The 224,875-nt window shown below is 63.3% G+C and carries 218 protein-coding genes, 5 tRNA genes, 1 pseudogene and 1 riboswitch (1 of these 225 cut by a window edge); of the genes and pseudogenes, 68 read left to right on the forward strand and 156 right to left on the reverse strand.

The window, feature by feature from the left end; translation table 11 throughout:
• Positions 1 to 91: 91 nt before the first annotated feature.
• Positions 92 to 1,345 (reverse strand): DEAD/DEAH box helicase, encoded by a 1,254-nt coding sequence (locus IGS55_RS15730; protein WP_230518055.1) that lies wholly within the window; start codon positions 1,343 to 1,345, stop codon positions 92 to 94.
• A gap of 80 nt (positions 1,346 to 1,425) precedes the next feature.
• Positions 1,426 to 2,484: an Lnb N-terminal periplasmic domain-containing protein gene (locus IGS55_RS15735; RefSeq protein ID WP_230518054.1), complete on the reverse strand. Its 1,059-nt coding sequence runs from the start codon at positions 2,482 to 2,484 to the stop codon at positions 1,426 to 1,428.
• 173 nt (positions 2,485 to 2,657) lie between these two features.
• Between IGS55_RS15735 and IGS55_RS15740 the strand changes: the two genes are divergently transcribed.
• Positions 2,658 to 3,014 (forward strand): glyoxalase superfamily protein, encoded by a 357-nt coding sequence (locus IGS55_RS15740; RefSeq protein WP_230518053.1) that lies wholly within the window; start codon positions 2,658 to 2,660, stop codon positions 3,012 to 3,014.
• Between the two features lie 2 nt (positions 3,015 to 3,016).
• On the opposite strand, the gene IGS55_RS15745 is transcribed toward IGS55_RS15740, so the two are convergent.
• Positions 3,017 to 4,186: a mandelate racemase/muconate lactonizing enzyme family protein gene (locus IGS55_RS15745; protein WP_230518052.1), complete on the reverse strand. Its 1,170-nt coding sequence runs from the start codon at positions 4,184 to 4,186 to the stop codon at positions 3,017 to 3,019.
• 99 nt (positions 4,187 to 4,285) lie between these two features.
• On the opposite strand from IGS55_RS15745, the gene IGS55_RS15750 reads away from it, so the two are divergent.
• Positions 4,286 to 5,200 (forward strand): LysR family transcriptional regulator, encoded by a 915-nt coding sequence (locus IGS55_RS15750; RefSeq protein ID WP_230518051.1) that lies wholly within the window; start codon positions 4,286 to 4,288, stop codon positions 5,198 to 5,200.
• A gap of 48 nt (positions 5,201 to 5,248) precedes the next feature.
• Positions 5,249 to 6,112 (forward strand): flagellar motor stator protein MotA, encoded by an 864-nt coding sequence (gene motA, locus IGS55_RS15755; protein WP_230518050.1) that lies wholly within the window; start codon positions 5,249 to 5,251, stop codon positions 6,110 to 6,112.
• Positions 6,113 to 6,139: 27 nt separating this feature from the next.
• Here motA and IGS55_RS15760 read toward each other — a convergent pair whose 3' ends face one another.
• Together IGS55_RS15760 and IGS55_RS15765 are read right to left on the reverse strand one after the other, a co-directional pair.
• A complete protein-coding gene (locus IGS55_RS15760; protein WP_230518049.1) occupies positions 6,140 to 6,538 on the reverse strand; it encodes a VOC family protein in 399 nt (132 codons plus the stop codon).
• Positions 6,539 to 6,693: 155 nt separating this feature from the next.
• The gene (locus IGS55_RS15765) at positions 6,694 to 8,094 is read right to left on the reverse strand and encodes an aminotransferase-like domain-containing protein (protein WP_230518048.1); all 1,401 of its coding nucleotides are present in this window, start codon (positions 8,092 to 8,094) and stop codon (positions 6,694 to 6,696) included.
• A 270-nt stretch (positions 8,095 to 8,364) separates the two neighbouring features.
• Between IGS55_RS15765 and IGS55_RS15770 the strand changes: the two genes are divergently transcribed.
• The gene (locus tag IGS55_RS15770) at positions 8,365 to 8,610 is read left to right on the forward strand and encodes a hypothetical protein (RefSeq protein ID WP_128142543.1); all 246 of its coding nucleotides are present in this window, start codon (positions 8,365 to 8,367) and stop codon (positions 8,608 to 8,610) included.
• Positions 8,611 to 8,670: 60 nt separating this feature from the next.
• On the opposite strand, the gene IGS55_RS15775 is transcribed toward IGS55_RS15770, so the two are convergent.
• Together IGS55_RS15775 and IGS55_RS15780 are read right to left on the reverse strand one after the other, a co-directional pair.
• Positions 8,671 to 10,488 carry a DUF4153 domain-containing protein gene (locus tag IGS55_RS15775; protein ID WP_139089853.1) on the reverse strand — a complete coding sequence of 606 codons (1,818 nt, stop codon included), beginning with the start codon at positions 10,486 to 10,488 and terminating at the stop codon, positions 8,671 to 8,673.
• A gap of 113 nt (positions 10,489 to 10,601) precedes the next feature.
• The gene (locus tag IGS55_RS15780; protein WP_230518047.1) at positions 10,602 to 11,015 is read right to left on the reverse strand and encodes a hypothetical protein; all 414 of its coding nucleotides are present in this window, start codon (positions 11,013 to 11,015) and stop codon (positions 10,602 to 10,604) included.
• Positions 11,016 to 11,098: 83 nt separating this feature from the next.
• On the opposite strand from IGS55_RS15780, the gene IGS55_RS15785 reads away from it, so the two are divergent.
• Positions 11,099 to 11,482, forward strand: a complete 384-nt coding sequence (locus tag IGS55_RS15785) for a MerR family transcriptional regulator (protein WP_230518046.1) — start codon at positions 11,099 to 11,101, stop codon at positions 11,480 to 11,482.
• Complete coding sequence (locus IGS55_RS15790) at positions 11,469 to 11,897, forward strand: DUF4952 domain-containing protein (protein ID WP_230518045.1); 429 nt, start codon at positions 11,469 to 11,471, stop codon at positions 11,895 to 11,897. Before IGS55_RS15785 ends, IGS55_RS15790 begins: the two co-directional genes overlap by 14 nt.
• Positions 11,898 to 11,907: 10 nt before the next feature.
• Here the strand turns inward: IGS55_RS15790 and rraA are convergent, their stop codons facing one another.
• Positions 11,908 to 12,402, reverse strand: coding sequence for a ribonuclease E activity regulator RraA (gene rraA, locus IGS55_RS15795; protein WP_230518044.1), 495 nt, complete (start codon positions 12,400 to 12,402; stop codon positions 11,908 to 11,910).
• 32 nt (positions 12,403 to 12,434) lie between these two features.
• A complete protein-coding gene (locus IGS55_RS15800) occupies positions 12,435 to 13,670 on the reverse strand; it encodes an MFS transporter (protein ID WP_230518043.1) in 1,236 nt (411 codons plus the stop codon).
• A gap of 100 nt (positions 13,671 to 13,770) precedes the next feature.
• On the opposite strand from IGS55_RS15800, the gene IGS55_RS15805 reads away from it, so the two are divergent.
• Complete coding sequence (locus tag IGS55_RS15805) at positions 13,771 to 14,571, forward strand: AraC family transcriptional regulator (RefSeq protein WP_230518042.1); 801 nt, start codon at positions 13,771 to 13,773, stop codon at positions 14,569 to 14,571.
• A gap of 104 nt (positions 14,572 to 14,675) precedes the next feature.
• On the opposite strand, the gene fliD is transcribed toward IGS55_RS15805, so the two are convergent.
• From fliD to alr, 4 genes are all read right to left on the reverse strand, one after another.
• The gene (gene fliD / locus IGS55_RS15810; protein ID WP_230518041.1) at positions 14,676 to 16,061 is read right to left on the reverse strand and encodes a flagellar filament capping protein FliD; all 1,386 of its coding nucleotides are present in this window, start codon (positions 16,059 to 16,061) and stop codon (positions 14,676 to 14,678) included.
• A gap of 228 nt (positions 16,062 to 16,289) precedes the next feature.
• On the reverse strand, positions 16,290 to 16,664 hold the full coding sequence (locus IGS55_RS15815) for a PilZ domain-containing protein (protein ID WP_329958189.1): 375 nt from the start codon (positions 16,662 to 16,664) through the stop codon (positions 16,290 to 16,292).
• Between the two features lie 75 nt (positions 16,665 to 16,739).
• Positions 16,740 to 18,116, reverse strand: a complete 1,377-nt coding sequence (gene radA, locus IGS55_RS15820; protein ID WP_230518039.1) for a DNA repair protein RadA — start codon at positions 18,114 to 18,116, stop codon at positions 16,740 to 16,742.
• Between the two features lie 73 nt (positions 18,117 to 18,189).
• Positions 18,190 to 19,281: an alanine racemase gene (alr, locus tag IGS55_RS15825; protein ID WP_230518038.1), complete on the reverse strand. Its 1,092-nt coding sequence runs from the start codon at positions 19,279 to 19,281 to the stop codon at positions 18,190 to 18,192.
• A gap of 247 nt (positions 19,282 to 19,528) precedes the next feature.
• Here alr and lplT point away from each other — a divergent pair, with 247 nt between their 5' ends.
• On the forward strand, positions 19,529 to 20,791 hold the full coding sequence (gene lplT, locus IGS55_RS15830; RefSeq protein ID WP_230518037.1) for a lysophospholipid transporter LplT: 1,263 nt from the start codon (positions 19,529 to 19,531) through the stop codon (positions 20,789 to 20,791).
• Between the two features lie 35 nt (positions 20,792 to 20,826).
• Here the strand turns inward: lplT and IGS55_RS15835 are convergent, their stop codons facing one another.
• Genes IGS55_RS15835 through tsaB form a run of 4 tightly spaced genes read right to left on the reverse strand, consistent with a single transcriptional unit; the run spans position 20,827 to position 23,870 of the window.
• Positions 20,827 to 21,753: a DUF1853 family protein gene (locus IGS55_RS15835; protein ID WP_230518036.1), complete on the reverse strand. Its 927-nt coding sequence runs from the start codon at positions 21,751 to 21,753 to the stop codon at positions 20,827 to 20,829.
• On the reverse strand, positions 21,746 to 22,660 hold the full coding sequence (locus IGS55_RS15840; protein WP_230518035.1) for a uracil-DNA glycosylase: 915 nt from the start codon (positions 22,658 to 22,660) through the stop codon (positions 21,746 to 21,748). Before IGS55_RS15840 ends, IGS55_RS15835 begins: the two co-directional genes overlap by 8 nt.
• Positions 22,657 to 23,145 carry a ribosomal protein S18-alanine N-acetyltransferase gene (gene rimI / locus IGS55_RS15845; RefSeq protein WP_442908174.1) on the reverse strand — a complete coding sequence of 163 codons (489 nt, stop codon included), beginning with the start codon at positions 23,143 to 23,145 and terminating at the stop codon, positions 22,657 to 22,659. Before rimI ends, IGS55_RS15840 begins: the two co-directional genes overlap by 4 nt.
• Positions 23,145 to 23,870 (reverse strand): tRNA (adenosine(37)-N6)-threonylcarbamoyltransferase complex dimerization subunit type 1 TsaB, encoded by a 726-nt coding sequence (gene tsaB / locus IGS55_RS15850; protein ID WP_230518033.1) that lies wholly within the window; start codon positions 23,868 to 23,870, stop codon positions 23,145 to 23,147. The genes rimI and tsaB overlap by 1 nt, the downstream gene beginning before the upstream one ends.
• A gap of 186 nt (positions 23,871 to 24,056) precedes the next feature.
• Between tsaB and dapC the strand changes: the two genes are divergently transcribed.
• The 9 genes from dapC (at position 24,057) to IGS55_RS15895 (ending at position 33,964) form a co-directional block, all read left to right on the forward strand.
• On the forward strand, positions 24,057 to 25,289 hold the full coding sequence (gene dapC, locus IGS55_RS15855) for a succinyldiaminopimelate transaminase (protein WP_230518032.1): 1,233 nt from the start codon (positions 24,057 to 24,059) through the stop codon (positions 25,287 to 25,289).
• 23 nt (positions 25,290 to 25,312) lie between these two features.
• Positions 25,313 to 26,140 carry a 2,3,4,5-tetrahydropyridine-2,6-dicarboxylate N-succinyltransferase gene (gene dapD / locus IGS55_RS15860; RefSeq protein ID WP_230518031.1) on the forward strand — a complete coding sequence of 276 codons (828 nt, stop codon included), beginning with the start codon at positions 25,313 to 25,315 and terminating at the stop codon, positions 26,138 to 26,140.
• Positions 26,141 to 26,261: 121 nt separating this feature from the next.
• Positions 26,262 to 27,809 carry an FAD-dependent monooxygenase gene (locus IGS55_RS15865; protein WP_230518030.1) on the forward strand — a complete coding sequence of 516 codons (1,548 nt, stop codon included), beginning with the start codon at positions 26,262 to 26,264 and terminating at the stop codon, positions 27,807 to 27,809.
• Between the two features lie 115 nt (positions 27,810 to 27,924).
• The gene (locus tag IGS55_RS15870; RefSeq protein ID WP_230518029.1) at positions 27,925 to 28,641 is read left to right on the forward strand and encodes a hypothetical protein; all 717 of its coding nucleotides are present in this window, start codon (positions 27,925 to 27,927) and stop codon (positions 28,639 to 28,641) included.
• Between the two features lie 10 nt (positions 28,642 to 28,651).
• Positions 28,652 to 29,260 carry an RES family NAD+ phosphorylase gene (locus tag IGS55_RS15875; protein WP_230518028.1) on the forward strand — a complete coding sequence of 203 codons (609 nt, stop codon included), beginning with the start codon at positions 28,652 to 28,654 and terminating at the stop codon, positions 29,258 to 29,260.
• Positions 29,261 to 29,398: 138 nt separating this feature from the next.
• Positions 29,399 to 29,755, forward strand: coding sequence for an ArsC family reductase (locus IGS55_RS15880; RefSeq protein ID WP_230518027.1), 357 nt, complete (start codon positions 29,399 to 29,401; stop codon positions 29,753 to 29,755).
• 40 nt (positions 29,756 to 29,795) lie between these two features.
• Positions 29,796 to 30,932 carry a succinyl-diaminopimelate desuccinylase gene (gene dapE, locus IGS55_RS15885; protein ID WP_230518026.1) on the forward strand — a complete coding sequence of 379 codons (1,137 nt, stop codon included), beginning with the start codon at positions 29,796 to 29,798 and terminating at the stop codon, positions 30,930 to 30,932.
• Between the two features lie 56 nt (positions 30,933 to 30,988).
• On the forward strand, positions 30,989 to 31,879 hold the full coding sequence (gene prmB / locus IGS55_RS15890) for a 50S ribosomal protein L3 N(5)-glutamine methyltransferase (protein WP_230518025.1): 891 nt from the start codon (positions 30,989 to 30,991) through the stop codon (positions 31,877 to 31,879).
• Positions 31,880 to 31,972: 93 nt separating this feature from the next.
• Positions 31,973 to 33,964 (forward strand): ATP-binding cassette domain-containing protein, encoded by a 1,992-nt coding sequence (locus IGS55_RS15895; RefSeq protein ID WP_072452810.1) that lies wholly within the window; start codon positions 31,973 to 31,975, stop codon positions 33,962 to 33,964.
• Positions 33,965 to 34,001: 37 nt separating this feature from the next.
• Here the strand turns inward: IGS55_RS15895 and IGS55_RS15900 are convergent, their stop codons facing one another.
• Positions 34,002 to 34,484, reverse strand: coding sequence for a chemotaxis protein CheW (locus IGS55_RS15900; RefSeq protein ID WP_230518024.1), 483 nt, complete (start codon positions 34,482 to 34,484; stop codon positions 34,002 to 34,004).
• A 196-nt stretch (positions 34,485 to 34,680) separates the two neighbouring features.
• Here IGS55_RS15900 and arfB point away from each other — a divergent pair, with 196 nt between their 5' ends.
• Entirely contained in the window at positions 34,681 to 35,079 is a 399-nt protein-coding gene (arfB, locus tag IGS55_RS15905; RefSeq protein ID WP_034749850.1) for an alternative ribosome rescue aminoacyl-tRNA hydrolase ArfB, read from the forward strand.
• Here arfB and IGS55_RS15910 read toward each other — a convergent pair whose 3' ends face one another.
• Entirely contained in the window at positions 35,080 to 36,939 is a 1,860-nt protein-coding gene (locus IGS55_RS15910) for a flagellar assembly protein A (protein ID WP_230518023.1), read from the reverse strand.
• A 270-nt stretch (positions 36,940 to 37,209) separates the two neighbouring features.
• Positions 37,210 to 37,599, reverse strand: coding sequence for a hypothetical protein (locus IGS55_RS15915; protein ID WP_128142525.1), 390 nt, complete (start codon positions 37,597 to 37,599; stop codon positions 37,210 to 37,212).
• Positions 37,600 to 37,862: 263 nt separating this feature from the next.
• On the opposite strand from IGS55_RS15915, the gene ompR reads away from it, so the two are divergent.
• Entirely contained in the window at positions 37,863 to 38,564 is a 702-nt protein-coding gene (gene ompR, locus IGS55_RS15920) for an osmolarity response regulator transcription factor OmpR (RefSeq protein ID WP_223278807.1), read from the forward strand.
• Positions 38,565 to 38,577: 13 nt separating this feature from the next.
• On the forward strand, positions 38,578 to 39,936 hold the full coding sequence (locus IGS55_RS15925) for a sensor histidine kinase (protein ID WP_230518022.1): 1,359 nt from the start codon (positions 38,578 to 38,580) through the stop codon (positions 39,934 to 39,936).
• 150 nt (positions 39,937 to 40,086) lie between these two features.
• Here the strand turns inward: IGS55_RS15925 and IGS55_RS15930 are convergent, their stop codons facing one another.
• A complete protein-coding gene (locus IGS55_RS15930) occupies positions 40,087 to 40,566 on the reverse strand; it encodes an Imm26 family immunity protein (RefSeq protein WP_230518021.1) in 480 nt (159 codons plus the stop codon).
• Between the two features lie 125 nt (positions 40,567 to 40,691).
• Positions 40,692 to 40,997 carry a ferritin family protein gene (locus IGS55_RS15935; RefSeq protein ID WP_034750230.1) on the reverse strand — a complete coding sequence of 102 codons (306 nt, stop codon included), beginning with the start codon at positions 40,995 to 40,997 and terminating at the stop codon, positions 40,692 to 40,694.
• A gap of 142 nt (positions 40,998 to 41,139) precedes the next feature.
• On the opposite strand from IGS55_RS15935, the gene IGS55_RS15940 reads away from it, so the two are divergent.
• Positions 41,140 to 42,297, forward strand: coding sequence for an iron-containing alcohol dehydrogenase (locus IGS55_RS15940; protein ID WP_230518020.1), 1,158 nt, complete (start codon positions 41,140 to 41,142; stop codon positions 42,295 to 42,297).
• A 66-nt stretch (positions 42,298 to 42,363) separates the two neighbouring features.
• Positions 42,364 to 42,461, forward strand: a riboswitch (TPP riboswitch).
• An 85-nt stretch (positions 42,462 to 42,546) separates the two neighbouring features.
• The gene (locus tag IGS55_RS15945; protein ID WP_230518019.1) at positions 42,547 to 44,694 is read left to right on the forward strand and encodes a TonB-dependent siderophore receptor; all 2,148 of its coding nucleotides are present in this window, start codon (positions 42,547 to 42,549) and stop codon (positions 44,692 to 44,694) included.
• Here the strand turns inward: IGS55_RS15945 and IGS55_RS15950 are convergent.
• From IGS55_RS15950 to IGS55_RS15960, 3 genes are all read right to left on the reverse strand, one after another.
• A complete protein-coding gene (locus IGS55_RS15950) occupies positions 44,691 to 45,239 on the reverse strand; it encodes an AAA family ATPase (protein WP_230518059.1) in 549 nt (182 codons plus the stop codon). The genes IGS55_RS15945 and IGS55_RS15950 overlap by 4 nt on opposite strands.
• On the reverse strand, positions 45,239 to 45,850 hold the full coding sequence (gene pnuC, locus IGS55_RS15955; RefSeq protein WP_230518018.1) for a nicotinamide riboside transporter PnuC: 612 nt from the start codon (positions 45,848 to 45,850) through the stop codon (positions 45,239 to 45,241). The genes IGS55_RS15950 and pnuC overlap by 1 nt, the downstream gene beginning before the upstream one ends.
• A gap of 99 nt (positions 45,851 to 45,949) precedes the next feature.
• On the reverse strand, positions 45,950 to 46,468 hold the full coding sequence (locus IGS55_RS15960) for a DUF2867 domain-containing protein (RefSeq protein WP_230518017.1): 519 nt from the start codon (positions 46,466 to 46,468) through the stop codon (positions 45,950 to 45,952).
• A 67-nt stretch (positions 46,469 to 46,535) separates the two neighbouring features.
• Between IGS55_RS15960 and IGS55_RS15965 the strand changes: the two genes are divergently transcribed.
• Positions 46,536 to 47,156 carry a TetR-like C-terminal domain-containing protein gene (locus tag IGS55_RS15965; protein ID WP_230518016.1) on the forward strand — a complete coding sequence of 207 codons (621 nt, stop codon included), beginning with the start codon at positions 46,536 to 46,538 and terminating at the stop codon, positions 47,154 to 47,156.
• Positions 47,157 to 47,311: 155 nt separating this feature from the next.
• Positions 47,312 to 47,713 carry a hypothetical protein gene (locus tag IGS55_RS15970; RefSeq protein ID WP_230518015.1) on the forward strand — a complete coding sequence of 134 codons (402 nt, stop codon included), beginning with the start codon at positions 47,312 to 47,314 and terminating at the stop codon, positions 47,711 to 47,713.
• On the opposite strand, the gene IGS55_RS15975 is transcribed toward IGS55_RS15970, so the two are convergent.
• Positions 47,708 to 48,250 carry a hypothetical protein gene (locus IGS55_RS15975; protein WP_230518014.1) on the reverse strand — a complete coding sequence of 181 codons (543 nt, stop codon included), beginning with the start codon at positions 48,248 to 48,250 and terminating at the stop codon, positions 47,708 to 47,710. The two genes, IGS55_RS15970 and IGS55_RS15975, sit on opposite strands and share 6 nt — an antisense overlap.
• Before the next feature lie 56 nt (positions 48,251 to 48,306).
• Here IGS55_RS15975 and IGS55_RS15980 point away from each other — a divergent pair, with 56 nt between their 5' ends.
• Complete coding sequence (locus tag IGS55_RS15980) at positions 48,307 to 48,519, forward strand: hypothetical protein (protein WP_230518013.1); 213 nt, start codon at positions 48,307 to 48,309, stop codon at positions 48,517 to 48,519.
• A gap of 44 nt (positions 48,520 to 48,563) precedes the next feature.
• Here the strand turns inward: IGS55_RS15980 and IGS55_RS15985 are convergent, their stop codons facing one another.
• From IGS55_RS15985 to IGS55_RS16050, 14 genes are all read right to left on the reverse strand, one after another.
• The gene (locus tag IGS55_RS15985) at positions 48,564 to 49,928 is read right to left on the reverse strand and encodes a tetratricopeptide repeat protein (RefSeq protein ID WP_230518012.1); all 1,365 of its coding nucleotides are present in this window, start codon (positions 49,926 to 49,928) and stop codon (positions 48,564 to 48,566) included.
• A complete protein-coding gene (locus IGS55_RS15990) occupies positions 49,915 to 51,519 on the reverse strand; it encodes a type VI secretion system Vgr family protein (protein ID WP_230518011.1) in 1,605 nt (534 codons plus the stop codon). The genes IGS55_RS15985 and IGS55_RS15990 overlap by 14 nt, the downstream gene beginning before the upstream one ends.
• Before the next feature lie 195 nt (positions 51,520 to 51,714).
• On the reverse strand, positions 51,715 to 53,862 hold the full coding sequence (locus IGS55_RS15995; protein WP_369123278.1) for a S46 family peptidase: 2,148 nt from the start codon (positions 53,860 to 53,862) through the stop codon (positions 51,715 to 51,717).
• Between the two features lie 87 nt (positions 53,863 to 53,949).
• The gene (locus tag IGS55_RS16000) at positions 53,950 to 56,073 is read right to left on the reverse strand and encodes a PAS domain-containing sensor histidine kinase (protein WP_230518009.1); all 2,124 of its coding nucleotides are present in this window, start codon (positions 56,071 to 56,073) and stop codon (positions 53,950 to 53,952) included.
• Positions 56,070 to 58,640 (reverse strand): chemotaxis protein CheB, encoded by a 2,571-nt coding sequence (locus IGS55_RS16005; RefSeq protein WP_230518008.1) that lies wholly within the window; start codon positions 58,638 to 58,640, stop codon positions 56,070 to 56,072. The genes IGS55_RS16000 and IGS55_RS16005 overlap by 4 nt, the downstream gene beginning before the upstream one ends.
• 163 nt (positions 58,641 to 58,803) lie before the next feature.
• Complete coding sequence (locus IGS55_RS16010) at positions 58,804 to 60,225, reverse strand: efflux transporter outer membrane subunit (protein ID WP_230518007.1); 1,422 nt, start codon at positions 60,223 to 60,225, stop codon at positions 58,804 to 58,806.
• A complete protein-coding gene (locus IGS55_RS16015) occupies positions 60,222 to 63,464 on the reverse strand; it encodes an efflux RND transporter permease subunit (protein ID WP_230518006.1) in 3,243 nt (1,080 codons plus the stop codon). The genes IGS55_RS16010 and IGS55_RS16015 overlap by 4 nt, the downstream gene beginning before the upstream one ends.
• A complete protein-coding gene (locus IGS55_RS16020; protein ID WP_230518005.1) occupies positions 63,461 to 66,580 on the reverse strand; it encodes an efflux RND transporter permease subunit in 3,120 nt (1,039 codons plus the stop codon). The genes IGS55_RS16015 and IGS55_RS16020 overlap by 4 nt, the downstream gene beginning before the upstream one ends.
• A complete protein-coding gene (locus IGS55_RS16025) occupies positions 66,577 to 67,947 on the reverse strand; it encodes an efflux RND transporter periplasmic adaptor subunit (protein WP_230518004.1) in 1,371 nt (456 codons plus the stop codon). The genes IGS55_RS16020 and IGS55_RS16025 overlap by 4 nt, the downstream gene beginning before the upstream one ends.
• Positions 67,948 to 68,385: 438 nt before the next feature.
• Complete coding sequence (locus IGS55_RS16030) at positions 68,386 to 68,925, reverse strand: GNAT family N-acetyltransferase (RefSeq protein ID WP_128142508.1); 540 nt, start codon at positions 68,923 to 68,925, stop codon at positions 68,386 to 68,388.
• A 75-nt stretch (positions 68,926 to 69,000) separates the two neighbouring features.
• The gene (gene sppA, locus IGS55_RS16035; protein ID WP_230518003.1) at positions 69,001 to 70,875 is read right to left on the reverse strand and encodes a signal peptide peptidase SppA; all 1,875 of its coding nucleotides are present in this window, start codon (positions 70,873 to 70,875) and stop codon (positions 69,001 to 69,003) included.
• 63 nt (positions 70,876 to 70,938) lie between these two features.
• Complete coding sequence (locus tag IGS55_RS16040) at positions 70,939 to 72,417, reverse strand: sodium:solute symporter (RefSeq protein WP_230518002.1); 1,479 nt, start codon at positions 72,415 to 72,417, stop codon at positions 70,939 to 70,941.
• A gap of 68 nt (positions 72,418 to 72,485) precedes the next feature.
• Complete coding sequence (locus IGS55_RS16045; protein WP_230518001.1) at positions 72,486 to 73,703, reverse strand: YeeE/YedE family protein; 1,218 nt, start codon at positions 73,701 to 73,703, stop codon at positions 72,486 to 72,488.
• Positions 73,704 to 73,789: 86 nt separating this feature from the next.
• The gene (locus IGS55_RS16050; protein ID WP_230518000.1) at positions 73,790 to 75,001 is read right to left on the reverse strand and encodes an MFS transporter; all 1,212 of its coding nucleotides are present in this window, start codon (positions 74,999 to 75,001) and stop codon (positions 73,790 to 73,792) included.
• A 144-nt stretch (positions 75,002 to 75,145) separates the two neighbouring features.
• Here IGS55_RS16050 and IGS55_RS16055 point away from each other — a divergent pair, with 144 nt between their 5' ends.
• Positions 75,146 to 75,382: a DUF3820 family protein gene (locus IGS55_RS16055; RefSeq protein ID WP_034749909.1), complete on the forward strand. Its 237-nt coding sequence runs from the start codon at positions 75,146 to 75,148 to the stop codon at positions 75,380 to 75,382.
• 24 nt (positions 75,383 to 75,406) lie between these two features.
• Here IGS55_RS16055 and IGS55_RS16060 read toward each other — a convergent pair whose 3' ends face one another.
• A complete protein-coding gene (locus tag IGS55_RS16060) occupies positions 75,407 to 75,790 on the reverse strand; it encodes a glutaredoxin domain-containing protein (protein ID WP_230517999.1) in 384 nt (127 codons plus the stop codon).
• 105 nt (positions 75,791 to 75,895) lie between these two features.
• Here IGS55_RS16060 and IGS55_RS16065 point away from each other — a divergent pair, with 105 nt between their 5' ends.
• Positions 75,896 to 76,438, forward strand: a complete 543-nt coding sequence (locus IGS55_RS16065; RefSeq protein ID WP_230517998.1) for a hypothetical protein — start codon at positions 75,896 to 75,898, stop codon at positions 76,436 to 76,438.
• Between the two features lie 13 nt (positions 76,439 to 76,451).
• Here IGS55_RS16065 and IGS55_RS16070 read toward each other — a convergent pair whose 3' ends face one another.
• Both IGS55_RS16070 and IGS55_RS16075 read right to left on the reverse strand, forming a co-directional pair.
• Entirely contained in the window at positions 76,452 to 77,273 is an 822-nt protein-coding gene (locus IGS55_RS16070) for an APH(3') family aminoglycoside O-phosphotransferase (protein ID WP_230517997.1), read from the reverse strand.
• Positions 77,274 to 77,283: 10 nt separating this feature from the next.
• Positions 77,284 to 77,772, reverse strand: coding sequence for an Lrp/AsnC family transcriptional regulator (locus IGS55_RS16075; RefSeq protein ID WP_230517996.1), 489 nt, complete (start codon positions 77,770 to 77,772; stop codon positions 77,284 to 77,286).
• Positions 77,773 to 77,849: 77 nt separating this feature from the next.
• Here IGS55_RS16075 and IGS55_RS16080 point away from each other — a divergent pair, with 77 nt between their 5' ends.
• Positions 77,850 to 78,740, forward strand: a complete 891-nt coding sequence (locus tag IGS55_RS16080) for an EamA family transporter (protein ID WP_230517995.1) — start codon at positions 77,850 to 77,852, stop codon at positions 78,738 to 78,740.
• Between the two features lie 3 nt (positions 78,741 to 78,743).
• On the opposite strand, the gene IGS55_RS16085 is transcribed toward IGS55_RS16080, so the two are convergent.
• A complete protein-coding gene (locus tag IGS55_RS16085; RefSeq protein WP_230517994.1) occupies positions 78,744 to 79,967 on the reverse strand; it encodes an MFS transporter in 1,224 nt (407 codons plus the stop codon).
• Between the two features lie 97 nt (positions 79,968 to 80,064).
• On the opposite strand from IGS55_RS16085, the gene IGS55_RS16090 reads away from it, so the two are divergent.
• Both IGS55_RS16090 and IGS55_RS16095 read left to right on the forward strand, forming a co-directional pair.
• Positions 80,065 to 80,973, forward strand: a complete 909-nt coding sequence (locus IGS55_RS16090) for a LysR family transcriptional regulator (RefSeq protein WP_230517993.1) — start codon at positions 80,065 to 80,067, stop codon at positions 80,971 to 80,973.
• Positions 80,974 to 81,037: 64 nt separating this feature from the next.
• Positions 81,038 to 81,571 carry a DUF4256 domain-containing protein gene (locus tag IGS55_RS16095; protein ID WP_230517992.1) on the forward strand — a complete coding sequence of 178 codons (534 nt, stop codon included), beginning with the start codon at positions 81,038 to 81,040 and terminating at the stop codon, positions 81,569 to 81,571.
• Between the two features lie 11 nt (positions 81,572 to 81,582).
• Here IGS55_RS16095 and IGS55_RS16100 read toward each other — a convergent pair whose 3' ends face one another.
• Both IGS55_RS16100 and IGS55_RS16105 read right to left on the reverse strand, forming a co-directional pair.
• The gene (locus tag IGS55_RS16100; protein ID WP_034749929.1) at positions 81,583 to 83,739 is read right to left on the reverse strand and encodes a putative bifunctional diguanylate cyclase/phosphodiesterase; all 2,157 of its coding nucleotides are present in this window, start codon (positions 83,737 to 83,739) and stop codon (positions 81,583 to 81,585) included.
• 165 nt (positions 83,740 to 83,904) lie between these two features.
• Positions 83,905 to 84,831 (reverse strand): LysR family transcriptional regulator, encoded by a 927-nt coding sequence (locus IGS55_RS16105; RefSeq protein ID WP_230517991.1) that lies wholly within the window; start codon positions 84,829 to 84,831, stop codon positions 83,905 to 83,907.
• Between the two features lie 167 nt (positions 84,832 to 84,998).
• Between IGS55_RS16105 and IGS55_RS16110 the strand changes: the two genes are divergently transcribed.
• The 6 genes from IGS55_RS16110 (at position 84,999) to IGS55_RS16135 (ending at position 91,845) form a co-directional block, all read left to right on the forward strand.
• Positions 84,999 to 85,700, forward strand: a complete 702-nt coding sequence (locus IGS55_RS16110; protein ID WP_230517990.1) for a pirin family protein — start codon at positions 84,999 to 85,001, stop codon at positions 85,698 to 85,700.
• Between the two features lie 31 nt (positions 85,701 to 85,731).
• Entirely contained in the window at positions 85,732 to 86,118 is a 387-nt protein-coding gene (locus tag IGS55_RS16115; protein ID WP_230517989.1) for a DoxX family protein, read from the forward strand.
• A gap of 157 nt (positions 86,119 to 86,275) precedes the next feature.
• Positions 86,276 to 88,513 (forward strand): PhoX family protein, encoded by a 2,238-nt coding sequence (locus IGS55_RS16120; protein WP_230517988.1) that lies wholly within the window; start codon positions 86,276 to 86,278, stop codon positions 88,511 to 88,513.
• Between the two features lie 220 nt (positions 88,514 to 88,733).
• Positions 88,734 to 89,387 carry a GTP cyclohydrolase II gene (gene ribA, locus IGS55_RS16125; protein ID WP_034749940.1) on the forward strand — a complete coding sequence of 218 codons (654 nt, stop codon included), beginning with the start codon at positions 88,734 to 88,736 and terminating at the stop codon, positions 89,385 to 89,387.
• Between the two features lie 89 nt (positions 89,388 to 89,476).
• Positions 89,477 to 90,868 carry a S1 family peptidase gene (locus tag IGS55_RS16130; protein ID WP_230517987.1) on the forward strand — a complete coding sequence of 464 codons (1,392 nt, stop codon included), beginning with the start codon at positions 89,477 to 89,479 and terminating at the stop codon, positions 90,866 to 90,868.
• The gene (locus tag IGS55_RS16135) at positions 90,865 to 91,845 is read left to right on the forward strand and encodes an FHA domain-containing protein (RefSeq protein ID WP_230517986.1); all 981 of its coding nucleotides are present in this window, start codon (positions 90,865 to 90,867) and stop codon (positions 91,843 to 91,845) included. The genes IGS55_RS16130 and IGS55_RS16135 overlap by 4 nt, the downstream gene beginning before the upstream one ends.
• 85 nt (positions 91,846 to 91,930) lie before the next feature.
• On the opposite strand, the gene IGS55_RS16140 is transcribed toward IGS55_RS16135, so the two are convergent.
• On the reverse strand, positions 91,931 to 92,587 hold the full coding sequence (locus IGS55_RS16140) for a CCXG family PEP-CTERM protein (RefSeq protein ID WP_128142494.1): 657 nt from the start codon (positions 92,585 to 92,587) through the stop codon (positions 91,931 to 91,933).
• 514 nt (positions 92,588 to 93,101) lie between these two features.
• On the opposite strand from IGS55_RS16140, the gene IGS55_RS16145 reads away from it, so the two are divergent.
• On the forward strand, positions 93,102 to 93,440 hold the full coding sequence (locus IGS55_RS16145; RefSeq protein WP_128142493.1) for an MmcQ/YjbR family DNA-binding protein: 339 nt from the start codon (positions 93,102 to 93,104) through the stop codon (positions 93,438 to 93,440).
• Here IGS55_RS16145 and IGS55_RS16150 read toward each other — a convergent pair whose 3' ends face one another.
• Entirely contained in the window at positions 93,441 to 94,061 is a 621-nt protein-coding gene (locus IGS55_RS16150) for a TetR/AcrR family transcriptional regulator (RefSeq protein WP_230517985.1), read from the reverse strand.
• A gap of 90 nt (positions 94,062 to 94,151) precedes the next feature.
• Between IGS55_RS16150 and IGS55_RS16155 the strand changes: the two genes are divergently transcribed.
• Positions 94,152 to 95,366, forward strand: a complete 1,215-nt coding sequence (locus tag IGS55_RS16155) for an MFS transporter (protein WP_230517984.1) — start codon at positions 94,152 to 94,154, stop codon at positions 95,364 to 95,366.
• A 4-nt stretch (positions 95,367 to 95,370) separates the two neighbouring features.
• Here the strand turns inward: IGS55_RS16155 and IGS55_RS16160 are convergent, their stop codons facing one another.
• The 33 genes from IGS55_RS16160 to rpsO all read right to left on the reverse strand — a co-directional run bounded on the left by IGS55_RS16160 (position 95,371) and on the right by rpsO (position 125,012).
• The gene (locus IGS55_RS16160) at positions 95,371 to 95,673 is read right to left on the reverse strand and encodes a hypothetical protein (RefSeq protein WP_230517983.1); all 303 of its coding nucleotides are present in this window, start codon (positions 95,671 to 95,673) and stop codon (positions 95,371 to 95,373) included.
• A 57-nt stretch (positions 95,674 to 95,730) separates the two neighbouring features.
• Complete coding sequence (locus tag IGS55_RS16165) at positions 95,731 to 96,894, reverse strand: PQQ-dependent sugar dehydrogenase (protein WP_230517982.1); 1,164 nt, start codon at positions 96,892 to 96,894, stop codon at positions 95,731 to 95,733.
• Between the two features lie 36 nt (positions 96,895 to 96,930).
• Entirely contained in the window at positions 96,931 to 97,431 is a 501-nt protein-coding gene (gene ispF, locus IGS55_RS16170) for a 2-C-methyl-D-erythritol 2,4-cyclodiphosphate synthase (RefSeq protein WP_230517981.1), read from the reverse strand.
• Positions 97,432 to 97,448: 17 nt separating this feature from the next.
• Entirely contained in the window at positions 97,449 to 98,159 is a 711-nt protein-coding gene (ispD, locus tag IGS55_RS16175) for a 2-C-methyl-D-erythritol 4-phosphate cytidylyltransferase (protein WP_230517980.1), read from the reverse strand.
• A 12-nt stretch (positions 98,160 to 98,171) separates the two neighbouring features.
• Positions 98,172 to 98,867 (reverse strand): hypothetical protein, encoded by a 696-nt coding sequence (locus IGS55_RS16180; RefSeq protein WP_230517979.1) that lies wholly within the window; start codon positions 98,865 to 98,867, stop codon positions 98,172 to 98,174.
• 8 nt (positions 98,868 to 98,875) lie between these two features.
• A complete protein-coding gene (locus tag IGS55_RS16185; RefSeq protein ID WP_034749968.1) occupies positions 98,876 to 99,448 on the reverse strand; it encodes an NUDIX domain-containing protein in 573 nt (190 codons plus the stop codon).
• Between the two features lie 58 nt (positions 99,449 to 99,506).
• Positions 99,507 to 99,830 carry a DUF2818 family protein gene (locus IGS55_RS16190; RefSeq protein ID WP_034749970.1) on the reverse strand — a complete coding sequence of 108 codons (324 nt, stop codon included), beginning with the start codon at positions 99,828 to 99,830 and terminating at the stop codon, positions 99,507 to 99,509.
• A gap of 3 nt (positions 99,831 to 99,833) precedes the next feature.
• Complete coding sequence (gene nuoN, locus IGS55_RS16195) at positions 99,834 to 101,336, reverse strand: NADH-quinone oxidoreductase subunit NuoN (protein ID WP_230517978.1); 1,503 nt, start codon at positions 101,334 to 101,336, stop codon at positions 99,834 to 99,836.
• A 16-nt stretch (positions 101,337 to 101,352) separates the two neighbouring features.
• On the reverse strand, positions 101,353 to 102,852 hold the full coding sequence (locus tag IGS55_RS16200) for an NADH-quinone oxidoreductase subunit M (RefSeq protein WP_230517977.1): 1,500 nt from the start codon (positions 102,850 to 102,852) through the stop codon (positions 101,353 to 101,355).
• Positions 102,853 to 102,881: 29 nt separating this feature from the next.
• Positions 102,882 to 104,984 carry an NADH-quinone oxidoreductase subunit L gene (nuoL, locus tag IGS55_RS16205; RefSeq protein WP_230517976.1) on the reverse strand — a complete coding sequence of 701 codons (2,103 nt, stop codon included), beginning with the start codon at positions 104,982 to 104,984 and terminating at the stop codon, positions 102,882 to 102,884.
• 46 nt (positions 104,985 to 105,030) lie between these two features.
• Positions 105,031 to 105,339 carry an NADH-quinone oxidoreductase subunit NuoK gene (gene nuoK, locus IGS55_RS16210; RefSeq protein WP_010399724.1) on the reverse strand — a complete coding sequence of 103 codons (309 nt, stop codon included), beginning with the start codon at positions 105,337 to 105,339 and terminating at the stop codon, positions 105,031 to 105,033.
• Entirely contained in the window at positions 105,336 to 105,968 is a 633-nt protein-coding gene (locus tag IGS55_RS16215) for an NADH-quinone oxidoreductase subunit J (protein ID WP_034749981.1), read from the reverse strand. Before IGS55_RS16215 ends, nuoK begins: the two co-directional genes overlap by 4 nt.
• A gap of 65 nt (positions 105,969 to 106,033) precedes the next feature.
• The gene (gene nuoI, locus IGS55_RS16220) at positions 106,034 to 106,522 is read right to left on the reverse strand and encodes an NADH-quinone oxidoreductase subunit NuoI (protein ID WP_010399726.1); all 489 of its coding nucleotides are present in this window, start codon (positions 106,520 to 106,522) and stop codon (positions 106,034 to 106,036) included.
• A gap of 14 nt (positions 106,523 to 106,536) precedes the next feature.
• Complete coding sequence (gene nuoH / locus IGS55_RS16225) at positions 106,537 to 107,619, reverse strand: NADH-quinone oxidoreductase subunit NuoH (RefSeq protein ID WP_230517975.1); 1,083 nt, start codon at positions 107,617 to 107,619, stop codon at positions 106,537 to 106,539.
• Positions 107,619 to 109,952, reverse strand: a complete 2,334-nt coding sequence (nuoG, locus tag IGS55_RS16230) for an NADH-quinone oxidoreductase subunit NuoG (RefSeq protein WP_230517974.1) — start codon at positions 109,950 to 109,952, stop codon at positions 107,619 to 107,621. Before nuoG ends, nuoH begins: the two co-directional genes overlap by 1 nt.
• A 22-nt stretch (positions 109,953 to 109,974) precedes the next feature.
• Positions 109,975 to 111,270, reverse strand: coding sequence for an NADH-quinone oxidoreductase subunit NuoF (gene nuoF / locus IGS55_RS16235; RefSeq protein ID WP_010399729.1), 1,296 nt, complete (start codon positions 111,268 to 111,270; stop codon positions 109,975 to 109,977).
• Positions 111,267 to 111,746, reverse strand: a complete 480-nt coding sequence (gene nuoE, locus IGS55_RS16240) for an NADH-quinone oxidoreductase subunit NuoE (protein WP_034749989.1) — start codon at positions 111,744 to 111,746, stop codon at positions 111,267 to 111,269. Before nuoE ends, nuoF begins: the two co-directional genes overlap by 4 nt.
• Positions 111,747 to 111,758: 12 nt before the next feature.
• The gene (locus tag IGS55_RS16245) at positions 111,759 to 113,012 is read right to left on the reverse strand and encodes an NADH-quinone oxidoreductase subunit D (RefSeq protein WP_034749992.1); all 1,254 of its coding nucleotides are present in this window, start codon (positions 113,010 to 113,012) and stop codon (positions 111,759 to 111,761) included.
• On the reverse strand, positions 113,012 to 113,605 hold the full coding sequence (locus IGS55_RS16250; RefSeq protein WP_034779526.1) for an NADH-quinone oxidoreductase subunit C: 594 nt from the start codon (positions 113,603 to 113,605) through the stop codon (positions 113,012 to 113,014). The genes IGS55_RS16245 and IGS55_RS16250 overlap by 1 nt, the downstream gene beginning before the upstream one ends.
• 17 nt (positions 113,606 to 113,622) lie before the next feature.
• The gene (locus tag IGS55_RS16255) at positions 113,623 to 114,099 is read right to left on the reverse strand and encodes a NuoB/complex I 20 kDa subunit family protein (RefSeq protein ID WP_010399733.1); all 477 of its coding nucleotides are present in this window, start codon (positions 114,097 to 114,099) and stop codon (positions 113,623 to 113,625) included.
• Between the two features lie 3 nt (positions 114,100 to 114,102).
• On the reverse strand, positions 114,103 to 114,462 hold the full coding sequence (locus IGS55_RS16260) for an NADH-quinone oxidoreductase subunit A (RefSeq protein ID WP_010399734.1): 360 nt from the start codon (positions 114,460 to 114,462) through the stop codon (positions 114,103 to 114,105).
• 177 nt (positions 114,463 to 114,639) lie between these two features.
• Positions 114,640 to 114,724 (reverse strand) — tRNA-Leu (locus IGS55_RS16265).
• A gap of 192 nt (positions 114,725 to 114,916) precedes the next feature.
• Positions 114,917 to 115,321, reverse strand: a complete 405-nt coding sequence (gene secG, locus IGS55_RS16270; RefSeq protein ID WP_034749996.1) for a preprotein translocase subunit SecG — start codon at positions 115,319 to 115,321, stop codon at positions 114,917 to 114,919.
• Between the two features lie 28 nt (positions 115,322 to 115,349).
• Complete coding sequence (gene tpiA, locus IGS55_RS16275; protein WP_128142478.1) at positions 115,350 to 116,099, reverse strand: triose-phosphate isomerase; 750 nt, start codon at positions 116,097 to 116,099, stop codon at positions 115,350 to 115,352.
• A 72-nt stretch (positions 116,100 to 116,171) separates the two neighbouring features.
• Complete coding sequence (locus IGS55_RS16280) at positions 116,172 to 117,152, reverse strand: NAD(P)H-quinone oxidoreductase (RefSeq protein WP_230517973.1); 981 nt, start codon at positions 117,150 to 117,152, stop codon at positions 116,172 to 116,174.
• A gap of 69 nt (positions 117,153 to 117,221) precedes the next feature.
• Positions 117,222 to 117,830 (reverse strand): tetratricopeptide repeat protein, encoded by a 609-nt coding sequence (locus IGS55_RS16285; RefSeq protein ID WP_230517972.1) that lies wholly within the window; start codon positions 117,828 to 117,830, stop codon positions 117,222 to 117,224.
• A gap of 64 nt (positions 117,831 to 117,894) precedes the next feature.
• A complete protein-coding gene (locus tag IGS55_RS16290; RefSeq protein WP_128142475.1) occupies positions 117,895 to 118,656 on the reverse strand; it encodes a GIN domain-containing protein in 762 nt (253 codons plus the stop codon).
• A 109-nt stretch (positions 118,657 to 118,765) separates the two neighbouring features.
• Complete coding sequence (locus tag IGS55_RS16295; RefSeq protein ID WP_230517971.1) at positions 118,766 to 118,975, reverse strand: hypothetical protein; 210 nt, start codon at positions 118,973 to 118,975, stop codon at positions 118,766 to 118,768.
• 153 nt (positions 118,976 to 119,128) lie between these two features.
• A complete protein-coding gene (locus IGS55_RS16300) occupies positions 119,129 to 121,075 on the reverse strand; it encodes a methyl-accepting chemotaxis protein (protein ID WP_230517970.1) in 1,947 nt (648 codons plus the stop codon).
• Positions 121,076 to 121,196: 121 nt separating this feature from the next.
• Positions 121,197 to 121,493 carry a hypothetical protein gene (locus tag IGS55_RS16305; RefSeq protein ID WP_230517969.1) on the reverse strand — a complete coding sequence of 99 codons (297 nt, stop codon included), beginning with the start codon at positions 121,491 to 121,493 and terminating at the stop codon, positions 121,197 to 121,199.
• 9 nt (positions 121,494 to 121,502) lie between these two features.
• Positions 121,503 to 122,198, reverse strand: a complete 696-nt coding sequence (locus IGS55_RS16310) for a hypothetical protein (RefSeq protein WP_230517968.1) — start codon at positions 122,196 to 122,198, stop codon at positions 121,503 to 121,505.
• Positions 122,199 to 122,404: 206 nt separating this feature from the next.
• Positions 122,405 to 124,522, reverse strand: a complete 2,118-nt coding sequence (gene pnp, locus IGS55_RS16315) for a polyribonucleotide nucleotidyltransferase (protein WP_128142471.1) — start codon at positions 124,520 to 124,522, stop codon at positions 122,405 to 122,407.
• 220 nt (positions 124,523 to 124,742) lie between these two features.
• Complete coding sequence (rpsO, locus tag IGS55_RS16320; protein ID WP_010399743.1) at positions 124,743 to 125,012, reverse strand: 30S ribosomal protein S15; 270 nt, start codon at positions 125,010 to 125,012, stop codon at positions 124,743 to 124,745.
• Between the two features lie 185 nt (positions 125,013 to 125,197).
• On the opposite strand from rpsO, the gene bamE reads away from it, so the two are divergent.
• Entirely contained in the window at positions 125,198 to 125,695 is a 498-nt protein-coding gene (gene bamE / locus IGS55_RS16325) for an outer membrane protein assembly factor BamE domain-containing protein (RefSeq protein WP_128142470.1), read from the forward strand.
• Positions 125,696 to 125,837: 142 nt separating this feature from the next.
• Here the strand turns inward: bamE and IGS55_RS16330 are convergent, their stop codons facing one another.
• The 9 genes from IGS55_RS16330 to IGS55_RS16370 all read right to left on the reverse strand — a co-directional run bounded on the left by IGS55_RS16330 (position 125,838) and on the right by IGS55_RS16370 (position 135,540).
• Positions 125,838 to 127,382 carry a 2-isopropylmalate synthase gene (locus tag IGS55_RS16330; protein ID WP_230517967.1) on the reverse strand — a complete coding sequence of 515 codons (1,545 nt, stop codon included), beginning with the start codon at positions 127,380 to 127,382 and terminating at the stop codon, positions 125,838 to 125,840.
• Positions 127,383 to 127,430: 48 nt separating this feature from the next.
• Positions 127,431 to 128,282 carry a CDP-diacylglycerol--serine O-phosphatidyltransferase gene (pssA, locus tag IGS55_RS16335; RefSeq protein ID WP_070288765.1) on the reverse strand — a complete coding sequence of 284 codons (852 nt, stop codon included), beginning with the start codon at positions 128,280 to 128,282 and terminating at the stop codon, positions 127,431 to 127,433.
• Between the two features lie 157 nt (positions 128,283 to 128,439).
• A complete protein-coding gene (locus IGS55_RS16340) occupies positions 128,440 to 129,195 on the reverse strand; it encodes an SIMPL domain-containing protein (RefSeq protein WP_230517966.1) in 756 nt (251 codons plus the stop codon).
• 102 nt (positions 129,196 to 129,297) lie between these two features.
• Positions 129,298 to 130,053, reverse strand: coding sequence for an SIMPL domain-containing protein (locus IGS55_RS16345; protein ID WP_230517965.1), 756 nt, complete (start codon positions 130,051 to 130,053; stop codon positions 129,298 to 129,300).
• 205 nt (positions 130,054 to 130,258) lie between these two features.
• A complete protein-coding gene (locus tag IGS55_RS16350) occupies positions 130,259 to 131,485 on the reverse strand; it encodes an MFS transporter (RefSeq protein WP_230517964.1) in 1,227 nt (408 codons plus the stop codon).
• 177 nt (positions 131,486 to 131,662) lie between these two features.
• On the reverse strand, positions 131,663 to 132,073 hold the full coding sequence (locus tag IGS55_RS16355) for a hypothetical protein (RefSeq protein WP_230517963.1): 411 nt from the start codon (positions 132,071 to 132,073) through the stop codon (positions 131,663 to 131,665).
• 150 nt (positions 132,074 to 132,223) lie between these two features.
• Positions 132,224 to 133,240, reverse strand: coding sequence for a ketol-acid reductoisomerase (gene ilvC, locus IGS55_RS16360; protein WP_034750044.1), 1,017 nt, complete (start codon positions 133,238 to 133,240; stop codon positions 132,224 to 132,226).
• Positions 133,241 to 133,315: 75 nt separating this feature from the next.
• A complete protein-coding gene (ilvN, locus tag IGS55_RS16365) occupies positions 133,316 to 133,807 on the reverse strand; it encodes an acetolactate synthase small subunit (protein ID WP_010399754.1) in 492 nt (163 codons plus the stop codon).
• A 2-nt stretch (positions 133,808 to 133,809) separates the two neighbouring features.
• Entirely contained in the window at positions 133,810 to 135,540 is a 1,731-nt protein-coding gene (locus IGS55_RS16370) for an acetolactate synthase 3 catalytic subunit (protein WP_051991041.1), read from the reverse strand.
• 496 nt (positions 135,541 to 136,036) lie between these two features.
• Between IGS55_RS16370 and IGS55_RS16375 the strand changes: the two genes are divergently transcribed.
• The 5 genes from IGS55_RS16375 (at position 136,037) to IGS55_RS16395 (ending at position 138,787) form a co-directional block, all read left to right on the forward strand.
• A complete protein-coding gene (locus IGS55_RS16375) occupies positions 136,037 to 136,606 on the forward strand; it encodes an RNA polymerase sigma factor (protein ID WP_034779551.1) in 570 nt (189 codons plus the stop codon).
• Positions 136,603 to 137,007 (forward strand): DUF3619 family protein, encoded by a 405-nt coding sequence (locus tag IGS55_RS16380; protein WP_034750051.1) that lies wholly within the window; start codon positions 136,603 to 136,605, stop codon positions 137,005 to 137,007. Before IGS55_RS16375 ends, IGS55_RS16380 begins: the two co-directional genes overlap by 4 nt.
• Complete coding sequence (locus IGS55_RS16385) at positions 137,008 to 137,769, forward strand: DUF3106 domain-containing protein (RefSeq protein WP_230517962.1); 762 nt, start codon at positions 137,008 to 137,010, stop codon at positions 137,767 to 137,769. It begins immediately after the preceding gene.
• Positions 137,759 to 138,295 (forward strand): RDD family protein, encoded by a 537-nt coding sequence (locus IGS55_RS16390; RefSeq protein WP_230517961.1) that lies wholly within the window; start codon positions 137,759 to 137,761, stop codon positions 138,293 to 138,295. Before IGS55_RS16385 ends, IGS55_RS16390 begins: the two co-directional genes overlap by 11 nt.
• Before the next feature lie 63 nt (positions 138,296 to 138,358).
• Entirely contained in the window at positions 138,359 to 138,787 is a 429-nt protein-coding gene (locus tag IGS55_RS16395) for a group III truncated hemoglobin (protein WP_230517960.1), read from the forward strand.
• Here the strand turns inward: IGS55_RS16395 and IGS55_RS16400 are convergent.
• From IGS55_RS16400 to IGS55_RS16455, 12 genes are all read right to left on the reverse strand, one after another.
• Positions 138,784 to 139,542: an rRNA pseudouridine synthase gene (locus tag IGS55_RS16400; protein ID WP_230517959.1), complete on the reverse strand. Its 759-nt coding sequence runs from the start codon at positions 139,540 to 139,542 to the stop codon at positions 138,784 to 138,786. The genes IGS55_RS16395 and IGS55_RS16400 overlap by 4 nt on opposite strands.
• A gap of 200 nt (positions 139,543 to 139,742) precedes the next feature.
• On the reverse strand, positions 139,743 to 140,660 hold the full coding sequence (locus tag IGS55_RS16405) for a class I SAM-dependent methyltransferase (protein ID WP_230517958.1): 918 nt from the start codon (positions 140,658 to 140,660) through the stop codon (positions 139,743 to 139,745).
• Positions 140,647 to 140,841: a Fe-S cluster assembly protein IscX gene (gene iscX, locus IGS55_RS16410; RefSeq protein ID WP_230517957.1), complete on the reverse strand. Its 195-nt coding sequence runs from the start codon at positions 140,839 to 140,841 to the stop codon at positions 140,647 to 140,649. Before iscX ends, IGS55_RS16405 begins: the two co-directional genes overlap by 14 nt.
• Position 140,842: 1 nt before the next feature.
• Positions 140,843 to 141,184 (reverse strand): ISC system 2Fe-2S type ferredoxin, encoded by a 342-nt coding sequence (gene fdx / locus IGS55_RS16415; protein WP_034750070.1) that lies wholly within the window; start codon positions 141,182 to 141,184, stop codon positions 140,843 to 140,845.
• A gap of 61 nt (positions 141,185 to 141,245) precedes the next feature.
• Positions 141,246 to 143,132, reverse strand: coding sequence for a Fe-S protein assembly chaperone HscA (gene hscA / locus IGS55_RS16420; protein ID WP_230517956.1), 1,887 nt, complete (start codon positions 143,130 to 143,132; stop codon positions 141,246 to 141,248).
• Between the two features lie 108 nt (positions 143,133 to 143,240).
• A complete protein-coding gene (gene hscB / locus IGS55_RS16425; protein ID WP_230517955.1) occupies positions 143,241 to 143,756 on the reverse strand; it encodes a Fe-S protein assembly co-chaperone HscB in 516 nt (171 codons plus the stop codon).
• Positions 143,757 to 143,822: 66 nt separating this feature from the next.
• Positions 143,823 to 144,143, reverse strand: coding sequence for an iron-sulfur cluster assembly protein IscA (iscA, locus tag IGS55_RS16430; protein WP_034750079.1), 321 nt, complete (start codon positions 144,141 to 144,143; stop codon positions 143,823 to 143,825).
• A gap of 51 nt (positions 144,144 to 144,194) precedes the next feature.
• Positions 144,195 to 144,584 (reverse strand): Fe-S cluster assembly scaffold IscU, encoded by a 390-nt coding sequence (iscU, locus tag IGS55_RS16435; protein WP_034779562.1) that lies wholly within the window; start codon positions 144,582 to 144,584, stop codon positions 144,195 to 144,197.
• 55 nt (positions 144,585 to 144,639) lie between these two features.
• The gene (locus IGS55_RS16440; RefSeq protein WP_230517954.1) at positions 144,640 to 145,896 is read right to left on the reverse strand and encodes an IscS subfamily cysteine desulfurase; all 1,257 of its coding nucleotides are present in this window, start codon (positions 145,894 to 145,896) and stop codon (positions 144,640 to 144,642) included.
• A 40-nt stretch (positions 145,897 to 145,936) separates the two neighbouring features.
• A complete protein-coding gene (gene iscR, locus IGS55_RS16445) occupies positions 145,937 to 146,413 on the reverse strand; it encodes a Fe-S cluster assembly transcriptional regulator IscR (protein ID WP_034750086.1) in 477 nt (158 codons plus the stop codon).
• Positions 146,414 to 146,749: 336 nt separating this feature from the next.
• Positions 146,750 to 147,301 (reverse strand): NADAR family protein, encoded by a 552-nt coding sequence (locus IGS55_RS16450; RefSeq protein ID WP_230517953.1) that lies wholly within the window; start codon positions 147,299 to 147,301, stop codon positions 146,750 to 146,752.
• A gap of 37 nt (positions 147,302 to 147,338) precedes the next feature.
• On the reverse strand, positions 147,339 to 148,118 hold the full coding sequence (locus IGS55_RS16455) for a uracil-DNA glycosylase (protein ID WP_230517952.1): 780 nt from the start codon (positions 148,116 to 148,118) through the stop codon (positions 147,339 to 147,341).
• Between the two features lie 264 nt (positions 148,119 to 148,382).
• Between IGS55_RS16455 and IGS55_RS16460 the strand changes: the two genes are divergently transcribed.
• Positions 148,383 to 150,122, forward strand: a complete 1,740-nt coding sequence (locus tag IGS55_RS16460) for a GGDEF domain-containing protein (protein ID WP_230517951.1) — start codon at positions 148,383 to 148,385, stop codon at positions 150,120 to 150,122.
• Positions 150,123 to 150,149: 27 nt separating this feature from the next.
• Here IGS55_RS16460 and maiA read toward each other — a convergent pair whose 3' ends face one another.
• From maiA to IGS55_RS16475, 3 genes are read right to left on the reverse strand one after another with little or no spacing between them, the layout of a single operon-like run.
• On the reverse strand, positions 150,150 to 150,800 hold the full coding sequence (gene maiA / locus IGS55_RS16465) for a maleylacetoacetate isomerase (protein WP_230517950.1): 651 nt from the start codon (positions 150,798 to 150,800) through the stop codon (positions 150,150 to 150,152).
• A 10-nt stretch (positions 150,801 to 150,810) separates the two neighbouring features.
• Positions 150,811 to 151,851 (reverse strand): fumarylacetoacetate hydrolase family protein, encoded by a 1,041-nt coding sequence (locus IGS55_RS16470; protein ID WP_230517949.1) that lies wholly within the window; start codon positions 151,849 to 151,851, stop codon positions 150,811 to 150,813.
• Between the two features lie 48 nt (positions 151,852 to 151,899).
• A complete protein-coding gene (locus IGS55_RS16475) occupies positions 151,900 to 152,433 on the reverse strand; it encodes a VOC family protein (RefSeq protein WP_092710160.1) in 534 nt (177 codons plus the stop codon).
• 127 nt (positions 152,434 to 152,560) lie between these two features.
• Here IGS55_RS16475 and IGS55_RS16480 point away from each other — a divergent pair, with 127 nt between their 5' ends.
• Both IGS55_RS16480 and IGS55_RS16485 read left to right on the forward strand, forming a co-directional pair.
• The gene (locus IGS55_RS16480; RefSeq protein ID WP_230517948.1) at positions 152,561 to 153,529 is read left to right on the forward strand and encodes a LysR family transcriptional regulator; all 969 of its coding nucleotides are present in this window, start codon (positions 152,561 to 152,563) and stop codon (positions 153,527 to 153,529) included.
• 61 nt (positions 153,530 to 153,590) lie between these two features.
• Positions 153,591 to 154,181 (forward strand): gamma-glutamylcyclotransferase, encoded by a 591-nt coding sequence (locus tag IGS55_RS16485; protein WP_128143301.1) that lies wholly within the window; start codon positions 153,591 to 153,593, stop codon positions 154,179 to 154,181.
• 82 nt (positions 154,182 to 154,263) lie between these two features.
• Here IGS55_RS16485 and IGS55_RS16490 read toward each other — a convergent pair whose 3' ends face one another.
• The 12 genes from IGS55_RS16490 to IGS55_RS16545 form a co-directional block, all read right to left on the reverse strand.
• Entirely contained in the window at positions 154,264 to 155,454 is a 1,191-nt protein-coding gene (locus IGS55_RS16490; protein WP_442908171.1) for a PA0069 family radical SAM protein, read from the reverse strand.
• Positions 155,455 to 155,534: 80 nt separating this feature from the next.
• Positions 155,535 to 156,242 (reverse strand): tRNA-uridine aminocarboxypropyltransferase, encoded by a 708-nt coding sequence (locus IGS55_RS16495; protein ID WP_230517947.1) that lies wholly within the window; start codon positions 156,240 to 156,242, stop codon positions 155,535 to 155,537.
• A 71-nt stretch (positions 156,243 to 156,313) separates the two neighbouring features.
• Positions 156,314 to 158,095: a methyl-accepting chemotaxis protein gene (locus tag IGS55_RS16500; protein ID WP_230517946.1), complete on the reverse strand. Its 1,782-nt coding sequence runs from the start codon at positions 158,093 to 158,095 to the stop codon at positions 156,314 to 156,316.
• Between the two features lie 263 nt (positions 158,096 to 158,358).
• Complete coding sequence (locus tag IGS55_RS16505) at positions 158,359 to 158,871, reverse strand: lipocalin family protein (RefSeq protein ID WP_230517945.1); 513 nt, start codon at positions 158,869 to 158,871, stop codon at positions 158,359 to 158,361.
• A gap of 21 nt (positions 158,872 to 158,892) precedes the next feature.
• A complete protein-coding gene (locus IGS55_RS16510) occupies positions 158,893 to 159,684 on the reverse strand; it encodes a substrate-binding periplasmic protein (RefSeq protein WP_230517944.1) in 792 nt (263 codons plus the stop codon).
• A gap of 42 nt (positions 159,685 to 159,726) precedes the next feature.
• Positions 159,727 to 160,758 carry a type VI secretion system protein TssA gene (tssA, locus tag IGS55_RS16515; protein WP_230517943.1) on the reverse strand — a complete coding sequence of 344 codons (1,032 nt, stop codon included), beginning with the start codon at positions 160,756 to 160,758 and terminating at the stop codon, positions 159,727 to 159,729.
• A gap of 20 nt (positions 160,759 to 160,778) precedes the next feature.
• The gene (gene tssH, locus IGS55_RS16520; protein WP_230517942.1) at positions 160,779 to 163,421 is read right to left on the reverse strand and encodes a type VI secretion system ATPase TssH; all 2,643 of its coding nucleotides are present in this window, start codon (positions 163,419 to 163,421) and stop codon (positions 160,779 to 160,781) included.
• The gene (gene tssE, locus IGS55_RS16525) at positions 163,418 to 163,894 is read right to left on the reverse strand and encodes a type VI secretion system baseplate subunit TssE (protein ID WP_230517941.1); all 477 of its coding nucleotides are present in this window, start codon (positions 163,892 to 163,894) and stop codon (positions 163,418 to 163,420) included. The genes tssH and tssE overlap by 4 nt, the downstream gene beginning before the upstream one ends.
• A 65-nt stretch (positions 163,895 to 163,959) precedes the next feature.
• Entirely contained in the window at positions 163,960 to 164,451 is a 492-nt protein-coding gene (locus tag IGS55_RS16530; protein WP_034750126.1) for an Hcp family type VI secretion system effector, read from the reverse strand.
• 31 nt (positions 164,452 to 164,482) lie between these two features.
• Complete coding sequence (tssC, locus tag IGS55_RS16535) at positions 164,483 to 165,973, reverse strand: type VI secretion system contractile sheath large subunit (RefSeq protein WP_230517940.1); 1,491 nt, start codon at positions 165,971 to 165,973, stop codon at positions 164,483 to 164,485.
• A 1-nt stretch (position 165,974) separates the two neighbouring features.
• Entirely contained in the window at positions 165,975 to 166,484 is a 510-nt protein-coding gene (gene tssB, locus IGS55_RS16540; RefSeq protein ID WP_230517939.1) for a type VI secretion system contractile sheath small subunit, read from the reverse strand.
• A gap of 37 nt (positions 166,485 to 166,521) precedes the next feature.
• Positions 166,522 to 167,118: a hypothetical protein gene (locus IGS55_RS16545; RefSeq protein WP_230517938.1), complete on the reverse strand. Its 597-nt coding sequence runs from the start codon at positions 167,116 to 167,118 to the stop codon at positions 166,522 to 166,524.
• A 278-nt stretch (positions 167,119 to 167,396) separates the two neighbouring features.
• Between IGS55_RS16545 and tssJ the strand changes: the two genes are divergently transcribed.
• From tssJ to icmH, 3 genes are read left to right on the forward strand one after another with little or no spacing between them, the layout of a single operon-like run.
• Positions 167,397 to 167,984 (forward strand): type VI secretion system lipoprotein TssJ, encoded by a 588-nt coding sequence (tssJ, locus tag IGS55_RS16550; RefSeq protein ID WP_230517937.1) that lies wholly within the window; start codon positions 167,397 to 167,399, stop codon positions 167,982 to 167,984.
• A 37-nt stretch (positions 167,985 to 168,021) separates the two neighbouring features.
• Positions 168,022 to 169,386, forward strand: a complete 1,365-nt coding sequence (tssK, locus tag IGS55_RS16555; protein WP_230517936.1) for a type VI secretion system baseplate subunit TssK — start codon at positions 168,022 to 168,024, stop codon at positions 169,384 to 169,386.
• Positions 169,383 to 170,168, forward strand: coding sequence for a type IVB secretion system protein IcmH/DotU (icmH, locus tag IGS55_RS16560; protein ID WP_230517935.1), 786 nt, complete (start codon positions 169,383 to 169,385; stop codon positions 170,166 to 170,168). The genes tssK and icmH overlap by 4 nt, the downstream gene beginning before the upstream one ends.
• Positions 170,169 to 170,182: 14 nt before the next feature.
• On the opposite strand, the gene IGS55_RS16565 is transcribed toward icmH, so the two are convergent.
• The 4 genes from IGS55_RS16565 to IGS55_RS16580 all read right to left on the reverse strand — a co-directional run bounded on the left by IGS55_RS16565 (position 170,183) and on the right by IGS55_RS16580 (position 176,829).
• Positions 170,183 to 170,968, reverse strand: a complete 786-nt coding sequence (locus IGS55_RS16565; protein ID WP_230517934.1) for an OmpA family protein — start codon at positions 170,966 to 170,968, stop codon at positions 170,183 to 170,185.
• A 9-nt stretch (positions 170,969 to 170,977) separates the two neighbouring features.
• Positions 170,978 to 171,958: a type VI secretion system-associated protein TagF gene (gene tagF, locus IGS55_RS16570; protein ID WP_230517933.1), complete on the reverse strand. Its 981-nt coding sequence runs from the start codon at positions 171,956 to 171,958 to the stop codon at positions 170,978 to 170,980.
• Positions 171,955 to 175,773, reverse strand: a complete 3,819-nt coding sequence (gene tssM / locus IGS55_RS16575) for a type VI secretion system membrane subunit TssM (RefSeq protein ID WP_230517932.1) — start codon at positions 175,771 to 175,773, stop codon at positions 171,955 to 171,957. Before tssM ends, tagF begins: the two co-directional genes overlap by 4 nt.
• A gap of 216 nt (positions 175,774 to 175,989) precedes the next feature.
• Entirely contained in the window at positions 175,990 to 176,829 is an 840-nt protein-coding gene (locus tag IGS55_RS16580; protein WP_230517931.1) for a M15 family metallopeptidase, read from the reverse strand.
• A gap of 139 nt (positions 176,830 to 176,968) precedes the next feature.
• Between IGS55_RS16580 and IGS55_RS16585 the strand changes: the two genes are divergently transcribed.
• Positions 176,969 to 177,643, forward strand: coding sequence for a hypothetical protein (locus IGS55_RS16585; protein WP_230517930.1), 675 nt, complete (start codon positions 176,969 to 176,971; stop codon positions 177,641 to 177,643).
• Between the two features lie 159 nt (positions 177,644 to 177,802).
• Here IGS55_RS16585 and IGS55_RS16590 read toward each other — a convergent pair.
• Positions 177,803 to 178,507, reverse strand: a pseudogene (locus IGS55_RS16590) (alpha/beta fold hydrolase); the annotation flags it as partial.
• Positions 178,508 to 178,847: 340 nt separating this feature from the next.
• On the opposite strand from IGS55_RS16590, the gene IGS55_RS16595 reads away from it, so the two are divergent.
• Complete coding sequence (locus IGS55_RS16595; protein ID WP_230517928.1) at positions 178,848 to 179,231, forward strand: hypothetical protein; 384 nt, start codon at positions 178,848 to 178,850, stop codon at positions 179,229 to 179,231.
• Between the two features lie 152 nt (positions 179,232 to 179,383).
• Here the strand turns inward: IGS55_RS16595 and IGS55_RS16600 are convergent.
• Positions 179,384 to 179,459 (reverse strand) — tRNA-Asn (locus tag IGS55_RS16600).
• A 259-nt stretch (positions 179,460 to 179,718) separates the two neighbouring features.
• Here IGS55_RS16600 and IGS55_RS16605 point away from each other — a divergent pair.
• Entirely contained in the window at positions 179,719 to 180,423 is a 705-nt protein-coding gene (locus tag IGS55_RS16605; RefSeq protein WP_268991972.1) for a GntR family transcriptional regulator, read from the forward strand.
• Between the two features lie 69 nt (positions 180,424 to 180,492).
• Here the strand turns inward: IGS55_RS16605 and IGS55_RS16610 are convergent, their stop codons facing one another.
• From IGS55_RS16610 to IGS55_RS16635, 6 genes are all read right to left on the reverse strand, one after another.
• A complete protein-coding gene (locus IGS55_RS16610) occupies positions 180,493 to 181,791 on the reverse strand; it encodes an NCS2 family permease (protein ID WP_230517927.1) in 1,299 nt (432 codons plus the stop codon).
• Positions 181,792 to 181,866: 75 nt separating this feature from the next.
• Positions 181,867 to 182,268, reverse strand: a complete 402-nt coding sequence (locus tag IGS55_RS16615; RefSeq protein ID WP_128142434.1) for a GtrA family protein — start codon at positions 182,266 to 182,268, stop codon at positions 181,867 to 181,869.
• 140 nt (positions 182,269 to 182,408) lie between these two features.
• Positions 182,409 to 183,878, reverse strand: coding sequence for a c-type cytochrome (locus tag IGS55_RS16620; RefSeq protein ID WP_230517926.1), 1,470 nt, complete (start codon positions 183,876 to 183,878; stop codon positions 182,409 to 182,411).
• Positions 183,875 to 185,533, reverse strand: coding sequence for a GMC family oxidoreductase (locus IGS55_RS16625; RefSeq protein ID WP_230517925.1), 1,659 nt, complete (start codon positions 185,531 to 185,533; stop codon positions 183,875 to 183,877). The genes IGS55_RS16620 and IGS55_RS16625 overlap by 4 nt, the downstream gene beginning before the upstream one ends.
• Positions 185,530 to 186,153, reverse strand: a complete 624-nt coding sequence (locus tag IGS55_RS16630) for a sorbitol dehydrogenase family protein (protein ID WP_230517924.1) — start codon at positions 186,151 to 186,153, stop codon at positions 185,530 to 185,532. The genes IGS55_RS16625 and IGS55_RS16630 overlap by 4 nt, the downstream gene beginning before the upstream one ends.
• A gap of 155 nt (positions 186,154 to 186,308) precedes the next feature.
• Entirely contained in the window at positions 186,309 to 187,316 is a 1,008-nt protein-coding gene (locus tag IGS55_RS16635) for a hypothetical protein (protein ID WP_230517923.1), read from the reverse strand.
• A gap of 147 nt (positions 187,317 to 187,463) precedes the next feature.
• On the opposite strand from IGS55_RS16635, the gene IGS55_RS16640 reads away from it, so the two are divergent.
• From IGS55_RS16640 to IGS55_RS16650, 3 genes are read left to right on the forward strand one after another with little or no spacing between them, the layout of a single operon-like run.
• On the forward strand, positions 187,464 to 187,952 hold the full coding sequence (locus tag IGS55_RS16640; protein WP_230517922.1) for a GNAT family N-acetyltransferase: 489 nt from the start codon (positions 187,464 to 187,466) through the stop codon (positions 187,950 to 187,952).
• Positions 187,937 to 188,674 carry an aspartyl/asparaginyl beta-hydroxylase domain-containing protein gene (locus tag IGS55_RS16645; protein ID WP_230517921.1) on the forward strand — a complete coding sequence of 246 codons (738 nt, stop codon included), beginning with the start codon at positions 187,937 to 187,939 and terminating at the stop codon, positions 188,672 to 188,674. The genes IGS55_RS16640 and IGS55_RS16645 overlap by 16 nt, the downstream gene beginning before the upstream one ends.
• Complete coding sequence (locus tag IGS55_RS16650) at positions 188,671 to 189,690, forward strand: sulfotransferase (RefSeq protein WP_230517920.1); 1,020 nt, start codon at positions 188,671 to 188,673, stop codon at positions 189,688 to 189,690. Before IGS55_RS16645 ends, IGS55_RS16650 begins: the two co-directional genes overlap by 4 nt.
• Here IGS55_RS16650 and IGS55_RS16655 read toward each other — a convergent pair whose 3' ends face one another.
• The 3 genes from IGS55_RS16655 to IGS55_RS16665 all read right to left on the reverse strand — a co-directional run bounded on the left by IGS55_RS16655 (position 189,691) and on the right by IGS55_RS16665 (position 190,622).
• Positions 189,691 to 189,993 (reverse strand): hypothetical protein, encoded by a 303-nt coding sequence (locus tag IGS55_RS16655; protein ID WP_230517919.1) that lies wholly within the window; start codon positions 189,991 to 189,993, stop codon positions 189,691 to 189,693.
• 153 nt (positions 189,994 to 190,146) lie between these two features.
• Positions 190,147 to 190,222, reverse strand: a tRNA-Asn gene (locus IGS55_RS16660).
• A 73-nt stretch (positions 190,223 to 190,295) separates the two neighbouring features.
• On the reverse strand, positions 190,296 to 190,622 hold the full coding sequence (locus tag IGS55_RS16665) for a Dabb family protein (protein WP_034750182.1): 327 nt from the start codon (positions 190,620 to 190,622) through the stop codon (positions 190,296 to 190,298).
• A 42-nt stretch (positions 190,623 to 190,664) separates the two neighbouring features.
• Between IGS55_RS16665 and IGS55_RS16670 the strand changes: the two genes are divergently transcribed.
• On the forward strand, positions 190,665 to 191,744 hold the full coding sequence (locus tag IGS55_RS16670; protein ID WP_230517918.1) for an alpha/beta fold hydrolase: 1,080 nt from the start codon (positions 190,665 to 190,667) through the stop codon (positions 191,742 to 191,744).
• A 51-nt stretch (positions 191,745 to 191,795) separates the two neighbouring features.
• Here IGS55_RS16670 and IGS55_RS16675 read toward each other — a convergent pair.
• The 3 genes from IGS55_RS16675 to IGS55_RS16685 all read right to left on the reverse strand — a co-directional run bounded on the left by IGS55_RS16675 (position 191,796) and on the right by IGS55_RS16685 (position 193,429).
• Positions 191,796 to 191,871 (reverse strand) — tRNA-Asn (locus IGS55_RS16675).
• Positions 191,872 to 192,007: 136 nt separating this feature from the next.
• Positions 192,008 to 192,083 (reverse strand) — tRNA-Asn (locus IGS55_RS16680).
• Positions 192,084 to 192,214: 131 nt separating this feature from the next.
• Entirely contained in the window at positions 192,215 to 193,429 is a 1,215-nt protein-coding gene (locus IGS55_RS16685) for an amino acid aminotransferase (protein ID WP_175444492.1), read from the reverse strand.
• Positions 193,430 to 193,541: 112 nt separating this feature from the next.
• On the opposite strand from IGS55_RS16685, the gene uvrB reads away from it, so the two are divergent.
• The gene (gene uvrB / locus IGS55_RS16690) at positions 193,542 to 195,635 is read left to right on the forward strand and encodes an excinuclease ABC subunit UvrB (protein ID WP_230518967.1); all 2,094 of its coding nucleotides are present in this window, start codon (positions 193,542 to 193,544) and stop codon (positions 195,633 to 195,635) included.
• Positions 195,636 to 195,795: 160 nt separating this feature from the next.
• On the opposite strand, the gene IGS55_RS16695 is transcribed toward uvrB, so the two are convergent.
• Complete coding sequence (locus IGS55_RS16695; RefSeq protein WP_230518968.1) at positions 195,796 to 196,290, reverse strand: DUF3224 domain-containing protein; 495 nt, start codon at positions 196,288 to 196,290, stop codon at positions 195,796 to 195,798.
• Positions 196,291 to 196,346: 56 nt separating this feature from the next.
• Between IGS55_RS16695 and IGS55_RS16700 the strand changes: the two genes are divergently transcribed.
• Positions 196,347 to 197,189 carry a helix-turn-helix domain-containing protein gene (locus IGS55_RS16700; RefSeq protein WP_230518969.1) on the forward strand — a complete coding sequence of 281 codons (843 nt, stop codon included), beginning with the start codon at positions 196,347 to 196,349 and terminating at the stop codon, positions 197,187 to 197,189.
• Here the strand turns inward: IGS55_RS16700 and denD are convergent.
• The 6 genes from denD to IGS55_RS16730 are packed head-to-tail and all read right to left on the reverse strand — an operon-like array spanning position 197,186 to position 203,180.
• Entirely contained in the window at positions 197,186 to 198,163 is a 978-nt protein-coding gene (gene denD / locus IGS55_RS16705; RefSeq protein WP_230518970.1) for a D-erythronate dehydrogenase, read from the reverse strand. The two genes, IGS55_RS16700 and denD, sit on opposite strands and share 4 nt — an antisense overlap.
• Positions 198,164 to 198,165: 2 nt before the next feature.
• Complete coding sequence (gene otnI / locus IGS55_RS16710; RefSeq protein WP_230518971.1) at positions 198,166 to 198,957, reverse strand: 2-oxo-tetronate isomerase; 792 nt, start codon at positions 198,955 to 198,957, stop codon at positions 198,166 to 198,168.
• Between the two features lie 17 nt (positions 198,958 to 198,974).
• Entirely contained in the window at positions 198,975 to 199,619 is a 645-nt protein-coding gene (gene otnC / locus IGS55_RS16715) for a 3-oxo-tetronate 4-phosphate decarboxylase (RefSeq protein WP_230518972.1), read from the reverse strand.
• Entirely contained in the window at positions 199,616 to 200,917 is a 1,302-nt protein-coding gene (gene otnK, locus IGS55_RS16720) for a 3-oxo-tetronate kinase (RefSeq protein ID WP_230518973.1), read from the reverse strand. The genes otnC and otnK overlap by 4 nt, the downstream gene beginning before the upstream one ends.
• A complete protein-coding gene (ltnD, locus tag IGS55_RS16725; RefSeq protein ID WP_230518974.1) occupies positions 200,914 to 201,837 on the reverse strand; it encodes an L-threonate dehydrogenase in 924 nt (307 codons plus the stop codon). The genes otnK and ltnD overlap by 4 nt, the downstream gene beginning before the upstream one ends.
• Positions 201,838 to 201,851: 14 nt before the next feature.
• On the reverse strand, positions 201,852 to 203,180 hold the full coding sequence (locus tag IGS55_RS16730; protein WP_230518975.1) for an MFS transporter: 1,329 nt from the start codon (positions 203,178 to 203,180) through the stop codon (positions 201,852 to 201,854).
• Between the two features lie 189 nt (positions 203,181 to 203,369).
• Between IGS55_RS16730 and IGS55_RS16735 the strand changes: the two genes are divergently transcribed.
• Complete coding sequence (locus IGS55_RS16735) at positions 203,370 to 204,182, forward strand: FadR/GntR family transcriptional regulator (RefSeq protein WP_070310460.1); 813 nt, start codon at positions 203,370 to 203,372, stop codon at positions 204,180 to 204,182.
• 39 nt (positions 204,183 to 204,221) lie between these two features.
• Here the strand turns inward: IGS55_RS16735 and IGS55_RS16740 are convergent, their stop codons facing one another.
• On the reverse strand, positions 204,222 to 205,136 hold the full coding sequence (locus IGS55_RS16740; protein WP_230518976.1) for a LysR family transcriptional regulator: 915 nt from the start codon (positions 205,134 to 205,136) through the stop codon (positions 204,222 to 204,224).
• Between the two features lie 125 nt (positions 205,137 to 205,261).
• Here IGS55_RS16740 and IGS55_RS16745 point away from each other — a divergent pair, with 125 nt between their 5' ends.
• Genes IGS55_RS16745 through IGS55_RS16755 form a run of 3 tightly spaced genes read left to right on the forward strand, consistent with a single transcriptional unit; the run spans position 205,262 to position 208,550 of the window.
• Positions 205,262 to 206,353 (forward strand): porin, encoded by a 1,092-nt coding sequence (locus IGS55_RS16745; RefSeq protein WP_230518977.1) that lies wholly within the window; start codon positions 205,262 to 205,264, stop codon positions 206,351 to 206,353.
• 17 nt (positions 206,354 to 206,370) lie between these two features.
• Positions 206,371 to 207,180, forward strand: coding sequence for a substrate-binding domain-containing protein (locus IGS55_RS16750; RefSeq protein ID WP_230518978.1), 810 nt, complete (start codon positions 206,371 to 206,373; stop codon positions 207,178 to 207,180).
• Between the two features lie 35 nt (positions 207,181 to 207,215).
• Positions 207,216 to 208,550 (forward strand): MFS transporter, encoded by a 1,335-nt coding sequence (locus IGS55_RS16755; protein ID WP_230518979.1) that lies wholly within the window; start codon positions 207,216 to 207,218, stop codon positions 208,548 to 208,550.
• 2 nt (positions 208,551 to 208,552) lie between these two features.
• Here IGS55_RS16755 and IGS55_RS16760 read toward each other — a convergent pair whose 3' ends face one another.
• Positions 208,553 to 209,179 carry a flavin reductase family protein gene (locus IGS55_RS16760; RefSeq protein WP_230518980.1) on the reverse strand — a complete coding sequence of 209 codons (627 nt, stop codon included), beginning with the start codon at positions 209,177 to 209,179 and terminating at the stop codon, positions 208,553 to 208,555.
• A 201-nt stretch (positions 209,180 to 209,380) separates the two neighbouring features.
• Between IGS55_RS16760 and IGS55_RS16765 the strand changes: the two genes are divergently transcribed.
• The 5 genes from IGS55_RS16765 (at position 209,381) to IGS55_RS16785 (ending at position 214,278) form a co-directional block, all read left to right on the forward strand.
• A complete protein-coding gene (locus IGS55_RS16765; protein ID WP_230518981.1) occupies positions 209,381 to 210,442 on the forward strand; it encodes an AI-2E family transporter in 1,062 nt (353 codons plus the stop codon).
• A gap of 137 nt (positions 210,443 to 210,579) precedes the next feature.
• Complete coding sequence (locus tag IGS55_RS16770) at positions 210,580 to 211,272, forward strand: hypothetical protein (protein WP_230518982.1); 693 nt, start codon at positions 210,580 to 210,582, stop codon at positions 211,270 to 211,272.
• A 278-nt stretch (positions 211,273 to 211,550) separates the two neighbouring features.
• On the forward strand, positions 211,551 to 212,009 hold the full coding sequence (locus IGS55_RS16775) for a hypothetical protein (RefSeq protein ID WP_230518983.1): 459 nt from the start codon (positions 211,551 to 211,553) through the stop codon (positions 212,007 to 212,009).
• Between the two features lie 61 nt (positions 212,010 to 212,070).
• Entirely contained in the window at positions 212,071 to 213,504 is a 1,434-nt protein-coding gene (locus IGS55_RS16780) for a Dyp-type peroxidase (RefSeq protein ID WP_230518984.1), read from the forward strand.
• Between the two features lie 114 nt (positions 213,505 to 213,618).
• Positions 213,619 to 214,278, forward strand: a complete 660-nt coding sequence (locus tag IGS55_RS16785) for a glutathione S-transferase family protein (RefSeq protein WP_230518985.1) — start codon at positions 213,619 to 213,621, stop codon at positions 214,276 to 214,278.
• A gap of 6 nt (positions 214,279 to 214,284) precedes the next feature.
• On the opposite strand, the gene IGS55_RS16790 is transcribed toward IGS55_RS16785, so the two are convergent.
• From IGS55_RS16790 to bamB, 12 genes are all read right to left on the reverse strand, one after another.
• Positions 214,285 to 214,590 (reverse strand): NIPSNAP family protein, encoded by a 306-nt coding sequence (locus tag IGS55_RS16790; RefSeq protein WP_230518986.1) that lies wholly within the window; start codon positions 214,588 to 214,590, stop codon positions 214,285 to 214,287.
• Positions 214,587 to 215,513, reverse strand: a complete 927-nt coding sequence (locus IGS55_RS16795) for a WD40 repeat domain-containing protein (RefSeq protein ID WP_230518987.1) — start codon at positions 215,511 to 215,513, stop codon at positions 214,587 to 214,589. Before IGS55_RS16795 ends, IGS55_RS16790 begins: the two co-directional genes overlap by 4 nt.
• Positions 215,510 to 216,019 carry a GNAT family N-acetyltransferase gene (locus IGS55_RS16800; protein WP_230518988.1) on the reverse strand — a complete coding sequence of 170 codons (510 nt, stop codon included), beginning with the start codon at positions 216,017 to 216,019 and terminating at the stop codon, positions 215,510 to 215,512. Before IGS55_RS16800 ends, IGS55_RS16795 begins: the two co-directional genes overlap by 4 nt.
• Before the next feature lie 65 nt (positions 216,020 to 216,084).
• Positions 216,085 to 216,630, reverse strand: a complete 546-nt coding sequence (locus IGS55_RS16805; RefSeq protein ID WP_034752020.1) for a phosphoribosyltransferase — start codon at positions 216,628 to 216,630, stop codon at positions 216,085 to 216,087.
• A gap of 66 nt (positions 216,631 to 216,696) precedes the next feature.
• A complete protein-coding gene (locus IGS55_RS16810; RefSeq protein WP_034752021.1) occupies positions 216,697 to 218,010 on the reverse strand; it encodes an adenylosuccinate synthase in 1,314 nt (437 codons plus the stop codon).
• A gap of 3 nt (positions 218,011 to 218,013) precedes the next feature.
• Complete coding sequence (locus IGS55_RS16815; protein WP_230518989.1) at positions 218,014 to 219,174, reverse strand: ATP phosphoribosyltransferase regulatory subunit; 1,161 nt, start codon at positions 219,172 to 219,174, stop codon at positions 218,014 to 218,016.
• A gap of 270 nt (positions 219,175 to 219,444) precedes the next feature.
• On the reverse strand, positions 219,445 to 220,332 hold the full coding sequence (gene hflC, locus IGS55_RS16820; RefSeq protein WP_230518990.1) for a protease modulator HflC: 888 nt from the start codon (positions 220,330 to 220,332) through the stop codon (positions 219,445 to 219,447).
• The gene (hflK, locus tag IGS55_RS16825) at positions 220,332 to 221,615 is read right to left on the reverse strand and encodes an FtsH protease activity modulator HflK (RefSeq protein WP_230518991.1); all 1,284 of its coding nucleotides are present in this window, start codon (positions 221,613 to 221,615) and stop codon (positions 220,332 to 220,334) included. The genes hflC and hflK overlap by 1 nt, the downstream gene beginning before the upstream one ends.
• Before the next feature lie 2 nt (positions 221,616 to 221,617).
• Complete coding sequence (gene hflX, locus IGS55_RS16830) at positions 221,618 to 222,841, reverse strand: GTPase HflX (RefSeq protein ID WP_128142407.1); 1,224 nt, start codon at positions 222,839 to 222,841, stop codon at positions 221,618 to 221,620.
• Positions 222,842 to 222,955: 114 nt separating this feature from the next.
• On the reverse strand, positions 222,956 to 223,192 hold the full coding sequence (hfq, locus tag IGS55_RS16835; RefSeq protein WP_008450615.1) for an RNA chaperone Hfq: 237 nt from the start codon (positions 223,190 to 223,192) through the stop codon (positions 222,956 to 222,958).
• 241 nt (positions 223,193 to 223,433) lie between these two features.
• A complete protein-coding gene (gene der / locus IGS55_RS16840; RefSeq protein ID WP_070221915.1) occupies positions 223,434 to 224,780 on the reverse strand; it encodes a ribosome biogenesis GTPase Der in 1,347 nt (448 codons plus the stop codon).
• A gap of 4 nt (positions 224,781 to 224,784) precedes the next feature.
• On the reverse strand, positions 224,785 to 224,875 hold the end of the coding sequence (gene bamB / locus IGS55_RS16845; protein WP_128142406.1) for an outer membrane protein assembly factor BamB. 1,055 nt of this gene lie beyond the right edge of the window; 91 of the gene's 1,146 nt are visible here — the last part of the coding sequence; its start codon lies beyond the right edge, outside the window; its stop codon occupies positions 224,785 to 224,787.

Consider the following 224,875-nt stretch of genomic DNA (forward strand, 5'->3'; position numbering starts at 1 on the left):
CTGGATACTCGACGCCGGGCGCATCCGTTCACCGGAAACGTTATTGAAAGCAACGCTGGGCGCATTCCCACATCTGACGGTGACATAGCCTTTAATTGCCCTCGGCCGCCTTGGCAGCCGCTTCGCGCAATTTGTCCTTCTTGCTCTTGCGCGCGCCCTTCACGCCGCCATTCACCGTGTCCGTGACGGGGTTCACGGGCGCGGGCAATTCCGTCGGCTCGAAACCGGCCACCACTTCGCGCACGATGCGCAAGTCGTTGCGGTTTTCGATCAGGCGGAAATGCGCTTCCGTGTCGGCCGTCACGAAACTGATGGCCGTGCCGCTTTCGCCGGCGCGGCCCGTGCGGCCGATGCGGTGCGTGTAGTCGACGGCCGAACGGGGCAAGTCATAGTTGACGACGGCCGGCAAGCCGGCGATGTCGATGCCGCGCGCCGCCACGTCGGTGGCCACCAGCACCTGCAAGCGGCACGCCTTGAAGTCGGCCAGCAGCTGGCTGCGCGTGCCCTGGCTGAATTCGCCATGGAAGGCGCCCACGTGCAGGCCCGCGCGCTGCAGCTTGTCGGCCACGTGTTCGGCCGCGTACTTGGTGGCCACGAACACCAGCACGCGCTCCCACTGCTGCTGCAGGATCAGGTAGCGCAGCAGCTGCGTGCGGCGCGGCACGTCGACCGTGATGGCGCGCTGCACGATGTCGGGCTTGTCCTGCGGTTCAGACGCCACCTCGATGCGCACGGGCTCCTTGAGCAGGCTGTCGGCCAGCGTCTGCACGCTGTCGGGGAAGGTGGCGGAAAAGAACAGGTTTTGCCGCTGCTTGGGCAGCAGCGCCAGGATGGCGTTGATCTCCTCGCTGAAACCCATGTCGAGCAGGCGGTCGGCCTCGTCGAGCACGAACAGCGACACGCCGCCCAGCTTCACGGCGTTCTGGCGCACCAGGTCCAGCAAACGGCCCGGCGTGGCAACGACAATATCGGCGCCGCCGCGCAAATCCATCATCTGCGGATTGATCGACACGCCGCCGAACAGCACGGAAATCTTCAATTTGATCGGCAACGGCTTGGCCAGCGCGTGCACCGTCTGCCCCACCTGCGCCGCCAGCTCGCGCGTGGGCACGAGGATCAGCGCGCGCACCTGGCGCGGGCCGGAAACGGGCGACATCAGCGCCTGCAGCAGCGGCAGCGCATAGGCGGCCGTCTTGCCGGAACCCGTCTGGGCCGCGCCCAGCACGTCGCTGCCGCGCAGGATGGCGGGAATGGCGGCCGCCTGGATGGCCGTCGGCGCGGCATAGCCGGCTTTGTCAACGGCGCGGACCAGGGCGGGAATCAGACCCAGTGAGGAAAATGGCATAGCGGGCCTTCTTTATTCGTAAAGTGAGACCGGCCGCGAAAGGCGGCCGGTCGGATATGGCGACAGTATAAGGCAGACAGCTACTGGCGTGGCATTTGCAGCTTCGGAAAGCCCGCTTCGTCATAGCCCGGCATGCCGCGGCGGATCGCGTGCGAAAAATCCGCATCCTCGTTGGCCGCCCGCGCGCGCGCCGTGACGTGGCCCCCATCACGCAGCTGCTGGAAGGTCTGGCCGGGCACCAGGCCCTGCACGTCGAACAGATAGCGGTCCAGGTAGCCCGAGGCCATCAGCCGGTAGTCGAGCGGCAGGCCCGGCACGATGCGGCGCACCATCTCGAAGACGATGGTGGTGCAGTTGGCCGTCAGCGTGTTGTAGAACCGCGGCTGGTTCTTCAGCGCCTGCGCCTCGTCCAGGTAGGCGAGGAACAGCGAGCGCATGGCCGCCTTGGGCATCATGACGCGGTACAGATGCATGTCCTCGCCCCGCGCATTCGTGCGCACGCGCAGGATGTCGCGCTCGTCGGCGGCGATCAGGCTCATCTCGAAATGCTTGAAAAAGCCGCCGATGGCGGAAAAGCTCTCGCCCTTCTCCTTGCGGATCTCGATGGAAAACGTCAAAAAGCGCCCATCGGCAAAGCCGAAGGAAATCAAGGTATGCGCAATGTAAGGTCCCGTCCAGTACGACAGCGCCGTATCCACCGTGCGCAGTTCGTCGAGGTCGTAGCTGCGCCGCTCCCACTTGATCGTGTAGTCGTCATCGCTGCGCCAGTCGAAATTGCGCACATTGTCCAAGGTGACGAGATTACCCTTGACCGTGCCCGTGACATTGCGCGCCACGTCGTCGGCCCACACGCGCTGCTGCTTCGGCGCGATCAGGCTCCACCACACGAGCAGCAGGATCAACCCGGCCGCATACGGCAGCAACACGCGCGCGTCGCCGCGCGTCCACCACAGCGCGATGCTGGCCACGCCCAGCGCAGCCCACAGCAGCGCGCCGATGGCTTGCGCCGCCGTGCCGCCGGACAACTGGTACCACAGCGCCAGCGCGCCCCACAATGCAGTCAACAGGATAATCAGAGAAACGGCCATTTTGCCGAGGGTGGCCAGCACGGAGCGGGCACGCAGTGATAAGAAAGTCATGCCGTGATTATAGTGGCAAGTGCAGATGTGCAAGTATTTCGGACGTGCCATCCCATCGTCGTTGGCGCCGGCCCGGCAAAGGAATCGAAGTAGGCTCACTGCCATGGCATTCGGCCACATCCATCGCAGCACAGCTAGAATACCGGCAATGCCACTTTGCTGAAAGCGCCGCCATGCATGCCCCCATCCCCATCCTGCGCAGTTTTTCCGAAGCCAAAGCGCGCGAATTCTATCTCGATTTCCTCGGCTTTACCCTGGACTGGGAACACCGCTTCGCGCCCACGGCGCCGCTGTACCTGCAGGTGACGCGCGGCGACCTGGTGCTGCACCTGTCCGAACACCACGGCGACGCTACGCCGGGCGCGGCGCTGCTGATCCCCGTCGACGACGTCGCCGCCCTGCACGCGGAACTGCAGGCCAGGGATTACCCGTACGCGCGGCCCGGCATCCGCGACGAGGACTGGGGCCGCATCCTGGAAGTGGCGGACCCGTTCGGCAACCGGCTGCGCTTCTGGCAGCGCGGCGCATAACGCTATTGCCCGCTCAGCGCGCGCATTTCCGCATACAGATTCGCCTTGCCCTCGAAGCCGATGCCGACGAGGTCCGGCATGGTGATGTGGCCGTTTTCGACCTTGACGCCATCGGGAAAACCGCCGAAGGGCTGGAATAAATCGGGATACGATTCATTGCCGCCCAGGCCCAGGCCGGCCGCGATATTCAAGGACATCTGATGGCCGCCGTGCGGGATGCAGCGGCTGCGCGACCAGCCGTGCTGGTGCAGCATGTCCATGGTGCGCAGGTATTCCACCAGGCCGTAGCTGAGGGCGCAGTCAAATTGCAGCCAGTCGCGGTCGGCGCGCATGCCGCCGTAGCGGATCAGGTTGCGCGCATCCTGCATGGAAAACAGGTTTTCGCCCGTCGCCATCGGCTTGTCGTAGTAGCTGCGCAGGGTGGCCTGCAGCTCGAAGTCGAGCGGGTCGCCCGCCTCTTCATACCAGAACAGATCGTACTGGCGCAGCGCCTTGGCGTAGGCGATCGACGTATCGAGGTCGAAGCGGCCGTTCGCATCCACGCACAGCTTTTGCCCATCCTGCAGCACCTCCATGACGGCGTCGATGCGGCGCAAGTCGTCATCGAGCGACGCGCCGCCGATCTTCTTCTTGACCACCGTGTAGCCGCGGTCGATATAGCTGCGCATCTCGTCCTGCAGGGCCGACAGGCTCTGGCCCGGATAGTAGTAGCCGCCGGCCGCATACACGAAGACTTTTTTATCGGGCACGCCCGTGCCGTGGCGCTCGGCCAGCAGCTGGAACAAAGGCTTGTTCTCGATCTTCGCCACGGCGTCCCAGATGGCCATGTCGATGGTGCCGATGGCCACCGAACGCTCGCCATGGCCGCCCGGCTTTTCATTGGTGTACATGCAATCCCACACCTTGTGCGGATTGAGGTTGCCGCCGTCATCCGTGACGAGCGAAGCGGGGTCCGCGTCGAGGATGCGGGGGATGAAACGCTCGCGCATCAGCATGCCCTGGCCGTAACGGCCATTCGAATTGAAGCCATAGCCGACGACGGGCTTGCCGTCGCGGAGTACGTCCGTGACGACGGCCACCAGGCTCAGGGTCATCTTGCTGAAATCGATATAGGCGTTGCGGATGGGGGAAGAGATGGGGATGGTCTTTTCGCGGATTTCAACGATTTTCATGCGGGTCTCCTGTGAATGAAAACAATGAGGCCAGCTTAACCGCGATAGAGAGTCGTATAATCAATATCAATTTAAACCATTCTTCAATTGAAGTTAATAATGAAAAGCGACGCCACGACGGAAATGGCCTTCTTTGTGCTGCTGGCCAAGCTGGGCAGCCTGTCGGCCACGGCGCGCGAGCTGGGCATCACGCCGCCCGCCGTCAGCAAGCGCCTGCAACTGATGGAGCAGCGCCTGGGCGTGCGCCTGCTGAACCGCAGCACGCGGCGCATCAGCCTGACGGGCGATGGCGAAAGCTATCTGCAACAGGCGCGGCACATCCTCGACGATATCCGCGCCATGGAGGAATCCCTGGCCAGCGGCAGCGCGGAACCGAAAGGCTTGTTGCGCGTGAACGCCACCCTGGGTTTCGGCCGCACGGTGATCGCGCCCCTGCTGTCGCAATTCGCCCTGCGCCACCCGCAGCTGGAAGTGCAGCTGCAACTGACGGACAGTCCCATCAACCTGGTCGAGCAGGCGTACGACCTGGGCATCCGCTTCGGCGACTTGCCCGACACGCGTCTGTCGGCGCGGCGCATCATGTCGAACCGGCGCTTCCTGTGCGCTTCGCCCGCCTACCTGCAGGCGCGCGGCACGCCGCAGACCCCCGACGACCTGGCGCGGCACCGCTGCATCGTGCACCGGCAGAATGACGACGCCTACGGCATCTGGCGCTTGAGCCGTGGCCGCGCCACCCACACGGTGAAAGTGCGCGGCACGGTGGCCAGCAACGATGGCGACGTGGTGCTGGGCTGGGCCCTGGACGGCCACGGCATCCTGCTGCGCTCGGAATGGGACCTGGCCCGCTACCTCGACAGCGGCCGCCTGCGCGTGGTGCTGGAAGAGTACGCGCTGGCGCCGGCCGACCTGTACGCCTATTATCCGAGCCGCCACCAGCTGCCCGCCAAAGTGCGCGCTTTTATCAATTTTCTCATCGAGCAATTGCAGCCGGACTCGGCCAATACGGGAAAATAGGGTTACACTACAATATTGCGATATGGCAATAATATGAAGGAGTAGGTTTTGCTAGTCATACTCGGATTTCTCGTCGTGCTGTTTTCCGTCTTCGGCGGTTTCGCCATGCAGGGCGGGCACCTGGGCGCCCTGTTCCAGCCGCTGGAACTGCTGATGATCGGCGGCGCCGCGCTGGGCACCTTCTTTGTCGGCAATGACGCCAAGGCCATCCGCGCCACGTTCGCCGCCCTGCCCACCCTGCTCCACGGCTCGCAATACACGAAGGCGCGCTACATGGAACTGATGGGGCTGATGTATGAAATCCTCAGCAAGATCCGCAAGGAAGGCTTGATGTCGGTCGAGGACGATATCGACGACCCGTACCGCAGCCCCATCTTCGTGAAATACCCGTACACGCTCGGCGACGAGCACATCCTGGAATTCATCACCGATTATCTGCGCCTGATGGTGTCGGGCAATATGGATGCTTACCAGATCGAAAACCTGATGGATAACGAAATCGAGACGCACCATGAAGATGCGGAAATGCCGATCCAGACGATTTCGCAGCTGGCCGACGCCATGCCCGCCTTCGGCATCGTGGCCGCCGTGATGGGCGTCGTGCACACGATGGCTTCCGTCGGCTTGCCGCCGGCCGAGCTGGGCGTGCTGATCGCGCAGGCGCTCGTCGGCACCTTCATCGGCATCCTGCTGGCTTACGGTTTCATCGCGCCGCTGGCCAGCTTGCTGCGCCGCAAGCACCATGAAACGGCGAAGATGTACCAGTGCGTGAAAGTGACGTTACTGGCCAGCCTGAACGGCTATGCCCCCGCGCTGGCCGTGGAATTCGGCCGCAAGGTCATTTCCGCCACGGAACGCCCGTCGTTCAGCGAACTGGAAAACCACGTGCGCCAGGTGCGCACGAAGAACTGATACGGCCTGTTCCGCTTGCCCAGCGCGTCAGGCTTCCGGCGCCGTCCAGACCAGGTTCCACAGGTGGCCATCGATATCCTCGAAGCCCTGGTCGTACATGAAGCCATGGTCTTCGGGCGGATGCGGTATGCGGCCACCGGCGGCCTGGGCCTTGGCGATCAGGCCATCCACCTCTTCCCGGCTTTCGCAACTGAGGCAAATGACGACTTCGTTGGCCTCCTTCGCATTCGCGACGGGTTTGCCGATCAGTGACTGGAAGAACGGCTCGGTCGTCAGCATGGCCTCGATGTTGCCCTCGACGATATTCATGAACGCCGCATTCTCGCCGCTGAAGCGGGAATTGAAGGTGAAGCCGAGGGCGGAAAAGAAGGCCTTGGATTTGTCCAGGTCCTTCACGGGCAGGTTGAGAATGATCTGTTTGTGCATGGCGCTTCCTTGCTTCCCTGGTTGAAGGTGGACTGAATGGAATGGGCTACCGGTGCGTCCTTCCTGCAACGGTGGACGGCATACCAAATCGACACGCTGGCGAAAAAATGGTTCCTCTAGAATATCAATAAACCAGCGCCGTGTTTGCTGGACAATTAAACCACAGCAGCGCTGAACGACTCGGGCCGCCGCGCAAGCAGATGAGACAAGCGTTGCAGACCCGCCTGCAAGCGTTCACGCTCCTTGATGCTGCCCAACGAGATCCGGATGGCATTCACGGAGTCGCTGCCGGTGGCGAATGCCTCCGCCGGCGTGACCGCGATGCCGGAGCTGGCGGCTGCACGCGCAAGCTGTGAAGAGTTCCAATACGCCGGCAACTCGATCCATACATGCAGGCCGTCACCCAAGCCGCTGTAGCGCCCCGCGAGAATATCGCGCGCCATCCGGTGGCGCAGGCGCGCCTCGTTGCGTACGCCTGCCAGCAATCCGTCAGCCGAACCGTCGAGTATCCACTGCGTGGCCAGTGCGGCCGTCAGAGGAGCGACCATCAACGCAAAGGATCTGAGCGCGACCAGGAAACGTTCGCGCTCAATCGGGTCGCGTATCAGCACGAACGCGACACGCAGGCCGGGTGTCAGGCATTTCGACAGGGTGGAGATGTAGATCACCTGTTCCGGGGCAAACGTGGCAACAGGCGGCGGCGGGGCTTCGGCAAGAAGCCAGTAGGGATCGTCCTCGACGATGCGCACATTGCAGCGCTGCGCGATGCTGGCGAGCTCCTTGCGCCGGCGTTCCGGTATGGTGATGGCGGTCGGGTTCTGTAATGTGGGATTGAGGTAGACCAGCCCGGGCTTGTGCTGGCGGCATGCTTGCTCGAGCATCTCGGGCAGCATCCCGTACTTGTCCGCTTCCACCGCAATGACGTGCCGGCCAAATTGGCTCGCTGCGGCACGCACGCCGGGGTAACTCATCGGCTCTGCCAGGATGACATCGCCAGGCTCCGTCAGCGCAAGGATCAATGCGGCGATCGCCGCTTGCGCACCGGGACAGACAAGGACCTGTCGAGCGTCCAGATGCCCAAACATCGGTGCCAGCCATTTGGCCCCAGCCTGACGGTCGGAATCGCTTCCTCCGCCCAGGTGATAAGTCATCAGCAATTCATTATCTGCCCGCATCAATACCTGAGACAAACCTTGTTTCAGCATGTCGTCGAAGTCCACGCCATCGGGCGGTGGCGGGGTATTCATGGAGAGGTCGAGGATAGCGGTCAATTCGACTTTCGGCGCCGCGACATACGTGCCGCGAGCGCCGCGCCCCTCCAGCAAGTTGCGGCGTCTGGCTTCGTCGTAGGCGCGTGTGATCGTCGTCAGGTCGACGTCCAGCTGTGCTGCCAGGTGGCGCTGCGGAGGCAGGCGGTCACCCGGTCTCAAGGACCCGTCTGCCACCGCCGCCTGCAAGGCATCGGCAATCTGCAAAAAACGTGGCCCCCCGTGCGCGGCCAATCGCGGCAACCAGATCGTCACATTGTCATCTTGTATGGTTTTCAACTGGGACATTTTGTCTCAATGTATGGAGATTGTTTTAAGGTAGTATGCCTTATAACGTGCAGTAACACCAATCTTGTATGGAAGTCGCTGACGTTTCTCCTCGCGCATCCGCATTCGGCACATCGCTGCGTTCGATGCCCTTGTTATTTCATGGGTAGCTATAATGGAAGAGTCAAACAGGATGCCTGGGGATGGTTTGAACGGAAGCTGCTGAAGCAGCGTTTTGAGGTAGTGCTCCTCACGATGGATAGTGTCAAGTAATAGACTGGAAATACTCAAATGATGGATTGGACACCTATAGTCTTCGTTACCTTCAAGGCTCTCGTGCTCGGCACGGGCATGTTCTTCGCCATCAAGTGGCATTACGATCAAGGCAAGAAGGACAAGGATAAGGCGAAGCAGAATCGCGCGGTGCTGCGCGCGAGCGGCAAGGTGGTCGCAGGCTTCATGCTATTGCTCATGGTCCTGGGACTCGTCACCTTCGTCGTTGTCAGGATGGTCGGTTTGGACATGACCTTCCCATGAGATGCCCGCTTCTGGCTGCGGATTCCATCGGTCAGCCGCGCCAGATACTCTCTCCGCCATTTACGGGCCCGGCGCCGTCTCATCCGGGCAGCTGACCTCGTCCTCCGGCGTATATAAGGTCATCGGCACGCGCTGGCCGTCGATTTCCAGCTCGCGCACTTTCGGCGGCACCAGCTGGAACTCGCCCGCCTGCAGTTTCTCGCGCAGCGGTTTGCAGCGCAGGGCATCCATGGGAATTTGCCCGCGCGCGGTCCAGCTGCCGTCTTCCTTTTCCGCCAGCAACACCGACGAGGCACGCGGGTCATTGCTGATCAGCAGCACGTCCTGCTTGCCATCGCCGTCGAAATCGAGCAGATACGCGTCGCACTGCGGCCCAGCCCGCTTCAAACAGGCGGGAAGACGCCAGGCCGGGCCAACCTGCGTCCAGTCCTGGCGCAGGAAACTCTCCGGCAGTTTCGCCGTGGCCGGGCGCAGGGTCAGGTTGATCGACACGTCGCTCAGCGCGCCCGTCTCGTCGAGGCGGTTCTGGCGCTTGAGCATGGCCTCGGCGCGGGCCCGCACGATGGCCGCGTCGGGGCCCGTCGTGCGTTTCGTCAATTCCTGCAAGGCCGCCTGGCCATAGCGGGCGCCCTGGAAGCGCAAGTATTCGAAATCGAACTTGTCCACGCCTATCTTGCCGCTGTTCAGGCGCGCCATCTGGCTGGCCACGGAAATGCGCGCCGGGTCGGCCAGCGGCGAGAACAGCGCGAACAGCACCAGCAAGGTAACAAAGGCGGTGGCCACGTTGACATTGGCGATCAGGTGCAGCCAGTCGCCATACTTGCTGGCCGCCCAGGCGTAACCGGCGGCGTAGCAGGTGGCGATCAGCAGGCAGGCGGCGGCGATCAGGCGGTCGGACGTCCAGCCATGCGACATCACGCGCAGGGTCAGCGCATAGATGGCGATGCCCACCACCCACGGCAGCAGCAGACAAGCCAGACGCGTGCCGAGGCGGATGCCGCGCGCCACGCCATGGCCCACTTCGCCATTCTGAAAGGCGGCATTGATCAGTACCACCAGCACGCCGGCCATGCCCAGCAGCACGGACGCCGCATGGCGCGTGGCCCACAGGCGCTCGAAGCCGATGAAGGGCAAGGTCAGCAGGAAACCGGAGACGAGCACGGCGGCGATCGGCATCAGCCATGACAGCAGCACCAGCAGCAAGGTGCGGATGCCGCGCACGATGGACGGGCGCACGTCCGTGATGTGGATGGCAAATGAAAACGCGAAGCAGATGACGGGAATCACGAACCAGGCCTGGCCCAGCAGTTTTTTCAGGAAACTCAGTTTGATGAGCAGGAACAATTGTCCGCCCAGCCACAGCACCAGCCACAGGCCCAGCACGAACAGCAGGGAAAACAGCAGCTGGATGCCGAGCTTCCAGGCGATTTCAAAGTAGGTCGGATAGCGGGCGATGCGCTGTCCATCCTGGGCGCTGGCCAGCACCAGCGCGTGGGCGATATAGAAGCCGACGACGCAAAAACCGAACAGCTGCGCGGAAATGACGCGCAGCGGCGCGCCAGGCTTGTAGTTACCCCAGATCACATGCTCGGCGCCGCGCGCCACGTCATGCCAGGCCAGCACGGCCATCACGACGGCGGCGCCCGCCATCCACAGCGCGATGCGCTTGACCGACATATGACCGAGGCTGGACACCAGCAGGATGGGCAGCAGCAAGCTGATCAGCATCAGCGGCGCCAGCAGATAGGCTTCCGTGGCGGGCCACACTTTGTCTTGCGCCGTGCTGTACAGCCAATACAGCAGCACGCCTTGCAGCAGGCCCGTCACCAGGCGCGTCACCGCGATGCGCGGCGCCACCACCGGATCGAGCAACGCCATGTTTTTTCCTGCGGCATCCTGCTGCATAGTCATTCCCTTAGAGTTGTTTATTGCTATATTTCACGACGCATTATTGCATTTCGTTATCGTCATCTCAACAGCGATTCGTGCGGTCACCCTCCCCGCGCGCCTTCGGCGCGGCGCAACGGCAAGCTTTGCGCAAGGCCCCAGGCCAGTTCCGGCACGAGGAATAGCCACAGCAAGGGCTGGCCCGTCACCAGCAAGGCCCACGCCATCCAGGTGGAAAACAGGTAGCGGGCCGCCGCGTCATAGCGGCCGAAGCGCGGCTGCGGGTCCAGCATGCGCAGCACGGACCAGACCATCACCACGCTGCCAAACAAGCTGCTGATGAGCAGATGAAACGGTCCGAAGACGGGCAGCGGCAGGCCGCCCAGGCTCACGTTGACGGCGTTCAAGTGCTCGCGCAGCAGCAAAAACGTCCACGGCGTGGCAAACGGGGCCGTCATGAGCACATCATAAATGGCGCTGGCGCGCACCACGCGGCGGAAGGCGGAAACGGACAACATGGGAACTCCTGTTGATGGAAAGCGCCCATGATCAGGGTTGGAGTACACTCCATGGTCAAGCATTTTATGAAAGAAAAATCACCATGCAGATCGGCGAGATGGCGCAGGCGACGGGCTTGAGCCGCGATACCCTGCGTTTTTATGAAAAGCGGGGCTTGCTGCGCGCGCGGCGCGGCGCAAATGGCTACCGCGACTACCCGCCCGAAGCGGCCGACTGGCTGCGCTATCTGCGCACGGCGCAGCAGCTGGGCTTTACGCTGGCGGAAATCGAGGCGGACATGCCGCTGCTGGCGGCCGCCGGCGATCCCGCCACGGCGGAACTGCTGCGCGCTGCGCTGGTGCGCAAGCTGGGTGAAATCGATGCGCGCATCGCGGGGTTGTCGCAGTTGCGCGGCGAACTGGTGCTGCGTATGGGGCCGGCAGCGGCCGCGTGTCCGTTGCGGAGAGATGCCGATGCCAGTCACTAAACCCGCTACACTGCTGCCGTGGCTATTCCTGCTGGGCGCTGGCGGCGCGCAGGGCGCCGAACTGGCCTGCGGCGACTTCCTGTCCCAGCTGGGCAAGAAGCCCGCGTATCTCGTGTATCAGGGTTGCCAGCAAAACACGGAACGCCAGGACCAGCCGTTCGAAGCCCGCTACGCAGTGGACGGCAAGCATGCCCAGCAGGCGGAAGCATATCTGCGGCGCGCGTATGGCTTGCCCAGGCTCAAGCGCTATTGCTGCGCCTGGGACAGCACACCCCACTCCTGGCGCGACCGCCGCACCGGTTACGGCTATGTGCTGCTGATGGGCTCGGGCGAGACGCTGGTCAGGACGCGCGATGCCTGGCCGCGGATCGACCGCTTTGTCGTGCAGGTCGACGGCTACGCGCAAGACCCCTGATGCAACCCTCTCAATCGAGTTCCTGCCGCGCCACCAGGATGCCATCCGCATCGGCGTAGATCCAGTCGCCCGGATGCACGGCCACGCCGCCGACCTGCACGCGCACGTCGCGCTGGCCGGCGCCCGTCTTGTTGCTCTTGCGCGGATGCGTGGCCAGTGCGCGCACGCCGATCTGGCAGACATTGATTTCCTCGCTGTCGCGGATGCAGCCATCGACGACGATGCCGGCCCAGCCGTTGCTTTCCGCCAGCACGCCCAGCTGGCCGCCCACCAGCGCGCGGCGCAGGCTGCCGCCGCCATCGATCACCAGCACGTGGCCCTGGCCCGGCGTTTCCAGGGTGCTGCGCACGAGCGCGTTGTCCTCGAACACTTGCAAGGTGGTGGCGGGGCCGCTGAAACGCATGCGCTGGCCGAAAGCGCGGTACACGGGCGGCAGCACGGCCAGGGTGCCATCGTCGAGCATGGCCGCATAGTCGTCGCACAGGTCGGTGGTGGCAAAGGTCATGGGGATTCCTTTCGTGGCTGATGGCAACGATTCTATGCCTTTTGCAACGCCGCGGCACGTGTTTTGCCGCCCACGCCCACGGCCGTGGCAATCGCCAGCGCCTGGAACAGGCCGATGAACACGAACAGCAGGGCCGGATGGTCGCCATCCATCAGCGCGCCAAAGAACAGGGGACCGACGGCCAGGCCGCTGTCGAGACCCGAATACACGACGCCATACACGCGTCCGGTGGCATTCTTCGGCGCCGCCGCGCGTATCATCAGGTCGCGCGACGGTCCCGCCACGCCCGACGTCAGGCCGATGGTGCCCATCAGCACCACGGCGCCCCAGGCAGGCACGGCGGCCATGGACAGCAGCACGGCCAGCAGCGCGGCGGCGGAAAAGGCGATCGCCACGTTGCGGTCCGGCTGCTTGCTGCGCGCGCCCACCACGCCGCCGGCCAGCATGCCCACGGCCGAGGCCAGCATATAGGCCGTGTAGGCGCTGGTGGCCAACGCCAGGCTCATGCCATACAGCTTGACGAGGGCCACGCTGGCAAAGCTCTGGATGCCGCCCAGGGCGATGGCGGTAATGAAGAAGAAGGCAAAGCACATCCACACGGCCGGCAGACGCAGAAAGTCCAAGGTGCCTTCGCCGCCAGCTTGCTGACCCGGCGCGGCCTTTTTCACGGGCTCGGGACGGATGGCGTGGCGGTTCAGGAACAGGATCAGCAGCACGCCGAACGGCAGCGCGGCAGCGCACTGCAGCGCGATCCGCCAGTCATAATGGGTGGCAACGTACGTCATGAACAGCGGCGCCAGGGCCCAGCCGATGTTGCCGCTGATGCCATGCACGGAAAAGCCGTAGGCCACGCGGGCCGCCGAGACGCGCTGGTTGAGTATCGTGTAATCGGCCGGGTGGAACACGCTGTTGCCCATGCCGGCCAGCATGGCGCCCAGCATCAGCGCCGCATAACTGTGCGCGGTGGACAGGGCCAGCGCCGACACGCCCAGCAGGAAAATGCCGGAAAACAGCACGGCGCGGGCGCCGAAGCGGTCGACGACAAAGCCCGCCAGCGCCTGCCCCACGCCCGAGATGATGAAGAACACCGTCATCAGCAAGCCCAGCTCCGCATACGACAGGTCGAAGGCCGGTTTCAGCCAGACGAACAGGGCCGCAAGGACCAGATGGTAGAAGTGCGACACGCCATGCGCCAGCCCCACGAGGGCGATGACGCGCGCATCGCTGCGCAAGGTGGGAAGTTCGGATGCCGAGTTGGTTGTTATCATGTCATACCCTGTCTTATACTGGTGAAGCTCAAGTGTATGCAAAATACCATCGTCTGTTTTCCGACAGAACGACATAATTTATCGAATTAAGGCCAAGCTGATGGGTGTACCTATCCTCCACCATACGCGCATGTGTCCACCACGGGAAGCGCCCAGCGCGACCATCCCCGTGACCATGGTCGCGCGCGACCTGCAACCCGATGAATTTCTCTTGCCGCACAGCCATCCATGGGGCCAGGTGACCATGGCGCTCGAAGGCGTGCTGCGCATTACCGCCAACAACAGCAGCTGGGTGCTGCCGCCCATGCGCGCCATCTGGATCGCGCCCAATGTGGAGCATGCCGTCACGATACTGGAAAAAACCCGCCTGCGCCCCCTGTGCATCCATGCCGCGCGCGCGCCGTTCGCGGGCCGCGACTGCAAGGTGCTGGAAGTGTCGAACCTGCTGCGCCAGCTGATCATGGCGCTGGAGCAATTGGACCCGGGCGAGGAACCGGCGCGCGAAGCGCTGCTGGCCGAACTGATCCTCGATGAATTGAAACGCTCGGACACGCGCCCCATTCGCGTCCCCTTGCCCAGCGACAAGCGCCTGAAAACCCTGTGCGACAGCCTGATCGAGAAACCGGGTTTGAACCAGACCCTGGAACACTGGGCGCAGCTGGTCGGCGCGTCGGAGCGTACCCTGGCGCGGCTGTTCGAACGGGAATTGGGCATGAGTTTTGGCCAGTGGCGCCAGCAAGTGCGCCTGGCGCACGCGGCGCCCCTGATCGCGCGCGGCGTGCCGTTGTCGCAGGTGGCCGAAGAACTGGGCTACGCCAGCCAGTCGGCCTTTTCCGCCATGTTCAAGAAGACTTTCGGCAGTTCGCCATCGGCCTTCTTTGCCCAGGGTGACCGCATGTAACAAGCGCGCCGATACAGCGCTCAGGGCAAGGCGCAGCGCCGCAGACAGTACGCTAGTACGGCAAGGCGATGCAACGCCGCCATGGGCGCTTTAGCGGTGCGTCCTTAGGCCATGAAGTCGAAGAGCGAATTTTTACCGGTATAACCCGGCAAGGCCGAGTTCGTTCCCATCTGTTCCTGCGCCGAATACGCTTTCACCAGCGCCTGCGCCTGGGCCGTCAGCGCCTTGGCCAGCACGGCTTTCTTGTTGGTCAGGGTGGTGATATCCTTGCCGACCGTCTGCACTTCCTTGCGGATGATGCTCGTTTCGCCCGTCAGCTCGCCGATCTTGCTGGAGAACTGGTCGGCCACGCCCTTGCCGTTATTCGTAAACAGCTTGCTGACGGCGTCCGGATCGGCCGCGATGGCGGCCTTGAGTTTTTTATCGTCAAGCACCAGCTCGCCGCTCTTGCCCAAAGTCACGCCGGCGCTGCTCAGGATGGAAGCGGGCACGCCCGTGCTGGCCGTGCGCAGCACTTGTTCCATCTGCGAGCGCACCTGGCCCAGCGCCGTATCGGACTTCAAATCGCCCTGCTGCAGGCTTTGCAGCTTGCTGTTGAGCTCATTGTAGGCCGTGACGAAGCTGGCCACGTTGGTCGCGATCTGGCTGCTGTCCTTGGCGATGACGAGGTCCGTCGTACCCTTTTTCTTCAATTCGATGGTGACGCCCTCGACAGCCGTCGTCAAGGTATTCGTGGCGCTCTTGATCTCCTTGCCGCCGACGGTCAGCAGCGCGTCCTGCGCGGCGGCCGTCTGCTGCATGCCCTTGCCGGCACCGGGCGCATAGCTGAGCAGATTGCTGACGGCCGCATCGCCGGCCACGCTGATGCGCATGCTGCCGTCGGCGCCGCTCTTGCCGTTCAAGGCCAGCGAGTAGCCATCGGGGCCCTTGACGACGCTGGCGTCGATGCCTTGCTGCTTGAGCGCGGCGGCGATGCCGTCAAGGCTATTGTTGCTGCTGTCTATCGTCAGCGAAATGATCTTGCCGCTGCCTGGGGTAAATTGCTTGCCGTCGGCCGTGCCCACTTCGATCTTGACCAGCGCGGGCGCACCCGTGCCGATCGCCGCGCTCGACGATTTCTGCGCGCCGCTGAGCAGGGTCTGTCCCTGCGCCAGCTGCTTGACGTTCAGCTCATGGCTGCCGCTGGCGGCCTTGTCGGTAGTGGTGGCATTCAGCACATCCTTGGTGCTCGACGTGGCCGACGTGGCCAGGCCGCTGCCGGCCATGTTCTTGGCCACGGTCTGGAATTTTGCCAGCGCCGATTGCAGCTGGCCCAGGCCCGAGAACTTGGCCTGGTCGCGCGCCAGGCTGGCGTTGAGCTTGACGACGCCCGTGTTCTGCGACTGCATCTGGCGCTCCACCTTCGCATACACATCGGCCGAGATATTGCCCTGCGTCGTCTGCTGCGTGTTGTTGGTGTAAGCCCTGCTGTTGATGGTCGAATTAAACATGGTAGGCGTTCCCGTCGGGTGTAAGGTCATGACACACGGTTCAGGTCTTGACCGTGCTGCGCTAGAAACGGACAACAGGCGCGCGTGGTGCGGCAAGGTCCTTTTCTGGTTAATAATTATGCAGTATTACCGGAATATCAAAACAGCGAACAGAACAGGTTTTTCCTGACTGCAAACCCATATGCACCATTCTAGCGCATGTCACTTGCCGCTGATACCGGGCATGCCTTAGCGCATGAATCTTGAAATGGCGCTGCTGACGGCCATGTCCAGCTGCAGGAAAGTGAGTCCCACCTTGAAACCGGCACTGCTGAAAATGCAGTGCGAGACGGACACGCGCGCCTCGATGATGTGCGCCGCGCCATCGTAAAACAGCTCGAACAGCACCTTGCCCTGCTTGCCTGTCGGCACCGGCTCCGCGATGACGGCCGCCATGCCGCCGGGCCCCACGTCGAGGGTGCGCGCCGCCACGGGACCCGCGCCATCGATGACCAACATTGCCTTGGCACGCAAAATCTTGCGTGCGCCCTGCCTTTGCTCTACTGACACTGTATTCCGCTTCTCTCTATGCATTGTCGATACGAATTCGCCATGCGAACTCATCGGACAAATATTATAGTTCCAAACGGAAATTATGTTTGACTTGTCTCAAGCTTGGCATTTACACCATACCGACTGTTACTCGTGATCGCGCAACTTGTTGAATGCCTCGTCGATGCGCTCGACGCCGATGACCTTGAGGCCTTCGATGACTTGCTTGGGCAGATTGGACTTGGGCACCACGGCCAGGGTAAAGCCCAGCTTGGCCGCTTCGCGCAAGCGCTCCTGGCCACGCGGCGCGGGACGGATTTCACCGGCCAACCCCACTTCGCCAAACACGACCAATCCCCGTGGCAAGGGCTTGTTGCGCATCGACGAGTTAATCGCCAGCAACACGGCCAGGTCGGCCGCCGGTTCCGTGATCTTCACACCGCCGACGGCGTTGATGAACACGTCCTGGTCGAAGGCGGCGATGCCCGCGTGGCGGTGCGCCACGGCCAGCAGCATGGCCAGGCGGTTCTGCTCCAGGCCGACGGACAGCCGGCGCGCATTGGGCAAGTGACTCGTGTCGACGAGGGCCTGGATTTCCACCAGCAAGGGGCGCGTGCCTTCCTGCGTCACCATCACGCAGGAACCGGGTACCTGGTTGTCGTGCTGCGACAGGAACAGGGCCGACGGGTTCGACACCCCTTTCAAGCCCTTTTCCGTCATGGCGAACACGCCCAGTTCATTGACGGCACCGAAACGGTTCTTGATGGCGCGCACGAGGCGGAAGCTGGAATGGGCGTCGCCCTCGAAATACAGCACCGTGTCGACGATGTGCTCGAGCACGCGGGGGCCGGCCAAGGCGCCCTCTTTCGTCACGTGGCCGACCAGAATGATGGTCACGCCCGTCTGCTTGGCCGCGCGCGTCAGTTGCGCCGCGCATTCGCGCACTTGCGCCACGGAACCGGGAGCCGAGCTGAGCGCGTCGGAATACACGGTCTGGATCGAATCGATGACCACCACTTCCGGCTTCAGGTCGTGCAAGGTGGACAGGATCTTTTCCAGCTGGATCTCGGCCTGCAATTTGAGTTCCTTGGCGTCGATGACGAGGCGCTTGGCGCGCAGGGCAATCTGCGCGCCCGATTCTTCGCCACTGACGTACAGCACGCGCTTGTGGTGCGACATGTTCGCCAGCGCCTGCAGCAGCAGGGTCGACTTGCCGATGCCGGGATCACCGCCGATCAGCACGACGCCGCCCGCCACCATGCCGCCGCCCAGAACGCGGTCGAATTCCTCGATGCCCGTGCCGAAGCGCGGCACGTCGATGGCATCGATATCGTCGAGCGACAGCACGGGCGCCGTCTGCGCCAGCGACATGTGCTGCGGATTCGAATAGCGGTTGTTGCCGCCCGTCTCGGGCAGGGTTTCCACCATGGTATTCCACTGGTTGCACGAGGTGCATTGCCCCATCCATTTATTACTGATGGCGCCGCAATCGCTGCAGGTGTAGATGGTCTTGACTTTTGCCATGGTGTACTTTGCTCAGGTAAAATGAAACAGCTGGTTATATATACAGTATATACAAACCGCGCTTCCGCGTCACCTACGCTTCGCTCACCGGTACGCGGGGCGCCAGTGCGCACATCAGCTCGTAGCCGATGGTGCCGGCGGCCAGCGCCACCTCATCGATCGGCATGCCCTGGCCCCACAGGGTGACGGCGCTGCCGACCTTTGCGCCCGGCACCTGCGTCAGGTCGACCATCAGCATGTCCATCGACACCCGGCCGATGAGGCCAGTGCGCACGCCGTCGACGAGCACGGGAGTGCCTTCGGGCGCGTGGCGCGGGTAGCCGTCCGCATAGCCGCAGGCCACCACGCCCACCTTGATATTGCCGGCCGCTTCATAGCGGCTGCCGTAGCCCACCACGTCGCCGGCGGCGATATCCTGGATGCCGATAATGCTGCTGCGCAAGGTCATGGTGGGCAGCAAGCCGAACGCCTGCGCGGACGTGCCGCCGGGAGCGCCGCTGGGCGTGCCGCCGTACAGCATGATGCCGGGGCGCACCCAGTCGCTGTCCAGATGGTGCATCAGCAGGCCGGCCGAATTGCACAGGCTGCGCGGCAGCGGCGTACCGATGCTGGCCGCGCCAGCTTCAAAACGCAGCATCTGCTGGGCCAGGGGCAAGCGCGTGGGCGCCGCTTCATCGGCATTGGCGAAATGCGTCATCAGGGTGATGGTGCCGATATGCGGCATGGCGCGCAGGCGTGCATAGGCACCCGCCACGGCGTCCGGCGTGAAACCCAGGCGATTCATGCCCGTATTCATTTTCAGGTGCACGTCGATGGCGTGCGGCAAGCGCGCCGCTGCCAGCATGGCGATCTGTTCCTCGCAATGCACGCTGCCGTTCAAGCCGTATTGGGCCATGACAGGCAAATCGCCGGCATCGAAAAAACCTTCGAGCAGCAAGATGGGCTTCGTCCAGCCCAGTTCGCGCAAGCGCACGGCGTAATCGACCTCGACCAGCGCCAGGCCATCGGCGTCCGCAAAGCCCCGCATGGCCCGCTCCAGGCCGTGGCCATAGGCATTTGCCTTGACGACGGCCCATACCTTGGCGCCGCGGGCGCAGGCACGGGCGCGCGCCAGATTGTGTTGCATGGCATCGAGATGAATGGTGGCGCTGAGGGGCCTGGGCATATGCGTCGTTCACGGCAGGTGGGAAAGCCGTATTTTACCGGATGGGCCGTACGAGGACATGGCAGGCACCGCAGGTCGTGCGCATAGGACATCATTTACAAAATGCTCACATGTATGTGTATTTTTCTACGGTAGAAAAATTAAGCTTCGCTTAGGCAAGAGGATGCAAAGCAGCCCCTTCCAAACTTGGGGTTTGCCGTTTTTTCGTGGTATAAAGCAAGCCAGATATGATTTCAGGCAATCCAGAATGAATCGTGGTTTTTATACCATCATGGCGGCGCAGTTCTTTTCCTCGCTGGCAGATAACGCCCTCTTTTTTGTCGCCGTCGATTTATTGGTGTCCATGAAATCCCCGGCGTGGATCACGCCGCTGCTCAAACTGTCGTTCGTGCTGTTTTACGTGCTGTTGGCCGCTTTTGTCGGCGCCTTCGCGGATGCACTGCCGAAAGGCAAGGTCATGTTCATCGCCAACATGGTCAAGATCTTCGGCTGCGCCCTCGTCTTCTTCCACGTGCATCCGCTGCTGGCCTACGCCGTCGTCGGTTTTGGCGCTGCCGTGTATTCACCTGCCAAGTACGGCATCCTGACGGAATTGCTGCCGCCGGAAAAACTCGTGGCGGCGAATGGCTGGATCGAAGGCTTGACCGTCACCTCCATCATCCTCGGCACCGTCATGGGCGGCGCGCTCGTCAGCGGCCACGTGTCCGACATGCTGCTGTCCATCGACATTCCCCTGATCAATACGGGCATCACCAGCAAGACAGAAGCGGCCTTGTGCGTGGTAGTGGGCATTTATGCGCTGGCGACCCTGGCCAACCTGAAGATTCCCGACACGGGCTGCGTGTATGCGCACCAGGAACGCAATCCTATCAAACTGATTACCGATTTTGCCAATTGCTATTCCATCCTGTGGAAAGACAAGCTGGGCCAGATCACCCTGGCCGTGACGACCCTGTTCTGGGGCGCTGGCGCCACCTTGCAGCTGATCGTGCTGGAATGGGCCAAACAATCGCTGAACATGCCGTTCGACAAGGCAACCAGCCTGGTGGGTGTGGTCGCCATCGGCGTGGCCGCCGGCGCCGTGCTGTCGGCGCGCTTCATTCCCCTGCGCAAATCGCTGACCGTCATTCCGTTGGGCATCGCCATGGGCGTGATCGTCATGATGATGACGCAAGTGCACTCCGTGTGGATCGCCTACCCGCTGCTGATATTGATCGGCGCCCTGTCCGGCTTCTTCGTCGTGCCAATGAATGCCCTGTTGCAACATCGCGGCCACGTGCTGATGAGCGCAGGTCACTCGATCGCCGTACAGAACTTCAATGAAAACCTGTCGATTCTGACCATGCTGGCCGTGTATTCGATCATGATCCGCTTGCACCTGCCGCTCAATATCATCATCACCCTGTTCGGCCTGTTTGTTGCCGGCACCATGTACGCCATCATGCGCAAGCACAAGCTGAACCAGGCCGAACATGACAATCTTTCCTTGATCGGCGAGCAGAAACACTAATTTTGGGGTCAGACCCGACGGGTCTGACCCCAGCATTACGCTGGCAGCGTACCTAACAGCCGCCGCGCGGCAGCCTGCTCCGTCCAGTCATGCGGCACGACAAAACCGCGCGTGCGCTCCACTTCCCAGCCTTCGACATTGTCCACCGTGGCCACCAGCACCGGTTGCGCCAGATCAAACAACTGCGCCTGCAAGGCATCGACATCGAGCACCTCCACGTCGCGCCCCTTGAATGGCGCCAGCCATTGCAAGCGCGGCAGCACGACATAGCGCTGCTGCGGCAATTGTGTTGGCGCGCACCAGAAGCCGTGTCCGTGCTCTGGGGAAATACCGTCCATGGCGGGCGTGGCGCCTGCCGCATAGAACAGCCAGCCTTTGACCAGCGCCTGCGCCGCGCGCACGGGGTGCGCCAGCAGGGTTTGCGCGGCCGGATGGCGGGACAAGGCCAGTTGCTTGTCGAGAATCTTGCGCATCTTCAAGCCCAGGGTATCGGCCAGGTTCGGACCGATCAAGTGATTGAACACGCCAGGATCGGGCGCGCCTTCGAGCAGGTAGAACTTGGTGGCGAATTCCCAGTGCAGCAACTCACTCCCGTCACGCAGCAGGAAATCGAACTCGCCCACCGTGTCGTTGCGGTTGACCTGCACTTGCAAGCCATGCGCTTGCAGCAGTCCATGCTGCTCAAAATAAAAGGCCAGCAGCTTTTCAGCGTACAGGCCCAGGCGGGAATAGAATTTCGGCCCCAGCGCCGCATCGAGCGGCGACGGATCATCCTGCAGCGCCCCCAGCCACGCCGCCACGGCAGGCGTGACGGGCGCGAGGCTGGCGATGCGCCCGCCCCAGTGGGGACTGGACGGATCCAGCAAGTCGGGCGAGTCGAGCAGCCAGGCCAGCGCCCGCACGCGGGGGTGCGTCAGATGTCCCCAGCGCTGCTCGAAGCGGACCTGGAATGTATCACCCACCGTGCGTGCTTTTCGCCAGGCACAGGTCGGCCCAGGCACGGGCCTTGGCCTTGCCCGTCTCGTCCTGCAGCAACATTTCCGGATGAAAGGTGGCCACGACGGACGCATTGCCCAGCTGGCGCACCTTGCCGCGCACGGGTTTTTCGCCGGGATTGATGCCGGCGGCGGCCATCGAACCGAGGGTGACGATGGTGCGCGGCTGCAGCAGGGCCAGTTCGCGGTCGAAGTACGGGCGGCAAGCGGCGGACTCCGATTCAGTGGGCAAGCGTTCCTGCCCGGCCTCGTCCAGCGGACGGCATTTCAGCAAGTGCGTGACATACACATCGCGGCCAGCATCGAGGTCGATGGCTTTGAGCATATTGTCGAGCAGCTTGCCCTGTTCGCCCGGCAAGGCACGCCCTTCCCGTTCTTCCGCGCGCGAGGGGCTGCTGGCCAGCATCAGCCAATCGCCCTGGCGGTCGCCACGGCCCATGACGACGCCCTTGCGCGTCTTGCACAAGTCGCAGCGCGCGCACTTGGCGACGGCCGCCGTCAAGCCATCCCAGTCGAGGGCGGCGATATCGGCATCGCTCAGCTGTTTGGCGGGCGGCGGTGGCGGCGCATCGTCGAACCAGGCCGTGTCGTCCGGCTCGGCGGCGGGAACTGGCGCAGCGGCAACGGCGGCGGGCGCTTCGGCCTGCACCTCGACCTTCGCCTCGGCAGCCACCTCGACGACGACTTCGGCGACCACCTCGGTGACCACTGCGGTCACGGCGTCAAAGGCTTCGGCCACGGGTGCCGCCACGACCGCTTCCATCTTCACGGGCGCATTGACGACGGCGTCAACGGTCTCGGGTGCTGCGCCCTGGCGCAAGCGCCACAGGGGGCCAACGCCCATTTCATCGAGGAAAACGGCGCTGCGGCTCATAAGGTATAACGCATCACGATGGCGTCCTCACGTTGCGAATTGGCCGCCGGATAATATCCCTTGCGGCGGCCTATCTGTTCAAATCCATAGCGCTGGTAAATATCGAGCGCGCGCACGTTCGACGGGCGCACTTCCAGCAGCATCGACTCCATGCCCAGCTGGCGCGCGCAGGCGCAGGACTGGTTCAGCAGGAAGCGCCCCAGTCCCTGGCCCTGGATGGCGCCCTCGACGGCCACGTTCAGCAAGTGCGCTTCATCGACGACCAGCATCAGCAAGAAGTAGCCGAGCAAGGTGCCATCCACGTCGCGCAAGACCCAGGCAGGGTAGCCGCTCTTGAGCGAATCGACGAAGTTGCCATGCGTCCAGGGATGCGGATACACGCGCTGTTCCAGCGCCAGCACTTCGACCAGGTCCGCTTCCTGCATCGGTTGATAGTCGAGGCGCGGCAAGTCCCAGCCTGCAGCGCTGTCCTTGCCCGCTTCCATCATTGCGCCGACTCCGCAGCGGCCTTGGCGGCCTGCATGTCGAGACGCTCGGCACTTGTGTAAGCGATCTTGTTGCGCAAGTACAGAGGCTGCGCCTCGGCCGCCGTCACGCACTGGCCGGTCGCAAAGGCGATGCGCGCCAGCTGCGCCACTTGCACGGCGTGCGGCATGATGGCAGCGTCGGCCGTGGCGGAGCATGGCAGCGCGGCCAGGGCATCGGCATAGGCGCTGAAACCATTGCCGCAGCCCGACACGTCGCCTTGCGGCGCCACGCCGGCCGGCGCGCTCAGGGCCGGAGGCAGCACTGCCTGCAAGCCATTTTGGTAATCATATTGCGCCCAGTAGACCTCGCCCATGCGGGCGTCGAGCACAGTGACGATGCGCTGCGCGCCATGCTGCTTGTGGCACGCGAGCGCCATGGCGTCGAGCGTGACGACGGGCACGACGGGAAGATTGGCGCCGTAGGCCAAGCCTTGCGCGATGCCGCAAGCCGTGCGCACGCCCGTAAACGAGCCGGGGCCGGAGCCGTAGGCGATGGCATCGACGTCCGCCAGGGTCACGCCCGCTTCGGCCAGCAATTCCTGCACCATCGGCAAGATGGACTGGGAATGGGTGCGCACGCCCGAGGACGAACGGGACAGGACGACATCGCCGCGCAGCAAGGCGCAGGAGGCGAGTTCGGACGACGTTTCAATAGCAAGCAAGGTGGGAAGTAAGATAGGCATAGCGTATTTTACCTTGCCAAGCCCGGGAGCGACATGCCGTGCAGGTCAACAACAGCCCACTTGCACAGCCTGCGCCCGAGGACGGCTATAATAAAAGGCTAAGCTGATTGCTTGACCGGCGTCATTGCGCCATGCCAGGCAATCCATACGCGACACTATCACCCCACTCTTGCCCTGGTCCGCTCCGTGAATCCACTTCTTGCTAAACTGCAACCATATCCATTCGAAAAGCTGCGCCAGCTGTTTGCCGGCGTGACGGTCAACCCCGAATATGCGCCCATCAGCCTGGGCATGGGCGAACCCAAGCATCCGACGCCGGCCTTCATCGAGCAGGCATTGACCGACAATATCCATGGCCTGGCCAGTTATCCGACCACCATCGGCTCGGAAGCCTTGCGTACCGCCATCGCCGGTTGGCTCGAGCGCCGCTACGGCATCCCCAAGCTCAATCCTGCCACGCAAATCCTGCCCGTGAACGGTTCGCGCGAAGCGCTGTTTGCGCTGGCGCAAACGGTGATCGATCCATCGGCCGGTTCGCTCGTGATCAGCCCGAACCCGTTTTACCAGATCTATGAAGGCGCGGCCTACCTGGCCGGCGCCGAACCGTATTTCGTCAATTCCGACCCGGCGCGCAATTTCGGCTGCGATTACGACAGCGTGCCCGCTTCCGTGTGGGAAAAGGTCAAGCTGCTGTTCCTGTGCTCGCCCGGCAACCCGACGGGCGCCGTGCTCACCCTGACGGACTGGGAACACCTGTTCGCCCTGTCCGAGCGCTACGACTTCGTCATTGCCGCCGACGAATGCTATTCCGAGATTTACCACGGCGACACGCCACCGCTGGGCGCGCTGCAGGCGGCGCACATGCTGGGCCTGTCCACCATCGAGCGCCCGTATGCGCGCCTGGTTGTGTTTTCCAGCCTGTCGAAGCGCTCGAACGTGCCGGGCATGCGCTCGGGCTTTGTCGCCGGCGACGCGGAAGTACTGAAAAAATTCCTGCTCTACCGAACCTACCACGGCGGCGCCATGAGCCCCGCCGTGCAGGCGGCCTCCGTCGCGGCCTGGAACGACGAAACCCATGTCGAGGAAAATCGCGCCAAGTACCGTGCCAAGTTCGACGCCATCACCCCGCTGCTGCAATCGGTGATGGACGTGCAATTGCCGGACGCCGGCTTCTACCTGTGGGCCGACGTCAGCCGCACGGGACTGTCCGACACGCAATTCGCGCAACGCCTGTACGCCGAATATAATGTGACGGTATTGCCTGGCAGTTATCTGGCGCGCGACGCGCACGGCATCAATCCGGGCCGCAACCGCATCCGCATGGCCCTCGTGGCCGAAACGGCCGAAGGGCTGGAAGCCGCACTGCGCATAGTAAAATTCTGCCAGCAGCTTTCCGCATCCGCATCAACCACGCATTAACCCTACATAAACAAGACATCATCATGAGCCAACAACTGCAAACCATCATCGACCAGGCCTGGGAAAACCGCGCCGAGATCAATCCAGGCAACGGCACGGCCGAACTGCGCGACGCCGTCTCCCACGTCATCAATGGCCTGGACAACGGCAGCATCCGCGTGGCCGAAAAAACCTCGGGCGACTGGGTCGTCAACCAGTGGGTCAAGAAGGCTGTGCTGCTGTCGTTCCGCCTGGAAGACAACGTCGTCCTGCCGTCCGATGGCACGATGCAGTTCTACGACAAGGTGCCGACCAAGTTCGCCAACTACACGGCCGAAGACTTCACCAAGGGCGGTTTCCGCGTGGTGCCGCCAGCCGTTGCCCGCCGCGGCAGCTTCATCGCCAAGAACGTCGTGCTGATGCCGTCCTACGTCAACATCGGCGCCTACGTCGATGAAGGCGCCATGGTCGACACCTGGGCCACCGTCGGTTCCTGCGCGCAGATCGGCAAGAACGTCCACCTGTCCGGCGGCGTCGGCATCGGCGGCGTGCTGGAGCCGATGCAAGCGAACCCGACCATCATCGAAGACAACTGCTTCATCGGCGCCCGTTCGGAAATCGTCGAAGGCGTGATCGTCGAAGAAAACTCGGTCATCTCGATGGGCGTCTACATCGGCCAGTCGACCAAGATCTACGACCGCGCCACGGGCGAAGTCACCTACGGCCGCGTGCCGGCCGGCTCCGTCGTGGTCTCGGGCAACCTGCCTTCGGCAGACGGCAAGTACTCGCTGTACTGCGCCGTGATCGTCAAGCGCGTGGATGCGAAGACCCGCGCCAAGACGGGCATCAACGAACTGCTGCGCGGCATTTGATCACTGCGCTGTGAAGTATCGGTAACACCTGCATGTCCCGCTTCGGCGGGACATTTTCATTTCCAGCAAGCAACCTCAATCGTCGCGCAGCCATCCCCCGTCCTGTCCTATACTGGATGGCATGAATACACCTCCCATCCTGATCGTCGGCGCCGGTCCTACCGGTCTCATACTGGCCTTGCGCCTGGCGCGCCATGGTGTCGATTGCCGCATCATCGACAAGAATAGCGGTCCGGGCCAGGCGTCGCGGGCCATGGCCGTGCATGCGCGCACCCTGGAGTTTTATCAGCAGCTGGGCTTTGCCGACGAACTGGTCAGCCTGGGCATCAAGATCAATGCCATGCACATCCATGAAGGCGGCGAGGAGCTGGTGAAACTGGCGCTGGGCGAAATCGGCGAAGGCCTGAGCCCCTATCCTTTCGTGCTCAGTCTGCCCCAGGACGAGCATGAACGCTTTCTCATCAGCAAGCTGGCGGCGGCCGGCGTGCACGTGGAATGGAACGTCGTGCTGGACCTGTGGACGCAGGACGATAGCGAAGTGCAAGCCATCCTGCTGAAAGATGGCGAACGCCAATATTGCACGTTTAACTATATTTGCGGCTGCGACGGCGCCCGCAGCAAGGTGCGCGAGATCGCCGGTTTCGAGTTCTCGGGCGGCACCTACGACCACCTGTATTACGTGGCCGACGCGCAAGTGGCGGGCAAGAACACGGATTTGCACGCCCACCTGGGCGCGAACTCGTTTGCGCTGATGCTGCCCGTGCGCACCAGCGGCATGCAGCGCCTGATCGGCATCCTGCCCGACCGTCCGGAAGGCGCGCCCGTGCCCGTCTTCGACGACGTGCGGGAACAGGTGGAGAGTTTGCTGAATATCCAGGTCGAGCACGTGAACTGGTTTTCCACGTATAAAGTCCACCACCGGGTGGCGGGGCAGTTCCGTGAACACCGCTGCTTCATCCTCGGCGATGCGGCCCATTTGCACAGCCCCGTGGGCGGCCAGGGCATGAACACGGGCCTGGGCGACGCCGTCAACCTGGCGTGGAAGCTGGCGCAAAAACTGCGGGGCCAGAGCAACGACGCCCTGCTTGACACCTATGAAAGCGAGCGCATCGTGTTTGCCCGCAAGCTCGTCGCCACCACCGACCGCGCCTTCCAGGCCATCGTCGCGCAGGGCATGGCCGGGCAATTCCTCCGGCGCTGGCTGGTGCCGCACGCGCTGCCTTTTCTCTCGGGTTTCGCGCGGGCGCGCCGCCTGCTGTTCCAGACAGTGTCGCAGATCCAGATCAGCTATGAAGACAGCGCCCTGTCCGCCGGCCACGCGGAATACCTGCGCGGCGGCGACCGCCTGCCATGGTTCTCGGACGGCACGCAAGACAACTTTATCGCCCTGCGCAGCATGGATTGGCAATTGCACATCTATGGCGAAGCGGCGCCCGAACTGCTGGACGAAGCGCGCGTGCTGAAACTGCCCGTGCATTGCTACACCTATAACGTGGCCGCCAAGCTGGCGGGACTGGGCCGCGACGCGGCCTACCTGGTCCGTCCCGACGGCCACATCGCGCTGGCCCTGCACCTGCAGGAAAGCGGCGCCCTGCGCGCCCTGGCCTTGCGGCTGGGCCTGCATTTCGGTCCTGCCGAACCGGGCAAGGCGGCGCCACGACCCGTGTAGGCCGCCGCACTCAAGGTTTGTGCTGCATCAACGCGTTGAGATTTAATTTACTTGCTTTGTTTGCTTTGTTTGACTTCGTGTCCTATGCTGAAACATGCATTGCAAGGAGTTGGCCATGTCAAACACATCAAACACACGTCGCCCTGCCGGCAATGTGGACACCGGCACAATTGATGAGGCAGTCACCGAAGCCGCCCATGCTCCAGCCGCGCCCTCGCTGGCCAGGCAGCTGGCCGACACGCTGGCCACCAGCGCCACCGGCTTGCGCTTCAACATTGCGCAAGACACCTTCCAGGAAGCCTATGCATCGCTGCTGGACGCAGTGCCGCGTGACGACCGGCCCGCACTGCTGGCGCAAATGCGGCGCGACCTCGATATTGTGGCCGAGCGGGAGCTGAGCATGGCTTCCGGCAACGACGCACAGACAGGCCGCGTCAGCACCCGGCAATTCATGCGCGGCCTGGAAGAACAGGAACGGCAGCAGCGTGAAAAAGACGTGGCCTCGCACAGCTTGCTATCTGGCCCCGAATTGCGTGCCCGGCTGGCAGTCACGCCGCAGGCACTCAGTGCTGCATTGAAAGCCAGGCGCCTGTTCGCCTTGCGCGGCGCCTCCGGCGAATATGTTTACCCCGCATTTTTCGCCGATCCCCGCCATGATCGCCACACCCTGGAAAAAATCAGCAAAATTCTCGGCGACTTGCCCGGCCCCGCCAAATGGGACTTTTTTACCGTCCCGCGCCTGTCGCTGGGCGGCAAGTCGCCGCTGGAAGCCTTGGCCAAAGGCAAACTCGATGCCGTGATGGCGGCCGCCCGCGCCTACGCTGACGAATAACAACGCTACCGTGGCAACCTTGCGCCTGCCCCGTCTGCCGCAACTGCCCACAGCGCTGCAGACGGTGCGCTGCGATCCCGCCACCCTATACCGGGTTTCCGGCCACGCCACGGGCGAACCCTATTTTGGCAGGGCGAACACCTATCGCTTCGACGATCCCCAACCGCAAGCGGCCGCCCGCTTCGGCACTTGCTACCTGGGCGCGTCGCTGGCCGTGGCGCTGGCTGAAACACTGCTGCACGACCGCAAGCCCATCCGCAACCACTTCATCGTCGGCCTGGCCGTGATACAGGCGCGCTTTGTCATACGGTTCACGGGAGAAACACTCATCCTGGCCAACCTGACGGGTGCCGCCCTCAGGAAGCTGGGCGGCCACGCTGGACTCAGCGGCACATCATCGTATCAAACGACCCAAGCTTGGTCGGCCGCCATCCATGCGCATCCGGACGAGGTCGATGGCATGCTCTACATGTCGCGCCACAAGAATGATGAAACGGCAATGGTGCTGTTCCACCGCGCCGCGCCCAAGCTGGCGATGGCATCCGCCACGCCGCTATCCACGCACCACGACTTCGGCCAGGTGGCCACGCAACTGGGTATCAGCAGCGCCTGGCCTTGAACCTGCCCGGAACATGCAACCGTGTTGCACTGCCGCATCGACTGCGCATCGACTGTATAATGGCGGCTACCATCGCATTTTGTCTTGGCGCAAGCGCCCCGATCAAGCGAACCGCATTCATTCCCCTTAGCCCTACCCATGACGACCATTACACTCTACGGTATCCCCAACTGCGATACCGTCAAAAAGGCCCGCACCTGGCTGGCCGCGCAGCAACTCGATTTCACCTTCCACGACTTCAAGAAGCAGGGCCTGGAACGCGCGACAGTCGCAGCGTGGCTGCGGCAATTACCGTGGGATGTGCTGGTCAACAAGAAAGGCACGACCTGGCGCGCCCTGTCCGACGAGCGCAAAGCGTCCACCGTCGACGCCGCCAGCGCCCTGGACCTGATGCTGGAAAACCCGTCCATCATCAAGCGCCCCGTGCTGGACAAGGATGGAAAGTTCAGCGTGGCGTTTTCGGATGCGCAGTACAAGACCATTTTCTCGCTGTAACCCTCTAGTTGACCACGATGTTGCCGGCACGACCATACTCATGACCACCTCCAAAACCCTCGCCCTGACCGAAAAACTGATCGCCCTGTCTTCGGTCACGCCCGACGACAAGGGCTGCCAGCAGCACCTGATCGACATCCTCACCCCGCTGGGCTTTGTCTGCGAAACGATACAGTCGAACGACGTCACCAATCTGTGGGCACGCCGCGGCACGACGGCGCCCGTGTTCGTCTTTGCCGGCCATACGGACGTGGTGCCGACCGGTCCCGTCGAACAATGGCGTTCGCTGCCCTTCATTCCCACGCACCGCGACGGCAAGCTGTACGGCCGTGGCGCGGCCGACATGAAGACCTCGATCGCCGCCATGGTGGTCGCGTGCGAGGAATTCATCGCCGCCACGCCCGAGCATACGGGTTCGATCGCTTTCCTGATCACCAGCGACGAGGAAGGCCCGGCCACGGACGGCACCGTCATCGTCTGCAATAAGTTAAAAGAGCGCGGCGAACAGATCGACTATTGCCTGGTGGGCGAGCCGACGTCGAGCGCGCAGCTGGGCGACATGATCAAGAACGGCCGCCGCGGTTCGCTGTCGGGCCGCTTGACGATCAAGGGCGTGCAAGGCCATATCGCCTACCCGCACCTGGCGAAAAACCCGATCCACGAAGCGGCGCAGGCGCTGGCCGATTTGGTCGAGGAAAAATGGGACGCCGGCAATGAGTATTACCTGCCGACGTCATGGCAAATGTCGAACATCAACGCGGGCACGGGCGCCAACAACGTGATTCCCGGCGACATGGTGATCGATTTCAATTTCCGCTTTTCCACGGCCAGCACGGCGGAAAACTTGCAGGAAAGAGTCCACGCCATCCTCGACAAGCATGACTTGCAATACGATTTGCAGTGGACCCTGAGCGGCCTGCCCTTCCTCACGCCGCGCGGCACCTTGAGCGATGCGCTGTCGTCCGCCATCCTCGAAGAAACGGGCCTCACGACGGAGCTGTCGACCACGGGCGGCACCTCGGATGGCCGGTTTATCGCGCAAATCTGCCCCCAAGTGATAGAATTCGGGCCGCCCAATGCCAGTATTCACAAGATCGACGAGCACATCGAACTGCGCCACATCGATCCCCTGAAGAATATTTACCGGCGCACGCTGGAGCATTTGCTGCCCGTCTGAAACCGAATACCGAGGCCCGTCACGGCGGGCCAGAACACCGTCTTTTCGAGAATGCCATGACCCCGAACCCGTTTTCCACGCCACGCGACCTGCTGCGCTACGCCGTTACCCGTTTCAACACCGCCAAGCTGTTTTTCGGCCACGGCAGCGCCGAAGCGTTCGACGAAGCGGCCTATCTGATCCTGCACACGTTGAAGTTACCGCTCGACAAGCTCGAACCGTTCCTCGACGCCAAGCTGCTGCCGTCGGAAGTGGCCAGCGTGATGAGCGTCATCGACCGCCGCAGCATCGACCGCGTGCCAGCCGCCTACATCACCAAGGAAGGCTGGCTGGGTACGTATAACTTCTACGTGGACGAGCGCGTGATCGTGCCCCGCTCCTTCATCGCCGAGCTGATCCCTGAATACTTCTCGCCATGGGTGGCGGAACCGGAAGCCGTGGAAAACATCCTGGAACTGTGCACCGGCTCGGGCTGCCTGTCGATCATGATGGCCGACGCCTTCCCGAACGCCACGGTCGATGCCGTGGACATTTCCGCCGACGCGCTGGCTGTGGCCAAGCGCAACGTCGACACCTATAAACTGCAGGACCGCGTGAACCTGATCGAATCGGACCTGTACACGAACGTGCCGGCCAAGAAATATGATTTGATCATCAGCAACCCGCCATACGTGAATTCCGCGTCGATGGGCGCCCTGCCCCAGGAATACCTGGCCGAACCGCAAATCGCCCTCGACGGCGGCAGCGACGGCATGGACCTGGTGCGCAAGATCATCGCCGGCGCGGCCGAGCGCCTGACGGACGACGGCATCCTGATGATTGAAATCGGCAATGAGCGCGCATACGCGGAAGCGGCCTTCGGCGAGCTGGGCCTGACCTGGCTGACGACGAGCGCCGGCGACGACATGGTGTTCCTGCTGACGGCCGAGCAGCTGAAGCTGGTTTGATCGACTTGGCAGGTCGGATCAGCCCGAAGAGCGTAATCCGACCTACCTGAATTTTACGGCGAGGGTTAAATCCCAGCCTTTACAAAGAAAAAAATGATACGTTTCCTACAAGTAAGCCTGATGCGCGGCATCAAACCGTTGCTCGAACAAGTCGATGTCACCCTCAATCCGGGCGACAAGATCGGCCTGATCGGCGCCAATGGCGCGGGCAAATCGAGCCTGTTCGCCATGATGCGTGGCGAATTGCACCCTGACCAGGGCGAGATCGATTTCCCGGCCAAATGGCGCGTGGCTTACGTGGCGCAGGAAACGCCGCCGCTGGACCGTGCCGCGCTCGACTACGCCATCGATGGCGACGTCACCCTGCGCAAACTGGAAGCGGAACTGGCGCGCCTGGAATCGGAGCCGGCCACGTCGGAAAACGGCATCGCCATCGGCGAAATCTACAGCGCGCTGGCCGATGCCGACGCGTATACCGTGCAGTCGCGCGGCGAGCAGTTGCTGCTGGGCCTGGGCTTCACCCTGGACCAGATGCAGCAACCGGTGGCCAGTTTCTCGGGCGGCTGGCGCATGCGCTTGAACCTGGCGCAAGCGCTGATGTGCCCGTCCGACCTGCTGCTGCTCGATGAACCGACCAATCACTTGGATCTGGACGCCATCATCTGGCTGGAAGACTGGCTCAAGCGCTACGCCGGCACCCTGCTGATCATTTCCCATGACCGCGACTTCCTCGATGAAGTGGTCAACGTCGTCGTGCATATCGATGAGCGCAAGCTGAAACGCTACTCGGGCAACTATTCGAGCTTCGAGCGCCAGCGCGCGGCGCAGATGATCCTGGCCGCCGGCGCGCTGGAAAAGCAGCAGCGCAAGCGCGCCCACCTGGAATCGTTCGTGAACCGCTTCAAGGCGCAAGCTTCGAAAGCGCGCCAGGCGCAAAGCCGCATGAAGGCGCTGGCCAAGATGGAAGAGCTGGCGCCACTGCGCGCCGCCGCCGAATTCTCGTTCGAATTCCGCGAGCCATTGAGCGCGCCGAACCCGCTGCTGGTGATGGAAGATGTCGATGCGGGCTACAAGATCGAGAACGAAGCGACGGGCGAAATCACGCATAAAACCATCGTCAACGGCATCAAGTTTTCGCTGCAGATCGGCCAGCGTATCGGCTTGCTGGGCCAGAACGGCGCCGGCAAATCGACGCTGATCAAGACCATCGCCGGCGAACTGATGCCGTTGACGGGCGACGCCACCATGGGCAAGGGCTTGAACATCGGCTATTTCGCCCAGCATCAGGTGGAAATGCTGCGCCACGACGAATCGCCGCTGTGGCATCTGGCGAAGATCGCCCCGACCGTCCGCGAGCAGGAACTGCGCAACTTCCTGGGCGGCTTCAACTTCCCCGGCAACATGGTGACCGCGTCGATCGCGCCGTTCTCGGGCGGCGAAAAAGCCCGTCTGGCGCTGGCCCTGATCGTCTGGCAGCGTCCGAACCTGCTGCTGCTCGATGAACCGACCAACCACTTGGATCTGGAAACGCGCGAAGCGCTGACGGAAGCGCTGGCCCAGTTCGAAGGCACCCTGGTCGTCGTGTCCCATGATCGCCACTTGCTGCGCGCCACCACGGACGAATTCATCATCGTTGCCGACGGCAAGCTGCAACCGTTCGACGGCGACCTGGACGACTACAAGGATTGGCTGTTCAAGACCAAGCTGGGTAAAGGTACCGATGTGCTGCCGGCCGCCGGCAAGGCCAACAAGACCGATTTCCCCGTGGTCTCGCCCGTCGTTGCCGCAGCAGCCCCTGCCGCGCCCGTGCGCGACAAGCGCAAGGAAGCGGAAGAGCGCCAGAAAGCCGCCGCTTTGCGCAAGCCGATCGAAAACAAGATCAAGCGCCAGGAAGAGCAGATCGCCAAGCGCAATGCGCAAAAGGCGGAAACCGACGCAAAGCTGGGCGAGCCGACCATCTATGACGCCGCCAACAAGGCGAAATTGAAGCAACTGCTGGCCGACCAGACCTTCTTCACCAAGGATCTGGCGCAGCTGGAAGCGGAATGGCTGGACTTGCAGGATCAGTTAGAGAAACTCGGCTAACGCCAAACACAAAGACGACCCTCGGGTCGTCTTTTTTTTATGCCGCCTGCATGGGGCCGGGGCTGCGGATCGCCATCAGGCGGTCGATGTCGACGAGGATCAAGCGGCGCCCGGCCAGCGTGCCCAGGCCCAGCAGGTAATCGGCTTCCGCCTCGCCCAGGCCAGGCACGACAGCGATGTCACCGGGCGCCAAGCTGACGATATCGGTGACGCCATCGACCACCATGCCCATCACGCCATTGCTCAGCTGCAGGATGATCACGTCGGTGGCCGGGTCGGGCGCGCCGTGGGCGCTGCCGAACGCCGCGCGCATGTCGACGATGGGGATGATCACGCCGCGCGAGACGGCCACGCTGTGCAGTACTTCCCCTTCCGAGGAAAAACGGTCGAGTTCATTGAGCGGGCGCAATTCCCGCACGCAGCGGTAGTCGAGGCCATACTCCAGGCCGCCCAGCCGGAAGCTCAAGTACTGCGTCAGGTGTTGCGCGGTTGCGGCGCCAGGCGTGGTCGTGGGCTGCATGGTGTTCCTTTCATCCGGTAAGCGCTGCCAGGATGCGCAGTGGCGCAACGTTGGCCCCATGCTAACCAGCATCACCACGGGCGGCGTTGAGCAACATCAACTTTCCCGGAAGACATCATCGGCTGGCGGCCCCGCCCTTGCGCCGGCGCAGCCATCTTCCCTTACAATACCCACATCATTCCCCCACAGGCAGGCCATGCAACACCTCGTCAACCCCGCTGAAGTTGAATTTTCCGCCATCCGCGCCCAAGGCCCGGGCGGGCAGAACGTCAACAAGGTGTCCAGCGCCATCCATTTGCGCTTCCCCATCGCCGCTTCGTCGCTGCCGGAAGCGTACAAGGAACGGCTGCTGGCCCTGCGCGACAGCCGCATCAGCAAGGATGGCGTGCTAGTGCTCAAGGCGCAGCAGTCGCGCAGCCAGGAGCAGAACAAGGAAGAAGCGTTGCGGCGCTTGCAGGAAATCATCGACAGCGTGACCTTCCTGCCGGCCGTGCGCCGCGCCACCAAGCCCACGCGCAGCTCGCAGCGGCGCCGCCTCGACAGCAAGAGCACGCACAGCGTGCTCAAGCAATCACGCGGCAAGGTCACGGACTGATTACGGCGGCGGCTGATAGGTCCAGTCCAGGCTGCCCGTGCTGTCCGCAAACACGGGCTGCGTGGCCGGCGTGGCGCTGCGCAGCAAGGCCTTGATTTCCTTCGGCGGCCGGTCGTAGGCCTTGGCCGGCCCGGGCGGCACGACCAGCGCGCGCACCGTCGTCTCGCCATCGATCAGGCCCAGGGTGCAGCGCGACTGGCCCGCCGTCGCCTGCCGCTCCTGGCGCACTTGCTCCACCAGCGCCAGCATCTGCGCGTGCAGGATTTCCGACTGTTTTACCTCCACGCGCAAGCGCGCCACCTCTTTCAGGACGGGAGCGATGCGCGCGGCCAGCTTGTCGAACTGCAGCTGTTGCGCCGGCTGCAGCTGCAATTCGCCGCGCCGCAGCTGGCCCGCCAGGGTCAGGTAATTGCGCACCTCGGGCAATTGCGCGATGGCATCGATTTCCTGCTGGCGCTTGTGCTGCACCTGCAGGTAGTGCGCCGCCTTCGTCAGGCTCTCGGCGATCTTTTGCTCCAGCGCGCTCAAATCGGGCACGAGGGGAAACAGCAGCATCTCCACCTGCTTGCGGGGACCGGCGCTGCCGATGCGGATGGTGCGCGCCGCCACGGCGCAGCCTTCGGCCAGCTCGATGACGACCTCGTCGGCGATGATCTCGCAATTACTGGCGCTGTCGATCACCACGCGCGTGCCGGCGATGACGCAGCTTTCCGCGCGCTTCACGTGTACTTCGCCGCTCAGCGCCTGCAGCACGGAACCGGAAGCGACGCCCTCGACGCGCACGTCGCCATGCGCATTGAACGCCGTGCCGCCCACCAGGTTGCGGTGCAGTAAGATCAAGCCGCCATGCGAGTGCAGATGGCCATACACGTCGCCATGGATGGTGATGTCGCTGCCGTCGAGCTGGCGCTGTTCCTGCACTTCGCCGTACTCCTCGTAGGCGGCGCGCAGCTTCAGATTGCCCGTGGTGCGGCTGCTGACGCCTTCGCGGCTGACGATCTTGTTTTCGATCGCCATCTTGCCGTGCTCATCGACATTCACATAGCCATCCTGGGTGGCGACGAGGAAATTGCCGTCGCTGAAATGCTCGACCGCCGTGCCTGGCCCCGCCACCGTGGCCAGGTCCAGTTCCTGCGGCGCGGGCGGCGGCAGCACCTTGCCGGCCAGGTCGTAGCCGGGCAGGCCGGGCGTACCCGGCAGCAGACGCAGCAGGCGCGCGTGTTTTTTCACTTGCGGAAAGCGGTTCTTGAAACTGAGCAAATCGAGGCGGCCATCGGAGCGTTCGCGCGGCGCATCGTCGCGGTGGATGCCTTGCGACACTTCAACGAGCTGGGCGTCCCGGCCCGGCTGCGGCGGCAGCACCCGCGCCACCGTGATGCGCTCGGCCTTGCCGCTGGCGAGCATGGCGCGCACGGCCACGCTATCGATACCGTAGTGCACGCCCTTGCACCACAGGTCCGCCACCAGCTCGTCAAACTCGCGGCGCGCCGCCATCTGGCCATCCGCATCCGCAGGCAAGGCTTCAAAGTAAAACTCGGCGCTGTCGCCACGGATCTTGATCTGTTGGTACAGCGCGCGGCGCGGGGGCGGGAATGGCGCCACGCGCACGGCGATGCGCAGCAAGGCGTCGCCCTTGGGCGCGGCACGGGGGACAGGAGCGTGAAACAGGGTCAGCAGGAACAAACCGTAATCGAGGCCGGCCAGCAGCTGGCCCGACTGGAACAGCTGGTCGACGGCGGCGCGCAGCTGCGCCGGCGCCAGCGACAGGTCCAGGAACACGCCCTCGTCGCGCTGGAGCAGGCCGAGCGGCAAGCCGCCTGCGGGGGTTGCATCCGGAACCGGTGTGTCGTCGTCGCTCACCACTTGCCTCCCCCAGCAACACATTCTGAGAATTTCCTCAATGCACTAGAACAATATCACGGGGCGTGGCGGTGTGCCGGATTAGCATAATCCTGACGCAATAAACATGGGAATGGAAAAATGGAGATGGATGTTTCAGCTAAAGTCACGACATCTGGCGAGACCGTAGCGAGCGGAAGTGAATTGTGGCCGAGAAGCGGAACTGTACTTTAGTACAGTGAGCATCGCAGGCCACAAGTCGCGACGCGCAGTAGGTATTGCCGGATGTCATCAACGGCGCGGCGGATTCGAGTAAATATCCTGGCCCACTTCGTTGATCTGGCGGCGCAGGTCGCGGCGTTCGTCGGGCGTCATGCGGCCCGTGCGGCGCGAAGCGTCGGCGCCTTCGTTGGCGCGGCGCTGCTCTTCGGCGCGCGTGTCGAAACTGCGTGCGTCACGCTGTTCGCGCAGTCGCGTATCATTGCTATTGCTGCGCTGTACCTGTTCATACCGCTGGGCCTGCATTTGCTGCTGGTCGTCACGGCGTGGCGGCGGCTGGTTTTGCGCCGACGCCAGGCTGGCGGCAAACACGGAACACACGGCAAATGCGGACAGTACAACTGTACGTGCGGCAATAGCTGCGCTGGGAGCGGCGTGAATTTTTTTAGTAAAGATATTCATTGAGTTCCTCTTCCGCGATGCCGTATAAACTAAAGCTGATTTCCACTGTGGCCCCAGTGTATGATGCTTTACACGGTGCAGTAAGAGTAATTGGGTAAAGTTTGTAACACTTTGTAATGGGTCGCCACAGCCCCTTGCCGACGCCGCGCGAGGCGTTACTATAGCAACTAATATAAGATAACACGACACCTTAAATGACCACAACCTCCACTACCGGCAGCAATACAACAACGCAATCGATCCATGGCCACCAGGCAAAAATCATGGTGGTCGATGACGATGTGCGCCTGCGCGACCTGCTGCGGCGCTACCTGACCGAACAGGGCTTCAATGTCTTCACGGCAGAGAGCGCGACGGCCATGAACAAGCTGTGGCTGCGCGAACGCTACGACCTGCTGGTGCTCGACCTGATGCTGCCCGGTGAAGACGGCCTGTCGATCTGCCGCCGCCTGCGCGGCGCGGGCGACCAGACGCCGATCATCATGCTGACGGCCAAGGGCGAGGACGTGGACCGCATCGTGGGCCTGGAAATGGGTGCCGACGATTACCTGCCAAAACCGTTCAATCCGCGCGAGCTGGTGGCCCGCATCGGCGCCGTGCTGCGCCGCAAGGGCCCCGATGAAATCCCGGGTGCGCCGTCGGAAACACCGCAAACCTTCGAGTTCGGCGACTTCGTGCTGGACTTGGGCACGCGTACCCTGAAAAAGAATGGCGAGACCGTGCCGCTGACCACGGGCGAGTTTTCTGTGCTGAAAGTGTTTGCCCGCCATGCGCGCCAGCCGCTGTCGCGCGAGAAACTGATGGAACTGGCGCGCGGACGCGAATACGAAGTGTTCGACCGCAGCCTGGACGTGCAGATTTCGCGCCTGCGCAAACTGATCGAACCCGATCCGTCGAGCCCGCTGTTCATCCAGACCGTGTGGGGTCTCGGCTACGTCTTCATCCCGGACGGACAGCCGCGCTGATCGCAGGCGAGGCATGATGAAGCTTGTTCCCGATATCAGCCTGGCGCGGCTGAAAAGCGGCCTGTTCTGGCGCACCTTTTTGCTGCTCGGTACTTTGACCACCGTCAGCATGATCACCTGGATCGGCATGATTTCCGTCATCCAGCGCGAGCCGCAGGCGCAGCAGATTTCCGCCCAGATCATTTCCGTCGTCACCATCACGCATGCGGCACTGACGCACTCGGCTCCCGAACTGCGCCGCGAGCTGCTGTTCGACCTCGTCAGCAATGAAGGCATCCGCATCTTCTCGCTGGAAGAGGACGACCGCATCGAGCCGCCGCCCGACAATTATCTGATGCCCGAGATCGAGGCGCTGGTGAAGGCCAAGCTGGGCAAGGACACGCGCTTTTCCGCGCGCGTCAACGGCGTGGCCGGCTTCTGGGTCAGCTTCAAGATCGACGACGACGAGTACTGGCTGATGCTGGACCGCGAGCGCCTGCGCGGCCTGACGGGCTTCCAGTGGCTGGGTTGGGCCAGCCTGGTGTCCCTGCTGTCCCTGCTGGGTGCGGCCATCATTTCCAGCCTGATCAATCTGCCGCTGTCGCGTCTGACGGCGGCCGCGCGCGACATCGCCAAGGGCAAGCAGCCGGCGCCGCTGCCGGAAAAAGGCCCGATCGAAATCATCGAGGCGAACCGCAGCTTCAACCAGATGGTCGATGATTTAAAGCAGGTGGAATCGGACCGCGCCGTGATTCTGGCCGGCATCTCGCACGACTTGCGCACGCCGCTGGCGCGCATGCAGCTGGAAGTGGAAATGGCCAACCTGTCGGACGAGGCGCGCGAAGGCATCCAGTCCGATATCGGGCAGATGGACGCCATCATCGGCCAGTTCCTCGACTATGCCAAGCCGACGGAAACGTCGAGCTTTACCGATGTCGACCTCAGCGGTTTGCTCCACGACATGACGCGCGAAGCGATGCGCCTGCCGGACATGAAGCTCAACGCCACCATCGCCGACGGCGCGCATGCGATGGGCAACCCCACCGACTTGCGCCGCGTGCTGAACAACCTGATCGAGAATGCGCGCCGCTATGGCAAGACGCCGGGCAGCGACATGACGGAAATCGACATCGCCTGCCAGGTGCGCACCAGCCACGGCGCGAAAAAGGTCATCATCGAGGTGCAGGACCACGGCACGGGCGTGCCGGCGGAAAAGATCGAGCAGCTGATGAAGCCGTTCACCCGCCTCGACACGGCGCGCGGACAAGCCAACGGCGCCGGCCTGGGCCTGGCCATCGTCGACCGCGTGCTGCTGCGCCACGGCGCCGAACTGCAGGTGCGCAACCGCGAAGGCGGCGGCCTGGCGTTTCAGATCAGTTTACCGGCCGTATAAGCGGCGTAGGTCGGCTTAGCGCAAAGCGCGTAAGCCGACACCACCTGCGGCCTTGGCCAACAATGTTGTCGGATTACGCGAGGCAAGGCCTCGCTAATCCGACCTACGCCGTCCGATGCAGGCTCCGGCACCAATGCCGCCCGACAGCCATCAAGCCGACGCCTGCTCCTGCGCCAGCAATTTACTCATCAACAATTCCGTCGCCCCGTAGCCGTACAGGGAATCACTTTCCATGCCCGGCGTGTCGAAGGGGATCGATTCCTCGCGATTCAGCTTGGCAGGATCGGCGTCCGCATAGCTGGCGCGCCAGGCGCGCTGCAAGGATTCGTTGCGGCGGATAAAGGCCGGCATGGGCCAGTCGTCACGGTTCCAGTGGGGACTGTCGCCCAGCAGGGGCCAGCGCTCGTTGAGCAGCGCCATGTCGCCCGTGCGCAGGCGGCGCACGGCCTGTTCCGGCCGCAAGCCTTCCAGCTCGTCCAGCGTGGGCAAGCGGTCGCGTTTCGGCCCGAACATATACGCCAGCATGATGCGCCCGGCAGGCGCCCTGCGCGCCACCACGCCGACGGCATAACCGCCGCCCGGCAGGGGCACGGCAAACCAGCTGCCTTCTCGGTATGGTAATGATTTCATTTCTAAAAGCCCCCTGGAATACACCGGACAGCCGCTGCTATCCGGCGTTAAATTTAACTAGGGGCACAGTCTACGCGAAGCGATGCGAAAGTGGCGCATGGTACGCCACAACAACAAACCAATAGTTACAATATTTTCTCGTCATAGTGATACTGGGCAACAATCGGCCCCGCCTTGAACAGCGCTTCCTTCATGGCCGTGTCCAGGCGCGCATCGCGGCGGCGCATCCATTCGAGCAGCATGGCCGCTTCCTTGCGGCTCGTGTCGCCCGCATGCGCGAGCACGCGGCGCAGTTCCGGGTCCGTGCACGCTTCAAAACGCTGGCTGTTCAAGTCCAGCGCTTGCAGCGCGGCGATGGTGGCGCCGATGGCGCGGTGCATGTCGAGCGCGGTGGCCGGCAGGCCGGATTCTTCCAGTGGGACGGTGGTCATGCGCATTCCTTTTCGCGTGGTGGTGACATCGGCTGCATTCTCCACCGCGCGGGCGAAAAGCTCAAGCGTCCACGACACGTTTCTACCCGTTCGGCCATAATCATGGCTCAGCAACAGCCTAAACCTCGGCAGCGGGAGCCCCATGTTCAATTTCGACTTTTACAATCCGACGCAAATCCTCTTCGGCCAGGGCCAGATCGCCGCGATCACGGCGCTGATCCCGCCCCAGGCCAGAGTGCTCATGACGTATGGCGGCGGCAGCATCAAGCAGAACGGCGTCTACGATGAAGTCAGGGCGGCGCTGGCCGGCCACACGGTGCTGGAATTTGCCGGCATCGAACCCAATCCCAGCTATGAAACCCTGATGCAGGCCGTGGCCCTCGTGAAAAGCGAGCGCATCGATTTCCTGCTGGCCGTCGGCGGCGGCTCCGTAGTCGACGGCACCAAGTTCATCGCCGCCGCCGCCCTGCACGAGGGCGAGGCGTGGGACATCCTGGCGAAAGGCGGCAAGATCGTCGAGGCCGCCCTGCCCTTCGGCACCGTATTGACTTTGCCGGCCACCGGGTCCGAAATGAACGGCTCGGCCGTGATCACGCGCAAGGCCACGCAGGAAAAGCGCTCGTTCATGAGCCGCAAGGTGTATCCGAAATTCTCCGTGCTGGACCCGTCGAAGACGTTCACCTTGCCGCTGCGCCAGGTGGGCAATGGCGTCGTCGATGCGTTCGCGCATGTGATGGAGCAGTACCTGACCTACCCAGTCAATGCCTCCGTGCAGGACCGCTTCGCCGAAGGCATCCTGCTGACCCTGATCGAAGAAGGCCCGAAAGCCCTGTCGCACCCGGACGACTACGACGTGCGCGCCAACGTGATGTGGAGCGCCACCCTGGCCTTGAACGGTTTGATCGGCGTGGGCGTGCCGCAGGACTGGTCCACGCACGCCATCGGCCACGAATTGACGGCTCTGTACGAGCTCGACCATGCGCAGACCCTGGCCATCATCCTGCCCAGCATGCTGCGCGTGCGCAAGCAGGCCAAGCGCGCCAAGCTGCTGCAATACGCGGCCCGCGTATGGGGTCTGGACGGCGGCGACGAGGACGGCCGCATCGAGGCGGCCATCGCGCGCACGGAATTCTTCTTCCGCCACATGGGCGTCAAGACGCGCCTGGCCGACTACGGCCTGAACCACGCCAGCGTGGACGCCGTCGTGTCCGCCCTGGAAGCCCACGGCATGACGGCCCTGGGCGAGCAGCGCGAAGTGACGCCTGCCGTCAGCCGCAAGGTGCTGGAACTGAGTTTGTAGATTCGCGCCACAGTGTTGTAAAACGGTCAGCCGGTGGGACAGCTGGCCGTGCTTCATGCTAAGCTGTCATTTCGCTAGGGGTCCTGGAGCAGTCATCCGGGTGAGAGATACCCTTCGTACCTGATCTGGATAATGCCAGCGAAGGAAAGCGCAAAGTACCTCCCTCCTTTGATAGCTCCTGCGTTGGCGCCAGCCGAACAAGCAGCCTGCCGTGCTCTTTCCCGAGACGGCTTGAACCACGAGCTATCTATGTCCACACCGAATTTATCCGTTTCTGTTTTGACCCTGGCCATCCTGCACGCGTTTGCCGCGCCTGCCCTGGCCGCAAATGACGCCGTCGAAGCCGCCGATCCGCAGGCCCAAAGCATGGCCGAAGTCGTCGTTACGGCCAGCAAGGCGCCGGCCGCCAAACGCGCCTCCGTGGGCGGCTTTAGCGATGCGCCGCTGCTGCAGACGCCCGCGTCCGTCACCGTCATTTCGCAAAAGGACATGCAGGACTTACAGATCCGCAATCTCAGCGATGCCGTCAAGCTCGACGCCAGCATCAATGACGCCTACAACGCCGTCGGCTATGCGGAACAGTTTTCCATCCGCGGCTTCAAGCTCGACAACAATTCCAGCTACCGCAAGGATGGCGTGGCCATTCCTGGCGACACGCAAATTCCGCTGGAAAACAAGGAACGCATCGAAGTGCTGAAGGGCCTGGCCGGCTTGCAGGCGGGCGTGGCCGCGCCGGGCGGCGTGATCGACTTCATCGTCAAGCGCCCCACCGCCGCGCCGCTGCGCAGCGTCACCGTGGAAGCGCGCGAACGGGGCACCCTGTACGGCGCCATCGACCTGGGCGGCCGCCTGGAAGACACGCGCTTCGGCTACCGCGTCAACGTGGCGGCCGAGCGTCTGCGCTCCTACATCAAGGGCGCGGACGGCAACCGCAAGTTCATTTCCGGCGCCTTCGACTGGCAGATCTCGCCGCAAGCGCTGCTGCAGTTCGACGCCGATTACCAGGACAAGGCGCAGGCGACGGCGCCCGGCTTCCAGTTGCTGAACAATAAAACCTTGCCAACCGGCATCAGCGCCGACGCCATGCTCAACCTGCAGCCGTGGACGCGCCCCGTGGAAACCGTCACCAGCAATCTCGGCCTGCGCTTCCAGTACGCGTTCAATGACGACTGGCGCGCCACCCTGTCGGCCAACCAGCACTCGTTCAAGCGCGACGACTACACGGCCTTCCCGTACGGCTGCAGCGGACAGGACCTGTACCCCGGCTTCTGCGGCAATGGCGACTACGACGTGTACGACTACCGCAGCCTGGGCGAGACGAAAAAGCCGCTGAGCGCGCAAGCCATGATCCAGGGCAAGTTCGCCACCGGCTCGCTGCGCCATGACTTCACGGCCGGCGTCTCGACCTTCCGCCGCAAGGACCGCGCTGGACTGTACGTGTACGACTGGGCCGGCGTGAGCAATATCTACCGCCCGCAGATCGTCGGCATGTCGACCGGTGTGCAAGGCCCCGTGCGCCTGGTGCGCAAGGACACGGAAAACTCCGTCTTCGTGCAGGATATCGTCAGCCTGGCGCCGAACTGGAAGCTGCATGGCGGCTTGCGCCATATCGACGTCGACGGCTACCAGTATGTGCTGAAGGCCGACAAGGAAATCCGCGCCAAGCACGACTTCCTGCTGCCCAACGTGTCGCTCGTCTACACTCCGCTCGACAATGTCTCCGTGTATGCCGCTTATTCGCAGGGCATGGAACATGGCGGCACGGCCGACCGCAAGGCGATGAATGCCAACGAAGAGCTGTCGCCGAGCCGCTCGAAGCAGATCGAATTCGGCGCGAAGATGGATGTGACGCCGGACTTCATGGTGGCGGCCAGCCTGTTCCAGATCCGCAAGGGCCTGGAATTCCAGAACACGGCCGGCTACTTCGTGCGCGAAGGCCAGGCACAGCACCGCGGCCTGGAATTGTCGGCCCAGGGCAAGGCAAGCGCCAACCTGAGCCTGGGCGCGTCCGTGACGGCCCTGAACAGCCAGCAGTCAGGCACGGGCAATGCCGACCTCGACGGCAAGCGCGTGCCGAACGTGCCCGCCTTCAAGGCGGCCGTGCATGCGGACTATGCCGTGCAACAGGTGGCGGGCTTGAGCGTGAACGGCAGCTGGGAATATGCGGGCAAGAAAGCGTTCGAGTACAACAACACGACTTTCGTGCCGTCGTACCACGTGTTCAACCTGGGCGCCGCCTGGGCCACGCGCATCGCCGGCACGCGCGCCGTGCTGCGCGCCAGCGTCAACAACGTGGCCGACAAGTTCTACTGGCGCGACGTGACGCCGGAGTCCGATGGCTATCTGTATCCGGGCGCCAGCCGCACGTTCAAGGTGTCGGCACAGTTTGATTTTTAATTGAGGGAAATGGCAGGCGCTGCAGCTAGCGCCTGCTGCAGCAAGGGAGCCGCCTGTTCCAGGCGCGCCTCCAGGCTGTCGTGCAGCACGTGGTACACAATGCCGCGCGCGTCGAGCTCGTCGAGCAGGTAGCGGTAGATCAGCTGGCGCACGGCTTCGGACTCGCGCTGCAAGCCGTCGGCCACCCACGGGCTGTCGGGCGCCGTCACCAACGTCAGATCGTACTGCGTGGCATCGGCCAGCGCCGCCAGCTGTGCATCGGCGCCATCGAAATAATGGCGGCTGTAGACGACTGTCATCAACGGCGTCGTGTCGCAAAACAGGAAGTTGCGCGCTTGCGCGGCGGCCGCCGCCTCGCGTTCGACTTGTGTGCGCGCAATGCCATACTGGTCGGCCGAGACGGGCACCCTGCCCTGCGCTTCGACAAATTCACGTAAATACTCGGGCACCCAGACGGTGCCGTAGCGTTCGGCCAGGGCGGCCGCCAGGGTCGACTTGCCCGACGATTCCGCGCCCAGGATGGCCACGCGCACGCAACGCTCCATCACTTGAGGACCATCGCGCTCGGAGCGGCCGGCGCCGACTTTTTCCACGCCAGCAAACCGATGATGGCCATCACGACGAAGAACGCGTACAGCACGGCCGTCAGGGTCAGGCCCTTGTGCAGGTACAGCCACACGTACAGCACGTCGACGATGATCCAGGCGATCCAGTTTTCCAGCTTCTTGCGCGACAGCAGGAATTGTCCCACCAGGCTGCCTGCCGTGAGGAAACCGTCCGCGTGGGGCACGTCCGTATCCGTCGTCGTCAGCAGCCAGGCGATCAGCAGGAAGCCGACCAGCCAGCCCGCGCCGCAAGCCAGCCAGCCGCGGCCGTCGAGGCGCGTGACGGGCAGGGTCTTGCCGCCGCTGGCCGGATGCAGCCACTGGTACCAGCCCCAGAACGAGACGCTGATAAACAGCAGTTGCAAGGCCATGTCGCCATACAGGCGCGACTCGAAAAACACGAAACCGTAGGCGGCCGAGGAAATGATGGCGAACAGCCACGCCCAGTGATTCTGGCGGATGTTCAGCGCAACGGTTGTCAGTGCCAGGACAAAGGAAATCAGTTCAAGCGGCGTGGTGGCAAAACCCAGCAGGAGAAGCGTATCGTTCATGGGAATCGTGATGAGGCTGGTGGTGCAGTATGCAATACCGGCCATGAATAAGCAAGATTGCCCGCAGCGTCAGCCCCGCCCCTCCCTTGTTCAACCGGCTCAGGCAAAGCCTCCCTTGACGGCGCGTGCCAGCGTACGCCGCACGACCAGCTTGTGAAATGGCCGGATCAGCAGGATGTAGCTGCGCCCTATCCAGTTATGGCAATGCACGACGGTGGAAAAGGTGACGCTGCCATGCAGCCCCGCGTCCCGGTTGCGCAGCACGGACAAACGGAAGTCCAGGTGGCTGTCGTCCTCGCCCACGATGATTTCATCATCGCTGACAGCGTAGATGCGAAAGATACCGATGCGTCCATCAGGCTTGGCCGCCAGCTGTTTCGCCGTCTTGATACCGAAGGGCGTGACAATAATATCGCGCACCGCCAGCAGCCACTGCGCCCAGCGCGGCTGGCTGCACAGCACCACGCGCGCCAGGGCCTGCATATCCATCTGCCGCACGCCAGCGCTGGGCAGGCCGACGGCATACGCGTCGGCCAGGTTGCTGCCCTGGTACAAGGGGGCGATGCTGGCGCCGGGCGGCATGGCCACGGCGCGTACCACGTTGCTCATCTCTTGCATGTGCTCTCCATGTGTTCAGTGATAACATGACCATCATACACGACAATGTGAACAGCGATAACATAGAATGAACACAAGCAGTAATTATCACCATGGCAACCTGCGCGACACCCTGGTCGCCGCCGCCATCGCGCAACTGGCGCAGCAGCACGACGCCACCCTTTCACTGCGCGAACTGGCGCGCACGGTGGGCGTATCGATCGCCGCCGTGTACCGCCACTTCCCCAGCAAGGAAGCCTTGCTGGCCGAGGTGGCGGCGGCCGGTTTTGCCAGCCTGATGGCCAAATGGGAGGCGGAACTGCCGCCGCAGGGCAGCCTGCCCTCCGAACAGCGTTTTCAGCTGCTGGGCCAGCAATACATCGAATTCGCCCTGGCTTCGCCGGCGCACTACCGGCTGATGTTCGAACACCAGGACGTGCGCCAGTTCCCCGCCCTGCTGGAAGCGGCGCAAGCGTGCTTCCAGTACGTGCTGCAGACAGCCGGCGCGGCAGTGCGCGAAGCGGGCCTCGACCCGCGCTGGGACAAGGCCGCCGCCAGCGCCGGCTGGTCGCTGGGCCACGGCTACGTGATGCTGCTGCTCAGTGGCCGGCTGGCCATGGCGGACGGTGGCGACGATTTGTCGCCAGCCATGGTGCCGCGCTTTTTCCAGTTGCCGGTGGAAGCGCTGCAGCAGGCAGATGAAAGATAGTGATGGCTGCACAGATGAATAGACACCGCCAGATGAATCCACCCTACTTGATACCTTGTTGATTTATGCATGATATTTCGATAGACACGCTCTCCCTGATCGCCAGGCAATGTCTTGCCGTCACGTGCCTGCAACGCTTTTGCCGGCGCTTTGATGTGGATCATCCTGCCCTGTCCGCGTTCGCCGCTCACGTGTGGAAAGTGGCGCAGCTCGCGCCGGGAGAGTTTGCAGCCTGGGAACGGGGCTTTGCGTCCCTGGCTGTGACGGGCATGGGCGATCCCTGGCCGGAAGACGTGCGTGGGGCACTGCCCGGGCACCTGCTGGGCACGCTGGAAGCACTGGTGCAGCATGTGCTGGAAACGAGCGCCTGCACCTGGCATGGCGATGACCTTGCGGCCAGCCAGCGCCAGCTGGAAGCCGTGCTGGCCATCTGCGTGCGGCATGAGGTCGCCGTGCCGCAGCTTGCGCACTATGCGCAGCCGGATGCGGCGCTGCGCGGCGGCTGGGGGCCGGCGCTCACTGACGAAGAAGTCCGGGCCTGGAAAGCCATGCTATAGCGCTCCCGCCAAAAGGCCTTGGCGCACCTGCTCGAGCAGGCGCTCCTCTTCATCCGTATCGGCATCGATTTGCGTGACCACGGTCCGGAATGGCGCGCAGGTCCTGATCTGCTCGAAAGCATGGCTCGTCTCAAGCCGCACCATGGTTTTTCTCAGGCTGTGCAGATAGCCTTCCTCGATGGCATCAAGCAAGTCGTCATCGGCAGCGTCGATCAGCTCGAACAGCGCGCCTTCTATCCTTGCATGGCCCTCTTCCCATAGTTGGCCAATTTCCGGCACATCGACTTCCATGCACTCGTTCGACCAGTCCGGTGGGTAATCACCGCGCTCCCGGTTATCGGGGTCGGTGTCAAAACTCAGCGAAAGGGACGGGAACGATACGGCGTTGAAGGCAAACGCTGAAAATGCCTGGTCCTTGAATCGCGACGCGCCCAGCAGTGCCAGCGATTCGCTGGCCAGCCTGAACCAGGTTTCTTCAACGGCGCATGCCGCTTCAAACGTTTGCCAGTCAGGCAGCGAATCGGGAGTCAGGGACATGGTGGGCCTGTTAAAAAAAGAATAAAGTTGAATAGGAATTATACGTCGCGCAGCCCATGCGGCAGGCGCGGCCGTGCGCGAAGCGGGCCTCGATCCCCCGCTGGGACAAGGCCACCGCCAACGCCGGCTGGTCACTGAGCCACGGCTACGTGATGCTGCTGAGCGGCCGCCTGGCCATAACGGAGAGCGGCGGCGACCTGTCGCCAGCCATGATGCCGCGCTTTTTTCAGTTGCCGGTGGAGGCGCTGACGCCAGCACAGCTGTCCTGAGTCCTAGACATATTCGTTATGAGAGATATCGGGAACGTTAAGCGTTAGCCGGGATCGGCAATGGACGCATCCATCAAATGCCACGTCACTTCGTCGTCAGGCAAATCGAGCAGCCAGTCGCGGCGCGGTCGCGGGAACGGCGCGCCCTGGGTCAGCCACGCCTGGCGCCAGTACTGGTTGACGATCGCCTGCAGCGGATGGTCGGCCGCCACCCACGGTTGCCAGACGCCGCTGACCGGACAGACCTGGTCGCAAGCGCAGCTCAACAAAGGCTCGGGCCGCGCCGCCTCGCGCAGCAAACCCTGCACCGCGCGCGGTTCCACGGCGCCTTGGTTGTGCCGTATCGTCAGGCACTGCTCCCACGTCACGGGGCCGTAACGGCTCTTTCCATCGGCATCGAGCACGTTGAAATGGCGGAACGCTTCGCCTTCACCGAACAGCCGGGCCGGTTCCGTCAAACCCTGCCCACCGGCGGGTTGCCAGTATGCGGAAAACGGCGCAGTCGGCGCGTCGCTGAGCAAGCCGGTGGGACGCAGCGCATAGTCGGCGGCCAGGAAGTACGGTTTTTGTAATAGCGCGGCGGCGCTTGGCTGCGGCATGGCGGGCGGCGGGCGCACACCCATGGCGGCGTCGAGCAGGCTCTTTCGTTGACCATCCCACGGCGGCAGATCGGCCGGTGGCAATGGCAAGATTTTATCGAGGTTGGGAAAGCGGCGATTGGGGTTGAAGCCGAGGGCACGATTAAGTACCGCATAACGTTCACCGCGAGCTTTGTCCACATATGGCGCCAGCATATCGGCAAGATCAAAAGGAGAACCAAATTCAATTGCCAGTGCGCTCGCACATTCTGCGCAGCCAAACTTGACACCCTCATGCAATACATTTAGAGCACGCTGTTTGGTTGTAGGAGTTCGATCGCCAATTTCATCGCCATTCGCAGCTCTTGGTATTGCATATAGATAGTGCAGGTTAAACGCAGCAGGCCCGTATCCCTGAGAAAGCGCACATGCCATCATTTTGATCGCTACAGGAATATTGGCCCAATATCCTGAAATCGCACCATCTATTCCCGCTCTTAATTTCTCTCCTAAAAATGCCATCGCCTGAGGATTTCCCATGACAGCAGCCTTTTGCCAGAATGCATAGGCACGAGTGATGTCGCCGTTGACACCCGTGCTATTCGCATAATAAGTCCCCATCCGGTCATAGGCCGCCGGTATGCCCAGCCGCATCGCCTTTTCCACCAGTTGCACCGCTTCTTCCTCACCATATAAAGGATCGCGTCCTTCCACATACAGGCTGGCCAGGTTAAGCATCGCCTTCCAGTGCAACCGATCTGCTGCCTGACGCGTCAGATCGATGATTTTTCTGTAGTCGCAGTCTTCCACGGCAATTTCAGGATCTTCCAAGGCGCGTGCTGCGAGGAACCAGTCTGCGCTGGTGCGTGTCGTCGAGCACCAACTGGTTGCCGCGCACGCCGCAGCCGCCGCCAGGCATCAGCTCGGCGCTGCGCCAGCCCCCAAGCATGCGTTGCCCCGGCAAATTCCACGGCGGCGCATGCTTGCCGTTGTACACCGCGCCGACAATGACGGGACGGTCGATATTGCCGTCGAGAAACTGGATCAGCACTTCCTGGCCGATGCGCGGCAACGCGATCTGGCCGAACGCCTGGCCCGCCCATGGCGTCATGACCCGGATCCATGGCGAACTGCCAGCGTCGAACTTGCCCAGCCGGTCCCAGTGGAATTGCACCTTCACCCGGCCCAGACCGTCGGTATGGATGGTTTCGCCTGCCGGCCCGGTGACAATCGCCGTCTGCACGCCGGGCAACGCACAAGGCGTGCTGTTGAACTGTCGCCCCGGATACCAGCGGACGCTCTTGCGGATGCAGCGAAAACGGTTTTCATAATGCGACTTCGCACCCGTTCCTGCCTGGTAATTGTTGCTGGCGATATGATCGACCGACAGGATCAGGTATTCGCGCGCGCCGATGTCCGGGCGCGCCGGTTCACCTCTGGCCGGCATGGATTGCTTGCCGCTGAAGTGTCCGCCCAGCGTGAAACTGCGCCCGGCCTGGGCGCAGCGGTGATTGCCGCCCGCGTCGAAGTATTGCGTCCGGCAGTTATGCCCCTCCAGGCGGCGTTGCGCCAGCGCTTCGCCGTCGCCCATGTCGGCATAGCCATAGCCGGTGTCCTGATACAGTTCATGGGCAAACACATCGCCCTGCTGGTGTAGCGCATGGCCGCTGGCGCGGCTGGCATACGGATGCTTGTAGTTGAAGCTGGCCAGCGTGAGCGAGCCTGAAGCGATCTTCCGTATTGCCTGCCAATCGCGTATGCCGTCGCGCTCCAGCGAGCCCGCGTCGCCGCGAAACATCATTTCGTCGGCTGCACTGGCATGGCCGTCGCCTGGGTCGATGCTGTCGCTCAGCCAGGTATTGTCGCCCAGACACAGCGTATGACCGTCGGCGCGATGTTCATACCAATAGTGGATACCCTGGTCTTCCCAGCGCCGGTGCAGATGGTTGTAATCGGTTTCATTATGCTGGTTGGCGCAGCTTAATATCGCTTTTTCCTCATGCAGCCGGTTTTGCCAGTCGCGCTGCAAATAGTGATCGAAGGTCGTTTCGCTGATGTCGATGACCGTGCGTTCGTGGAATGAAACGTTGTCCATGCGCAGCCTGGAAAACGCCAGCCAGGGTTGCAGCACCATCTGGTAGAACGCGAAACCGCCATCGCTGCGCGACAAGCGAAATTCGCCGACATAACCATTAAAATAGCGCAAGCTGCCGTCATCGCGCACCATTGAAATCGTGACCATGCGTCCCATCATCGCCGTCAGGGGGACGTGGAGATTATCGGACAGCAGTTCGACGTCGAAGCGGAAGTCGCGCGACATTTCCTCGCGGGCGCGCAGGCTGTTGACCAGCAGCGCGGTATCGGGCGGACCATCGTTGCGCGGAAAATCCATGCGCAGCAAGCGGCTGTCCTGGACCCGCATGCTCGCTCCGAAAAGGCGCGCCAGGTCGGCTGCCAGCTCGCCATCATCCATTCCCACCCCCTTCGGATAGTTCCCCTAACCCATGCTAACCATGGTGAACGCTGGCATATTGATGGAACTCAAACTAGTTGCCCATACGCAAAAAAGCCGCATCGGCCCTGCGGCGGATGCGGCTTTCATTTCAACCAAGAAGGATTATTTCTTGGCGGCTTTCGGATACTTGATGCTCATTTCCTGCAGCAAGTTGTCCGCGTGGTCCACTTCCTTCATCACCCACAGCATGTAGCGGATGTCGAGGTGGATGGCGCGCGTGATGGCCGTGTCGAAGTACCAGTCCTTGGTGATCGATTCATACGTCGAATCGAAGTTCAGGCCGATCAGTTCGCCGCGCTTGTTCATCACGGCCGAGCCGGAATTGCCGCCCGTGGTGTCGGCGCTGGTGAGGAAGTTGACGGGCACCGTGCCCAGCACAGGATCGCGGAACTGGCCGTAGCGTTTTTGCTTGACGGCGTCGAGCAGCGCTTGCGGCGCTTCGAACGGGGCCTTGCCACTGACTTTCTCGACGATGCCTTCCACGGTCGTGAACGGTCCCTTGGTCAGCCCATCGCGCGGCGAGTATGGCGACACGGTGCCGTACGTTACGCGCAGGGTCGAGTTGGCGTCAGGATAGACAGGTTTGCCTTGCGACTTCTTCCATGCGATCACGGCTTGCATATATTGCGGAATCACGCGCTCGAGGTTGCCGTCGATTTCCTTGCGGCGCTCTTCCAGCGCCGCCTCGACCGGCTGCAACTTGATGGCCAGCGCCATGAAGGCGTCATCGGACTGGGCAACAGCGGCCTGGTCCTTTTCCAGCCAGGCCAGGCGCTTGGCCGTGTCGGCCAGTTGCGTCTGCTGGTACAGGGCCGCCACGGCGCTTGGCGCCGGCAGCAGCGCGTCCAGGCCTTGCGGATGGCTCTTCGCCGCCAGTTGCGCGTAACGCTTCAGGCCAGCTTCAAAACGCGCCTGGTCGACCTTGTTGACGTACGATTGCTCCAGGCGGGCCAGACGGGCCTTGATGAAGGCCAGGTCGCGCTGCTGGTAGCCCGATTCGCGCTCGGCGTCCGCTTTCTGGCGCTCCAGCGACAAGCGGTAGATGGTGCGCGCGCTTTTCAGCAAATCGCTGTTGGTGGCAACACTCCAGGCGAACTCTTCTTCGCTCAAGGCCATGTCGCTGGCGATCGCCGCGTCCAGTTCGGCCAGCAGGGTCGGCGACACGTTCGGCTGTTTCGCGTACCAGGCGCGGAACTCGGCATCCTGCACGTCCTTGATGGCGGCGATGTCCTTGCGCGCGAAACCATCGAGCAAGCCCTGGGTTTTCTTCAGCACGTTGTTGATGCTTTTCACCACGCTCGCATAGCGCACGGCGGCGGCCGCGTCGCCATTCGTCGCGTCGGCCATCACCGCCAGGTCGGCCTGCAGTTCCGATACTTTCAGGGGGAAAGCCGTATCGCGCGCGAAACGGATTTCCGCCGGCAGCTTGTAGCGGCTGGTGCGGCCGGGATAGCCCGCCAGCAAGATGCCGTCACCGGCTTTCAAGCCTTCGGCCGAGACCACCAGGAAATCCTTCGATTTATACGGCACGTTGTCGGGCGACGGGTCGGCCGGACGGCCATCCTTGCCCACGTAGGCGCGCAGGAACGAATAGTCGCCCGTGTGGCGCGGCCATTCGTAGTTGTCGATGTCGCCGCCGAAGTTGCCGATCTTGTCCGATGGCGCGTACACGAGGCGCACGTCGCGTATCATCATCTGGCGGATGCGGTAGTACTCGAGGCCGCGGTGGAAGGCGGGCACGGAGCAGCGGTACATCTTGTCCGTTTCGCATTCGGCGATCAAGTCCTTGACGCGTTTTTCCACGGCTTCGTGGCGCGCGCGGCCGCTCATGTCGGCCGTCAAGCCTTTCAGCACGCGGTCGCTGACGTTCTCCACCTTGTCAGTCACATACACGAGGCTGTTCGGACCGCCCGGCAGCTCTGCGGCGCGCGTCTTGGCCAGGAAGCCGTTGGTGATGTAATTGTGTTCCGGCGTGGAATTGCGCTGCACGGCACCGTACGCGCAGTGGTGGTTCGTCACCACCAGGCCGGCGTCGGAGACGAAAGCGGCCGAGCAGCCGCCGAGCGACACGATGGCGCTCATCGGGTGCTTGCTCAGGTCGGCCAGTTTTTCTGCAGGAATTTCGATGCCGGCCCGTTTCAGTTCGGCTTTCAGCTGTGGCAGTTGGTGTGGTTGCCACTGCCCTTCGTCGGCGTGTGCGCCGGCGAACGCGCCCAACAAGGCGACTGGTAAAACGATTGTTTTGAACAAGATATGCCCCTCCATAAATAGCAGGCGAAAGTATAGCCTGTCCAGGGGGCATGAGTCGGCAAAAATTAACCCGTTGCAATTTCCGTATCAGGCGGCCGGCCGCCCCGCTCCCTGCAGGGGGATCTGCAGGGCCAGTCGGCAACCGACGCCCGACGCCGGCAAGCCCACATAAAAGTGGCCGCCCAGCGCCGTCACCCGCTCGGCGATGCCGATCAGGCCAAAACACTGTTTCTTGCGCTGCTGCTGCGGCGTGATGCCGATGCCGTTGTCGCTGATGGCCACGTACACGGCGCAGGCATCCGAACTGAACTCGATCTCGACCTGGCTGGCCTGGGCATGGCGCATGACGTTGCTCAGCGCTTCTTGCACGATGCGGAACAGCACGATCTCGGCCTGGCTGCCGATGGTGGAAAACAGCGCCTCGTCGCGTATCAGCAGACGGCAAGCGACGCCGCTGCGCTTGCGGAAGTCGCCCACCTGCCATTCGATGGCGGCCTGCAAGCCCAGGTCCAGCGCCATCGGACGCAGCTCGTTGATGATGCCGCGCACGCTCCTGATGGTGGTGTCGACGTTGCTGAGCACGGCGCCGACGCGGCGGTGCAGGCGTGGATGGGAACCTTCGGTGCGCGCGCTGAGCATGGAGATATCGATGCGCAGCGCCAGCAAGTTTTGCCCCAGTTCATCGTGGATGTCGCGCGAAATGCGCTTGCGCTCGTCTTCCTTGGCCGTTTCCAGGTGCAGCGCCAGCTGGCGCAGCTGCGCGTGCGACTGGCGCAGGGCGCCATCCATCAGCTTGCGTTCCGTAATGTCCGTGTGCGCCACCACCACGCGCAGCGGCCCTTCGCCGAGAAAACGGCTGACCCTGGCCTGCGACCAGCGGGGGCCTGAGCGCGTGATAAATTCATACTCGAGCGCAAACGTGTCGGCACGGCCGGCAATGACGGAGCGGATGCCGGCGGCCAGCTCGCGTCCGGCGCTGCGCTGCCAGCGCGGGTCCGTCTCGCAAAACTCCAGGTAATGCAGCGGTTTTTGCATCTGCCCGACAAAATCCAGGCACGCCTGGTTGGCATGCGCGACCCTGCCCGCCTGGTCCAGCACCAGCACCCGGTCCGTCAGCGAATCGATGGTGGCGTGAAAGAAACGCTCGGCATCGCGCAAGGCTTCCTGCGCCCGCTCGCGCTGGTGCACTTCCAGCTGCAGATGCTGGTTGGCGTGCAGCAATTCGGCCGTGCGGTCGATGACGCGCTGGTCCAGCTCGCGGTGCAGTTCGCGCAAGTCCGCCTCGGCCAGCTTGCGCTCGGTGATATCGGAAAACACGCCGACAAAATGGCTGATGGTGCCGTCCGCCATGCGCATGGGCGTGATCGACAGCGATTCGACGAAGCGCTCGCCATTCTTGCGCCGGTTCACCAGTTCGCCATACCAGCTGCCATCCCGGTGCAGGCTGCGCCACATGGTTTCATAGAAATGCGGCAAATGCGTGCCGCCGCCGAGGAAGGACGGGTCGCGCCCGATGGCTTCCTCGGCCTGGTAGCCGGTGATGGTGGTGAAGGCGGGGTTGACGGAAATGATGCGGTTGTCGCTGTCCGTCACCAGCACGCCTTCGCGGATACTGTCGAGGATGACGAAGGCGCGCCGCAAGGCCGATTCGCGCGCGTGCTCGTCGCCCAGGTCCGTCACCAGCATGCGCGCCGTGGCGCTGGCCGCGTCGAAATTGGCCTCGATGCGCACCATGCCCCCCATGCCGCCCGCCTCGCCTTCGAACAGTTGCGCCTCAAGTACCTGGCGCGCGCCGCTCGTGAAGACGGCGTCGAGGAAGCGGCGGAAGCCGCCTTGCGCCTGGGGCGCGACGAATTGCTCGAAACGCCGCCCCAGCAGCTGGTTCTTGTCGCGCTGCAGCAAGCCGCAGGCCGCCACGTTGACACGCGTGACGACGCCCTCGGGCGCCAGCGAGAAGTAACTGACGGGCGCCTGTTCATACAGCTGCGCATAACGGTCGCGGCTGCTTTCATATTCATTCTTCAGCTGTTCCAGCTCGGCCAGGGCCGCGTTCTGCATTTCCAGCTCGATCTGGCTGACCTGCAACTCATGCAGCTGGCGCATCACCTCTTCATTCGACTGCGGCGCGGGCTGGCGCTGCTGCGCCGCCAATTGCTCGGCCTGCTCTCGCAATCTGGCCGGCGCGCTCTCCTCGTCGAATGGTTCGCTCATGAGGCGCTCTCCCCTGCTTTCCCGTCTGCCGCGACGCCGGACTGGATCTGGCGCAGCTGGGCTTCCAGCAGTTTCGATTCCGTGATGTTGATGAAGGTCACCACCACGCCATCGATCACATTTTCGATCGTGCGGTACGGCATGATGCGCACGTTGTACCAGCGCCCGTTCTTGGTCGGCACTTGCCGTTCGCAAAACACCAGGCTGCGGATCACTTCGAGCGCGTCGTCTTCCAGACCCGGATAATCGAGGTCGTTGACGATGTCGCTGAGCGGACGGCGCAAGTCCGTCTGGATCAATTTATAGATCTGCGTGGCCGGCGCCGTGAAACGGCGGATGCGCAAGTCGCTGTCGAGGAAGATGGTGGCGATATCGGTGCTGTTGAGCAGGTTTTTCATGTCGCTGTTGACCAGCGACAAGTCGTCGACCTTCGATTGCAGCTCGGCATTGACCGTATACAACTCCTCGTTGAGCGACTGCATTTCCTCCTTCGACGTGGTCAGTTCCTCATTCGTCGATTGCAGCTCTTCGTTGGTCGACTGCAATTCCTCGTTGGCCGACTTGAGTTCCTCGCGCGAGGTCTGCATCTCGTCGCGCACGGCCTGGATTTCATTGCGCGCCTGCGCCAGCTGCTGCTCCAGTTCCAGCACCTTGGGGTTAGGCGAACGGCCGCGGCGCGCCTCGGTCACCAGGGGCGCGCTGGAGAACGTCACGAAGACCATGCCGCGCAGGGACTCGGGCTGGCTCAGGGCTTCGGCGCTCAGGTCCACGCCCAGCGATTGTCCCAGGTGGTCCTTGACGACCAGCCCCTTCAGGCGCACCACGCTTTCGCTTTGCAGCGCCTGCTTGATCAGGCTGGCCAGCTCGTAGCGCAAGCCTTCGCGCGCCATGGCGTGAATATTCCAGTTGGCCTTGCCGGCCGCCGGTTCCAGGAAGGCGCCCGTGCGGCCGTTGATGTACAGGATGTCGCCATCCTGGTTCAGCAGCGCGGCGGCTGGCGAATATTTCTGGAGCAATAATTGCTCGACATGGGATTGAATCTTTCCAGTCATGCTGACTTCTCTCGTGTCGCTAGGTGTGGGGGGGGATGCCAACGAAACCTTGGTGGGAAAATACGTGGGCAGGCGCTGGCGCGCCAGATTGTCGAGGCGGCGGTACAGCCGGGTCGACGTGGTCAGCGGCGAAAACAGCTCGGAAAAATGACCGGGCGTGTCGGCGCTGCCCAGCAGTAAAATCCCATCGCGGTTCAAGGCGTAATGAAACAGGGGAATCAAGCGCTGCTGCAGCTTGGCATTCAAATAGATCAACAGGTTGCGGCAGCACAGGATGTCGAGCTTGGTGAACGGCGGGTCCGAAATGATGTTTTGCTGGGCGAAGATGATCGTGTTGCGGATCTCTTTCTTCACGTGATAGCCGTGCTTGTCATTGACAAAGAAACGCTCCAGCCGTTCGGCCGATACGTCGCTGATAATGCTGTGCGGAAAGCGCCCCTGGCGTGCGCGATCGATGGCGTCGGCCGACAGATCGGTGGCAAAGATCTGCAGGCTGTATTTCGACGGCGGGTTGATGCCGGCCACCACTTCATGGAACACCATGGCCAGCGAATACGCCTCCTCGCCCGTGGAACAGGCGGGCACCCAGGCCTTGAAGGCGCGCCCGTCCGGGTGGGCCGCCAGCATTTGCGGCAAGACCACCATCTTCAGGTATTCCCACACCTTCTGGTCGCGAAAAAAGCTCGTCACGCCGATCAGCAATTCCTTGAACAGCAAGTCGATTTCCGCCGGATTCTCGCGCAGGTAGGGAACGTACTCTTCCATGGACGTCATTTGATACAAGCTCATGCGCCGCTCGATACGCCGCAGCACCGTGTTGATCTTGTAATCGGTAAAACTGTTGCCCGTGTGCTCGGACAGCAAGGCGACGATTTCCTGCAGCGAATTGCGCCCGTTCGGCTCATGCCCCGGCAAGCTGAGGAAACTGCTGCGGAACAGGTAGGTGATGATCTTGTCCGGCATCTTGTCGGGGAAATCGACGAGGTCCACCACTTCGGCGGCAATCGCGCTTTGCGGCATCATGTCGAACTTGGCCGTATCGGGATGCTGGGCCAGGGTCAGGCCGCCCGCCTGCTTGATCGCCTGCAAGCCGCGCGTGCCGTCGCTGCCCATGCCGGAAAAAATCACGCCGACGGCCAGCTCGCCCAGCTCGCTGGCCAGGCTTTCGAAAAAGGTATTGATGGGCAAGCGGTGCCCGCGCAACTGCACCGGCTCGCTGAGCACGAAACGCCCCTTGGCCAGGCCCAGGTCGGCATTCGACGGGATCACATAGATATGATTGGGCCGCAACTCCGCCTGGTGCGTGATTTCCGTGACCGGAATGCTGGTAGCGCGCTGCAACAATTCCGGCAGCATGGCCTTTTGCGTGGGATCGAGGTGCTGGATCACCACATAGGCGATACCGCTTTCCTGCGGCACGTTCGCCAGGAAAGCGACGATGGGATCGAGCCCGCCGGCGGAAGCGCCGATGGCCACCACGGGAAAAACGATGGCGGCCACGTCGGGAACGGACATATTACTGTGTTTGCTGCGTGTCATCGTCTGCAAGAAAGCAGCCACGGCGGGACCGTCAGGCTGGGAATTGATAATCTTGCATTCTAGCACTCAAGATGCGCAGGAAAACGCGAATTTGGCGCAGGGGTTTTCGCCTGCGCCAGGCTGCCCCTTATCGCCCCCCTTACTGCGCCTGCGGCACGTGCCAGCCGCCGCCCAGCGACTGGATCAGGGCCACGGCCGTCGTCTGGCGGTCCGCCTGCGCCTGCACCAGCGAACGGCGCGCCGACAGGGCCGTCACCTGCGCCGTCACCACATCCGTGTAGCCGACCTGGCCCGCGTTGTAGCGGTTCAGCATCTGCTGTTCGACCTGGTCGGCGGCCAACGACGCCTGCTCGCGCAAGGCCAGCTGCTCGGCCAGCGCGCGCGTGGCCGACAACTGGTCTTCCACGGCGCCGAAGGCACTGAGCACCGTCTGGCGGTAGCGCGCCACGGCCGCCTCATGCCCCGCCTTGGCCGCATCCACGCTGGCCGTCGTGGCGCCCGCGTTGAACAGGGTTTGCGCGGCCGACACGCCCAAGGACCACAGGCTCGACGATGCATTGAACAGGTCGCCCACCTTGCTGGCGCCGGAACCGTAGGAACCCGTCAGGTTCAGGCTCGGATAGTAGGCCGAGCGGGCGATGCCGATCTGCTCGTTGGCCACGGCCACGCGGCGCTCGGCGGCGGCGATGTCGGGACGGCGCTGCAGCAGGGTCGACGGCACGCCCAGCGGCACCTCGGGCACGGTCAGGGTCCACGGCGCCACGGCCAGGCTGAAGTCGGATGGCGCCTTCCCCAGCAGGATGGCGATCGCATGTTCGAGCTGGGCGCGCGCACGCGTCTGGCCCGACAGGTCGATCTGCGCATTGGCCAGCTGCGTCTGCGCCTGCAGCAGGTCGGACTTGGCGGCGATACCCGAGTTGAAGCGGTTGCCGGTGATCTCGAGCACGCGCTTGTAGCCGTCGATCGTGGCATTGAGCAGCGCGATCTGCGCATCGCTCTGGCGCAGCGAAAAATAATTGGTGGCCAGCTCGCCCTGCGCCGACAGGCGCGCCGCTGCCAGGTCCGCCGCGCTGGCCGCCGCGCTGGCGTCGGCGCCCGTCACGCCGGCGCGCAGCTTGCCCCACACGTCCGGTTCCCACGAGGCGCCGATGGCGGCCTTGAAGTTGTTGTTCGTCTGCTGCTCGCCGCCGCCACCGGCGCGGGCGCCGCTGCCCGTCAGGTTCACGCTGGGGAACAGCGAGGCGCGCTGTTCGCGCACCAGCGCGCGCGCCTGCTCGTACGAGGCGATGGCGGCCGCCACGTTCTGGTTCGATATGTCGATGCCTTCGGCCAGCTGGTTCAGCTGCGCGTCGCCGAACAGGGTCCACCAGGGTCCCCGCTCCAGGGCGTCGGCCGGCGCGGCAGGCTGCCAGCCGGCCGCCTCCTTGAACGTTTGCGGCGCGGCGGCCGTCGGCGTTTCATACGCGGGACTGACGGCGCAGCCGGCCAGCAGGACAGCAGCAGCCACGGCCAGCAGGCGGCGTGCGGGGACGGCGGAGGAAATAGGTTTTACTTGCTTCATGATTGTGTGCTCGGGTTATCTGGCCCAGGAATGCGGCTCAATTGCTGCTCGTCGGCGCTGCGCGTGCGCAGCTTGTCGAGCAGGATGTAGACCACCGGGGTGGTCAGCAATGTGAGTAACTGGCTGGCAATCAGGCCGCCGATGATGGCGACCCCCAAGGGCTGGCGTAGCTCCGACCCCTCGCCGAAACCGATCGCCAGCGGCAAGGCGCCAAGCGCCGCCGCCAGGGTGGTCATCAGAATGGGGCGGAAACGCAGCAAACATGCCTCGCGCACCGCCTCCACGGCTGTCAAGCCGCGCGAACGCTCGGCCTCCAGCGCGAAGTCGATGATCAATATAGCATTTTTCTTCACGATACCGATCAACAGGAACACGCCGATCAGGGCGATGATGGAAAACTCCATGCGGAACAGCAGCAAGGCCAGCACGGCGCCCACCCCCGCCGACGGCAAGGTCGACAGCACGGTGACGGGATGGATCAGGCTTTCGTACAGGATGCCCAGCACGATGTAGATGACCACGATGGCCGCCAGGATCAACAGCGGCTGCTCCTTGTTGCTGTCCTGCGCGCTCTTGGCCGAACCCTGGAAGCTGCCGCGCACGTTCACGGGCATGCCGATTTCCGACTCCGCCTGGGCCACGGCGGCCTGTCCGTCGCTGAGCGGATAGCCGTCGGCCAGGTTGAACGACACGGTGGTGGCCAGTTCGCCGCCCTGGTGGTTGATCGACGTGGCCGTCGAGCTTTCCGCAAAACTGCTGAACGAGGACAGCGGCACCATGTGCGCCAGGGTCGTGGACAGGGCCGAGCCGCTGGACGGGTCGCGCGCGGCCGTCGTGTTGGACGTCGTCGTGGCAACGCTGGTCGCCGTCGTCGCCGTCGTGCCGGTGCCGGCGACGGCGGCCGCGTTCGACGCCGGCACGTACACGGAGCGCAGCGCTTCCGGGCTTTGCGCATAGCGGGGCGCCACCTCCATGATCACGTGGTACTGGTTCAGCTCATCGTAGATGGTCGCCACCTGGCGCTGGCCGAAGCTGTTGTACAGCGCATTGTCGATATCCTTGACCTGCACGCCCAGCTGCGTGGCGCGGTCCTTGTCGATGGAAACAAAGGTTTCCACGCCATTTTCCGCCTGGTCCGTGTCGACGTCGATCAGGGCCGGCTGCAGCTTCATCTGGTCGGCCAGCTTCGCCGCCCATTTTTTGAGGTCCGCCTGGTTGTCGCTGATCAGGGTGTACTGGTATGTCGAATTGCTCGAACGCCCGCCCATGCGCAAATCCTGCACGGGATTGAGGAACAGCGAAATGCCCGTCACCTTGGCCAATTGCGGGCGCAATCGCGCGATCACGGCCTGGCCCTTGTCCGTGCGCTGCGAGGCCGGCTTCAGGTCGATGAACATGAAACCGCCCCCTGCCCTGCCGCCACCGGTGAATCCCACGACGGTGGCGACTGCCGGATCGTCCTTGATGATGTCGACCAGCTGGCGCAATTTACCTTGCATGGCCTGGAACGAGATGCTCTGGTCGGCGCGCATGCCGCCATTGATCTGGCCCGTATCCTGCTGCGGGAAGAAGCCCTTGGGCGCGGCCGCGAACAGGTACACGTTCAGGCCGACGACGAACACGAGGATGGTCATCACCAGCGCGGCGCTGGACAAGGCCCAGTCCAGACAGTGTTCATACACTTTCAGCATGCGCTCGAAACCGCGTTCGAACCAGCGCGCGACAAGGCCGGGCGGCTTGTGCTGCTCGCCGCTTTTCAGCATCCAGGCGCACATCATCGGCGTGGTGGTCAGCGAGATGACCAGCGAAATCATCACGGCGGCCGACAGGGTCACGGCGAATTCGCGGAACAGCCGCCCCACCTGCCCGCCCATGAACAGCAGCGGGATGAAGACGGCCACCAGCGACAGGCTGATCGACAGCACGGTAAAGCCCACTTCGCGCGCGCCCAGCAGGGCCGCCTTGAAGCGGTCCATGCCCGCCTCGATGTGGCGCTGCGTGTTTTCCAGCACCACGATGGCGTCGTCGACGACAAAGCCCGTGGCTACCGTCAGCGCCATCAGGGACAGGTTGTTCAAACTAAAACCCAGCATGTACATCACGCCGAAGGTGCCCAAGAGCGAGACGATGGTGGCGACAGCCGGGATGATGGTGGCGCGCACGCTGCGCAGGAAGGCGCTGACCACCAGCACGACGAGCACGATGGACAGGATCAGGGTGAACTCGATCTCGTGCAGCGAGGAGCGGATGGAATTGGTGCTGTCGGACGCCACCTGCAGCTTGATGTCGCCCGGCAGCTGCGCCTGCAGTTGCGGCAGCAGCGCGCGCACGCCGTCCACCGTGGCGATGACGTTGGCGCCGGGCTGGCGCGTGATCAGCACGATGACGGCCGGGTCGCCGTTGAACAGTCCCAGGGTATTGTTGTTCTCCACGCCGTCGACCACTTCGGCCACGTCGTCGAGGCGGATGGCGGCGCCGTCGCGCCAAGCCACGACCAGGCTGCGGTAATCGGCGGCGCTGCGCCCGCCCGAGGCCGTCGCCGCGCCCGAATAGATCTGCAGGCTGCGCTCGTCGCCGGAAATGGCGCCCTTGGGCCGGTTGGCGTTGCTGGCCTGGATGGCCGCGCGCACGTCTTCCATCGACACGCTGTAGTGATTGAGCTGATATGGCAGCAGTTCCACGCGCACGGCCGGCAGCGAACCGCCGCCCAGTTCCACGTCGCCCACGCCCTTGACTTGCGCCACCTTTTGCTGCACCAGGTTCGACACGGCGTCGTAGATCTGGCCTGGCGTGCGCGTTTTCGACGTCAGCGCCAGGATGATCACGGGCGCGTCGGATGGATTGGCCTTGCGGTAGGTGGGATTGCTGCGCAAGGTGGCCGGCAAGTCCACGCGCGCGGCGGCAATCGCCGCCTGCACTTCGCGTGCGGCCGAATCGATCTTGCGGTTCAGGTCGAACTGCAGGTTGATGCGCGCCGAGCCCGTGCCCGACGACGACGTCATCTCGTTCACGCCCGAGATCACACCGAGGCGCCGTTCCAGCGGCGTGGCCACCGACGTGGCCATGGTCGCGGGGCTGGCGCCGGGCAGGCTGGCGCTGACGGAAATGGTCGGATAATCGACCTGCGGCAGCGGCGAGACGGGCAGCACGAAGAAGGCGCCGACACCGGCCAGCGCGATGCCGATGGTCAGCAGCACGGTGGCGATGGGACGCTTGACGAACGGTTCGGACAGGTTCACGCGGCGCTCCCCGCGTTATCGGCCGGCTTGTCCAGGTTGACTCCACGCGTTCTGGACGCGAAGCGCTGGCCCAGGCGGTCGAAGCCCAGGTAGATGACGGGCGTGGTAAACAGGGTCAGCACCTGGCTGACGATCAGGCCGCCGAAGATGGCCAGGCCCAGCGGACGGCGCAACTCGGCGCCCTCGCCCCAGCCCAGCATCAGCGGCACGGCCGCGAACAGGGCCGCCAGGGTCGTCATCAAAATCGGGCGGAAACGCAGCAGGGCAGCCTGGTGGATGGCTTCCTGCGGGCTCTTGCCTTCGTCGCGCTCGGCCTCGATGGCGAAGTCGATCATCATGATGGCGTTCTTTTTCACGATGCCGATCAGCAGGATGATGCCGATGATGCCGATCACGCCCAGGTCCTGCCCCGAGATCATCAGCGCCAGCAAGGCGCCCACGCCGGCCGACGGCAGGGTCGACAGAATCGTCAGCGGGTGGATGTAGCTTTCGTACAGCACGCCGAGCACGATGTACACGCAGACGACGGCGGCGAGAATGAGCCACAGCTGGTTCGACAGCGAGTTTTCATACGCGCCGGCCGCGCCGAGGAAGGTCAAGGTCACCGACGGCGGCAAGGCGATATCCTTCGCGGCCTGGCGGATGGCGTCGACGGCGCTGCCCAGCGCCACGCCCTGCGTCGTGTCGAAACCGAGGGTCGTGGCCGGGTATTGCGCCACGTGCGTGATTTGCAGCGGCGCCTGTTTTTCGCTGACGCTGGCAAAGGCGGACAGCGGCGTCGACTTGCCGGACCCCGTGCGCACCTGCAGGTCCGCCAGGTCGGACGGCGTGGTGACGATGCCCGGTTGCGCTTCGAGGATGACGCGGTACTGGTTGGTTTCCGTGAAAATCGTCGAAATGATGCGCTGGCCGAAGGCGTTGTACAGCGCGTCGTCGACGGTGGCCGTGGTGACGGACATGCGCGCGGCGCTGTCGCGGTCGATCGCCACCGTGACGGCGGCGCCCGTGGCGCCCGCATCCGTGACGACGTTGCGCAGTTGCGATTTTTCGCGCATGCGCGCGGCCAGCTTGCCGGCCCACTCAGTGACGGTGGCCGTGTCGGCCCCTTCGAGCGAGACGCGGTACTGGGTCGGGCCCGATTCCGCATCGATGGTCAGATCCTGCGTCGGCTGCAGATACAGGGTCACGCCGGCCACCTTGGCCACGCGGTTGCGCAGGCGCTCCATAACCTCGTCCTGGCTGCCGCTGCGCGGACGCTTCAGGTTGATCAGCATGCTGCCCGTGTGCAGCATGGTGTTGTTGGCCGCATCCACCCCGACGAGGGAGCTCAGGGTATCGACAGCGGGATCTTCCAGCAGCGCGCTGGCGGCCGCCTGCTGCAAGGTGGCCATGCGCTCGTACGAGACGGCTTGCGAGGTTTCGACGCGCGCCTGCAGCTGGCCCGTGTCCTGCGTGGGGAACAGGCCTTTCGGGATGGTGACATACAGGATGACGGTCAGCACCAGGGTGGCCAGCGCCACCAGCAGGGTCAATCCCTGGCGTTTCAGCACCCACACGAGCGCATGGTCGTACTGCACGATCACGCGGTCGAGGAACGCCTGGATGCGCTGGCCCGTGGCGCTGACTTTTTCATCGGCGTGGCTTTTCAGCCAGCGCGCCGACATCATCGGCACCAGGGTCAGCGAGACCACGGCGGAAATCAGAATCGTGATAGCCAGGGTCATGGCAAATTCGCGGAACAAGCGGCCCACCACGTCGCCCATGAACAGCAGGGGAATCAGCACGGCGATCAGGGAGACCGTCAGCGAGATGATGGTAAAGCCGATCTGCGACGCGCCCTTCAGGGCGGCGGCCATCGGCGTTTCGCCCTCCTCGATGTAGCGGGCGATGTTTTCGATCATGACGATGGCGTCATCGACGACAAAGCCCGTGGCGATGGTCAGCGCCATCAGGGAGAGGTTGTTCAGGCTGTAGCCGAGCAAATACATGACGCCGCAGGCGCCGATCAGCGAGATCGGCACGGACAGGCTGGCGATCACTGTGGCGCGCATGCTGTGCAAAAAGGCAAAGATCACCAGCACCACCAGCAGCACGGACAACAGCAATTCCATTTCCACGTGTTCGACCGAGGCGCGAATGCCCGTCGTGCGGTCGCTCAGCACGTCGAGCTTCATGGCCGCCGGCAGGCTGGCCTGCAAGTCAGGCAGCAGGGCCTTGATGGCGTCGACCGTCTTGATGACGTTGGCGCCGGGCTGGCGCTGCACGTTCAAAATGATGGCCGGCTGCTTGCCCGACCAGGCGCCCAGGCGCGTGTTTTCCGCGCTGTCGACAACGTTCGCCACGTCGGACAAGCGCACGGGCGCGCCGTTTTTATAGGTGATGATCAGGCGCTTGTAGTCTTCCGCCGTCACCAGCTGGTCGTTGGCGTTGATGGTGAACGAGCGCGTGGGCCCGTCGAAACTGCCCTTGGCGCTGTTGACGTTGGCCGCCGCGATGGCCGTGCGCAGGCTGTCGAGACCCAGGCCGTACGACGCCAGCAATTTCGTGTCACCCTGGATGCGCACGGCCGGACGCTGGCCGCCCGACAGCGAGACGAGGCCCACGCCGTTGACCTGGCTGATTTTGAGCGCCAGGCGCGTGTTGACGATGTTTTGCACCTGCGTCAGCGGCATCGTGTCCGACGTGATGGCCAGGGTCAGCACGGGTGCGTCGGCCGGGTTGATCTTCGCGTACACGGGCGGCGCCGGCAAGTCGGTCGGCAGCAGCGACCCGCCCGCATTGATGGCCGCCTGCACTTCCTGCTCGGCCACGTCCAGGGTCTGGCCCAGCGTGAATTGCAGGGTGATGATGGAAACGCCGGCCGCGCTGGTGGAACTCATGCGCTGCAAACCCGACATCTGTCCGAACTGGCGCTCCAGCGGCGCCGTCACGGTCTGCCCCATCACTTCGGGACTGGCGCCCGGGTACAGGGTCTGCACCTGGATGGTGGGGAAGTCCACCTGCGGCAAGGCGGCCAGCGGCAGGAACTTGAAGCCGACCAGCCCCGCCAGCACGATGGCCAGCATCAGCAGCGCCGTGGCGACGGGGCGCTTGATGAATGGCGTCGATGGACTCATTGCGCCGCGCCCTTCGCGGGAGCGGTCGCCGGCGCCGGCGCCGGTGCGGCAGCCGATGCGGCCGGTGCGCTGGCCGCGCCGTCAGCGTGCTGGCGGCGGTGGCGGCGCTCGCCGGTGCCTGCCCCCGCGCCACCGGCGCCCATGGCCGGCTTGTCGCCCGCCAAGGTGACTTTCGCGCCTTCCTTCAGGCGGTCGGCGCCTTCCGTGATGACTTGTTCTCCCGCTTCCAGGCCGGCGCGGATTTCCACCATGTCGGTGGTCGCCTGGCCCCGCGTGACCATGCGCACGGTGACGGTTTTATCCGCTTTCAGCACGTAGACGAAGTCGCCGTTGTTACTGTGGCGCAGGGCCGTGACGGGCACCAGCACGGCGCCCGTGATGTTGCCCAGTTCCAGGCGCACGTTGACGAACTGGCTCGGGAACAGCGCCATCTTGTCATTCGTGTAGCGGGCCTTGGCGCGCACGGTGCCCGTCTGCACGTCGACCTGGTTGTCGAGCGCCGTCAAGCTGCCTTTGTCCAGGGTATGCGTGCGCGTGCGATCCAGCGCCAGCGCGGCCAGGGCCGAGCCGCCATTCAAGCGCTCCTGGATCGTCTGCACTTTATCCTGCGGCACGGAGAACTCGACGTCGATGGGCGAGAGCTGCGTCACCACCACCACGCCGCCCGTGTCGCTGGTGCTGACCAAATTGCCGATATCGACCACCTTCAGGCCCGCGCGGCCGCTGATCGGCGACACCACCTTGGTGTAGCCGAGGTTCAGCCTGGCCGTACCTTCGGACGCGCGGTCCGTCATCACCGTGCCTTCCAGCTGCTTGACCAGGGCGGCTTGCGTGTCGACGTCCTGGCGCGCGATGGAATCCTGGCCCAGCAGGGTCTGATAGCGTTTCAGGGTCAGGCGCGCGTTTTCCAGCTGCGCCTCATCGCGCTGGCGCTGGCCCGTGGCCTGCATCAGCGCCATCTCGAACTGGGCCGGGTCGATCTGCGCCACCACCTGGCCCGCCTTGACCATGCCGCCTTCCTTGAATTTCAGCTCCTTCAAAATGCCCGACACTTGCGGGCGCACCGTCACGGTGGACGCGGCCGTCACCGTGCCCAGCGCGTCGAGCACCACGGGCAGGTCGGATTTCACGGCCGTGGCCACGCCCACCGTGGTCGAAGGGCCGCCGCGGCGCCCGCCCGGGCCACCGGGCCCGCCAGGACCGCCTGGGCCACCCATGCCGGGGCCGCCCTGGGCGCTGGTGCCCGAGTGGGTCAGGTACCAGGCACCGCCCCCCAGCGCAGCCATCACGGCCAGCGCGATGACCGTGCCGACGATTTTTGAACGGCGGCTGCGCCGCGGGGTGTTGGGTGTAGTCTGCGAATCCATCGCTTATCCTTGTCTAGGCCGCTGGCACGGCGATTCTGTGGCGCCGGCCGAGGTGGAACACACTCAGGCAGGACGACCGTTTTTCGGGGTTGTTTCGGTACAAAGCCGGGGGAGTCAAGAGCTGAAAATCAGCTGAAAAAACATCGCTCCCTAGCGTGAAACGACTCTAGCATAGTCATGTAACTGTTTCATTTCTACCTGAAACAATTACACACAGCCAGCCAGGCATGGGACGATCAGACGGGCCGGCGGGCGGGCCGCCATTGTGGGGGAATGGTGGAAAAATCAGGCTTGCGGGGCGCCGCGCCCCCGCGAGCACGTGGCGCGGGCGACTCGCATGCAGATACAAACTCGCTACAAATCTCCGGCCAGCCGGCTTGACCTGGCGCCACGCGGGTGCTCGGGCGGCGACAGGCGGCGGCAATTCTTTACGTGGATTTACAAGGTCATGCCGAGGATGACGTCCTGGTAGTCGGTGCGGCCCACGCGGAAGGTGCGCCGGCCCAGTTGCGCAAAGCCGCAGCGCGCATAGAACGCCAGCGCATCGTGGTTTTCCGCGTACACGCCCAGCAGCACGCGCCCCGCCCCGCTGGCGCGCGCCTGCTCCACGGCCGCGTGCATCAAACGCTGGCCCACGCGCTGGCCCTGGAAGCGGTGCAGCAGGTAGATGCGCTTGATTTCCAGGTCGTTCGGGCGCGGGTCGGCCACCGGCAGGCCGGCGGGACTGAGCACCAGGTAGCCGACGGGCGCGCCGCCCGGCGTGGCCTCGGCCAGCCACAGCCGCATGGCCGGCAGCGCCAGCCAGTCGCGGTACAGCTGCACGTCGTGCTGGCGCTGGCAATGGGCGATGACGTCGGCGCCATCGAGGATGCCGGCGAATGCTTCAAGAAAAGTGGCCTGCCCCACCAGCGCCAGCGCGTGTTCGTCGCCCTTGGCGCATGGACGGATGGTGATCGTGTTGTCGGTGTCTGCATTCATATCGCTTGGCATATTCGGCTCCTCAAGGAAAACAAGCCGGGCGAAGCCGGCTTGGGTAGGTTGTTTATGCTGGTGTTACTTTCCGCCCAAGGGCACCTCGCACAGGCAGTGCGTGAGAGCCATGAACGGTTTATGTTCGCGCGTGATGCCCGACAGCCAGGAGAGGTCCTGCGCCATGCCCAGCGCCGCGTCGGCCGGCAAGCCGGTCGTGGCCAGGCCCAGCTTCACGTGCTCGCCCAGCCCCAGCGAAGCCATGGCCTTGGAGCCGAACATGCCGATCAAACGGTCCACGTTCGACGTTTCCTGCTCCAGGTAGGTCACGCGGTAGTCGGTGCCCAGCTTGGCGCGCTTGGCGGCCGACGCCAGCGCATCGCCATAGCTGCCGATGCGGTCGACCAGGTTGCGCTCTTTCGCCTGCAAGCCCGTCCAGACGCGTCCCTGCGCCACCTCATTGATTTTCTCGGGCGTCGTCTTGCGCGCCTTGGCGGCCAGGTTCAGGAAGTCGCCATACACGTGGTTGATCGAACCCTGGATCACTTGCGCAAAGCGGGGATCGAGCGGGCGCAATGGGTTGCCCGCGTCGGCCAGCCACGTGGTCGGCGAACCGGCCGTGTGGATGCCCAGCTTTTCCACCACCTTGTCGGCCGTCGGCAGAATCGCGAACACGCCGATGGAACCGGTGATGGTGGCCGCGTCGGCGATCACCTCATCGGCCGAAGTGCTGATCCAGTAGCCGCCCGAAGCGGCCACGTTGCCCATCGAGACGACCACCGGCTTGCCGGCGGCGCGCGTCAGTTCCAGTTCGCGGCGGATCAGTTCCGAGCCGAAGGCGCTGCCGCCCGGCGAATCGACGCGCAGCACGACGGCCTTGATCGATTTGTCTTCGCGTGCCTGGCGGATCAGGCGCGAGGTGGACAGGCCGCCGATGGCGCCCGGTGGCGCGATGCCGTCGCCGATTTCGCCCGAAGCGATGACCACGCCGACGGCGTCGCCGACATGCACGGGGCGCAAGCGCGCCAGGTAATCGGTGTAGTTCACCTGGCGGAAGTTCGTGCCTTCCGTGTTCTTCGCGCCGCGCGCCATCATGAACTGGCGCAGTTCATCACGTGTTTTCAGGCCGTCGACCAGCTTGGCGTCCAGCGACAGCTTGGCAATGTCGCCACCGGCGGCCGTCATCAGCGCGGGCAGCGCATCGATCGATTGCATGATGGCGCCGGCCGGCAGCTTGCGCGCCTTTTCCACGTCCGTCGTGTAGGTGGTCCACAGGCCGTTGTTCAGGTAACGGTCCGCTTCGGCCGCCGCTTCGGACGGGCCGTTGGCGATGAAAGGCTCGGCCGCGCTTTTATACGTGCCCACTTTCAGCAGGTTGACCGTCACGCCCACCTTGTCGAGCGCGTCGCGGTAGTAATTGCGGTAGCGGCCAAAGCCTTCCAGCATGACGCCGCCCATCGGGTGCAGGAACACCTCGTCGGCCTTGGCCGCCACCAGGTACTGGCGCTGATTGTAGCTCGAACCCCAGGCCGTGACTTTCTTGCCCGTGGCGCGGAAGCGTTCCACGCCGGCCGCCACTTCGCGCAGCGAAGCGAGGCCGCCGCCCTGCAATTCGTCGAGCAGGATCACCATCGAGCCGATGTCCTTGTCCTTGGAAGCCGTGTCGAGCACGGCCAGTACGTCGCGCAGCTGCACGCTTTTCTTGACTTCGCCGCTGACATTGGCCAGCACGGCTTCGCGCACGCCGCCCGGGGTTTCCTCGACCAGCGGGCCTTGCAAGTCCAGCACCAGGGTGGTCTTTTCCGCCAGGGGCTTGGCGCCGCCGCCGAAGATGGCGATCAGGATGGCGATGACGATCAGCAGGAAGATCAGATTGATGACCGCGCGGCGGGTGGCGTCGAGCGCGCGCCAGAATGCGCCGAAACCGCGGCGCAGCGGCGGGAAGGGGTTGAGTGACATTGATGCTCCGTGAGGTTGTGTACCTAAAGGAAATCAATATAACTGAAAACGGGCTGAATCGTCTTATTTTGACAAGTGTGCCGCGCCGTTGATGGCCTGCCCTGGCGGCGTCGAAATGAGGAACAGGCCGCCCAGCACCAGGGCGCCATTCAGGATCAGCAATTCCAGGCCGATACGGTAATGCTCGAACAGCAGCGCCTGCTCCCGCTCGATCAGCGCGCACAGCAGCGGACCCGCCACGGCCACCAGCGGCACCCAGCGGTCGCGCACGCCGCGCCGGCTCAGCAAGCCGAAGGCGAACAGGCCCAGCAGCGGACCATAGGTATAACTGGCCAGCTTGAGGATCACGCCGATCATGCTGGGATCGTCAAACCACTTGAAGGCCATGATCAGGATCAGGAACAGCGCGGCAAACCCCAGGTGGACACGGCGGCGCCAGCGCATCTGCGCGGCCGGATTCAAGTCCGCCCGCCGCTGCACGCCCAAGATGTCGATGCAAAAGGTGGACGTGAGCGCCGTCAGCGCCCCGTCCACGCTGGGAAACAGCGCGGAAATGAGGGCGATGAAGAAAATCAGCTGCACGACGGCCGGGAAATGCCCGAGCACGACGGCGGGGAACAATTTGTCGCCCGTGGCCGTCACGCCGGCCAGCGGCGCATACAGGTGCAGCAAGCCGCCGAGGAACAGGAACAGCAGCAGCACGCCCGTCAGCACCACGGTCAGGCTGAGCATATTCTTTTGCGAGTCGCGCAAGGTCCGCACGGAGATATTCTTTTGCATCATTTCCTGGTCCATGCCCGTCATCGCGATGGTAATGAACATGCCGGCCACGATGTGCTTCCAGACATAGGCGGGGCTGTCCGGGTCGACGGTGAAGATGCGCGTGAGGCCTTGCGCGCGCATGCGCTCGAGGCTGTCGATGAGGGACAGGTCCATTTCGCGCAGCAGGAATACGCTGCAGATGACGAGGCCGGCCAGCATGCACGCCGTTTGCAGGGTATCGGTCCAGACGATGGTTTTCACGCCGCCCTCGTACGTGTAGAGCAGGATCAGCAGCAGCACGGCGCAGGACGTCAGCCAGAACGGCACGCCCAGGCTGTCGAGGATGGTCGCTTGCAGGATATTGACCACCAGATACAGCCGCGCCGTGGCGCCCAGCAGCCGCGACACGATGAAAAACGCCGCCCCGCTCTGGTAGGAGCGCCGTCCCAGGCGCAATTCCAGGTAGCGGTAGATGGACGTGAGCTGCAGCCGGTAGTACAGCGGCAGCAGAATGAAGGTGATGGCCAGGTAGCCGAGCACATAGCCGATCATCAGCTGGATGTAGCCGAAACCGTTGCTGCCCACGGCGCCGGGCACGCTGATGAAGGTCACGCCCGTGAGTGTCGTGCCCACCATGCCGAAGGCCACCAGCATCCAGTTGCTGTCCTTGTTGCCGATGAAAAAACTGTCATTGGTGGCATGGCGCGAGGTGCGCCACGCCACGCCCAGCAGGATCAAAAAATACGCGAGGACGACGGCAAACAGGATGGCTGGGGACATGGGCGATACGCTGGCGGCAAGGTGAACAGGGGCAGAAATATACAGCAAAGCCCCTGTCTACGCCGGCGTCAGCAGCCGGTCGGCTTGACTTTCTCCACTTCCAGGCCGAACCACGGGCGCAAACGCGTGCCGATGACGTTGCCCAGAAAAGCGCAGACCAGCCACAGCCAGCCGTGCAGGCTGCCCGAGACGATGCCGCTGAAGTAAGCGCCGATATTGCAGCCGTAGGCCAGGCGCGCGCCGTAGCCGAGCAGCAAGCCGCCGACGATGGCGGCGATCACCGAGCGGCGCGGGATGCGCCACACGGGCGCGTAGCGGCCGGCCAGCGCGGCTGCCAGCATGGCGCCCAGCACGATGCCGATGTCCATCACGGACGTCTTGTCTTGCGTCAGCGGCGCGGCCAGCGCAGCCGCGTTGGCCTTGGTCGACCAGTAGGCCCAGCTGGCCGTGTCGATGCCGACCACGGACGCGGCCTTCGCACCCCACAGGGCAAACGCGGACGTCACGCCCCACGGCCGGCCCGACAGCGCCAGGGTGGCGAAGTTCAGCACGACGAGAGCGACGGCGCCCGCCACCAGCGGCCACGGGCCATGCAGCCAGGGCGATGCCTGTGCCGGGCGCAGGGGCGTGGCGACGAGCTTGCCATGGCGGCGCTTTTCAACGAAGACCGTGATGCCGGCGATCAGCGCGAAGACGATCCAGTTCAGCGCCAGCGCCGGTACCAGACCCAGGGTCGTGACAATGGAAATGGGCTGGAGCTGTGGCAGCGCCGTCCAGAATGGCATGTGCGCCGTGCCGATCACGGAGCCGACGATGAAGGCGGCCAGGGTGATGAGCATGCGCGTGCTGCCCCCGCCCACCGTGTACAGGGTGCCGGATGCGCAGCCGCCGCCCAGCTGCATGCCGATGCCGAAGATAAAGGCGCCGAAGATGACGGAGGTGCCGGCCGGAGAAACGAGGCCCGCGACGGGCGTGCCGAACAGGGTACCGGCCGACAGCGCGGGGAAGAACAGCGCCACGCCGACGGCCAGCATCAGCATTTGCGCGCGCAAGCCGTCACCGCGCCCATCGGCAATGAAGACGCGCCAGGCGGAAGTAAAGCCGAAGGCCGCGTGATACAGGGTGACGCCGAGCAAGGCGCCCACCACGTACAGCGCGGACAGTGTGGCGCCGACGGTTTGCGCCAAATACCACGCGCCGAGCACGATAAGCACAAGCGCGACGCCCAGCGGTTTGGGATTGATGGCGGCGCGCAGGCGCAGCGGTGACATTGCTGTATCGGACATGGGGAATATGGGCCAGAAGAAGGTAAGCCCTATTCTCGCCCGTTTTGGTGTTTTCTGCCAGAAACTTACTGGCAGATCGGGCGAGCCTAGTGCCCCACCGCATGGATCGACTGTGCACCGCCGGCACGCACGGAAATCGGGTGCAAGCGATCCATCCGGCCGCTCAAGGCTGTCAAGCCGAAGGCACCGAGCACGACGAGCGCGCCGATCCAGCCCGTGTGCACGAGGCCCAGGTGTTCGACGATCAGGCCGCCTCCCCAGGCGCCGCCGGCGATACCGAGGTTGAAAGCGGCGATGTTCAGGCCCGACGCCACGTCCACGGCGCGGGGCGTGAAGTGCTCCGCTTGCTGCACGACGTACACTTGCAAACCGGCCACGTTACCGAAGGCGACGGCGCCCCACAGCAGCACGGTGATAACGACCAGCACCGGATGCGGCGCCGTGAAGGTCAGCAGCACCAAAACAAACGCCAGCAGCAAAAAGATCAGTTTCAGGGCGCGCACTGGGCCGCGCTTGTCGGCCAGCTTGCCGCCCCAGATATTGCCGAACGCCACGGACACGCCATACACGAGCATCACCGCGCCCACGGCGCCGGCGCTGAAACCCGACACTTGCTGCAGGATCGGCGCCAGATAGGTAAAGGCGATGAAGGAGCCGCCATAGCCGACGGCCGTCATCGCATACACGAGCAGCAGGCGCGGCTGGGCCAGCACCTGCACCTGCTGCAGCAGGGACGCCGGTTTGCTGTGGGCGATGGTCGACGGCACGTACAGCAGGCTGCCGATGAACGCCACCAGGCCCAGGGCCGAGACGGCGAGGAAGGTTTCGCGCCAGCCGAAATGCTGGCCGATGAAGGTGCCCAGCGGCACGCCCGTCACGAGGGCCACGGTCAAGCCCGTAAACATGATGGCAATCGCGCTGGCCGCCTTGTCTTTCGGCACCAATGACGTGGCGATGGTCGAGCCGATCGAGAAGAACACGCCATGCGCCAGCCCCGTCAGGATGCGGGCGACAACGAGGGTTTCATAGCCCGGTGATTTCCACGCCAGCAAGTTACCCAGGGTGAACAAGACCATCAGCGACAACAGCAAGGTCTTGCGCGGGATCTTGCCCGTCAGGGCCGTCAGCACGGGCGCGCCGACGGCGACGCCCAGCGCATACAGGCTGACCAGCAGGCCGGCCGACGGCAGGTTGACGCCCAGGTCGGCGGCGATGGTGGGCAACAGCCCCACGATGACAAACTCGGTGGTTCCGATGGCAAATGCGCTGAGGGTCAGCGCGAGCAAGGCAATGGGCATGGCAAACTCCGATAAATGATGTTGGCATGCAGTATCGGGGTTTTCTGTGTGCCGAAAAATACCTCCATGAGAAGAAGATACTTGCGCTCAAATCAACAATTCCATGCTCTGCTACACTGGCAGCATCAACACGGGGTCACCACCATGAATTCAGAAAAACTGGCGCTGCTGGTCACGCGCGAAATGCCATATGGGAAATATCAGGGACGGCTGCTGGCCGACTTGCCGGGGCACTACCTGGGCTGGTTCGCGCGCGAAGGCTTTCCCTCGGGCGAACTGGGCAGTTTAATCGCGCTGATGTACGAGCTCGACCACAACGACTTAAGAAGCTTGCTCGACCCGCTGCGCACGCGCAAGTCGCCGTGGCGGCCGGGCGAGTAAAGAGAGTAGTAAGTAAGGCGGATCTTAAAACTCGCGCACCTTCTTTGCCAGCATGGCGCTGAACTCGCCATTTTCCACGAGTTTTTGCAGCTCGCTGGCACCGCCGATGAGCATGCCGTTGACAAAGACCATGGGGAACGTGGGCCAGCCCGTCCACATTTTCAGGGCATTGCGGCGGTGCCACTGGTTCAAATAGCTGCCGTACTGCAAGTACTGGTAGGGCGTGCCCAGCACGTCGAGGATCTTGCGCGCCTTGCGCGGAAACGGATTGAGCGCCATGCCGACGACGACCACCTGGTGCGCGGCGATGGCCGCCTGCACCTCGCGCACGATGTCCTTGTGCTTGCTGCCGATCAAGGGGCGGGCGGCGGAATGGATCTGGGTTTGGTCAAGGATGGCGCGGGTCATGAAAGTCCTGGGGGCAGTGGCACGTGGCGTGCGGATCACGCATTGTGCCACGCACACAGGCTGGCGTGGGCTACACTGCGCCACTCCGCCCCTTCATTTGAATATATGCAAGAACTCACTCTCATGCCGGCATGCCGCACCCGCCGCCTGATCGGCTCGCTTTTTCTCGCCGCCTGCTCCTTCAGCGCCTTGGCCGCCGCCGATCCCGGGCTTGAAAACGGCCTGCTCCACGCGCTGCACCTGAAAAAGGGCACGACGGACAGGGTGGGCACCTCGGGCAAGGCCATCGCCGCCTACATGCGCGAAGGCTACATCGGCAAGCGCCCCGAGCAGCGCTTCGACTACACCGATTACTACCTGCTGAAGAAACCGGCCAGCTTCATGGGGCATGAACTGGTGCTCATCGAAGAGGAATACATCACGCAATACATAGGCTGCTGCGTCAGCCCCGGCGCTGGCGTGACGGTGAAGGTGCGCGGCAACACGCAGAACCTGCAAGCGTTCGCCAGCGCCCAGCGCTGCACCTTGACCGACCCTGTCGATATGCAACATGTATTGAGCGAGGTTGCCATCAAGGCCAGGCTGCCCCAAGGCCATTACGCGTCCTTGAGCTGCCGCGAACGCGATGCCGAGCGCGAAGAGCCTTGATGGCTGGCAGCCTTCAAAACAGCTCGTCGAGCAGCAAATGGAATTCCAGCTTGCCTTGATCGATATCAAGGAGCCCATATTGCTCAACAAACCTTTGCTGTAGCTCGGGATCCAACTCACCGAGAGCACGCCAGACGATGGCCAGATCCTGATAACGGTCGGCAATGCCCGCCCGTCCCACGTCGAGGCAGCCGACGACCTGTTCTTCGTGTAGGAGGATATTTTCCAGCGAGAAGTCGCCATGCGTGACGACGAGGTCGGGCGCGACGGGCTGGCAATCCTGCAGCGCCGCCCACACTTGCTCCGCCGTCCAGCCTTGGCGCGCGATATCGAAATCATCGGTGTCGACCAGGCCCGCATCGATACGCCGGCGCGCCTGGGCCAGCCGAACGGCAGGGCCGGCGTCGAACGGACAGGCGGCCACCGGCAGCACATGCAGGCGGCGCAGGAAGGCCGCCAGCGCGTCGGCCACGACGGGGCCAATCTCGGGATTGGCTTCCAGTAATTCGTGCGCCGTCTTGCCCGGCAGCGCCGCCGTCAGCAGCCATGCCTGCTGCGGGTCTGCCGCCTGGGCAAACTGGAGCACCGCCGGCACGGGCAGGTACGGCGCCAGCCAGCGCAGGCGCGCCAGTTCATCGGCGAGCTCGGCGGCGGCAACACCCTTGGCATGCTTCAAAAACAGGTCCGGCGCGCCGCCCCTGCCCTGCAGCCGGTAGACGGCGGCGTCCGACTCGCCGGCGCTGTCGCGCACCCATCGATAGCCGGCCACGGCGGCGCGCAGGCTGGCGGGCATGGCTGCCGTCACGGCCGCTTGCTTCTTGTTGGAGATCGTCATCTGTCCGATCCTATGCCAGCGGCACGTGCAAGCCCATCTTGAGGCAAGTCAGTGCCACCGACGTGCGGTAGCGCCGGATATTGTCGTCGCCGCCGAACAGGCGTTCCGTCAGCGCCTCGTATTCGGCCATGCTGCTGGCGGTAATGATCAGCAGGTAATCGGCCTCGCCCGTAATCCCGTAGCACTGCTGGATGGCAGGCTCGGCCATGATGCGCGCGCGCATGCCGGCCGTGCGCTGCGGATGCTCGTCGTGCAGATGCACTTCCACCGTCAGGATCAGGGGGCGGCCCACGCGGCTCGCGTCGAGCACGGCCACTTCGTTGCGGATCACGCCGCTCTCGCGCAGGCGGCGGATGCGCCGCTGCACGGCCGGTGCCGACAAGTGCACGGCCTGGGCGATTTCGCGCTGCGAAGTCGTGTTATCGCGCTGCAAAATGTCGAGGATGGCCAGGTCGAACGCGTCGAGCGTGAGGGAGGGTGTGAGCGAAAGTTGCGTCATGAAGGTCAAAATGCAGTGCAAAACTCGGAGCAGACACAATAAACTTTCGCTATTCCGATATCAAGCCTTTTATCACCATGCCATTACGCCGCTATGCCTCCTTCATTCCCTTGCTGGCCATCCTCGGTTCCGTCACCGCGCTGGGACTGGGCACCTCGTGGGCCAAGCACAGCCTGTTCCCGCTCGTCGGCGCGCAAGGCACGACGGCCGTGCGCGTGGGCTTTTCCGCCCTGCTGCTGTTGCTGTTCTGGCGCCCGTGGCGCTGGCAGCTGAGCCGCGCCGACCTGCGCACGGTGGCCCTGTACGGCGCCGCGCTGGGCTTGACCAACCTGTGTTTCTACATGGCCTTGCGCACGATCCCGTTCGGCATCGCCGTGGCCATCGAGTTTTCCGGCCCGCTGGCCGTGGCGCTGCTGGCCTCGCGCCGCCCGCTCGACTTCGTCTGGGTGGCCCTGGCCGTGGCGGGACTGGCGCTGCTGCTGCCGCTCGGCCACGACGTCAGCAACCTCGATCCCACGGGCGTGCTGTTCGCCCTGGGCGCCGCCGTCTGCTGGGCCTCGTACATCGTCTTCGGAAAGCGCGCCAGCCATTTGCATGCGGGCCATTCCGTCTCGCTGGGCCTGGCCATGGCCGCGCTGGTGGTCGTGCCCGTGGGCATGATGCACAGCGGCGCCGCCCTGCTCTCGCCTGTCGTCTTGGCCGTAGGGCTGGGCGTGGCCCTCATTTCCAGCGCGATACCGATCTCGCTGGAAATGGTGGCCCTGAAGCGGCTGACGCCGCAAGCGTTCGGCATCATGAGCAGCATGGAACCGGCCGTGGCCGCCATGCTCGCATACATCCTGCTCGACGAGCGCCTGGGTGCCGGGCAATGGCTGGCGATTGCCATGATCATGGCCGCATCGATGGGCAGTTCGTACATGGCGCAGCGCCAGAGACGCGCTGCGCCGGGCGCCGCCGTGCATACCTGAACCTCAGTGCGCGGCCGCACCCGCCGCATGGGCGGCCAGGTTGCGGCGCGCCAGCCAGGCCAGCGGCAGCAAGGCGAGCAATGCCGCCGCCACACCGGCCCACGGCGACGACGCCATCATGTGGCGCGAGACCATCAGCGCACCGAGCATCGAGCCGAAGGAAATACCGAGGTTAAACGCGGAAATGTTCAGGCCCGAGGCGAAATCGACGGCGTGCGGCGTGTAGCGCTCGGCCGTGGCCAGCATGCCGGCCTGCAAGGCGGGCGAGAGGCCGAAGGCGGACACGCCCCAGACGAACAGCATCACCGTCATCATCCACTGCGAGCTGATGCCGAGCGCCACGCCCACTTGCGTGACGGCCAGCAACAGCAGCATCAATCGCAAGGCCATTTGCCAGCCCAGGTGGCTGGTCAGGTAGCCGCCCGCCAGGTTGCCGGCAAAGGTAGCGACGCCGAACACGATCAGCAGGGCGCTGGCCATGGTGGCGGAAAAACCCGTCACGTCCGTCAGGATGGGCGTGATAAACGTGAACGCGGCAAAGCTGCTGCCGAAACCGAACGTCGTCACGGCCATCATGGTGATAATGGGACCGCTGCCCAGGGCCGCCAGCTGCGTCATGGCCTTGCCGCCCTTGCCTTGCGCTAAACCGGCCGGCAGCCAGCGCGCCATGGCGCCCAGGCCCAGCGCGGCCAAGACCACCACGGCGAAGAAGGGCAGGCGCCAGCCCATCAGGTTGCCGAGGAAGCTGCCGAACGGCACGCCGATCACCATGGCCAGGGTCAAGCCCGCGAACATCACGGAAATCGCCCTGCCCGCCTGCGCCTTGGCTACCAGGCTGGCGGCCACGGTGGCGCCGATGGCAAAGTAGGTGCCGTGCGCCACGGCCGTGATGACCCGTCCCAGCAACAACAGTTCGAACGTGTGGGAGAAGGCGGCCAGCAGGTTACCGGCCAGGAACACGCTCATCAGCCACAGCAGGGCCGCTTTGCGCGGCAGGCGCGACATCAAGAGCACCAGCAGCGGCGTGCCGATGGCCAGCGCCAGCGCATACAAGCTAACCAGCGAGCCGGCCGATTCGATGGAAATCCGCAAATCTTTCGCGATGGCGGGCAGGATGCCGACGACGATGAATTCGGTGACGCCGATGGCAAAGGCGCCGACGGCCAGCGCCAGCACGCCGGGCGGCATCTTGCTGGCATGAGGGGAAACAGGGCTTGCGGTGGTCATGGCATTCTCCGGCTGAGTTCAAGCCGCTCAGTGTATCGATGCAAACGCTTTTGATATAGACTCCGATAATGGAAACACCTGTGAAATGGATTCAATAATGGCCAGGCAAGACATCAACCGCGCGTTCGAGATGGCCGTCTTCGTCGCCGTGGTGGAAACGGGGGCGTTTTCCGCCGCCGCGCGCCGCCTGGCCTTGACGCCGTCGGCCGTCAGCAAGCTCGTCAATCGCCTGGAAGCGCGGCTCGGCGCGCGTTTGCTCCAGCGCAGCACGCGCCAGCTGCACACGACGCCCGAGGGCGACGCCTTCTTCGTGCAGTGCAAGCGCATCCTCGACGACATCGACGGCGCCGAGCGCGAAGCATCGCAGGGCGCGGCGCCGCGCGGGCGCTTGCGCATCAACTGTTTCGTGCCGTTCGGCGTGCGCCATCTGCTGCCCATCCTGCCCGAGTTCGCGCAGCGCTATCCCGACATCGTGCTCGACGTCGTCGTCAGCGACGCCATCGTCGACTTGCTGGAAGACCGCACCGACATCGCCATCCGCACGGGCAAGTTGAAGGAATCGAACCTGGTGGCGCGCAAGCTGGGCGAAGACGCGATGGTCGTCGTGGCCTCGCCCGCCTACGCGGCGCGGCACGGCTTGCCGCGCACGCCGCAGGACTTATCCACGCACAATCTGCTGGCCTTCAACTTCCGCTGCCAGAACGAAACCTGGCCCTTCCTCGATGGCGCGGGCGGAACGATGCAAGCGGCGCCGCAGGGCAATACCTGCGTCAGCGATGGCGAAAGCATGCGCCAGCTGGTGCTGGCCGGCATGGGACTGGGACGCTTTTCACGCCAGCACGTTCTGCGCGACATCGAGCGGGGCGATTTGATCCCCGTGCTGCAGGACTACAATCCGGGCGACAAGGAACTCGTGCACGCCGTCTTCGTGGGACCGGGCCTGCAAGTGCCGGCCAGGGTGCGCGTGATGCTCGATTATCTGTTGGAAAAAGTGCAGCTGGGGTGAGCGCCGCCGACGCACATCGCGTCTTATAATCGGCCGTATCATTGAACTTCCAGGGAGCCGCGCCATGCACGATGACTTGATCCACACCTTGCAAAACCGCTTCAGCAAGCACATGCACCGCCATCCGGGATGGACGTGGGACAAGGTACTGGCGCGGCTGGATGCCGCTCCCGCCAGCCTGGCGGTCTTGCAGCAAATGGAAGACACGGGCGGCGAACCGGACGTCATCGGGCACGCCGGCGATACGGACACCGTCACGTTTTGCGATTGTTCGGCAGAAAGCCCGATCGGCCGGCGCAGCCTGTGTTTCGATGCTGATGCCCTGGCCGCGCGCAAGGCCAACAAGCCGGCCGGCAGTGCCATGGCCAGGGCGCAAACGATGGGTATCGCCTTGCTGACGGAAACGCAGTACCGCCAGTTGCAGGAGCTGGAACCGTTGGACCGGAAAACCTCGAGCTGGATCGCGACGCCGGACAGCATCCGTGCGCTGGGCGGCGCCCTGTTTTGCGACCGCCGCTATGATCAGGTCTTCGTCTATCACAATGGCGCCGACTCGTATTATGCGAGCCGGGGTTTCCGTGGCTTGCTGCGCGTCTGATCGCTACGGCTTCAGACTGCCTCTTCCAGGCGCAATTGCCGGCCTTCATCGAGCATCAGCTCGAATTCGGCCGCCGGCACGGCCGGGCTGAACAGATAGCCTTGCAGCTGGTCGCAGCCGAGTTCGCGCAGGAAGCGCATCTGCTCGGCCGTTTCCACCCCTTCGGCGACGATTTCCTGGCGCAGCTGCTGCGCCATGGTGACGATGGCGCGGGCGATGGCGCAATCGTTTTCCTCGAACGGCAAGCCGATGACGAACGAGCGGTCGATCTTCAATGTGCTGATGGGGAATTTCTTCAGGTAAGCGAGGCTGGAATAGCCGGTGCCGAAGTCGTCCAGCGCCAGCGCCAGGCCCATGGCCACCAGCTGGTTCATGATGTCGATGACCTTGTCGGCACCGCGCATCAACAGGCTTTCCGTGATTTCCAGCATGATCTGGTCGGGCCGCACGCCGTAGCGCTCGAGCACGGCCGCTATGCGCGCCGGCAACTGCTCATCGAACTGGCGCGCCGACAGGTTGACGGCGATGGCCGGCATGTGCAGGCCCCGGTCTTCCCAGCTGCGGATCTGGCGGCATGCCTCGTCCAGCACCCAGGTGCCCAGCTCCAGAATCAAACTGGTTTCCTCGGCGACGGGGATGAAGACGCCGGGCGAGACCATGCCGCGCATCGGATGCTTCCAGCGCAGCAAGGCTTCCGCGCCCACGATGCGTCCGCTGGCCAGGCTCACTTTCGGCTGGTAATGCAATTCCAGTTCCTTGTCGCCCAGCGCCAGCCGCATTTCGCTTTCCAGGCGCAGATGTTCCTTGGCCCTGCGGTTCATGTCTTCGCGATAGAACAGGAAGGTCGATTCGATGGTCTGCCCCGCCTTGGACACGGCCACGTCGGCAAAGCGGAACAGGGCCGGCGCTTCCAGGCCGTCTTCCGGATACACAGTGATGCCGATGCTGGCGCCCACGTGCAGCGCGTGCGCATCGATATTGATCGGCGCCTCGAGCAGGTTGAGCAGCTTTTGCGCCACATTCGCCGCATGTTCGCGCTTTTCGATATGCAGCAGGGCCACGACGAACTTGCTGTTGTCGACGCGGGCCAGGATGTCCGCGTCGCGCAGGGCGCCACGGAACAGCTGGCCGATGGCGATCACCAGCTGGTCGCCCACTTCATGGCCCAGGGTGTCGCTGATGGAACCGATGCGGCTGATGTCGATGACCATCAGCGCGCCATGCGTGCCCTGGCGCTTCGCTTCGGCCAGGCCCTGGTCGACCAATTGATTGAGCAGGCAGCGGTTGGGCAAGCCCGTCAGGCTGTCGTAGTTGGCCATGCGCTGCATGCGCGCTTCGGCATCCTTGTGCACCGAGATATCGGAAAACAGGGAAAACACGTGGCTGATTTCGCCGAATTCGTCGCGCACGACGCTGATGGTGACGTCTTGCGGGAACAGTTCGCCATTCTTGCGCTTGCCGATGATTTCGCCGCGCCAGGAACCGTGTCCACGCATGGCGGCGCGCACCTTGGCGCGGAAATCGGGGTCGTGCACGCCCGAGCGCAGCAAATCCGGCGTGCGGCCGATGGCTTCGGCCGGCGAATAGCCGGTGATGCGGGAAAACGAGCTGTTGATCGAGACGATGCGCTCCTCAGCATCCGTGATCAGCACGGCTTGCTCGCTGTCTTCGATGATGCGCGCGTGCAACCTGACCTTGTCCACGTCGGACAGCGGCTCGCTCATGGCCGACAGGCGCACGGCCATGCCGCACGCCTTGCCCGCCTGGTCGTGGATCACGTGGCGGTGCATGCGCAGCCACGTCACCATGCCCGACTTCTTGCGCCGGCGCACATCGGTGGCCACGTCGCCCTGCATGAAATGCAGTTCCAGCACGCTCGCTTCGGCGTCGTCTTCCGGATACAAAAACAGGATGTGCTGGCCCAGCGCCTCGATTTCGGAATAGCCGAACATCTGTTCGGCGCCATGGTTCCAGCCGATCAAAAAGCCGTCGGGATCGATTTCCAGCAAGGCGTCGGGAGGCGCCACGCGCACCACGGGCCGGCTGGCGCCGCGCAGCCGTTCCAGCTCCTCCTCCAGCCGCGCCAACGTGGCGGCCTGCTGCGGCCCCGCCTGTTCACGGGCATCCTGGGCCAGGCGCAGGCACAGCGCGACCTTCGCCTCAAGCATGGCAACCCCGCTTGTGGGCCAGGTCAGGGGAAGGTATCGGGGGCGCTGCGGTGTGTGTAATCATCAAAATCCCACTGTGGGGCATGGAGGTCGGGCAAGAAATACGATTGCAATACTGCGAATATGGTAACTTAAAAATGTTGGCGTATGTCAACATTTTAAGACCTACGCCGAATGGCCCGGCAGATGCTGCGCCAGGCGGGCAAACACATCCGGTTCGCGCATGCGCGCCATCCACCAGCGCAATGCGGCGCCATCCTCGCCCACGCGCCAGGCCAAGTAAAACGTTTCCGACGGTTTCGGCTCTTCCACGGCCTTTTCCACCAGCAAGCCGCGCGCGATGGCGGCGCGCGCGCACGGTCCCGGCAGGAAGCCAAAGCCCAGCCCCAGCACCTGATAATCGAACTTGACCTGCATGTTCGGCACGCTCAAGGCATCTTGCCCCAGCACCAGACCCACGGTGCGCGGCGCCATCTGGCGCGCCGAATCGGCCACCACCACGGCCCGGTGCTGCTGCAGGTGGCCGCGCGACAAAGGTTCCCGCACCTGCGCCAGCGGGTGCGTTGGCGCCACGGCAAAGACGAAGTCGAGCATGCCGATCGGCTGCGCGATATAGCCGCCGCCCGCCGGCCCGTCCCCGGGCGCGCCCACGAGCAGGTCGGCGCGCCGGTCCAGCAACGCTTCCCACGTGCCCGACAGGGTGTCCTGCGACAGGCGCAGGCGCGTCTGCTGCGCCACGTCGTAAAAGGCGCGCACGTCGTCGGCCAGGGCCACGGCGGAAAACATGGAATCGATGCCGATGGACAATTCCGTTTCCCAGCCGGACGCCACCCTGCGCACGCGGTGCTCGAGGTCCTGCGCCGCCTTCAATAGATAACGGCCCTCTTTCAGCAATTCCTGGCCGGCCGCCGTCAGCATGACTTTCGGGCCATTGCGCTGGAATACTTGCACGCCCAGGTCGTCTTCCAGCTTGGCCACCGTATAGGAAATGGTGGACGGGACTTTATGCAACTCCTTGCCGGCGGACGAGAACGAGCCGCGGCGGTCGATGGCGTCAACGATTTGCAGGGCTTCCAGGCTCAGTCTTAACATTCGATTTTTTCGATCATAGGTCGCAAGATTTTCCGTTTTTCTTTCTCTGAACAGGGGCCTATACTTTGCTCATCGTACAGCGAAGGGCAGAAAAGAAGCCACGGCGTAACGCCAGGCGACGGTCCTTCGAAATTATCGCACATTAACCTTTAGAAACGGAGTCCACCATGTTACAGATTCGTCATAGCGAAGAACGCGGCGCAGCCAACCACGGCTGGCTCAATTCCCACCACAGCTTTTCCTTCGGCAGCTACCATGATCCCTTGCACATGGGCTTTGGCCCCTTGCTGGTGATCAATGAAGACCGGGTCACGCCTGGCCAGGGTTTCGGCACGCACGGCCACCGCGACATGGAAATCATTTCGTATGTGCTCGACGGCGCGCTGGAACACAAGGACAGCATGGGCACGGGCTCCGTCCTGCACTACGGCGATGTGCAGCGCATGAGCGCCGGCAGCGGCGTGCGCCACAGCGAGTTCAACCACTCGGCAACGGAGGGTTTGCACTTCCTGCAGATATGGATCCAGCCGAACGTGACGGGCATTGCCCCCAGCTATGAAGAGAAACACTTCACGCCGGAAAGCAAACGGGGCAAGCTGCGCCTGATCGCCTCCTCCGACGGCCGCCAGGGCTCCGTGCTGATCCACCAGAATGCGGCCATCTACGCCAGCATCCTGCAGGAAGGCGAACAGGCCGAACATGCGCTCGACGAAGGCCGCCTCGCCTATGTGCACCTGATCCGCGGCAGCCTGGTCGTCAACGGCACGCCGTTGAAAGCGGGCGATGCGCTGAAACTGACGCAGGAAACAGCCGTGACATTGACACAGGCAGAAGACGCTGAAGTGCTCGTCTTCGACCTGCCAAAATAATTAACAGACAAACATACAGAAAGAGAAAATCATGGAAAACAGAAGCAAGGTATTGCTGCCCCTCGGCCGTGCCGCCCTTGGCGTGCTGTTCTTTGTCTCGGGATTGCTGAAAATCGGCGGCTTTGCCGGTGTGGCCGGCTACATGGCCAGCGAGGGCTTACCAATCGCCAATATCTTGCTGGTGGGCGTGATCGTGCTGGAAGTGGGCGGCGGCCTGCTGCTGATCACGGGCTGGCAGGCGCGCTGGGCGGCGCTGGCCCTGGCGCTGTTCCTGATCCCCACCACCGTGATCTTCCACGCCTTCTGGAGCGCCGATGCGGCCCACTTCCAGGACCAGCTGACGAACTTCCTGAAGAACCTGTCCATCTTCGGCGGCATGCTCTTGCTGGTGGAACGCGGTTTTCGCCAGGCCAAGTAAGGCCAAGGCTGCCTGACCGGACGGGCCCGTCACCGACACGGCCCGCCCGGCCGGCAGCCTGTCACCGTTTTGTCATCAAGCTGACATGGCGCTGTCACATTCGCCAACTATCATGCGGTTGCCATTTAAATCACGCAACCACAGGACATCGCAGCCCATGAACAAGCCCAACGATCTGGCCATCAGCGCCACCGATCTGAACGACATTGACAGCAACGCGTCCCACGACAACCATTTCAACAGCATCCTGAACGCCCGCCTGAGCCGCCGCAACTGGCTGCGCGGCAGCGCCGTCACGGCCGCGACCGCCGTCATGGGGTCGATGGGCCTGTCCGCTTGCGGCGGCGGCAGCGATGCGGTCGCCGTCACGCCGACGCCGACGCCTGAAAAACTGCTGGCCTTCACGGCCGTGCCGAAAAGCCTGGCCGACGTCGTGTCGGTACCGGCCGGCTACACGGCCACGGCCCTGTATGCGCTGGGCGACTCGCTGCGCGCGGCCACGCCAGCGTACAAGAACGACGGCAGCGATACCGATTTCGACAACCGCGCCGGCGACCACCACGACGGCATGGAATACTACGGTCTGTCCGCCGCCGGCGCGCCGCTGGCGTCCGGCGCCGAACGCGGCTTGCTGGCGATGAACCACGAAGCGACCACGGACGAAAAACTGTCCTCGCACTTCCTGCACGTGAATGGCGGCACCACCTCGCTGCCCCGCCCTGCCGCCGAAGTCGACAAGGAAGTGGCCGTCCACGGCCTGAGCGTCGTGGAAGTCAGGAAGACGGGCAGCGCCTGGGCCACCGTCAACGATTCCGCGTTCAACCGCCGCGTCACGCCGCTGACGGACGTCGAGATCGCCGGTCCCGTGCGCGGCAACGCCCTCGTCGTCACCAAATATTCGCCGACCGGCACCAAGACGCGCGGCACCATCAACAATTGCGGCACGGGCAAGTCGCCTTGGGGCAGCTACCTGTCCGGCGAAGAAAACTGGGCCGGCTACTTCACGCGCTCGTCCACCGACAACGCGGCGCGCGGCGACAAATCCGTCGTGTCGCTGAACCGCTATGGCCGCAGCCAGGGCGGCGCCTCGCGCCACGGCTGGGAAACGGGCGGCAGCGACGACAAGTATGCGCGCTGGAATCTGAGCAAGATCGGCGCGTCGACCAACGGCAGCGACGACTACCGCAATGAGCTCAACGGCATGGGCTACATCGTCGAAATGGACCCGTACGACAAGACCAAAGCCATCCGCAAGCGCACGGCGCTGGGCCGCTACGCACACGAAAGCGCCGCCTTCAGCGTGCCGGCCGTGGGCCAGCAGCTGGCCGTCTACATGGGCGACGATTCGCGCAACGAATACATCTACAAATTCGTCACGACGGCCGTCTGGGCCGCCGCCGATGCCAATCCGCTTGATCGTATCGCCACCGGCGACAAATACCTCGATTCGGGCAAGCTGTATGTGGCCAAGCTGGCCGCCGACGGCACGGGCCAGTGGATCGAGCTGGCCATGTCGAACGCGCTGATCCAGGCCTACAGCGCCTACAAGTTCGCCGACCTGGCCGACGTGCTGGTCAACGCCCGCCTGGCGGCCGACGCCGTGGGGGCAACGAAGATGGACCGTCCGGAATGGTGCTCGGTCAACCCGGCCAATGGCGAGATCTACTACACGCTGACCAACAACTCGAACCGCACCGTCAATCCGAGCGGCTCGTCGCAACTGGCGCCGGACAGCGCCAACCCGCGCGCCTACACGGACATGAAGGGCAGCAGCGCGCAGAACGGCAATCCGAACGGCCACATCATCCGCTTCAAGGAAGGCACGGGCGCGGCCGCGGCCACCAGCTTTACGTGGGACGTCTACCTGTTTGGCGCCGAGAGCGGCGCCGATGCCAGCAAGATCAACCTGTCGAACCTGACGGCCGACCAGGATTTCTCGAGCCCTGACGGCCTGGCCTTCAGCCCGTACACGGGCATCTGCTGGATCCAGACGGACGATGGCGCGTACACGGATGTGACCAACTGCATGATGCTGGCGGCCATTCCCGGCAAGGTCGGCGACGGCGCCAAGTCCACGTTGAACTACGCGACGGCGGCCGGCGGCAACCTGGCGGTCGACACCTTCATCGGCAAGAAACCCACGGCCGACACGCTCAAGCGCTTCCTGGTGGGGCCGGTCGGCTCGGAAATCACGGGCATCAGCGAAACGCCTGACGGCAAGACCATGTTCATCAACATCCAGCATCCGGGCGAAAACACCTCGCTGGCGAACATCGGCGATCCGTCCAAGTATACGAGCCAATGGCCGGCCAACGCCGGCTATGGCGCCGGCAAGCGCCCCCGCTCGGCCACCATCGTGATCACCAAGAACGATGGCGGACGCATCGGCAGCTGATGTCCCGTGCCTGGCGGAGGCATCCGCCAGGCAAAGCCAGCAATTCACCTTGTAAAAGGAGGAAGTGCCCCTAAGTAAGGTTCATCACCAGACATTGCAACGACCGAATGGCAGCCAGGGAAAACGTTTCCCTGCTTTTTGGTATGATGGCAAGGCGCGCCGGCACCGGAGTGGTGTCGCGCGCCTTTTATTTTTGATAATTACTTATATGAGCACAACCATGCAAAGCGGCGCAGACATCCTGGCGACAGGCGAATTGGATTACACGACTTCCTGCGCACTGCCGACGCCGTGGGCCCAGTTCACCTTGCACGCCTTTGTCGAACATGCCACGGGCAAGGAACACCTGGCCATGGTGCTGGGCGATATCGGCAACGGCGAACCGGTGCTGGCGCGCGTGCATTCCGAGTGTCTGACGGGCGACGTGCTGTTTTCGCAGCGCTGCGACTGCGGCGCCCAGCTCGAGGGTGCCTTGAAACGCATCGCCGAGGAAGGCCGCGGCATCTTGCTGTACCTGCGCCAGGAAGGACGCGGCATCGGCCTGATCAACAAGATCCGCGCCTACCGCCTGCAGGAAGCGGGCGCCGACACGGTGCAGGCGAATGAACAGCTGGGCTTCAAGGCCGATGCGCGCAACTACACCCTGTGCAAACCCATGTTTGCGCAATTCGGCATCCACAGCCTGCGCTTGATGACGAACAACCCGCGCAAGATCGCCGCCATGGAAGCGCTGGGCATCACGGTGGCCGAACGGGTGCCGCTGCTGGTCAACCGCAACGCCTTCAACCAGCACTACCTGAATACCAAGCAAAGCAAGCTGGGCCACATGATGACGCCGGAAACGGCGCCGGCGCTGGAAGACGGCGCTCTGTAATTGCCGCACCGGCTTGCCGCTCCGGCTTGCCGGGCTGGCGCATGCGCCGGCCCTCGCCCGCCGCGCTCCTGCTCACGCACAAAGGATGCATGAAATTATCTGACTACGCCTTCCTGCTGGCCAGCCTGTGCGCTGCGGCGGGCGCACATGCGGCCCCGGCGCCTGCGCCAGCCGCGGCTACCGCCGCTTCGACTCCCCCGATCAAACCGCCGCCGGCCACCGCCGCGCCAGCCGCCACCGAACATGCGGCCCTGCCGCCGCCCTCGTCCGCCGCGCAAAAGCTGTACACGGCCGCGCGCGCCGACATCCTGCAAGTGCGCGTGCTGCTGAAAAACGGCCGCACGCAGTCGTCGGTCGGCTCGGGCTTCTTGATCGGCACGGGCGACCTGGTGGTGAGCAACTATCACGTGGTGTCCCAGTTCGCGCTCGACCCCGATACCTATGTGGGCGAATGGGTCGATACGAGCGGCCAGCGGGGCAATGTGGAATTGCTGGCCGTCGACGTGCTGCACGACCTGGCCGTGCTGCGCGTGAACCGCCACGGCACGGGGTTTTTCAAGATGCCGGAACCGCTGGCACCGCTGACCCAGGGCCAGTACCTGTATTCGATGGGCAATCCGCTGGACCTGGGCTTCGCCATTTCGGAAGGTTCGTACAACGGCGTCGTCACGCGCAGCTTCTACGACCAGCTGATGTTTACGGGACCGATCAATTCCGGCATGAGCGGCGGCCCCAGCGTCACCGCGAATGGCGACGTGGCCGGCGTGAACGTGTCGAAACGCCTCGATGGCGAACTCGTCAGTTTTCTCGTGCCGGCCCGCTATGCCCAGCAATTGCTGGCCAAGGTGGCGCAGCAAGGCAAGCCGCCGAAGGACTTCAAGCCGCTGGTGACGGCCCAGCTGCTGGCGCACCAGGAAGTCATGCTGGCGCGCCTGCTCGACACGCCCTTGAGCCTGAAAGCCATGGGCCCGTACCGCGTGCCCGTGCGCGAGTCCGACCAGATGCGCTGCTGGGGCCGCTCCAACGTCAAGTCCGACAAGCCCTACATGCTCGACAACACCAGCTGCGCCATGGAATCGGCCATCTTCATTTCCGGCGCCCTGCAGACGGGGCAAGTGTCGATGCGCCACGAATTCTTGCGCAGCAGCGAACTGGGCGCGCTGCGCTTTTCCGAGCTGGCCAGCGCCTCGTTCAAGAATGAAAGTTTCGGCAGCTACAAGAGCGTGAATCTGACGGGCCCGCAATGCACCGAACAGTTCGTCAAGAACAAGACGCTGCCCCTGCGCGCCGTCCTGTGCGTGCGCGCCTACCGCAAGTTTACCGGCCTGTACGACTTTGCCCTGCTGGCCGCCAGCACCGATGAGCCACTGATGAGCCTGCAAAGCCGCATCGACGCGCGCGGCGTGTCCTACGCCAACGGCATGCGCGTCACGCGCACCTTCCTCGAAGCGCTGTCGCGGGAAAGCAGCCGCAAGCCATGAAGCCGCCCTATTACCTTGAAATCCTCGCCGAGAATGGCGAAGTGCGGCGGCGCCAGCGGATCGAGTCCCTGCCGATCCGCATCGGCCGCGGCTACGGCAACGACTTCATCCTCGACGACCCGCATACGGCGGCCGAGCACGCCATTGTCGAGAACGACGGCGCAAACGGCCTGCTGCTGCGCGACCTGGGCAGCCAGAATGGCGTGATCCACCGGGGACAGCGGCAACCGCAAGTGGCCATGACCGGCAACAGCATCGTGCGCCTCGGCCACACGCGCCTGCGCGTGCGCGCCAGCGATCATCCGGTGGCGCCCGAACTGGGCGACACGACCCGGCACGACTGGGAAGGCTTGCGCCCCGCCGTCGCCGGCCTGGCCATGATCGGCGCCTCGGCCGCCTTCAGCAACTGGCTCAGCGATGCGGACGCCTTCGAGCCGATTTCCTACCTGATGATCGTCGCCTATGCGCTGGCCGGCGGCCTCGTGTGGGCGTCGGTCTGGGCCGTGGCAAACCGATTGTTCGGCCATGTGGCGCGCTTCGGCCGCCACCTGTTCATCATCGGCTGCGGCCTGCTGGCCATGGAAGTGTGGGAACTGGCCAGCAACGTGGCGGCGTATGCGCTGTCGCTGGAAGCGCTGACGCGCTACGGACGGCATATGTTCATCGTCATCGTGTGCGCCATGATCTACTACCATTTGTGCACGATCAAGCCGCAGCATCCACGCCGCTTCGGCCTCGTCGCCGTCGTGCTGGCCATTCTCGGCTCGACCCTGATCCTGCTGAGCAACCTGCAGGCCAGCGGCCGCCTGGCCGACGAGACCTACATGTCCGTGATCTACCCGCCGGCCTTGCGCCTGAGCCCGAATCACACGACGGACGCCTTCTTCCGCGAGGCGGCCAGCCTGCAGCGCGCCGTCGATGCCGAACGGGGCAAGGCGGCCAAGGGGGCCGACGAAGACGAAGACAGCGGAGATTGACAACGCGCATGCAAAAAACCCGCCGGGCCCTCACAGACCGGCGGGCTTTTTATTGTTGCTTGGAACTTGCGCTTAAAACTTGCGCTTAAAACTTCGCTTCCTGCTTGCGGCGCGCCGTAAAGCCCAGCAAGCCCAGGCCGATCAGCAGCATGGCGTAGGTGCTTGGCTCAGGAACGGCCGAGATCAAGCCGTCATTGGCGCCGAAGCTGGCGAAATTGTTGTTGCCCGCCTTGAACTGCACTTGCTGGCCGCCATCGCAGCAGCCTTCCAGGCCGTAGATGCTCAAGGTGTGGTTGCCGGCCGACAGGGAGCTCGAACCGCTGAGGAACTGGCTGCCATTGTTGTAGTTGCCTGCCCACCACATGTCGTTGCTCTTGAAGTCCAGCGCCACGCCGTCGAGGAACAGGGCGCCGCCCTTGCCGAAATCGACGCCGCTGCGGAAGCTCCAGGCGCCCGCGTCGGCCGCGCTGACGCCAAAGTTGATCACGGATTTGAAAGCGATGTTCGAGCCGCTGCCGAACAGGCCGCTGTTGCTGACGTTGTTGTAGCTGGCAATCGTCGTCGAGCCATAGCCGGCGCCTGGTGTGGCCACGGCGGCATTCACGACGGACTGGTAGTCGGCGGCGGAGCTTTGCGCGCTGGCGCCCGAATAGCCGGTGGACAAGGTGATGGTGCTGGCGTTCGCGTGGGCAAACACACCGACAGCGATCAGGGACAGGGCGATTTTAGGCAAGTTTTTCATGATGGTATCCAGTAAGTAAGTATTCAGTGGGCGCAGCAAGGGGCGCTGGAGCTGAATACACGCTGCATTGAGGCGTGTCGGCGTAGCGCTAGGGATTACGTGAATGAGCGGTCGGGGACGTGGCTTCCGCGAAACAGCGCGGACTTGCGGCGTGCCATGGCGGCACTGCAAGCGTCCTGGAAAGGGTTCGGGTTCCCGGGACAAGGCCAGACAATTGACGGGTCAGGTAAGACGATGAAGCTATTCTAGCTTAAATTCCCTGCAAGAAAAGTATTTTTCTTTTGATCATGAAAGATATTTTTCTGGCAAGTGCCCTTCCAGCGGCGGAAAAGCGCCATGCCCCACTCTGTCGCGACGACTATGCTCGGCGCGCGGCGTGTCGCGGCGGCACCACAGACCAGTCCGTCAGTGTCGCATCTTGCGCATTTCTTTTCGCATGCCGCTGCACCACGGGGCGAAACAGCATGGCAAAATGTAGTCACGCTGCTATCTGTCCGATGAGGGGGAAAGAGGAATGGTCGACCTGGAAGAACTACGCTATCTGGCACTGTCGTTTCCCGACACTACCGAGGAAGAACACCACGACCGTCCATCGTTCCGCGTGGGCGGGAAGATCTTCGCCACCCTGCCCGACGACGAGCACATCAACGTGCTGCTCGATGCGGAAGCGGCGCATATCGCCACCGTCATCACGCCATCGGGCTGCGAGAAACTGTGGTGGGGCGAACGCCTGGCCGGCATCACGGTGCGCCTGGCGGACGCCGAGCTCGACATGCTGGCCGCCGCCCTGACGGCCGCCTGGCGGCGCAAGGCGCCCAGCGACCTGGCCAAGACCATCGCCCCGACAGGATAGTTACATCGGCCAATTACGCAGCAGCAAGCCCACCATCTGCTGCAATTGCTCGCGCGAGACGCCGGCCGCCGCCTGGATGGCCATGCCCTGCGACAAGGTCACGACAAAGCGCGCCTGCTGCTCCGGGCAGGAATCGGGCGGCAAATCCCCCTCTTCCCTGGCGCGCCGCAAACGGTCGCGCAACTTGATTTCACCGCGCAGCCGGCGCGCGAACAATTCATCGCGGATCGGCAAGGCATCGTCGCTGCAGGCCAGTGCCGCATTGACGCCCATGCAGCCGTGCGGGCCGTCCGGCATGGTTTGCGCGTCGACATACTGCGTCAGCAACGCTTCCACCACCTGGCGCGCCGTCGGCTGCTCCAGTGCCGCATCGAAAAACCGCATGCGCGTGTCGCTGTAGCGTTCGAGCGCCTTGTGGAACAGCTGCTCCTTGTTGCCGAAGACGGCATACAGGCTGGGCCGGTTCATGCCCATGGCCTTCGTCAATTCCGGCAGGGAACTGCCTTCATAGCCCTTTTCCCAGAACACTTTCATGGCGCAATCGAGCGCCTCGTCCGCGTCAAACGTGCGTGGCCGTCCCGTTTTCGCCTTGCCTGTCTCAGCTGCTTTCTCTTGTTTCATACCGATCGGTAAAAAATTATGACGACGATGTTCGTTTCCAGATATTATATACCGACCGGTTAAAAACCTCCGGGCTTTTCAGGAACCTCTATGCACACACCTTCCAACACTTCCGGCGACGATACCACCGTGGCGCCGTGGCTGGCCGTCCTGTCGGTCGGCATCGGCGCCTTCGCCCTCGTCACCTCCGAATTCCTGCCCGTCGGCCTGCTGCCGGCCATGGCCGCCGAACTGGCCATCAGCAAGGGCCAGGCGGGGCTGATGATCACCACGCCTGGCATCGTTGCCGCGTTTGCCGCCATCTTCGTCACCGTCGGCTCGGGCCGCCTTGACCGCCGCATCGTGCTGCTGGCCCTCACCGCCCTGCTGATCGCCTCGAACCTGCTGGTGGCGCTGGCGCCCTCGTATACGTGGATACTGCTGGGCCGCGCCATGCTGGGCGTGGGCGTGGGCGGCTTCTGGGCCATCGGCAGCGCCATCGGGCCGCGCCTCGTGTCGCCGCAGCACGCGTCGCGCGCCATGTCCATCATCTTCGCCGGCGTCTCGCTGGGCACGGTGGCGGGCGTGCCGGCCGGCGCGCTGGTGGGCGAACTGGTGGGATGGCGAGTGGCTTTCGGTGCGGCCAGCGCCATTGCCGTGCTGGTCTTCATCGGCCAGCTCTTGCTGCTGCCCAAGCTGCCGCCGACGCAAGCCATCCGCTTGCGCCAGTTGCCGATGATTTTCGGCATCCGCAAAGCCAGGCTGGGCCTGATCGCCACGGCCCTGATCTTCACGGGCCAGTTCGCCGCCTATACGTATATCGCGCCCTTCCTCACGCAAGTGTCGCACCTGGCGGCCGGCACCGTCAGCGCCATGCTGCTCGTGTACGGCGCTTCAGGCTTCATCGGCAACCTGGTGGGCGGCTGGGCCGCCGGCCGCTACGAACGGGCCGCGCTGATGGTGACGGGCGCCGTACTGGGCTTGTCCACCCTGGCCCTGGCCGCGTTCGGCAGCCATTCGGTGACAGCCATGCTGCTCGTGGCCGTGTGGGGCTTCGGTTTCGGCGCCATGCCGATCGCCGTGCAAACGTGGATGTTCAAGGCGGCACCACATTTGATGGAAGGCAGCAGCGCGCTGTTTGTCGCCATCGTGCAAGTATCGCTGGCGTCGGGTGCGTTACTGGGCGGCATGGCCGTTGACCGGCTGGGCGTATCGAGCGCGATGGTGCTCGGTGGCCTGTTCGCCCTCGGCTGCGCCTTGACGATCGCGCTCTTCGGCAAACCGCAAGCCAGCGCCAAGGCTGGCGCGGCCTGCCCCGCGTCGTAAAAAATCAGATGCGGCCGCGGCGAAATTCGCCAAGGAATTTCGTCACTTCGGCCGGCGTCATCACGATGTCCGCATCACCGTGATACGCATACAGGAAAGGCGTGCCGCCCAGGCGGTCCGTCAGCTTGGCAAACAATAAAAAGCGGCTGCCCAGCGGATAGCGCTGCGGGTCGGCCAGGCGGCGCGAGCACTGCACGGCCAGCTCGGGCGAGAAAGCCTGCCCCGGCACGGGACGGATTTCCACCTTGCCATCGATGGCGCGCGATTCGACGGCAACGTGCCGGTATGCATAAGTATCACGGGCCATGCCGCCACCTTGAATGAAGTAAAGGCGCCATCTTAAGCGAAGTGGGCGCCTGGCGTGCTACCGCGGCACGATGCGCAGCAGGCGGCCATTGTCTTCATCGGTCAGTGCATACAGATAGCCGTCCGGCCCCTGGCGCACGTCGCGCACGCGCGCGCCGATGTCCAGGCGGTCCTGTCCCGTCACCTTGCCGCTGGCATCGACGGCGATGCGGCGGATATCCTTGGCCGCCAGGCCGCCGCTGAAGATGCTGCCGCGCCAGGCGGCAATCTTGTCGCCCGTGTAGACGGCCAGTCCCGACGGCGCCGGCGACGGCACCCAGGCCACGCTCGGATTGAGCATGCCCGGCACTTCGTGCTTGCCGACCGGTTCACGCGTCTTGTAGTCGGCGCCATAGCTTTGCAAAGGCCAGCCGTAGTTAGCGCCCGCCGTCACCAGGTTCAGCTCGTCGCCGCCGTACGGCCCGTGCTCCGTGGCCCACACGCGGCCGGAAACAGGATCGAGCGCCAGGCCCTGCACGTTGCGGTGGCCGTACGACCAGATTTCCGGCAAGGCCCCCTTGGCCGCCAGCGGATTGCCGGGCGCCGGTTTCCCGTCTTCCGTCAGGCGCAGGATGGAACCCTGGTGCGTGGACAGGTTTTGCGCCTGCTCGCGCGCCGGCCGGTCGCCGATGCGCAGCGGCGGATTGCCGCCATCGGCCACGCTCATCAGCAAAGTGCCATCCGGCAGCCACAGCAGGCGCGAACCGAAATGCTGGCCGCCGCTCTTGTCCGTGGCCACCTTGAACAGGGTCTGGATGCCCGTCACCTTCTTGCCATCGAACACGCCGCGCACCAGGGTCGTGCGGTTGGCATCATTGTTGCCCGTCGATAGCGTCATGTACACGCGGGGATTGGGCTTGCCAGCATCCTGCGGGTGGATGACGATATCGAGCAAGCCGCCCTGCCCGCCAGTAAACACCGTGGGCATGCCTTCCAGCGCCACGTCCTCGAACTTCTTGCCATTGAGCAGATGCAAGGTCCCCTGCTTGCTCGTGACGAGCGCGCGTCCCTCGCCCAGCCAGGCGATGCCCCACGGCTGGCGCACGCCCTGCGCGACGGTCTCGGCCTTCCAGCCCTGTTTGGCGGCGGGCGGCTCGCCCGTGGCCCGCAGTGCGGCCCAGGCCGATGGCGCGGCGGCCAATGCGAATGCAAGCAAGATGCTGGTACGGCGTCGCTGGAACATGCTCTCTCCTGTCAGTAGTCGATAATCGGTGGCGTATCAGGCCCGCAGCAGCAAGGCCACGGCTTCGGCCGCGATGCCCTCTTCCCGCCCCAGGTAACCGAGCTTTTCATTCGTCTTGGCCTTGATGTTGACCTGGCCGACAGCGACGCCCAGGTCGTCGGCCACGTTGGCGCACATGGCGGCGATGTGCGGCGCCATTTTCGGGCGCTGGGCAATGATGGTGGCGTCGACGTTGCCGATGATATAACCGGTGGCTTGCACGCGGCGCACGGCTTCGCGCAGCAGGGTGCGCGAATCGGCGCCCTTGAATTGCGCGTCCGTGTCGGGGAAATGGCGGCCGATGTCGCCCAGGGCGGCGGCGCCGAAGATGGCGTCCGTGATCGCGTGCAGCAGCACGTCCGCGTCGGAATGGCCGAGCAAGCCCAGGTGATGGGGAATCTTCACGCCGCCGATGATCAGGTCGCGGTTTTCCACCAGCGCGTGGCAATCATAGCCCTGGCCGATGCGAAATGGGAGGTCGGGTGTCGTTGTGTGCATGCGGGTCTCTCTGGAATTCAAGGATGGGCCAAGTACAACTCGGCCGTGTGTATGTCGCGCGGCAAGGTCACCTTCAGGTTGCGCGGGTGGCCTTCGACAAGCTTGGGCGCCAGGCCCAGCGCTTCGACGGCGCTCGCGTCGTCCGTGATCGCTTGCGGGTCGGGCGCTTCGGACAAGGCTTGGTGCAGCAAGGCATAGCTGAACATTTGCGGCGTCTGCGCCAGCCATAGATGGTCGCGCGGCACCGTCTGCGCCGACAGGCCGTCCTGCCCCGCCCGCTTGACGGTATCGACCACGGGCAAGGCCAGCAGCCCCCCGGCCGGATGCTCACCGACTTCGGTGATGAGCTTTGCGATCAGTGCCGGCGTCAGGCCGGGACGCGCCGCATCGTGCACCAGCACCTGGTCGTGGGCAGCGATGCTGCCGTGCATGGCGTGCATGGCGTGCAAGCCATTGAGGATGCTTTCCATGCGCGTGGCGCCGCCGCAGCGCAGCACAGTCACGCCGTGTTCCGGCACGACCATGTCGATCACGCCATCGTCGGCGCTGACGACGACATACGTATGCGCGATCAGGGGGCTGGCGAGAAAGGCGTCGAGCGCATGGCGCAGCATGGGTTTGCCGGCGATGGCTAAATATTGCTTGGGACTGCCCGCCTCCATGCGCGCGCCCACGCCCGCGGCGGGGATCAGCGCAAAGTAACGGATGGTGTTCGGTGCTGCTGTCATGCCATTCCTTGTCTAGTTGGCGGGCGCTGCCTTGCCCGCCAGGATGTTCTGGATTTCGCCTTTGCACGCCTTGCCCAGGCGCGCATATTCTTGCGGAGAATCGATGGCCGCCTGCAAGGTTTCCACCTTGCGCATTTCGGCCTTAATGTAGGGCAACCAGCCCGTGTCGATCTCGCGCGCCAGCGCCGCCTTGGCCGTGCCGCTGGGCGCATACAGGGGCCGCGCCTCGAAGCGTTTGGCCAGCGCCGCGCGCACGGTCTTTTCCACGCGCGGCAAGTGTTCCATATAGGTTTTCATGTGCCGCAGCTCGTGCGCGAGTATCTCATCATACGCGCAAGTGCCGGGGGCAAATTCGCGGCCGATATAGATCACGACGGGCGCATACGTGAGGGTCACGGTAATCTGCGGCGCCACGCATTCATAGCCGCTGGCCGGATCTTGCAGCATGGGGCCGGCCAGGGCGATGGCCACGCGCGAATCCGTCTTCGTCAAGCCCAGCACCCAGGTGTTGGCGCGCGCCATGCCCTTCATCACCGTCAGGGCCTTGTACGGCAGATGCGTGTCGATGCTGTAGCCATTCTGCTGCGCCGTCAGCACGGACACCGTCTTGCTGATCGTGTCTTCGCAGCGCACCTGGAACGGCGTGCGCGCGGCCGCCAGCGTGTCCAGGCTGGCGGCCGCCAGCAGCAGGAAGATTGCCGTGCGCATGCGCTGTATCAGGCCGGTTGCCACACGCCGCTGGTGATCTTGTCGAGCCAGAAGATGCCGATGACGGTTTTCACGTCCGTGATCGTGCCATCCTTGACCCAGTCGAGCAGCTGCGGCACCGTGGCCGTAAATGTCTCGAGGAATTCGCCTTCATCGAGCTGGCGTTCACCGGCCACGAGTCCGCGCGCCAAAAACAGTTCCAGATGTTCATCGGAATACGCAATGGCGTTATGGATGGTGGAGACGAATTGCCAGTCGCTGGCCGTGTAGCCCGTCTCTTCCAGCAACTCGCGCTGAGCGCAAGCCAGGTGCGATTCGCCCGCGTCGATCTTACCGGCCGGGAATTCAATGAAGACCCGGTCCAGCGGATAGCGGTACTGGCGTTCCATCAGCACCGTGCCATCGTCGAGCAGCGGCAAGATGACGACGGCACCCGGATGCAGAACGAATTCGCGCGCCGTGATCTTGCCGTCCGGCAGGGCAACACGGTCGCGCTGCACGCGCAGGAAGCCGCCTTGGTAGACGAGCTCGCCATCGACCTTGGTTTCAATCAATTGCGTATCAGTGGCTTGGGTATCCATGGAATTCCTTTATTCAATAAAAAAACGGCGCCAGAGGCGCCGCTTTCGGTCGTTGTTGCTAACGGCGTTTGCGCAGGTAACGCCCGACAAAGCCCGGGAAAGCCAGCACCAGGAACAGACAGCCGGTGATGGCATAGAACTCCCACGTCTGCGGGAAACCGTTGCCGATGCGCGCTTCGAGCGCGAACGCCACGGCGCCGACGATGAAGTACAGAATCACCATCTCCAGCAGGCGCAGCGCCAGCGGCTTGCGCCAGCCCTGCTCCGCTTGCGCCGCCTTTTTCAGGGGCACGGCGGCAAACAGTTTTTCGTTCAAGAAAGGCAGGTTGGCGCCCAGGATGCCCAGGGCGATCACCAGCCAGCTCGAGACGGTGACATCCATCGGTCAGGACGCCAGGGTCTTGGTGATGGCCGAAGCGCAGGCCGCCAGGATGCTGTTAGGCATGACGCCCAGCGCCAGAACGAACACGCCGTTCAGGGCCAGCACGACGCGCATGTCGCCATGCACGACCAGCGCATTGCTGTCGGTCGGCTCGTCGAACCACATCATTTTCACGACGCGCAGGTAGTAGAAGGCGCCGATCAGCGAGAACAGCACGGCGGCGATGGTCAGCCACAGCTGGCCCGTGGCCAGCACGGAGGCCAGCACCGAGTACTTGGCCATGAAGCCCATCAGCGGCGGCACGCCGGCCAGCGAGAACATGAACAAGGTCATCACCAGCGCGAAGATCGGGCTGCGTTTGCCCAGGCCCTTGAAGTCGGCCAGTTCTTCTGCTTCGAAACCATTACGTGCCAACAACATGATCACGCCAAAGGTACCCAGGGTGGTGAACACGTAGGTGATGACGTAGTACATCGAAGCGCCGTAGGCGGTGGCTGCGCCAGCCGCGTTCAGCGTGTTGTTCGGCGCGTCGACGGTGCCCGACAGCAAGCCCAGCAGGACGAAGCCCATTTGTGCGATGGTCGAGTACGCCAACATGCGCTTCAGATTCGTTTGCGCGATGGCGGTGAAGTTACCGATGGCCAGCGACATCACGGCCAGCACCAGCAGCATTTGCTGCCAGTCATGCGCCATCGGCAGCAAGCCCTCGCCCAGCAAGCGCAGGGTGATGGCAAACGCGGCCAGTTTCGGCGCGCCGCCCAGCAGCAAGGTCACGGCCGTTGGCGAACCTTGATACACGTCAGGCACCCACATGTGGAATGGCACGACACCCAGTTTGAAGGCCAGGCCGGCTACGAGGAACACCAGGCCGAAGACCATGATGGTGCCGTTGGTCTTGCTGTTTTCCAGCGCCACGCGCAGTTCGCCCAGGTCCAGGGTGCCGGACGCGCCGTACAGCATCGAGATACCGTACAACATGAAACCGGAAGCCAGCGCGCCCAGGATGAAGTATTTCATGGCCGCTTCCGTGGCCTTGGCATTGTCACGGCGCAAAGCGATCAGCGCGTACAGCGACAGCGACATCAGTTCCAGACCCAGGTAGATGATCAGGAAGTTGTTGGCCGAGATCATGATCATCTGGCCCAGCAGTGCAAACAGGGCCAACACGTAGAACTCGCCGCCCAGGTTGCCCGACAGCATGTTGCGGTCGGTGGCATAGGCACGCGAGTAGATCAGGGTCAGCGCCACGGCGCCGTACGAGAACAGTTTCAGCAGCTGCGACATCGGGTCCGACACGAACATGTTATGGAACGTGTAGACGGTGGTGCCCGCGTTGAAGTCGCCCACGGTCAGCAAGGCGCAGCCTGCCAAGGTCAGCAGGGACAGCGCATAGGTGATCGAACGCTTCGCCGCAGGCAAGAACATATCGATCAGCAAGAGCGCCGACGTGGCGATCAGCAGAAAGATTTCCGCGTACAGCGGTACCAGATTAGGTGCATTAGTCATGTTATCGGTCTTCTATTTAAGGCAACTTGCTGATGGCGACATGCTGCAGCAGGTCGGCAACCGAAGTTTGCATCGTGTCGGTGAACGGGGCTGGGTACAGACCCATCACGAGCACGGCGATGGCCAGCACAGCAAGCATGAAGAATTCACGTTTGTTGATGTCGGTCAATTCGGCCACGTGCTTGTTCTTGATCTTGCCGAACACCACGCGCTTGGCCATCCACAGCGAGTACGCCGCGCCCCAGATCAGTGCCGTTGCAGCCAGCAGGCCGATCCAGAAGTTGTATTGCACCGCGCCCAGGATCACCATGAACTCGCCGACGAAGCCGGACGTCGCTGGCAGACCGCAGTTGGCCATCGAAAACAGCACGAAGAAGGCGGCAAATTTCGGCATGCGGTTCACGACGCCGCCGTAGTCGGCGATGTTGCGGGTATGCATGCGGTCATACAGCACGCCGATGCACAGGAACATCGCGCCGGAGATGAAGCCGTGCGAGACCATCTGCACGATACCGCCCTGCACCGAGATGTCGTTGAACATGAAGAAGCCCAGGGTAACAAAACCCATGTGCGCGATCGACGAATAGGCGACCAGTTTTTTCATGTCGGTTTGCACCAGGGCAACCAGACCGATGTAGATGACGGCGATCAGCGACAAGGCGATCATGAAGCCCGACAGGTAGTGGCTGGCGTCCGGCGTGATCGGCAGCGAAAAGCGGAGAAAACCATATGCGCCCAGTTTCAGCATGATAGCGGCCAGCACGGCGGAACCGCCCGTAGGCGCTTCCACGTGGACGTCCGGCAACCACGTATGCACGGGGAACATCGGCACCTTGACGGCAAACGCCATCAGGAAGGCCAGGAAGATGAAGATCTGTTCGTTCATCGTCAGCTTGAACGCGTGCCAGGCCAGGATGTCGAAGGTGCCCGACACATTGCGCAGGTAGATGATGGCAACCAGGGTCAGCAGCGAACCGAAGAAGGTGTACAGGAAGAACTTGAACGACGCGTACACGCGGTTCGAACCGCCCCAGATACCGATGATGATGAACATCGGAATCAGGGTTGCTTCAAAGAAGAAGTAGAACAGCAAGCCGTCCAGCGCGCAGAACACGCCGATCATCAGGCCCGACAGGATCAAAAACGAGCCCATGTACTGGGCGATGCGCTTCTCGATCACTTGCCAAGCCGAAATGACGACGATGACCGTGATGAAAGCCGTCAGTGGCACGAACCACAGGGACAGGCCGTCGATACCCAGCGAGTACCAGATATTGAAGGTTTCAATCCACGGTGCTTTTTCGACGAATTGCATGCCGTGTGCGGCGTTGTCGAAATGCTGGATCAGCGGCAAGGTGCACAGCATGCTGAGCACGGCGCCAGCCAGCGACAGCCAGCGGGTAAAGCCCGCTTTGCTGTCACGGCCGAGAGCCAGGATCAGGACGCCGCAAATGATCGGCACCCAGATCGACAGACTCAGGTAAGGAGGTAATGTAGAAATCGTAGACTGCATCATGGTTCTCAGTATTCTTTTATCAGGTCAGCTTACTTAGCGGGCCAGAATGGCAGGAAATAGATCAGGAAGCCCAGCACGCCCAGGATCATCACGAATGCATAGTGATAGATGTAGCCGGTCTGCAGCACTCGCGACAGCGAGGACAGCCAGGCGACGACCTTGGCGCTGCCATTGACGACGAAACCGTCGATCAGCTTCTTGTCACCGAAGTTCCACAGGCCATTACCCAGCAAGCGGGCACCGCCGGCGAACACGACTTCATTGAACTTGTCCATGTAGTACTTGTTGTCCAGCAGGGTGTGGATCGCGTGGAACTTGGCAAAGAACCAGGCCGGTACACGCGGGTTGACCATGTAGCAGTAGTAGGCTGCCACCACGCCGGACAATGCCAGCCAGAACGGTGCCGTCGACAGGCCGTGGATCGCCATCGCCATTGCGCCGTGGAATTCATGCGACAACTCTTCCATTGCTGGATGGTTTTCGCCCACAAAAATCACGCCCTTGAAGAAATCGCCATGCAGCATCGGGCCGATCGTCAGGTAACCGATGATCAAGGAAGGGATCGCCAGCATCACCAGCGGGAACCAGACGACGAACGGCGATTCATGCGGCTTCTGGCCAGGTTCCAGACCATGGTGGCCGTGGTCGTCTTCCTCTTCTTCATGGCCATGGTCATCATGGGCATCGCCGTGCGCGCCATGGGCCGCTTTCGGTGCGTGATGGTCGTCATGACCGTGCGCATGCGCCTGGCCGAAACGTTCCTTGCCGTGGAAAACGAGGAAGTACATGCGGAACGAGTAGAAGGCGGTGACGAACACGCCAGCCAGCACGGCGAACTGGGCAAAGCCAGCGCCCCAGATGTGCGTCGCTTCGACGGCTTCGATGATGCTGTCTTTCGAGTAGAAACCGGAGAACAGCGGCGTGCCGATCAGGGCCAGCGAACCGATCAGGGAAGTGATCCACGTGATCGGCATGTACTTGCGCAGGCCGCCCATGTTGCGGATGTCTTGATCGTGGTGCATGCCGATGATGACGGAACCGGCGCCCAGGAACAGCAGTGCCTTGAAGAATGCGTGCGTCATCAGGTGGAACACCGCCACCGAGTATGCGGACGAACCGAGCGCCACGGTCATGTAGCCGAGCTGCGACAGGGTCGAGTAAGCAACGACGCGCTTGATGTCGTTCTGGATGATGCCCAGGAAGCCCATGAACAGCGCCGTGATGGAGCCGATCACGAGGATGAAGGACAGTGCCGTGTCGGACAGTTCGAACAGCGGCGACATGCGCGAAACCATGAAGATACCGGCCGTCACCATCGTCGCGGCGTGAATCAGTGCCGAGATCGGGGTAGGACCTTCCATCGAGTCAGGCAGCCACACGTGCAGCGGGAACTGCGCCGATTTGCCCATCGCGCCGATGAACAGGCAGATGCAGGCTACGGTCAGCAGGGCCCAGTCGGTACCCGGCAGGGAGAGCAGCGCCAGTTCGTCTTTCTTGGCGAACACTTCCTGGTAGTTCATGGTGCCGGCGTAAGCCAGCAGCAGGCCGATACCGAGGATGAAACCGAAGTCGCCCACGCGGTTGACAAGGAAAGCCTTCATGTTGGCCACGATGGCCGTCGGACGCTGGTACCAGAAACCGATCAAGAGGTAAGAGACCAGACCCACGGCTTCCCAACCGAAGAACAGTTGCAGGAAGTTGTTGGCCATGACCAGCATCAGCATCGAGAACGTGAACAGCGAGATGTAGGCGAAGAAGCGGTTGTAGCCTTCGTCGTCCTTCATGTAGCCGATCGTGTAGATGTGCACCATCAGCGAGACGAAGGTGACCACGCACATCATCATCGCCGACAGCGAATCGATCTGGAAGCCCACTTCCATCTTCAGGGTGCCGATCGTCATCCAGTTATAGATCGTGCCATTGAATGTCGCGCCATCCATCACTGCCAGCAGTGTCTGCACGGACAGGATGAACGCAATCAGTACGCCCAGGATCGTCGCGGTATGCGACGTCTTGCGTCCGACCAAATTACCCAGGAACTGGGTGCCAAGCAAGCCTGCAATCGCGGCACCGGCCAGCGGCGCCAGCGGTACGGCAAGAAGGAGGTTAGGGTTGAGGAGTTGCCCCGCCATGATGAACCTTAATCGTTATTATTCGAGAGATCGAGTCTGAAAAACATCAGCCTTTGAGGCTGTCCAGGTCTTCGACGTTGATGGTATCCAGATTACGGAACATCACCACCAGAATAGCCAGACCGATAGCCGACTCAGCGGCGGCAACCGTCAGGATGAAGAAAACGAAGATCTGACCGGCCGCGTCGCCCATGAAATGGGAGAACGCGATGAAATTCATATTCACCGCCAGCAACATCAATTCGATTGCCATCAGCAATACGATGATGTTCTTGCGGTTCAGGAAAATACCGACGATCGAGATTGCGAACAGGATCGCGCCCAGGACCAAAAAATGTGTGAGCGATAATGTCATGGTGCCTCCTTAACTTCCGGCTCAGCCGCAGGACGCTCGACTACCGCGTCCATCTTGATGATCTTCAGGCGGTCGTTGCGCTTGACGCGCACGGCATCGCCCGGAGCAAAGTGCTTGGTGTCCTTGCGTTTGCGCAGGGTCAGCGCGACCGCGGCAACGATGGCCACCAGCAGCACGACGGCGGCGATCTCGAAGGCGAACACATATTCCGTGTAGATCAGCAGGCCCAGTTCCTTGGTGCCGCCCAGGTTGACGTTGACCGGCGCGATGCTAGGCGCAAAGTTGCGGAAACCGTGCCACAGGACAGCGGCCATTTCCAGCACGATGATCACGCCCACCGTCACCGACAAAGGCAGGTAGCCCCAGAAGCCTTCGCGCATGCGGTCGATATTGATATCGAGCATCATGACCACGAAGAGGAACAGCACCATCACGGCGCCGACGTACACCAATACCAGCACGATGGCCAGGAATTCAGCTTGCAGCAGCATCCAGATGCCCGCTGCGGAAAAGAAGGACAGTACCAGGAACAGTACTGCGTGGACCGGATTACGGGCCGTGATGACGCGCGTCGCTGCCAGAATCAAGATCAGCGCGAAGGCGTAAAACAAAATTGTTTTAAAGTCCATAAAAAACCCAATAGACGTACAGATGAACGAGGGGCGCGCCGCAGCCAGTGGCTACGGCGCATCCATCAGCGATAAGGTGCGTCGGCGGCGCGCGCAGCGGCGATGTCATTTTCATAACGATCACCCACGGCCAGCAACATCTCTTTCGTGTAATACAAATCCCCGCGTTTCTCGCCGTGGTATTCCAGGATTTGCGTCTCGACGATCGAATCGACCGGGCAGGACTCTTCGCAGAAACCGCAGAAGATGCACTTGGTCAAATCAATATCGTAACGCGTGGTGCGGCGCGAACCGTCGTCACGCTGTTCCGATTCGATCGTGATGGCCATCGCCGGGCAAACCGCTTCGCACAGTTTGCAGGCGATGCAACGTTCCTCGCCGTTCGGGTAGCGGCGCAGCGCGTGCAAGCCACGGAAACGCGGCGAGATCGGTGTCTTCTCTTCCGGGAATTGCACCGTGATCTTGCGCGAAAACATGTACTTGCCTGTCAACGCCATGCCCTTGATCAGCTCGCCTAACAAGAGGCTGCTGAAGAAATCTTTTACCTTATCCATTCGTATGCACTCTCTTACTTCCAAATATTCCAGGATGTCTGCATCCAGGCAGCGACGAAGACCAGGTAGACCAGCGTCAACGGGATAAACACTTTCCAGCCGAGGCGCATGATCTGGTCATAACGGTAGCGTGGGAAAGTACCGCGCACCCAGATGAACACCGACACGATGAAGAAGGTCTTGACGAACAGCCAGAAGAAGCCGCCGAAACCACCCCAGAACTCGAGGAAGGCAAATGGCGCGGACCAGCCACCGAGGAACATGATCGAAGCCAGCGCAGCGATCAGGATCATGTTGGCGTATTCGGCCAGCATGAACATGGCGTAGGCCATGCCCGAGTACTCGACCATGTGGCCGGCAACGATTTCCGACTCGCCTTCGACGACGTCGAACGGGTGGCGGTTGGCTTCAGCCAGGCCCGACACCAGGTAGATGACGAACATCGGCAGCAGCGGCAGCCAGTTCCACGACAGGAAGTTCACGCCCTTGTCGGCGAAGTAGCCGATTTGCTGGCCGCCGACGATGTCGATGAAGTTCAGGCTGCCCGATACCATCAGCACGATGACCATCACGAAGCCCATCGGGATTTCATACGAAATCATCTGTGCCGAAGCGCGCATGGCACCCATGAACGAATACTTCGAGTTCGAGGCCCAGCCGGCGATGATGATGCCGTAGACTTCCATCGAGGTAATCGCCAGCAGCATCAGCAAGCCCGCGTTGACGTTGGCCAGCACGGCTTGCGGGCCGAACGGCACGACCGACCAGGCGGCCAGGGCCGGCATGATGGTCATGATCGGGCCGATCACGAACAGGCCCTTGGCGGCCTTGGACGGGATGATGATCTCTTTGAACAGGAGTTTCAGCGCATCGGCGATCGGCTGCAGCAAGCCCAATGGACCGACGCGGTTCGGGCCGACGCGGATCTGGATCCAGCCGATCAGCTTGCGTTCCCACAAGGTCAGGTAGGCAACCAGGCCCATCAGCGGCAACAGCACGCACAGGATCTTGATCAGGGTCCAGAAGAACGGCCACGAGCCGCCCAGCAAATCCTGGCCGCCGCTGTTGATGACGTTTACAAATTCAGGCAGAGCCATCAGATTTTCCCCTCTGCTGTTTCAACTGTGATGTCACCGAACATGCCGCCCAGGCCAGCCGTCGAGGCATGCGCCGCCGACACCTTGACCACATTGGCTGGCAGGCCGGCGTGAATTGCCGCCACCAGGATGGCGCTGCCGGAGCCTTGCGCCACTTTGACCTTGTCGCCCGCCTTGATGCCCAGCTTGCCAGCCAGTTCGGCGGACAGGTGTGCCTGCGGCGCGGCGCCATCGACCGTGCGTTGCAACGGTTCGGAGCGGCGGACCAGCGCGTCGGCGAAGTAGATCGGCACGTCGGCGATGCGTTGCAGCGCTGGCGAAGCCGGCGCATACGTTGCCGCTTCCGGTGCGTTCCTGGCGATGTTGTTCAGCTGTGCCGACAGATCGGTCACGCCGGCACCGAACGCTTCGTCGCGGATCGCTTCGGAGGTGTCGTAGTCGAAACCGGCCAGGCCCAGGATGTTGCCCAGGACGCGCAGCACTTTCCAGGCTGGACGGGTTTCCGCCAGCGGCTTGACGGTGCCGTTGAAGCTTTGCGCGCGGCCTTCGCAGTTGACGAAGGTGCCCGAGGTTTCAGCGAACGGCGAGATCGGCAGCAAGACATCGGCGTAATCCATGCCGTGCTTGAAGGCGGACATGGCCACGACCATGTCGGCGCCATCGAGGGCGGCGCGGGCCGCTTGTGGATTGGCGGCATCGAGTTCCGGCTCGGCGTGCAGCAGCACGTAGGCTTTTTTCGGCACGGCAAACGCGGCTTGCACATTGGCGCGCGGCTTGGCGACCAGGTGCGCGCCAACCGTGTTGGCCGCTTCCGTCAGGTAGCCGAGCTTGGCGCCCGTCTGTTCGGCGATCCATTGCGCGGCAGCATGCAGTTGCGACGCTTGCGGGTGTTGCGTTGCCGCGTTACCCAGCAGCACGGCGCCATGGTCGCCGGCCATCAGGCTGGCGGCGATGGCGACGGCCACGTCCGAAGCGGCGACCGCTTCAAAACCGGCTGGCGCGGCGATTTCTTTGGCTTTCGCAACAGCGACGACCACTTCCGACAAGGCCGCCAGCCAATCGCTCGGCGCGACAATCATCTTGTTGGCGATGGTGATCAGCTGATCATCGTCGGCGGCGTGCAGGATCGACAGCTTGGCGCCGCCCTTGACGGACGCGCGCAAACGCGTGGCCAGCAATGGGTGATCCTTGCGCAGGAACGAGCCGATGACGAAGGCGCGCTTGATCTGGCCAAATTCGCTGATCGGCATGCCCAGCCATGGCTTGACGCCGGCGTCGAGCGCGAAGTCGGTCTGGCGCAGGCGGAAGTCGACGTTCTCGGAACCGAGACCGTGGGCGACTTTTTGCAGCAAGACCAGTTCTTCCACCGTCGAATGCGGCGTTGCCAGCGCGGCGATGGCGTCGGCGCCATGCTCGTGCTTGATGTTTTTCAAACCGTGCGCCACGTATTCCAGCGCGGTTTGCCAATCGACTTCCTTCCACTCGTTGCCTTGTTTCAGCATCGGGGAAGTCAGGCGTTCGGCGCTGTCCAGCGCTTCATACGAGAAACGGTCCTTGTCCGAGATCCAGCACTCGTTGACGGCTTCGTTTTCCAGCGGCAATACGCGCTTGACCTTGCCAGCTTTCACTTGCACGATCAGGTTCGAGCCGAGGCCGTCATGCGGGCTGACCGATTTGCGGCGCGACAGTTCCCACGTACGGGCGCTGTAGCGGAACGGCTTCGAGGTCAGTGCGCCAACCGGGCACAGGTCGATCATGTTGCCCGACAGTTCGGAGTCGACCGACTGGCCGACAAACGACACGATTTCCGAGTGTTCGCCGCGGCCGATCATGCCCAGCTCCATCACGCCGGCCACTTCCTGGCCAAAGCGTACGCAGCGGGTGCACTGGATGCAGCGCGACATTTCCTGCATGGACACCAGCGGACCGGCTTCCTTCGGCGTGACGACGCGCTTGTCTTCCTTGTAGCGCGATTCGCTCTTGCCGTAACCCACGGCCAAGTCTTGCAACTGGCATTCGCCGCCCTGATCGCAGATAGGGCAATCGAGCGGGTGGTTAATCAGCAAGAATTCCATGACCGACTTTTGCGCCTGCACAGCTTTATCGCTGGCGGAGCGCACGATCATGCCGGCACTGACCGGGGTCGCACAAGCGGGCAAAGGCTTGGGCGCCTTTTCCACTTCGACCAGGCACATGCGGCAGTTCGCTGCGATCGACAATTTCTTGTGATAGCAGAAGTGCGGAATGTAGGTTCCCAATTTGTTGGCGGCGTCCATCACCATGCTACCAGCAGGGACTTCGACTTTTTTGCCGTCTATTTCGATTTCAACCATGGTGATCGTTACCTGACGCAGCTTAGATATATGCGGGCACTAGGCAATGCTTGTGCTCGATATGATATTCAAATTCTTCACGGAAATTCTTAATGAAGGCCCGTACCGGCATGGCAGCCGCATCGCCCAGCGCGCAAATGGTGCGGCCCTGGATGTTGTCGGCGATCGAGTTGAGCATGTCCAGGTCGTCTGGACGACCCTGCCCCTGCTCGATGCGGTGCACCATGCGGTACATCCAGCCTGTGCCTTCACGGCAAGGCGTACACTGGCCGCACGATTCTTCAAAGTAGAAGTAGGACAGGCGTTCCAGCGCCTTTACCATGCAGCGTGTTTCGTCCATCACGATGACGGCGCCCGAACCGAGCATCGAACCGGCTTTCGCGATCGAGTCGTAGTCCAGGTCGGTCTGCATCATGATGTCGCCGCGGATCACCGGAGCGGACGAACCGCCAGGGATCACGGCCTTGATCTTTTTGCCACCACGCATGCCGCCTGCCAGTTCCAGCAGGGTCGCAAACGGGGTGCCGAGCGGCACTTCATAGTTGCCCGGTTTTTCCACGTCGCCCGAGATCGAGAAGATCTTCGAACCGCCGTTGTTCGGCTTGCCCATCGCCAGGTATTTCTCTGGACCGATGTTCAGCACGAATGGCACGGCCGCGAAGGTTTCCGTGTTGTTGATCGTCGTCGGCTTGCCGTACAGGCCAAACGAGGCAGGGAAAGGCGGCTTGAAGCGCGGCTGGCCTTTCTTGCCTTCCAGCGATTCGAGCAGGGCCGTTTCTTCGCCGCAGATGTAGGCGCCATAACCATGGTGCGCATGCAACTGGAACGAGAACTCGCTGCCCATGATCTTGTCGCCCAGGAAACCGGCGGCGCGCGCCTCTTCCAGCGCTTCTTCGAAACGCAGGTATTCCTGGAAGATTTCACCGTGGATATAGTTGTAGCCGACGGTGATGCCCATCGCATAAGCGCCAATGGCCATGCCTTCGATCAGCGCATGGGGATTGTAACGAATGATGTCGCGGTCCTTGAAAGTGCCCGGTTCGCCTTCATCTGTATTGCAGACGAGGTATTTCTGGCCCGGGAACTGGCGCGGCATGAAGCTCCACTTCAAGCCGGTAGGGAAACCCGCGCCGCCACGGCCGCGCAAGGACGACGCCTTGAGGTCGGCGATGATCTGTTCCGGCGTGATTTTCTCTTCCAGGATACGCCGCAGGGCCGAATAGCCGCCGCGGTTCACATAATCTTGCAAATGCCAGTTCTTGCCATCCAGATCCTTCAGGATCAATGGATCGATATGGCGGTTGTGGAGTGACGTCATTTCTTGAGTTCCTCCAGCATGGCGTCGATCTTCTCGTTCGACATCCAGCTGCACATGGTTTTATTACTGACCAGCAAGACAGGCGCATCGCCGCAAGCACCCATGCACTCGCCTTCAACCAGGGTGAACTGGCCGTCTGCGGTGGTTTCGCGGAAATCGATACCGAGTTTCTGCTTCAGGTAGTCTGCGGCGCGCACGCCGCCCGACAGGGCGCATGGCAGGTTGGTGCACACGGTGATCTTGTGCTTGCCCACGGGTTTCACGTTGTACATATTGTAGAACGTGGCCACTTCCTGCACGGCGATCGCCGGCATGCCGATGTAATCGGCCAGTTCCTTCATGGTTTCCGGCGCCAGCCAGCCCAGTTCATCCTGGGCATGGGCCAGCGCGGCCATGACGGCCGACTGACGCTGGTCGGCCGGGTACTTGGCCAGCTCGCGGTCAATTTTCTTATAGCATTGCTCTGATAACAACATACTTTTTGCCTCTTAGCGGTCAATACTGCCGAACACGATGTCTTGCGTCCCGATGATGGTCACGGCGTCGGCAAGCATGTGCCCACGCGCCATTTCGTCGAGCGACTGCAAGTGGGCGTAGTCTGGCGCGCGCAGTTTCATGCGGTACGGCTTGTTGGCGCCATCGGACACCAGGTATACGCCGAACTCGCCCTTCGGGTGTTCCACGGCGCTGTAGGCCTCGCCTGGCGGCACGTGGAAACCTTCCGTAAACAGCTTGAAGTGGTGAATCAAGGATTCCATGTTGGTCTTCATGTCGACACGGCCCGGAGGCGCCACCTTGCGGTTGCTGGTCATGACAGGACCTTCATTGTTGCGCAGCCACTCCACGCATTGCTTGATGATGCGGTTCGACTGGCGCAGCTCTTCCACGCGGACCAGGTAGCGGTCGTAGCAATCGCCGTTGGTGCCGATAGGAATGTCGAAATCCATCAGGTCGTACACTTCGTACGGCTGTTTCTTGCGCAAGTCCCACTGCACGCCCGAGCCGCGCAGCATGGCGCCCGTAAAGCCCATCGCCAGCGCATCTTCCGGCGAGACCACGCCGATGCCGACGGTACGCTGTTTCCAGATACGGTTGTCGGTCAGCAGGGTTTCGTACTCGTCCACCGAATTCGGGAAACGGCGCGCGAAGTCTTCGATGAAGTCCAGCAGGGAACCCTGGCGGTTTTCGTTCAGCTTGCCGATCGCCTTGGCGTTGCGGATGATCGAGGCCTTGTGCTGCGGCATCGCGTCCGGCAGGTCGCGGTACACGCCGCCCGGACGGTAATAGGCCGCGTGCATGCGCGCGCCCGAGACTGCCTCGTAGGCGTCGAACAAGTCTTCGCGGTCGCGGAAGCAATACAGGAACGGGCCCATGGCGCCAACGTCCAGCGCGTGGGTACCGAGCCACATCAGGTGATTCAGGATGCGCGTCATCTCGTCGAACATGACGCGGATGTATTGCGCGCGCAGCGGCACTTCCAGGCCCAGCATCTTTTCGATGGCCATCACGTACGCATGTTCATTGCACATCATCGACACATAGTCGAGACGGTCCATGTACGGCACGGATTGCAGATAGGTCTTCTGTTCGGCCAGCTTTTCGGTGGCGCGGTGCAGCAGGCCGATATGCGGGTCGGCGCGCTGGATGACTTCGCCATCCATCTCCAGCACCAGGCGCAGCACACCGTGCGCGGCCGGATGCTGCGGCCCAAAGTTCAGGGTGTAGTTCTTAATCTCAGCCATTATTTCATCCCGTAATGTTCTTCGCGGATCACGCGCGGCACGTTTTCCCGCGGCTCGATCGTCACGGGCTGGTAAATCACGCGCTTTTGTTCCGGATCGTAACGCATCTCGACATAGCCGGAGACGGGGAAATCCTTGCGGAACGGATGGCCGATGAAACCGTAGTCGGTCAGCAGGCGGCGCAAGTCGTTGTGGCCTTCGAAGAGGATGCCCAGCAGGTCGAACGCTTCGCGCTCGTACCAGTTGACGGCGCGCCAGATGCCGACCACGGAGGGCAGCAGCGGCATGTCGTCGTCGGGCGCGAACACGCGCACGCGCACGCGCCAGTTGTGCTTGACCGACAGCAAGTGCGAAACGGCCGCGAAACGCAGGCCGTCCCAGCTGCCGTCGCCATAGGTCGAGTAGTCGACGCCGCACAGGTCGAGCAATTGCTCGAAATGCAGGGTCGGATCGTCGCGCAAGGTCTGCATCACGGCCAGGTAGTCCTCGGCCTTGACGACCAGGGTGACTTCGCCCAGCGCAACCGTCGTGCTAACGCGATCGCCCAGGGCAGTGCCGAGGGCGTTTTGCAATACTTCTAAATGTGTTGTCATAATCTGAAGCGGCCCGGTTAGCGTGCGATCGTGCTGGTACGCTTGATCTTGTTCTGCAACTGCATGATGCCGTACAGCAAGGCTTCAGCGGTCGGAGGACAGCCAGGCACATACACGTCGACGGGCACGATGCGGTCGCAACCGCGCACCACGGAATAGGAGTAATGGTAGTACCCGCCGCCATTGGCGCAGGAACCCATCGAGATGACCCAGCGTGGCTCTGCCATCTGGTCGTAGACCTTGCGCAGGGCCGGCGCCATCTTGTTGCACAGGGTGCCGGCAACGATCATGACGTCGGACTGACGCGGCGACGGACGAAACACGACGCCGAAACGGTCCATATCGTAGCGGGCTGCGCCCACATGCATCATTTCGACCGCACAGCAGGCCAGACCGAACGTCATCGGGAACATAGACCCGGTGCGCGCCCAGTTGATCAGCTTGTCGGCCGAGGTGGTGATGAAACCTTCGCTTAATACGCCTTCAATAGCCATGGCTTATTCCCAGTCAAGGGCACCTTTCTTCCAAATGTACCAAAATCCGACCACGAATTCAGCGATGAACACCATCATCGTGACGAAACCGGCCCAGCCCAGGTCGCGCATTGCAACGCCCCACGGGAAAAAGAATGCCGTTTCCAGATCGAACAAAATAAACAGGATTGCGACCAGATAGTAGCGCACATCAAATTTCATGCGCGCGTCTTCGAATGCTTCAAAACCACATTCGTACGGGGAGAGTTTTGCTGCGTCAGGCTTGTTAGGGCCTAACAGGCGCCCCAGGAGCTGGGGAGCGATACCGACACCAAGGCCGATAATAATGAACAGCAGGACGGGGAAGTAATTTTCGAGGTTCACGATTGATGAGCTTATATTGAACGATCGGTTAAATGAGGACGCTGCGATCATTTGCAGCGTATCTAACGCACGACCCCAATCAAAGCTAAGACCAGGATCGAACGACACATCCTCGTAAAAAAAGCCAGCAACTTTGTACGAGCCATGGCTCGTGCGCCGTTGCTGGCTTCTGATTTCTGGTGCCGACGACGAGACTCGAACTCGTACAGCTTTCGCCACTACCCCCTCAAGATAGCGTGTCTACCAATTTCACCACGTCGGCGGTAAGGCCCGTATTCTACTCTGCTTTGGCGCTAAAGTTAATGCACAAATGCATCAAAACACAGATAAAAACGATAAATTTTTACATCTTCCAGCGCGTCACGATTTTTTCCTGCCGCACTGCTGAAACATTGAGCAATAATCTGCCCGTAATGAGAATTACTCTCGATGAGGCATCGAGCTCATACAAAAATTACTTCGGAATCGCGCCTGCCGGGGTGCTGGCAACCGGAGCCGCCGCCGCTGGAGCGCTGGCAGCCGGAGCTGCAGCAGGCACCGTCGTCGGGATCGCGCCCGCGCCGGTGACCGGCACTGGCTTGACGACTTTATCCATCACGCCGCCGCCGACCGTCGTGGCGCGCTGATTGGCCATCAGCGACAGGGCCAAGGTGGCGCCGAAGAAGATCGCGGCGGCGACGCCCGTCGATTTCGACATGAAGTTCGACGAACCCGTCGCACCGAACAGGCTGCCCGAGGCGCCCGAACCGAAGGCGGCGCCCATGTCGGCGCCCTTGCCGTGCTGCAACAACACCAGCGCGATAATCGACAATGCCGAAATAACCTGTACCACCACTACCAGATTGAACATCATGTTCATTGCAATTCCATTCTTAGTTTAAATTAATTCAATCAGCGGCGTGAATAATTGCCAGGAAATCCGCCGCCTTCAATGCTGCCCCACCGATCAGACCGCCATCGATATCCGGCATCGCCATCAATTCTTTTGCGTTCTCCGGCTTCATGCTGCCGCCGTACAGGATCTGCACGCCGGCCGCCGCTACCGCATTCTTTGCCGCCAGCTGGCCGCGCAACACCTGATGCACGTCCTGCGCCATTTGCGGCGTGGCTGTCTTGCCCGTGCCGATGGCCCAGACCGGCTCATAGGCCAGCACCAGTTTCGCCACGTCGTCGGCGGAAATCGCCGCCAGCACGGCGCCCAGCTGCTGCGCCACGACCGCGTCGGTCTGGCCCGCTTCGCGCTGCGCCAGCGTTTCGCCAATGCAGACGATAGGCGTGATGCCCGCCGCCAGCGCCGCAACCGTCTTGGCCGCCACTTGCGCATCGCTCTCGCCATGGTAGGCGCGGCGCTCGGAATGCCCGATCACCACATAGCCGCAGCCGAAATCCTGCAGCATGGCGGTCGAGATTTCTCCCGTGTAGGCGCCGCTGGCATGCGCGGACACATCCTGCGCACCCCAGCCGAGAGCCGTGCCTGCCAATTGCGCCTGGCACTGCGCCAGATACGGCGCAGGCACACAGACGGCGCTGGCGGCGCCAGAGGCAGCCAGGCCAGCAACTATTTCAGACAATAACACCGCGTTCGAGGTGCGACTGCCGTTCATTTTCCAATTTCCGACGACGAGTTTGCGACGCATAGTAGCCTAAATTCTAATAACCCGTCATTCTAACTCCGGCACCGATGCCGGTCAAACAGGCAGTGCCCCGTTTCAAGCAACTTGCAACATGATCTTGCCCACGTGCGTACTCGCTTCCATCAAGGCATGCGCCTCGCTGGCTTTTTCCAAGGGGAAAGTTTTATAGATCACGGGCTTGATCTTGCCCGCCTCGATCAGCGGCCAGACGGTCGTGCGCAGATGGTTCGCGATGGCCGCCTTGAAGGCGACGGAACGGGGACGCAAGGTGGAACCCGTCACCGTCAGGCGACGGCGCAGCAAGCTACCCAGGTCCAGTTCCGCCCTGGTGCCGCCCTGCACGGCGATCAGGCCGATACGGCCATCATCGGCCAGGCAATCGATTTCGCGCGGCAGGTAGTCGCCGCCGACCATATCGAGGATGACGTCGACGCCTTTGCCAGCAGTCAGCTCCTTGACGACGGCGACGAAATCTTCCGTGCGGTAATTGATGCCCCGTTCGGCGCCCAGCGCCTCGCAGGCGCGCGCCTTCTCGTCGCTGCCTGCCGTGGCGAACACGCGGTGGCCCAGCGCGGCCGCCAATTGAATGGCCGTCACGCCGATGCCGGACGTGCCGCCCTGCACCAACAACGTTTCACCGTCGGCCAGCGCGCAGCGGTCGAACACATTGCTCCAGACGGTAAAGAAGTTTTCCGGCAGGGACGCGCCTTCCAGCGCCGTCAAGCCTTTCGGCAAGGGCAGGCACTGGCCGGCGGGTGCGGCGCAGTATTCGGCATAGCCGCCACCCTGCACCAGCGCGCAGACGAGGTCGCCCTTCCTGAATGCGGTATTGGTAAAGTCGCCATCGACGACTTCGCCCGCCACTTCCAGGCCCGGCAAATCGGAAGCGCCGGCTGGCGGCGCGTACTTGCCCAGGCGCTGCAGCACGTCGGGACGGTTGATGCCGGCCGCGTGCACCTTGATCAGCAGTTCGCCCGCTTTATACTGCGGCATGGGACGTTCCGCAATCTGCAAAACGTCGGCGGGACCTGGCTGGCTGATGGCAACTGCACGCATGGCGGGACTCTTTCAAGGGAAAACGGCGATTGTACGCCAAGCCGTCCACCCTTGCAGCGAGGGCCCTGCCTATGCGCCGCCCGTCTTCGACTGGCGCGGCAGCGGCGTGCCCGGCTTCCATTTCGCCGACAGGGCCTGCCCTTCCTCGACTTGCTCATGCGTCATCTTGCGCACCACGGCGGCGCGCTGGTCGGCCGCATTCGCGTTGCCATTCGCGGCCGCCAAATTCCACAGCATGTAGGCGATGACGTTATCCTGCGGCACGCCACCCATGTGGTAGCGGTACATCAGGCCCAGCACTTGCTGCGCCTCGGCGTGGTTCTGCTCGGCCGCCTTGCGGAACCAGCCGACGGCCTGCTTGTGGTCCTGCAGCACGGCATTGCCCGTGTAGTACATGGCGCCCACCACATACTGGGCGTCGGCCTTGCCCTGGTCGGCCGCCTTGCGGTGCCAGAACATGGCTTGCTTGTAATCCTGCGGCAAGCCGCGTCCCATGTAATACATCAAGCCCAGCAAATGCTGGGCATCGGCGCTGCCGGTCTTGGCCAGTGGCAGGATTTCCTTGTAGGCCAGCGCGTAATTCTTGTTGTTGTAGGCGCTGGCGCCTTCGACGAAGCCGGCCCGCGCGGGCAGCTGTATCGTCAACAGCATGAGTAATGTAATGATCAGTTTTTTCATCGGAATGGGATGTGGTCTGACTACCTATTCTTGTCCTGCCAATAATGCCTAGGGCAGGATGCGTTTACTTCCAGCTGACTTTGCCCAGACCCTCGACGCTGACATCGCGGTTGGCCGGCTTGCCGTACACCACCACAGAGCCGAGTCCGCTCAGGTTCAGCTTGGCATTCGTATGGGCATTCACCGTGGCATTGCCCAGGCCGCTCAATTCCAGATTGACGGCATCGGCTTCGAACTGCTGCGCATTCAGGCTGCCCAGGCCGCCCAGGCTCGCTTGCAGGATACGTCCGCGTCCACCCAGCATCACCGAGCCCGCGCCCTGCAGGTCCAGCTCCGCCCGCTCATTGTTGCCTATCCATATCTGCATGCTGCCCACGCCGCCCAGGCTGGCATTGAGCTTGCGGTAGTCGCCCACCAGCTTGATGCTGCCCGCCCCTTCCAGCGACAGGGTCAGTTCCTCGCCCTTGAAGCCCGTGATGTCGGTGCTGCCAAAGCCTTCCGAGCTCAGCTCGCGCAGGTTCGGCAGGACCAGGTCGGCGCGGATCGACGAGGGGCCGATCTTGAAGCCGCGCACTTCCGTTTCGATGTGCAGGGTGTCGCCGCTTTGCGCCGTGCTGACATCGGCGATGTAGCGCTTGTCGGCCGTGATGCTCAGCGAAGCCACGTTGCCCTGGCGAATGCGCACTTCCATCACGCCATCGAGCTTGACGCGCACCACGCGGGCGTCGACGTTGCGCATTTCCAGCAAACGGGTCTCGGCGGCCACGCCGCGCACCAGGCCCAATGTCGCCAGGAACAGCAGCGCCAATTGCAGTATCTTTTTCATGTAGTGCATCCTCGGTATCTTGTTTTTATGTGTCGCGGCACCCTCGTGGGGCTTGCGAGCATTGCCATTGACCAACACTGTATCAGCGCCGAAAACAGCTGACAATCAATCAGGCGAAACGGGCTTTTTCGGCAGCGCTCAGGCGCTTGGCCTTGACGACCACCACTTGCATGGCAGCCTTGTTCGCTGGCGCGGCCAGGGTGGCCGTGGAACTGGCCACTTGCAGGGCCGGGGCGGCCGGGGCGATGGCGTAGCAGCCGGCGCCAAGCAGGATGGCGGCGGCAACGGCAATGACTTCCATGTTTTTAGCGACGTTCATGTTGTTCTCCTCGGGTGTCTGGCAGTGGGCTTGCGGTATGGTGTCACTATAGCCATACCACCCCCGGCAGACACGCCGATTGCGACGAACTGCATTTTTGGCAGGCTGGCCTGACAAAATCGCGGATGAACGCGCAGATCGCTAAGAGTCTTCTTAAAACTCTTCCCACTCGTCGGCGCCGGACTTGGCCGCCTTGACGGGTTTGACTGGCGCCAGCGCGCGGGCCGGCGCGCGCGGTGCAGCAGCGGCTGGCTTCACCTTGAGGCGCGTCACGGACGCGGGCGCCGCGGCAGGACCGGCATCGCCCAGGCGGAACATGCCGACGGCTTGCGCCAGGTCCACTGCCTGCTCCTGCAGGCTTTCCGCGGCGGCCGCCGCCTGCTCGACGAGGGCCGCGTTTTGCTGCGTCATGGTATCCATGTGCGTGACGGCCGTATTGATCTCGCCAATGCCGGCGCTCTGTTCGCGGCTGGCCACCGTGATCTCGCTCATGATGGTCGCCAGTTGCTGCACCGAGGCCACCACCTGGTCCATGGTCTGGCCCGCTTCATCGACGAGGCGGCCGCCCGCACCGACCTTCTCCACCGAGTCGCCGATCAATTCCTTGATTTCCTTCGCCGCACCGGCGGAGCGCTGCGCCAGGTTGCGCACTTCGGACGCCACCACGGCAAAGCCCCTGCCCTGCTCGCCCGCGCGCGCCGCCTCGACGGCCGCGTTCAGCGCCAGGATATTCGTCTGGAAGGCGATACCGTCGATCACGCCGATGATGTCGACGATCTTGCGCGAGCTTTCCTGGATGCCGGCCATGGTGCCCACCACCTGCTGCACCACGCGGCCGCCCTTGGCCGCCACTTCCGAGGCGGACACGGCCAGCTCGTTGGCCGCATGCGCGTTTTCCGCATTCTGCTTGACGGTCGACGTCAGCTCATCCATCGAGCTGGCCGTCTCTTCCAGCGCGCCCGCCTGCGCTTCCGTGCGCGAGGACAGGTCGGCATTGCCGGCGGCGATATCGGCCGACTCGCTGCGCACCAGGGTGCTGATGCTGCGGATCTGCACCAGCACGGTGGCGATCTTTTCGACGAACAAGTTAAACGCCTTGGCGATCTGCGCCAGCTCGTCCGCGCCTTCCGCATCGAGGCGGCTGGTCAGGTCGCCGTCGCCCGTGGCGATCGCTTCCATCGCATCGCGCACCAGGCCCAGGCGGCGCAAGGCGCGCGCCACCAGCACGCTCAGCACCGTGGCGGCCAGGGCCAGCACCAGCAAGGCCGTCAGGGCCGAGGCGCGCAGCATGGAGGTCAATGCCTGCGTCGCTTCTGCGCGGTCAAGCACGGTAGCCAGCAGCCAGTCGCTGCCCGGCACTTTACTTACATGCAAGATGCCGTTACGGTCGCCGAGGCGAATGGCGGCGCCATCGCCGCTCTTTTCGATATCGGCCAGCGCCTGCGCGCTCAGGCCCGGGTCCAGTTCCGCCAGCGGTTTCAGGGTCAGCTTGCCGTCCGGGTGGGCGATGATCTTGCCGCCGCCATCGACGAGGAAGGCATAGCTGGACGCCGTCGGCTTGATCGAAGCGACGTTTTGCACCACCGCATCCATCATCACGTCGGCCGCCATCACGCCCGTCACGCTGCCCTTGCCGCCCAGCGGCTCGGCAAACGTCACCACCAGCTTGCCCGTGCTGGCGCCGATGTACGGCGCCGTGATGATGGGGCCGCCCACTTCGGACGCCAGCTTGTACCAGGGGCGAGCCGTGGGATCGTAGTCGGCGGCGCGCTTGCGCTCCTGCGAAAAGACGGCGTGCTTGTCGGCAAAGCCGATATACGCCATGTCGAACGTGCCCGCCTGCTCGGCCGCCTTCAGCGCCGGCAGCGGATCGGCCGCCGTGGCGCCCTGCTTGAGCGAGCCCACGACGGCTTGCTTGGAACGCAGCCATTCGGCGATGGCCTGCGCATGGCTGTGCGACAGCTGCAGCATCTGCGTGTCGAGCGCGGCCAGGGTGCTGGAGCGCGTGGTAAAGAAATTGGCGATGGCGACGGCCAGCATGGCCAGCACGACGATGGAAACGGCGATGGCGATCAGCCGCGCCTTAAGGGAGGACAACATGGTGCATCCAATAAAAAAGAGGAAATCGGGAGGGATGCACCATGGTCGGGGAATAAGATTTTGTCGTCAAGCAATACCGACAGTCAATTACCCATAAACAACAATTGATACCATATATTAATCATATCTCGCCGCGCAGCTTGCGCAAAGCCGGCGAGTCGCCACCCGTCGCCTCGATGCGGAAGCAGGCAAATGCTTGTTCCAGCTCGGCATAGCGGCGCAGACCGCCTTCATTAAAGTAGCGTCCGCCGGGGATATCGCCCCACGGCAGCGGTGCGCTCAAGCCTCCGCTGCCTGCCAGAGCCAGCAGCGGCTCGAGCGCGCTGCGCAGGTCGGCCACTTCCCCGTCGGCCGGCGCCAGGCGCGCAAGCAACTGTTCCAGTTCGGCGGCACGCGCCTGCAAACGCTGTTGATCCATCATCGCTCCTCAATTCTTGATCGTGCCGATCAGCACGGGGGCCGACCACAGGCTGCGGTTGGGCAACAAATACTGCTGCGCCCCGCCCTTGCGCCGCACCAGCCCGCCCAGCTCTTGCGTCGGCGCGACCTGGCTGACGAACACGTTGACGGTGCCCTTGGGCATGACCTGATACACATCATACAGCGGCGCCTCGCTCTTCAAGGGCAAGCCGAAACAGTCGGCCAGGGTGGCGCAGCGGCCCGAGGCCAGCTGCAATTGCGCGCTGGTGGTGAAATATGGCGAATACGGCGACACATTCTGGCCATGCGGCACGATTTTGACCAGCGCGGCCGACATGCTCTGCAAATCGGGCAAGGTGCTGCCGGAAGCGAGCTGCTCGACCGCGCGCGCATAAATCGTCTCGGCTGGCGCGGCGGGGTCGGCGGCGCGCAGTTCGCGCAGCAATTGCTGCCCTGGCCCACTCTCGAGGTAGGGATCGATGACTTCCCTCTGCAAGCCGGCCGTCTTGAAGGTACTGAGGTCATTGATTTCGCGCGCATGCACGGCGCGCAAGGCGTCGAGGTCTTGCGCCGGCATGGCCGCGGAGGCGGCGGCGATGGGGATGGGCAGCGGCACCGGTGTCGGTGCGTTGTCAGCCTGTGCCCAGGTACAGGGCGAAACGGCAAGCAGAAAGGCGGCGGCCAGCCCGCGGAATGTGCGCATGCTGCATCTCCTTGAAAGACTCGGTCAGGGGGAATATCCCCTCCCGAATCTACAAGGCGCGGCAGCGGCCAATGCGAGCTGTATCAAAGCCGCTGCGAACGCCTGCCCGCACCTTCGATACAGCGCAAACGCGGCGCAAAAAAAACCGCCAGGGCTTGCGCGCTGGCGGTTTTTGAGCATGCGGCCGGGGCCGCAGTCAGCCTGACTTAAGCGGCTGGCGCTTCGTTGCCTTCAGCAGCTTTCATCGACAGCTTCAGACGGCCGCGGTCGTCCGTTTCCAGCACTTTGACGCGAACCAGCTGGCCTTCTTTCAGGTAGTCGGCCACGGCGTTGACGCGCTCGTTGGCGATCTGCGAGATGTGCAGCAAGCCGTCTTTGCCAGGCATGACTTGCACGATGGCGCCGAAGTCCAGCAGTTTCAGCACGGTGCCTTCGTAGGTCTTGCCCACTTCGACGGAAGCGGTCAGTTCTTCGATGCGGCGCTTGGCTTCCTGGCCGGCTTGCGCGTCAACGGAAGCGATGGTGACCACGCCCTCGTCGCTGATGTCGATCTGCGTGCCCGTCTCTTCGGTCAGCGCACGGATCACGGCGCCGCCCTTGCCGATCACGTCACGGATTTTTTCCGGGTTGATCTTGATGGTGATCAGACGCGGTGCGAAATCGGACAGTTCGGTTTTGACGTGCGGCATGGCTTTTTGCATTTCGCCCAGGATGTGCTCGCGGCCTTCCTTGGCTTGCGCCAGTGCCACTTGCATGATTTCCTTGGTGATGCCCATGATCTTGATGTCCATCTGCAGCGCCGTGATACCGTTGCGGGTACCGGCTACCTTGAAGTCCATGTCGCCCAGGTGATCTTCGTCGCCCAGGATGTCGGACAGCACGGCAAACTTGCCGCCTTCCTTGATCAGGCCCATGGCGATACCGGCCACGTGTTCCTTCATCGGCACGCCGGCGTCCATCAGTGCCAGGCAGCCGCCGCAGACGGAAGCCATCGACGAGGAACCGTTCGATTCCGTGATTTCCGACACCAGGCGCACCGAGTAGCTGAACTCTTCAGCTGCTGGCAAGGCGGCGATCAGCGCGCGCTTGGCCAGGCGGCCGTGGCCGATTTCGCGGCGTTTCGGCGTACCGACGCGGCCCGTTTCGCCGGTGGCGAACGGAGGCATGTTGTAATGCAGCATGAACGAATCGGTGAACTCGCCCATCAGCGCATCGATCTTCTGGCTGTCGCGGGCGGTGCCCAGGGTAGCGACGACCAGCGCCTGCGTTTCGCCGCGCGTGAACAGGGCCGAACCGTGGGTGCGTGGCAGCACGCTGGTGCGGATCGAGATCGGACGCACGGTGCGCGTGTCGCGGCCGTCGATGCGTGGCTCGCCGTCGAGGATCTGCGTACGCACGATTTTCGCTTCGATGTCGAACAGGATGTTGTTGACTTCGGCGCTGTCGATCGCCGCGCCGCCGGTGGCAGCGACTTCAGCCGACAGGTCGGCGATCACTTCCGACGTCGCCGCTTTCAGCTTGGCCGTACGCTCTTGCTTGTCCTTGGTTTGATACGCGTCATTGATCTTGGCGTTGGCGAAATGCGCGACGCGGGCGATCAGTGCTTCGTTTTTCGGCGCAGGCGCCCATTCCACTTCCGGCTTGCCGCCGTCGCGCACCAGGTCGTGAATCGCGTCGATGACGACTTTCATCTGATCGTGGCCAAAGACCACGGCGCCCAGCATGATTTCTTCGGACAGCTGTTTCGCTTCCGATTCGACCATCAGCACGGCCGTTTCGGTACCGGCGACAACCAGGTCCATTTCCGACGTTTTCAGTTGCTGGACGGTCGGGTTCAGGATGTACTGGCCATTGGCGTAACCGACGCGCGCGGCGCCGATAGGACCGTTGAAAGGCACGCCCGACACGCACAGGGCAGCGGAGGCGCCGATCATGGCGGCGATGTCCGGATCGATTTCAGGGTTAACCGACAACACGTGAATGATGACTTGCACTTCATTCAGGTAGCCTTCCGGGAACAGCGGACGGATAGGACGGTCGATCAGACGCGATGTCAGTGTTTCTTTTTCGGAAGGACGGCCTTCGCGCTTGAAAAAACCGCCCGGGATTTTACCGGCAGCATAGGTTTTCTCGACATAATCAACCGTCAAAGGGAAGAAATCCTGGCCTGGCTTGGCATCTTTGCGTGCCACCACCGTTGCCAGAACGACGGTATCTTCGATCGACACCAGCACTGCGCCGGATGCCTGACGTGCGATTTCGCCGGTTTCCAGGGTCACTTGGTGTTGACCGTACTGGAAGGTTTTCGTAACTTTGTTAAACATGGGGTATCCCTTTTCTAATTGCCGACAGATTTTCAGGGGCTGTCGTTCACCTCACCACAGGCGGCGGAAACTTCGTTGCCGCCTTTACTACTTTACTTTTAAAACATGATGTCGGTAGAGAATACTGCACTTACCGATAAAAATCCGGAATTCAAATGACAAAATGCCCGCGTCAGCGAACTGGCGCAGGCATTTCTGTATAAACCTTGTACGGCAAAAATTACTTGCGCAGACCAAGTTTAGCGATCAGGTCGCGATAACGGGTAGCGTCTTTAGCCTTCAGGTAGGACAACAGGCTCTTACGACGGTTGACCATCATGATCAGGCCGCGGCGGGAGTGGTGATCTTTCGAGTGGGCTTTGAAGTGGCCGTTCAGTTCGTTGATGCGAGCTGTCAGCAGTGCAACTTGCACTTCAGGGGAGCCGGTGTCGTTTTGACCACGTGCGTTGTCCGCGATGATAGCGGCTTTGTTGATGTTTTCTACTGTCATGATAAACCTTTCACATGCGGTGCACAGAGTCTGAACCCTATCCACCGTGAACTACGATTATTAAAATACTGGCCTAGGCTTCCAACCAGACGCGCAAGTATATCGGAAAAATGCCCGCCTGTATCCTGCCGTGCGCGCTTTTCTCGGTGCATGATAGGGTTTTCCTGCATTTCAGGAGGTCAACCATGAAAAAACTGCTCAAATCAGCAACACCGCTGCTGTTTGCCATGCTGGCCGGCTGCGCCAGCTGGAACGTCCCGCCGCCCCAGCCGGGCGAGCCGCGCGCCGCCGTGGAAGCGCGCCTGGGCCGTCCCACGAATATCTACCAGCTGCCCACGGGTCCCGAACTCGAATACGCGACGGGACCGTACGGCCAGTACACATATATGGCCCGCTTCGGCCCCGACGACAGGTTGATTTCCTACGAGCAAGTGCTCGACACGCCGGGCTTTGCCCGCATCAAGGTAGGCGTGTCGACTCAGCAAGACGTGCTGCACACCTTGGGCCGCCCGACGGAAACATCGTATTTGTCGCTGCCGAAACTGCACGTCTGGTCCTACCGCTACAAGGAATCGGGCGTGTGGGATTCCATGATGCATGTGCACTTCGACCACGACGGCATCGTGCGCATGATGATGAACGGGCCCGATCCGGCCAAGGAAGAGCGGCGGTTTTTCTGGTAAAACATTACCGGCGCAACAACGCCTGATAAAACCGTAGCGAGCGGAAGAGAGAGGTGGCTAAGAAGCGCAACCGTACTCTAGTACGGTGAGCATCGCAGGCCACCTATATCGACGCGCAGTAGGTTTAATCAGGCGTCCTTCACTAAGGCTGCGGGTCGATGCGCTCATCCTTGGCATGCAGTTTGTTCAAGGCCGACAAATACGCCTTGGCCGACGCGACGATAATGTCCGGGTCGGCGCCCACGCCATTGACGATGCGCCCGTCGCGCGACAGGCGCATCGTCACTTCGCCCTGCGACTGCGTGCCCGTGCTGATGGCGTTGACGGAGAACAGGACCAGCTCGGCGCCGCTGGCGGCCGCGCTTTCGATGGCGTTGACGGTGGCGTCGACGGGGCCGTCGCCCTGCCCTTCGCAGCTGCGCTGCCGGCCGCCGACGAGGAATTCCACGCGCGCATGCGGCACGGCGCCCGTCGTCGACTGCTGCGTCAGCGCAACAAAACGGTAGTGCTCACTCTCCTGCGCCTGCTGCTCTTCGCTGACGAGGGCCATGATGTCTTCGTCGAAAATCTCGGATTTCCGGTCGGCCAGCTCCTTGAAACGCAGGAAGGCCGCGTTGACCTCCGCTTCCGATTCCAGAGAAATGCCCAGCTCCTGCAACCGCTGCTTGAAGGCATTGCGCCCCGACAGTTTGCCGAGCACGATCTTGTTGGCCGTCCAGCCCACGTCTTCGGCGCGCATGATTTCATACGTCTCGCGCGCCTTTAAAATGCCGTCCTGGTGGATGCCGGACGCGTGCGCAAAGGCGTTCGCGCCCACGACGGCCTTGTTCGGCTGCACGGCAAAGCCCGTAATCTGCGACACCATTTTGGACGCCGCCACGATCTGCGTCGTATCGATGCCCACCGTCAAGTTGTAATAGGCGGCGCGCGTGCGCAGCGCCATCACCACTTCTTCCAGCGCCGTGTTGCCGGCCCGCTCACCGAGGCCATTGACCGTGCATTCGATCTGCCGCGCGCCGCCTATCATGACGCCGGCCAGCGAATTGGCCACAGCCAGGCCCAGGTCGTTATGGCAATGGACAGACCAGATGGCCTTGTCGGAGTTCGGTATGCGTTCGCGCAAGCGCTTGATGGTGGCGCCGAAGATTTCGGGCACGGCGTAACCGACCGTGTCGGGGAAATTGATGGTGTTGGCGCCCTCGGCGATCACGCCCTCGAGCACACGGCAAAGGAAATCTTCATCGGAGCGGCTGCCGTCTTCGGGGCTGAATTCGATGTCGTCCGTGAACTGGCGCGCAAAGCGCACGGCATTTTGCGCCTGCGTAAGCACTTGCTCTGGCGTCATGCGCAGCTTCATCTGCATGTGCAGGGGCGACGTGGCAATAAACGTGTGGATGCGCTTGCGCTCGGCTGGCGCCAGCGCTTCGGCGGCGCGGGCGATGTCGCGGTCGTTGGCGCGCGACAGCGAGCAGATGGTGGAGTCGCGCACGGCGCCGGCAATCGCCCGTATCGACTCGAAGTCGCCCTGCGAGGCGGCGGCGAAGCCCGCCTCGATCACATCGACCTTCATGCGCTCGAGCTGCTTGGCGATGCGCAGCTTTTCCTCGCGCGTCATGGAGGCGCCCGGCGATTGCTCGCCGTCGCGCAAGGTGGTGTCAAAAATGATGAGTCGGTTGCTGGTGGTCATGGCTGCTCCTGGCTGGCTGAAGACTGGCGACGCTACCGACTCGCCGCATTAATGCTCGGGGTCGGTCTGAATGATGCTGACGGGCTTGCCCTTCGCCATGCGCCAGAAAAACACGGCGTAGCCGGACAGGCCATACACGACGAAAATCGGGAACAGCACCTTCGGCGGATCGATGGAAATGAGCGCAAAGAACAATGCCAGCAGGAATACCACGATGAAAGGCACGGACTTGCGGAAATTCACATCCTTGAAGCTGTAGAACGGCACGTTGGTGACCATGGTCAGGCCGGAAAACAGGGCGATCGTCCACGACACCCAGGCCAGCTGGTTGCCGGCAAATTCCAGGTCGTTCATCAGCAGGATGAAGCCGGCCACCATGGCAGCCGCAGCCGGGCTGGGCAAGCCCTGGAAGAAGCGCTTGTCGACCACGGCGATATTCGTGTTGAAGCGGGCCAGGCGCAAGGCGGCGCCGGCGCAATACACGAAGGCGGCCAGCCAGCCCAGTTTGCCCATGCCGCGCAGCGACCATTCGTAGATCACCAGCGCCGGCGCGGCGCCGAACGACACCATGTCGGACAGGCTGTCGTACTGGGCGCCGAATTCGCTCTGCGTATTCGTCAGGCGCGCGATGCGTCCGTCCAGGCCGTCGAGGATCATGGCGATGAAGATGGCCCAGGCCGCGTGTTCGAATTTCTGGTTCATGGCCATGACGATGGCGTAGAAGCCGCAAAACAGGGCTGCCGTCGTGAAGGCGTTCGGCAACAGATAGATGCCGCGGCGGCGCAAGGTTTTCTTGCCAGTGCCATCGGTCACCGGCTGGCGCACGAATTTGCTGAAGCGGGACGCTTTGGATACTGCGGGGGTGCCGTTCTTGCCTCTACGACGGGGGAAGTTTGCCATGTTGTTCCATATCTTGTGTACTGCGGGGGAATCGGTGCCAGATGGCAGGCGCATGACTGTTACGGCATGCGCCTGCCGATGTTGTCATTATAGAGGAGCCACCGCCAAAGAAAAGCGCGGCGGCGTCAAGCCGGCAATATTGATCCCTGTTCAAGCCTTATTTGAACTTGACCTTGGCCACCAGGCCCATGTTCAGGGTCGTTTCGCCCGGCTCGAAGCTCGGTTCGGCCACCTGGTTGCCGCCATGGCCCATGGAGTCGGCGCTCATGGCGCGCGCGCCGGCCACGTTGGCGCGCTGCACATAGTTGCCCGAACCTTCGAAATCGATGGTATCGATCACGGCGTCACTGACGTTGCGGCCCATGGCGCCGGCGATGGCGGCCACGCGTTCGTTGAGGTTCTTGTAGGCGGCGGCGATGCGCTGGTCGTCGAGCTTGCGGATGGTGGCCGGTGCCAGGCCGAAGTTCAGGCGGTTCAGGGTCAGCACGCCTTGCGCCGCGGACACGGTTTTCGGCAAGGCGGCCAGGTTGGTCGTCGTTACCTGCAGGTACTGGCCCACTCGCCAGCCGGTCGGCACTCTGGGCTTGGCAGCGACACCAGGCGGCAACGGCGCCGTTTCCGGGTACACGGCATACGTGTAGTAGCCCTGGGTCTTCAGCACGGCTTGCGGATCGGCTTTCTTGACGATGGCCGCGCCCTGGTTCATCTTCTGGTTCACGCGCGAGGCGGCGGCGGCCTTGTCCTTGTCCTGCTCTTCGACGGCCAGGGTGACGGTCACCTGGTCGTTCGCATGCACCACTTCGCCGTTGGCGGGCACCACCACGAGGGTGCCTGAGGTGGGCAAGGTCTGGGCTTGTGCGCTCAGGGCAACGGTAGCGGCGGCGGCGGCCAGCAGTGATTTCATGACGGTCATGGGGTTCTCCTGGAAAATATTGGGGGCAAAAACGACCATGGGGCCAACAGCCCCATGATTTTTAAAACAGTCTAACGCGAAAATATTTCCGCGCTAACGCGCTTACTTGAACTTGACCTTGCCGACGACGCGCATGTCGAGCGTCGTTTCGCCCGGCTCGAAGCTCGGTTCGGCGACGGTGCTGTCTTCGGCCATCTTGGCGCTGCGCATCATCATCGGCGCGGCGGCAGGACGGTTTTCCGTGGCGTAGTTGCCCGAACCTTCGAAGTCCACCGTATCGAGCACGGCGTCGGAGACGTTGCGGCCCATGGCCTTGGCGATGGCGGCCACGCGCTCGTTCAGGTTTTTATACGTGGCGGCGATGCGCTGGTCGTCCAGCAAGCGGATGGTTTCCGGCTTCAGGCCGAAATTCAAGCCGTTCAGGGTCAGCACGCCTTGCGCCGCCGACACGGTCTTTGGCAGGGACGCCAGATTGGCCGTCGTCACTTCCAGGTACTGGCCGACACGCCAGGCCGTTGGCAAACGCGGCTTGGCGACGGCGCCAGCCGGCAATGGGCGCTCTTCCGGATACACGGGATAGGTATAGTAGCCGTACGATTTCAATGCCGCCGACGGGTCGGCCTGCTTGACGATGGCGATGCCCTTGTTCATCTTCTGGTTGACACGCGACGCGGCCGCGGCTTTGTCCTTGTCCTGTTCTTCGACGGCCAGGGTAGCGACCACCTGGTCATTGACATGCTTGACTTCGCCAAACGCGGGGACGACCACCAGAGTGCCGGAAGTCGGCAAGGATTGAGCTTGCGCGCTCAGGGCAACGGTGGCTGCGGCGGCAACAAGGACGGATTTCATCACGGTCATGGGGTACTCCTAGGTAGTTAATGTGGCTGACAGCCAGCGAACGGGGCGCTTTTGGCACCCCTTTCGCTTGAGAAACTTGTCAAACTGTGTAGATTCTAACGCCTCATTCATTCCCATGGCGCAAATTAACAAATCGTCACAAAATGCGCTTGCCAGTCACATCTGCTCACATTTCAATACACTGTCATCATAAATAACAATGTTATTAGTGACCGACCACCGCGCCGCCGCTGCGCCGGCCCGGCTTGAAACTGTGGCGGTGCGCGCGCCAGGCGATGCTCAACGCCACCAGCAGCAAGGCCAGCATGGCCCACGGGAACGAGGCCGCGCCATAGCCGTCAAGCAGCATGCCGCCCGCCAGGCCGCCGCCGGCGATGGCCACGTTCCAGATGGTCGCGACCATCGCCTGCGCCACATCCATGCCGTCGCCGGCAGCGTCGGCCGACGCCGTCTGCAGCAAGGTGCCGGCGCCGCCGAAGGTGACGCCCCAGAAGGCCATGCTGATATAGATCACGGCGGGCGAGTCCATCGCCAGCCCCAGCGCCACTACCACCAGAGCAAAGGCGGCGATGCAGCCCAGCACGAGCGGGCGCAGCCAGCGGTCGATCAGCTGGCTGACCAGCCAGATGCCGACCAGCGAGCCGACGCCATATACGAGCAGCACCAGGTCGACGCGGGGGCGCAAGCCGGACGGCGCCAGGAACGGCGCGATATACGTGTATAAAATATTATGCGCCAGCATCCAGGCGACGATCACAAACAGAATCGGCCGCACGCCCGGCGTCACGAACACCTGGCGGATCGACAGGCGCTCGCCACTCTTTTGCCCCGGATAATCGGGCACGACCAGCAACACCCACGCGACCAGCACCACGGCCATGCCGGACATGATGCCAAAGATGCTGCGCCAGCCCAGCACGCCGCCCATCAGGGTGCCCAGCGGCACGCCCAAGGAGAGGGCCAGCGGCGTGCCGATCATGGCAATGGCCATCGCCCTGCCCTGCTGTTCGGGACGCACCATGCGGCGCGCATAACCTGCCATCAAGCCCCAGGCCAGCCCGGCGGCCATGCCCGTCACGAAGCGCGCGACCAGGGCGACGGTATAGTTGGGCGCCAGGGCCGTCGCCGTATTGAAGATCAAAAAGCCGATGATGGCCAGCAACAGGACATTGCGCCGGCGCCAGGTGCTGGTGAGCGCCGTCAGGGGAATCGCCGTCAGGATGGAGCCGATGGCGTACACGGTCACCAGCTGGCCCGTCATGACTTCGGAAATACCGAGATCGCGGGCAATCTGCGGCAGCAAGCCGGCCGGCAAGGTTTCCGACAGCAGGGCGAGGAACGCCGTCATGGCCAGGGCCAGCAAGGCCAGGATGGGAATGGAAGAGTCAACAGCAGCCTGCGAGGGCGCCGTGGCGGTGATACGGTCAGTCATGGGGGTCTTTCTGGTTGCGCAAGCGGCTAAAAAACTAGCGCCTGGCGTGCTACAAAAGCGGTGATGCGCGTTGCGGTCGGCAGATACCGAAACAGATGCAGTCCATAGGAAACTGCAAAGGAAGGGCGGAATTGTAAAGCAAACGCGCCAACAGCGTGCGTACGAAAACAACCGTGCTCAGGCTGGCGTCATGCAGGCATCATTGGCCGCCTTGCGCGGCGAAAACCAGGCATTCGATTTCGGACTGTACAGGAAGGCGCAGATGACGGCGAACGTGAGCGCGCCAGGCAAGACGTACATCTTCTGCGGCACGGTCGCCAGGCAGAACGCAATGTCGATCACGCCCCACACCAGGTACACAGTGCGCGCGCCACGCTGCCTTTGCAACATGGCCAGCGCTGCCACCAGGGTAAGGCCCTGACTGAAGAGCAAAATCGCGTATTGCACTTCCGCGGGAATCGCGCCGTCCGTCATCCACGCCTGCATGGCGGGATCGTTGCGGCCAAGGTAAGCCGACACCAGCGCTGACAGCGAGCCGATGACCAGAAACCAGCAGCTGATGGCAAGCGAGACGGGACGTTTGACCACATGAAGATTCCCGACAAGAACTTTAGAAAAAACAAGCATGGTGCTGACAGTATTGTTGAATGGGCCTGATTGTAACGGATGTTGCCTGCCAAACGCCTGCGCATAAAAAAAGCCGGCTTGCGCCGGCTTCTTGTGAGTAACTACAAGCGCTTAGTTTTTCGACTGATCAACCATCTTGTTCTTGGCGATCCAAGGCATCATGGCGCGCAGTTTCGCGCCCACTTCTTCGATCTGGTGCTCGGACGTCAGGCGACGGCGCGAAATCAGGGTCGGTGCGCCTGCCTTGTTTTCCAGGATGAAGCTCTTCGCGTATTCGCCCGTTTGAATGTCTTTCAGGCATTGACGCATCGCATCCTTGGTGGCCGAGGTCACGACTTTAGGACCGGTCACGTATTCGCCGTATTCGGCGTTGTTCGAGATCGAGTAGTTCATGTTGGCGATGCCGCCTTCATAGATCAGGTCGACGATCAGTTTCAGTTCGTGCAAGCACTCGAAGTACGCCATTTCAGGCGCGTAGCCCGCTTCCGTCAGGGTTTCGAAGCCGGCCTTGATCAGTTCCACGGCGCCGCCGCACAGCACGGCTTGTTCGCCGAACAGGTCCGTTTCGGTTTCTTCGCGGAAGTTCGTTTCGATGATGCCGGCACGGCCGCCGCCGTTGGCCGACGCGTACGACAGGGCGATATCGCGGGCGATGCCCGATTTGTCCTGGTACACGGCGATCAGGTGGGGCACGCCGCCGCCCTGGGTGTAGGTGGCGCGCACGGTGTGGCCCGGCGCTTTCGGCGCGACCATGATCACGTCCAGGTCGGCGCGTGGCACGACTTGGCCGTAATGCACGTTGAAGCCGTGGGCGAAGGCCAGCACGGCGCCTTGCTTGGCGAACGGGGCGATGTTTTCGTTGTAGACCTGGGCGATGTTTTCATCTGGCAGCAAGATCATGATGACGTCGGCCGCTTTCACGGCGTCGTTGACTTCCGCCACTTTCAGGCCCGCTTGCTCGACCTTGGTCCACGAAGCGCCGCCCTTGCGCAGGCCGACGGTGACGTTGACGCCCGAATCGTTCAGGTTTTGCGCGTGTGCGTGGCCTTGCGAACCGTAGCCGATGATGGCAACGTTTTTACCTTTGATCAAGGAGAGGTCAGCGTCTTTGTCGTAAAAAACTTTCATGGTATTTCCTATATATTTGATGATGCGTTGTTGTTTTAAATGCGGCGCCAGGGCCGCGTAGTGCTGCTTGTATTTTTATACTTTGAGGATGCGTTCGCCGCGGCCGATGCCGGAACCACCGGTACGGACGGTTTCCAGGATGGCGGCGCGGTCGATCGAATCGATGAACGCGTCGAGCTTGACCTTGTTGCCGGTCAGTTCGATCGTGTACGTCTTTTCAGTGACATCGATGATGCGGCCACGGAAGATATCGGCGGTACGCTTCATTTCCTCGCGTTCCTTGCCCACGGCACGAACCTTGATCAGCATCAACTCGCGTTCGATATGCTGGCCTTCGGTCAGGTCCACCACCTTGACCACCTCGATGAGGCGGTTCAAGTGCTTGGTGATCTGCTCGATGATGTCGTCCGAACCGCTGGTGACGATGGTCATGCGCGACAGGGTCGAGTCTTCCGTCGGCGCCACCGTCAATGTTTCGATGTTGTAGCCGCGTGCCGAGAACAGGCCCACCACGCGCGACAGGGCGCCCGCTTCGTTTTCCAGCAAGACAGAAATAATATGGCGCATGATTAGAGATCCTCCGAACCGAGCATCATTTCGGACAGGCCCTTGCCGGCTTTCACCATTGGCCACACGTTTTCGGACTGGTCGGTAATGAAGTTCATGAATACCAGCCTGTCTTTCATGCCAAACGCCTCTTTCAGGGCGCCGTCGACGTCGCCCGGTTTTTCAATTTTCATGCCCACGTGGCCGTATGCTTCCGCCAGCTTTTCGAAGTCGGGCAGCGAATCCATGTACGACTCGGAATAGCGCGAACCGTAATCGATTTCCTGCCACTGGCGCACCATGCCGAGGAAGCGGTTGTTGAGCATGATGATCTTCGGCGTCAGGTGATACTGCTTGCACGTGGCGAGCTCCTGGATGCACATCTGGATCGAACCTTCGCCCGTGATGCAGGCAACGGTGGCGTCCGGATTGGCCATCTGCACGCCCATGGCGTACGGCAAGCCGACACCCATGGTGCCCAGGCCGCCGGAATTGATCCAGCGGCGCGGCTTGTCGAAGCCATAATATTGCGCCGCCCACATCTGGTGCTGGCCCACGTCGGACGTGATGAAGGCGTCGCCCTTGGTGATCTGGAACACCTTTTCCACCACCGATTGCGGCTTGATGACCAGGTCGGAGGTCGGGTATTTCAGGCATTCGCGGCCACGCCATTCGGCGATCTGCTTCCACCAGTTGCTCAGGGCATTGACGTTCGGCTTGGCTTCGGCCGCGTCCAGTTGCGCGAGGAACTCGATCAGCACGTCCTTGACGTTGCCGACGATGGGGATATCGACCTTGACGCGCTTGGAAATCGACGATGGATCGATGTCCACGTGGATGATCTTGCGCGGATGCGAGGCGAAATGTTTCGGGTTGCCGATCACGCGGTCATCGAAACGGGCGCCGATGGCGATCAGGACGTCGCAGTTCTGCATCGCCATGTTCGCTTCATAGGTGCCGTGCATGCCGGGCATGCCGACATACTGCTCGCTCGAGGCGCGGTAGCCGCCCAGGCCCATCAAGGTGTTGGTGCACGGGAAACCCAGGCGGTCGACCAGCTTGTTCAGCTCGGGAGCCGCATGCGCGAGGATGACGCCGCCGCCCGTGTAGATCATCGGGCGTTCGGCTTGCAGCAACAGCTGCACGGCCTTGCGGATCTGGCCCGAGTGGCCCTTGTCGACGGGACGGTAGGAACGCATCTCGACTTCTTTCGGATAGTCGAAATGGCATTTGTGCATGCTGATATCCTTGGGGATATCGACCAGCACGGGTCCCGGACGGCCGGTACGGGCGATGAAGAAGGCTTTCTTGATCGTCGCTGCCAGGTCCTTGACGTCCTTGACGAGGAAGTTGTGCTTGACCACGGGGCGCGTGATGCCGACCGTGTCGCATTCCTGGAACGCATCCTGACCGATGGCGTGGCTCGGCACCTGGCCGGAGATCACGACCATGGGAATCGAGTCCATGTACGCGGTGGACAAGCCCGTGACGGCATTCGTGACGCCCGGACCGGACGTGACGATGGCGACACCGACTTTGTTCGAGCTGCGCGAATAGGCATCGGCGGCGTGGATCGCGGCCTGCTCGTGGCGTACCAGGATATGCTGGAATTTGTTTTGCTGGAAGATGGCGTCGTAGATGTAGAGTACGGCTCCGCCCGGATATCCAAAGACGTGCTCGACGCCCTCTTCAGCCAGACAGCGCACGACAATTTCTGCGCCGGTAATGGGTCCTGCTGCTGCTTCGGTATTCATGAAACATTCCTTTCAAGGTCCATTGGAGATTGATCGGATGTTCTTTCCTGACGAAGTTCGCCGTGCGCGACAGTGCTCCTGCTTCCCTTTTCATGCGGTCACGACATTTCTTTGGGCACCCATAGATACCTTACAAAACAACGCTTAACGCAACTCGTTTGGCCGGAGTTTCTGTGGCGCCTGTACGAACCGCTCGCGCTTGTGGCGCGGGTTAGAACAAACTGCCTACAAATGAAAGCGCGTCTTGCCGCGGATGGCCTTGTGTGCCGGTCGCGACCTGACCATAGGGCTTTGGGGTGTTCAAAGCGTCCCATACGTTATCGCGTTGCACCATTATGGTCAAGGAAAATGTCAGCCGAAAGGCCATTTCGCCCGCACGCCGTGCAAAAACCCTGCGGAAACGCACATTTTTTGCTAGCATGCACGGGGTTGCAAAAAGCATACCCGCCCCCATTTCGCCCACCGCTCCCAGCAGCCGCTAAGATCCCCATACCGCATGGCAACAGACAAAGAATTATCCGACTTTCTAGAAAATGTCGAGCGGCGCGCTTTCAAGCAGGCCGCCTACGCGGTCCGCAAGGAAGAATCGGCACTCGATATCGTGCAGGACGCCATGATCAAGCTGGCCGAGAAATACGGCGACAAGCCGGCCGCCGAACTGCCGATGCTGTTCCAGCGCATCTTGCAGAACACCATCCTTGATTATTTCCGCCGCGAAAAAGTTCGCAACACCTGGGTCAGCCTGTTTTCCGGCATGAAGCCCTCGGGCGACGAGCATGAAGATTTTGATATACTTGATACTTATGAATCGGAACAGGGCTCGAGTGCCGCCGAATCGTCGGCCGACCAGGTCGAACGCGCGCAAATCCTTGATTTGATTGATGCAGAGGTACAAAAACTGCCCTCACGTCAACGCGAAGCCTTCCTCATGCGTTACTGGCAGGACATGGATGTGGCTGAAACAGCGGAAGCGATGGGTTGCTCCGAAGGTAGCGTGAAAACACATTGCTCTAGAGCTACCCACACGCTCGCCGAATCGCTGAAAGCCAAGGGAATTAAATTATGAACACCGACGATCTCAATTTCGCTTACAAAGTGCGCCATGCACTGAACGAAAAACTCGACGACCTGCCCGCATCGGCCACCGATCGCCTGGCAGCGGCACGCAAGCTGGCCTTGTCGCGCAAGAAGGCGGACGCCCCTGCCGCCGTCGCCGTGCGCCAGAACGTGTTCGCCGGCGTGGCCAGCAGCCTGTTCGTCGAGCCGCTGTCGTGGCTGGGCCGCATGAGCGTCATCATCCCCCTGCTGCTGCTCGTTGGCGGCCTGGTGGGCATCTATCAGTTTGAGCAGGAACAACATATTGCCGAACTGGCAGAAATCGACGCGGCCGTGTTGTCGGACGAATTGCCGCTGTCCGCCTATATGGACCATGGCTTCAACGCCTACCTGACGAAACGCGAGCAATAAATGGCACGCACGAGCGTACGCAAAGGCTGGCTGGCCGGCGGCATCGGCCTGGGTGCGTGCGCCCTGGCGGGCGCCGCCTGGGTAGGCGCGCAGCAACATGCCGCGCCCGCCGCACCTCCCGTGGCGGCAGCGCCCGTGGTGGCGCCGGTGCCGGCCGTCAAGCCCGGCTCGCCCCGCACGGGCGGCAAGGGCGGCACGCCGAAGGCTGGCGAGAATCCATCATGGAACAAGCTGTCGCGCGCGCAACAGGAAGCCCTGCAACCGCTGGCGGGCGAATGGAACAAGCTGGAAGCCTTGCGCAAGCAGAAATGGCTCGATATCGCCAACCGTTTCGCCTCCATGACGGCCGACGAGCAAATCCGCGTGCATGAACGCATGCGCGAATGGGTCAAGCTGACGCCGGAACAGCGCCGCCTCGTGCGCGAAAACTATACGCGCACGAAAAAGATCGATCCGGGTCAAAAAACCGCGCAATGGGAGCAATACCAGCAATTGCCGGAAGACCAAAAGAAAAAGCTGGCGACGGAACTCGTGCCGAAAAAACCGCTGGGCAAGGTGCCGGCGATCAATTCGACGACGACCAAGCCGCCTGTGATCGTGCCGCCCGCCACGCCGGCGGCGCCTGCCGCCGTGCCTGCCCTACCGCCCGCTCCCGCAGCGACGGCCGTGCCGGCAGGCGATCCTGCCGCCACCACGCCACCCGCCGCCGTGCCCGTCACGCCACCTGCCACGCCCGCCCCACTGCCAACCAATGCCAAATAGCACGCCTGTCGCCAGCATCACTTCCCATCCCACGATCAAGCGCCGCCTGATTTCCATGGTGTACGAGTCGCTGCTGGCCCTGGCCGTGCTCTTCTTACCCTTCCTGCTGTTTGAACTGGCCGTGCAAGGCGCGCATACGCCGTTGACGGAACACATGCGCCAGTGCCTGGCCTTTCTCGTCATGGGCGCATATTTCATCCATCAATGGAGCCGCGAAGGGCAAACCCTGGCCATGAAGACGTGGCGTTTGCAGCTGGTGCTGCCAGGCCACGCCCACGTGCCGCTGCGCGTGGCCGCCTGCCGCTACGTCCTGTCATGGATGTGGCTGCTGCCTGCCCTGCTGGTGTCGTATATATTCGATTTGCAGCACTGGACGGCGCTGGGCGCCATCGGCGTGGGCATCCTGGCATGGTCCAGCACGGCCCTGTTTACGGGCAATGGACAATTCCTGCACGACAAGTTGGCGGGCACGCGGATCGTGCAATTGCCGGCACCGGCGAAGAAGCCGAAGAAAGTCGCCGCCTGAGTTTTTACGCGGCTTGACCTGGGTCATTGAAGCGCCACGGGGGCTCTGCGATCATGGCATGCCATGAAGAATACCGCCCCCCTCCCCCACACACGCTTCGCTCCCTACCGCGAGGAAGTCTGCAGCGAAGACGAAGTCAAGCACCTCGTCCACACCTTTTATGCGGCCGCGCGCGACGATGCCATGCTGGGCCCCATCTTTGCCGCCGAGGTCAAGGATTGGGATGTCCATCTGGCAACACTGGTCGATTTCTGGTCAGGCTTGCTGCGCGGCACCATGCGCTACCACGGCAAGCCGCTGGCCCAGCACGCGAACATGGAAAACCTCACGCCCTGCATGTTCCGCCGCTGGCTGACCCTGTTCTTCGCCACGACCGAGAGCATGGGTAACCCGGCCCTGCAAGAGAAGGCCGATACCATCGCGCTGAATATCGCCGAGCGGCTATGGAAAAGCTTTGCGGAAAGCCATTCCATCACGGCGCCGCAGCTTTAGAAGCGCTCGTAACCCTGCAGATAGCGCCACTGGCCTGACGGCATGGCGCCCATCGGGATGCGGCCGATGCGCAAGCGCTTCATGGCGACGACGTCCAGTCCCACCATCTTGCACATGTGGGCGATCTGGCCCGGCTGCACGTTTTTCAGGGCGAAACGCAGGCGCGTTTCATTTTGCCAGCTGACCTTGATCGGCGGTAAAGGCTTGCCATTGAAGGGCAAGCCGTGATTAAGCAGCGCCAGGCCGTTTTCAGCGATGGCGCCCGACACTTCCACGATGAATTCCTGCTCCACCGTTTTCGCTTCGTCGACCAGCTTGCGGGCGACGCGGAAATCCTGCGTGAACACCAGCAAGCCGGACGCCATGGTGTCGAGCGGATTGGTGATGGTCAAACCGATCAGGTGGCGCTTGAGGAAGCGCGTGACGGAGCTGGGCGCCACATTTTCCGGCGTGAAAATCTCTTCTGGACGCAAACAGCTCAATGCGGGCTTCCCCTCGCTGCCCACGCCGCCATTGATGCCGGCCGGCTTATGCAGCAGGATCGTCACGGGCGGCATTTCTTCCAAGGTCGCGTTCGGCAACAGCACCACCGCTTGATTGTCGGCCACGCGCGCGCCCGATTCCTCCACCAGCACGCCATCGACCGTGACCCAACCGCCCTCGATATACAGCTCGGCCTCGCGGCGCGAACAGGGCACGTCTTCAGACAGACGCTTGGCCAGGCGGACGGTGGGCATTTCGTGTGGTGTGGTCATGGGGAGGCGCAAAAAGCAAGAGGAGGAGAAAGCCGGTATTGTAACCGACCCGCTCCTCCCCCTTTTTGCTGATTGCGCTGGTGATTGTCGGATTACGCTGCTGATTGTCGGATTACGCTACGCTAATCCGACCTACCCGACCTACCTGACCATATGCGGCTCTGTAGGTTGGCTTGGCGGCTTGCCGCGTAATCCAACAATCAGGCCTGCGCCTTGGCCAATTCCTCGGCAAAGAAACGGTGGCCCATCTCTTCCAGGCCCAGAGTCTGCAGCACTTCCTGCAGGCGTTCCGTCGGGCGCTGACGCGGCAAGTTCTTGTAGCTGGCGATGATCAGTTCATTCTTCATCGAGTGCTCCCAGCCCACCAGTTCCGTCACGCTGACCTGGTAACCGTGCGCTTCCAGCTGCAGACAGCGCAGCACGTTGGTGATCTGGCTGCCGAACTCGCGCGTGTGCAGCGGATGGCGCCACAGTTCCGTCAAGACGCTCTTGCCCAGGCTCTTGCCCTTGTTCTTCTTCAGCACGGACGCGACTTCCGCCTGGCAGCATGGCACCAGCACCATGAACTTCGCCTTTTTCTTCAAGGCGAAGTGAATCGCGTCATCGGTGGCCGTGTTGCACGCATGCAAGGCCGTAACGATGTCGATCTGCTGGGGCAGCAAGTTCGACTCCGTCGATTCGGCCACGGACAGCGGCAGGAACGACATGCCGGGGAACTTGAATTTCTTCGCCAGCTCTTGCGAGCGCTGCACCAGCTCTTCGCGCGTCTCGATGCCGTAGATGTGCGAACCGTCGTTGCCGTTCTTGAAGAACAGGTCGTACAGGATGAAGCCCAGGTACGATTTGCCGGCGCCGTGGTCGACCAGCGAGACGCCGGGGTGGTCGAGCCGCACTTCGCGCAGCAGCGGCTCGATGAACTGCGTCAGGTGGTATACCTGCTTGAGCTTGCGGCGGCTGTCCTGGTTCATCTTGCCGTCGCGCGTCAGGATGTGCAGTTCCTGCAGCAAGGCGACCGACTGGCCATCCTTGATCTCCGGCATGTTGCTGGCGGCCGTGATGACGTCTTTCGGCGCAGCGGCTGCGGTGGCGGCGGCTGCCGCGCCCTTAGCGCGCTTCATCGATCCACGCCATCTGTATCGCTTCGAGCACTTTTTCGCCGCCGCGCGTGTGGTCATCGTCGAAGCCGTCCAGTTCCACCACCCAGTTATGCAGGTCGGTGAAGCGCACGGTCAGGGGATCGATGTCCGGATGCGCGTCATACAGCGCTTCGGCGATCGCGTTGATGTCGGACCATTTCATGTTAGTGGCTGCCTTCGCTGACCTGGTTGATCGTGTATTTCGGGATTTCGACGACGAGGTCGGCCTCGGCCACGATGGACTGGCACGACAGGCGCGACACGGCTTCCAGGCCCCAGGCCTTGTCCAGCATGTCTTCTTCCAGTTCCGTCGCTTCGTTCAGCGATTCGATGCCTTCGCGGACCAGCACGTGGCAGGTGGTGCAGGCGCACGATTTTTCGCAGGCGTGCTCGATGTCGATGTCGTTTTCCAGCAGGATGTCGCAGATGGACTTGCCGGCAGGTGCTTCGATGACGGCGCCGTCCGGGCAAAGCTTGGCGTGCGGCAGGATAACGATTTGTGGCATGGTTTCTTCTTTCAGTCTGTCATTCGGAGCGCGGCCGCAGCTTCGGCGGCGCGCTGTTCAATTAGTCTTGTACGACCTGGTCCAGGGATTTACCCGTCAAGGCAGTGCGCACGCTGCGGTCCATGCGGCGCGAGGCGAAATCCTCGGTGCCGTCGGCCAGCGATTCGATCGCCAGCTTCAAGGCCTGGTGGTCGATGGCGCCGCTTTGCGATTGCACGATGGCGTCGCGCACCCGGTTCATCAAGCCATCCACGACAACCCTTTCGGCGTCATCGAGCAAGCCGCCGTCTTCGTCCAGCGCCGACTGCGTGGCCAGCAGGATGCGTTCCGCTTCCACCTGCTCTTCGCGCAGCGCGCGCGCCACCATGTCGACGTCTGCCGACGTGTACGAATCCTGCAGCATGCGGGCGATGTCGTCGTCGCCCAGGCCGTAGGCCGGCTTGACGCTGATCGACGCTTCCACGCCCGAGCGCAATTCGCGCGCCGAGACGGACAGCAAGCCGTCCGCATCGACCTGGTACGTGATGCGGATGCGTGCGGCGCCCGCCACCATCGGCGGAATGCCGCGCAATTCAAAACGCGCCAGCGAACGGCAGTCGCTCACCAGTTCGCGCTCGCCCTGCAGCACGTGCACGGCCAGGGCCGTCTGGCCATCCTTGAATGTCGTGAATTCCTGCGCACGGGCGCACGGAATCGTCGAATTGCGCGGGATGATTTTTTCCACCAGGCCGCCCATGGTTTCGATACCCAAGGAGAGCGGAATCACGTCCAGCAGCAGCCAGTCGTCGCCGGCGGCGCGGTTGCCAGCCAGCAAGTTTGCCTGAATGGCCGCGCCCAGCGCCACCACTTTATCGGGGTCGATGTTCGCGTGCGGCGTCGTGTGGAAAAATTCGCTCACGGCGCGCTGCACGTGCGGCATGCGCGTGGCGCCGCCCACCATCACCACGCCGTCGACGTCGTCCGCATCCACGTTCGCGTCGCGCAAGGCCTTCTTGATCGCGTTCATGGTCTTGGCCACCAGGTGCTGCGTCATGGTCGCAAATTCAGCGGCCGTGATACGCAGGTGGATCTCTTCGCCCGAGTTCAGCTTGGCGTCGATCGTCGTTTCCGGCTTGGTCGACAGCAGTTCCTTGATCTCGCGCGCCTTCACCATCAGGATGGCCGTGTCTTCGTCCGACAGCGGCGCCAGCTTGGCGTGTTCGCTGATCCAGCAGAACAGGCGGCGGTCGAAATCGTCGCCACCGAGTGCCGAATCGCCGCCCGTGGACAGCACTTCGAACACGCCCTTGCTCAGTTTCAGGATAGAGATGTCGAAAGTGCCGCCGCCGAGGTCGTACACGGCGTACACGCCTTCGGACGCGTTATCGAGGCCATACGCGATGGCGGCGGCCGTCGGCTCGCTCAACAGGCGCAGCACGTTGATACCGGCCAGCTGCGCCGCATCTTTCGTCGCCTGGCGCTGCGCGTCGTCAAAATAGGCGGGCACGGTGATCACGGCGCCGACCAGGTCGTCGCCGAGCGAATCTTCCGCGCGCTGGCGCAAGGTGGCGAGGATTTGCGCCGACACTTCGACGGGGCTTTTCACGCCGGCCACGGTTTTCAGCTGTACCATGCCAGGCGTATCCTGGAAATCGTAGGGCAGGTTTTCCGCGTAGGCGATGTCGGCCAGGCCGCGGCCCATGAAGCGTTTCACGGACACGATGGTGTTCTTCGGGTCGGTCGTTTGCGCGGACAGGGCCTTGTAGCCGATGTTCGCGTGGCCATTCGGCAGGTAGCGCACGACGGACGGCAGCAGGGAGTGCCCTTCCTCGTCGTTGAGCACCTCGGGAATGCTGTTGCGGACGGTGGCGACCAGGGAATTGGTGGTGCCCAGATCGATGCCGACGGCCAGGCGGTGCTGGTGCGGCGCGGTCGACATGCCTGGTTCGGAGATTTGCAGAAGTGCCATTGTATTCGTGCCTCGATTAATTTTTTGCGTGATGCGGTTGATGCCTGTCGCGCATTATAAGACGCGCGCCGGACTGGCGCTTGGCACGCCGGTCAAGCTATCCGGAGATCAAACTTCGATCGCCTCATAGGCAAAACGGACTTCCTCGCCGAATTTGTCGAGGAACATCAGGGCGCGCACGCTTTGCGCGGCATTCACATAGTCGGCGGCGTCGAGCTGGGCCGCCACCTGGGCCAGCAAGGCCTTGCGTTCGCCGCGCAACTGGCGGTCCAGGGCGTCGAGCGCGTCGGCATCCTTGCCCGCGCGCGCATCGCCCAGCTCTTCGCGCCACTCCATCTGCTGCATCAGGAAACTGACGGGCATGGCCGTGTTCGATTCCGTCTGCAAATCGACGCCATTGAGTTCGCACAGGTATTGCGCGCGTTTTTGCGGGCTTTTCAGGGTTTGGTAGGCTTCATTGGCGCGCGTGGCCCATTGCATCGCCACGCGCTTTTCAGCGCTGCTGGCGTTGATGAAGCGGTCCGGGTGGACCTTGCCCTGCACGTCGCGGTAGGCCGCGTCGAGCGCGCTCATGTCGAGCGAGAACCGCGCCGGCAACTGGAATAATTCGAAGTGGTTTTGCATAATGGTCAGTGGTCGCTGTACCGCAATCGATGGGTACAGCGCACCGACCGGGGTCTTGCCAGCTGTTTAAATCCTGAAGGACTCGCCGCAGCCGCAGGCGTCTTTTTCGTTCGGATTGTGGAACTTGAAACCTTCGTTCAAGCCTTCGCGCGCGAAATCGAGTTCCGTGCCGTCGATGTAAGGCAAGCTTTTCGGGTCGACGAAGACTTTCACGCCGTGCGATTCGAAGACGCTGTCTTCGGCCGCCGCTTCATCGACATATTCGAGCTTGTAAGCCAGGCCCGAGCAGCCAGTGGTCCGCACGCCAAAGCGCAAACCCATGCCCTTGCCGCGCCGTTCGATATAACGGTTGATGTGTTTCGCCGCTTTTTCGGTCAGTGTGATCATGTATTTCTCCGTAACTGCCCCGGCCTTGCGGCTGGGGCGGGCTACCAACGTTTAAGCTGCTGCCGGGTGACGGGTTTGATAATCCAGTACCGCCGCCTTGATGGCGTCTTCCGCCAGGATCGAGCAGTGGATCTTCACTGGCGGCAGGGCCAGTTCTTCGGCGATCTGCGTGTTCTTGATGGCCAGTGCCTGGTCCAGGGTCTTGCCCTTGACCCATTCCGTTACCAGCGAGCTCGACGCGATGGCCGAACCGCAGCCGTAGGTCTTGAATTTCGCATCTTCGATCAGGCCGTCGGCGCCGACCTTGATCTGCAGTTTCATCACGTCGCCGCAGGCAGGCGCGCCTACCATGCCGGTGCCGATGGTTTCATCACCCTTGTCGAAAGCGCCCACGTTGCGCGGGTTTTCGTAGTGATCGAGTACTTTGTCCGAGTAAGCCATTTTGATGCTCCTTTAATATTCTTGCCGCCCCCGTCAACAGGGGCCACGGTGTTGGTTAGTGGGCTGCCCATTGGATGGAATTGATGTCAATGCCATCTTTAAACATGTCCCACAGCGGCGACAGTTCGCGCAGCTTGTGTACTTTCGATTTCAGCAGGTTCACGGCGAAGTCGATGTCTTCCTCGGTCGAGAAGCGGCCGATGGTGAAGCGGATCGAGCTGTGCGCCAGTTCGTCGCTGCGGCCCAGGGCGCGCAGCACGTACGATGGTTCCAGGCTGGCCGAGGTGCAGGCCGAACCGGACGACACGGCGATATCCTTGATCGCCATGATCAGCGACTCGCCTTCGACGTAGTTGAAGCTCACGTTCAGGTTGTGCGGCACGCGGTGATCCATGTCGCCGTTGATGTAGACTTCTTCGATCTCCTGCAAGCCCTTGGCCAGACGGTCGCGCAAAGCCTTGATGCGGCCGATTTCGCTGTCCATTTCTTCCTTGGCGATGCGGAACGCTTCGCCCATGCCGACGATCTGGTGCGTAGGCAGGGTGCCCGAGCGCAGGCCGCGCTCATGGCCGCCACCGTGCATCTGCGCTTCCAGGCGCACGCGCGGCTTGCGGCACACGTACAGGGCGCCCACGCCTTTCGGGCCGTAGGTTTTGTGTGCGGTGAAGGTCATCAGGTCGACCTTGGTCTTTTGCAGGTCGATGACGACCTTGCCCGTCGCTTGCGCGGCGTCGCAATGGAAGATGATGCCTTTCGAGCGGCAGAACACGCCGATTTCGTCGATCGGCTGGATCACGCCGATTTCGTTGTTTACCAGCATGACCGACACGAGGATGGTGTCCGGGCGCACGGCCGCGGCCAGCTGCTCGACGGTGATCAGGCCGTTGTCCTGCGGTTCCAGGTACGTCGCTTCAAAGCCGATGCGTTCCAGTTCGCGCACCGTGTCGAGCACCGATTTGTGCTCGGTCTTGACGGTGATGATGTGCTTGCCCTTGGTCTTGTAGAACTGTGCCGCGCCCTTGATGGCCAGGTTGTTGCTTTCCGTCGCGCCGGAAGTCCAGATGATTTCGCGCGGATCGGCGTTCACCAGGGCCGCCACGTGGCCGCGTGCCTCTTCCACGGCTTTTTCCGCCGCCCAGCCATACATGTGGCTGCGCGATGCCGGATTGCCGAACTGCTCGCGCAGGTAGGGAATCATCTGGTCGGCGACGCGGGGATCGATCGGCGTGGTGGCCGAGTAATCCATGTAGATCGGAAAATGCGGTGCGGTTTCAAAGTGCACTTGGCCTACGTTTTTTTCTGGGGCGTTCATCAATAACTCCTGCAATCAGCAACTTAGTATTTTGTAATATTCAACCGATGGCGGCGTGGTTACGATGCATCACCATCACGCTTTGTTCGGCAATCTTTTGTCTCTGCTGGTCGACCAGGTCCTGCAAGGACACAGAATCCAGATAATCGACCATTTTTTCGTTGAGTGTGGACCACAATTCATGTGTCATGCAGCGCGCACCCGTAGCCGCGTCGGCGCCGTGGCAATGTTCCTTGCCGCCGCACTGCGTGGCGTCCAGCGGTTCATCGACGGCGATGATGATGTCGGCCACCGTCACCTTGTCCGCACGGCGGGCCAGGCTGTAGCCGCCGCCCGGACCACGGATCGATTCGACGATCTCATGGCGGCGCAGCTTGCCGAACAGCTGTTCCAGGTAGGACAGGGAAATCGACTGGCGCTGGCTGATGCCGGACAAGGTGACCGGACCTTTACCCTGGCGCAGGGCAAGATCGATCATCGCAGTCACGGCAAAACGGCCTTTTGTAGTCAGACGCATACATCCTCGGTTCAACTAGTTTAAAATATTGCGGCTTTTCAACTTCTCAAACCCCGAGTAGTTGAATGATTTAGTCAAGTATAACAAATTCGGCGGGGTTTGTCAGAGCGCCCCTCGATGACCACAGGGCTGGCAGGGGCTTAACGGGCCACGTGTGAGATGGCAGCCTCAAGAAAACAACAATCAAACAACAATCGGAAAATCGCCGGCTTCACGGCACCTGACAAAACCGTCGCGAGCGGAAGGGAGAGGTGGCCGAGAAGCGCAACCGTACTTTAGTACGGTGAGCATCGCAGGCCACCTATGCCGACGCGCAGCAGGTTTGGTCAGGCGCTATCATCCGCGCAGGGCGCTACGTACTTTCATTAATTCAAACCCCAGCAGGTTCAAGCCGTCCCAAGTGGCCGGATCGCCGATGCGCGGATTGTCCGACGCCAGGCCCACGCCCCAGATGCGGTCGACGGGACTGGCTTCGACGATCACGCGCTCTCCCGTGCCCAGCAGAAACTTGCGCAGCGCGGCCTTTTGCGAGAACTTGGCAAAATTGCCATCGAAGACGATGCCGGCACGCGCCGCTTCCCATACCTTGGCGTCAAAGTTCGCCACTTCGCGCCCCAGCTTCTTCACTTCCGACGGCCGCGCGGCCGCCACGATGCGCGCCTGCACGGCCGTGTCGCCAAACAGGGCAGCCTTTTGCGCCATCATGTAGTGCTCGGCCGTCGCATACGTGACGCCGGCCAGGCTGAACGGCGACGGGAACCACTGGCTGAAGCAGCTTTTGTCGGGCACCTGCGGCTGCGCCGGCGTGTGCCCCCAGAAATACAGGTAGTCGGGCACGCCGCCCGCCGCGATCCACGCCTTCAATTCTTCCACGTTACTGATTTGCATATTCCCCGCACTTCCGCCAGATGGCGTCAATTCAATCTCAAGCACGCAATAGTTGCATCGGGCCAAACAAGGCCTGCATGTCACGATTGCCGATAAAGGACAGATTATACGGATGTTCGGCCGTCACCTGCGGCAAGGACGCCGCCACCGGCAGGCGTTTGATGAGCTCGGCAATCTTGCCCCACAACACCAGCTGCGGCAAGGCCGCCCCGCCCTGCCGCGCCAGCGCTTCGAGCACCACCTGCAGGAAGGGCAGCCAGCCGCGCGCATCCTGCACGGGCGGCACGTGGGAACGGAACACCAGCGCCGCGTTGAGCAGCAGGAAGCCCTGTTCCGTCATCTTGCGTTGCAGGTCGGGCAAGGTCCGGATCACGCCGCTGCCAGGCAGTTGCGCGGCGGCCGCCACGGGCGCCATGGCCACGCCGGACGTGTCGCCGCCCTGCAGCTGGCCATCGGCCACCAGCAGCATCTTCATGAAGTTGCGCAAGGACGTGGCGCGGTTGACGGGCTTCGACAGCCCCGTGGCCGACCACAGACTGCCAACGGCGCCATCCATGAAGCACACGCCCGTGGCGCTGTCGGCGCGCGGATACGGCCCCTCGCCCACCAGCACGTAGCGCACCTGCGCCAGCGGCAGGGCAAAGGCGGCGAACAGCCGGCCCTGCGTGGGCAGGTAATCGTCGACGGCCAGCGCCGGCAGGTAGGCGGGATCGGCCGCCATCACGGCGTGCAAGCCGCGCAGCAGGATGGGGCGCCAGGAAGCGTGCGCCAGGGACAGGGCATCGGTGATGCTGGCAGGAACGGTTATTGCGGTCATGGCGCGTGAAGTATTTGGGCAAACGCAAATTGTAGCGCACCGGTACGCCTGCGTTGTTGAATCAGCACCCCCCAACATTTCACAGCAATACCAATATCGCAACAACCATATCAAAAATTGCACGCCACCTGCGCCAATCGAGGCCGGCAATGCTAGACTGATTTCCCTGGAACTTGAGCCACATCAAGAAATAGTGCTTACCGGATTCTTCAATCCACTAACGCTCATTGCGCCTGGGCAAGTTCTCAACACACTGCCCTGTCCATGCCCTGTCCCTACCTCACACGATTGCGCGCCGCGATACGCTTGCCCTGCCTGAGCTTTCTGCTATGGCTATGCTGCAACGCCCCCGTCCATGCGCAAGACCTGGCGCAGATCAGCGCACCGCGCTTTGCGCCAAGGCAAGTGCTGGTACTGTATTCGCTGGGCAGCGATGCCTCCTCGCAGTGGCAAACACTGATCCACAAGGGCATGAGCGCCGAACTGGCCAACGAGAACTGGCGCCTCGCGCCCGGCATCTATGAGGAGCGGCTCGATTCCGTGCGCGTGGGCGAGCAGCCTGCCATAGCCGGGCTGGAAACCTATCTGCAAACCAAGTACAGGATGGTGCAGTTCGACGCCATCATCACGGAAAACTACCTGGCGGCCCGGTTCCTGAGCCAGCATCCAGCGCTGTTTCCCGGCGTGCCCCGCTACTATGTGAATCAGGGACGGCAGGACTGGGTACCTGCCGACGGCATCAATCTCGATGTGCGCCACGATTTTGGCAAGGCCATCGCCGTCATGCTGCAAGTGACGCCACGGCTGCGCCACATCGCCGTCGTCGGCGACGGCAGCGCACGCGGCCAGGCGTGGATCGCCGCCATCCGCGCCGCCATTGCGCCCTACCATGACCGGCTCAAGGTCGAGTTCTGGGATCACCTGAGCCAGGAAGAGTTGTGGCGCCGCACCGGCACGCTGGGAGAAGGCAGCGCCATCTATTTGCTGCCCGTCTATCGCGACGAACTGGGGCAGCGCACCACGCCGCCCGTCATGGCGCGCGACCTGGCCGCGCGCAGCGCCGTGCCCATTTTCACCAGCGTGGAATCGCTGATACTGCCCGGCGTGGTGGGCGGCTATGTCATCAGCGGCGAAAAAGTCGGGCGCACCATTGCACGCATCCCGCTGGGCAGAACGCCCGACCCGGATGGCATGCAGGCGTATATCTTCGACGATGCCGCGGTACAGCGTTTCGGCCTGCGCAACCTGCCCGGCGAGGCGCGCATCCTGAACCGGCCACAGGGAGTGTGGGCGCAATACCACTGGCAGATCATCGCCGGACTGTCGCTGATCGCGCTGCAAGCGGCGCTGATCACGGCCCTGCTGCTGGCCCAGCGCAGCCGCCGCGCCAGCGTGGCGGCCCTGCATGCGGAGCGCGACATGCTCGAGGAACGGGTCTTGCAGCGCACCCTGGAACTGCTGGTGGCCAACTCCCGGCTGGAGCAGCAAGCCACGACCGACCCGCTGACGGGCCTGGGTAACCGCCGCATGATGACCCTGCGGCTGACAGAGGAGCTTGAACGCGCCCAGCGCTTCGGCCACACGCTGTCGCTGCTGATGATCGATATCGACCACTTCAAGCGCATCAATGACGGCCATGGCCACGCCGCGGGCGACCGCGCCATCGCCGCCGTTGCGCAAGTGCTGCGCAGCGTCACGCGGGGCATGGATACGGCGGCGCGCTTCGGGGGCGAGGAATTCGTGCTGCTGATGCCGGAGACGCCGCTGCCGGTGGCGCTGGAAGTGGCCGAGCGCCTGCGCCTGGCGGCCGCCAGCTTGCGCGTGGAATGCGATGATGGCCAACTGGTCAGCCTGACCATCAGCATCGGCGTGACATCCAATACGCCGCAATCGACCGCACCAGCCAGGCGGGAAGCGGACCACTTGACCGATCTGCTGATCCGCGCCGACCAGGCCCTGTACCGCGCCAAACGTGGCGGACGGGACAGGGTTGAGTGGAGCTGAACCCGCTCCCCCTATCGACCGGATGCCCTATTCGGCGTCAGGCTGCCGCGACGGATGGGCGGCCGCAAACGCGGGCAGGCCGGCGCAATGCGCATGGATGCGCGCAACGCGCGGGTATGGCGCCAGGTCGATGGCGAAGCGCTGCGCATTGAATACCTGCGGCACCAGGCAGCAATCGGCCATCGTCGGGCTGTCGCCATGGCAGAACAGGCCCGTGCCTGCCGGGTCGCCCTGCGCCAGCAGCGCCTCCACGGCCGCCAGCCCCTCGGCCATCCAGTGCCGGTACCACTCCTGCTTGGCCTCGTCCGACAGACCCAGGGTATTTTTCAGGTATTTCAGCACGCGCAGATTCGTCAGCGGATGGGCATCACAGGCGATCGCCAGCGCCAGCGCACGCACCCTGGCGCGTCCCAGCGCGTCCGCCGGCAGCAGCGGCACGGCCGGCCGCGTTTCATCGAGGTACTCGAGCATGGCCAGCGACTGCGTCAGGACGGCGCCATCGTCGTCGAGCGCCGGCACCAGGGCCGACGGATTGACGGCGCGGTAGGCGGGCAGCAGCTGCTGGCCGCCGTCCTGCAGCAGATGCACGGCGATGCTGTCGTAGGCGATGCCTTTGAGATTCAAGGCAATGCGCACGCGGTAGGCGGCCGAACTGCGGAAATAGGTGTACAGCTTCACGAGTGCCTCCTCAGGCGCGCGTGGCGCCGTTGCCCTTGCCTGCGTACAGGGCCACGGTCTGCTCGATGCTGCCGAAGATGCTGGCGCCGGCCGCGTCGCGCATCTCGATGCGCACCGTGTCGCCGAACTTCAGGTAGGCCGTTTTCGGCGCGCCATGTTCGATGGTTTCATACATGCGCACCTCGGCCAGGCAGCAGTAACCCACGCCGCCGTTCTCGATGCTCGAGCCAAACAGGTTGCCCTGCTTGTTCGACACGGTGCCGGAACCGACGATGCTGCCGGCGCCCAGTTCGCGCGTCTTCGCCGCATGGGCGACCAGCTGGGCAAAATTGAAGGTCATGTCTTCGCCCGCATTCGGCTTGCCGAACGGTTTGTCGTTCAAGTCCACCAGCAGCGGCAAATGCAGCTTGCTGTCCGCCCAGTCGGCACCCAGTTCGTCCGGCGTGACGGCGACGGGCGAAAACGCGCTGGCCGCCTTAGACTGGAAGAAACCGAAGCCCTTGGCCAGTTCGCCCGGGATCAGGTTGCGCAAGGAGACGTCGTTGACCAGCATGACGAGGCGGATCGCTTTCGCCGCGTCGTCCACGCTGGCGCCCATGGCGACGTCACCCGTAATCACCGCCACTTCCGCTTCCAGGTCGATGCCCCACTCTTCGGACAGGGCGAAGATCGGATCGCGCGGGCCGATGAAACTGTCGGAGCCGCCCTGGTACATCAGCGGGTCCGTGTAGAACGACGCCGGCACTTCCGCGTTGCGCGCCTTGCGCACCAGTTCCACGTGGTTGATGTAGGCGGAACCGTCGGCCCACTGGTAGGCGCGCGGCAGCGGCGAGTGGCACAGCGCCGCATCAAACGGCTGCGCGTCCGGCGCCTGGCCCGCGTTCAGGTCGGCGTAGGCCTGCTCCAGTTTCGGTGCGACCGCGTCCCAGTTATCGAGCGCCGCCTGCAAGGTAGGCGCAATGGCGGCCACGCGCTGGTATTGGCGCAGGTCGCGGCTGACGAGGATCAGGGCGCCGTCGCGGCTGCCGTTTTTCAGGGTTGCGAATTTCATGGTGTTCCTTGTTCGGTGTATTTGTCAGAGAGTGTCGGTCCGGTGCGCTCAGGCGTCGGCTGGCGCGTGCATCCAGGCGGCGTGCTTGGGCGCGCGGCGCGTCTGCGACCATTCTTCCAGCATTTCCCATTTGACGGCGTCCAGTTTGGCCATCATCTCCGGCGTACCCACGTTGGCCGCCAGTTCCAGGCGGTGGCCGTTCGGGTCGAAGAAATAGATCGACTGGAAGATGGCGTGGTTGACGGGACCGAGCACCTCGATGCCGCCGGCGACCAGGCGCTCCTTGGCGGCCAGCAGTTCTTCCATGCTGCCCACTTCCAGCGCCAGATGCTGCACCCAGGCCGGGGTATTGCGGTCGCGGTCCATCGGCGGCTGCGTCGGCAGCTCGAAAAAGGCCAGCACATTGCCCTGGCCCGCGTCGAGGAAGACGTGCATGTACGGGTCCGGCGCCTTGGTCGACGGCACCAGGTCTTCGGCGATGGCGAGGACGAAATTCATGTTCAAATGCTTGACGTACCACTCGACGGTTTTCTTCGCGTCGATGCAGCGGTAGGCGACGTGGTGGATTTGCTTGATCTTCATGTGCTTGTCTCCAATGAATGGCGCCGTGGGCGCGTGGGCTGGCCTGTTTTTTCAGCTTTTCACCATTAGAATCGAGTTACAGCTATCATACAAACAATTTTTAACCATTGATTTATCGGATTATCTTATGAGTCCCAGCCTGCGGCAAATGCGCGCCTTCGTGGCGCTGGCCAAGACCGGCAGTTTTACCCTGGCCGCCGAATACCTGCACGTGACGCAATCGGCCTTGAGCGGCTTGATCAAGGAACTGGAAAGCGTGCTGGGCGTGCGCGTGGTCGAGCGCAGCACGCGCAAGACGCAGCTGTCGGAAATCGGCCGCGAACTGTATCCGCTGTTTGAAAAGATGATCGAGGACCTCGACGGCGCCATGGCCGGTATCGCCCAGCGCAAGGCCCTGAAAACGGGCATGGTGCGCATCGCCGCGCCGCAGATGATGGCGTGCACCCTGCTGCCGGAAGTGATCGCCGCCTACCGCCAGGCGCACCCGGACGTGCAGCTGCGCCTGGTCGACTGCCCCGTGGAGAATGTCTCGGCGCGCGTGTTCAGCGGCGAAGTCGATTTCGGCATCGGCCCCGAGCGCGACCCAACGGCGGAAATCGCCGCGCAAGCGCTGTTCGAGATGCCCTTCGTGCTGGTCTTCCCCGAGCAGCACCCGCTGCAGCAAAAGGAAAGGGTCACCTGGGCCGATGTGGGCGACTACCCGTTCATTTCGCTGCAGGGCCAGTTCACGGAACGCCTGCTGCGCGACATGCACGGCGCGTTTCGCGAGCTGTCGCTCAATCCCTATAACGAAGTGACCTTCATGACGACGGCGCTGGCCATGGTCAGCGCCAACCTGGGCATCACGGTCTGCCTGCCGTACGCGGAACCGATGGTGAAACTATATAAATTGCACATGCGCGCCCTGCACGAGCCGGAACTGACGCGGCGCTTTTTCGTCTACACGAAGACGGGCCGTTCGCTGTCGCCGGCCGCCGAAAGCTTCATGGCCTTCCTGTTCCGCTTTGTCGAGACGCACGAATGGAATGTGGGAGCGGGCAACGGCGCGGCACGCGACGCCCTGCCCGCAGGCGGCCCGGCTGGCGCCGCTTTATAATGGCGCATCGCCCCTTGCCGCCTACGCCATGACCCAGCCTGCCCAGAATGACCTGTCCGCCATCGACGCCGCCACCATCGCCATCAACCAGCGCATGAACAAATTCGACGGCCATGCACAGGTCTGGCTGTTCGGCTATGGCTCGCTGATCTACAAGGCCGACTTCCCCTACATCGAACGCCGCCCCGCCAGCATCGCCGGCTGGACGCGGCGCTTCTGGCAAGGTTCGCACGACCACCGCGGCACGCCGATGGCGCCGGGCCGGGTCGCCACCATCGTGCCGCAGGCGGGCGCCGTGTGCGACGGCATGGCTTACCTGATCACGCCCGAAGTCTTCGCCCACCTCGACCACCGCGAAAAGAACGGCTACCTGCGCCTGGCCACCGACATCACCTTCGAGGACGGCGGCAAGGTCGAAGGCCTCGTGTACATCGCGAACGAGGAAAACGCCGCCTTCCTGGGCGCCGCCCCGGAACTGGATATCGCGCGCCAGATCGCCCGATCAAACGGCCCCAGCGGCCCGAACAGCGAATACCTGCTGCATCTGGCCAGCGCCCTGCGCGAGCTGGGCAAGAGCGATCCGCATGTCTTTGCCATCGAGCAACATCTGGCGCAGATGCAGGCACCTGCACAGGATAACGCTGCAGGATAATGCTACACGTTAGCGCTACACGATAGCGCCGCAGCGCCTCCGCCCCAGCAGCGGTAACGACGACTTAACTTGGCTTAACTTCTTAAAACAAATCCAGCTGTCCCGCATTGCCCCCTTTTGCCTTGTTTCCCAACGGCGGCACCACCAGAGGCCGGCGGAATTGCGTGCAATCGAGCTGCTTGAAGCGGCCGCCCTTGCCGTGCAGCCCCAGCCGGTGCACGGCCTTTTCAAAGCGCTGGCGGATGAGGTCGGCCCACACGCCTTCGCCCCGCATGCGCGCGCCGAACGCGCTGTCGTAATCCTTGCCGCCCCGCATTTCGCGCACCCGGTTCATCACGCGCTGGGCCCGTTCCGGGAAGTGTGCTTCCAGCCATTGCTGAAACAACGGGCTCACTTCCCACGGCAGGCGCAGCACCACGTAATGGGCGTGGATGGCGCCCGCGTCGCGCACGGCTTCGAGCAGCTGTTCGATTTCCGGCTCCGTCACGAACGGGATGATGGGCGCGATGCTCACGCCCACGGGGATACCCGCCTCCGTCAGGGTGCGGATGGTGCGCAGCCGCCGCGCCGGGGCGGCCGCGCGCGGTTCCAGGGTGCGCGCAATGGCCGGATCGAGCGTGGTGACAGTAACGGCCACGGCTGCCAGATGCCTGGCCGCCATGGGTGCAAGAATGTCGATATCGCGCTCGATCAGCGACGATTTCGTGATCAGCGCCACGGGATGGTCGCACTCCTGCAGCACTTCCAGCACGCGCCGCGTCAGCTGCCGCTCGCGTTCGCACGGCTGATACGCATCCGTATTGACGCCGAGGGCGATCGGCTCGGGCACGTACGACGGCCTGGCCAGCTCGCGCCGCAATAGTTCAGGGGCGTTCACCTTGGCGTAGATGCGGCTTTCGAAGTCCAGGCCCGGCGACAGGCCCAGATAGCTGTGCGTGGGGCGGGCAAAGCAATAAATGCAGCCGTGTTCACAGCCCCGGTACGGGTTCAGCGAGACATTGAACGGCAAATCGGGCGAAGCGTTGCGCGTGAGGATGGTGCGCGCCTGCTCGTCGCTAACCTGCGTCTTCCAGCCCGGCGCCGCCTCTTCCCCGGCCGCCTCTTCCAGGCCGCCCACGCTCCAGCCATCATCGAAACCGGCGCGCGCGTGCACCTCATAGCGCCCTTGCAGGTTCGAGACGGCCCCGCGCCCCTTGTGAGCTTTCAGCGATTGCGGCGGCAACATGGCTTGCCCGGCGAAGCTGTCATCGTGCTCTGGAATGATTGCTTTCATGAACGGCCCCATCAACTGTATATACGTACAGTATACTATGCCGCTGTCCGGCCAATATCAAGGGCTGCCATGGTGCTATTTCAAGCTTTTTCACCCTGCGGCATGACATAACTCAACTGCTGCCCGACAAAACCATCAAATGCCGTGATCAGGGGAACGAAGCGGACCGCGTCCTGCTCCAACTGCATCAAGGCATAGCACGTTGCTTCCAGAGTCGATAACTGATCTGGCGCGTGCGCCTTGCGGATCAGGTAATGCGAGGCGGGCGTATCGCGCAGGGGCAGGCGCGGCAGCTGTTGCAAGGGGGGATTCTGATACAGCATCTTGCGGCTCTTGCGCCAGGTGGCGTCCAGCACCACCAGCCGCAATTGGGTGGGATCGAGAAAGATAGCGGGGTCGAGCGCTGGCGACGGCGCGATGCCCAGCGAACGGTCGCCTGGGGTATCCGGGTACAACAGCACATTGTGCTTGCCGGCCAGCAGCCCGGCGAGAACATCGGGGGCAAACTGCTCGCCCGTCAGCATGCGACTGTTGGGCAGGCTCAGGTGCAGCAAGCGGGCGCTGCCCTTGGCATTGTGGACTTCCAGCGGATGCTGGAGGATCAGCACTTCCACCGCATGGGAAACGGGGACGATCCAGCGGCAGATGCAGCTGGACACGGCGCGCAGGCAGGCCGGGCAGCGCGCCCGTTTGGCGGGTTCCGCCAGGGAGGACGATGCAGCGGTAGAGCTGGAGGTATGGCTCGAGGTATTACTGGACGGATGGCGGGGGATACGGCGGGTGGTCATGGCGGAGCGCGTTCGCGGCTGTCTTCAAGCCGCGATTGTAGCGCCCTCGCCATGCCAAGGGGAGTCCGCGCTTAAAACTCTTCCCACTCGTCGGCGCCGGACGCCACCGGTGCCTTCGGCGTGCGTGCACGCACGGCGTCCGCTTGCGCAGCCTTGCCCGGCGCGGGTGCCGCCACGGCTGACGCCGGCGCGCGTCGCTTGGCGGGCTCGATGGCAGGTCGCATGGTAGGTCGCGTAGCAGCTTGCATGGCGGCTTTTCCTGGCGTCGATGCCGTCACGGACGGGCTGGCACTGGCCGCAACATAGTGCTGCGTTGCATCGAGCTTGAACAGGCCCACCACGTCGGCCAGCTTGGCCGCCTGTTCCTGCATGGATTCGGCCGCCGCAGCCGCTTCTTCCACGAGGGCCGCGTTTTGCTGCGTCACCTGGTCCATCTGGCCGATGGCCCGGTTGACTTGCTCGATGCCGGTGCGCTGTTCATCGCTGGCGTCGGTGATCTGGTTCATGATCTGCGTCACATGGCTGATGCTTTGCACGATCTCGTCCATGGTGCGGCCCGCCTTGTCCACCAGTTGCGAACCGGCCTCGACCTTTTGCACGGAATCGTCGATCAAGCCCTTGATTTCCTTGGCCGCCGCGCTCGATCGTTGCGCCAGGTTGCGCACTTCGGAAGCGACGACGGCAAAACCACGGCCCTGCTCGCCGGCCCTGGCCGCCTCCACGGCCGCGTTCAAGGCCAGGATATTCGTCTGGAAGGCGATGGCGTCGATGACGCTGATGATATCGACGATCTTGCGCGAGGAATCGTTGATCGAGCCCATGGTGCTGACCACTTCCGATACCACCACCCCGCCCTTGCTGGCGATCTGCGAAGCGTCGATGGCCAGCTGGTTGGCGCTGCGCGCATTGTCGGCATTGAGTTTCACGGTGGAGGTCAGCTCTTCCATGGAAGACGCCGTTTCTTCGAGCGAACTGGCCTGCTCTTCCGTGCGCGACGACAAGTCCAGGTTGCCGGCGGCAATTTCGCCCGACGCCGTGCTGATCGATTCGGTGCCGACGCGCACCTGGCCCACGATACTGACCAGTTTATCGTTCATGTTTTTCAGCGCATGCATCAATTGCCCTGTTTCATCGCGGCTTTCCACGACGATATGGCTGGTCAGGTCGCCAGCGGACACGGCTTCCGCCACCTCGACGGCACGCGTGATCGGGCGCGTGATCGAGCGTGTAATCCAGTACGCGCAGGCGATGCCGAGCAAGATGGCGGCCACGCCCAGCGAGATCAGCAGCAGACGGCCGCTTTCATAGCGCGAACGGATTTGCGCGGCTGATTCATCGAGCAACTTGGCTTCCAGCAGTTCCAGCTTCTTCAGCGACGCCAGGTAGATGTCACGCTTGACGCCCATGTCGCCTTCGTACAGGCGCTTGCCCAGTTCAAGATCGCCCGCATTCTTGGCCTTGAACACATTCTTGCGCACTTCCGTGTAGGCCTTGCGCGTGCTCAGCACTTCCTGGTACAGCGCTTGCTCTTCGGCGCTCAGCTGGCTCTTGCCGATATCGTTCTGAATTTCCGTGGCACGTGCCGACGAAACCGCCATTTCCTTTTCAAATTGCTTCTGGTGTTCGGGATCGCTGACCTTCCAGGCGGCCGCCGTGCGCGCCGCGTTCACCTCGATGACCTTGGTCCATTCACCGATCAGGCGCTCGTTGCGCACCTTGACGTTGACGAGCGCATCGGTCTCCTTGCTGGCGCTTTGCATCTGCACGATGCCCACCACGGTCAAGGTCGTCAACAGAAGGAGGACTGCGGCAAAACCGCCACCAAGACGTACGCCGATTTTGAGGTTCTTCATTGCGTGATTCCAATCTGAAAAAACGATGCACAGACGCCACGAAACCGACTGACTGCTACGTATCAATATAGCAGGCATCCGCCGTGCGGCAATCACGAGCGGTGGCGCAACGTTATCCACGCCACCGGAATGGCAGCGCGCCGCAGCGCACTACTTTGGAGCAGATTGTGAGTGAATCAGAATGGTATTGCAAGAAATAACATGCAGAAAAGCAACAACCAGAAGGTGGTATGCCGCCACGAACGGGCGGCAGGCAAGCAAGATCAGTTTTGCTTCACATAGATCAATTTTGACGTATCGAAACCCAGGCTACCGGCTTTCTCGATCAGGCGCTGCTGCAAAGCAGGGTCCATGATTGGCGTGCGCGACAGCAACCAGAAGTAGGATTTGTCGGGGCCGCTGATCATGGAATAGCTGTAATTTTGCTGGTCGAGGTCGAAGACGATGTAGGAACCATAGAAGGGGCCGAAAAACGACACTTTCAGGTAGCCCACGTCTTTCTTGTCGACGAAATACGCCTTGCCTTCCGCGTCCTTCCAGACAGCGTCCGCATCCTTGTAGCCGCGGTTGAGTACTTTCAGGCCGCCATCCTGGCGCAGGCTGTAGTCGGCCGTCACATGGCTCAGGCCCCGTTCGAACGAGTGGTCCAGACGCGCGATTTCATACCACTTTCCCAGATAGCGGGTCGTGTCGAAGTTGCTAACTGGCACAATATTCTCGGGCCGGCCCACGCACCCGGCCAGCACAAGCACACACAGGAACAGCAGTTTTTTCATGTTTTTCTCCATCAGCTTGAATCAGGGTTGCAGTGCGCGGTCGACGATGCGGCGGATCGCGCCATTGTTTTGCATGCGCACGATGGCGGCATTGAATTGTTCGATAAAGTCATCGCGATAAGGGTAGGCGGCAGGCCTGCGCTCAGTAAAACCCAGGTGGCCCTGCTGGCTGGCCAGCTGCGCCGTTTCCTGAATCGCCTGCATCGTTGTGCCCGGCGGCCCCTCGCGCCGGATGCGCTGCAATTCCCACTGCGCCGACAGGCGGTCGCTGACATAGCAATCGATACGCCCGCGCATCAACTTGAGCAGATTCGTGCGCGTGCCCTTGGCCGTATCGAACACAATGTTGGCCGCTTGCACGGCTGCCGTCTGCTTTGCATCGCCCAGCAAAAAACCGGCGTTCACGCCGATGTGCAGGCCGCCGTAATCGGCGGGCCACTGCCGCAGCGCGCGTTTGGCCAGCACGTCCTGGTTGCACAGCACCACCAGCTGCTCCATCAGTAGCGGCACGGAATAGCGCACGTACGGCCGCTCGCTGCGCCACGAATACGGCGGATACAAAGCAAACGCCTCGCCCGTCTGCAGCATCAGCACGCCCCGCTTCCAGGGTACGGGACGCAGCTGCACCGCATACTGCGGCATCGATTGCACGGCTTCGCGCACGATCTCCGTGTAGATGCCTTTCAGCTGGCCCTTGTCGACGTAGGAGTATGGCGGATAATCGTCGTCGCCATAGATCACCAGCGGCGTCGGCCCCTCGGCCCGCGCGCTGGCCGCGATGAACAGGCATAGCGCGGCAGGCAGGATGAGCATTCTGAACATGCCCGAAGAGTAGCATGGAAGGGGCAACCACCATCACCCGTTTGCACTGTTCGTGCCCAGCATTTCGTCGAGCTGCGCCAGGGTGCTTGAATCCTTCACGACGGCGCGCAGCCACAGATGCAGCGGCAGCTCTCCCCAGCTGGCGGCCTTGTCGGCCAGGTAGGCGACGGGACTGTGCGGCTCCGTGCGGCGAAAAAAATCGGCCACCTGGCGCAGCTGGGCCAGCGCCTGCTGACGCTGCACGATGGCGCCCCCGCCCCCGCTGGCGCCCTGGCCGGGGGCGGGCGGCGCGCCGGCAAAGTCGGCGCCAGGCGACAGCGGCGCGATGAAATGAATGGCGTTTTCCAGCGCTTCGCGCGCGGCGCGAAAACTCGGGCCATCAACACCGAAACGCGCATCGACGCTGCGTTCGAACGCCAGCAGCGACTGCATGCAGTATTGTGCATCGGCCAGCAAGCCGTCGGAAAATGCGCGCGAGTTCCTTTGCCGCGCCGCCTCCATCTGCGCCAGGGTCGCCCCTTCATCATGGCGCGTATCGCCCCAGCCCTGATCCGCCGCGCCCTGCGCCAGGCTGGCGGCCGCGCGCTGGCGCGCCGTATCGAAATCCTGCAGCGAATACAGACCGTTGGCGCCGTCGGTCAGCGGGATCTCGCGCAACAGCTGCGGCGTGCGCGACAGCAGCCAGAAGACATTGCCGATGCGCTGTTCCTGGTCGCCCTCCTCCTCCGGCGGATACAGGCCATCCCAGTAACGCTCGCACAGGCCGGCCAGCAGCGCGTAGCCATCGCCCAGGCCACGGAAGTGGCGCGTTTTCGCGTGCGCCTCGGCCAGCCACACGGCCACGCGCAAATCCTTGCTGTGCGTGGCGATCAGCTGTTCGCAGCGCGTCGCCACGAAAGGCCAGTCGGCCTCCTTCAGCGCCGTCACCCACTCGCCCTGGTCCAGGCTGGGGTCGTCGTGCTGGCGCGCGCGCGCGATGGCGTCGAGCTCCTGGCTGAAGGTGATGTCGCCGCCGCAGGGGCTGACGGCGCTGACGGGGTGCAGCAACTGCTCCAGATTGAACATGGCGCTCTCCGGAAGGTGGATTATCGGATCGTGTACTTGAACTGCCCCTGCTTGTTCGCACTGACGCGTATCGACGCGACCGGCTCGCCTTCGGCCATGCGCGCCAGCACCGCTTCGGCGATCGCCGGCAGCAAGCTGCCGTTGAGGATCTGGTCGACATTGCGCGCGCCCGAATCGACCTCGGTGCAGCGCGCCAGCACGGCATCGACCAGGCCCGCGTCATGGCTGAACTGCGCCTGGTGATTGCGCGCGATGCGCTGCCCGATGCGCGCCAGCTTCAGGTGGATGATCTCGGCCAGCACCGCGTCGTTGAGGGGATAGAACGGCAGCACCTTCAGGCGTCCCAGCAAGGCCGGCTTGAAATGCGCCACCAGTTGCGGGCGCACCAGTTCTTCCAGCGCGGCCGGCGTGGGCAAGTCTTGCGCGACCCGGTTCAGGCAGGCGGCCATCATGGCGCCAGACCCCAGGTTCGAGGTGGCGATGATGATGGTGTTGCGAAAATCGACTTCGCGCCCTTCCGCATCATCGAGCACGCCCTTGTCGAACACCTGGAAGAACAGCTCCAGCACGTCGGGGTGCGCTTTTTCCGCTTCATCGAGCAGCACCACGCTGTAGGGCTGGCGCCGCACGGCTTCCGTCAGCACGCCGCCTTCGCCATAGCCGACATAGCCGGGCGGCGAGCCTTTCAGGCCGGCCACGCTGTGCGCTTCCTGGTATTCGCTCATGTTGAGCGTAATGAGCTTGCGCTCGCCGCCATACAGCAGGTCGGCCAGCGCCAGCGCCGTTTCCGTCTTGCCCGTGCCGGACGGCCCCGTGAACAGGAACACGGCTTGCGGCTTGTTCGGGTCGTCCAAGCTGGCGCGCGCCGTGCGCACGCGCTGTGCCACTGCTGCGATGACGTGATCCTGTCCCAGCACCCGTTCGCGCAGCGCCCCATCCAGGGTCAGCACCGTGCGGATCTCGTCCTTGAGCATTTTCCCCAGCGGGATGCCGGTCCAGCCGGCGACGATGCCGGCCACCACCTGCGCGTCGACTTCCAGCGGCGACAGCGGCGCCTCTCCCTGCAGTGCCGCCAGTTCTTCCTTCAGCGCCAGCAGGCGCGCCGCGCCGACCTCGCCCGGCCGCTCGCCGCGCAGCTGCGCGCGCAAGTCGCCGATCTGCGCCACCAGCGCCTTTTCGCGCTCCCAGCGCTGCGCCAGCGCCGCGATCTGCGCCTGTCCGTCGTCGTGCTCGCGCCGCAGCTGCGCCAAGCGCGCGGCGCCGGCTTTATCGGGCACTTCGCCATCGGCCGCCTCGCGGCTCAGGGCGGCGATTTCCGCGCCGATGCGTTCCTGGCGCCGGTGCGCGTTTTCCAGCTGCGCCGGCGTGGCGCGCTGGCCCAGCGCCACCTTGGCGCATGCCGTATCGAGCACGCTGATGGCCTTGTCGGGCAGCTGGCGCCCGCTGATGTAACGGTGCGACAGGCGCACCGCCTCGACGATGGCGGCATCGCGCACGCGGATGCCGAAATGGCGCTCCATCAGCGGCGCCATGGCGCGCAGCATGGCGCAGGCGATGTCCTCGCTCGGTTCTTCCACCTTCACCACCTGGAAGCGCCGCGCCAGCGCCGCATCCTTTTCAAAATACTTTTTGTATTCGCTCCAGGTGGTGGCGGCGATGGTGCGCAGGGCGCCGCGCGCCAGCGCCGGTTTCAGCAGATTGGCCGCGTCGTTCTGCCCCGCCTGGCCGCCGGCGCCGATCATCGTGTGCGCCTCGTCGATGAAGAGGATGATCGGGTGCGGGCTTTTCGTCACCTCGTCGATGACATTCTTCAAACGGCTTTCAAACTCGCCCTTCACGCTGGCGCCGGCCTGCAGCAAGCCCATGTCAAGTGTGTGGATGTGCGCGCCCTGCAGCACCTCGGGCACGTCGCCGGCGGCGATGCGCAAGGCCAGGCCTTCCACCACGGCCGTCTTGCCCACGCCCGCCTCGCCCGTGAGAATCGGATTATTCTGGCGCCGGCGCAGCAGGATATCGACGGCCTGGCGTATTTCCGCCTCGCGGCCGATCACGGGATCGAGCTTGCCGTCGCGCGCAAACTGCGTCAGATCGGTGGTGAACTGGTCCAGCGCCGGGGTTTTTCCGGCCAGGGCACTCACCGGGTCCGCCCCTGTGTCGGCAAGCCGCGGCACTGCCGCGCTTTCCTCTTCACAGGAACCTGCCGTCAGCTTGTCCGGATGGTGTTTCAGCTGCTCCACGCTGAAGCGGGCGAACAGCTTCGAGCCGCGGTACGCGAGCTGCGACAGTTCCGGCTCCGTCAGCAGCGCCAATAACAAGTGGCGGCTGCGGATGGGGCCTGGCTGCGCCGTATCGAGCGAAGCGATCAGCCAGGCGTGTTCGAACAGCAGCGGCAAATGGGGAGAGAACACGGGCGTGCGCGCGCTGCCCGTCCTGAAGCCGCCGATTTCGCGGCGCAGGTCCGCCTCCAGCGCCGTCAGGCTGATTTCACTGCGCCGCGCGATGGTGACGAAATCGCTGCGCTCCTGTTCCAGCAGCGCCAGGAACAGGTGCTCGATATCGACTTCATACTGGCCCAGTCCCACGCAGATGGCGGCGGCGCGGGTGGCGGCCGTGCGCGCCGTGTCATTGAGTTTGGCGATCAGGGTTTTCAGGTTATTGCTCATGCGGCGGCTCCCTTGCGGTTGATCGAATAGCGCAGCGACGACGGCTGCAGCACGGCGTCGAAATTGACCATCTCGCCGCCAGCCTTCACGGCCAGGGTGCCGCTGATGACGAAGCCGACCCGGTTGATGGCGCCCGCTTCGCGCTCCAGGCGGGCACGCACATTGCGCAGGCGCGGTTCGTGGCGTTCGATGGCGGCCTTCAGCGCGGCGCAGATGCGGGCGCGGTCATCGCTGCTGGACAAGCACATGCCGGCGAAATCGATCAGACCATAGTTGACGATGGAGGCCGCGCATTCCGGATAGGCGTCGAGCGCGCCGGGCGGCAGGGCCACGCGCGTGTTGAGCAGTTCTTCCAGGTCGCGCGCCACCGCATCCTTCAATTGTTCCAGCGACAGGCGCACCGCCACGCCGCCCGACGCCGCACCGCCATCGCCCATCAGGCGGTCGAACAGGCCAGGTACATAACTGTCCATACGCTCTCCTGAAAATCGGCGCGGCGCGCGGGCGTTGGTGGCCGCTGCGCGCCGCGCACCATCGATCAAGCCACGCGGTTCGCGGCCAGGTCCCAGCCGCCCGAGGTATTGCCGCCGGCGCCGCCCGTCACTTTTTGCTGCGTGTATTTCCACTTCACTTTCGAGAACTTGAAGCCGACGTGTTCACCGAGGATGTCGCCCTCTTCCACGTTCGGCGTCACGGCGCCGATCAGCACATTCTCGATTTCGATTTCAAAGTACTTGACGCGCTCGCCCTGGCCGTCGGCGCGCATGAATTCGAAGCGCGCCTTGGGGATGGTCTTGCCGGCCGAGCAGGTCTGCAGCAGCACCGGCGAGGCCAGGTCGGCCAGCTTGGAGATGACGATGTCCTTGTGCTCGCAGCGTTCCGCCGTGTGGCCGCCGCCCGTCGAGGCGGTGGCTGACTTCGGCTGCTCGACGCTCCAGCTGACCGATTTGCACTCGATCCAGTCCTTGTGCTTGTCATCGGTGGACTCGCCCTTGATGCCGTCTATCTGCAGATATACATCGATTGCCATGGTGTGCTCCTGTGGTTGAAAGATGGGGGAATCAGGAATTGGTCGACTTCGGCAACTCCGCGACCAGTCGGAGCGAAACGGATAATTCATCGAGCTGGAAGTGCGGCCGCAGGAACGATACGGCGCGGTACACGCCGGGCCGGCCCGGCACTTCATGCACTTGCACGGAGGCCTCGCGCAGCGGGAACTGCGCCTTCTGTTCCTGGCTGGCGTTATCGTCGAGCAGCACGTACTGCATCAGCCAGCGGTTCAAAAAATCTTCCACGTTGGAGGCGGCGGCAAAGCTGCCGATCTTGTCGCGCATCATGGCCTTCATATAGTGGGCGATGCGCGAGACGGCGAAGATGTACTGCAGTTGCGACGACAGCACCGCGTTCGCGTTGGCCGCGTCGCTGTTGTACTTGCGGCTTTTCTGCGCCGACTGGGCGCCGAAAAACGCCGCATACGCCGTGTTCTTGCAGTGCACCAGCGAGATGAAGCCCAGGTCCGACAATTCCTTTTCGCGGCGGTCGGTGATCGCCACTTCGGCCGGGCATTTCAGGGCCACGTCGCCCTCGTCCGTCTTGAAGGTGTGGGTGGGCAGGTCGTCCACCAGGCCGCCGCCCTCCACGCCGCGGATGGCGGCGCACCAGCCGTAGTCGGCAAAGGCGCGCGTCAGCTTGCAGCCGAACGCATACGCGGCGTTACACCACAGGTATTTGTGATGGTCGCTGCCGTCGACTTCCTCGACATAATTAAAACCTTCGACCGTGGTGCCATCGACGGGATTGAACGGCAGCCGGCCCAGGAAGCGGGGCAAGGTCAGGCCGACGTAGCGCGCATCCTCGGATTCGCGGAAGGCTTTCCATTTCGCGTACTCGATGGTATCGAACACCTTGGCCAAGTCGCGCGGCTTGCCCAAGTCGCCGTAGCTTTCCAGGCCAAACAGTTCCGGAGCGGCCGAGGCGATGAACGGCGCATGCGCGGCGGCGGCGATGTGCGACATCTGCTCGACGAAATAGATGTCTTCCGGCTGGCGCGAGATGGCGAAGTCGCCCAGCAGCGCGGCGAACGGCGCGCCGCCGAAGGTGCCGAATTCCTCTTCATACACCTTCTTGAACATGCTGCTCTGGTCGAACTCCAGCGCGGCCTGGAAATCCTTCACCAGTTCGCGCTTGGTGGCGTTGAACATGCGGATCTGCAAACGCGTGCCCGTATCGGAATTGCCGACCAGGTAGCGCAGTCCCGTCCAGCTTTGCTCGAGCTGCTGGAACGGCGCCGCGTGCATGATTTCACTGAGCTGGGCCGAGATCAGGCGGTCGATCTCCGCCACGCGCCCGTCCAGCGTGGCCGACAGGCTGCTGGACATCAGTACCGTGCCATCGAGCACCTGCGCCACCAGCTCGGAGATCAGGTCACGCGCGCGCGCATGTTCGGCGCCGGACTTGGCGACGCGGCTTTGCTCGACGATCTGGTCGAGCAAGTCGGTGGCGGCCGGCGCATTGGCGGCCGATACTGCAAGGGCTTCTGCCTGGGCGCTCATCTCAATCCTCCTGCGCCGGGAACTGCGGTTTCAGGGCGGCCAGGCTGTCCGTGTTGTTCAGCACTTCCGTCAGCAAGTCTTCCAGCTTGTCGTTGCCGGCCAGCTTGTTGCGCAGGTCGGCCAGCTTGGTGCGCGCTTCGAGCAGCTTGCGCAAGGGGTCGACCTGGCGCACCACCGATTCGGGGCGAAAGTCATCCATCGAGCGGAAGTGCAGGTCAACGGCGAACGTGCCGCCCGCCTCGCTGAGGCGGTTCGGCACGGCGAAACGGGCCACCGGCTCCACGCCGGCCAGCACTTCGTCGAAGTTGTCGCTGTCGATGGCGACGAACTTGCGGTCCTTCAGACGTTTTTTCTCGCTGTCCGGATTGCCGCCAAAATCACCGAGCACGCCGACCACGAAGGGCAGCTCCTTGTTTTCAATCGCGTCGCCAATCTCGACGTCATAGGTCATTTGCACGCGCGGCGCGCGTACCTTTTGCAAGCGTTTTTGCACGCTGTCGGACTTGGGCATGTCGCTTCCTTTGCAAGGGGATGGTGGGGATGCTCGCTTATTTCAGGCCGCTGAACGGGTCGGCCGTGCTGCCTGGCGCCGCCGCGCCCTTCGCCGCCGGCGTGCCGGAGCCGGATGCGGAAGCGCGCTTGCCGGCCGCCGGCGGGCGCTTGGCCGGCGGCACCAGCACGTCTTCGCCGATGCTCGCGCGCAGCAATTTGGCCAGGTCCTGCGCTTCCGAACGCAGCGAGCCATTCAGATTGTTTTGCCGCGACAGGTCGGCCAGCGCCTTGCCGGACAGGCGCAAGCCGCTGACGGCGACGATGCTGTTCGCCACCTTGTCGTCCGGGTCGCGCTCCAGCGCTTCGAGCGCATGGCCGATGGCGTCGCCGTACTGGCCGCGGTCGAACTTCATCTGCGCCATTTGCAGCCATGGCGCCTTGTCGGCCGGGTAGCTGGTGCCGCCGCGTTGTAGCAGGGTCATGGCACGCTCGTACTGGCCGGCGCGCGCCGCCGCATCGGCGTCGCTCATCACTTGCGCCAGGGTCGGCGCGGCAGGTTTTTGGGACGCCGGCTGTTCCGGCGTGGCGCAGGCGGCCAACAGCAAGGCGCTGGCGAGGCAGGCAATACGGGGCAAGATGCTGACTGGCTTCATCGGGCACTCCTTCACGTGGAGGACGCTACCGCTGGGAAAGATGGGCGGCGCCTTGGTGGAGACTATTATTGATCGGCAATTTTTTGCCAAATTGAGATTAATCAGCAAAGAAGAAGTTCCACATCACAGCCGCGTACAGCGCCATGAATCCTGATCTGGCGCAGTAATTGTCTTGATCGCAGGCCGATCTTGCGCCAACGCAAGCAGGCCGCCAGTGCATGCGCTTAAATGACTGCAACACTTTTATTTCCACCCTTCATTTTTTGCAAAGGTCGCCCATGCCATTTGACGCCATGCTCCGCCGTCTGGCCCGCGCCACCGCGCTACTGTTGCTGGCGTCGTCGCAGGCCGGCTGCGCGGGCGGCGCCATCGGCACCCTGGCCAACGCGGCGCTGCAAATGGCCGGCGTGGCCAAGCCGCCGCATGAACTGCCCGATGCACACAAGCCGCCGCGCAATGTCAGCATCCGCCTGCATGCGGCGCAGCGCCTCAACACCGATGCCGAGGGCCGGCCGCTGGCCCTGGTGGCGCGCATCTATAAGCTGCGCCAGAGCGCCGCCTTCGAACAGGCACCGTACGACAGCTTCCTCGACACGCAGCGCGAAAAGGCCGCGCTGGGCGCCGACCTGATGGAAGTCAAAGAGGTGCTGCTGGTGCCAGGCCAGCGTTACGAAGTACAGGAAAAAGTCAGCAAGGAAGCGTATTTCATCGGCGTCGTGGCCCTGTTCCGCGCGCCCGCCGCGCAGCGCTGGCGCGCCACCTTTGCCGCCGCCGATGCGGAACGCGGCGGCATCACCGTTGGCCTGCACGCCTGCGCGCTCAGCATCAGCGGGGTGGCCGCGCTGTCGGCCCCGCGCTGCCAGTAACACGAACAGACACGCCACACATACAAGGAGAAACGAAATGGGCATGGCAGCGAAAGTCTTGTGGGGAGAAGGCCTGTTCCTGCGGCCGCAGCATTTCCAGCGCCAGGATCAGTATCACGAAGCGCGCCTGCATCACACGGCCAGCGCGCTGCATCCCTACCTGTGGGGCGTGGCGCACATGGCGTGGGACCTGGCGGCGCTGAAGACGGGCACCCTGCGCCTGCAAGCGCTGTCGGCGATCTTCCGCGACGGCGAAGTATTCGAGGCGCTGGGCGACGGCGCGCCCGGCAGCGACACCCTGCCCCCGCCCGTGGACCTGGAAGCGCTGCCGCCGGCCGTGCAGGAAGTGACGTATTATGCGGCGCTGCCCATCCTCAACCGCGAAGGCATGAATTACACGCTGCAGGCGGCGGGCACGCCGGCCAGCACGCGCTTCGCGCACGCCATGCGCGCCACGCCCGACCTGTTTACGGAGTCCGCCGTGGCCGACGTGGCCTACCTGAAGAAAACCGTGCGCCTGATTCCCGACAGCGAAGCGCGCGGCTCCTACGACTGCCTGCCGCTGATCGCCCTGCGGCGCACGGTGTCGGGCGGCTTCGAACCCGTGCCCTCGTTCATGGCGCCCAGCCTGGCGATCGCCGGCGCGCCGCGCCTGCAGGGCGTGCTGGAACACCTGCTCGACGCCTTGCAGGCGAAAGTGAACGCGCTGCACGGCCACCATCGCGAACCGAGCCGCAACGTGATCGAGTTCCGCTCGGGCGACGTGTCGTCTTTCTGGCTGCTGCACACGGTCAGCACGGCCGCCGCCGCCCTGATGCACTATGTGCGTCATCCGGCCCTGCATCCGGAGCGCCTGTACGAAGCGCTGCTGGGCCTGGCGGGCGGCCTGCTCAGCTACTCCAAGCATTACACCCTGGCCAGCCTGCCCGCCTACGACCACGCGCAGCCGGGCGCGTGCTTCGACGCCATCGACGCGATCATCCGCGAACTGCTCGACACCGTCATCTCGTCGAAGTATTTTTCCATCGCCCTGCTCGAGGACAAGCCGTCGTACTACCTGGGCAAGCTCGATTCGGGCAAGATCGACCAGCACACCACCTTGTACCTGGCGATTCGCGCCGCCATGCCCGCCATCGAACTGGTCGACGTGGTGCCGCTGCGCGTAAAAGTGGGCGCGCCAGACGACGTGGAAAAATGCGTGCTCACGGCCATGCCCGGCCTGAAGCTGTCGCATGCGCCGCAAGTGCCGGCCGCCATTCCCATGCGCCCAGACACCTATTATTTTGCGATTGAAAACCGCGGCGTGCTGTATGAGCAGATGCTCAAGGCGCAGTCGATTTCCGTCTACGTGCCGGCCGGCATACGTGACCTGCAGCTGGAACTGATCGCGGTGACGGCATGAGCCAGCTCATCGAACGGCGCGCGGCGCCCTCCCTGCTGGGACAACGCGGTTGCGCCCCTGCGGGCAGCAGCCGGCATGCCGGCAGCGCCCTGCTGGACCTGATGCACGAAGGCTTTTATATGCTGTTCATGCTGAAGCACGGTTCGGCGCCCGGCGACGAGCAAAGCTTCATGGACCGCATCACGGCCTTCCTCGATGACTTCGAACGCGAGGCGAAAAAATTACGCGCCGATGGCGACGATATCGAGGCGGCCAAGTATGCGTTCTGCGCGGCCGTCGATGAAATCATCCTGGCCTCGCCTTTCGCCCTCCGCAAACAGTGGGAGCGGCGCCCGCTGCAGCTGCTGATCTTCGGCGACCAGCTGGCCGGCGAACACTTCTTCGACCGCCTCGACGCCTTGCGCGGCAAGGGCGCCATGCGCGTGCAGGCGCTGCAGGTCTTCCACATGTGTTTATTACTGGGATTCCAGGGCAAGTATGCGATCGACGGCGGCGAAAAACTCAGCTACCTGACGGCGCGCCTGGGCGACGAGATCGCCCACATCAAGGGCAAGAGCCGTGGCTTCGCGCCGCGCGCGGAACGCCCCGACCAGGTGGTCAACAAGCGTGGCAGCGACGTGCCGCTGTGGGCGCTGTCGAGCTTTTTCGCCCTGCTGGCCATCTGCGCCTACCTGGGTCTGAAAACGCATCTGACGCGCGGCACGCAAACGACCCTGGCCGCGTATGCGGACCTGGTCAAGCTGGCGCCGCAGCCCGCGCACCTGACCATTACTCTGCCCTGATCATTGGGCGCGGATCATTGAGCAATGCGGAACTCGATGCGCCGGTTTCTCGCCCGGCCATCGGCCGTGGCGTTGCTGGCCACGGGACGGTCCGGCCCCTGGCCCGACACCAGCACGGAATCGGCCGCGATGCCCTTGCTGGCTAGGTAAGCGTGCACGGCTTCGGCGCGCGCCTGGCTCAGGGCCACATTGCTGGCGCGCAGGCCCGTGTCGTCCGTGTGACCGATCACTTCCACCTTGCGTCCGCGCAGCTTGAGCATGACGGCCGCCATCTCGTCGAGGATGGCCAGGCCGGCCGGCGTGATGGTGGCCTTGCCGCTGTCGAATTCGATGATGCGTTTATCGAGCGCCGCATCGAGCAGGCCCTGCTCGGCCTCGGCCGCCTTGACGCGCAAGCCGTTGTTGACGATGTAGGTGGGATTGAGGCTGGTGGCGATGTCGCTGGCGATCTGCTGGCGCTGCGCCTCGTTCGCCACTTCACCGCGCACGCTGACGTTGTTGCCGTCGATGCTGATCTGCCCGCGTGAAATGAGCTTCAGGTTCGGCGCGATCAGCTTGTGCACGTAGGCGTTCCAGTTGGCCGGCACGGCCACGTTGCCGATGGTGATCTGGTCGACCACGCGCTCGGCGCCATACAGTTCGCGCAGACGGGCCAGCACGGCCGCCTTGCCCGCCTCGTCGGCCAGGGTACCCGTGACGAGGATCTGCCCCGGCATCGGCGTCTGGGGTGCTTGCGCTTGCGCCTGGACGCGGCAGGGAACGGCCACGGCAAGCAGTAGGAAAATGGCATAAGATTTCATCGCGGTCCTTCAGGCAAAGGTATCGGCAAACATGGCACAGGCCGAGCGCAGCGACAGCTGCTCCTGCTGCAGGCAGACGGAAAACCGGCGCAGCGCCGCGCCGTGTCCCAGCTGCTCCTCGACCCAGTCCAGCTGGTCGAACACGATCAGCCGTTCGCTGCCGGCCTGCGGGTCGATCAGCGCGCGCAAACCATCCGGGTCGGCGCCGCAAAAGCCGATCACCAGCACGGGCGCCTCGTCGATGTGAGAAAAGAACAGGGCAAGTTCGAAATCGGCCTGGCGCAGGAAAGGCGCGATCAGGTGCAGCCAGAAGCTCGCCACCAGTTCGCGCAGCTGCACGTCTTGCGGTAGCGGCAGCACCAGGCTTTTCTCCAGGCGCGGCAAGCCGCTCTGGCGTACAGGCCTCAGCAGCAGGCCCAGGCCCAGCAGCAGTTCGCGCACCGTCACGGGGAACGCGGGAGAAGCGAGCATCGCTTGCAGGCCATGCACGGTCTGCGCTTGCAAAAAGGCGGCTAGCCGCGCCGCATGGCTAGGCGCGGCCGGTTCGACTTCCACCACGTTGCCGGCCAGCGCCAGCAGGGCCGGCCCCGGTTCTGCGCTGGCCACGATGCCTTGCGACAGCTGCTCCACCCGCTGCCACAGGGGCGCCAGCGCCAGCGGGCTGCAAGCGACAAAGGCTTCGGCGTCATCGACTTCGAGCGCGCCCATGGCCATGAAGGGAAAGCGCCGCAGCGACTGGTCGTTGCTCGCTTCCAGGCGTCCGGCGATGGCGTGCCGGCTGCGCGTGCCGACGAAGGCAAAGCGCAGCGGCGGCAAGGCGTCGTAATTGAGCTTCCAGCGCGGTTCCACCGTCAGGGCAGTCATGACCTGCGCCAGCCAGTCGTCGAGCAGCTGCACCAGCGCGTGATTGTCGCAAGCCTTGATGAAATCGCCGCGCGCGGGGATCTTGCCGAAGTAGCCGAGGCGCACCTGCTGTTGCGCGCGCATCATGGCGCCACCCCGGTCGCCGCAACTGCGGCCATGACTGGCACGGGAACGCCCGGCATGCCGACGATCGTCTCGGGCAATTGCATGCCGCGAAAGCCCTGATCCTGCACCGCCGTGGCAGACCCGGCGCCTGTCGTCTCGGCGCTGCTGGTGATTTTCAGGTCGACCGCCACGGCCACGTCGCCGCGCGCCCAGCGCAGTTCGAACACGCCGCCATCCTTGCGCTTCTTGGCCGCCGCGTCGATCATGCGCTTCAAGCCGAATTGCCCCGGTTCGTTGAACAGTTCCACCGTGCGCCCGTCGAAGGTGACGGCCGTGATGCGCGCGCCCTGCTGGCCCGCCGCGCCCTGCGGCCCCGGATGGACCATGTTCGTCCACTGCGCCGGGGTATTACGGTAGCGCAGCTGCTGGCCGTCGATCTCCACCGTGTATTCCAGCGTGCCGGGTGCGGGCGACGGCTGGATCTGGAACACGGTTTGCGCCGCCGTCGAGGTGGCCGCCACGCCGCCCGCACCCAGCGGCGCGATCCAGCCGGGGAAGCGCGCCACCACCTGCGGCGCCAGGCTGATGCCCATGTCGGCCCAGGTGCGCGGCGCCAGCACATCGCCGCGCCGCACCACCAAGGGGCCCATGGACGTGGTGACGAATTTCGCCACCAGGCCTTCCGGACCGAAGAACTGGCCGATCTCCAGGTTGCTCGCCTCGATGCGCGCCGTGGGCGCAAACGGATATTTGTTGGCCAGCGATTTCTGGAACGGTTCGTACACTTGCGCCGCCCAGGTCTTGTTGATATCGAGTTCGGCCGGCGCGACGATGACGGCAAAGGTCTGCATCAGCGGGCGCACGAGGATGGGGCGTATCGCCTGCTTTTGCGCGTCGCTCATCCCCGTGAGCACCTGCTCGTCGACCAGCTTCAGGGCATCGGCCAGCTCGGAGCCGCTACCCTCCAGGGTCTGCTGCATGAACTGGCGCGCGCCCGGCCCCGCGTCGCCCTGGTTCTTCAGCTGGTTCAGGCGGCTGCGCAGTTTCGACAGCGCTTCCAGGTAGGCGCGCATCAGCGAGGCATTGTTGTCCCTGGCCGCCACCAGCTTGCCCACGCCGGCAAATTCGCGCCCCACGGGACCCATCGGTTTATCCAGGCGGGCCAGATCGAGCTGCGCATTGAGGCCGGGATTGGCCGTCAACTGCGACGGCGCGCGGCGCAGCACGGTTTCCTTGAACCAGGCGATGATGCCCCGCTCGGCCTTGCGCAGTTGCGCATTTTGCAGCGCCGGATCGTCCCACGAGGTTTCCTCATAAATGGTCGTCAGCAGCTTGGCGATCGGCGACGACTGCGGATCGCCCAGGCGGTTCATCGCCTGCACGGCGCCGTCAAAACCCTTCAGGTCGGCGACGGCCACGCCCTGCACGAATTTTTGCCACTCGCGCGCGTAGTCGGCCTTGTACATGGCCACGAGGTTTTTCTCGATCTGCTCCGGGCTGCCTTCCAGGGTCAGGTCGTCGGTGGAAGCGCTTTTCAGCACCCAGTCGGCGCTTTGCAGTTCGCGGTTGGCGGCGTCGCGAAACGCGCCCTCGACGAACTTTTCCCAGGCCTGGCGCGTAAAGGCGCCGGAGACGGCGTAGCTGCCCGCCAGCAGCGCCTGATCCTGTTCGCCGACGATGCGCGCCACCGTCATGCCGGGAAAGCGCGTCGAGGCGCGCGCCTTGACGTCGGCATACACGCGCTCGCGCGCCGGCATGCCGCGCACCACGCGGCGCAGATTTTCGCGCGCCTGGTCGACCAGCGCCAGCTTCTGCTCGATGCGCGGCCAGGACGGGTCGCCGATCTGCGCCAGGTAAAACGTCAGCAGCCGTTCGGCGCTGCGTATCATCTGCTCGCGCGGCATGGCGCCCCGGTTGCCTTCGAGCCAGCCGCGCCAGAAGCGCGTCATCTGGTCGTTCAGGTGGCTGCTTTCCGCATGCGTTTTATCGGCCAGCATCAGATAGGTTTTCAGCGCGTTGTAGGCATCTTCCACATTCGTCGCGCTGGCCGCCTGGTACTGCACGCTGCGCGGTGCGGAAGACGCTGCGGGCGCGGCGGCCGGCGTCTGCGGCGTGCGCGCCGCGGGCTGCAGCTGGTCGGCGCTGGCGTTCATCTCGAACAGCAAGGCTTCCAGCGCGCCCGCCACGGGGGCCAGCATGACCTGGCGCGCGCCGGCAAAATACTCCTCGCGCAGCTTGCGTTCAAGTAACTCCCCTTGGTACAGGCCCAGGCGCAATGACCACGGCCGTTGCGTGCGGTACGCGTCCAGCTGTTCGATGCGGTCCTGCAAGATCTCGAGCGCTTCCAGGCGCGACTGCAAGTCCAGCCGCTTCTCCTGCAGCTTGACCACTTTATTTAAATCGGCCTCGACATTGGCCACCAGTTGCCGGTTGCCCAGGTAGGACCAGCTCCAGCCGCCCAGGCAGACGCCCAGCGACACCGTGGCGGCAAAGAACACGGCATATTTGAAACGCAGCTTGGCGCGGTTGGCATAGTTGGCCACTAGGTGCTTGTCGGCAAAAATCACCTTGCGGAACAGCTCCAGCAGGAAATAGCCATGCTGGCGCGTGCCCGAGGGCGCGGCAGCCGGGACCGGCGCGAAGGCCAGGTCGAAGCGGCGTGCCACCTGCTGCGAGGAAGCGCTGACGGGCTCGCCCTCCTGCAGCGCGCTGGTGAAATAAAAGCCGCGGAACACGGGCTGGAACTGGAACGGGTTTTCCTCGAACAGGGTGGCGATGAAGGCGCGCAAGGCCGGCTTGATGGCGGCGAACTCAAGTGGGAAGGTGAATACGCCGGGCGCCATCGTCTTGCGTTGCCGGTGCGCCATGTTGGCCAGGCTCAGCTCCGTCAAGCCATCGTGCAATTCATCGAAACTCTGGTCGAAAAACGCCAGCAAGTCGGCCGTGGGCAACTTGCGCTGGTAGGGCATGGTGGCGCCCCAGACGCGCTCACGCTCGCTGCGCTCGGCATCGGCGAAAAACTCCGTGAAGCCGGCGATCAGGTCCGCCTTGGTAAACACGATGTACAGGGGCGCAAACACTTCCAGCCGTTCGATGACGTCCTGCACGCGCTTGCGCAGGCTGCGCGCCAGTTGCATGCCGACATCAGGATCGCCGCCCAGCTCAGCGATGCTGACGGCGATGAGGATGCCGTTGATGGGCGCCTTGCGCCGGTATTTTTTCAGCAGGTCGAGAAAGCCGAACCACTCGCCGCGGTGCTCGTCGACGACGGAGTAGCGCCCCGCCGTGTCGAGCACGATGCCGTCCGTCGTGAAAAACCAGTCGCAGTTGCGCGTGCCGCCCACGCCTTGCACGATCTTGCCGTCGGCGAAGGGGAATTGCAGGCCCGAATGCAGGATGGCGCTGCTCTTGCCGGCCGCCGGATTGCCGATGATCATGTACCACGGCAATTCGTACAGGGCGGCGGCGCCCGACTTGAGGCCCAGCTTGGACGTCTTGATGGTGTCGATGGCGGCCAGCATGCCCGAACGCACGGCGTCGAGTTCGCCCTGCTCGGTGTTGCTGGCCGTCGAGGACGAGGACGCCTGCGCGGCGGCGATCTCGGCCTCGTTGAGGATGGCCTGGCCCAGCGCCTGGGCATCGCGCCGCGCACGGCGCCGGCGCCACAGCCACAGGCCCAGCCAGGTGGCAAAGGCCAGCAGCAACAAGGCCAGGGCCCAGATCAGCGCCACTTCCAGCACCTCGGCGCCCAGGTACAGGAACACGGCCAGCGCCACGAAGCCGAAGATGGTCAGATTGCGGCTGTCGGTGAGGAAATACCAGAGTCGTCGCAGCATGATGAGCCCAGGGTGAGGTCGCAAAGCAGGAGGAACGCCGCCGCGCAGCGAGGCGGATTCGGCCATGCTGACAGCAATGCGGCACGCCTTTGTTGACATACGACAAGTACCGGGCGCCAGCGCACGGCAGGCCCCGGCAGGCCATTGACGCTGCGCAAGCAAACTTGCAGCTGTGAAATTCGGGCCGATATGCGGCGCTAGAATGGCTGGCGCGGCTTACTTGCCCAGCACGCGCGGTTGCGGCAATTCCGTGTGGCCAAAATCCATCATGGTCCAGCGTCCGCCCCAGCGCAGGCCCACCGATTCGGCCGTCACGCCATATAAACGGTAGCCGCGCATGGCCCAGGCATTTTTTTCAGAAATGATGAGCTTTCCTTCATGCATGAATGCGCAATCGGCGGCCAGGCCATACTGGTGATAGCTTTGAAACGCCTTCGCGTTCGTCACGTTCGGGCCGGCCGCCGCCAATTGATCCTGGCGCGCGGGGCTGCGATAGCCTTCCAGCAAGACCATGTCATAGCCATGCACGTCCTTCATGATCTTGAAGACCAGCAGCAGACGCTGCGCGAAATCGTGGTCGAGCAATTGCCAGTTGCGGCTGGCGCCGCCCAGCAGCGGGCGCAGCTGCGTCACCTCCGCCGTGGAAAACAGCAACGGCGGCAAGGTCGGTGGCGGCACCAGCTGCTCGCCCTTCAGCAAGTCGCTGACCTGGTCATTGATGACGTGTTGCTGGTCGGCATAACCGCGCAGGGCGATGCGGTCGCTGGACAGCCAGGCCAGCACGGGCGGCACGACGACCAGCACGCTGCCTGCCAGGCTCAGCCAGCGATGCCGCCACAGCAGTTGCCAGACGCGCGCCATGCCCGAGCCCGTTTGCCGCTGCACGCGCTGCCACTGCGCGCCGCCGCCCCGCTGCAAGCCCTGCGCGCGCCGCTGCATGCGCCAGCCCAGGTTGACGAGCGTGTGCAGCACGATGGCGCGGCCGCCGGGAAACAGCAGCAGCCAGCAAGCAAAACAGGCGAGCAAGAAATACATCAGGACCAGGGCGACGAACATGGGGCGCTCCGTGACGGGAATCGGCGGGGCCGGGCAATCCATTGCTCGGCGGTATCGCTAGATCGTAGGCGTGCGCAGCCCGCATGAGCGCGGTTTACATCAAGGTCAGTCGAATTTGATCCACTGCGGAGGTGATATTTTGTCTTTACTGAAAACCGGGGATGGCCAGGCGCGCGGTCCTGACCTGCTGAGCAAGGCCGGCGCGACTGGCGCGCGCATCGAAGGCAAGGGCATCCTGTCGCAGCTCGAACACGGCGCCGCCGCGCCTGTGGCCATGCCGGCCATGCGCTGGCGCCCCGGCTGGCGGCACGGAGCCGCTGGCGCGCTATGCCTGGCGGTGCTGATCACGGCCGTGCTCGCCTACGACACGGACGCCCCGCCACTGCCGCCGGCGCCCGCCATTGCCATGGCGGTGCCCGCAATACCGGCGCCAACGGTGCCGCAACAGGCGGCCTCCCCGCCGCAGGCGGCCACCATCGTCAATACGGCGGGACCGCCCTTGCCCGAGGTGGCAGCCTCGAGCGCGCCGCGCAAGACGCCGCCGCCCGCGCGCCAGGCGGCCGCCCGTCCACAAGGCGCGAAGCCGGCTGCCGCGCCCGGCGACAGCGACGTCGCCTTGCTGACGGCGATGGTGGCCCATGCGCACCGGCAAGCAGGCACGGCGGTACCCATGCGCGACGTGGTGCTGCGCAAACAGGAAGAAGAAACGGCGGAACTGTTGCAGCGCTGTCAGCAGCTGGGCCTGATCGAAGGCATGCTGTGCCGTTCGCGCATCTGCTCGGGCCGCTGGGACAGCGATCCCGCCTGCCATTGACGCCGACGCGCCCGATGGGACGTCAGACCCGCTTGTCGCGGGCGCTCAATACCAGGGGATCGAGGTGGTCTATCATGTGGTTCGCGGGTGAGCGGCCGCGTCCATGCGGCCTTGCAAGAAGCCTTCCATCAGCGCCAGCAATGCCTGTGGCTGCTCCTAGTGCGGCGTATGGCCGCACTGCTCGACCATGGCGGGCATGGCGTTGAGCGCCTGCGCCACGATCGCGTCGACCTGGGCCGCGCTGCCGTACTGGTCCTCGCTGCCCTGCACCACCAGCGCCGGGCATTCGACGGAGGGCAGCAGGTATTCGATGTTCCAGAACTGGAATCCATAGCTGAGCCAGGTGTCCGACCAGGCCTTGAAGATGGTCTCCGTCTTGTCGCCATGGTATTTCGCCAGCGCGCGCAGCTTGCCCGCGCCGAATGCCGCGTCCGCCTCGCGTATGCCATCGAGCGTGATGCCTTCGACAAACACGTGCGCCGCTTCGGTGATGATGCCGCGCAGGCGCGGCGGCTGCTGCGCCGCATAGATCAGGGCGATGCTGCCGCCATCGGAGTGGCCGACGAGAAAATGGTCCTGTCCCGGCAGCAGTGCCGCCAGCACTTGCGGCAGCTCGCACAGCGCGTAGTCGTGCAAATAATGGAGCTGGCGGCGCGCCGCCAGCGGCGACGACTGCCCATAGCCGTGGCGGTCGTACAGCAAGCCGCGGCAGCCCGTCGCCTGACACAGTTGCGCGGGGAAATCTTTCCACATCGCACAGCAACCGAGCCCCTCATGCAGAAATACCAGGCAGGGCTTGGCGTGGTCGCCTTCGATCAGTTCGTAATAGAGATCGGTTTCGGCACTCAGGTTCAGTATCGGCATGGGCTGGGCTCGCAAGGGGTTGCGCATCGACAGGTGGGCTGGGCCTATTGTGCCATTGTCCTGCACGGCATGCGTGGCGCCCCCTTAAAAATAGCCTCCAGGAAAAGATCTCGCCGCTTGCCTGCAAGGTGTTTGCGCCAGCACAATCGCGCGCCGCTTTTCCGGCGGCCCAGCGCGCTTTCCGCCCCTGTGTACGCCTAGAATGAATTACTCCAACAGCATGGAGCAGGCGGCTACCTTATCAGCCAGGACGTGACACTGGCCGTCACGGCAACACAGATAGGGCGTCTTGCCGCACGACGACAGGCGCGGCGTCCAAACTATCGATGAGGAGTACATCATGGAAATGAAAGTAGAACATCGCACAGGCAGCAACCTGGCGCTGGAAGAAACCGATACGCCGATGGAACAGGAAGGCCAAAGCGCCCAAGGCGCTGCCGCGCAGGACTTGAACCTGAGCTCTGCCGCCTTCACCACCTACTACACGTGGACGGCCTATGGCGTGCATCCTTCGGTCAACTTCGTCAATGCCAACGTGAAAGCCAATTCGCGCGTATTTCTCAATATCAGCGAATACGGCGCGAATGCCCAGGACCGTTTTATCGGCGCCGCCCGCATGGCCGTGTACAACATCGCGCCGTATAACGGCGGCTTCCGCGCCTGGGTCGACATCTCCTGGGGCAGCCCGCTCAAGGTGCGCTTCGACGTGTTTGTCGATCCCTGAGCCGGGGCACCTTGCGCATGCCCCTGCCACCAGCGGGCCGGCATCGCGCACGCCGTTGATGCACTGACGGGATGGAAAGCGCGAACGGGGAACCGCGCGCGCATGACAAAAGGGCCGCGTGTCGCCACGCGGCCCTTTGCTATTGCTTGTTCTGGCTCCCCGACCTGGACTCGAACCAGGGACCTGCGGATTAACAGTCCGTCGCTCTACCAACTGAGCTATCAGGGAAAGGAGGCCGAATTATATACGTCAAAATTTCCCATGTCCAGTTGTTGCTGCATGGCCAGCAAAACAGGCCGCCAGGGAGCAAGCCTCGCCGGATGGCTGCGCCCGTCTGCGCGGCACGACGCAAGATAGTAGAATAGCCAGGCCTTGCCGACACGCAAGGCGCACAACGGCATGCCGGCAGCGGGGCGTCAACCACGCCGCCGCGCGGACATGCGCTTGCAAGGTTCGCCTTGTCCCTGGTTTATTGCCCTCGCACGACATGACAGAATCCAGCGCATCCCTGGTGGACAAGCCCGGCAGCGGCGACAGCTCGGCGGACATTGCCGGACACATGGCGGCCGCCATCGTGGCGCACCAATTGCCGCCCGGCACACGGCTGCGCGAAGAGGCGCTGTGCCGGCTGTACGGCGTCAGCCGCACCAAGATCCGCGCCGCCCTGCTGATCCTGTCCAAAGACAAACTGATCCGCATGGTGCCCGACAAGGGCGCCTTCGTCAGCCAGCCCACAGAGACGGAGGCACGCGACATCTTTGCCGCCCGGCGCATCATCGAAGCGGCCGTGGCGCGCGCATTCGTCGCCCGGGCCAGGCCTGCCGACTACCGGATGCTGGAGCGGCACCTGAAAGCGGAACGCCTGGCGCTGGCCCAGGCGACGCCGCTGCGCTCGCAACTGCTGGGCGACTTCCACGTGCTGCTGGCCGATATCGCCGGCAACGCCGTGCTGCGCGACATCGTGCGCGAACTGGTGGGCCGCAGCTCGCTCATCACCATGCTGTACCAGTCGGGCCACGCCGCCTGCTCGTGCGACGAACATGGCCGCTTTCTCGCGGCGGCGCGCGGCGGCGACGCGGATCTTGCGGCGTGCCTGATGGTCGAACACCTGGCGCACGTGGAAGCGGCCTTGCGCTTCGACGGCAGCGCCAGCGACGCCAGGAAAGACCTGGTCGCCGCGCTGCTGATGTAAGCGGCGCCAAAAGACAAGGCCGCCCTGCTGGTGCACGGGCGGCCTTGTCACTGCTTGCGGGCAAACTGGCTATTCGCCCAGGTAGATAAACTTGAACAGGAAGATGGCGGCGATGATGTAAGCCACCACCGATACCTGCTTGCCCTTGCCCGTCAACAGTTTCAATACCGCATAGGTGATGAAGCCGAACGCTACGCCGCTGGCCACCGAATACGTAAACGGCATCATCAGCGCCGTGATGGCGGCAGGAATGCTTTCCGTGCTGTCATCCCAGTCGATGAAGGTCAGTTCGCGCAGCATCAGGCAGGCCACGTACAGCAGCGCGGGCGCCGTCGCGTACGGCGGCACCGTGTGCGCCAGCGGAGCAAAGAACAGGCTGCCCAGGAACAGCAGCGCCACGGCGACGGCCGTCAAGCCCGTGCGGCCGCCCGCTTGCACGCCGGCAGCGCTTTCCACGAAGGCCGTGGTGCTCGACGTGCCCAGGCAGGCGCCGGCGGCGATCGCCGTGCTGTCGGCCAGCAAGGCCTTGTTCATGCGTTCCATCTTGCCGTCTTTTAACAAGCCGGCACGGTTGGCCACGCCCATCAGGGTGCCCGTCGCATCGAACAGTTCGACCAGGAAAAATACCAGCACCACGTTGACGATGCCGATCGACAATGCGCCCATGATGTCGAGCTTGAACAGGGTCGGCTCGATGGCCGGTGGCGCCGAGACGATGCCGTTGAACTGGTTGCCGCCAAAGAAGAAGCTGGCAATCGTGATGGCGAGGATGCCGATCAGGATGGCGCCCGGCACTTTCAGGCGGTCCAGCGCGACGATGATGAAGAAACCGAGGATGGCCAGGATGGGCGCCGCCTGGTGCAAGTCGCCCAGGGCGATGATCGTGGCCGGGTTCGACACCACCACGCCCGCGCTTTTCAGGGAAATGATGGCCAGGAACAAGCCGATACCCACCGTGATCGCCGTGCGCAGAGCGGGCGGGATGCTGTTGATGATCATCTCGCGCACCTTGAACAGGCTCACCAGGATGAACAGGCAGCCTGAAATGAAAACGGCGCCCAGCGCCACTTCCCAGCTCATGCCCATGCCCTTGACCACCGTGTACGAGAAATACGCATTCAAGCCCATGCCCGGCGCCAGCGCGATCGGATAGTTCGCGTACAGGCCCATGATCAGGGTGCCGATGGCGGCCGCCAGGCAGGTGGCGACAAACACGGAGTCTTTCGGCATGCCCGCGTCGCCGAGGATGGTCGGGTTGACGAAGATGATGTAGGCCATCGTCAGGAACGTGGTCAGGCCGGCCAGCAGCTCCGTGCGCACATTGGTCCCGTTGTCCTTCAGTTTGAAATAGCGTTCCAGGAACTGCATGATTAACCCCTTGTTTTGGTAAAACCGCGCGCCTGGTCTTGGCCAAGACGCATCTTTTCTTTTTGGAATAACTAGTTACTTGGTCGCTGCGCCGGCCGGCTTGAAGGCCCACCAGCGGCTGCCCGCGAAATTCCAGACCAGCCCGATGCCCGTCGCCAGCACCTGCGCCAGCCAGTAATACCAGCCCAGCTGGTGTACCAGCAGCCACATCAGGCCCGTATTGATGCACCAGCCGATACCCAGCAAAGTGAAATATTTGCTGGCCGCCTCGCCATGGCCCTTGTCGCTTTTAAACGTGAAAAAGTAATTGAGAATGTAGTTGACGACGGAACCGAGGATATAGCCGATGCCGGACGCGGCGGCGGCGCTGATGCCGGCCCATTCCACGCCGCCCCACAGCACGCTGTATTGCACGGCCGTGCCGGAAGCGCCGACGGCGGCAAAACGTAGAAATTGGTGATGCAGGGAATGGGACATTGTCAATTTTCAAATATGGCGAAGACAATCGCCAGGATCGGGCCAGAATAAAAAATGGCTACGATTGCTCGTAACCATTTTTCAGCCTGCATTTTACTGCAAGTTGTGCCCAACGTTCATATTCGCCGCCGTTTCGACACTTATTCCTTGCGCTGGCGGCGCTGGCGCAGCCACACGAAGAGCGCGATCAGCAGCAGGATGCCCACGATGCCGCCCGGCAGCATGAACGGTTGCGCCCGCGCCAGCACGGGTTTCTCGCCGCCGCTGCGCGCCTGCGCCACGTAGGCCGGCGTGACGGACACGTCCGGGTTGCCGTACTGCTTCAGCACGTAATTGGCGATCGACGCGATCTGCTCGTCCGTCAACGGCTGCACATAGGAACGCTGGTCGAAACGGGGCATGAACGCTTCGTGCTCTTCCCCTTCGATCTTGCGCTCGACGCCAAACAAGATGGCCGACACCAGGTTGGCCGGCGTGTTGCCTCCGGTCGCCGTGTTGTTGAACAGGGCCGGATAGCTTTGTCCCGTGCTGCCGGCGCCGCTGGCCGAGTGGCAGCTGGCGCAGTAGCCGGAAAACAGCACGGCGCCGCTATTGAGCGAATGATGCTCGGTGGAACTGGCCATGCCGCGCAGCAGCGGTTCTTCGCTGGCGGCGCTGCCATGGCTGAAGGCAGCCTTGGTCTGGCCCGGTGCGCGCACGGGCGGCACCGTGCGCAGCCACGCGACGATGGCGGCCACGTCGTCGTCGCGCAAAAATTGCAGGCTGTTCTGGATGGCTTCGGCCATGCCGCCCGCCGCCTGCCCCTTGCCTTCCACGTGGCCCGTCTTCAGGTAGGCGGCGATTTCCCCATCCGTCCACGCACCGATGCCGCTGACCTTGTCGGACGTGATGTTCGGTGCATGCCAGGAACCGAGCGCGGCGCCGGCCAGGGTCTGGCTGCCGATTTCCGCCATCAGCGCATTGCGCGGCGTGTGGCAGGCGCTGCAGTGCGCCAGGCCTTCGGCCAGGTAGGCGCCGCGGTTGATCTGCGCGCTCTTCGTTGCGTCCGGCACGAAGCGTTTATTGTCGAGGAACAAGGTATTCCAGCCCAGCATCGACAGGCGCACATTGAACGGGAATGGCAGGGCCGTCTGGCGCGCCGGCTCGTCGACGGGCTTGACGGCCTGCATGAAGTAGTAATACAGGTCGCCCACGTCCGTATCCGTCAGCTGCGCATAGCTGGTGTAGGGCATGGCCGGATACAGGTGGCTGCCATCGGCGCGCACGCCTTCGCGCAGGGCGCGCGCAAAGTCGGCTTCCGTATAGTGGCCGATGCCGCCTTTTTTCGATGGCGTGATATTCGTTGCGTAGATCGTGCCCAGCGGCGAGTCGATGGCGTAGCCGCCCGCATACGGCTTGCCGCCCGCTGCCGTATGGCAGGCCATGCAGTCGGCCGCGATGGCCAGGTAGCGGCCCCGCTCGAGGCGCGCATCGGGCTTGGCGGCCACGGGCGCGGCCGGGCGGTCCGGCGTCAGGGTGACAGGCGGCGCCGGCGGCACAGGTGGCAAAGCACGAGCGGCCAGCGGCAAGCCGGCCGCCAACGTCAGGCCCAGCAATAAACGGCGCATCATGCCGCCTCCCTTGCCAGGGTACGGGCGATGTCGTCGGCCGCGCGCAAACCGAGCGCGGCCATGCTGAGGGTGGTGTTGACGACGCTGGCCGACGGCATGGCGCCGCCGCCCGGCAGCCACAAATTGGCATGGTCGTGGGCGCGGCAATTGCCGTCGACCACGGAGTCAAGACGGTTGCTGCCCATGATGACGCCGCCCATGATGTGGTTATTCGCGTTCAGGCTGTCTGTGATATGGAATTCCACGGCGCCGAACAGCTTGCCGATGTGCTTGAGCTGCGCATGCGCGGCCTTCGCGCCATCGCGCACGTAGTCGCCCACGTCATAGTAAATGTCGGGACAGGCCAGGCCCAGCGGATCCTTGCGCGTCTTGCTCAAGGTTAAGCGGTTGTGCGCTTCGGGCAGCGGTTCCAGGCTGATCGACAAGTCCACGCCGAACGCGGCGCGGCGGCGGATCTCGTCGTCGAGATCCTTGCCCACCAGGCCCAGCTTCAAGGACTGCTGGGTAGCGGGTCCGACCCTGGTGATATTGTTCAGGATCATCTTGTTGGCCGAATACTGCGCGCGGAAGGCGCCGTCGCGCGGACCCACCAGGCAGCTGCTCTGCGCGGGGCCACGGCCCGTCCAGATCGGTTCATTGGCGAGGAAGGTACAGTGGAAACCCGAATGGTCCATCATGTTGCGGCCCACCTGGTCCGAACTGTTGGCGATGCCGTTCGGATTGTTCCGGTTCGCCGCCAGCAGCAGCAAGCGCGGTGTCTCGATGCCGTTGCAGGCAATCACGAAAGCCTTGCCCGTCGCCATGTGCGACTGTTTCTTGGCGTCATACCAGTGCACGGCCGTGACGCGGTTGTTGTGGTCCGTGTCGATGCGGTAGACGACAGCCTCGGCCAGCACGCCAGCGCCCTTCAGCTCGGCCCGCTCCACGTGGTGGATGCCGTTGTACATGGCGCCGATGGGGCAGATCGGCTGGCAATTGTTATTGCCGCAGCAGGTGGGACGGCCCTGCCATGGGCGCGTCGAGCGGCCTTGCGGAATCGGCACGGAACGGTAGCCGTGCGGGTTGACCACCTCGGCGAAGCGCTTGTCGCCATAGCCCCAGGGCACCATGTCCATCGGGTACGGCGCGCTGCGCTCGCTGGGCGACTGCAGCGCCGGATCGTTGGGGCCGGCCACGCCCATTTCCTGCTCGGCGCGGCAATAGTAGGGTTCCAGTTCATCGTAGGAAATGGCCCAGTCGCGCCCTACCCCGTAGTCGCTCTTCATGCGCATGTCGGATGGCAGATGGCGCCAGCACGATGCGGCCCAGTGCCAGGTCGTGCCGCCCACCGTGCGCAGATAGCCCTGCTGGAAACTGCTGCCGTTGGGCCCGGATACTTCCACATAGTTATTCTTCGGGAAATACAGCGGTGCGGGTGCATTCTCCGCCTGCGGATACAGGCCCTGGAAGTCGGAACCGACGCGGTTCTCGAACGGCATGTTGCGCCAGTTTTCCACGGCTTGGCCACGCTCGATGCGCAGGCCCGCTTCCAGCATGATCACGGAATGGCCCTGCGCGGCCAGCTGGTCGGCCATCATGGCGCCGACGACGCCGGTGCCGACGATGACGACATCGGCGACGACGTCGCCATTACTCTTGAATTGGGGTGATTTCATTTTGCTTGCTTGCCTTTCGGTTCGGGAGTGCCGGTGGTGGCCGGCGCGGGCACGGGTTTCGGTTCCACAGGTGCGGAAACGCGCACGGCCGGCGGCGCCTTCAGCCACCACAGGGGGCCGTAATTGCAGTAAGTCGGCACGACCTGGCCATCGGCCACCGTGCGGTACATCAAGGCCTCGGCGTAGGCGACGACGATGGATTTCGTACCCTGCGCCGCGTTGCCGGCGACGGTGCCCGTGTACCAGGCGGCGACGATGGCCAGCGCCAGTTCGCGCAGACGCGCATCGGCGGCGGTGGCGGCCGCCAGCAAGCTCTTCGCTTCCTGGCCCGTGACGAGCAGCGCGCCCAGCTGCGGCAAGCGCTCGGCGAAGCCGGGCACGTTGGTGCGCATGGCTTGCTCGATGCGCGCCGCCGTCGCGGCGGACAGATCGCGGTGGCCCGTGATCGTTTGCGACAGGGTGTAGAACAGCATGGTGGCGGGCGCCAGGCCGGCAGCCGGCGCGCTGGCCGGCGCCTGCATGGCGGCGGACAGGGGATTGCTCCAGAAACCGGCTTGCGCCAGCAAGGCGCCCAGGCCGATCAGGGCATGGCGGCGGCTGATGCGGGGAAGGGATGACACGGATGTTGCAGATGGTTCGTTGCCTGGATGGTTCATGAGACTCCCGCAAGACTTGTTGTTTTATTGACTTCGATGATTGCGCCACATTGCATTTGCGCATATATGGAACCGGTTCCATATTATCCTACAGAAGTAAATAGTCTGCCAATGTAGTATTACTGCTGAGATATTGCCTGGTGCAATTCCTGTTTTTCACGCAGACAAAACGCCAGCCCCGGCTGGCCGCCCAGCCGGTAATGGAAGTCGAGCACGCTGCCGCCAGCCAGCGTGGGCTTGCCCGGCAAAGGCAGTGGCAGGTTCAAGCTGCACTCGTGGTCGCCCAGGACGATGTCGCCATGCACACGGATGCGCGTCAGCAAGCGCGGCGCCTGCTCCAGCACGTCGGGCAGGCGGATGCTGGCGGCCGGCAGCCTGTCGCCCTGCTCCCCCTGCCAGGCGCGCAAGGCGTCCGCATCGAGCGCAAACACGCGGCCCCAGTCCGTGCACGGCTCGCCGGGGCCGCGCCGGTCCAGGCCCAGATGCACGGTGACGGCCGCCGGCAGCAGCGCGGCCGCAGGCGCTTGCGCGTGCAGGTTGCGCAGGATGGCTACCTGCGGCTCCTTGCCCAGCGCCGTATTCATGGTTTCGCTGACGATCACGTCCGGCATGGCGCCGGCAGGCATGCGGTAGGCGGCCGCGTCGGCGCAAATGTATTCGGCAACGTGGCTGTCCAGGCCCAGGGCGGCGATCAGTTCGCGCGCATAGTTCAGGGTTTCCGCATGCACGTCGAGGATGGCAAACTGCACCTCGCTGGCGTCGAGCAGCGCCATCACCGGCAGGGCCAGCAAGGCAAACGGGCCGCAGCCCGCATACAGCACGCGCACGGGCCGCCCACCGTTCACGGCCAGCCGCTCGCGCACGGCCAGCGCCAGGCCCTGGATGAAGGCGGCGCTGCGGTAGGGCTCGCGCGCGCACAATCCCGCCTGCACGGGCGAGATGGCCCAGCCGCTGGGGAGAAAACTTTCGCCGTCGCGCAAGCCGTCCTGCCGGTCCATGGACAGGCGCGAATGGCGCTCGACGAGCTGGCGCAGCTGCACCGTTTCGCCGACCAGGCTGGCCAGGGCACGCTGCGGATCGCACAGCGCGGCCGCCATGGCGGCCAGTTCCGCGCGCGCCGAAGTCACGCGCAACTCCACGGGCAAGGCAGGATAATGACAGAATGCATGGCGGCTTCCTTGAAATGATTGCAAGTGCGCGGAAAAATTGGCAGCATAGCAAATAAATAAACGCCTGCGCATTTGGCCCCATCGCCACCACCTACCGGAGCACCGATGCACGACCTGCCGCTTTCCGCCCCCTACCAGTTGCGCGTCCAGCGCGACGGCGACGATGGCTTTGCCGCCGCGCTGTACAGCTCCACGCGCGACGACTTGCGCCAGATGCCGGCCGAACCCGCCGTCATCGAACAGCTGATCGCCATGCAGCAGCGCATGCAAAGCCACGGTTACCGGCAAGCGTATCCGCAGGCCATGTACCTGGTGCTGCAGCACGGCGACACGCCCATCGGGCGCCTGATCCTGGACCGCCAGGATCAGGTGCTGCACCTGGTCGATATCGCCATCCTGCCCGCCGCGCAAGGCCAGGGCGCAGGCAGCGCCGTGCTGCGCGGCCTGCAGGCGCAAGCGGGCGCGCAGCAATGCCGGATCCACCTTGCCGTCAACAAAAGCAACACCGCCGCGCGCGCGCTGTACCAGCGGCTGGGCTTCCGATTGCGCGGGGAAAACGACGTCCAGGAACAACTGGAATGGAGCGCGCCATAGTGGCGGCGCCGATTCCGCCCAGCACCTGGCTGCGGCTGCCGCTGCGCTTTGACGTGGCGCGCATGCAGCGCGACAGCGACCAGTTCGCCACGGACGAGTGGATCAGCCATTTCAATACGGGCGCCTACGAAAACGGCTGGAGCTGCGTGCCGCTGCGCTCGCCGGGCGGAGCTGCCGGCCAGATCATGCCCGTCGACGGCGCCGCCTATGCCGGCACGCCGCAACTGGCGCGCTGCCCCTGCCTGCGCGAGGTGCTCGCCAGCTTCGCCTGCGAGATCCGCGCCGCGCGCCTGATGGCGCTGGCGCCGGGCGCCGTCATCCGCGCCCACCGCGACGCCGGCACGTCGCTGGCCGATGGCTTGATCCGCATCCACATCCCCATCCACACTACGCCGCAGGTACTGTTCAGCATCGACGGCGAGAACGTGCACTTCGCGGCCGGCCACGCCTGGTACATGGACGCCAGCTGCCTGCACGCCGTGCATAACCGGGGTACGGCGCCGCGCATCCACCTCGTGCTCGACTGCGTCACCAATGCCTGGCTCGAAACGCTGTTCGCCTCGGCCGGTTTCGTGCCGAAAGCGGCCCATCAATATGGCGACCCAAGCATCAACGATGGCAATGTGCGGGCCGTCATCGCCCAGCTGCGACTGTCGTCCTCGCCTGCCAGCCTGGCGCTGGCCAGACAACTGTCCGCCTTGGCCGACGGGAGCGCGCCATGAGCGCCGCGCCGGGCCTGGCGCAGCAGGAACGCTTGCTGGCCAAAGGCGACACGGTGGCATGGCACGAAGGCATGGACTTGCGCGGCTGGTATCCGCTGTATGTGGAGCGCGGCGAGGCGCTGGCGCACGCCGCCATGTGCTGGCGCGCACTGGGGGAAACGGTGTTCAGCGACGCCTTCTTTGTCAATACCCTGGCGCGCCAGCCGCATGAGGAGCGCCGCGTCTGCCGCACGCCGCTGGCGGCACTGGCCACCATGGCCACACTGGGCGATGGCCTGGCGCCCGACGCCTTCATCTTCCATGTCTCGCGCTGCGGCTCAACCCTGTTGAGCCAGCTGCTGGCGTCCTTGCCGCAATGCATAGTCATGTCCGAGCCGCCCGTGATCGATTCGCTGCTGCGCCTGCATCACGACAGCGATGACCCAGCCGCCGGCATCGCCCTGCTGCGCCAGGCCATCCTGGCACTGGGCCAGCGCCGCTCGGGCACAGAGACGCACTTCATCATCAAGTTCGACTGCTGGCACATCCACAGCCTGGACTTGCTGCTGCAGGCGTTTCCCGGCACGCCCTGCCTGTTCGTCTACCGCGAACCGCTGGCCGTGCTGGCCTCGCACCAGCGCCAGCGCGGCCCGCAAATGGTGCCCGGCATGCTGCACCCGGCACAGCTGCCGCTGCCCGCGCACCTGCTGGCGCCCGGCGATATCGATGGCTATACGGGCCTCGTGCTGGCCAGCCTGTTCGACGCCGCCCTGCCCCATGCGGCGGCCGGCCAGCTGCAGTTAATTCATTACAAGCAATTGCCAGATATCGTGTTCAGCGATGTATTGACGCGCTTCGGCATCACCCCCACGCCGGCACAGTTGCAAGCGATGCGCGCGCGGGGCGGCGTGCATGCGAAATACGGCACGGCCTACCAAGGCGACCCGCCAGCGGCCGCAGCCAACGGCCTGGCCGCCATCGCCGCGCAAGTGCAGCCAGGCTATCTGGCGCTGGAAGCGTTGCGCACGGGGCAATAGTCACAGCGCGGCGGCATTGTCCTCGCGCCACTTGCGCACCATCTCGCTGCTGATTTCGCGTTCATAGCAGATGGGGGCGTAGCCGCCCTTCCGGCTCCATGCGCTGCGCCCTCCGCAGGCGCTGCCATTCTTGGCGGCATTGTAGGGACAGGGGCAGCGGCCAGGATAGGCGGCAATCGACTCGGCGATGATCTGCTGTCTGACCTTCTCTTCGGACAAGGGCGGGCGTCCCTGGCCGACGGCAAGGGGCGCGTAGACGGTGCCGGCGGCCAGCATCAGCACCAGGACGCAGAGATTCTTCATAGGAAAGGTTGTTTTCATCGAGAGGCAGCAAACGTGCCAAGCAAGTATGACAGATGCTTTTCGGCAAATCAGCGTGAAATGTCACGAGAAGCATGGCCGCAATGCAAAAAGCCCAACCGGTGAAGGCTGGGCTTTTCGATACTGCTGATGTTCTGGCTCCCCGACCTGGACTCGAACCAGGGACCTGCGGATTAACAGTCCGTCGCTCTACCAACTGAGCTATCAGGGAAAAGAGGCCGCATTCTATAGTGCCAATTTTCAGTTGTCCAGATTTACGCTGAAAATTTTACGCGCGGCGCCATTCAGCCCGGATTTTCCCGGGGCTGATAGTCAAACACCAGCACCCGCCCCAGCCATGGCTTGAGCAGATCGACAAAGGCCAGGTGGGCCGGATGGGCCAGGTACACGTCGCGCGCGCTGGCGCCATCGAAGGTCAAGGTAAAGCAATCGGTAAAACCGTCATCGAGGCCTTCCGGGCTGACGTTCGGCCCCCATTCGAATTGCAGCACGCCGGGGATGCGGTGTTTAAGCTGGGAAAATTCATAGACCAGCTCGGCATGCTTGGCCGGTGTGATGTCCTCAAGAAAATCACACAGGACGATATGGCGCAACGGGATAGAACAGGTCATGGTGGCAACTCTCCTATGGGCTTGCATTCAGGATAGCGCAAAATGGAAAAGCACACAGGCCGTCGCCCGCCTCGCCGTACATATTTTCCATATGTAACATGCTATTCGGATAATATCCCCCATGGACACCCCTCTATCTGCAGGCAACTATCGATATCGCCCATGACAAAGCTACTGGCAGTGTTATTCATCACCTTGATGCCATTTCATGCATGCCAGGCGCAAGCTACTGCGCTTGCCATTGACGCGCTGCTGACGCCGGACATCGGCGGGATCAGGCAATTTGTGGAAATCAAGACAGACGACGCAAAAAAACCGGTTCTGCTCTTTTTATCGGGCGGGCCGGGAAGTTCGATGATGAAGAATGCGCATGCCTTCACCGCCATGCTGAAAAACAGATTTACGCTGGTGCAGTGGGATCAGCGCGATGCGGGAAAAACCCTGGCACTGAATCCATCGCCTAGCCAGCCTTCCCTCGCGCAGATGCAGCAGGACACGTATCAGGTCATCACGTTTCTTCAAAAAGAGCTCAAGCAGGAAAAAATATACTTGCTGGGCAGCTCCTGGGGCAATGTGCTCGGTTTTCATATCGTCGAACAGCATCCGCAACTGCTGCATGCGTATTTCGCCGTCAATCCCGTCATCAGCCAGCTGGCCAGCGAAAAGGCATTGCTGGCCGATTTGAAAACACATTTCCGGGACGATGCCGCCGCCAGCAAGGAACTGGCGCAAGTGCAGATTCCCTTTCAACGGGACGAAGACCTGTTCTACCTGCGCAAATGGCTGTTCCAGAAAGAGGGAAAGGCATTTGCGGCCAGCGAGGCCTTCAAAACCGGCTTTCTGCAATGGTCCAAAGCCTGGTCGCCCGTGTGGAACGAAGTGATGCAGATCGATTTGCCGATGACCTTGAAGAAAGTCGACTGCCCCGTCTATTTCTTCGTTGGCAAGAACGACATCCAGACGTCCACCCGCATCACGCAAGACTATTTTGCGCAGCTGCAGGCGCCAAGGAAGCGGTTGTTTGTATTCGAACAATCGGAACACCAGATACACCAGGATGAACCGGAAAAATTCCAGCAGGCGATCATCGGGACCCTGCCGGCACCAATCGCGGCGCGCTGAAATGCAAAAAGCCCAACCTGTAAAGGCTGGGCTTTCTGCTGCTACGTGTTCTGGCTCCCCGACCTGGACTCGAACCAGGGACCTGCGGATTAACAGTCCGTCGCTCTACCAACTGAGCTATCAGGGAAAAGAGGCCGTATTATATAGGCCAAACCTGGCGCTGTCCAGATTTCCATAGGGAAAATCTTATCGTGGCCCAAGCTACACGCCGGCGCCGCAAAAAACAAAAAAGGCCACGTTTTTCAACGTGGCCTTTCGAATTCTGGCTCCCCGACCTGGACTCGAACCAGGGACCTGCGGATTAACAGTCCGTCGCTCTACCAACTGAGCTATCAGGGAAAAGAGGCAATATTATATGTCGCTTGTTCCATATTTGCAAGACGGATACTGCATCCCGACAAACACGGCCATTGCCGACTTTCTACCGCTATCAGCGCCGCACTTGCATGCAGCGCCGAAGAAGCAAGATCTTAAAGCACTTTGGCGATCGCGTCAATAACGATGTCGATGTTGCGCGAATTCAATGCTGCCACGCAGATCCGGCCCGTGTCGACGGCGTAGATCGATTGCTCGCGCAAGGACGCCACCTGCTCCTTCGTCAGGCCCGAGTACGAGAACATGCCGATTTGCTGGCGCACGAATTCGAAGTCGTGGCCTGGCGCCTTGGCTTTCAGCTTTTCCACGAAGGCGTTGCGCATTTCACGGATGCGCACGCGCATGCCGGCCAGTTCCTCTTCCCACAGCTGGCGCAGTTCCGGCGTGGCCAGGACGGTGGCGACCACCTTGCCGCCGTGGACTGGCGGGTTCGAGTAGTTGGTGCGCACGACGCGCTTCAGCTGCGACAGCAAACGGGCCGCTTCGTCGGCGCTCGAGGCGACGACGCTCAGGGCGCCCACGCGCTCGCCGTACAGCGAGAACGATTTCGAGAACGAGTTCGACACCAGCAGCGGGCCGCCCGCGTCGGCGAAGCGGCGCACCACGGCGCCGTCTTCGGCGATGCCGTTGGCGAAGCCTTGATACGCCATGTCCAGGAACGGCACCAGGCCGCGCGAGGTCACCACGCTGATGATCTGATCCCACTGGGCCACGCTCAGGTCGGCGCCGGTCGGGTTGTGGCAGCACGCGTGCAGCACGACGATGGAGCCGGCGGGCATGGCGTTCAGGCTGGCCAGCATGCCGTCGAAGTTCACGCCATGGGTGGCGGCATCGTAGTAGGTGTAGTTATTGACGACGAAACCGGCGTTCTCGAACAGCGCGCGGTGGTTTTCCCAGCTCGGGTCGCTGATGTAGACTTGGGCGCCCGGCGCGAAGCGCTGCAGGAAGTCGGCACCGATCTTCAGTGCGCCCGTGCCGCCGATGGCTTGCACGGTGACGGCGCGGCGCTCTTGAATTACGGCGCTGTCGGCGCCAAATACGAGTTCTTGCACAGCCTTGTCGTAGGCGGCGAGGCCTTCGATCGGCAGATAGGTGCGTGGCGCCGCCTGTTCGATCAGGATGGCTTCCGCCTTGCGTACGCAAGCTAACAGAGGCACCTTGCCGTTGTCGTCATAATAGACGCCAACGCCCAGATTGATTTTGGCGGGATTCTGGTCCGCGTTAAATGCTTCGGTGATGCCCAGGATCGGGTCGCGTGGGGCCATCTCGATGGCGCTAAACAGACTGGCAGAAACAGTTGGGTTCGTCATGATAAGATTGGATTCGATTGGAAGCAGGTTCACAGCGGAGTTGTAGACAGCGCCCCGAAATACAACGCCAGGGCCGCCAGCAGAGCACTATTCTAACAAAGGTCTGATTCACATGCCCGAATTATCTACCGCCAGCGAGGCGGAAAGCGCAATTATCTCTTTCCCGGACTCCCCGTTCAAGCTGCACCAGCCCTTCCCTCCGGCCGGTGACCAGCCCACGGCAATCGACCAGCTGTCAGAGGGAATTGCCGACGGACTGGCCTTCCAGACCCTGCTGGGCGTGACCGGTTCGGGCAAGACCTACACCATGGCCAACGTCATCGCGCGCATGGGCCGGCCCGCCATCGTCTTCGCGCCGAACAAGACCCTGGCCGCGCAGCTGTACAGCGAGTTCCGCGACTTTTTCCCGCAAAACGCGGTCGAATACTTCGTCAGCTACTACGATTACTACCAGCCCGAAGCCTACGTGCCGCAGCGCGACCTGTTCATCGAAAAGGACTCGTCGATCAACGAACATATCGAACAGATGCGCCTGTCGTGCACCAAGTCGCTGATGGAGCGGCGCGACGTCATCATCGTCGCCACCGTCTCGGCCATCTACGGTATCGGTAATCCGAACGAATACCACCAGATGATCCTGACGTTGCGCGTCAAAGACAAAGTCGCCCAGCGCGACGTCATCGCGCGCCTGATCCAGATGCAGTACACGCGCAACGAGGTCGATTTCGGCCGCGGCACCTTCCGCGTGCGCGGCGATACCATCGACATCTTCCCCGCCGAGCATGCGGAGCTGGCCGTGCGCCTGGAAATGTTCGACGACGAGATCGAATCGATCCAGCTGTTCGACCCGCTGACGGGCCGCGTACGCCAAAAGATCCCCCGCTTCACCGTGTATCCGGGCTCGCACTATGTGACGCCCCGCTCCACCGTGCTGCGCGCCGTCGAGACCATCAAGGACGAGCTGCGCGAGCGCCTCGAGTTCTTCCGCAAGGAGAACAAGCTGATCGAGGAGCAGCGGCTCGAGCAGCGCACGCGCTTCGACCTGGAAATGATGGCGGAAATCGGTTTCACCAAGGGCATCGAGAACTACTCGCGCCACCTGTCCGGCGCGCTGCCGGGCGAACCGCCGCCGACCCTGGTCGATTACCTGCCGGCCGACGCCCTGATGTTCCTCGACGAATCGCACGTGCTGACGGGCCAGCTGAGCGCCATGTACAACGGCGACCGCTCGCGCAAGACGAACCTCGTCGACTACGGCTTCCGCCTGCCGTCGGCGCTCGACAACCGGCCCTTGAAATTCGAGGAATTCGAGCAGAAGATGCGCCAGACCGTGTTCGTTTCGGCCACGCCGGCCGAATACGAAAAGAACCATTCCGATCAGGTGGTCGAACAGGTCGTGCGGCCCACGGGCCTGGTCGACCCGCAAATCATCGTGCGCCCGGCCAGCAGCCAGGTGGACGACCTGATGTCGGAGATCGTCGAGCGCATCAAGAAGGACGAGCGCGTGCTGGTGACGACCCTGACCAAGCGCATGTCGGAGCAATTGACGGAATACCTGGGCGACCATGGCATCAAGGTGCGCTACCTGCACAGCGATATCGAAACGGTCGAGCGCGTGGAAATCCTGCGCGACCTGCGCCTGGGCACCTTCGACGTGCTGGTGGGGATCAACCTGCTGCGCGAGGGCCTGGACTTGCCGGAAGTGTCGCTGGTCGCCATCCTCGACGCGGACAAGGAAGGCTTCTTGCGCTCCGAGCGCAGCCTGATCCAGACCATCGGCCGCGCCGCGCGTAACCTGAACGGCACGGCGATTTTGTACGGCGACCGCATCACGGACTCCATGCGTCGCGCCATCGACGAGACGGAACGCCGCCGCGCCAAGCAGATCGCCTTCAATACGGCCAACAACATCATCCCGATCGGCGTGAAGAAATCGATCCGCGAAATGATCGACGGCGTCTACAGCCCGCAGGAAGCGCGCGAAACCCTGCAAGTGGCGCAGGAAGCGGCCAAGTTCGAATCGATGAGCGAGAAACAGGTCAGCAAGGAAATCAAGCGCCTGGAAAAACTGATGGTCGACCACGCCAAGAACCTCGAGTTCGAAAAGGCGGCGCAAGTGCGCGACCAGCTGCACATACTCAAGCAGCAGCTGTTCGGCGCGCCGGGTACCGACAATGTGGCGTCGATACTGGGTAGGTCGGATTAAGCCCTGCGGGCCGTAATCCGACAACATTGTTGGCGCTGGCGGTGTCGGATTACGCGGCCTTGCCGCTAATCCGACCTGCCTGAGCCCCATCGGCACGGAGTCCCGGGCTGCGGCCTTCACCGCACCAGCGCCTACAGGACCGCTGCCCATGGGCTTTGCCCTACTCCGGCAGCGAATAGTCGATATCGTAGAAATGCTGGCCATTTTCAATGCGGATGGCCAGCGTGCCGCTGATGCCCGTCAGCTGTCCCGCGCCGGAATGCGGCACGATGACGATGGACAGCTGCTGCTTGCCATCGGCCATGGTGCCCGCATGCTGCGCCACGAAGCTGCCTTCCCTGCCCTGCAAGACGCCCGTGATGGCTTCCATGGCGACATAGCCGGCCGCGCCCCTGGTGTCGGTGACGGCGCTGAGCATCTCCCCCTTGGCCGTGGCGACCAGGTCGCCGGCATAGACTTTCTCGAGCAGCACCTTGCCCAGGGTCGTGCGCCCCGCGCGCTGCGGCGCCGCGGATGGCGTCATGGTGATGCTGAAACTTCCCGTGGCGTGCACTTGCATGCGATGATCTCCCTCTGCAGATGAGGCGGCGCCGGCCGGCGCCACCGATAGACAACATGCGGCCAGCACCAGGCCGGACAAGCTGTGTGATTTCATGATTCCCTTTCAATCGATGCGAGAGAACCATCTTATTGCCGCGCAGGAGACAAATATTGGATAAAGCCGACAGCACGCGCAATATGCTCGCCGCGCGCGGCCAGGCGCCGAAGGGCATTGTCGACCCGCAGGCGGCGGCGCGCCGCATACGGCTGGCGACCTATCCGCCGGCTGGCGCGCTGGCGCCGTTCGTCGAGTATTTCTGGGTGGTGGAATGGGACAGGCGGGGTTGTCCGCCGGAGACGCAGCGCGTGCTGCCCTACCCGAACGCCCACCTGGTGTTCGACCTTGGGCGCACCGCCATCCATGGCGTCGTGCGCGGCGCCTTCGACAGGCCGTTGACCGGCGCGGGCAAGGTGCTGGGCGTGCGTTTCGCGCCGGGCGGCCTGCGCCCGTTCATCAGCCAGCCCCTGTCGTCATTCACCGATACGACCATCGCCGCCGATGCCCTGCTGGGCATGCCGGCAGGGCAAGCCGAGGCGCTGGTCCTGCGGCAAGCCGGCGATACGGCCATGGTGGCGCAGGCACAGGCGCTGCTGCTGGCAAGGCTGCCACAGGTCGATGACGCGGCCCTGCTGGCCGCCAGGCTGACGGCCGCCGCGGCGGCCCACAACGGCCCGGCGAGCGTGGCGCAGCTGTGCGAAAAAATGGGTATCGGCGAACGCCGGCTGCAGCGCCTGTTCGCCAACTACGTGGGCGTGCCGCCGAAGTGGGTGGTCCAGCGCTACCGCCTGCAGGAAGCGATCTGGCGCCTGGCGCAGCCCGATGCGCCCGACCTGGCCAGCCTGGCGCATGCGCTGGGTTTTTTTGACCAGGCCCATTTCAGCCGCGGCTTTGCGGAACTGGTGGGCAGCACGCCGCTCGACTATCGCCGCTCGCAGCGGGAAACAAACGCCTAGCCGGCCGCTTTCACGTCGTCGATATACGCGCGAATGATGCTGGCGAAATCCGCATCGGCGGTCAAGCCCAGCGCTTCGGCCCGCGCCGTGTCCCAGGCGCCGGGCCAGCTCTTGACGATGCGCTCGACGGCCGGATCGGGCGCATAGCTGATGCGCTTTGTTACTTCGCTGCCGGCCACCTGTTCCAGTGCGGCGATCATCTCGCCCACGCTCACGCTCAAACCCGGCAAGTTCACCGTACGGCTGGCGCCAAAGGCCTCGCCCGCCAGTTCGTGGCCGGCGATCAGGGACGCGATGGCGCCGCGCGGCGACAGCAGCCACAGACGCAGATCGGTGGACACGGGGCAGACGGCCCCCTCGCCATTCAACGGTTCGCGGATGATGCCGCTGGCGAACGACGACGCGGCCTTGTTCGGTTTGCCGGGACGCACGCTGATGGTCGGCAGGCGCAGCACGCGGCCATCGACAAAGCCGCGGCGGCTGTAGTCGTTGAGCAGCAATTCGCCGATGGCCTTTTGCGCGCCGTACGAAGACTGGGGATTCAGGGCCGTCGTATCCTGCACCACGTCCGGCAGCTTGCCGCCGTAGACGGCCACGGAGCTGGTGAAGACCACTTTCGGCTTGTGCCCCAGTTCGCGGCAGATATCGAGCAGCAAACGCGAGGCATCGAGATTGATGCGCATGCCCAGCTCGAAATCGGCTTCCGCCTGGCCGCTGACGATGGCGGCCAGGTGGAAGATCGACGTGGTCTGCGCATCGATGGTGGCACGCATCAAGGCGCCGTCGGCGATGTCGCCCGTGACCACGTTGACGCGCGCATCGTTGAAGTCATGCGCGGCCACCACGTCGACCAGTACCAGCTCGCTGATGGTCTGCAACTGGCCGTGGCTGTCCGTCAGCTGGCCTTGCGCCAGCAACCGGCGCGCCAGGCGCTGCCCGAGGAATCCGGCGCCGCCGGTAATCAGTACTTTCATCTTCATGCTCCTTGTTTGTTGTTGTAAGCGGCCAGCCAGCCCAGGCCAGCTTCGGTACGCCCGCGCGGACGGTATTCGCAGCCGATCCAGCCCTCGTAGCCCAACTCGTCCAGCAGTTGGAATAGATACGGGTAGTTGACTTCGCCATCGTCCGGCTCATTGCGGGCCGGGACGCTGGCGATCTGCACGTGGCCGATGCCATCGAAGTTGTTCTTGAACGTCATGGCGATATCGCCCTCGACGATCTGCGTGTGGTAAAAATCCATCTGCACCTTGACGTTGGCCGCGCCCGACTCCAGGCGCAGCGCATGGCCCTGCGCCTGCGTGACGAGGAAGTAGCCGGGCATGTCGCGTCCGTTGATCGGTTCGATCAACAGCTCGATGCCATGCTCGCCCACGGCTTTCGCCGCGTATCGCAGGTTGGCCAGGTAGGTGGCGCGGTGCAGGGCGAGATCGGCGCCCACGGGCAGCAGGCCCGCCATCATGTGCACGCGCGGGGTGCCCAGCGCCAGCGCATACTCGACGGCGCGCGCCACGCCGGCGCGGAATTCTTCTTCGCGGCCCGGCAGCGAAGCGATGCCCCGCTCACCGGCCGCCCAGTCGCCCGGCGGCAGGTTGAACAGCACGTTCTGCAGCTTGTTTTCGCGCAGCCAGCCGGCCACTTCCTGCGGCGCGTGATCGTAGGGGAACAAAAATTCAACGCCCGTGAAACCCGCTTGCGCGGCGGCGGCAAAGCGCTGCGGGAAAGGCACTTCATTGAACATCATGGTCAGGTTGGCGGCAAAACGGGGCATGCGTGTCTCCTTGAATCTTATATGTCGAGTTTGAATGTCTGCTTCAGGTCCGCGATCTGTTCCGCGTCGAGCGGGCGCGTGGGCACGTCGCGCAGCAGCAGGAACAGCTTGGCCGTCTCTTCCAGTTCCTCGGCCGCATACACGGCCGCCTCCAGGCTCGTGCCCGAGACGACGGGGCCGTGATTGGCCAGCAGCACGGCCGAGTGCTTGCGCGCCATGGTGCCGATCGCGCCCGCCAGCGCCGGGTCGCCGGGCCGGTGATACGGCACCAGCGGCAAGCGCCCCACCCTCATCACAAAGTAGGGCGTGAGCGGCGGAATGCAGTCGTCATGGTTCAAGCCGCACATGCACGACACGGCGGCCGAATGCGTCGAGTGCAGATGCACGATGGCGCCCGCGCTGCTCCGCTCTGCGTACATGGCGCGGTGCAGGAACGCCTCCTTGGACGGCGGCGCCCCGCTGATCAGCTTGCCGTCCCAATCGAGCTTGGACAGCTGCGCCGGATCGAGCCGGCCCAGGCTGGCGTTCGTCGGCGTCAGCAGCCAGCCGTCATCCAGGCGCACGCTCAGGTTGCCGCTGCTGCCGGCCGTCAGGCCCCGCTCGAACAGCGACTTGCCGAAGTCGACGATCAGCTCGCGCTGGCGCGATTCGGTGGCGCTCATGCCAGCACCTGCCAGGCCTTGCTGAAGAAATCGACCGTGCCGAAATTGCCGGACTTGAGGGCCAGCGCCAACGGCGCCCTGCCATCGTCGCCCGGCGCGGGCAAGGCTTGCGTCCACGGCACGCCGGGGTCGATTTCGGGGCCGATGCGCAAGCCCGCCACGCCCAGCGCTTTCACCACGGCGCCCGAGGTTTCGCCGCCGGCGACGATCAGCTGGCCCACGCCGAGGCGCACGAGCCCTTGGGCGATGGCGGCCAGGCTTTCCTCGACGAGGGCGCCGGCACGCTCCACGCCCAGTTGCGCCTGCACGGCGCGCACGGCATCCGGCGTGGCCGTGGCATAGATCAGCACCGGACCTTGCGCCAGGTGCTCATCCGCCCATGCCAGCGCCTGCGCGACAACCGCATCGACCACTTCGCCGCCCGCAGCCAGCTGCAAAGGGTCGACGTGGAAGGACGGCGCCAGTTCGCGCAGGTGCGCCACCTGCTGCTGCGTGGCCACCGAGCAGCTGCCCGAGATCACGGCGCGCAAACCCGTCGGCGGCGGCAGGCGTCCCGCCTGTCCAGCAGGCGATGGCGACAACTGGCCCCGCTGGCGGAAATTCTGCGGCAATCCCAGGGCGATGCCGGAGCCGCCCGTGATCAGTTTCAAGTCCGCGCAGGCGGCGCCGATGGCTTCCAGGTCGCGGTTCGACACGGCATCGACGACGGCGAAATGGCAGCCCTGGCCGCGCAAGTCCGTGAAGCGCTGGGCGATGGCGGCGGCGCCCTTCTCCACCACGGAGAAATCGGCCAGGCCTACCTTGGCTTGCACCTGCTGCTGCAGTACGCGCACCAGATTCGAATCCGTCATCGGCGTCAGGGGATGGTCGCGCATGCCCGACTCGGCCAGCGGCACGTCGCCGACGAAGAGGTTGCCCTTGTAGATGGTGCGGCCGTTGGCGGGGAACGCGGGGCAGGCGATGGTGAAATCCGTGTCGAGCGCCCGCATCAGCGCTTCGGCCACGGGACCGATATTGCCGCGCGGCGTGGAGTCGAACGTGGAGCAGTACTTGAAGTAAAACTGCTTGCATCCCGCTTGCTGCAGCCAGGCCAGCGCGGCCAGCGATTCGGCCACGGCCTCTTCCGGCGCATTCGTGCGCGACTTGAGCGCGATGACGACGGCGTCGACATCGGCTGGCGGCGGACCTTGCGGCACGCCGATCAGCTGCACCGTGCGCATGCCGGCCTTGACCAGCATGCCGGCCAGGTCGGTGCCACCCGTGAAATCGTCGGCGATACATCCCAGTAGTACGGTCATGATGGTTCCTCTTGATTCAGTGACGCTTTCGCCGGCAAAGTAATTCCCGGGAAAGTTTTAATCACGGCCGAGTCGTCCTCGCCGCCAAAGCCTGCCGCCGACGCCTGCATGAACATCTGGTGCGCCGTGGCCGACAGCGGTAATGGAAACACGCTTTTCTTCGCGTAATCGAGCACGATGCCCAAATCCTTGACGAAGATATTCACGGCCGACAGTGGCGTGTAGTCGCCCTTCAGGATGTGCGGCACCCGGTTCTGGAACATCCAGGAACTGCCGGCGCTATTTGAAATGACTTCGTACAGGGCATCCGGATCGCAGCCGGCGCGCAAGCCCAGCGCCATCGCTTCGGCGGCGGCGGCGATGTGCACGCCGGCCAGCAGCTGGTTGATCATCTTGACTTTCGAGCCCTGCCCCGGCTGCTCGCCCAGGCGGTACAGCTTGGCGCAGATGGCGTCGAAAATACCGGCGCAAGCGTCGAACGCATCGGGCGCGCCGGCCGCCATCACCGACATCTCGCCGGCTTGCGCCTTGGCCGCGCCGCCGGAAATGGGCGCATCGATGAAGCGCAGTCCCATGGCCGCCAGACGCGCGCCGAGGGCCTCTGCAAACTCGGGCGCCACGGTGGCGCAGGCGATGACGACGCTGCCCGGCGCCAGGGCGCTGGCCGCGCCGTGCTCGCCAAACAACACGGCTTCCGTCTGCTGCGCATTGACGACGACGATCAGCAAGGCTTGCACCTGCGCCGCCAGCGCGGCCGGAGACTGCGCCGCATGGGCGCCCTGGCCGGCCAGCGCTTGCACGGTTTCGGCGCGCACGTCGCAGGCATGTACTTCAAAGCCCGCGCGCAGCAACGATTGCGCGATGCCCATGCCCATGGCGCCCAGGCCGATCACGCCCACTTTTTTCATTTCTACGTTCATCTGCTACTCCAGTCTTATTTGTTCACCAGCTTGGCCGGCACGCGCATGATGATCGCCGCGCCAATCACCAGGATGCCGGCCAGCAGGTAGATGGCGATGTCGGTCGACTGCGTCAAATCCTTGATCGAGCCGATCATGTACGGCGCCGCGAAGCCTGCCAGGTTGCCCACCGAGTTGATGGCGGCGATGCCGGCGGCGGCCGAGACGCCACCGAGGAAAGCCGTCGGCAGGCTCCAGAACATGGGCGAAGCGGCCAGGATGCCGCCGGCGGCGATCGTCAGGAAGAAGATGGCCCAGCCCGTGTTGTGGGCGCCGGCCAGCGCGCTGCAGACGATGGCGGCGGCGCCGACCACCAGCGGGATCGCCATGTGCCAGCGGCGTTCGCGGTATTTGTCCGAGCTGCGGCCCAGCAGGATCATCGATGCCACGGCCACGGAGTACGGAATCGCCGTGAACAGGCCGATATTGAGCACGCCCGTCACGCCGGCCGCCTTGATCAGGCTGGGCAGCCAGAAGGTCAGCGAATACTGGCCCATCACGCAGCAGAAATAAATCAGGGCCATGACCCAGATGCGCGGGTCGGCGAACATGGCGCGGATCGACGGGTGCGATACCTTGCCCTGTGCTTCCGTGGCGATGCGCTGCTCGAGGATGACTTTTTCGTCTTCCGTCAGCCACTTCGCGGCGCGGATGCTGTTGTCGAGGTACAGCAGCACGGCCACGCCCATCAGCGCGGCGGGAATCGCTTCAAGCACGAACATCCACTGCCAGCCCGCGTAGCCGTGCCAGCCGGCGAAGGTTTCCATGATCCAGCCCGACAGGGGGCCGCCGATCAGGCCCGCCACGGGAATGGCGGCCATGAAGGTGCACACCATGCGCGCGCGGCGCTCGGACGGATACCAGTAGGTCAAATAGAGAATGATGCCGGGGAAGAAGCCCGCCTCGGCGATGCCGAGCAGGAAGCGCATCACGTAGAACTGGGTCGGCGTGGTGACGAACATGAAGGCGCCCGAGATGATGGCCCAGGTGATCATGATGCGGGCGATCCACACGCGCGCGCCGATCTTGTGCAGCATCACGTTGCTGGGCACTTCGAACAGGAAGTAGCCAAGGAAGAACACGCCGGCGCCCAGGCCGTACACGGTTTCGGAAAACTGCAGGTCGGCCAGCATTTGCAGCTTGGCGAAGCCCACGTTCACACGGTCGAGGTAAGCGACGATGTAGCACAGCATGAGGAAAGGGATGATGCGCCAGGTCACCTTGCGATAGACGGCGTCGTCGATGGTTTTCTGGCAGGCGGCCACGCCGGCCGCCTGCCCGGGCAATGCTTGTGTTACGTCCATGCTTGTCTCCTGATCGCTGGGGGATCGACCGTGCCGGGTTTTTATGGTCCACCGGAGGTGGCTGGCAACTTGTCTAAAATTTGTATGGATGTATATTATGTGTGTGTTTTGTGTGTGTCAAGCTGTATATTCCATATAATGGCAAGCAGGCAAGCCCGCATAAAAACCGCTAGCACAAGGATGCACCCGATGGACCGCACGTTCCGCTTTACCCTTCCCCCTCCGGAGCCCGCCGCGGGCAGCTTCACCACCGGTACCCTGGGTGCGCGGGTGGCGGCACGGCTGCGCCAGCAAATCCACAACGACGGTCTGGCCGGCGGCACGCGTTTGCCGTCCGAGCAAGCGATGGCAACGCACTTCGGCGTCAGCCGCACGGTGCTGCGCGAAGCCATCGCCCTGCTGCAGGCGGACGGCATCGTCGCCACGCGCAAGGGCAGCGGCACGTTCGTCTGCGCGCAGGATGGCGCGAAGACGGGCGAACGGGGCGACGAGCTGACGGAGCAGTCCGTGCAGTCGCTGCTGAATCTGATCGAGGTGCGCCAAGGACTGGAAGCGGAAATCGCCGCGCTGGCGGCCGTGCGGCGCACGCCGGGCCAGCTGGCCGACATCGAACACGCGCTGCGCCGCATCGAGGAAGCCGTGGCGGCCGGCGTCGACGGCGTGGAAGAAGACGTGCGCCTGCACCTGTGCATCGCCGAGGCGACGGGCAACCCCTACTGGCCGAAATTCGTCGCCATGTTCGCCGACCCGATCCGCTCGGCCGTCAAGGTGACGCGCGCGAATGAAGCGCGGCGCACGGACTTTTCCATCGAAGTGCGGCGCGAACATGAAAAGATCGTGCAGGCGATCGCCGATGGCGACCCGCAGCGGGCGCGCCAGGCGGCCATGGAACACATGCAGCACGCGGCCGAGCGCGTGCGCCTGGCCGACCGCGAATTCTGGCGCGGCGACGGCGGCGCGCTGGCGCGCACGCTGGGGCGCGATCCCATCATGCAAAAATAAGGTCCGGGCCCTCGATTCTCCTGCGCCGCACTGCAGCGCTCATGCCCGCCGCCCCTGCTTTCCTATGCTCGCGCTCATCATCTCGAACAGAGTGCGTGACGCGGGCGGCATCGCGTGCTGATGCCGGCTGATCAAGCCCAGCGTGCGCTTGACGGCGGGATTGACGAGCGGCACGCCGACCACCGTACCCTGCCGCTCCGGCAAAATCGACAGCCCCGGCACCGCCGCCACGCCCAAGCCCGACTCCACCAGCGCCAAGATGCCTGACACGTGGTTGATCTCGCACGAGATCCACGGGTGCTTTTCCACGCCGGCCAGCGCCGCATCGAGCACGCTGCGGTTGCCGCTCGACTTGGCCACCGAGATATAGCGTTCGTCGACGGTATCCTTCCAGCTCAGCTTCTTGCGCCTGGCCAGCCGGTGATCGTGCCGCATCGCCAGCACATAGGTCTCGACATAGATGGGCTGGAAATGGATCTCCGGATTTTCCGCGCCCGTGAAGCTGATGCCGAAATCCGCCTCGCCTGTCAGCACGAGGTTGAGCACGTCCTGCGCGCTTTCGTCATGCACGCGCACGCGGATTTTCGGAAACTGCGCGCTGAAGCGCTTGAGCACGTCCGGCAGGAAGTGCCACACAGCCGACGGCACGCAGGCGAACGTCACCGTCCCGGTGCGGTGCGCGGCCAGGTCGGCGACACCCAGCACGGCATCCTCGAGGCCGTTGAGCGCATCGCGCACGTTCACCAGAAACACCTGCCCCACATTGGTCAGCTGCACGCGCCGGGTGGTGCGCTCGAACAGCTTGACGCCCAGCGCATCCTCGAGTTTTTCAATGCGGCGGCTCAGTGCCGGCTGCGACAGGAACAGGTCGGCCGCGGCCTGGCGAAAGCTGTTGCGCTCCGCCACGGCCACGAAGGCCTGCAAATCATGAAGTTCGTAATTGATGCGCTGCATGCATTAATCCCCGGAAAAATTGCAATTATCAAATTATGCCATTTCAACGATGATGGGGTCTTAATGCTGAGCCTCGCCAAGAAGGCACTAAGAAGGCATCCCCCCCCAAAAAAAATGGAGACACCATGCGACATTGTTCCACGTTCGCGCTGTTGTTCGCGGCCAGCGGCATCTGCCTGGGCCAGAGCGGCGCGGTCTTGTATGGCATCGCGGATGCCGGCATCCGTTATGGAAAAGGTTTGAACGCCGCCAACGCGCCCACGGCCGGCGGCACCACGCCCGCCGTCAGCAGCGGCATCAACAACACAAGCCGCTGGGGCCTGCGCGGCCAGGAAGACCTCGGCGGCGGCTGGCAGGCGCTGTACCGCCTGGAGGGTGGGCTGAATCTGGACACGGGCAGCGCGGCCAAATCCGACAAACTGTTCGACCGGCAAGCGTGGCTGGGCCTGAAGTCGCCGCTGGGCTCCGTGACCCTGGGGCGCCAGGCGACCTTGCTGGCCGACGCCATCGCGCCGGTGGACCCGCTGGGTATCCGCTACGCCTCGTTCAATCCGAACGTCAACATCACGGGCTTGAGCAACACGGCGTTTGGCCGCCACTCGTTCGGCCAGCAATACGGCAGCAGCGGCTATGCCGACAACTTCTACCGGCTCGACAACATGGTGAAAACCAGCGCCAGCCTCGGGCCGATGGTGGCGCGCGCCGCCTACTCGTTCGGCGAGGTGGCGGGCGCCACGTCGCCATTGTCGACCTGGGGCGGCGCCCTGACGTACCAACAGGCGGGGCTGGCCGTGTCCGGGGCGGCGATGCGCTTTCGCAATCGCGACAACCGCTCCCTCGATGCCGCCACCGTGGGCGCCGCTTACAAGGTAGATGCCTGGCAGTTCAAGGCCAACCTGGGCCTGAACCGCGCCGACGTGGGCGCCGGCAGGTCGGTCCGGCAAGGCGTGGCATCGGCCGGCGTGAGCCGGCAACTGGCGCCCGACGTGCTGCTGACGACCGCGTACTACAAGGTACGGCGCAGCGCCACGGGCGATGTCGATGACGGCTTCCAGCGCGCTTTCGCCTACCTGGAAAAAGCGCTCTCGCCGCGCTCGACCCTGTACCTCGAATCGGACTACACCGCATGGCAAGGCGATGCCGCCGGCGTTACCGCAGCGCGGGCCAATGACCGCCACGGCATGGGCTTGACGCTCGGCCTCATGCACAAATTTTAACGACAGGAGAAACAACCATGCTTCAACAGACCCTCGTGCGGCGCTCCGCCCCCATGCTGGCCGGCTTCATGCTGCTGGCCGCCGGCGCGGCGCATGCCGCCGACATCCGCGTGGTCAGCTCGGGCGGTTTCGCCCAGGCCTACAAAAACCTGGCACTCGCCTACGAGCGCGCCAGCGGCGACCATCTGGTCTCCGAATGGGGACCGTCGATGGGCACCACCAAGAATGCGATCCCGGCGCGCCTGGCGCGCGGCGAGCCGATCGACGTTGTCATCATGGTGGGCGACGCGCTCGACAAACTGATGCAGGAAGGCCGCCTGGTCCCCGGCAGCAAGGTGGTGCTAGCCAATTCACCGATTGCCTGCGCCGTGCGGCGCGGCGCGGCCAAGCCCGACATCAGCACCACCGAAGGCCTGCGCAGCGCTTTCCTGAAGGCGGACAAGGTGGCCTATTCGGACAGCGCCAGCGGCGTCTACATCGAGACGCAGCTGATGAGCAAGTTGCGGATTTCGGAGCAGATGCAGGGCAAGGCCGCAAAAATTCCCGCCACCCCCGTCGGCGAAATCATCGCGCATGGCCAGGCCGATTTCGGCTGCCAGCAGCGCAGCGAGCTGCTGCCGGTCGAAGGCATCGACATCGTCGGCCTGCTGCCGCCGGAAGTACAGAAGATGACGCAGTTTTCGGCGGCGCTGGTCCCGGGCGGCAAACAGCCGGAAGCCGGCCGCGCCCTGCTGCGCTTCCTCGCCTCCCCCGACAACGCCGGCGTGATCGAGGCGACAGGTCTGGAACCGGCGGCGGCGCCGGCGCCAACGCCAGCAATGCACTAGGCGTGCGTCACTCATCTTTCATCAATAGGTAAATCATGGACATTCCATCCACCGCCGCGCCCATCGCCAGGGCGGCAACGCCGCGCGCGCAAGCGCGCCCGCCCTCGCGCATCGCCACCGTCATCCGGGTGACGAGCGGGAACTTCATCGAAATGTACGACTTTTTCCTGTTCGGCTTTTACGCCACGTACATTGCCAAGGCCTTCTTCCCCGCCACCAGCGAATACGCGGCCCTGATGATGACATTCGCCACCTTCGGCGCGGGGTTTTTCATGCGGCCGCTGGGCGCCATCATCCTCGGCAGCTATATCGACCGTATTGGCCGCCGCAAGGGCCTGGTGCTGACCCTGGCCATCATGGCTTCCGGCACGGCGCTGATCGCCTTCGTGCCCGGCTATGCCACCATCGGATTGCTGGCGCCATTCCTCGTGCTGATCGGGCGTTTGCTGCAAGGCTTTTCCGCCGGCGTGGAACTGGGCGGCGTATCCGTCTACCTGTCCGAGATGGCGACACCGGGCAACAAGGGATACTACGTCAGCTGGCAATCGGCCAGCCAGCAGGTGGCCATCATTTTTTCCGCCGCGCTCGGCTACTATCTCAACGAAACCCTGAGCAAGGAATTCATCGCGGACTGGGGCTGGCGCATTCCGTTCTTCATCGGCTGCTCCATCATCCCCGTGGTGTTCTACATCCGCCGTTCACTGCAGGAGACCGAGGCCTACCTGACGCGCAAGTCGCATCCGACCTTCCGGCAGATGCTCAAGACGATCGCCCTCAACTGGCCGCTGGTGGTCGCGGGAACGATGCTGATCGTGCTGACGACGGTCGCGTTCTACCTGATCACCGTCTACACGCCGACCTTCGGCAAGAACGTCCTCAAGCTGAGCACCGAAGAAAGCCTGCTCGTCACCTTGTGCATCGGCCTGTCGAACTTCCTCTGGCTGCCCGTCATGGGGGCGCTGTCCGACCGCATCGGCCGCTGGCCCGTCATGGCCGTATGCTCGGCGCTGACGGTGCTGACCGCGTATCCGGCCCTGTCGTGGCTGGTCGCCCATCCCAGTTTCGACCACATGCTCATGGTCGAATTGTGGCTGTCCTTCCTGTACGGCAGCTACAACGGTGCCACCATCGTCGCGCTGACGGAAATCATCCCGGCCAGCGTCAGGACCACGGGCTTTTCGCTGGCCTACAGCCTGGCCACCGCGCTGTTCGGCGGCATGACGCCGCTGGTATCGACCTTGCTGATCGAGAGCACCGGCGACAAGGCGGCGCCAGGCTACTGGATGGCGGGCGCCGGCGCCATCAGCCTGCTGGCGACGTGGCTGATCTATCGCGGCATCGTCAGGGAGCGCCATCCGCTCCCGGCATGATGTTACGGCCAGGCGGGCCGGCGCATGTGGAACAGGCTGTCCGGCCCGATCTCGAAATAATCGGCCGGACCGCCGCCGCGCAAGATCGGCGCGGCGGCTGCCGTGTCGTACACGCCATCGGTCAGCAGGTGGCGCGCGATGTGCACGCCCACCACTTCCCCCAGCACCAGCCAGCTGCCGACACCATCGCCATTGACGCCTTGCAGCTCGATGATCTGCGTGCGCCGGCATTCAAAGGAGACGGGGCTTTCGGCCACGCGCGGCACATTGACGATGCGCGAGGCGGCCGGCGTCAGGCCGGCCAGCGCGAATTCATCGACTTCGGGCGGCGCCGGCGCACAGCTGGCGTTCATCGCCCCGGCCAGCGGACGGGTGGCCAGATTCCACACGAATTCCCCTGTCTGTTCGATATTGCGCAAGGTATCCTTGCGGCCGATACTGGAAAAACCGATCAGCGGCGGCGTGTAATTGAAAGCGTTGAAAAAGCTGTACGGCGCCAGGTTGAGCACGCCCCCGCTGCTGCGCGAGGCGATCCAGCCGATGGGCCGCGGCCCGACGATGGCATTGAAAGGGTCATGCGGCAAGCCATGGCCCTGCGCAGGTTCATAAAAGTGAATATTGTCGGCCACGCGCGTTCCTGAGGTCAAAAGAAGTCAAAAGCGCCCGGGATGGAACGCCTGGAACGACAGCTTACTGGAATTGCCGCCACCGCGCTGTCAGACCGCCGGCGCCAGATGCGCTCGCGCACGCATCACGACAATTGTATGGCGCGCCGCACCACGCCTCGCTTATGATGGGACAACTCAACCCTTATCATTACGCCAGCACCCATGCATACCCTCACGCTGCACCAGAAAGTGTTCCTGCTCCTCCTGAGCATCGTCACCATCGGCTTCGGCTGGATACTGGCGCCGTATGCGGGCGCCATCTTCTGGGGCGTCATCCTGGCGATCCTGTTCGCGCCCGTGTACCGCTGGCTGCTGGCCAAAACCAGGGGCCGCGCCGGCCTCGCTTCGCTGCTGACCTTGCTGCTGATCATCGTCATCGTCATCCTGCCGCTGTCGCTCATTTCCGTGTCGCTCGTGAACCAGGCGGCCAGCGTCGTGGAAATGGTGCGCTCGGGCGAAATCACGGTCGCCATGTTCTTCAATAAAATCATGGCCGTGCTGCCGCAATGGCTGATCAACCTGCTCGACCGCTTCAACCTGACCAGCCTGGCCAGCCTGCAGGACAAGCTGGCAGAGGGCGCCACGCAGGTGAGCCAGGTGGTGGCCGTCAAAGCCATCAATGTGGGCCTGTACACCTTCGAATTCCTCACCAGCCTGTGCATCATGCTGTACCTGCTGTTTTTCCTCATGCGCGATGGCTCGACCCTGTCGGCACGCATCAAGAACGCCGTGCCGCTGAGCCGCAAGTACAAGCAGCGCCTGTTCACCAATTTCACCACGGTGATCCGCGCCACGGTGAAGGGCAACATCCTCGTGGCGATCGCCCAGGGCGCCCTCGGCGGCCTGGCGTTCTGGTTCCTCGACGTGCCGGCGCCCCTGCTGTGGGCCGTGCTGATGGCCTTCCTGTCGCTGCTGCCGGCCGTCGGCGCCGCCCTCGTCTGGGCGCCCGTGGCCGTGTACTTCCTGGCCACGGGCGCCATCTGGCAAGGCGCCGGCCTGGCCGCCTTCGGCGTCTTCGTCATCGGCCTGGTCGACAACGTGCTGCGCCCCATCCTGGTGGGCAAGGACACCAAGATGCCCGACTACGTGGTGCTGCTGTCGACAGTGGGCGGCATGGCCCTGTTCGGCCTGAACGGCTTCGTCATCGGCCCCGTGGTGGCGGCCCTGTTCATCGCCTCGTGGGACCTGTTCGTCTCGGCCAGCGAGTTCCAGGCCGAGGATTGACGGCTTAACAGAATCATCACACAGGCGCATTTTTCAGTACCCTGGGGAGCACAATCCGCGCTCTGCCCGAAACCTGTTTACAGCACTGTTGCAAATTTACATACTGGTGCCACCTTCATCACGCAAGCATGGAACAGATGCGTATCGACCTTGCACGACAGGAGCATGCTTTTTCTCTCGGCCGGCGTCCCCGGGGCCGGTACGTCGCCGCGATTATCGCGCTGCACCTGGCGCTGTTCTGGGCCGCCACGCGGCCCGTAAACATGAGAATCGAGCACGATGACCGTGTCTGGCTGCAACTGCTGCCGCCACTGCCGCCAATAAGGGCGATCATTCCACCCGCCGGGCCAGAACCGGCGCCGGCACGTCCGCCAGCCCTTCCATCCAGCGCGGCAAGCGTGTCGCCACCGAAGGAGGCGGCGGCATCACAAGACTACGCCGCGTCGTCAGAATCTGCGCCGGCAGAACCCAAAGCCGCCCCCCTCACCCTGGCGCAACGAGCGCTGCAGGCAGCCGGCGCCATCGACCGCCAGCTGCGCGCCGAGCATCCGCAGGAATTCGTGGCGCCGCCCGACACCCCGCAGACGCGCCTGGCAAAGGGGTTTGCGGAAGCGCATGCGGCGGTCAAGCCAAAGTGGTTCGAAGCGGCCCGCATCGAGCTGTTCAGCGCGCCGAACGACCCCAAGCGCATTTACCGCGTCATCACGGCGACTGGCGAATACTGCATCTATTTACCGGACAAAGGCAGCATGTCGCTGAACCTCAGCGCGCGATCCGGCTACGCCGGTTTCGGCGAAGGGACCGCGGCGCCTTGCCCCATCCGGTTTTGACGGCGGACGGTGCAGCCGCCTCAAATAAAACCTGCGGATCCCGGCGCTGCCAACGGCGCCACTTGCGCTTCCAGAATCAGGCAAGAACCGCCTGGCGGCAGAGTGTCCGCCGGCACCGGCCAGTCCCGGCGACTATCCACATGAGACCACATTTCATAGCAACTATCATGTTGCAATAGTGTTTACTTAACAACAAATCAGAAAATATAGTTTTTGACGCAGCAGGAGCCGCGGCGTAGTGTCGGTCGTCCCGACAACCACGTAATGAGGAGCCTTCCATGGCAAATCCACTGTGCTTAATGATGCCGGTACTACCCGGCACCAATCCGATCTCCATCGCCGCAGCATTGCAGGAATACCAGACGAAGATCAATACAGCCCTCACCAATATCGGTACCGTGCACTTTGCCCGCTTCGTCCTGTTTGACCGCTCGCAGGCCAATCTCTTGCCCAACATTGGCAAGACGGGTACTTCCGATACCCTGATCATCGGCGTGATCACCGAGTATGACGGCAGCTTCAACGGCTACATCGAGGATTTCGTGGCCCAGCTGAGCGAGGTATTCGACGCGCTGCTGCAGTTTGTCGTGGGCGGCAAGGCGCTGATGCCCGTTGCCGACCATGTGGCCGCATTCGAAGCCTTCATCACCGCCAACGACGCCGCGCAGCACGTGCCCAACACGGGCCTGTATAACGCCTATCCGCAGACCGTCCAGCAAATCCTCGCTTCCGTCTAAAGAAAACGCCACGCCGGGGCTGCGCAAGCGGCCCCACCACCCCAGCCCCCGGAGAGACAGCATGGCCGATCCCACCATCGATTACGACGACGTGCAAGGCACGATCCTGCGCGGCTACCGCGTCAACCTGGCGCGCCATTTCATCTTCAGCATCACGGATGCGGCGCAGGCGCGGCGTACCATCGCGGCCCTGCTCGACGGCAGCGACGGGCTGCCGGCCATTACCACCGCGCGCCATATCCACCCCAAGCCGCCCTGCTTCCTGAACCTCAGCTTTACCGCTCCCGGCCTGTCGGCTCTGGGGATAACCGCGGCCGAGCTGGCCACCTTTGACCAGGCATTTCAACGGGGTGCGGCCGATCCGGCCAGCGTCGCCGCCGTGGGCGACGTGGGTGACAGCGCCCCCGAACACTGGCTCGGCAACCTGGGGCCGGCCACCAAAGCCGGCCAGGTGCATGCGATGCTGAGCCTGTGGGTCAGCGAATCGGAGGAAGTGCTGCAGGCAACGTCAGCCAAGCTGCGTGGCGCCTTTGCCGCCGGCTGGCGTGAACTGTATGCGCACGACGGCGTGGCCCTGCCAGGCAACCGCGTGCATTTCGGCTACCGCGACAACATCGCCCAACCCGACGTCGATGGCGCCCCGCCGCGCAAGCACGAACGCGCATACGACCCGGACCCGCTCAACAGCGTCAAGACGGGCGAATTCCTGCTCGGCTATCCGAATGAAAACGGCGGCACCTACCAGGTGCAGCCGCCACAACTGTCCACCAATGGCAGCTATGCCGCCTTCCGCATCCTGGAGCAGGACGTGCCCCTGTTCGACAGTATTCTGAGCCAGGGCGCGGCCAGTTCCGGGCTCAGCACCGAAATGGTGGCCGCCAAGATGTGCGGACGCTGGCGCAACGGCAATCCGCTCGTGCTCGCGCCGGACGAACCCGGTCCCGTGCTGCCGGACGCCAGCCTGAACCACTTTCACTATGTCGATGCGCAGCCGGAACTGGACGATACGCTGGGCCTGAAATGCCCGGTCGGCGCGCATATCCGGCGCAACAACCCGCGCGACGAAGGCGTCGTGGGCACCTCGGCCCGCCACCACCGCATCGTGCGGCGCGCCATGCCCTACGGCAGCGAATACGATCCGGTGACACCCATCGCAGAGCAGCGGGGACTGGTCGGCTATTTCATCAACGCCAACCTGCGCAATCAGTTCGAATTCTTGATGCAGCAATGGAACGATGACGCTACCTTCGTCAAATCGGCCGTCGGCCCGGCCGGTCCCGAGGCGGGCAATGCCACGCTCAACATCAGCGGCCAGGACGTGTTCCTGGGAATCAACGACCCGAGCGTCAGCTCCTTCACCTTGCCCGGCGTGGGCGCCAAGGGCAGCGGCAATACGAAACTGCAGCATTTTTCGCGCAGCGTCATCACGCGCGGCGGCGTGTATTGCTTCTTCCCCAGCATCACGGGATTGCGCTACCTGGCAAACCTGAGTTAGGCGGCGGACGGGCCTCAGATGCAAGCGGAACGGCCCGGACCGCTTGCATTGATCCTGTCATTGCATATCGTTGCCACACGCGCGTGTTGCCAACCTTGCACAGGAGATCCCACCGTGTCGCTGATACTCTACGGCCATCCCTTTTCCTCGTACACGCAAAAGGTGCTCGTCGCCCTGTACGAAAACGCCATGCCGTTCGATGTCCGCCGCCTGGCACCGGACCTGCCCGGGCACTTGCAGCAATGGCTGGAGCGCTGGCCGCTGCGCAAATTCCCGCTGCTGGTGGACGGGGAGCGCAACGTCGCCGAGACCAGCATCATCATTGAATACCTGCAACTGGCCCATCCGGGTCCCCTGCGCCTGCTGCCGGACGACGCCATGCAGGCGCTGGACGTGCGTTTTCTCGACCGCTATTTCGACCTGCACGTCATGACACCGGTGCAGCATGCCGTCGGTGCCGCCTTGAGCGGCGACGCGGCGAAGACCGAGGAAGGCCGCGCGTTTGCCGGCGACAAGCTGAACCTCGCCTGCGCCTGGCTGGAAACCCGCCTGGCCGGCAAGACGTGGGCCGCCGGCGACCGCTTTACGCTGGCCGACTGCGCCGCCGCTCCCTCGCTGTTCTATGCGGACTGGACGCAGCCGATTCCCGCAGCGCCGCCCCTGCTGCGCGCCTACCGCGCGCGCCTGCTGGCCCGCCCGTCATTCGCCCGCGCGGTGGACGAAGCACGCCCGTACCGCCGCCTCTTCCCCCCGGGCGCGCCGCAGCGCGATTGAACCTGTTCAGGCAAACACGGGGCGGAAAAAACTGCGCTCGTAGCTGACGATGCAGCGCGTCTCTTCCGCATAGCGGAAGGCGGCCTGGCATTCGGCGTCCTGCATCGAGTCGCTGCGGTACTGCTCGTAAAGGGCCAGGCTGGGGAACGAGAACATGGCCAGCGCCACGTTGCTGGCGCCTTCCGATGGCAAAAAGTAGCCGTGGTGCTGGCCGCCGAAGCGTTCGACCAGCGGTATCCACAGCTTGCCGTAGGTTTCGAATTCCCGCAATTTGTACGGGTCGATGATGTAACGCAGGTAACAGGTAATCATGTCTTTTCCTTGTGAACGTTCAGATCCATCAGCATGCCGGATTCCCAGGAACCGATGGCGGCCAATGGCGAGCCGGGCAAAAAGTCCAGCGCGCAGGGATAGGTAATATCTTCCTGCGCCAGGACGCCGAGTCCCGGCCAGGCGTAGAACAGCAGCTTGCCCTTGCCGATGCGTCCCAGCGCGCTGCCGTCGGGCAGCCAGCACAAGGCATCGCCCGTGCCGGCGCCCGCTTCCACGGGCGCCGTGGCCAGCAGGCGGCCATCATCCATCGCATGCACGGACAGATACTCGTCGCCGCCCGCGTAATGCAGCACGGCCAGGCGCTCGCCATCGGGCGATGGGGCGCACGACGCCAGCTTGGGCAGCGACAGCACCACGCGCCCGCCTCCCGATTGCAATGGCCAGTCCCACACGCTGCAGTAGTCGGGCGGCTGCACCTGCCCTTCCTCCACCGACTTGATGCCATGCAGGGCCAGCAAACGCCGCCCGCCATCGATTGCGCAGATTGCACGCAGCATTTCGCCAGGGTGCTCCTGCATGAACAGCACTTCGCCCGTCTGCGCGTCGCGCACGCGCAGACGGCCATCCCAGCCGCCATCGACAAGATACTGCCCGCACGGCGACCACGCGGGGCCGCAGCCTTCGCCATCCTTTTTGTTCTGGAAGTTCAGCAGCACCTGGCCCGCCTGCGCATCCACCACGGCCTGCTGGCCCGTCGTGCTCTTGATGGCCAGCCGGCTGCCGTCAGGCGAGAACGCCATGCTGGAACAATGGGCGATGAATTTGCCGCGCCACAGTTTCTGGCGTGCCGCCACGTCCCACAAGACCAGGTCGCGTCCCAGCACGGCCAGGTACGCGCCATCGGGCGAAAACCGCACGCCGTAGGCGCAGCCCAGCTTCAGGGGCTTGCGCTTTGCCGTCATGGGCGCGCCAGGCGGTACACGACACCATCGATATCGTAATGGCGCTCCATGCCCGCGTACTGCATGCCCAGGCGCGTCATGACCTTGATCGAGGCCGCGTTGTCGGGATGGGCGACGGCCACCACTTCGGGTGCGCCGACGACGTCGAACGCATGCGCGACGATGGCGGCCGCCGCTTCGCTGGCATAGCCTTGGCCCCAGCCCGTGCGGGCCAGGCGCCAGCCGATTTCATGCGGCTTGCTCTTGTCGCCATCGAGATGCTGCAGGCAAGCCATGCCCACCATCTCGCCATCGTCGAGGCGTATCAGCGCCCACCAGGAATAGCCCCATTCGGCCCAGCGGCCCGTGACGCGCTTGACGGCGGCGCGCGTGTCTTCTTCCTTTTCGGGCTGGCCCGCGTTCAGATAGGTCATCACCTCGGGATCGGTGTTGAGCGTGCGCATGCGCTCGTAATGGTTTTCCGTGATCGGTTCCAGGCGCAGGCGCGCCGTCGTGAGTATGGTCATCGCATTTCCTTGGACGAAAAAAAAGACGATACACGATCGTCTTTTTTTTGCAAGCGCGCACGCAATTACTTGCCTGCTTCGCCCTTCTTGATCCACGCCGCCAGCTGGTGCGGGCGCAGGCCGTCGTAGTCTTCGAACGGCTGGTGGATCCACGGATTGTGCGGCAGTTCGTCGAGGAAGTAGTCGGGACGCACGACGGAGCAGCCCTTGAGCCAGATCACGGCCGATTTGACTTCGGTCACGTCAGGGAAGTTTTCCTTCAGGTGACGCGTGACCTTGTCCAGGGTGACGCCCGAATCGGCCAGGTCGTCGACCAGCAGGATGCGGCCGGCCAGCGGGCCCTTGGTCATGGTCATGTACTTGGCGATATCGAGGTCGCCGCGCACCGTGCCCGCGTCTTCGCGGTAGGAGCTGGTCGACAGGATAGCCAACGGCAAATCAAAGATGCGCGAGAACACGTCGCCGGGACGCACGCCGCCGCGCGCCAGGCACAAGACCTGGTCGAATTTCCAGCCCGATTCGTAGACCTTGAGCGCCAGGCGCTCGATCAGGCGGTGGTATTCTTCCCAGTTGACCCAGAGGTGTTGATCGTTCGATTGTGGGGTAGTCATGATAGTGGAATCTTATTATTAGCGTGATTAAAAAAATCCGCCTTGCGGCGGATTGTGTCCAGCAGCTTATTCGAATGGGTGACGCAGCACGATCGTTTCTTCACGATCCGGACCGGTCGAAACCATGTCCACCGGTACGCCGACCAGTTCTTCGATGCGCTTGATGTAAGCGCGCGCCGTGGCCGGCAGCGCCGCCAGCGATTTCGCGCCGACCGTGCTTTCCGTCCAGCCTGGCATCTCTTCGTACACCGGCACGCAGCGGGCGGCTTCTTCAGCGCCCGATGGGAAGATGTCCGTGGCGACGCCGTCGATGGTGTAGCCGGTGCACAGTTTCAGCGTTTCGATACCGTCCAGCACATCCAGCTTGGTCAGGCACATGCCCGTCACGCCGTTGATCTGCACGGAGCGGCGCAGCAAGGCGGCGTCGAACCAGCCGCAGCGGCGGGCGCGGCCCGTCACGGTGCCGAATTCATGGCCGACTTGCGCCAGGTGGTGGCCGACGCCCGCATCCGTTGGCAGTTCCGAAGGGAACGGGCCGGAACCGACGCGCGTCGTGTAAGCCTTGGTGATGCCCATGATGTAGTGCAGCATGCCAGGGCCCACGCCCGAACCGGCGGCGGCATTGCCGGCCACGCAGTTCGACGAGGTGACGAACGGGTAGGTGCCGTGGTCGACGTCGAGCAGGGAACCCTGCGCGCCTTCGAACAGCAGGTTCGCGCCGGCCTTGTGCGCCTTGTACAGCGCGCTCGACACGTCTGTCACCATCGGACGCAGACGCGGCACGTAGGCCAGCGCGTCGTCGAGGGTCTTCTGATAGTCGACTTTCGGCGCCTTCAGGTAGTTTTCCAGCACGAAGTTGTGGTAATCGAGGTTTTCAGCCAGCTTTTCGGCAAAGCGCTTCTCGTTGAGCAGGTCGGCGATACGGATCGCGCGGCGCGCCACTTTGTCTTCATAGGCCGGGCCGATGCCCTTGCCGGTGGTGCCGATCTTCGCATCGCCACGCTTGGCTTCACGCGCCAGGTCGATCGCGGTGTGGTAAGGCAGGATCACGGGCGCCGCGTCCGACACTTTCAGGCGCGAGGCGACTTCGACGCCGACGGCTTCGAGCTTGTCGATTTCGCGCAGCACGTCCGGCACGGAAACGACCACGCCGTTACCGATGTAGCAGGCGACGCCTGGACGCATGATGCCCGACGGGATCAGCTGCAGCGCGGTTTTGACGCCGCCGATGACCAGCGTGTGGCCTGCATTGTGGCCGCCCTGGAAGCGCACCACACCCTGGGCGTGATCGGTCAACCAATCGACGATCTTGCCTTTACCTTCATCGCCCCATTGGGTGCCGATGACAACGACGTTCTTTGCCATAATTTTCTTTGACATCACTTAACCTAAGTTTTTAAGAATCCAGCTACTACCATTATCGGCAAGTACCAGCACGCGATCGCACTCGAACTCGTCTTGTTCATTACTGTGACCCGGCATACTCTGGATCACGACCTCGCCCGCCTTGCGCAACTCGGCGATTTTTTCCTTCAATTCTGGCGCGCTGCCCCACGGCGCGCGGATCGAATGCTTCCGTTCCGCGGTCGGCAACAGGCGCGCCAGTTCGCGCAAATCGAGCGAGAAGCCGGTCGCGGGACGTGCCCGGCCGAACGCTTCGCCGACGTGGTCATAACGGCCGCCGCGCGCAACCGCGTTCGGCAAGCCAGGTACATACAGCGCAAACATCGCGCCACTTTCATATTGGTAGCCGCGCAGGTCGGCCAGGTCGATCGCCACTTCGGCGCGGCCAAGGGCAGATCCTGCCAGCGCGGCCAGTTCGGCCAGCGCCTTGAGCACGCCCGGCAGCGGCGGCAGCACTTCGCGCGCACGCGCCAGCACGTCGATGTCGCCATACAGGTTCGGCAAGGCCAGCAGGGCCTCGCGCGTGACGGCATCGTAGGATGCCGTCAGGGCGCGCAGGCCCGGCGCATCTTTCGCGCGCAGCAAGGCGTACAGCGCAGCTTCGTCGCGCTCGGCGGCGGCGTCCTGCGCAATGATAGCGCGCAACAGGCCGACGTGCGACAAATCCAGGCGGACGCTATCGAAACCGGCCAGTGCCAGCGAAGCGAGCGCCAGTTCCTGGATCTCGGCATCGGCTTCCAGGCCGGCGTGGCCATAGATTTCGGCGCCGATCTGCAGCGGTTCGCGGGTGGCGTGCAGACCCGACGGACGCGTATGCAGCACGCTGCCGGCGTAGCACAGGCGGGTCACGGTGGCGCGGTTCAGCAGGTGGGCGTCGATGCGCGCCACTTGCGTCGTCATGTCGGCGCGCAGGCCGAGCATGCGGCCCGACAGCTGGTCGACCAGTTTGAACGTGCGCAGGTCGGTATCCTTGCCAGCGCCGGTCATCAGCGATTCCAGATACTCGAGCAGCGGCGGCATCACCAGTTCATATCCGTACAGACGGAAATTATCCAGAATGAGGCGGCGCAGCTCTTCGATCTTGCGCGCTTCCGACGGCAGAACATCGGCAATATTTTCGGGCAAAAGCCAATTCGGCATGAGGGAGCGAGATACGGAAGAAAGTTGAAAAAATGCATCATGCGAGGCAGCGGCGGGCGCGCCAGGCAAGAGGCCGAACCTGATATTTTACGCGAAAACACGGGCCTTTAGGGATAAGTTGTCCGAAACGCTGCCGCACAGCCCCAAAAACACCGCATTTTACGCCTTCCCGCAACAGCCTGGGCGCACCAAAAAAAACGGGGCCGGCATTGACGCCGGCCCCGCTACCGCCGCCCCGTCCTTGCGAACGGGGGCAGTGTCGATGCTGCCTTACTTCTTGGACGGAGCGGCCGTGCCGTTGCCCTTGAAGTACTTGAAGAATTCCGAACTCGGATCGACCACCATCACGTCGCCCTTGTCCTTGAACGTGGCGCGGTAGGCTTCCAGGCTGCGATAGAACTTGTAGAACTCCGGATTCTTGCCAAACGCTTCCGCATAGATCTGCGATGCCTTGGCATCGCCCTCGCCGCGGATCTTCTCGGCTTCGCGGTACGCTTCGGCCAGGATCACCGTGCGCTGCTTGTCGGCGTCGGCGCGGATTTTCTCGGAGTCGGCCGAACCGGTCGAACGCAGCTCGTTGGCCACGCGCACGCGCTCGGACTTCATGCGCTCGTACACGGAGTTGTTGATCTGCTCGACGTAATCGACGCGCTTCAGGCGCACGTCGACGATGCCCACGCCGATGGCCTCGGCCTCGGCAGCCACCTTGGCCTTGATCGCCTGCATCACCTTGCCGCGCTCGCCCGAGATCACTTCGCGCACCGTGCGCTTGGTGATTTCATCGTTCAGGGCCGCCTTGACGATTTGCGACATGCGGTTGCGCGCACGGCCTTCATCGCCGCCAAAGCTGCGGAAATATGTCTTCGGATTGACGATGCGCCACTTCACATACGCGTCGACGAGGATATTCTTCTTCTCGGCCGTGATGAAGCGCTCCGGCTCCGGCGTGTCGAGCGTCAGGATGCGCTTGTCCAGGTAGATGACGTTCTGGAACGGCGGCGGCAGCTTGAAGTACAAGCCAGGTTCGCTGATCACGTCCTTGACTTCACCAAGGGCGAAGACGACCGCATACTTACGCTGGTCGACCACGAACACAGTCGAGGACAAGAGCATGATCGCGATAAAGCCCGCGATCAGGGCGGCTACGATACGGTTCATTAGCGGCTCTCCCGTTCACGCGAAGAGCGGCTGTCGCGGCGCTGATTGACTTCTACTGTCGGCATGGCTTCCTGTGGCAAAACGGTGTTGGCTGCGGGTGTCGCGGCGGCACGGGCGGCAGCGTCGGTGGCAGCCGTCTGGGCGATCAGCTTGTCGAGCGGCAGATACAGCAGATTGCTGCCCGTCTTCGCGTCGACCATGACCTTGCTGGCACTGCTGAACACCTGCTGCATCGTTTCCAGGTACATGCGGTCGCGCGTGACGGCCGGCGCCTTCTGGTACTCGACCAGCACCTGCTTGAAGCGCGACGCATTACCTTCGGAGTTCTCGGTCACCATGGCCCGGTAGGCCTCGGCTTCCTGCACCAGGCGGAATGCTGCGCCGCGTGCTTTCGGAATGACGTCATTGGCGTAAGCCTGGCCTTCATTCTTCTGGCGCTCACGGTCCTGGCCTGCCTTGACGGCATCGTCGAAGGCGGCCTGCACCTGCTCCGGCGGCTGCACGGCCTGCATCGTCACGTTGTTAATCAACACGCCAGCCTTGTAACCTTCAAGAATCTGCTGCATCAATTTTTGCGTGTCAAAGGCCACTTTTTCGCGGCCTTCATACAGCACGAAGTCCATCTTGCTGCGGCCGACCACTTCGCGGATCGCCGTCTCGGCGACTTGGCGCAAGGTGTCTTCCTGGTCGCGCAGGCTGAACAGCCATTCCACGGGATCTTTCAGCGTGTACTGCACCGCGAACTGGATATCGATGATGTTTTCATCGTCCGTCAGCATCAGCGACTCGCTGGCCTGCTTGTTGCGCAGCGACGTGCGATAACCGACTTCCACCGTTCGCACCTGAGACACGTTGACGGTTTCATCGGTCTGGAACGGATACGGCCAGCGCCAGTTGAGACCGGCCGGCGCCGTGCGCGTGTATTGGCCAAACGTCAGCACCACGCCGCTCTGGCCCTCTTGCACGATGAAGGCGCCGCTGGCGAGCCAGATGAAGACGGCGATCACGCCGACCACGCCGGCGGTGATGCCGGCGCCCTTCATGTCGGGACGCGGACCACCGCCACCGCCGTTGTTATTGCCGCCGTTGTCGGGACGGTTCTTCTGTCCGAAAAAGGCGTTCAGGCGCTGATTGAAATCGCGCCACAACTGATCGAGGTCCGGCGGACCTTCGCCGGGCTTTTTGCCTTCTTGGGCTTTCTTGCCGTCGTCCTTGCGATTGCCCCAGCGGGGATCGTTCAGGGACAACTTCAAGCCTGTTTTTTTGAGTAGGGAGACAAGCATAACTATCGTGTTCCGACTTGGGAGTGGGTGGAAATCCTATCGTCCTCGCCAGGCTCTTCATCCTGGTCCGGGGCGGCGCCATCGTGCTGGTCGTACTGACCGTCAAACTGATCTTCCTGCGGTGCCTCGTCGTTCTGATACAGGTGGGCCGAACCTGGCGCCTTCCTGGCCATCTCGACGATCGCATCGCGCAGCAGGTCGAGCCCGCTGCCCTTCTGCGCACTGACGAACACGCGACTGATCGTAGCATATTCGTCGCGCTCCACCGAGGGCTCCAGCCCGGCCGCATCGATCTTGTTCCACACGAGGATTTGCGGAATATGATCGGCGCCGATCTCTTTCAAGACCAGGTTGACCTGCTCGATCTGCTCCATGCGCACCGGCGACGCGGCGTCGACGACGTGCAGCAGCAAATCGGCATGGATGGTTTCTTCGAGCGTGGCGCGGAATGCGGCCACCAGCTGATGCGGCAATTCGCGCACGAAGCCGACCGTGTCGGAGATCACCACGTTGCCCACTTCCTGCCCCAGGTAAACCCGGCGCGAGGTGGTGTCGAGAGTGGCGAACAACTGGTCGGCGACATACACGCCGGCCTTGGTCACGGCATTGAACAGGGTCGACTTGCCGGCATTGGTATAGCCGACAAGGGACACCGAGAATGTGTGATTGCGGCCGCGTGCGCGGCGCTGCGTTTCGCGCTGCTTGTGCAGCTTTTCCAGACGGGCGCGCAAGGCCTTGACGCGCTCGCCGATCAGCCGGCGGTCGGTCTCGAGCTGCGTCTCGCCGGGACCGCGCAAGCCGATACCGCCCTTTTGCCGCTCAAGGTGGGTCCAGCCGCGGATCAGGCGCGTGGCCAGATGTTGCAGCTGGGCCAGCTCGACCTGCAGCTTGCCCTCGTGGCTCTTGGCGCGCTGCGCGAAGATGTCGAGGATCAGGCTGGTACGGTCGAGCACGCGCACATTCAGGCGCTTTTCCAGATTGCGCTGCTGTGCAGGCGAGAGGGCATGGTTGAAGATGACGATTTCCAGGCCATCGTTGACGACGACGTCGCCAATTTCATCGGCCTTGCCGCTGCCGACGAAATACGCGGAATCGGGACTCGAACGCTTGGCCGTGATGGTGGAAATCGGGTCCGCGCCAGCCGAACGCGACAACAGCATGAGTTCCTCCATGCTGGCGGCGAAGTCGCTGTGACCGAAGTCAACTCCGACTAGTGCCGCGCGCATGATGGCATCTGATAAGTTGTGGCGGACGCCGACGCCGATGCAAACGCATCAGCGCCGCTGGCGCGGACGGGGGCGATGGACGGTGAAAGGCGCTGGGCCGTCAAGCTCAACGCTTTACTCCGCTTCAGATTCAATATTGAGATTGACGGCACGGGCCGGCACCACTGTCGAGATGGCATGCTTGTACACCATCTGTGTCACCGTATTGCGCAGCAATACGACATATTGATCGAACGATTCGATATGGCCCTGCAATTTAATGCCATTGACCAGATAGATCGAGACAGGAACATGCTCTTTGCGTAATGCATTGAGGAATGGGTCTTGTAACAGTTGCCCTTTGTTGCTCATAACAGCTCCGTTGTTTATGTTGTTGTGTAAGAATTGGAGGCGACTCGCTTGATTTCAAGTGCTCTCACACCTTTCAAAGAAAGAAAGATGCGTCATAGCTACTGTAACCTGTTTTCGCGATCGCTGTCGCGCATGGCGCATTAACACTTTATTATTTTCGTGCCGACAGCCATTAAGTGGCTGTCGGCGCCGCATTATCTCCGCGGCGCCTTAATATGCACTTAATTCAGCATTTAAAACATTACTTGCTTGGCGTGCGTGCAAACGGGTTTTTACCCGTACGCAATTCGATGCGCAGCGGCGTGCCGACCAGGGCAAACGTATCGCGGAAATGTTTTTCCAGATAGCGTTTGTACGGGTCGCCGACGGCGTCGAGCGCATTGCCGTGAATAACGATCACAGGCGGGTTCATGCCGCCCTGGTGCGCATAGCGCAGCTTCGGACGGATCGAACCCTTGCGGCGCGGCTCCTGCTTCTCCACGGCCTCGATCAGGGCGCGCGTCAGCTTCGGCGTCGACAGGTCGCACATGGCGGCCGCATACGCGGCGTTGAGCGACTTCATCAGTGGTCCGATGTTGGTGCCCTTCAGCGCCGAAATGAAATGCATCTGCGCGAACGACAGGAAATCGAGCTTGCGGTCGATATCGATCTTGATCTCGTCGCGCTGATGCGATTGCAAGCCATCCCATTTATTCACGGCCACGACCAGCGCGCGGCCCGATTCCAGGATGAAGCCGGCGATATGCGCGTCTTGCTCGGAAATATCCTGCTGCGCGTCGAGCATCAGCACGACCACATTGGCTTCGGAAATCGACTGCAGCGTTTTCACCACCGAGAATTTCTCGATCGCCTCAAACACCTTGCCGCGGCGGCGGATACCGGCCGTGTCGATCAAGGTGTATTGCTGGCCATCGCGCTCGAACGGGATTTCGATCGAATCGCGCGTCGTGCCCGGCATGTCGAAGGCGATCACGCGCTCTTCGCCCAGCAAGGTATTGATCAAGGTCGACTTGCCCACGTTCGGACGGCCGACGAGCGCGATCTTGATGCCGCGGTCGGTCTTTTCCAGCTCTTCAGGCTCGTCCGGACGCTGCGCGAACGCCAGGTCCAGCATCACTTCGACGAGGTCGTTGACACCGTCGCCGTGCGCCGACGAAATCGCGTACGGATCGCCCATGCCCAATTCATAGAATTCGGACACGACGGCCGTGTAGCGCATGCCTTCGCTTTTGTTGACCACCAGCAAGACCGGACGGCCGCTCTTGCGCAGGAAGTCGACGATGGTCTTGTCATGCGGGGTCAGGCCCTGACGGCCGTCCACGATGAACACCACCACGTCGGCCTCGGCCACGGCCTGCTTGGTCTGCAGTGCCATCTGGTGCATGATGCCTTCCTTGGCGACGGGTTCGAAACCACCCGTATCGATGACCAGGAAGGGACGTTCGCCGACACGGCCTTCGCCATAGTGACGATCGCGCGTCAACCCAGGCAAATCCGCCACCAGCGCATCGCGCGAGCGGGTCAGACGATTGAATAAAGTCGATTTCCCAACATTGGGTCGACCTACTAGTGCAATTACCGGCTTCATTGTATTACTCGACCGCGAGAGCGGTCACTGTCCCTGATTGGGTTTGAAAAATCAAATTCGAACCGGCAACAACGGGAGCCGAAACAATCGGGCTA

It is taken from the genome of Janthinobacterium sp. EB271-G4-3-2, from assembly GCF_020858035.1.
Taxonomy (GTDB): domain Bacteria; phylum Pseudomonadota; class Gammaproteobacteria; order Burkholderiales; family Burkholderiaceae_D; genus Janthinobacterium; species Janthinobacterium aestuarii.

Excerpts from the sequence above, each read along its gene's own strand:
- IGS55_RS16510 (WP_230517944.1), bottom strand. The coding sequence starts at position 159,684 with ATGCTCATCCTGCCTGCCGCGCTATGCCTGTTCATCGCGGCCAGCGCG.
- prmB (WP_230518025.1), top strand. The coding sequence starts at position 30,989 with ATGACCCCGAACCCGTTTTCCACGCCACGCGACCTGCTGCGCTACGCC.
- IGS55_RS16645 (WP_230517921.1), top strand. The coding sequence starts at position 187,937 with ATGGAGCGCGCCATAGTGGCGGCGCCGATTCCGCCCAGCACCTGGCTG.
- IGS55_RS16065 (WP_230517998.1), top strand. The coding sequence starts at position 75,896 with ATGCAAGAACTCACTCTCATGCCGGCATGCCGCACCCGCCGCCTGATC.
- IGS55_RS16290 (WP_128142475.1), bottom strand. The coding sequence starts at position 118,656 with ATGAAAAAGATACTGCAATTGGCGCTGCTGTTCCTGGCGACATTGGGC.
- denD (WP_230518970.1), bottom strand. The coding sequence starts at position 198,163 with ATGAAAGTACTGATTACCGGCGGCGCCGGATTCCTCGGGCAGCGCCTG.
- hscB (WP_230517955.1), bottom strand. The coding sequence starts at position 143,756 with ATGCAAAACCACTTCGAATTATTCCAGTTGCCGGCGCGGTTCTCGCTC.
- IGS55_RS16055 (WP_034749909.1), top strand. The coding sequence starts at position 75,146 with ATGAATTCAGAAAAACTGGCGCTGCTGGTCACGCGCGAAATGCCATAT.
- alr (WP_230518038.1), bottom strand. The coding sequence starts at position 19,281 with ATGCCCAGGCCCCTCAGCGCCACCATTCATCTCGATGCCATGCAACAC.
- IGS55_RS16670 (WP_230517918.1), top strand. The coding sequence starts at position 190,665 with ATGGAAAAGCACACAGGCCGTCGCCCGCCTCGCCGTACATATTTTCCA.
- IGS55_RS16075 (WP_230517996.1), bottom strand. The coding sequence starts at position 77,772 with ATGACGCAACTTTCGCTCACACCCTCCCTCACGCTCGACGCGTTCGAC.
- IGS55_RS15945 (WP_230518019.1), top strand. The coding sequence starts at position 42,547 with ATGTCCACACCGAATTTATCCGTTTCTGTTTTGACCCTGGCCATCCTG.
- IGS55_RS15765 (WP_230518048.1), bottom strand. The coding sequence starts at position 8,094 with ATGTCCCAGTTGAAAACCATACAAGATGACAATGTGACGATCTGGTTG.
- IGS55_RS16045 (WP_230518001.1), bottom strand. The coding sequence starts at position 73,703 with ATGTCCGATACAGCAATGTCACCGCTGCGCCTGCGCGCCGCCATCAAT.
- IGS55_RS15760 (WP_230518049.1), bottom strand. The coding sequence starts at position 6,538 with ATGCACAAACAGATCATTCTCAACCTGCCCGTGAAGGACCTGGACAAA.
- IGS55_RS15950 (WP_230518059.1), bottom strand. The coding sequence starts at position 45,239 with ATGGAGCGTTGCGTGCGCGTGGCCATCCTGGGCGCGGAATCGTCGGGC.
- IGS55_RS15815 (WP_329958189.1), bottom strand. The coding sequence starts at position 16,664 with ATGAGTTCGCATGGCGAATTCGTATCGACAATGCATAGAGAGAAGCGG.
- IGS55_RS16390 (WP_230517961.1), top strand. The coding sequence starts at position 137,759 with ATGCCAAATAGCACGCCTGTCGCCAGCATCACTTCCCATCCCACGATC.
- icmH (WP_230517935.1), top strand. The coding sequence starts at position 169,383 with ATGAGCCAGCTCATCGAACGGCGCGCGGCGCCCTCCCTGCTGGGACAA.
- IGS55_RS16740 (WP_230518976.1), bottom strand. The coding sequence starts at position 205,136 with ATGCAGCGCATCAATTACGAACTTCATGATTTGCAGGCCTTCGTGGCC.
- otnC (WP_230518972.1), bottom strand. The coding sequence starts at position 199,619 with ATGAGCGCCACCGAATCGCGCCAGCGCGAGCTGATCGTCGACTTCGGC.
- IGS55_RS16165 (WP_230517982.1), bottom strand. The coding sequence starts at position 96,894 with ATGTTCCAGCGACGCCGTACCAGCATCTTGCTTGCATTCGCATTGGCC.
- uvrB (WP_230518967.1), top strand. The coding sequence starts at position 193,542 with ATGCCCGAATTATCTACCGCCAGCGAGGCGGAAAGCGCAATTATCTCT.
- IGS55_RS15785 (WP_230518046.1), top strand. The coding sequence starts at position 11,099 with ATGCAGATCGGCGAGATGGCGCAGGCGACGGGCTTGAGCCGCGATACC.
- iscR (WP_034750086.1), bottom strand. The coding sequence starts at position 146,413 with ATGCGTCTGACTACAAAAGGCCGTTTTGCCGTGACTGCGATGATCGAT.
- IGS55_RS16345 (WP_230517965.1), bottom strand. The coding sequence starts at position 130,053 with ATGACCGTGATGAAATCCGTCCTTGTTGCCGCCGCAGCCACCGTTGCC.
- IGS55_RS15990 (WP_230518011.1), bottom strand. The coding sequence starts at position 51,519 with ATGCGGGTCCAGGACAGCCGCTTGCTGCGCATGGATTTTCCGCGCAAC.
- hflK (WP_230518991.1), bottom strand. The coding sequence starts at position 221,615 with ATGCTTGTCTCCCTACTCAAAAAAACAGGCTTGAAGTTGTCCCTGAAC.
- IGS55_RS15805 (WP_230518042.1), top strand. The coding sequence starts at position 13,771 with ATGGGTGTACCTATCCTCCACCATACGCGCATGTGTCCACCACGGGAA.
- IGS55_RS15960 (WP_230518017.1), bottom strand. The coding sequence starts at position 46,468 with ATGCAAGAGATGAGCAACGTGGTACGCGCCGTGGCCATGCCGCCCGGC.
- IGS55_RS16815 (WP_230518989.1), bottom strand. The coding sequence starts at position 219,174 with ATGCCGAATTGGCTTTTGCCCGAAAATATTGCCGATGTTCTGCCGTCG.
- IGS55_RS16490 (WP_442908171.1), bottom strand. The coding sequence starts at position 155,454 with ATGAAAGCAATCATTCCAGAGCACGATGACAGCTTCGCCGGGCAAGCC.
- nuoL (WP_230517976.1), bottom strand. The coding sequence starts at position 104,984 with ATGGCGGGGCAACTCCTCAACCCTAACCTCCTTCTTGCCGTACCGCTG.
- IGS55_RS16370 (WP_051991041.1), bottom strand. The coding sequence starts at position 135,540 with ATGAATACCGAAGCAGCAGCAGGACCCATTACCGGCGCAGAAATTGTC.
- tssB (WP_230517939.1), bottom strand. The coding sequence starts at position 166,484 with ATGCCCAAGTCCGACAGCGTGCAAAAACGCTTGCAAAAGGTACGCGCG.
- IGS55_RS16100 (WP_034749929.1), bottom strand. The coding sequence starts at position 83,739 with ATGCTTGAGGCGAAGGTCGCGCTGTGCCTGCGCCTGGCCCAGGATGCC.
- nuoF (WP_010399729.1), bottom strand. The coding sequence starts at position 111,270 with ATGACGTCACTCCACAACCGCCATATCGATCCATTGATCCTGAAGGAT.
- IGS55_RS16295 (WP_230517971.1), bottom strand. The coding sequence starts at position 118,975 with ATGAACGTCGCTAAAAACATGGAAGTCATTGCCGTTGCCGCCGCCATC.
- iscX (WP_230517957.1), bottom strand. The coding sequence starts at position 140,841 with ATGAAATGGTCCGACATCAACGCGATCGCCGAAGCGCTGTATGACGCG.
- IGS55_RS16625 (WP_230517925.1), bottom strand. The coding sequence starts at position 185,533 with ATGAAATCACCCCAATTCAAGAGTAATGGCGACGTCGTCGCCGATGTC.
- IGS55_RS16145 (WP_128142493.1), top strand. The coding sequence starts at position 93,102 with ATGGTCGACCTGGAAGAACTACGCTATCTGGCACTGTCGTTTCCCGAC.
- IGS55_RS16395 (WP_230517960.1), top strand. The coding sequence starts at position 138,359 with ATGAAGAATACCGCCCCCCTCCCCCACACACGCTTCGCTCCCTACCGC.
- IGS55_RS16470 (WP_230517949.1), bottom strand. The coding sequence starts at position 151,851 with ATGAAATTCGCAACCCTGAAAAACGGCAGCCGCGACGGCGCCCTGATC.
- IGS55_RS16810 (WP_034752021.1), bottom strand. The coding sequence starts at position 218,010 with ATGTCAAAGAAAATTATGGCAAAGAACGTCGTTGTCATCGGCACCCAA.
- IGS55_RS16130 (WP_230517987.1), top strand. The coding sequence starts at position 89,477 with ATGAAATTATCTGACTACGCCTTCCTGCTGGCCAGCCTGTGCGCTGCG.
- IGS55_RS16755 (WP_230518979.1), top strand. The coding sequence starts at position 207,216 with ATGGACATTCCATCCACCGCCGCGCCCATCGCCAGGGCGGCAACGCCG.
- IGS55_RS16795 (WP_230518987.1), bottom strand. The coding sequence starts at position 215,513 with ATGACGGCAAAGCGCAAGCCCCTGAAGCTGGGCTGCGCCTACGGCGTG.
- fliD (WP_230518041.1), bottom strand. The coding sequence starts at position 16,061 with ATGTTTAATTCGACCATCAACAGCAGGGCTTACACCAACAACACGCAG.
- IGS55_RS16605 (WP_268991972.1), top strand. The coding sequence starts at position 179,719 with ATGACAGAATCCAGCGCATCCCTGGTGGACAAGCCCGGCAGCGGCGAC.
- IGS55_RS16120 (WP_230517988.1), top strand. The coding sequence starts at position 86,276 with ATGAACAAGCCCAACGATCTGGCCATCAGCGCCACCGATCTGAACGAC.
- IGS55_RS15790 (WP_230518045.1), top strand. The coding sequence starts at position 11,469 with ATGCCAGTCACTAAACCCGCTACACTGCTGCCGTGGCTATTCCTGCTG.
- tssM (WP_230517932.1), bottom strand. The coding sequence starts at position 175,773 with ATGCTGCGACGACTCTGGTATTTCCTCACCGACAGCCGCAATCTGACC.
- tsaB (WP_230518033.1), bottom strand. The coding sequence starts at position 23,870 with ATGCCTATCTTACTTCCCACCTTGCTTGCTATTGAAACGTCGTCCGAA.
- IGS55_RS16080 (WP_230517995.1), top strand. The coding sequence starts at position 77,850 with ATGCCATTACGCCGCTATGCCTCCTTCATTCCCTTGCTGGCCATCCTC.
- ispD (WP_230517980.1), bottom strand. The coding sequence starts at position 98,159 with ATGACAGCAGCACCGAACACCATCCGTTACTTTGCGCTGATCCCCGCC.
- IGS55_RS16150 (WP_230517985.1), bottom strand. The coding sequence starts at position 94,061 with ATGAAACAAGAGAAAGCAGCTGAGACAGGCAAGGCGAAAACGGGACGG.
- IGS55_RS16085 (WP_230517994.1), bottom strand. The coding sequence starts at position 79,967 with ATGACCACCGCAAGCCCTGTTTCCCCTCATGCCAGCAAGATGCCGCCC.
- IGS55_RS16765 (WP_230518981.1), top strand. The coding sequence starts at position 209,381 with ATGCATACCCTCACGCTGCACCAGAAAGTGTTCCTGCTCCTCCTGAGC.
- IGS55_RS16105 (WP_230517991.1), bottom strand. The coding sequence starts at position 84,831 with ATGTTAAGACTGAGCCTGGAAGCCCTGCAAATCGTTGACGCCATCGAC.
- IGS55_RS15915 (WP_128142525.1), bottom strand. The coding sequence starts at position 37,599 with ATGAATATCTTTACTAAAAAAATTCACGCCGCTCCCAGCGCAGCTATT.
- IGS55_RS16010 (WP_230518007.1), bottom strand. The coding sequence starts at position 60,225 with ATGAAGCAAGTAAAACCTATTTCCTCCGCCGTCCCCGCACGCCGCCTG.
- IGS55_RS15740 (WP_230518053.1), top strand. The coding sequence starts at position 2,658 with ATGCATGCCCCCATCCCCATCCTGCGCAGTTTTTCCGAAGCCAAAGCG.
- IGS55_RS16595 (WP_230517928.1), top strand. The coding sequence starts at position 178,848 with ATGGAAATGAAAGTAGAACATCGCACAGGCAGCAACCTGGCGCTGGAA.
- IGS55_RS16770 (WP_230518982.1), top strand. The coding sequence starts at position 210,580 with ATGCGTATCGACCTTGCACGACAGGAGCATGCTTTTTCTCTCGGCCGG.
- IGS55_RS16305 (WP_230517969.1), bottom strand. The coding sequence starts at position 121,493 with ATGGATCAACAGCGTTTGCAGGCGCGTGCCGCCGAACTGGAACAGTTG.
- IGS55_RS16500 (WP_230517946.1), bottom strand. The coding sequence starts at position 158,095 with ATGAAGAACCTCAAAATCGGCGTACGTCTTGGTGGCGGTTTTGCCGCA.
- IGS55_RS16640 (WP_230517922.1), top strand. The coding sequence starts at position 187,464 with ATGCACGACCTGCCGCTTTCCGCCCCCTACCAGTTGCGCGTCCAGCGC.
- IGS55_RS16050 (WP_230518000.1), bottom strand. The coding sequence starts at position 75,001 with ATGCCCATTGCCTTGCTCGCGCTGACCCTCAGCGCATTTGCCATCGGA.
- tssH (WP_230517942.1), bottom strand. The coding sequence starts at position 163,421 with ATGAGCAATAACCTGAAAACCCTGATCGCCAAACTCAATGACACGGCG.
- IGS55_RS16695 (WP_230518968.1), bottom strand. The coding sequence starts at position 196,290 with ATGAAATCACACAGCTTGTCCGGCCTGGTGCTGGCCGCATGTTGTCTA.
- hflC (WP_230518990.1), bottom strand. The coding sequence starts at position 220,332 with ATGAACCGTATCGTAGCCGCCCTGATCGCGGGCTTTATCGCGATCATG.
- tpiA (WP_128142478.1), bottom strand. The coding sequence starts at position 116,099 with ATGCGTCGCAAACTCGTCGTCGGAAATTGGAAAATGAACGGCAGTCGC.
- IGS55_RS15900 (WP_230518024.1), bottom strand. The coding sequence starts at position 34,484 with ATGCAGCCCACGACCACGCCTGGCGCCGCAACCGCGCAACACCTGACG.
- IGS55_RS16255 (WP_010399733.1), bottom strand. The coding sequence starts at position 114,099 with ATGGCTATTGAAGGCGTATTAAGCGAAGGTTTCATCACCACCTCGGCC.
- IGS55_RS16405 (WP_230517958.1), bottom strand. The coding sequence starts at position 140,660 with ATGAAGCGCGCTAAGGGCGCGGCAGCCGCCGCCACCGCAGCCGCTGCG.
- hfq (WP_008450615.1), bottom strand. The coding sequence starts at position 223,192 with ATGAGCAACAAAGGGCAACTGTTACAAGACCCATTCCTCAATGCATTA.
- IGS55_RS16480 (WP_230517948.1), top strand. The coding sequence starts at position 152,561 with ATGAGTCCCAGCCTGCGGCAAATGCGCGCCTTCGTGGCGCTGGCCAAG.
- IGS55_RS16215 (WP_034749981.1), bottom strand. The coding sequence starts at position 105,968 with ATGGACTTTAAAACAATTTTGTTTTACGCCTTCGCGCTGATCTTGATT.
- IGS55_RS16190 (WP_034749970.1), bottom strand. The coding sequence starts at position 99,830 with ATGGATGTCACCGTCTCGAGCTGGCTGGTGATCGCCCTGGGCATCCTG.
- IGS55_RS15930 (WP_230518021.1), bottom strand. The coding sequence starts at position 40,566 with ATGAAATCATTACCATACCGAGAAGGCAGCTGGTTTGCCGTGCCCCTG.
- ompR (WP_223278807.1), top strand. The coding sequence starts at position 37,863 with ATGGTGGTCGATGACGATGTGCGCCTGCGCGACCTGCTGCGGCGCTAC.
- IGS55_RS15865 (WP_230518030.1), top strand. The coding sequence starts at position 26,262 with ATGAATACACCTCCCATCCTGATCGTCGGCGCCGGTCCTACCGGTCTC.
- IGS55_RS16495 (WP_230517947.1), bottom strand. The coding sequence starts at position 156,242 with ATGACCACCCGCCGTATCCCCCGCCATCCGTCCAGTAATACCTCGAGC.
- fdx (WP_034750070.1), bottom strand. The coding sequence starts at position 141,184 with ATGCCACAAATCGTTATCCTGCCGCACGCCAAGCTTTGCCCGGACGGC.
- IGS55_RS15980 (WP_230518013.1), top strand. The coding sequence starts at position 48,307 with ATGCGGCAGGCGCGGCCGTGCGCGAAGCGGGCCTCGATCCCCCGCTGG.
- IGS55_RS16615 (WP_128142434.1), bottom strand. The coding sequence starts at position 182,268 with ATGTCCCATTCCCTGCATCACCAATTTCTACGTTTTGCCGCCGTCGGC.
- radA (WP_230518039.1), bottom strand. The coding sequence starts at position 18,116 with ATGGCAAAAGTCAAGACCATCTACACCTGCAGCGATTGCGGCGCCATC.
- nuoK (WP_010399724.1), bottom strand. The coding sequence starts at position 105,339 with ATGACATTATCGCTCACACATTTTTTGGTCCTGGGCGCGATCCTGTTC.
- IGS55_RS16580 (WP_230517931.1), bottom strand. The coding sequence starts at position 176,829 with ATGTTCGTCGCCCTGGTCCTGATGTATTTCTTGCTCGCCTGTTTTGCT.
- nuoG (WP_230517974.1), bottom strand. The coding sequence starts at position 109,952 with ATGGTTGAAATCGAAATAGACGGCAAAAAAGTCGAAGTCCCTGCTGGT.
- hflX (WP_128142407.1), bottom strand. The coding sequence starts at position 222,841 with ATGCGCGCGGCACTAGTCGGAGTTGACTTCGGTCACAGCGACTTCGCC.
- dapE (WP_230518026.1), top strand. The coding sequence starts at position 29,796 with ATGACCACCTCCAAAACCCTCGCCCTGACCGAAAAACTGATCGCCCTG.
- pnp (WP_128142471.1), bottom strand. The coding sequence starts at position 124,522 with ATGTTTAACAAAGTTACGAAAACCTTCCAGTACGGTCAACACCAAGTG.
- IGS55_RS16400 (WP_230517959.1), bottom strand. The coding sequence starts at position 139,542 with ATGACCACACCACACGAAATGCCCACCGTCCGCCTGGCCAAGCGTCTG.
- tssA (WP_230517943.1), bottom strand. The coding sequence starts at position 160,758 with ATGTTCAATCTGGAGCAGTTGCTGCACCCCGTCAGCGCCGTCAGCCCC.
- IGS55_RS16060 (WP_230517999.1), bottom strand. The coding sequence starts at position 75,790 with ATGACCCGCGCCATCCTTGACCAAACCCAGATCCATTCCGCCGCCCGC.
- otnI (WP_230518971.1), bottom strand. The coding sequence starts at position 198,957 with ATGCCCCGTTTTGCCGCCAACCTGACCATGATGTTCAATGAAGTGCCT.
- IGS55_RS16330 (WP_230517967.1), bottom strand. The coding sequence starts at position 127,382 with ATGACCACCAGCAACCGACTCATCATTTTTGACACCACCTTGCGCGAC.
- IGS55_RS16530 (WP_034750126.1), bottom strand. The coding sequence starts at position 164,451 with ATGGCAATCGATGTATATCTGCAGATAGACGGCATCAAGGGCGAGTCC.
- IGS55_RS16455 (WP_230517952.1), bottom strand. The coding sequence starts at position 148,118 with ATGACCGCAATAACCGTTCCTGCCAGCATCACCGATGCCCTGTCCCTG.
- IGS55_RS16790 (WP_230518986.1), bottom strand. The coding sequence starts at position 214,590 with ATGATTACCTGTTACCTGCGTTACATCATCGACCCGTACAAATTGCGG.
- rpsO (WP_010399743.1), bottom strand. The coding sequence starts at position 125,012 with ATGACAGTAGAAAACATCAACAAAGCCGCTATCATCGCGGACAACGCA.
- IGS55_RS16340 (WP_230517966.1), bottom strand. The coding sequence starts at position 129,195 with ATGACCGTCATGAAATCACTGCTGGCCGCCGCCGCCGCTACCGTTGCC.
- pssA (WP_070288765.1), bottom strand. The coding sequence starts at position 128,282 with ATGGCAAACTTCCCCCGTCGTAGAGGCAAGAACGGCACCCCCGCAGTA.
- hscA (WP_230517956.1), bottom strand. The coding sequence starts at position 143,132 with ATGGCACTTCTGCAAATCTCCGAACCAGGCATGTCGACCGCGCCGCAC.
- IGS55_RS16245 (WP_034749992.1), bottom strand. The coding sequence starts at position 113,012 with ATGGCTGAGATTAAGAACTACACCCTGAACTTTGGGCCGCAGCATCCG.
- ltnD (WP_230518974.1), bottom strand. The coding sequence starts at position 201,837 with ATGAACGTAGAAATGAAAAAAGTGGGCGTGATCGGCCTGGGCGCCATG.
- IGS55_RS16745 (WP_230518977.1), top strand. The coding sequence starts at position 205,262 with ATGCGACATTGTTCCACGTTCGCGCTGTTGTTCGCGGCCAGCGGCATC.
- IGS55_RS16350 (WP_230517964.1), bottom strand. The coding sequence starts at position 131,485 with ATGACTGACCGTATCACCGCCACGGCGCCCTCGCAGGCTGCTGTTGAC.
- bamE (WP_128142470.1), top strand. The coding sequence starts at position 125,198 with ATGAAAAAACTGCTCAAATCAGCAACACCGCTGCTGTTTGCCATGCTG.
- IGS55_RS16800 (WP_230518988.1), bottom strand. The coding sequence starts at position 216,019 with ATGACCATACTCACGACGGCGCGCCTGCGCCTGGAACCGATCACGGAA.
- IGS55_RS16185 (WP_034749968.1), bottom strand. The coding sequence starts at position 99,448 with ATGGATACCCAAGCCACTGATACGCAATTGATTGAAACCAAGGTCGAT.
- IGS55_RS15925 (WP_230518022.1), top strand. The coding sequence starts at position 38,578 with ATGATGAAGCTTGTTCCCGATATCAGCCTGGCGCGGCTGAAAAGCGGC.
- IGS55_RS15780 (WP_230518047.1), bottom strand. The coding sequence starts at position 11,015 with ATGTTGTCCGTTTCCGCCTTCCGCCGCGTGGTGCGCGCCAGCGCCATT.
- IGS55_RS15880 (WP_230518027.1), top strand. The coding sequence starts at position 29,399 with ATGACGACCATTACACTCTACGGTATCCCCAACTGCGATACCGTCAAA.
- IGS55_RS16775 (WP_230518983.1), top strand. The coding sequence starts at position 211,551 with ATGGCAAATCCACTGTGCTTAATGATGCCGGTACTACCCGGCACCAAT.
- ilvN (WP_010399754.1), bottom strand. The coding sequence starts at position 133,807 with ATGCGCCATATTATTTCTGTCTTGCTGGAAAACGAAGCGGGCGCCCTG.
- tssE (WP_230517941.1), bottom strand. The coding sequence starts at position 163,894 with ATGGACAGTTATGTACCTGGCCTGTTCGACCGCCTGATGGGCGATGGC.
- IGS55_RS16730 (WP_230518975.1), bottom strand. The coding sequence starts at position 203,180 with ATGGACGTAACACAAGCATTGCCCGGGCAGGCGGCCGGCGTGGCCGCC.
- IGS55_RS16450 (WP_230517953.1), bottom strand. The coding sequence starts at position 147,301 with ATGCAAATCAGTAACGTGGAAGAATTGAAGGCGTGGATCGCGGCGGGC.
- IGS55_RS16460 (WP_230517951.1), top strand. The coding sequence starts at position 148,383 with ATGCCCTGTCCCTACCTCACACGATTGCGCGCCGCGATACGCTTGCCC.
- IGS55_RS16780 (WP_230518984.1), top strand. The coding sequence starts at position 212,071 with ATGGCCGATCCCACCATCGATTACGACGACGTGCAAGGCACGATCCTG.
- IGS55_RS16140 (WP_128142494.1), bottom strand. The coding sequence starts at position 92,587 with ATGAAAAACTTGCCTAAAATCGCCCTGTCCCTGATCGCTGTCGGTGTG.
- IGS55_RS15935 (WP_034750230.1), bottom strand. The coding sequence starts at position 40,997 with ATGACCACCGTCCCACTGGAAGAATCCGGCCTGCCGGCCACCGCGCTC.
- IGS55_RS16110 (WP_230517990.1), top strand. The coding sequence starts at position 84,999 with ATGTTACAGATTCGTCATAGCGAAGAACGCGGCGCAGCCAACCACGGC.
- IGS55_RS16380 (WP_034750051.1), top strand. The coding sequence starts at position 136,603 with ATGAACACCGACGATCTCAATTTCGCTTACAAAGTGCGCCATGCACTG.
- IGS55_RS16135 (WP_230517986.1), top strand. The coding sequence starts at position 90,865 with ATGAAGCCGCCCTATTACCTTGAAATCCTCGCCGAGAATGGCGAAGTG.
- IGS55_RS16285 (WP_230517972.1), bottom strand. The coding sequence starts at position 117,830 with ATGAAAAAACTGATCATTACATTACTCATGCTGTTGACGATACAGCTG.
- IGS55_RS16040 (WP_230518002.1), bottom strand. The coding sequence starts at position 72,417 with ATGTCCCCAGCCATCCTGTTTGCCGTCGTCCTCGCGTATTTTTTGATC.
- IGS55_RS15965 (WP_230518016.1), top strand. The coding sequence starts at position 46,536 with ATGAACACAAGCAGTAATTATCACCATGGCAACCTGCGCGACACCCTG.
- dapD (WP_230518031.1), top strand. The coding sequence starts at position 25,313 with ATGAGCCAACAACTGCAAACCATCATCGACCAGGCCTGGGAAAACCGC.
- IGS55_RS16735 (WP_070310460.1), top strand. The coding sequence starts at position 203,370 with ATGGACCGCACGTTCCGCTTTACCCTTCCCCCTCCGGAGCCCGCCGCG.
- IGS55_RS16620 (WP_230517926.1), bottom strand. The coding sequence starts at position 183,878 with ATGATGCGCCGTTTATTGCTGGGCCTGACGTTGGCGGCCGGCTTGCCG.
- IGS55_RS16545 (WP_230517938.1), bottom strand. The coding sequence starts at position 167,118 with ATGAAGCCAGTCAGCATCTTGCCCCGTATTGCCTGCCTCGCCAGCGCC.
- IGS55_RS16180 (WP_230517979.1), bottom strand. The coding sequence starts at position 98,867 with ATGCGCACGGCAATCTTCCTGCTGCTGGCGGCCGCCAGCCTGGACACG.
- IGS55_RS16025 (WP_230518004.1), bottom strand. The coding sequence starts at position 67,947 with ATGGATTCGCAGACTACACCCAACACCCCGCGGCGCAGCCGCCGTTCA.
- nuoH (WP_230517975.1), bottom strand. The coding sequence starts at position 107,619 with ATGGCTCTGCCTGAATTTGTAAACGTCATCAACAGCGGCGGCCAGGAT.
- IGS55_RS16280 (WP_230517973.1), bottom strand. The coding sequence starts at position 117,152 with ATGCGTGCAGTTGCCATCAGCCAGCCAGGTCCCGCCGACGTTTTGCAG.
- tagF (WP_230517933.1), bottom strand. The coding sequence starts at position 171,958 with ATGATGCGCGCGCAACAGCAGGTGCGCCTCGGCTACTTCGGCAAGATC.
- IGS55_RS16000 (WP_230518009.1), bottom strand. The coding sequence starts at position 56,073 with ATGAGCGAACCATTCGACGAGGAGAGCGCGCCGGCCAGATTGCGAGAG.
- pnuC (WP_230518018.1), bottom strand. The coding sequence starts at position 45,850 with ATGAACGATACGCTTCTCCTGCTGGGTTTTGCCACCACGCCGCTTGAA.
- IGS55_RS16665 (WP_034750182.1), bottom strand. The coding sequence starts at position 190,622 with ATGACCTGTTCTATCCCGTTGCGCCATATCGTCCTGTGTGATTTTCTT.
- IGS55_RS15730 (WP_230518055.1), bottom strand. The coding sequence starts at position 1,345 with ATGCCATTTTCCTCACTGGGTCTGATTCCCGCCCTGGTCCGCGCCGTT.
- rimI (WP_442908174.1), bottom strand. The coding sequence starts at position 23,145 with ATGGAAGCGGGCAAGGACAGCGCTGCAGGCTGGGACTTGCCGCGCCTC.
- IGS55_RS16685 (WP_175444492.1), bottom strand. The coding sequence starts at position 193,429 with ATGACGAACCCAACTGTTTCTGCCAGTCTGTTTAGCGCCATCGAGATG.
- IGS55_RS16070 (WP_230517997.1), bottom strand. The coding sequence starts at position 77,273 with ATGACGATCTCCAACAAGAAGCAAGCGGCCGTGACGGCAGCCATGCCC.
- IGS55_RS16750 (WP_230518978.1), top strand. The coding sequence starts at position 206,371 with ATGCTTCAACAGACCCTCGTGCGGCGCTCCGCCCCCATGCTGGCCGGC.
- lplT (WP_230518037.1), top strand. The coding sequence starts at position 19,529 with ATGAATCGTGGTTTTTATACCATCATGGCGGCGCAGTTCTTTTCCTCG.
- IGS55_RS15975 (WP_230518014.1), bottom strand. The coding sequence starts at position 48,250 with ATGTCCCTGACTCCCGATTCGCTGCCTGACTGGCAAACGTTTGAAGCG.
- otnK (WP_230518973.1), bottom strand. The coding sequence starts at position 200,917 with ATGACCGTACTACTGGGATGTATCGCCGACGATTTCACGGGTGGCACC.
- IGS55_RS16805 (WP_034752020.1), bottom strand. The coding sequence starts at position 216,630 with ATGACTACCCCACAATCGAACGATCAACACCTCTGGGTCAACTGGGAA.
- IGS55_RS16650 (WP_230517920.1), top strand. The coding sequence starts at position 188,671 with ATGAGCGCCGCGCCGGGCCTGGCGCAGCAGGAACGCTTGCTGGCCAAA.
- IGS55_RS16475 (WP_092710160.1), bottom strand. The coding sequence starts at position 152,433 with ATGAAGATCAAGCAAATCCACCACGTCGCCTACCGCTGCATCGACGCG.
- IGS55_RS15870 (WP_230518029.1), top strand. The coding sequence starts at position 27,925 with ATGTCAAACACATCAAACACACGTCGCCCTGCCGGCAATGTGGACACC.
- secG (WP_034749996.1), bottom strand. The coding sequence starts at position 115,321 with ATGAACATGATGTTCAATCTGGTAGTGGTGGTACAGGTTATTTCGGCA.
- IGS55_RS16020 (WP_230518005.1), bottom strand. The coding sequence starts at position 66,580 with ATGAGTCCATCGACGCCATTCATCAAGCGCCCCGTCGCCACGGCGCTG.
- IGS55_RS16095 (WP_230517992.1), top strand. The coding sequence starts at position 81,038 with ATGCACGATGACTTGATCCACACCTTGCAAAACCGCTTCAGCAAGCAC.
- nuoN (WP_230517978.1), bottom strand. The coding sequence starts at position 101,336 with ATGACTAATGCACCTAATCTGGTACCGCTGTACGCGGAAATCTTTCTG.
- tssJ (WP_230517937.1), top strand. The coding sequence starts at position 167,397 with ATGCCATTTGACGCCATGCTCCGCCGTCTGGCCCGCGCCACCGCGCTA.
- IGS55_RS16030 (WP_128142508.1), bottom strand. The coding sequence starts at position 68,925 with ATGAATGCAGACACCGACAACACGATCACCATCCGTCCATGCGCCAAG.
- IGS55_RS16250 (WP_034779526.1), bottom strand. The coding sequence starts at position 113,605 with ATGACAACACATTTAGAAGTATTGCAAAACGCCCTCGGCACTGCCCTG.
- IGS55_RS16505 (WP_230517945.1), bottom strand. The coding sequence starts at position 158,871 with ATGAAAAAACTGCTGTTCCTGTGTGTGCTTGTGCTGGCCGGGTGCGTG.
- tssC (WP_230517940.1), bottom strand. The coding sequence starts at position 165,973 with ATGAGCGCCCAGGCAGAAGCCCTTGCAGTATCGGCCGCCAATGCGCCG.
- IGS55_RS16565 (WP_230517934.1), bottom strand. The coding sequence starts at position 170,968 with ATGAAATCTTATGCCATTTTCCTACTGCTTGCCGTGGCCGTTCCCTGC.
- ispF (WP_230517981.1), bottom strand. The coding sequence starts at position 97,431 with ATGCACACAACGACACCCGACCTCCCATTTCGCATCGGCCAGGGCTAT.
- IGS55_RS15940 (WP_230518020.1), top strand. The coding sequence starts at position 41,140 with ATGTTCAATTTCGACTTTTACAATCCGACGCAAATCCTCTTCGGCCAG.
- IGS55_RS15895 (WP_072452810.1), top strand. The coding sequence starts at position 31,973 with ATGATACGTTTCCTACAAGTAAGCCTGATGCGCGGCATCAAACCGTTG.
- rraA (WP_230518044.1), bottom strand. The coding sequence starts at position 12,402 with ATGACCTTTGCCACCACCGACCTGTGCGACGACTATGCGGCCATGCTC.
- sppA (WP_230518003.1), bottom strand. The coding sequence starts at position 70,875 with ATGTCACTCAACCCCTTCCCGCCGCTGCGCCGCGGTTTCGGCGCATTC.
- iscA (WP_034750079.1), bottom strand. The coding sequence starts at position 144,143 with ATGATCACACTGACCGAAAAAGCGGCGAAACACATCAACCGTTATATC.
- IGS55_RS16375 (WP_034779551.1), top strand. The coding sequence starts at position 136,037 with ATGGCAACAGACAAAGAATTATCCGACTTTCTAGAAAATGTCGAGCGG.
- tssK (WP_230517936.1), top strand. The coding sequence starts at position 168,022 with ATGGGCATGGCAGCGAAAGTCTTGTGGGGAGAAGGCCTGTTCCTGCGG.
- IGS55_RS16200 (WP_230517977.1), bottom strand. The coding sequence starts at position 102,852 with ATGATGCAGTCTACGATTTCTACATTACCTCCTTACCTGAGTCTGTCG.
- IGS55_RS16090 (WP_230517993.1), top strand. The coding sequence starts at position 80,065 with ATGGCCAGGCAAGACATCAACCGCGCGTTCGAGATGGCCGTCTTCGTC.
- nuoI (WP_010399726.1), bottom strand. The coding sequence starts at position 106,522 with ATGGATAAGGTAAAAGATTTCTTCAGCAGCCTCTTGTTAGGCGAGCTG.
- IGS55_RS15800 (WP_230518043.1), bottom strand. The coding sequence starts at position 13,670 with ATGATAACAACCAACTCGGCATCCGAACTTCCCACCTTGCGCAGCGAT.
- IGS55_RS15735 (WP_230518054.1), bottom strand. The coding sequence starts at position 2,484 with ATGACTTTCTTATCACTGCGTGCCCGCTCCGTGCTGGCCACCCTCGGC.
- IGS55_RS16610 (WP_230517927.1), bottom strand. The coding sequence starts at position 181,791 with ATGCAGTTCCTGGAACGCTATTTCAAACTGAAGGACAACGGGACCAAT.
- IGS55_RS15770 (WP_128142543.1), top strand. The coding sequence starts at position 8,365 with ATGATGGATTGGACACCTATAGTCTTCGTTACCTTCAAGGCTCTCGTG.
- IGS55_RS16155 (WP_230517984.1), top strand. The coding sequence starts at position 94,152 with ATGCACACACCTTCCAACACTTCCGGCGACGATACCACCGTGGCGCCG.
- IGS55_RS16115 (WP_230517989.1), top strand. The coding sequence starts at position 85,732 with ATGGAAAACAGAAGCAAGGTATTGCTGCCCCTCGGCCGTGCCGCCCTT.
- IGS55_RS16655 (WP_230517919.1), bottom strand. The coding sequence starts at position 189,993 with ATGAAGAATCTCTGCGTCCTGGTGCTGATGCTGGCCGCCGGCACCGTC.
- ilvC (WP_034750044.1), bottom strand. The coding sequence starts at position 133,240 with ATGAAAGTTTTTTACGACAAAGACGCTGACCTCTCCTTGATCAAAGGT.
- IGS55_RS16160 (WP_230517983.1), bottom strand. The coding sequence starts at position 95,673 with ATGGCCCGTGATACTTATGCATACCGGCACGTTGCCGTCGAATCGCGC.
- iscU (WP_034779562.1), bottom strand. The coding sequence starts at position 144,584 with ATGGCTTACTCGGACAAAGTACTCGATCACTACGAAAACCCGCGCAAC.
- IGS55_RS16300 (WP_230517970.1), bottom strand. The coding sequence starts at position 121,075 with ATGTTGTCCTCCCTTAAGGCGCGGCTGATCGCCATCGCCGTTTCCATC.
- IGS55_RS15745 (WP_230518052.1), bottom strand. The coding sequence starts at position 4,186 with ATGAAAATCGTTGAAATCCGCGAAAAGACCATCCCCATCTCTTCCCCC.
- arfB (WP_034749850.1), top strand. The coding sequence starts at position 34,681 with ATGCAACACCTCGTCAACCCCGCTGAAGTTGAATTTTCCGCCATCCGC.
- IGS55_RS16385 (WP_230517962.1), top strand. The coding sequence starts at position 137,008 with ATGGCACGCACGAGCGTACGCAAAGGCTGGCTGGCCGGCGGCATCGGC.
- IGS55_RS16440 (WP_230517954.1), bottom strand. The coding sequence starts at position 145,896 with ATGAACGCCCCAGAAAAAAACGTAGGCCAAGTGCACTTTGAAACCGCA.
- ribA (WP_034749940.1), top strand. The coding sequence starts at position 88,734 with ATGCAAAGCGGCGCAGACATCCTGGCGACAGGCGAATTGGATTACACG.
- IGS55_RS15840 (WP_230518035.1), bottom strand. The coding sequence starts at position 22,660 with ATGAGCCGCAGCGCCGTTTTCCTCGATGAAATGGGCGTTGGCCCCCTG.
- IGS55_RS15750 (WP_230518051.1), top strand. The coding sequence starts at position 4,286 with ATGAAAAGCGACGCCACGACGGAAATGGCCTTCTTTGTGCTGCTGGCC.
- IGS55_RS16005 (WP_230518008.1), bottom strand. The coding sequence starts at position 58,640 with ATGTCCGTTCCCGACGTGGCCGCCATCGTTTTTCCCGTGGTGGCCATC.
- der (WP_070221915.1), bottom strand. The coding sequence starts at position 224,780 with ATGAAGCCGGTAATTGCACTAGTAGGTCGACCCAATGTTGGGAAATCG.
- IGS55_RS15775 (WP_139089853.1), bottom strand. The coding sequence starts at position 10,488 with ATGGCGTTGCTCGATCCGGTGGTGGCGCCGCGCATCGCGGTGACGCGC.
- IGS55_RS16310 (WP_230517968.1), bottom strand. The coding sequence starts at position 122,198 with ATGCGCACATTCCGCGGGCTGGCCGCCGCCTTTCTGCTTGCCGTTTCG.
- nuoE (WP_034749989.1), bottom strand. The coding sequence starts at position 111,746 with ATGTTGTTATCAGAGCAATGCTATAAGAAAATTGACCGCGAGCTGGCC.